Origin of the sequence: Enterobacter sp. CPE_E863, from assembly GCF_046521465.1 — a bacterium.
GTDB classification, from domain to species: domain Bacteria; phylum Pseudomonadota; class Gammaproteobacteria; order Enterobacterales; family Enterobacteriaceae; genus Enterobacter; species Enterobacter adelaidei.
In genome coordinates this window covers 3,388,991-3,617,843 of record NZ_JBKFZX010000001.1, presented here as the reverse complement: position 1 = coordinate 3,617,843, position 228,853 = coordinate 3,388,991, and the positions used below count along the sequence as shown (strand labels likewise).

The 228,853-nt window shown below is 52.3% G+C and carries 213 protein-coding genes, 6 tRNA genes, 3 rRNA genes, 1 other RNA gene, 3 pseudogenes and 1 other annotated feature (2 of these 227 cut by a window edge); of the genes and pseudogenes, 102 read left to right on the top strand and 124 right to left on the bottom strand.

All coding sequences use genetic code 11. The annotated features are described in order from the left end of the window. Positions 1–226 carry the final stretch of a phosphopyruvate hydratase gene (gene eno / locus ACLHV8_RS17805; protein WP_028016878.1) on the top strand. It extends 1,070 nt beyond the left edge of the window, so only the last 226 of its 1,296 coding nucleotides appear in the window; the start codon falls outside the window, past its left edge; its stop codon occupies positions 224–226. A 55-nt stretch (positions 227–281) separates the two neighbouring features. Here eno and ACLHV8_RS17800 read toward each other — a convergent pair whose 3' ends face one another. Both ACLHV8_RS17800 and ACLHV8_RS17795 read right to left on the bottom strand, forming a co-directional pair. After that, complete coding sequence (locus tag ACLHV8_RS17800) at positions 282–1,391, bottom strand: SDR family oxidoreductase (protein WP_028016877.1); 1,110 nt, start codon at positions 1,389–1,391, stop codon at positions 282–284. Between the two features lie 346 nt (positions 1,392–1,737). After that, a complete protein-coding gene (locus ACLHV8_RS17795; RefSeq protein WP_208594079.1) occupies positions 1,738–2,562 on the bottom strand; it encodes a MurR/RpiR family transcriptional regulator in 825 nt (274 codons plus the stop codon). Positions 2,563–2,727: 165 nt separating this feature from the next. Here ACLHV8_RS17795 and ACLHV8_RS17790 point away from each other — a divergent pair, with 165 nt between their 5' ends. The 3 genes from ACLHV8_RS17790 to queE are packed head-to-tail and all read left to right on the top strand — an operon-like array spanning position 2,728 to position 5,720. Next, complete coding sequence (locus ACLHV8_RS17790; protein ID WP_410377003.1) at positions 2,728–4,287, top strand: maltose/glucose-specific PTS transporter subunit IIC; 1,560 nt, start codon at positions 2,728–2,730, stop codon at positions 4,285–4,287. Further along, a complete protein-coding gene (locus ACLHV8_RS17785; RefSeq protein WP_208594081.1) occupies positions 4,287–4,994 on the top strand; it encodes an N-acetylmannosamine-6-phosphate 2-epimerase in 708 nt (235 codons plus the stop codon). Before ACLHV8_RS17790 ends, ACLHV8_RS17785 begins: the two co-directional genes overlap by 1 nt. A gap of 54 nt (positions 4,995–5,048) precedes the next feature. Continuing rightward, positions 5,049–5,720, top strand: coding sequence for a 7-carboxy-7-deazaguanine synthase QueE (gene queE, locus ACLHV8_RS17780; protein ID WP_028016873.1), 672 nt, complete (start codon positions 5,049–5,051; stop codon positions 5,718–5,720). Between the two features lie 28 nt (positions 5,721–5,748). On the opposite strand, the gene queD is transcribed toward queE, so the two are convergent. Next, entirely contained in the window at positions 5,749–6,111 is a 363-nt protein-coding gene (gene queD / locus ACLHV8_RS17775) for a 6-carboxytetrahydropterin synthase QueD (RefSeq protein ID WP_010434567.1), read from the bottom strand. A gap of 306 nt (positions 6,112–6,417) precedes the next feature. Between queD and cysJ the strand changes: the two genes are divergently transcribed. The 3 genes from cysJ to cysH are packed head-to-tail and all read left to right on the top strand — an operon-like array spanning position 6,418 to position 10,685. Beyond that, positions 6,418–8,223, top strand: a complete 1,806-nt coding sequence (gene cysJ, locus ACLHV8_RS17770; RefSeq protein ID WP_208594082.1) for an NADPH-dependent assimilatory sulfite reductase flavoprotein subunit — start codon at positions 6,418–6,420, stop codon at positions 8,221–8,223. Continuing rightward, positions 8,223–9,935: an assimilatory sulfite reductase (NADPH) hemoprotein subunit gene (gene cysI / locus ACLHV8_RS17765; protein ID WP_049007375.1), complete on the top strand. Its 1,713-nt coding sequence runs from the start codon at positions 8,223–8,225 to the stop codon at positions 9,933–9,935. Before cysJ ends, cysI begins: the two co-directional genes overlap by 1 nt. 15 nt (positions 9,936–9,950) lie before the next feature. Further along, the gene (gene cysH / locus ACLHV8_RS17760; protein ID WP_049007376.1) at positions 9,951–10,685 is read left to right on the top strand and encodes a phosphoadenosine phosphosulfate reductase; all 735 of its coding nucleotides are present in this window, start codon (positions 9,951–9,953) and stop codon (positions 10,683–10,685) included. A 56-nt stretch (positions 10,686–10,741) separates the two neighbouring features. Here cysH and ACLHV8_RS17755 read toward each other — a convergent pair whose 3' ends face one another. Beyond that, positions 10,742–11,785 (bottom strand): aminopeptidase, encoded by a 1,044-nt coding sequence (locus tag ACLHV8_RS17755; RefSeq protein ID WP_049007377.1) that lies wholly within the window; start codon positions 11,783–11,785, stop codon positions 10,742–10,744. Between the two features lie 246 nt (positions 11,786–12,031). Between ACLHV8_RS17755 and cysG the strand changes: the two genes are divergently transcribed. The 13 genes from cysG to rpoS all read left to right on the top strand — a co-directional run bounded on the left by cysG (position 12,032) and on the right by rpoS (position 23,110). Continuing rightward, positions 12,032–13,381, top strand: a complete 1,350-nt coding sequence (gene cysG / locus ACLHV8_RS17750) for a siroheme synthase CysG (protein ID WP_208594135.1) — start codon at positions 12,032–12,034, stop codon at positions 13,379–13,381. A gap of 9 nt (positions 13,382–13,390) precedes the next feature. Next, positions 13,391–14,299, top strand: coding sequence for a sulfate adenylyltransferase subunit CysD (gene cysD, locus ACLHV8_RS17745; RefSeq protein WP_006811770.1), 909 nt, complete (start codon positions 13,391–13,393; stop codon positions 14,297–14,299). Between the two features lie 9 nt (positions 14,300–14,308). After that, positions 14,309–15,733: a sulfate adenylyltransferase subunit CysN gene (gene cysN, locus ACLHV8_RS17740; RefSeq protein ID WP_208594083.1), complete on the top strand. Its 1,425-nt coding sequence runs from the start codon at positions 14,309–14,311 to the stop codon at positions 15,731–15,733. Then, entirely contained in the window at positions 15,733–16,338 is a 606-nt protein-coding gene (cysC, locus tag ACLHV8_RS17735; protein ID WP_028016865.1) for an adenylyl-sulfate kinase, read from the top strand. Before cysN ends, cysC begins: the two co-directional genes overlap by 1 nt. 58 nt (positions 16,339–16,396) lie before the next feature. Further along, positions 16,397–16,723: a DUF3561 family protein gene (locus tag ACLHV8_RS17730; RefSeq protein WP_028016864.1), complete on the top strand. Its 327-nt coding sequence runs from the start codon at positions 16,397–16,399 to the stop codon at positions 16,721–16,723. A gap of 165 nt (positions 16,724–16,888) precedes the next feature. After that, on the top strand, positions 16,889–17,200 hold the full coding sequence (gene ftsB / locus ACLHV8_RS17725; protein WP_008499609.1) for a cell division protein FtsB: 312 nt from the start codon (positions 16,889–16,891) through the stop codon (positions 17,198–17,200). Between the two features lie 19 nt (positions 17,201–17,219). Then, the gene (gene ispD, locus ACLHV8_RS17720) at positions 17,220–17,930 is read left to right on the top strand and encodes a 2-C-methyl-D-erythritol 4-phosphate cytidylyltransferase (protein WP_208594084.1); all 711 of its coding nucleotides are present in this window, start codon (positions 17,220–17,222) and stop codon (positions 17,928–17,930) included. Continuing rightward, on the top strand, positions 17,930–18,409 hold the full coding sequence (gene ispF / locus ACLHV8_RS17715) for a 2-C-methyl-D-erythritol 2,4-cyclodiphosphate synthase (protein WP_028016862.1): 480 nt from the start codon (positions 17,930–17,932) through the stop codon (positions 18,407–18,409). The genes ispD and ispF overlap by 1 nt, the downstream gene beginning before the upstream one ends. Next, entirely contained in the window at positions 18,406–19,455 is a 1,050-nt protein-coding gene (gene truD, locus ACLHV8_RS17710) for a tRNA pseudouridine(13) synthase TruD (RefSeq protein ID WP_028016861.1), read from the top strand. The genes ispF and truD overlap by 4 nt, the downstream gene beginning before the upstream one ends. Further along, entirely contained in the window at positions 19,436–20,197 is a 762-nt protein-coding gene (surE, locus tag ACLHV8_RS17705) for a 5'/3'-nucleotidase SurE (protein ID WP_208594086.1), read from the top strand. Before truD ends, surE begins: the two co-directional genes overlap by 20 nt. After that, complete coding sequence (locus ACLHV8_RS17700) at positions 20,191–20,817, top strand: protein-L-isoaspartate(D-aspartate) O-methyltransferase (protein ID WP_023333224.1); 627 nt, start codon at positions 20,191–20,193, stop codon at positions 20,815–20,817. Before surE ends, ACLHV8_RS17700 begins: the two co-directional genes overlap by 7 nt. A gap of 116 nt (positions 20,818–20,933) precedes the next feature. Then, on the top strand, positions 20,934–22,058 hold the full coding sequence (gene nlpD, locus ACLHV8_RS17695; protein WP_028016859.1) for a murein hydrolase activator NlpD: 1,125 nt from the start codon (positions 20,934–20,936) through the stop codon (positions 22,056–22,058). A 59-nt stretch (positions 22,059–22,117) separates the two neighbouring features. Continuing rightward, positions 22,118–23,110 (top strand): RNA polymerase sigma factor RpoS, encoded by a 993-nt coding sequence (rpoS, locus tag ACLHV8_RS17690; RefSeq protein WP_008499600.1) that lies wholly within the window; start codon positions 22,118–22,120, stop codon positions 23,108–23,110. Between the two features lie 53 nt (positions 23,111–23,163). Here rpoS and ACLHV8_RS17685 read toward each other — a convergent pair whose 3' ends face one another. After that, positions 23,164–23,541 (bottom strand): DUF4440 domain-containing protein, encoded by a 378-nt coding sequence (locus tag ACLHV8_RS17685; protein WP_128347327.1) that lies wholly within the window; start codon positions 23,539–23,541, stop codon positions 23,164–23,166. Further along, positions 23,538–24,746, bottom strand: a complete 1,209-nt coding sequence (locus tag ACLHV8_RS17680; protein ID WP_208594087.1) for an MFS transporter — start codon at positions 24,744–24,746, stop codon at positions 23,538–23,540. Before ACLHV8_RS17680 ends, ACLHV8_RS17685 begins: the two co-directional genes overlap by 4 nt. Positions 24,747–24,854: 108 nt before the next feature. Between ACLHV8_RS17680 and ACLHV8_RS17675 the strand changes: the two genes are divergently transcribed. After that, entirely contained in the window at positions 24,855–25,742 is an 888-nt protein-coding gene (locus ACLHV8_RS17675) for a LysR family transcriptional regulator (protein ID WP_134707871.1), read from the top strand. Here ACLHV8_RS17675 and ACLHV8_RS17670 read toward each other — a convergent pair. Next, the gene (locus ACLHV8_RS17670; protein WP_028016855.1) at positions 25,739–26,146 is read right to left on the bottom strand and encodes a MarR family winged helix-turn-helix transcriptional regulator; all 408 of its coding nucleotides are present in this window, start codon (positions 26,144–26,146) and stop codon (positions 25,739–25,741) included. The two genes, ACLHV8_RS17675 and ACLHV8_RS17670, sit on opposite strands and share 4 nt — an antisense overlap. 172 nt (positions 26,147–26,318) lie before the next feature. On the opposite strand from ACLHV8_RS17670, the gene ACLHV8_RS17665 reads away from it, so the two are divergent. Genes ACLHV8_RS17665 through ACLHV8_RS17655 form a run of 3 tightly spaced genes read left to right on the top strand, consistent with a single transcriptional unit; the run spans position 26,319 to position 28,570 of the window. Beyond that, positions 26,319–26,921 (top strand): non-oxidative hydroxyarylic acid decarboxylases subunit B, encoded by a 603-nt coding sequence (locus ACLHV8_RS17665; RefSeq protein WP_028016854.1) that lies wholly within the window; start codon positions 26,319–26,321, stop codon positions 26,919–26,921. Beyond that, positions 26,911–28,338 (top strand): non-oxidative hydroxyarylic acid decarboxylases subunit C, encoded by a 1,428-nt coding sequence (locus tag ACLHV8_RS17660; protein WP_208594088.1) that lies wholly within the window; start codon positions 26,911–26,913, stop codon positions 28,336–28,338. Before ACLHV8_RS17665 ends, ACLHV8_RS17660 begins: the two co-directional genes overlap by 11 nt. A gap of 10 nt (positions 28,339–28,348) precedes the next feature. Beyond that, positions 28,349–28,570 (top strand): non-oxidative hydroxyarylic acid decarboxylases subunit D, encoded by a 222-nt coding sequence (locus tag ACLHV8_RS17655; protein ID WP_028016852.1) that lies wholly within the window; start codon positions 28,349–28,351, stop codon positions 28,568–28,570. An 81-nt stretch (positions 28,571–28,651) separates the two neighbouring features. Here the strand turns inward: ACLHV8_RS17655 and mutS are convergent, their stop codons facing one another. After that, positions 28,652–31,219, bottom strand: a complete 2,568-nt coding sequence (mutS, locus tag ACLHV8_RS17650) for a DNA mismatch repair protein MutS (RefSeq protein WP_410377049.1) — start codon at positions 31,217–31,219, stop codon at positions 28,652–28,654. 159 nt (positions 31,220–31,378) lie between these two features. Here mutS and ACLHV8_RS17645 point away from each other — a divergent pair, with 159 nt between their 5' ends. Both ACLHV8_RS17645 and ACLHV8_RS17640 read left to right on the top strand, forming a co-directional pair. Continuing rightward, positions 31,379–32,833, top strand: a complete 1,455-nt coding sequence (locus ACLHV8_RS17645; protein ID WP_001530776.1) for a tyrosine-type recombinase/integrase — start codon at positions 31,379–31,381, stop codon at positions 32,831–32,833. An 11-nt stretch (positions 32,834–32,844) separates the two neighbouring features. Beyond that, positions 32,845–33,420: a hypothetical protein gene (locus ACLHV8_RS17640; RefSeq protein WP_004114867.1), complete on the top strand. Its 576-nt coding sequence runs from the start codon at positions 32,845–32,847 to the stop codon at positions 33,418–33,420. Between the two features lie 89 nt (positions 33,421–33,509). On the opposite strand, the gene ACLHV8_RS17635 is transcribed toward ACLHV8_RS17640, so the two are convergent. The 10 genes and pseudogenes from ACLHV8_RS17635 to ACLHV8_RS17590 form a co-directional block, all read right to left on the bottom strand. Beyond that, a complete protein-coding gene (locus ACLHV8_RS17635) occupies positions 33,510–34,076 on the bottom strand; it encodes a helix-turn-helix domain-containing protein (protein WP_126287192.1) in 567 nt (188 codons plus the stop codon). 998 nt (positions 34,077–35,074) lie between these two features. Beyond that, entirely contained in the window at positions 35,075–35,308 is a 234-nt protein-coding gene (locus ACLHV8_RS17630) for a hypothetical protein (protein ID WP_410377002.1), read from the bottom strand. Then, on the bottom strand, positions 35,290–35,562 hold the full coding sequence (locus ACLHV8_RS17625) for an IS5/IS1182 family transposase (RefSeq protein WP_004152052.1): 273 nt from the start codon (positions 35,560–35,562) through the stop codon (positions 35,290–35,292). Before ACLHV8_RS17625 ends, ACLHV8_RS17630 begins: the two co-directional genes overlap by 19 nt. Then, positions 35,555–36,160, bottom strand: a pseudogene (locus ACLHV8_RS17620) (IS5-like element ISKpn26 family transposase); the annotation flags it as partial. The gene ACLHV8_RS17625 and the pseudogene ACLHV8_RS17620, both read right to left, overlap by 8 nt. A 153-nt stretch (positions 36,161–36,313) precedes the next feature. Then, positions 36,314–36,994 carry an ankyrin repeat domain-containing protein gene (locus ACLHV8_RS17615; RefSeq protein ID WP_410377001.1) on the bottom strand — a complete coding sequence of 227 codons (681 nt, stop codon included), beginning with the start codon at positions 36,992–36,994 and terminating at the stop codon, positions 36,314–36,316. A gap of 15 nt (positions 36,995–37,009) precedes the next feature. Continuing rightward, entirely contained in the window at positions 37,010–37,450 is a 441-nt protein-coding gene (locus ACLHV8_RS17610; protein WP_410377000.1) for a hypothetical protein, read from the bottom strand. 356 nt (positions 37,451–37,806) lie between these two features. Then, a complete protein-coding gene (locus ACLHV8_RS17605; RefSeq protein ID WP_126287189.1) occupies positions 37,807–38,793 on the bottom strand; it encodes an ankyrin repeat domain-containing protein in 987 nt (328 codons plus the stop codon). Between the two features lie 493 nt (positions 38,794–39,286). Then, positions 39,287–42,526 (bottom strand): type I restriction endonuclease subunit R, encoded by a 3,240-nt coding sequence (locus ACLHV8_RS17600; RefSeq protein WP_126287188.1) that lies wholly within the window; start codon positions 42,524–42,526, stop codon positions 39,287–39,289. 58 nt (positions 42,527–42,584) lie between these two features. Further along, positions 42,585–43,721: a restriction endonuclease subunit S gene (locus ACLHV8_RS17595; RefSeq protein WP_410376999.1), complete on the bottom strand. Its 1,137-nt coding sequence runs from the start codon at positions 43,719–43,721 to the stop codon at positions 42,585–42,587. Further along, on the bottom strand, positions 43,718–45,265 hold the full coding sequence (locus tag ACLHV8_RS17590) for an N-6 DNA methylase (RefSeq protein ID WP_410376998.1): 1,548 nt from the start codon (positions 45,263–45,265) through the stop codon (positions 43,718–43,720). Before ACLHV8_RS17590 ends, ACLHV8_RS17595 begins: the two co-directional genes overlap by 4 nt. 978 nt (positions 45,266–46,243) lie before the next feature. On the opposite strand from ACLHV8_RS17590, the gene ACLHV8_RS17585 reads away from it, so the two are divergent. Further along, positions 46,244–46,420 carry a hypothetical protein gene (locus ACLHV8_RS17585; RefSeq protein WP_410376997.1) on the top strand — a complete coding sequence of 59 codons (177 nt, stop codon included), beginning with the start codon at positions 46,244–46,246 and terminating at the stop codon, positions 46,418–46,420. Between the two features lie 213 nt (positions 46,421–46,633). On the opposite strand, the gene ACLHV8_RS17580 is transcribed toward ACLHV8_RS17585, so the two are convergent. The 6 genes from ACLHV8_RS17580 to ACLHV8_RS17555 all read right to left on the bottom strand — a co-directional run bounded on the left by ACLHV8_RS17580 (position 46,634) and on the right by ACLHV8_RS17555 (position 52,422). After that, positions 46,634–47,068, bottom strand: coding sequence for a hypothetical protein (locus ACLHV8_RS17580; RefSeq protein ID WP_004114820.1), 435 nt, complete (start codon positions 47,066–47,068; stop codon positions 46,634–46,636). 898 nt (positions 47,069–47,966) lie between these two features. Continuing rightward, positions 47,967–48,449, bottom strand: a complete 483-nt coding sequence (locus tag ACLHV8_RS17575) for a Mov34/MPN/PAD-1 family protein (RefSeq protein WP_031275127.1) — start codon at positions 48,447–48,449, stop codon at positions 47,967–47,969. Then, positions 48,442–50,316, bottom strand: a complete 1,875-nt coding sequence (locus tag ACLHV8_RS17570; RefSeq protein ID WP_004114814.1) for a ThiF family adenylyltransferase — start codon at positions 50,314–50,316, stop codon at positions 48,442–48,444. Before ACLHV8_RS17570 ends, ACLHV8_RS17575 begins: the two co-directional genes overlap by 8 nt. Then, on the bottom strand, positions 50,309–51,463 hold the full coding sequence (locus ACLHV8_RS17565; protein WP_004114812.1) for a hypothetical protein: 1,155 nt from the start codon (positions 51,461–51,463) through the stop codon (positions 50,309–50,311). The genes ACLHV8_RS17570 and ACLHV8_RS17565 overlap by 8 nt, the downstream gene beginning before the upstream one ends. A gap of 16 nt (positions 51,464–51,479) precedes the next feature. Then, positions 51,480–51,854, bottom strand: coding sequence for a hypothetical protein (locus ACLHV8_RS17560; protein WP_123912595.1), 375 nt, complete (start codon positions 51,852–51,854; stop codon positions 51,480–51,482). Between the two features lie 337 nt (positions 51,855–52,191). Further along, positions 52,192–52,422 carry a SymE family type I addiction module toxin gene (locus ACLHV8_RS17555; protein WP_028016850.1) on the bottom strand — a complete coding sequence of 77 codons (231 nt, stop codon included), beginning with the start codon at positions 52,420–52,422 and terminating at the stop codon, positions 52,192–52,194. 175 nt (positions 52,423–52,597) lie between these two features. On the opposite strand from ACLHV8_RS17555, the pseudogene ACLHV8_RS17550 reads away from it, so the two are divergent. Further along, positions 52,598–52,941, top strand: a pseudogene (locus ACLHV8_RS17550) (nitrous oxide-stimulated promoter family protein). Positions 52,942–52,946: 5 nt separating this feature from the next. Here ACLHV8_RS17550 and ACLHV8_RS17545 read toward each other — a convergent pair. The 10 genes from ACLHV8_RS17545 to hypA form a co-directional block, all read right to left on the bottom strand. Continuing rightward, positions 52,947–54,167, bottom strand: coding sequence for an MDR family MFS transporter (locus ACLHV8_RS17545; RefSeq protein WP_208594090.1), 1,221 nt, complete (start codon positions 54,165–54,167; stop codon positions 52,947–52,949). 16 nt (positions 54,168–54,183) lie between these two features. Next, the gene (locus ACLHV8_RS17540) at positions 54,184–54,945 is read right to left on the bottom strand and encodes an ABC transporter ATP-binding protein (RefSeq protein WP_028016847.1); all 762 of its coding nucleotides are present in this window, start codon (positions 54,943–54,945) and stop codon (positions 54,184–54,186) included. Continuing rightward, positions 54,945–55,982 carry a FecCD family ABC transporter permease gene (locus ACLHV8_RS17535; RefSeq protein WP_028016846.1) on the bottom strand — a complete coding sequence of 346 codons (1,038 nt, stop codon included), beginning with the start codon at positions 55,980–55,982 and terminating at the stop codon, positions 54,945–54,947. Before ACLHV8_RS17535 ends, ACLHV8_RS17540 begins: the two co-directional genes overlap by 1 nt. After that, positions 55,982–56,980, bottom strand: a complete 999-nt coding sequence (locus ACLHV8_RS17530) for an ABC transporter substrate-binding protein (protein ID WP_208594091.1) — start codon at positions 56,978–56,980, stop codon at positions 55,982–55,984. The genes ACLHV8_RS17535 and ACLHV8_RS17530 overlap by 1 nt, the downstream gene beginning before the upstream one ends. 153 nt (positions 56,981–57,133) lie before the next feature. Next, positions 57,134–59,206: a formate hydrogenlyase transcriptional activator FlhA gene (flhA, locus tag ACLHV8_RS17525; RefSeq protein ID WP_028016844.1), complete on the bottom strand. Its 2,073-nt coding sequence runs from the start codon at positions 59,204–59,206 to the stop codon at positions 57,134–57,136. A gap of 55 nt (positions 59,207–59,261) precedes the next feature. After that, the gene (gene hypE / locus ACLHV8_RS17520; protein WP_208594092.1) at positions 59,262–60,272 is read right to left on the bottom strand and encodes a hydrogenase expression/formation protein HypE; all 1,011 of its coding nucleotides are present in this window, start codon (positions 60,270–60,272) and stop codon (positions 59,262–59,264) included. Next, positions 60,269–61,390, bottom strand: coding sequence for a hydrogenase formation protein HypD (gene hypD / locus ACLHV8_RS17515; RefSeq protein WP_208594093.1), 1,122 nt, complete (start codon positions 61,388–61,390; stop codon positions 60,269–60,271). The genes hypE and hypD overlap by 4 nt, the downstream gene beginning before the upstream one ends. A gap of 3 nt (positions 61,391–61,393) precedes the next feature. Continuing rightward, a complete protein-coding gene (locus tag ACLHV8_RS17510) occupies positions 61,394–61,666 on the bottom strand; it encodes a HypC/HybG/HupF family hydrogenase formation chaperone (protein WP_028016841.1) in 273 nt (90 codons plus the stop codon). Then, a complete protein-coding gene (hypB, locus tag ACLHV8_RS17505) occupies positions 61,657–62,520 on the bottom strand; it encodes a hydrogenase nickel incorporation protein HypB (RefSeq protein WP_208594094.1) in 864 nt (287 codons plus the stop codon). Before hypB ends, ACLHV8_RS17510 begins: the two co-directional genes overlap by 10 nt. A gap of 3 nt (positions 62,521–62,523) precedes the next feature. Then, positions 62,524–62,874 carry a hydrogenase maturation nickel metallochaperone HypA gene (hypA, locus tag ACLHV8_RS17500; protein ID WP_049006121.1) on the bottom strand — a complete coding sequence of 117 codons (351 nt, stop codon included), beginning with the start codon at positions 62,872–62,874 and terminating at the stop codon, positions 62,524–62,526. 210 nt (positions 62,875–63,084) lie between these two features. Between hypA and hycA the strand changes: the two genes are divergently transcribed. From hycA to hycI, 9 genes are all read left to right on the top strand, one after another. Beyond that, positions 63,085–63,549, top strand: a complete 465-nt coding sequence (gene hycA / locus ACLHV8_RS17495) for a formate hydrogenlyase regulator HycA (RefSeq protein WP_028016838.1) — start codon at positions 63,085–63,087, stop codon at positions 63,547–63,549. Between the two features lie 70 nt (positions 63,550–63,619). After that, a complete protein-coding gene (locus ACLHV8_RS17490) occupies positions 63,620–64,228 on the top strand; it encodes a 4Fe-4S dicluster domain-containing protein (RefSeq protein WP_028016837.1) in 609 nt (202 codons plus the stop codon). Then, positions 64,225–66,039, top strand: a complete 1,815-nt coding sequence (hycC, locus tag ACLHV8_RS17485; RefSeq protein WP_208594095.1) for a formate hydrogenlyase subunit 3 — start codon at positions 64,225–64,227, stop codon at positions 66,037–66,039. The genes ACLHV8_RS17490 and hycC overlap by 4 nt, the downstream gene beginning before the upstream one ends. A 1-nt stretch (position 66,040) precedes the next feature. Beyond that, complete coding sequence (locus ACLHV8_RS17480) at positions 66,041–66,964, top strand: respiratory chain complex I subunit 1 family protein (protein WP_208594096.1); 924 nt, start codon at positions 66,041–66,043, stop codon at positions 66,962–66,964. A 15-nt stretch (positions 66,965–66,979) separates the two neighbouring features. Continuing rightward, positions 66,980–68,689 (top strand): formate hydrogenlyase subunit HycE, encoded by a 1,710-nt coding sequence (gene hycE / locus ACLHV8_RS17475; RefSeq protein WP_028016834.1) that lies wholly within the window; start codon positions 66,980–66,982, stop codon positions 68,687–68,689. 9 nt (positions 68,690–68,698) lie between these two features. Then, positions 68,699–69,241, top strand: a complete 543-nt coding sequence (locus ACLHV8_RS17470; protein ID WP_049006115.1) for a formate hydrogenlyase complex iron-sulfur subunit — start codon at positions 68,699–68,701, stop codon at positions 69,239–69,241. After that, on the top strand, positions 69,241–70,008 hold the full coding sequence (locus tag ACLHV8_RS17465) for an NADH-quinone oxidoreductase subunit B family protein (RefSeq protein WP_028016832.1): 768 nt from the start codon (positions 69,241–69,243) through the stop codon (positions 70,006–70,008). The genes ACLHV8_RS17470 and ACLHV8_RS17465 overlap by 1 nt, the downstream gene beginning before the upstream one ends. Next, positions 70,005–70,415 (top strand): formate hydrogenlyase maturation HycH family protein, encoded by a 411-nt coding sequence (locus tag ACLHV8_RS17460; RefSeq protein ID WP_049006110.1) that lies wholly within the window; start codon positions 70,005–70,007, stop codon positions 70,413–70,415. Before ACLHV8_RS17465 ends, ACLHV8_RS17460 begins: the two co-directional genes overlap by 4 nt. Continuing rightward, positions 70,408–70,863 carry a hydrogenase maturation peptidase HycI gene (hycI, locus tag ACLHV8_RS17455; RefSeq protein ID WP_028016830.1) on the top strand — a complete coding sequence of 152 codons (456 nt, stop codon included), beginning with the start codon at positions 70,408–70,410 and terminating at the stop codon, positions 70,861–70,863. The genes ACLHV8_RS17460 and hycI overlap by 8 nt, the downstream gene beginning before the upstream one ends. A gap of 58 nt (positions 70,864–70,921) precedes the next feature. Here the strand turns inward: hycI and ACLHV8_RS17450 are convergent, their stop codons facing one another. Both ACLHV8_RS17450 and ascF read right to left on the bottom strand, forming a co-directional pair. After that, positions 70,922–72,346, bottom strand: coding sequence for a 6-phospho-beta-glucosidase (locus ACLHV8_RS17450; protein ID WP_410376996.1), 1,425 nt, complete (start codon positions 72,344–72,346; stop codon positions 70,922–70,924). A gap of 18 nt (positions 72,347–72,364) precedes the next feature. After that, positions 72,365–73,816, bottom strand: a complete 1,452-nt coding sequence (ascF, locus tag ACLHV8_RS17445; RefSeq protein WP_049006104.1) for a PTS cellobiose/arbutin/salicin transporter subunit IIBC — start codon at positions 73,814–73,816, stop codon at positions 72,365–72,367. Positions 73,817–74,030: 214 nt separating this feature from the next. Here ascF and ACLHV8_RS17440 point away from each other — a divergent pair, with 214 nt between their 5' ends. The 4 genes from ACLHV8_RS17440 (at position 74,031) to ACLHV8_RS17425 (ending at position 78,971) form a co-directional block, all read left to right on the top strand. Further along, the gene (locus tag ACLHV8_RS17440; RefSeq protein ID WP_208594098.1) at positions 74,031–75,044 is read left to right on the top strand and encodes a LacI family DNA-binding transcriptional regulator; all 1,014 of its coding nucleotides are present in this window, start codon (positions 74,031–74,033) and stop codon (positions 75,042–75,044) included. A 134-nt stretch (positions 75,045–75,178) separates the two neighbouring features. Continuing rightward, positions 75,179–75,724 (top strand): electron transport protein HydN, encoded by a 546-nt coding sequence (gene hydN / locus ACLHV8_RS17435; RefSeq protein ID WP_049006101.1) that lies wholly within the window; start codon positions 75,179–75,181, stop codon positions 75,722–75,724. A 6-nt stretch (positions 75,725–75,730) separates the two neighbouring features. Beyond that, positions 75,731–77,947, top strand: a complete 2,217-nt coding sequence (gene hypF, locus ACLHV8_RS17430) for a carbamoyltransferase HypF (protein WP_410376995.1) — start codon at positions 75,731–75,733, stop codon at positions 77,945–77,947. A gap of 1 nt (position 77,948) precedes the next feature. Continuing rightward, a complete protein-coding gene (locus ACLHV8_RS17425) occupies positions 77,949–78,971 on the top strand; it encodes a HoxN/HupN/NixA family nickel/cobalt transporter (RefSeq protein ID WP_108091020.1) in 1,023 nt (340 codons plus the stop codon). On the opposite strand, the gene ACLHV8_RS17420 is transcribed toward ACLHV8_RS17425, so the two are convergent. The 10 genes from ACLHV8_RS17420 to srlA all read right to left on the bottom strand — a co-directional run bounded on the left by ACLHV8_RS17420 (position 78,944) and on the right by srlA (position 87,759). Continuing rightward, a complete protein-coding gene (locus ACLHV8_RS17420; RefSeq protein WP_208594100.1) occupies positions 78,944–80,608 on the bottom strand; it encodes an SgrR family transcriptional regulator in 1,665 nt (554 codons plus the stop codon). The two genes, ACLHV8_RS17425 and ACLHV8_RS17420, sit on opposite strands and share 28 nt — an antisense overlap. Positions 80,609–80,739: 131 nt before the next feature. After that, positions 80,740–82,230, bottom strand: coding sequence for an N-acetylglucosamine-specific PTS transporter subunit IIBC (nagE, locus tag ACLHV8_RS17415; protein WP_208594101.1), 1,491 nt, complete (start codon positions 82,228–82,230; stop codon positions 80,740–80,742). Between the two features lie 221 nt (positions 82,231–82,451). Next, complete coding sequence (locus ACLHV8_RS17410; RefSeq protein WP_164881322.1) at positions 82,452–82,610, bottom strand: hypothetical protein; 159 nt, start codon at positions 82,608–82,610, stop codon at positions 82,452–82,454. A gap of 238 nt (positions 82,611–82,848) precedes the next feature. Continuing rightward, on the bottom strand, positions 82,849–83,814 hold the full coding sequence (gutQ, locus tag ACLHV8_RS17405; protein ID WP_049006094.1) for an arabinose-5-phosphate isomerase GutQ: 966 nt from the start codon (positions 83,812–83,814) through the stop codon (positions 82,849–82,851). Further along, positions 83,807–84,580: a DNA-binding transcriptional repressor gene (locus ACLHV8_RS17400; RefSeq protein ID WP_028016820.1), complete on the bottom strand. Its 774-nt coding sequence runs from the start codon at positions 84,578–84,580 to the stop codon at positions 83,807–83,809. The genes gutQ and ACLHV8_RS17400 overlap by 8 nt, the downstream gene beginning before the upstream one ends. 63 nt (positions 84,581–84,643) lie before the next feature. Further along, the gene (gutM, locus tag ACLHV8_RS17395) at positions 84,644–85,003 is read right to left on the bottom strand and encodes a transcriptional regulator GutM (protein WP_049006093.1); all 360 of its coding nucleotides are present in this window, start codon (positions 85,001–85,003) and stop codon (positions 84,644–84,646) included. A 67-nt stretch (positions 85,004–85,070) separates the two neighbouring features. Next, entirely contained in the window at positions 85,071–85,850 is a 780-nt protein-coding gene (gene srlD / locus ACLHV8_RS17390) for a sorbitol-6-phosphate dehydrogenase (protein ID WP_023294411.1), read from the bottom strand. A 14-nt stretch (positions 85,851–85,864) separates the two neighbouring features. After that, complete coding sequence (srlB, locus tag ACLHV8_RS17385; RefSeq protein WP_049006091.1) at positions 85,865–86,227, bottom strand: PTS glucitol/sorbitol transporter subunit IIA; 363 nt, start codon at positions 86,225–86,227, stop codon at positions 85,865–85,867. A gap of 12 nt (positions 86,228–86,239) precedes the next feature. Then, on the bottom strand, positions 86,240–87,199 hold the full coding sequence (locus ACLHV8_RS17380; protein WP_028016817.1) for a PTS glucitol/sorbitol transporter subunit IIB: 960 nt from the start codon (positions 87,197–87,199) through the stop codon (positions 86,240–86,242). After that, on the bottom strand, positions 87,196–87,759 hold the full coding sequence (gene srlA, locus ACLHV8_RS17375) for a PTS glucitol/sorbitol transporter subunit IIC (protein WP_028016816.1): 564 nt from the start codon (positions 87,757–87,759) through the stop codon (positions 87,196–87,198). The genes ACLHV8_RS17380 and srlA overlap by 4 nt, the downstream gene beginning before the upstream one ends. Before the next feature lie 252 nt (positions 87,760–88,011). Here srlA and mltB point away from each other — a divergent pair, with 252 nt between their 5' ends. From mltB to ACLHV8_RS17280, 19 genes are all read left to right on the top strand, one after another. Continuing rightward, on the top strand, positions 88,012–89,112 hold the full coding sequence (gene mltB / locus ACLHV8_RS17370; RefSeq protein WP_176691090.1) for a lytic murein transglycosylase B: 1,101 nt from the start codon (positions 88,012–88,014) through the stop codon (positions 89,110–89,112). A gap of 259 nt (positions 89,113–89,371) precedes the next feature. Beyond that, entirely contained in the window at positions 89,372–90,025 is a 654-nt protein-coding gene (locus ACLHV8_RS17365; RefSeq protein WP_208594102.1) for a metal ABC transporter ATP-binding protein, read from the top strand. Further along, positions 90,022–90,882, top strand: coding sequence for a metal ABC transporter permease (locus ACLHV8_RS17360; RefSeq protein WP_208594103.1), 861 nt, complete (start codon positions 90,022–90,024; stop codon positions 90,880–90,882). The genes ACLHV8_RS17365 and ACLHV8_RS17360 overlap by 4 nt, the downstream gene beginning before the upstream one ends. Before the next feature lie 14 nt (positions 90,883–90,896). After that, positions 90,897–91,775 carry a metal ABC transporter substrate-binding protein gene (locus ACLHV8_RS17355; protein ID WP_208594104.1) on the top strand — a complete coding sequence of 293 codons (879 nt, stop codon included), beginning with the start codon at positions 90,897–90,899 and terminating at the stop codon, positions 91,773–91,775. Positions 91,776–91,906: 131 nt separating this feature from the next. Continuing rightward, positions 91,907–92,404 (top strand): nicotinamide-nucleotide amidase, encoded by a 498-nt coding sequence (gene pncC / locus ACLHV8_RS17350; RefSeq protein ID WP_049006085.1) that lies wholly within the window; start codon positions 91,907–91,909, stop codon positions 92,402–92,404. 89 nt (positions 92,405–92,493) lie between these two features. After that, complete coding sequence (gene recA, locus ACLHV8_RS17345; protein ID WP_028016810.1) at positions 92,494–93,552, top strand: recombinase RecA; 1,059 nt, start codon at positions 92,494–92,496, stop codon at positions 93,550–93,552. Between the two features lie 66 nt (positions 93,553–93,618). After that, positions 93,619–94,119 (top strand): recombination regulator RecX, encoded by a 501-nt coding sequence (gene recX / locus ACLHV8_RS17340; protein WP_028016809.1) that lies wholly within the window; start codon positions 93,619–93,621, stop codon positions 94,117–94,119. Positions 94,120–94,250: 131 nt separating this feature from the next. Continuing rightward, the gene (gene alaS / locus ACLHV8_RS17335; RefSeq protein WP_208594105.1) at positions 94,251–96,878 is read left to right on the top strand and encodes an alanine--tRNA ligase; all 2,628 of its coding nucleotides are present in this window, start codon (positions 94,251–94,253) and stop codon (positions 96,876–96,878) included. Positions 96,879–97,119: 241 nt separating this feature from the next. After that, positions 97,120–97,305: a carbon storage regulator CsrA gene (csrA, locus tag ACLHV8_RS17330; RefSeq protein WP_000906486.1), complete on the top strand. Its 186-nt coding sequence runs from the start codon at positions 97,120–97,122 to the stop codon at positions 97,303–97,305. 342 nt (positions 97,306–97,647) lie between these two features. Beyond that, positions 97,648–97,740: transfer RNA gene (locus ACLHV8_RS17325), tRNA-Ser, on the top strand. 4 nt (positions 97,741–97,744) lie between these two features. Beyond that, positions 97,745–97,821, top strand: a tRNA-Arg gene (locus ACLHV8_RS17320). A gap of 64 nt (positions 97,822–97,885) precedes the next feature. After that, positions 97,886–97,962 (top strand) — tRNA-Arg (locus ACLHV8_RS17315). Between the two features lie 29 nt (positions 97,963–97,991). After that, positions 97,992–98,068, top strand: a tRNA-Arg gene (locus tag ACLHV8_RS17310). A gap of 29 nt (positions 98,069–98,097) precedes the next feature. Continuing rightward, positions 98,098–98,174, top strand: a tRNA-Arg gene (locus ACLHV8_RS17305). Positions 98,175–98,423: 249 nt separating this feature from the next. Beyond that, positions 98,424–98,990 carry a fructose-1-phosphate/6-phosphogluconate phosphatase gene (yqaB, locus tag ACLHV8_RS17300; protein ID WP_208594106.1) on the top strand — a complete coding sequence of 189 codons (567 nt, stop codon included), beginning with the start codon at positions 98,424–98,426 and terminating at the stop codon, positions 98,988–98,990. Next, complete coding sequence (locus ACLHV8_RS17295; protein ID WP_008499541.1) at positions 98,987–99,415, top strand: YqaA family protein; 429 nt, start codon at positions 98,987–98,989, stop codon at positions 99,413–99,415. Before yqaB ends, ACLHV8_RS17295 begins: the two co-directional genes overlap by 4 nt. An 83-nt stretch (positions 99,416–99,498) precedes the next feature. Then, complete coding sequence (gene gshA / locus ACLHV8_RS17290; RefSeq protein ID WP_028016806.1) at positions 99,499–101,043, top strand: glutamate--cysteine ligase; 1,545 nt, start codon at positions 99,499–99,501, stop codon at positions 101,041–101,043. Between the two features lie 153 nt (positions 101,044–101,196). Next, on the top strand, positions 101,197–101,712 hold the full coding sequence (gene luxS, locus ACLHV8_RS17285) for an S-ribosylhomocysteine lyase (RefSeq protein ID WP_410376994.1): 516 nt from the start codon (positions 101,197–101,199) through the stop codon (positions 101,710–101,712). A gap of 55 nt (positions 101,713–101,767) precedes the next feature. Beyond that, on the top strand, positions 101,768–102,532 hold the full coding sequence (locus ACLHV8_RS17280) for an AraC family transcriptional regulator (RefSeq protein WP_028016805.1): 765 nt from the start codon (positions 101,768–101,770) through the stop codon (positions 102,530–102,532). On the opposite strand, the gene leuA is transcribed toward ACLHV8_RS17280, so the two are convergent. The 13 genes from leuA to ACLHV8_RS17215 form a co-directional block, all read right to left on the bottom strand. Further along, on the bottom strand, positions 102,519–104,174 hold the full coding sequence (gene leuA / locus ACLHV8_RS17275) for a 2-isopropylmalate synthase (protein ID WP_208594108.1): 1,656 nt from the start codon (positions 104,172–104,174) through the stop codon (positions 102,519–102,521). The genes ACLHV8_RS17280 and leuA overlap by 14 nt on opposite strands. A 96-nt stretch (positions 104,175–104,270) precedes the next feature. Further along, a complete protein-coding gene (gene emrB, locus ACLHV8_RS17270) occupies positions 104,271–105,818 on the bottom strand; it encodes a multidrug efflux MFS transporter permease subunit EmrB (protein WP_049006031.1) in 1,548 nt (515 codons plus the stop codon). A 16-nt stretch (positions 105,819–105,834) separates the two neighbouring features. Then, on the bottom strand, positions 105,835–107,007 hold the full coding sequence (gene emrA, locus ACLHV8_RS17265) for a multidrug efflux MFS transporter periplasmic adaptor subunit EmrA (RefSeq protein WP_028016802.1): 1,173 nt from the start codon (positions 107,005–107,007) through the stop codon (positions 105,835–105,837). A 128-nt stretch (positions 107,008–107,135) separates the two neighbouring features. After that, a complete protein-coding gene (mprA, locus tag ACLHV8_RS17260; RefSeq protein ID WP_028016801.1) occupies positions 107,136–107,666 on the bottom strand; it encodes a transcriptional repressor MprA in 531 nt (176 codons plus the stop codon). A gap of 314 nt (positions 107,667–107,980) precedes the next feature. Next, the gene (locus ACLHV8_RS17255; RefSeq protein ID WP_028016800.1) at positions 107,981–109,165 is read right to left on the bottom strand and encodes an MFS transporter; all 1,185 of its coding nucleotides are present in this window, start codon (positions 109,163–109,165) and stop codon (positions 107,981–107,983) included. Between the two features lie 137 nt (positions 109,166–109,302). Further along, positions 109,303–110,298 (bottom strand): glycine betaine/L-proline ABC transporter substrate-binding protein ProX, encoded by a 996-nt coding sequence (proX, locus tag ACLHV8_RS17250; protein ID WP_028016799.1) that lies wholly within the window; start codon positions 110,296–110,298, stop codon positions 109,303–109,305. Between the two features lie 9 nt (positions 110,299–110,307). Further along, on the bottom strand, positions 110,308–111,372 hold the full coding sequence (gene proW / locus ACLHV8_RS17245; RefSeq protein WP_028016798.1) for a glycine betaine/L-proline ABC transporter permease ProW: 1,065 nt from the start codon (positions 111,370–111,372) through the stop codon (positions 110,308–110,310). Next, complete coding sequence (proV, locus tag ACLHV8_RS17240; RefSeq protein ID WP_208594109.1) at positions 111,365–112,567, bottom strand: glycine betaine/L-proline ABC transporter ATP-binding protein ProV; 1,203 nt, start codon at positions 112,565–112,567, stop codon at positions 111,365–111,367. The genes proW and proV overlap by 8 nt, the downstream gene beginning before the upstream one ends. Positions 112,568–112,897: 330 nt before the next feature. Continuing rightward, positions 112,898–113,857, bottom strand: a complete 960-nt coding sequence (gene nrdF / locus ACLHV8_RS17235) for a class 1b ribonucleoside-diphosphate reductase subunit beta (protein WP_028016796.1) — start codon at positions 113,855–113,857, stop codon at positions 112,898–112,900. A gap of 9 nt (positions 113,858–113,866) precedes the next feature. Next, on the bottom strand, positions 113,867–116,011 hold the full coding sequence (gene nrdE, locus ACLHV8_RS17230; protein WP_410376993.1) for a class 1b ribonucleoside-diphosphate reductase subunit alpha: 2,145 nt from the start codon (positions 116,009–116,011) through the stop codon (positions 113,867–113,869). Next, positions 115,984–116,394: a class Ib ribonucleoside-diphosphate reductase assembly flavoprotein NrdI gene (gene nrdI, locus ACLHV8_RS17225; RefSeq protein ID WP_028016794.1), complete on the bottom strand. Its 411-nt coding sequence runs from the start codon at positions 116,392–116,394 to the stop codon at positions 115,984–115,986. Before nrdI ends, nrdE begins: the two co-directional genes overlap by 28 nt. Continuing rightward, on the bottom strand, positions 116,391–116,630 hold the full coding sequence (nrdH, locus tag ACLHV8_RS17220) for a glutaredoxin-like protein NrdH (protein WP_208594111.1): 240 nt from the start codon (positions 116,628–116,630) through the stop codon (positions 116,391–116,393). The genes nrdI and nrdH overlap by 4 nt, the downstream gene beginning before the upstream one ends. A 190-nt stretch (positions 116,631–116,820) precedes the next feature. Continuing rightward, the gene (locus ACLHV8_RS17215; protein ID WP_208594112.1) at positions 116,821–117,147 is read right to left on the bottom strand and encodes a DUF883 domain-containing protein; all 327 of its coding nucleotides are present in this window, start codon (positions 117,145–117,147) and stop codon (positions 116,821–116,823) included. A gap of 160 nt (positions 117,148–117,307) precedes the next feature. Here ACLHV8_RS17215 and ACLHV8_RS17210 point away from each other — a divergent pair, with 160 nt between their 5' ends. After that, positions 117,308–117,652 carry a DUF2002 family protein gene (locus tag ACLHV8_RS17210; RefSeq protein WP_006811693.1) on the top strand — a complete coding sequence of 115 codons (345 nt, stop codon included), beginning with the start codon at positions 117,308–117,310 and terminating at the stop codon, positions 117,650–117,652. 32 nt (positions 117,653–117,684) lie between these two features. Here ACLHV8_RS17210 and alaE read toward each other — a convergent pair whose 3' ends face one another. Then, the gene (gene alaE, locus ACLHV8_RS17205; protein WP_028016791.1) at positions 117,685–118,134 is read right to left on the bottom strand and encodes an L-alanine exporter AlaE; all 450 of its coding nucleotides are present in this window, start codon (positions 118,132–118,134) and stop codon (positions 117,685–117,687) included. A gap of 471 nt (positions 118,135–118,605) precedes the next feature. On the opposite strand from alaE, the gene stpA reads away from it, so the two are divergent. After that, positions 118,606–119,010: a DNA-binding protein StpA gene (stpA, locus tag ACLHV8_RS17200; RefSeq protein ID WP_028016790.1), complete on the top strand. Its 405-nt coding sequence runs from the start codon at positions 118,606–118,608 to the stop codon at positions 119,008–119,010. A gap of 38 nt (positions 119,011–119,048) precedes the next feature. Here stpA and ACLHV8_RS17195 read toward each other — a convergent pair whose 3' ends face one another. From ACLHV8_RS17195 to ACLHV8_RS17180, 4 genes are all read right to left on the bottom strand, one after another. After that, the gene (locus ACLHV8_RS17195) at positions 119,049–119,228 is read right to left on the bottom strand and encodes a hypothetical protein (protein WP_028016789.1); all 180 of its coding nucleotides are present in this window, start codon (positions 119,226–119,228) and stop codon (positions 119,049–119,051) included. 79 nt (positions 119,229–119,307) lie between these two features. After that, on the bottom strand, positions 119,308–119,829 hold the full coding sequence (locus ACLHV8_RS17190) for a rhodanese family protein (protein WP_028016788.1): 522 nt from the start codon (positions 119,827–119,829) through the stop codon (positions 119,308–119,310). Positions 119,830–119,838: 9 nt separating this feature from the next. Further along, positions 119,839–120,138, bottom strand: a complete 300-nt coding sequence (locus ACLHV8_RS17185; protein ID WP_208594113.1) for an ArsR/SmtB family transcription factor — start codon at positions 120,136–120,138, stop codon at positions 119,839–119,841. A gap of 37 nt (positions 120,139–120,175) precedes the next feature. Next, the gene (locus ACLHV8_RS17180) at positions 120,176–121,114 is read right to left on the bottom strand and encodes a LysR substrate-binding domain-containing protein (protein WP_208594114.1); all 939 of its coding nucleotides are present in this window, start codon (positions 121,112–121,114) and stop codon (positions 120,176–120,178) included. Between the two features lie 321 nt (positions 121,115–121,435). Between ACLHV8_RS17180 and ACLHV8_RS17175 the strand changes: the two genes are divergently transcribed. From ACLHV8_RS17175 to ACLHV8_RS17145, 7 genes are all read left to right on the top strand, one after another. Further along, positions 121,436–122,041, top strand: a complete 606-nt coding sequence (locus ACLHV8_RS17175) for an ankyrin repeat domain-containing protein (RefSeq protein ID WP_028016785.1) — start codon at positions 121,436–121,438, stop codon at positions 122,039–122,041. 106 nt (positions 122,042–122,147) lie between these two features. Next, positions 122,148–123,689, top strand: a complete 1,542-nt coding sequence (gene fdrA, locus ACLHV8_RS17170) for an acyl-CoA synthetase FdrA (RefSeq protein ID WP_049008736.1) — start codon at positions 122,148–122,150, stop codon at positions 123,687–123,689. Beyond that, positions 123,689–125,104 carry a DUF1116 domain-containing protein gene (locus tag ACLHV8_RS17165; protein ID WP_316942856.1) on the top strand — a complete coding sequence of 472 codons (1,416 nt, stop codon included), beginning with the start codon at positions 123,689–123,691 and terminating at the stop codon, positions 125,102–125,104. Before fdrA ends, ACLHV8_RS17165 begins: the two co-directional genes overlap by 1 nt. An 11-nt stretch (positions 125,105–125,115) precedes the next feature. Beyond that, positions 125,116–126,666 carry a hypothetical protein gene (locus tag ACLHV8_RS17160; RefSeq protein ID WP_028016782.1) on the top strand — a complete coding sequence of 517 codons (1,551 nt, stop codon included), beginning with the start codon at positions 125,116–125,118 and terminating at the stop codon, positions 126,664–126,666. Beyond that, complete coding sequence (locus ACLHV8_RS17155) at positions 126,663–127,619, top strand: carbamate kinase family protein (protein WP_208594116.1); 957 nt, start codon at positions 126,663–126,665, stop codon at positions 127,617–127,619. The genes ACLHV8_RS17160 and ACLHV8_RS17155 overlap by 4 nt, the downstream gene beginning before the upstream one ends. 1 nt (position 127,620) lies before the next feature. Further along, on the top strand, positions 127,621–129,000 hold the full coding sequence (locus ACLHV8_RS17150; RefSeq protein WP_208594117.1) for an amidohydrolase family protein: 1,380 nt from the start codon (positions 127,621–127,623) through the stop codon (positions 128,998–129,000). Positions 129,001–129,102: 102 nt separating this feature from the next. Then, on the top strand, positions 129,103–129,837 hold the full coding sequence (locus tag ACLHV8_RS17145; protein ID WP_208594118.1) for a class I SAM-dependent methyltransferase: 735 nt from the start codon (positions 129,103–129,105) through the stop codon (positions 129,835–129,837). Here the strand turns inward: ACLHV8_RS17145 and ACLHV8_RS17140 are convergent. After that, positions 129,831–130,433, bottom strand: a complete 603-nt coding sequence (locus ACLHV8_RS17140) for a short chain dehydrogenase (protein WP_049008726.1) — start codon at positions 130,431–130,433, stop codon at positions 129,831–129,833. The genes ACLHV8_RS17145 and ACLHV8_RS17140 overlap by 7 nt on opposite strands. A gap of 98 nt (positions 130,434–130,531) precedes the next feature. Between ACLHV8_RS17140 and ACLHV8_RS17135 the strand changes: the two genes are divergently transcribed. The 3 genes from ACLHV8_RS17135 (at position 130,532) to ACLHV8_RS17125 (ending at position 133,216) form a co-directional block, all read left to right on the top strand. After that, positions 130,532–131,419: a LysR family transcriptional regulator gene (locus ACLHV8_RS17135; RefSeq protein ID WP_208594119.1), complete on the top strand. Its 888-nt coding sequence runs from the start codon at positions 130,532–130,534 to the stop codon at positions 131,417–131,419. A 20-nt stretch (positions 131,420–131,439) separates the two neighbouring features. Then, complete coding sequence (locus tag ACLHV8_RS17130) at positions 131,440–132,621, top strand: PLP-dependent aminotransferase family protein (protein WP_208594120.1); 1,182 nt, start codon at positions 131,440–131,442, stop codon at positions 132,619–132,621. An 85-nt stretch (positions 132,622–132,706) separates the two neighbouring features. Then, on the top strand, positions 132,707–133,216 hold the full coding sequence (locus tag ACLHV8_RS17125; protein ID WP_049008719.1) for a DUF6622 family protein: 510 nt from the start codon (positions 132,707–132,709) through the stop codon (positions 133,214–133,216). Positions 133,217–133,218: 2 nt separating this feature from the next. Here the strand turns inward: ACLHV8_RS17125 and nudI are convergent, their stop codons facing one another. The 7 genes from nudI to ACLHV8_RS17090 all read right to left on the bottom strand — a co-directional run bounded on the left by nudI (position 133,219) and on the right by ACLHV8_RS17090 (position 149,516). Continuing rightward, positions 133,219–133,644: a nucleoside triphosphatase NudI gene (nudI, locus tag ACLHV8_RS17120; protein WP_128347361.1), complete on the bottom strand. Its 426-nt coding sequence runs from the start codon at positions 133,642–133,644 to the stop codon at positions 133,219–133,221. Positions 133,645–133,689: 45 nt separating this feature from the next. Next, positions 133,690–134,037, bottom strand: a complete 348-nt coding sequence (locus ACLHV8_RS17115; protein ID WP_128347362.1) for a HigA family addiction module antitoxin — start codon at positions 134,035–134,037, stop codon at positions 133,690–133,692. 10 nt (positions 134,038–134,047) lie between these two features. Continuing rightward, positions 134,048–134,347, bottom strand: coding sequence for a type II toxin-antitoxin system RelE/ParE family toxin (locus ACLHV8_RS17110; protein ID WP_028016772.1), 300 nt, complete (start codon positions 134,345–134,347; stop codon positions 134,048–134,050). A 194-nt stretch (positions 134,348–134,541) separates the two neighbouring features. Beyond that, positions 134,542–135,711, bottom strand: a complete 1,170-nt coding sequence (locus ACLHV8_RS17105) for an HlyD family efflux transporter periplasmic adaptor subunit (RefSeq protein ID WP_208594136.1) — start codon at positions 135,709–135,711, stop codon at positions 134,542–134,544. A gap of 10 nt (positions 135,712–135,721) precedes the next feature. After that, a complete protein-coding gene (locus ACLHV8_RS17100) occupies positions 135,722–137,914 on the bottom strand; it encodes a type I secretion system permease/ATPase (RefSeq protein ID WP_208594121.1) in 2,193 nt (730 codons plus the stop codon). After that, the gene (locus tag ACLHV8_RS17095; protein WP_049006077.1) at positions 137,911–139,314 is read right to left on the bottom strand and encodes a TolC family outer membrane protein; all 1,404 of its coding nucleotides are present in this window, start codon (positions 139,312–139,314) and stop codon (positions 137,911–137,913) included. The genes ACLHV8_RS17100 and ACLHV8_RS17095 overlap by 4 nt, the downstream gene beginning before the upstream one ends. Positions 139,315–139,394: 80 nt before the next feature. Continuing rightward, a complete protein-coding gene (locus ACLHV8_RS17090) occupies positions 139,395–149,516 on the bottom strand; it encodes a BapA/Bap/LapF family large adhesin (RefSeq protein ID WP_208594122.1) in 10,122 nt (3,373 codons plus the stop codon). Between the two features lie 758 nt (positions 149,517–150,274). On the opposite strand from ACLHV8_RS17090, the gene ACLHV8_RS17085 reads away from it, so the two are divergent. Genes ACLHV8_RS17085 through ACLHV8_RS17075 form a run of 3 tightly spaced genes read left to right on the top strand, consistent with a single transcriptional unit; the run spans position 150,275 to position 152,128 of the window. Beyond that, positions 150,275–150,802: a tetratricopeptide repeat protein gene (locus tag ACLHV8_RS17085; protein WP_108090990.1), complete on the top strand. Its 528-nt coding sequence runs from the start codon at positions 150,275–150,277 to the stop codon at positions 150,800–150,802. Between the two features lie 7 nt (positions 150,803–150,809). Continuing rightward, entirely contained in the window at positions 150,810–151,340 is a 531-nt protein-coding gene (locus tag ACLHV8_RS17080; protein WP_208594123.1) for a sigma-70 family RNA polymerase sigma factor, read from the top strand. Continuing rightward, entirely contained in the window at positions 151,337–152,128 is a 792-nt protein-coding gene (locus tag ACLHV8_RS17075) for an anti-sigma factor family protein (RefSeq protein WP_208594124.1), read from the top strand. The genes ACLHV8_RS17080 and ACLHV8_RS17075 overlap by 4 nt, the downstream gene beginning before the upstream one ends. On the opposite strand, the gene ACLHV8_RS17070 is transcribed toward ACLHV8_RS17075, so the two are convergent. The 24 genes and pseudogenes from ACLHV8_RS17070 to ACLHV8_RS16955 form a co-directional block, all read right to left on the bottom strand. Continuing rightward, on the bottom strand, positions 152,120–152,677 hold the full coding sequence (locus ACLHV8_RS17070; protein WP_208594125.1) for a YceI family protein: 558 nt from the start codon (positions 152,675–152,677) through the stop codon (positions 152,120–152,122). The two genes, ACLHV8_RS17075 and ACLHV8_RS17070, sit on opposite strands and share 9 nt — an antisense overlap. Before the next feature lie 60 nt (positions 152,678–152,737). Next, positions 152,738–153,109, bottom strand: coding sequence for a cupin domain-containing protein (locus ACLHV8_RS17065; protein WP_238934190.1), 372 nt, complete (start codon positions 153,107–153,109; stop codon positions 152,738–152,740). Between the two features lie 66 nt (positions 153,110–153,175). Next, positions 153,176–153,532, bottom strand: coding sequence for a hypothetical protein (locus tag ACLHV8_RS17060; RefSeq protein ID WP_008502540.1), 357 nt, complete (start codon positions 153,530–153,532; stop codon positions 153,176–153,178). A gap of 315 nt (positions 153,533–153,847) precedes the next feature. After that, positions 153,848–154,306 (bottom strand): hypothetical protein, encoded by a 459-nt coding sequence (locus ACLHV8_RS17055; RefSeq protein WP_208594126.1) that lies wholly within the window; start codon positions 154,304–154,306, stop codon positions 153,848–153,850. A gap of 345 nt (positions 154,307–154,651) precedes the next feature. Further along, positions 154,652–154,915 (bottom strand): hypothetical protein, encoded by a 264-nt coding sequence (locus tag ACLHV8_RS17050; RefSeq protein WP_208594127.1) that lies wholly within the window; start codon positions 154,913–154,915, stop codon positions 154,652–154,654. A 440-nt stretch (positions 154,916–155,355) separates the two neighbouring features. Next, a complete protein-coding gene (locus ACLHV8_RS17045; RefSeq protein ID WP_410376992.1) occupies positions 155,356–157,509 on the bottom strand; it encodes an AAA family ATPase in 2,154 nt (717 codons plus the stop codon). Positions 157,510–157,968: 459 nt separating this feature from the next. Continuing rightward, positions 157,969–159,193: pseudogene (locus ACLHV8_RS17040) on the bottom strand (phage integrase central domain-containing protein). Between the two features lie 468 nt (positions 159,194–159,661). Then, entirely contained in the window at positions 159,662–159,985 is a 324-nt protein-coding gene (locus ACLHV8_RS17035; protein WP_032949840.1) for a TA system toxin CbtA family protein, read from the bottom strand. Positions 159,986–160,016: 31 nt separating this feature from the next. After that, positions 160,017–160,340, bottom strand: a complete 324-nt coding sequence (locus ACLHV8_RS17030) for a type IV toxin-antitoxin system YeeU family antitoxin (RefSeq protein ID WP_032642918.1) — start codon at positions 160,338–160,340, stop codon at positions 160,017–160,019. A gap of 21 nt (positions 160,341–160,361) precedes the next feature. Next, positions 160,362–160,583: a DUF987 domain-containing protein gene (locus ACLHV8_RS17025; protein WP_032642916.1), complete on the bottom strand. Its 222-nt coding sequence runs from the start codon at positions 160,581–160,583 to the stop codon at positions 160,362–160,364. Positions 160,584–160,591: 8 nt separating this feature from the next. Then, positions 160,592–161,062 carry a RadC family protein gene (radC, locus tag ACLHV8_RS17020; RefSeq protein ID WP_032642914.1) on the bottom strand — a complete coding sequence of 157 codons (471 nt, stop codon included), beginning with the start codon at positions 161,060–161,062 and terminating at the stop codon, positions 160,592–160,594. Positions 161,063–161,094: 32 nt separating this feature from the next. After that, positions 161,095–161,916, bottom strand: coding sequence for a DUF932 domain-containing protein (locus tag ACLHV8_RS17015; RefSeq protein ID WP_032642912.1), 822 nt, complete (start codon positions 161,914–161,916; stop codon positions 161,095–161,097). A 220-nt stretch (positions 161,917–162,136) separates the two neighbouring features. Then, entirely contained in the window at positions 162,137–162,577 is a 441-nt protein-coding gene (locus ACLHV8_RS17010; RefSeq protein WP_135695985.1) for a YgiW/YdeI family stress tolerance OB fold protein, read from the bottom strand. 160 nt (positions 162,578–162,737) lie between these two features. Next, a complete protein-coding gene (locus tag ACLHV8_RS17005) occupies positions 162,738–163,880 on the bottom strand; it encodes a nickel/cobalt efflux protein RcnA (RefSeq protein WP_029602872.1) in 1,143 nt (380 codons plus the stop codon). 12 nt (positions 163,881–163,892) lie between these two features. Then, positions 163,893–164,162 carry a metal-sensing transcriptional repressor gene (locus ACLHV8_RS17000; RefSeq protein WP_009653703.1) on the bottom strand — a complete coding sequence of 90 codons (270 nt, stop codon included), beginning with the start codon at positions 164,160–164,162 and terminating at the stop codon, positions 163,893–163,895. Positions 164,163–164,265: 103 nt separating this feature from the next. After that, a complete protein-coding gene (nirA, locus tag ACLHV8_RS16995) occupies positions 164,266–165,564 on the bottom strand; it encodes an MFS transporter (RefSeq protein WP_029602873.1) in 1,299 nt (432 codons plus the stop codon). 235 nt (positions 165,565–165,799) lie between these two features. Beyond that, positions 165,800–166,558 carry a hypothetical protein gene (locus ACLHV8_RS16990; RefSeq protein ID WP_029602874.1) on the bottom strand — a complete coding sequence of 253 codons (759 nt, stop codon included), beginning with the start codon at positions 166,556–166,558 and terminating at the stop codon, positions 165,800–165,802. A gap of 151 nt (positions 166,559–166,709) precedes the next feature. Next, entirely contained in the window at positions 166,710–167,531 is an 822-nt protein-coding gene (locus ACLHV8_RS16985; protein ID WP_309354926.1) for a hypothetical protein, read from the bottom strand. A gap of 63 nt (positions 167,532–167,594) precedes the next feature. Then, complete coding sequence (locus ACLHV8_RS16980) at positions 167,595–167,957, bottom strand: hypothetical protein (protein WP_232079141.1); 363 nt, start codon at positions 167,955–167,957, stop codon at positions 167,595–167,597. Between the two features lie 149 nt (positions 167,958–168,106). Further along, positions 168,107–168,796, bottom strand: coding sequence for a hypothetical protein (locus ACLHV8_RS16975; RefSeq protein ID WP_029602877.1), 690 nt, complete (start codon positions 168,794–168,796; stop codon positions 168,107–168,109). Between the two features lie 13 nt (positions 168,797–168,809). Then, positions 168,810–169,547, bottom strand: coding sequence for a HupE/UreJ family protein (locus ACLHV8_RS16970; RefSeq protein WP_009654087.1), 738 nt, complete (start codon positions 169,545–169,547; stop codon positions 168,810–168,812). Positions 169,548–169,591: 44 nt separating this feature from the next. After that, positions 169,592–169,969, bottom strand: coding sequence for a hypothetical protein (locus ACLHV8_RS16965; RefSeq protein ID WP_196239799.1), 378 nt, complete (start codon positions 169,967–169,969; stop codon positions 169,592–169,594). Between the two features lie 330 nt (positions 169,970–170,299). Next, on the bottom strand, positions 170,300–170,662 hold the full coding sequence (locus ACLHV8_RS16960; protein WP_032642906.1) for a hypothetical protein: 363 nt from the start codon (positions 170,660–170,662) through the stop codon (positions 170,300–170,302). Positions 170,663–170,697: 35 nt separating this feature from the next. Further along, a complete protein-coding gene (locus tag ACLHV8_RS16955) occupies positions 170,698–171,138 on the bottom strand; it encodes a hypothetical protein (RefSeq protein WP_032642904.1) in 441 nt (146 codons plus the stop codon). A gap of 203 nt (positions 171,139–171,341) precedes the next feature. Between ACLHV8_RS16955 and ACLHV8_RS16950 the strand changes: the two genes are divergently transcribed. Next, a protein-coding gene (locus tag ACLHV8_RS16950; protein WP_410392133.1) for an IS1-like element IS1X4 family transposase occupies positions 171,342–172,035 on the top strand; the annotation gives its coding sequence in 2 pieces (ribosomal slippage) (positions 171,342–171,592 and positions 171,591–172,035; 696 coding nt in all). Positions 172,036–172,045: 10 nt separating this feature from the next. Here the strand turns inward: ACLHV8_RS16950 and ACLHV8_RS16945 are convergent. From ACLHV8_RS16945 to ACLHV8_RS16935, 3 genes are all read right to left on the bottom strand, one after another. Continuing rightward, a complete protein-coding gene (locus ACLHV8_RS16945) occupies positions 172,046–172,606 on the bottom strand; it encodes a DeoR family transcriptional regulator (protein ID WP_410376991.1) in 561 nt (186 codons plus the stop codon). A 19-nt stretch (positions 172,607–172,625) separates the two neighbouring features. Beyond that, positions 172,626–173,363, bottom strand: coding sequence for a DUF3944 domain-containing protein (locus tag ACLHV8_RS16940; protein WP_048215744.1), 738 nt, complete (start codon positions 173,361–173,363; stop codon positions 172,626–172,628). Between the two features lie 141 nt (positions 173,364–173,504). Then, complete coding sequence (locus ACLHV8_RS16935; protein WP_032642897.1) at positions 173,505–174,083, bottom strand: hypothetical protein; 579 nt, start codon at positions 174,081–174,083, stop codon at positions 173,505–173,507. A gap of 483 nt (positions 174,084–174,566) precedes the next feature. Between ACLHV8_RS16935 and ACLHV8_RS16930 the strand changes: the two genes are divergently transcribed. Beyond that, positions 174,567–175,199 carry an inovirus Gp2 family protein gene (locus ACLHV8_RS16930; RefSeq protein WP_048215745.1) on the top strand — a complete coding sequence of 211 codons (633 nt, stop codon included), beginning with the start codon at positions 174,567–174,569 and terminating at the stop codon, positions 175,197–175,199. 135 nt (positions 175,200–175,334) lie between these two features. On the opposite strand, the gene ACLHV8_RS16925 is transcribed toward ACLHV8_RS16930, so the two are convergent. Together ACLHV8_RS16925 and ACLHV8_RS16920 are read right to left on the bottom strand one after the other, a co-directional pair. Continuing rightward, a complete protein-coding gene (locus ACLHV8_RS16925) occupies positions 175,335–176,774 on the bottom strand; it encodes a YfjI family protein (RefSeq protein WP_045370402.1) in 1,440 nt (479 codons plus the stop codon). 92 nt (positions 176,775–176,866) lie between these two features. Then, entirely contained in the window at positions 176,867–177,082 is a 216-nt protein-coding gene (locus ACLHV8_RS16920; RefSeq protein ID WP_032642895.1) for an AlpA family phage regulatory protein, read from the bottom strand. Between the two features lie 312 nt (positions 177,083–177,394). Between ACLHV8_RS16920 and ACLHV8_RS16915 the strand changes: the two genes are divergently transcribed. Then, positions 177,395–178,492 carry a hypothetical protein gene (locus ACLHV8_RS16915; RefSeq protein ID WP_225367888.1) on the top strand — a complete coding sequence of 366 codons (1,098 nt, stop codon included), beginning with the start codon at positions 177,395–177,397 and terminating at the stop codon, positions 178,490–178,492. A 309-nt stretch (positions 178,493–178,801) separates the two neighbouring features. On the opposite strand, the gene ACLHV8_RS16910 is transcribed toward ACLHV8_RS16915, so the two are convergent. Continuing rightward, positions 178,802–179,557: a hypothetical protein gene (locus ACLHV8_RS16910; protein ID WP_127348427.1), complete on the bottom strand. Its 756-nt coding sequence runs from the start codon at positions 179,555–179,557 to the stop codon at positions 178,802–178,804. Between the two features lie 391 nt (positions 179,558–179,948). Then, the gene (locus tag ACLHV8_RS16905) at positions 179,949–182,573 is read right to left on the bottom strand and encodes an AAA family ATPase (protein ID WP_032642889.1); all 2,625 of its coding nucleotides are present in this window, start codon (positions 182,571–182,573) and stop codon (positions 179,949–179,951) included. A 474-nt stretch (positions 182,574–183,047) separates the two neighbouring features. On the opposite strand from ACLHV8_RS16905, the gene ACLHV8_RS16900 reads away from it, so the two are divergent. Further along, positions 183,048–184,133 (top strand): SIR2 family protein, encoded by a 1,086-nt coding sequence (locus tag ACLHV8_RS16900; protein WP_032949838.1) that lies wholly within the window; start codon positions 183,048–183,050, stop codon positions 184,131–184,133. A 1-nt stretch (position 184,134) separates the two neighbouring features. Beyond that, entirely contained in the window at positions 184,135–185,880 is a 1,746-nt protein-coding gene (locus tag ACLHV8_RS16895; protein ID WP_032642885.1) for an ATP-binding protein, read from the top strand. A 326-nt stretch (positions 185,881–186,206) separates the two neighbouring features. On the opposite strand, the gene ACLHV8_RS16890 is transcribed toward ACLHV8_RS16895, so the two are convergent. Next, on the bottom strand, positions 186,207–187,244 hold the full coding sequence (locus ACLHV8_RS16890) for a restriction endonuclease (protein ID WP_032642883.1): 1,038 nt from the start codon (positions 187,242–187,244) through the stop codon (positions 186,207–186,209). Between the two features lie 477 nt (positions 187,245–187,721). Between ACLHV8_RS16890 and ACLHV8_RS16885 the strand changes: the two genes are divergently transcribed. After that, positions 187,722–188,830 (top strand): IS3 family transposase gene (locus ACLHV8_RS16885; RefSeq protein ID WP_101677551.1). Its coding sequence is split into 2 segments (ribosomal slippage): positions 187,722–187,983 and positions 187,983–188,830, totalling 1,110 coding nucleotides; the frame shifts between segments, so codons are not numbered across the junction. Between the two features lie 107 nt (positions 188,831–188,937). On the opposite strand, the gene ACLHV8_RS16880 is transcribed toward ACLHV8_RS16885, so the two are convergent. The 3 genes from ACLHV8_RS16880 to smpB all read right to left on the bottom strand — a co-directional run bounded on the left by ACLHV8_RS16880 (position 188,938) and on the right by smpB (position 191,318). Continuing rightward, complete coding sequence (locus tag ACLHV8_RS16880) at positions 188,938–190,179, bottom strand: integrase (protein WP_032642877.1); 1,242 nt, start codon at positions 190,177–190,179, stop codon at positions 188,938–188,940. A 204-nt stretch (positions 190,180–190,383) separates the two neighbouring features. Continuing rightward, positions 190,384–190,746: a transfer-messenger RNA gene (gene ssrA, locus ACLHV8_RS16875) on the bottom strand. An 89-nt stretch (positions 190,747–190,835) separates the two neighbouring features. Further along, positions 190,836–191,318, bottom strand: coding sequence for an SsrA-binding protein SmpB (gene smpB, locus ACLHV8_RS16870; protein WP_008502505.1), 483 nt, complete (start codon positions 191,316–191,318; stop codon positions 190,836–190,838). 156 nt (positions 191,319–191,474) lie between these two features. Here smpB and ACLHV8_RS16865 point away from each other — a divergent pair, with 156 nt between their 5' ends. Together ACLHV8_RS16865 and ACLHV8_RS16860 are read left to right on the top strand one after the other, a co-directional pair. Beyond that, positions 191,475–191,912, top strand: coding sequence for a type II toxin-antitoxin system RatA family toxin (locus ACLHV8_RS16865; RefSeq protein WP_195757727.1), 438 nt, complete (start codon positions 191,475–191,477; stop codon positions 191,910–191,912). Next, complete coding sequence (locus ACLHV8_RS16860) at positions 191,902–192,189, top strand: RnfH family protein (protein WP_108090949.1); 288 nt, start codon at positions 191,902–191,904, stop codon at positions 192,187–192,189. Before ACLHV8_RS16865 ends, ACLHV8_RS16860 begins: the two co-directional genes overlap by 11 nt. 111 nt (positions 192,190–192,300) lie before the next feature. Here ACLHV8_RS16860 and bamE read toward each other — a convergent pair whose 3' ends face one another. The 3 genes from bamE to nadK all read right to left on the bottom strand — a co-directional run bounded on the left by bamE (position 192,301) and on the right by nadK (position 195,403). Next, positions 192,301–192,639, bottom strand: a complete 339-nt coding sequence (gene bamE / locus ACLHV8_RS16855; RefSeq protein WP_014884883.1) for an outer membrane protein assembly factor BamE — start codon at positions 192,637–192,639, stop codon at positions 192,301–192,303. Positions 192,640–192,777: 138 nt separating this feature from the next. Then, complete coding sequence (gene recN, locus ACLHV8_RS16850; protein WP_208595212.1) at positions 192,778–194,439, bottom strand: DNA repair protein RecN; 1,662 nt, start codon at positions 194,437–194,439, stop codon at positions 192,778–192,780. Between the two features lie 85 nt (positions 194,440–194,524). Then, positions 194,525–195,403, bottom strand: a complete 879-nt coding sequence (nadK, locus tag ACLHV8_RS16845) for an NAD(+) kinase (protein ID WP_008502500.1) — start codon at positions 195,401–195,403, stop codon at positions 194,525–194,527. A 122-nt stretch (positions 195,404–195,525) separates the two neighbouring features. Here nadK and grpE point away from each other — a divergent pair, with 122 nt between their 5' ends. After that, positions 195,526–196,119, top strand: a complete 594-nt coding sequence (gene grpE, locus ACLHV8_RS16840) for a nucleotide exchange factor GrpE (protein ID WP_032666780.1) — start codon at positions 195,526–195,528, stop codon at positions 196,117–196,119. Positions 196,120–196,172: 53 nt separating this feature from the next. On the opposite strand, the gene ACLHV8_RS16835 is transcribed toward grpE, so the two are convergent. Together ACLHV8_RS16835 and ACLHV8_RS16830 are read right to left on the bottom strand one after the other, a co-directional pair. After that, positions 196,173–197,459, bottom strand: coding sequence for an HlyC/CorC family transporter (locus ACLHV8_RS16835; protein WP_028016737.1), 1,287 nt, complete (start codon positions 197,457–197,459; stop codon positions 196,173–196,175). Between the two features lie 18 nt (positions 197,460–197,477). Then, positions 197,478–198,269, bottom strand: a complete 792-nt coding sequence (locus ACLHV8_RS16830) for an inner membrane protein YpjD (RefSeq protein ID WP_208595211.1) — start codon at positions 198,267–198,269, stop codon at positions 197,478–197,480. Between the two features lie 166 nt (positions 198,270–198,435). On the opposite strand from ACLHV8_RS16830, the gene ffh reads away from it, so the two are divergent. The 7 genes from ffh (at position 198,436) to ACLHV8_RS16795 (ending at position 203,853) form a co-directional block, all read left to right on the top strand. Continuing rightward, the gene (gene ffh, locus ACLHV8_RS16825) at positions 198,436–199,797 is read left to right on the top strand and encodes a signal recognition particle protein (protein WP_008502496.1); all 1,362 of its coding nucleotides are present in this window, start codon (positions 198,436–198,438) and stop codon (positions 199,795–199,797) included. 116 nt (positions 199,798–199,913) lie between these two features. Further along, positions 199,914–200,162 carry a 30S ribosomal protein S16 gene (gene rpsP / locus ACLHV8_RS16820; RefSeq protein ID WP_003863133.1) on the top strand — a complete coding sequence of 83 codons (249 nt, stop codon included), beginning with the start codon at positions 199,914–199,916 and terminating at the stop codon, positions 200,160–200,162. Positions 200,163–200,177: 15 nt separating this feature from the next. Next, entirely contained in the window at positions 200,178–200,717 is a 540-nt protein-coding gene (gene rimM / locus ACLHV8_RS16815) for a ribosome maturation factor RimM (RefSeq protein WP_049007936.1), read from the top strand. Positions 200,718–200,748: 31 nt separating this feature from the next. Next, positions 200,749–201,516 carry a tRNA (guanosine(37)-N1)-methyltransferase TrmD gene (gene trmD / locus ACLHV8_RS16810; RefSeq protein WP_028016734.1) on the top strand — a complete coding sequence of 256 codons (768 nt, stop codon included), beginning with the start codon at positions 200,749–200,751 and terminating at the stop codon, positions 201,514–201,516. A gap of 43 nt (positions 201,517–201,559) precedes the next feature. Beyond that, positions 201,560–201,907 (top strand): 50S ribosomal protein L19, encoded by a 348-nt coding sequence (gene rplS, locus ACLHV8_RS16805; RefSeq protein WP_002914145.1) that lies wholly within the window; start codon positions 201,560–201,562, stop codon positions 201,905–201,907. 132 nt (positions 201,908–202,039) lie between these two features. Continuing rightward, positions 202,040–202,444, top strand: a complete 405-nt coding sequence (locus ACLHV8_RS16800; RefSeq protein ID WP_049007935.1) for a DUF2946 domain-containing protein — start codon at positions 202,040–202,042, stop codon at positions 202,442–202,444. Between the two features lie 38 nt (positions 202,445–202,482). Beyond that, entirely contained in the window at positions 202,483–203,853 is a 1,371-nt protein-coding gene (locus tag ACLHV8_RS16795) for a PepSY-associated TM helix domain-containing protein (RefSeq protein ID WP_049007933.1), read from the top strand. A 2-nt stretch (positions 203,854–203,855) separates the two neighbouring features. Here ACLHV8_RS16795 and ACLHV8_RS16790 read toward each other — a convergent pair whose 3' ends face one another. From ACLHV8_RS16790 to ACLHV8_RS16770, 5 genes are all read right to left on the bottom strand, one after another. Then, positions 203,856–204,341, bottom strand: coding sequence for an OmpA family protein (locus ACLHV8_RS16790; RefSeq protein WP_208595210.1), 486 nt, complete (start codon positions 204,339–204,341; stop codon positions 203,856–203,858). A gap of 12 nt (positions 204,342–204,353) precedes the next feature. Then, positions 204,354–205,574 carry a diguanylate cyclase DgcN gene (gene dgcN, locus ACLHV8_RS16785; RefSeq protein ID WP_134707830.1) on the bottom strand — a complete coding sequence of 407 codons (1,221 nt, stop codon included), beginning with the start codon at positions 205,572–205,574 and terminating at the stop codon, positions 204,354–204,356. Beyond that, positions 205,567–206,058: a YfiR family protein gene (locus ACLHV8_RS16780; RefSeq protein WP_049007942.1), complete on the bottom strand. Its 492-nt coding sequence runs from the start codon at positions 206,056–206,058 to the stop codon at positions 205,567–205,569. The genes dgcN and ACLHV8_RS16780 overlap by 8 nt, the downstream gene beginning before the upstream one ends. A gap of 48 nt (positions 206,059–206,106) precedes the next feature. Then, positions 206,107–206,803, bottom strand: a protein-coding gene (locus ACLHV8_RS16775; protein WP_174491968.1) for an IS1 family transposase whose coding sequence is annotated in 2 segments (ribosomal slippage) — positions 206,107–206,551 and positions 206,550–206,803 — 699 coding nt in all. Because the reading frame shifts where the segments join, the coding sequence is not laid out codon by codon here. Positions 206,804–207,033: 230 nt separating this feature from the next. Then, positions 207,034–207,408, bottom strand: a complete 375-nt coding sequence (locus ACLHV8_RS16770) for a DUF2799 domain-containing protein (RefSeq protein WP_028016728.1) — start codon at positions 207,406–207,408, stop codon at positions 207,034–207,036. A gap of 214 nt (positions 207,409–207,622) precedes the next feature. Between ACLHV8_RS16770 and aroF the strand changes: the two genes are divergently transcribed. The 3 genes from aroF to ACLHV8_RS16755 are packed head-to-tail and all read left to right on the top strand — an operon-like array spanning position 207,623 to position 210,758. After that, positions 207,623–208,693, top strand: a complete 1,071-nt coding sequence (gene aroF / locus ACLHV8_RS16765; protein ID WP_028016727.1) for a 3-deoxy-7-phosphoheptulonate synthase AroF — start codon at positions 207,623–207,625, stop codon at positions 208,691–208,693. A 10-nt stretch (positions 208,694–208,703) separates the two neighbouring features. After that, a complete protein-coding gene (tyrA, locus tag ACLHV8_RS16760; protein WP_028016726.1) occupies positions 208,704–209,825 on the top strand; it encodes a bifunctional chorismate mutase/prephenate dehydrogenase in 1,122 nt (373 codons plus the stop codon). A gap of 60 nt (positions 209,826–209,885) precedes the next feature. After that, a complete protein-coding gene (locus tag ACLHV8_RS16755) occupies positions 209,886–210,758 on the top strand; it encodes an SMP-30/gluconolactonase/LRE family protein (protein ID WP_208595315.1) in 873 nt (290 codons plus the stop codon). On the opposite strand, the gene pheA is transcribed toward ACLHV8_RS16755, so the two are convergent. From pheA to bamD, 4 genes are all read right to left on the bottom strand, one after another. Continuing rightward, positions 210,755–211,915, bottom strand: a complete 1,161-nt coding sequence (gene pheA / locus ACLHV8_RS16750) for a bifunctional chorismate mutase/prephenate dehydratase (protein WP_049007925.1) — start codon at positions 211,913–211,915, stop codon at positions 210,755–210,757. The two genes, ACLHV8_RS16755 and pheA, sit on opposite strands and share 4 nt — an antisense overlap. Before the next feature lie 30 nt (positions 211,916–211,945). Continuing rightward, positions 211,946–212,071, bottom strand: a sequence feature (Phe leader region). Next, entirely contained in the window at positions 212,023–212,070 is a 48-nt protein-coding gene (pheL, locus tag ACLHV8_RS16745) for a pheA operon leader peptide PheL (protein ID WP_100249759.1), read from the bottom strand. Its footprint overlaps the feature before it by 48 nt. Positions 212,072–212,174: 103 nt before the next feature. Then, positions 212,175–212,516, bottom strand: a complete 342-nt coding sequence (gene raiA, locus ACLHV8_RS16740) for a ribosome-associated translation inhibitor RaiA (protein WP_008502470.1) — start codon at positions 212,514–212,516, stop codon at positions 212,175–212,177. Positions 212,517–212,784: 268 nt separating this feature from the next. After that, entirely contained in the window at positions 212,785–213,522 is a 738-nt protein-coding gene (bamD, locus tag ACLHV8_RS16735) for an outer membrane protein assembly factor BamD (RefSeq protein WP_023308867.1), read from the bottom strand. Between the two features lie 131 nt (positions 213,523–213,653). Between bamD and rluD the strand changes: the two genes are divergently transcribed. From rluD to ACLHV8_RS16695, 8 genes are all read left to right on the top strand, one after another. Beyond that, the gene (gene rluD, locus ACLHV8_RS16730; RefSeq protein WP_028016723.1) at positions 213,654–214,634 is read left to right on the top strand and encodes a 23S rRNA pseudouridine(1911/1915/1917) synthase RluD; all 981 of its coding nucleotides are present in this window, start codon (positions 213,654–213,656) and stop codon (positions 214,632–214,634) included. Further along, the gene (yfiH, locus tag ACLHV8_RS16725) at positions 214,631–215,362 is read left to right on the top strand and encodes a purine nucleoside phosphorylase YfiH (RefSeq protein WP_049007923.1); all 732 of its coding nucleotides are present in this window, start codon (positions 214,631–214,633) and stop codon (positions 215,360–215,362) included. The genes rluD and yfiH overlap by 4 nt, the downstream gene beginning before the upstream one ends. A gap of 129 nt (positions 215,363–215,491) precedes the next feature. Further along, the gene (gene clpB / locus ACLHV8_RS16720) at positions 215,492–218,065 is read left to right on the top strand and encodes an ATP-dependent chaperone ClpB (protein ID WP_208595316.1); all 2,574 of its coding nucleotides are present in this window, start codon (positions 215,492–215,494) and stop codon (positions 218,063–218,065) included. A gap of 429 nt (positions 218,066–218,494) precedes the next feature. Then, positions 218,495–220,025 (top strand): 16S ribosomal RNA (locus ACLHV8_RS16715). Positions 220,026–220,110: 85 nt separating this feature from the next. Continuing rightward, positions 220,111–220,186 (top strand) — tRNA-Glu (locus ACLHV8_RS16710). Positions 220,187–220,376: 190 nt separating this feature from the next. Then, positions 220,377–223,280: ribosomal RNA gene (locus tag ACLHV8_RS16705) — 23S ribosomal RNA — on the top strand. A 72-nt stretch (positions 223,281–223,352) separates the two neighbouring features. After that, a 5S ribosomal RNA gene (rrf, locus tag ACLHV8_RS16700) occupies positions 223,353–223,468 on the top strand. The 16S, 23S and 5S rRNA genes sit together here with 1 tRNA gene alongside, the layout of an rRNA operon. Before the next feature lie 210 nt (positions 223,469–223,678). Continuing rightward, positions 223,679–224,974, top strand: coding sequence for an MFS transporter (locus ACLHV8_RS16695; RefSeq protein ID WP_028016045.1), 1,296 nt, complete (start codon positions 223,679–223,681; stop codon positions 224,972–224,974). Here ACLHV8_RS16695 and ACLHV8_RS16690 read toward each other — a convergent pair. The 3 genes from ACLHV8_RS16690 to ACLHV8_RS16680 form a co-directional block, all read right to left on the bottom strand. Further along, positions 224,971–225,294 (bottom strand): YfiM family lipoprotein, encoded by a 324-nt coding sequence (locus ACLHV8_RS16690; RefSeq protein ID WP_049005940.1) that lies wholly within the window; start codon positions 225,292–225,294, stop codon positions 224,971–224,973. The genes ACLHV8_RS16695 and ACLHV8_RS16690 overlap by 4 nt on opposite strands. A 44-nt stretch (positions 225,295–225,338) precedes the next feature. Beyond that, a complete protein-coding gene (gene pssA, locus ACLHV8_RS16685; RefSeq protein ID WP_108090937.1) occupies positions 225,339–226,694 on the bottom strand; it encodes a CDP-diacylglycerol--serine O-phosphatidyltransferase in 1,356 nt (451 codons plus the stop codon). Between the two features lie 110 nt (positions 226,695–226,804). Beyond that, positions 226,805–228,853 carry the 3' portion of a bifunctional acetate--CoA ligase family protein/GNAT family N-acetyltransferase gene (locus tag ACLHV8_RS16680; RefSeq protein WP_208594768.1) on the bottom strand. It continues 615 nt past the right edge of the window, so only the last 2,049 of its 2,664 coding nucleotides appear in the window; its start codon lies off the right edge, out of view; the stop codon is at positions 226,805–226,807.

The following is a 228,853-nucleotide window of genomic DNA, read 5'->3' as shown; positions in this document are numbered from 1 at the left end:
AATGGCGAAAGACGCAGGCTACACCGCTGTTATCTCTCACCGTTCTGGCGAAACTGAAGACGCTACCATCGCTGACCTGGCTGTTGGTACCGCTGCAGGCCAGATCAAAACCGGCTCTATGAGCCGTTCTGACCGTGTTGCTAAATACAACCAGCTGATTCGTATCGAAGAAGCTCTTGGCGAAAAAGCACCATACAACGGTCGTAAAGAGATCAAAGGCCAGTAATAGCCTTTAAGCCTTAGAATGAAAATGCCAGTCGAATGACTGGCATTTTTTTTGGCTATTTAAAATCGACTGCCATCTGTTCGGGGATTGTTAGCCCCTGAGTCGTCTGCACGCAGCGGGCGATATAATCCGTAAAGCGGGGTGGCTTCGGCATCCCCATGCTCAACAGCTTATCGTTGCTGAAGCGCACGTTAAGCGTGGCAAACGCACCGTATAAACGCATTGCTTTTAGCATCAGACGTTCGTTGCATGGACCAAAAATATTTTTCAATTCGCGGCGCATTCTAACCAGCGTTTCGTAGCTGACCTGAGCATACCGATCGCCAACAGGGGCTTTCTCCAGCGCCTGCGCCATGGCCTGATCGATATCCGCAAAGCGAACGCTGTTCTCTTCCCCAGCAGAAATATGTACCACTTCCCCAGGACGAGCGTTGCTGGTGAGCAGCATTAACAACGCATCGGCGCAATAATCCACCGGAACAACGTCGATTCTGTCTTCCATTGAGCACATAAACTTCTGCAGCATCAGGCCCATGCTAAAGACCCAGAAAATGCTGCTCGACGGCGTGCAACCGTGACGAGTATGGCCGACGACGATGGACGGGCGAGCGATGAGCAACGGCAGGTTCGGGCACTCCTGGCGCATCAGCTGTTCGATAGTTGACTTCGAAAACGTGTATTCCACCAGGTGTTCTGCATTTTCTCTGAATTCAGCGCTTTCAGCGACCAGGGAATCCTGTTCCGGCGTGCATGACATTGCCGTGCCTACGTGCAGGAAACGCTGTAAGGCCGTCACCCGTTCCATGCGACGCGCCAGCGCCAGCGTGCCCTCGACATTGACCTTCCAGATCAGCGGATTATTACCAAAAGACGCAACAGCTGCACAGTTAACGACGTGCGTGACCTGGTCCAGGCGAGGATCGTCCAGAAATGCTTCCGGCTGGCTGAGGTCACCAATGAGGATATTATCTACGCTCAGAGAAGCCAGTTTATTCTCAGGCACATTGAATTTGCGCATGTTCTCTTGCACACGCTCCAGCCCACCTTGCGGATCGCTGGCACGCGCGAGCAAAAGGAGTTTTACGGGTTTATCATTGGTCAGTATTTTTTCGAGTACTGCACCGCCCAGAAATCCTGTTACGCCTGTAATCAATAACATCTTCATTAATACCGTCTCATTATGGTTGATGAGGCGGATTGTAGGCGCACAAAAGTAAACGGCATTTAAATAATAAAACGCCGAAAATGAAGGCTTCTTAAGCTTATTTTAAGAAAAGAAAATCAGGTGGATATATTGGACATTGTGGAAAGGAAAAAATTCAATTTATAAAAAAGAATATTTTAAATTAATGATTTTAAAGCTCTTTTATAAGCTCAATCTTACTATTAATAGTTATTCAAAATGTAATAAGCAAAATACTTTGTTACACCATTCATTTGTTCGGTAAATGATTTAAGTGAAACTGAATACCAAAAACCGCAGGCCGTTTTATTTAGCCTGCGAACTATTTTTAGAGTAACAGAGGGAGCGTAGCGCTGGCCGTTTGTTGGCTAACGTCGCCGTAATGCCCGTCCAGCGCAATCATAGAGGTGGTCAGCAGTTCGACCAGCAGCATAACCCCAACCTTAGCATTGAGTGCACCTGCGCTGAGGGGGCCCTCTGGTTTGGCGGCAACCAGTTGAATATCGCTAAGGGAAGCCAGCGGGCTACGGGGGGTATTGCTAAGAGCCAATACCTTAACGCCGCGCTTGTGGGCTAGTTTCACCACGTGCAGTAGATCCCGCGTTGAACCCGAACTGGAGATGGCCACAACCAAAGTCTCTTTCGAAAGGGTCGCCGCATTCATGGCTGCGCGGTGCATATCGCTAAACAGCTGTGCGGGTTTGCCCAGCCGCAACAGTTTGTAATGCAAATACTCCCCGAGGATCGCGCTGGCCGCAACGCCATAAATCTGTACGGATTGCGCCTGGTGCAGCGCCAGCGCCGCCTCTTCAAGCAATGCCCGGTCGAGGAGTCTGGCGGTATCCTGCAAAGCCTGTACCGACTCTTCGACAACGTTATCTATTTCATCTCCGGCCTGTCGCGCGGGCTGGCCCTGCTGAATATCCAGCGCAAGCGCCATTTTAAATTCGTTATATCCCTTGCAGCCCAGCGTGCGGCAAAGACGCGTGACGCTGGCCTCGCTGGTGCGACTTTCGCGCGCCAGTTCAGTGATCGTCAGGTAGAGCACCCGGGCAGGATCGTTGAGGACAAACTCGCCAAGTTTTTGTTGCGTTGGGCTGTACCCGGAAGCCTCCTGGCGTAGCTTCAGCAGCAGGTTTTCATGGTCTGACATGCTAGATCCTTAATGCGTTTCTCTGCGACTAGTGTGGCGGAAAGCAGGGGAAAGATGCCAGTCATTTTGAAAAAGTATGATCATCCTCCTGGTTTTTGATGGTAATTTTCATGTATTGATGTTTTTATGGTAAAAATTTTCATCATTAAATGAGAGGATGAAAAAATGATGCAAATGTTCAGCGGGGCTTCTTCTGGGGGATGGTTTGAAAAAGCGCAGCGCTTTGGCAAATCCTTTATGTTACCTATCGCCGTATTGCCAGCAGCAGGTCTGCTGCTGGGGATAGGTGGCGCGTTATCGAATCCAAATACCCTCGCGGCATATCCGTTTTTGGATGTGAGCTGGCTTCAGGCCATCTTCACTATCATGAGCAGTGCGGGTTCAATTGTGTTTGCGAACCTCTCGGTGCTGTTTGCTGTTGGGGTTGCTGTCGGGCTGGCAAAAAGCGATAAGGGCACGGCAGGGCTGGCGGCGTTGCTCGCTTTTCTGGTGATGAATGCCACCATTAACGCGCTGCTGATCCTCACCGGAAAACTGGCGCATGATAATCCTGGCGCTGTGGGGCAGGGCATGACGCTGGGGATCCAGACCCTGGAAACCGGTGTGTTTGGTGGCGTGGTGATCGGTCTCGTGACCTGCGCTCTCCATCACCGGTTTAATAAAATTGCGCTTCCGCAATTTCTGGGCTTCTTTGGCGGTTCACGTTTTGTTCCCATTATCAGCTCGCTGGCAGCAATACTCGTCGGGGCCGTCATGACCGTCGTCTGGCCGCATTTCCAGAAACTGATCTTTGGTCTGGGTGGGCTGGTGGATGCGACGGGTTACCTGGGCACAATGCTCTATGGCTTCATTTTGCGTATGCTCGGCCCATTCGGTTTACATCACATCTTCTATCTTCCTTTCTGGACTACCGCGCTCGGCGGGAGTGAGATCGTCAACGGTCATCTGGTCGAAGGCACACAGCGGATCTTCTTCGCGCAACTGGCCGATCCTACGACGCGTCAGTTTTACGAAGGGACGTCGCGCTTTATGTCCGGGCGCTTCATTACGATGATGTTTGGCCTGCTCGGTGCATGTCTCGCGATGTACCACACGGCAAAACCCGAGAACAAAAAACGCGTCGCCGGGCTGCTGCTCTCTGCGGCATTAACCTCGTTCCTGACCGGGATTACCGAGCCTATCGAGTTCTCCTTCCTGTTTATTGCGCCGGTGCTTTACGTCATTCATGCGCTGTTTGACGGGCTGGCGTTCATGCTCGCACACATGCTGCATATCACCATCGGGCAAACCTTCTCCGGCGGTTTTATCGACTTCGTGCTGTTTGGCATTCTTCAGGGTGAGGCTAAAACCCACTGGATGTTCGTTCCGATGGTCGGCGTGCCGTGGTTCTTCCTCTACTACTTCACCTTCCGCTACCTGATTAACCGCTTTGATTTTGCCACGCCGGGGCGTGAAAAAGAGGCGGTGGCGGATGAGGTCAGTCTGCCGCAAAGCGAGCGCGCTGCAGCGGTAATCGCCGGGCTGGGTGGAAAAGACAATCTGGACGAGGTGGACTGCTGCGCCACGCGCCTTCGCGTCACGGTGAAAGACGGCAGCAAAGTGAATGAAGCAGCATTGAAAGCCACCGGTGCACGCGGCGTCATTGTGCGCGGTAACGGTGTTCAGGTCATTTATGGCCCGCACGTCACGATTATCAAAAACGAAGTTGAAGAGATCTTATCGTAATGAAAACTGTACTGGATAACCTGAAAGGAAAACTGGTCGTCTCTTGTCAGGCGCTGGAAAATGAACCTCTGCATAGCCCGTTTATTATGTCACGGATGGCGCGGGCAGCGTTTCAGGGCGGGGCTGCTGCCATCCGCGCCAACAGCGTGGTGGATATTGCGGCCATTAAACAGGAGGTTTCTTTACCCGTTATCGGCATCATCAAACGGGATTATCCTGGTAGCGCGGTGTTTATCACTGCGACAATGAAAGAAGTGGATGAGCTGATGAGCGTCTCTCCGGAAATCATTGCACTTGATGCGACTGCGCGCGAGCGTCCTGGCGGTGAATCACTGTCAACGCTGGTCAGCCACATCCGTAAACGTTACCCCGGGATAGTGCTGATGGCGGATATATCCAGCGTAGAAGAAGCCGAAACCGCGCAGGAACTGGGCTTTGATTGTGTTGGAACCACGCTTTACGGCTATACGGCGGAAAGTGCGGGTCATGCTTTACCTGTTAATGACTGCGCATTCCTGAAGGATGTGCTGGCTGCCGTCACGGTTCCGGTGGTTGCCGAAGGCAACGTCGATACCCCTGAGCGCGCGGCCAGATGCCTGGCACTGGGAGCGCATATGGTGGTCGTGGGTGGGGCAATCACCCGTCCACAGCAGATCACTGAACGGTTTATGGCAGCGATTGGCGCGCAAAGCACCGATCGAGCATGACCATCTGGCGGGGATCTGCGATAATTATCGTTTATCCCCTTTACTGAGATGACTATGCAGTACCCGATTAACGAGATGTTCCAGACCCTGCAAGGCGAGGGTTACTTTACCGGCGTTCCCGCTATTTTCATTCGTTTACAGGGATGCCCGGTTGGCTGTGCCTGGTGTGATACCAAACATACGTGGGATAAGCTCGCAGATCGGGAAGTGTCGCTGTTTAGCATTCTGGCGAAAACCAAAGAGAGCGATAAGTGGGGGGCGGGCAGTTCAGAGGATCTGCTGGCCATTATTGGTCGTCAGGGCTGGACGGCGCGCCATGTGGTGATCACCGGGGGTGAACCCTGCATCCACGATCTGACGCCGCTAACCGAGCTGCTCGAAAAGAACGGTTACAGCTGCCAGATTGAAACCAGCGGTACACATGAAGTGCGTTGTTCCCACACCACGTGGGTGACGGTATCACCCAAAGTGAATATGCGCGGCGGATACGATGTCCTGTCTCAGGCGCTGGAACGTGCAGATGAGATAAAACACCCGGTAGGTCGCGTGCGTGATATTGAAGCACTGGATGAACTGCTGGCAACCCTCTCGGATGAAAAGCAGCGGGTCATTGCCCTGCAGCCTATCAGCCAGAAAGAGGATGCGACGCGCCTGTGCATTGAAACCTGTATCGCGCGTAACTGGCGTCTGTCGATGCAGACGCACAAGTACCTGAATATAGCCTGAAAAAAAGCCCGGTTTAACCGGGCTTTTTTTACTCGCCGCGATAGACGCAGCCGGCGGTGCAGGTCTCTTTAATCATCACTGCGCTCAGCAGCGGTACCAGCGGTTTCATCTGATCCCAGATCCATTTTGCCAGCACTTCGCTGGTCGGGTTTTCAAGGCCCGGAATATCATTCAGGTAATAGTGATCCAGACGATCGTAAGTTGGCTTAAATGCCGCTTTCAGCTCGGCAAAATCCATGATCCAACCGGTATGCGGATCGACTTCACCGGTGATCTCAAGACGCACCATAAACGAGTGCCCGTGCAGACGGCCACATTTATGTCCTTCAGGAACATGAGGAAGGTGGTGGGCGGCTTCGAAGGTGAAATCTTTAAACAGTGTGGTGGACATGATCGCTCTCAGTAATGCGGAAAAAACCGCCGCATAGTACCGGAAAGCACAATTTTTAGCATTAACTAAAACGGCTCTGAAGCCTGGACTGCAGGAAGTGGCCATTTTTTGTTATCTTTGTTGTGATATTTCAATCAGTTAATTAATCTGTTTTATCGTTAAGCATGATAACTAAAACAGGTTAGTCCATTTGGTTATTTATTATTTCCATCCCTTCTTTAATTGTTAGTATCCTCACCGTTAACCTTATCTTCAGTTTGGATTTATTCGCTTAAAGTCCGCTTGGCTACTGGAACATAACGACGCATGACGACACAGGCCCCACCTTCAAATTTGCTTCCCCTGAACCCGGAGCAGCTGGCGCGCCTTCAGGCTGCCACCTCTGATTTTTCGTCCACTCAGCTTGCCTGGGTCTCCGGTTATTTCTGGGGAATGCTCAATCAGCAACCGGGCGCTGTGGCTGCCGCTCCGGCAACGGCCGTAGAAATTCCGGCCATTACGTTGATTTCCGCCTCGCAGACGGGCAATGCCCGCCGTGTGGCTGAAGCGCTGCGTGACGACCTGCTGGCTGCCAGACTGAACGTGAACCTGGTCAACGCCGGGGATTATAAATTTAAACAGATCGCGTCAGAAAAACTGCTGGTGGTTGTCGCCTCAACGCAGGGGGAAGGTGAGCCTGCTGAAGAAGCGGTGGCGCTGCATAAGTTCCTGTTCTCGAAAAAAGCGCCAAAACTGGACGGCACGGCTTTTGCGGTGTTTGGCCTGGGCGATACCTCTTATGAATTCTTCTGCCAGTCCGGTAAAGATTTCGACAGCAAACTGGCTGAACTGGGCGCAGAGCGTTTGCTGGATCGCGTTGACGCCGACGTGGAATACCAGGCCGCCGCTGCTGAATGGCGTGCCCGCATCGTTGAGGTGCTGAAAGCGCGCGTCCCGAAAGAGACGCAGGCACAGGCCGCGTTTACCGCGACGGGTGCCGTCAACGACATCCATACCAGCCCTTACACTAAAGAGGCTCCGCTGGCCGCGAGCCTGTCGGTTAACCAGAAAATTACCGGCCGTGATTCTGAAAAAGACGTGCGCCATATCGAAATCGATCTCGGTGGCTCTGGCCTGCGTTACCAGCCGGGCGATGCGCTGGGGATCTGGTATCAGAACGATCCTGCTCTGGTAAAAGAGCTGGTCGAACTGCTTTGGCTGAAAGGGGATGAGCCTGTCACTGTGGAAGGCAAAACGCAGCCGCTCTCTGAAGCGCTGCAGTGGCATTTCGAACTGACGGTGAATACCCCGAATATTGTAGAAAATTACGCTACCTTAACCCGCAGCGAATCGCTGCTGCCATTCGTGGGTGATAAGGCGAAGCTGCAGCATTACGCGGCGTCAACGCCAATTGTCGATATGGTGCGTTTCTCTCCGGCTCAGCTGGATGCCGATGCGCTGATCGGCCTGCTGCGTCCGCTGACCCCGCGTCTGTACTCCATCGCCTCTTCGCAGGCCGAAGTGGAGAGTGAAGTGCATGTTACCGTCGGCGTGGTGCGCTACGACATCGAAGGCCGCGCCCGCGCGGGTGGGGCATCAAGTTTCCTGGCGGATCGCGTGGAAGAAGAGGGCGAAGTGCGCGTCTTTATCGAGCACAACGACAACTTCCGCCTGCCTGCGAACCCGGAAACCCCGGTCATCATGATTGGCCCAGGCACCGGCATTGCGCCGTTCCGCGCCTTCATGCAGCAGCGCGCGGCAGATGAAGCGCCGGGTAAAAACTGGCTCTTCTTCGGCAACCCGCACTTTACGGAAGATTTCCTCTACCAGGTTGAGTGGCAGCGCTATGTTAAAGAGGGTGTACTGACCCGCATCGATCTGGCCTGGTCCCGCGACCAGAAAGAAAAAGTATACGTACAAGACAAACTGCGCGAACAGGGCGCAGAGCTGTGGCGCTGGATCAATGACGGTGCCCACATTTATGTCTGCGGCGACGCCAATCGCATGGCGAAAGACGTTGAGCAGGCTTTGCTGGAAGTGATTGCCGAATTCGGTGGTATGGATGCCGAAACGGCAGATGAATATTTAAGTGAGCTGCGCGTTGAGCGCCGTTATCAGCGAGATGTCTACTAATGAGCGAAAAACATCCAGGGCCACTGGTGGTCGAAGGTAAACTGACAGACGCCGAGCGCATGAAGCTGGAAAGCAACTACCTGCGCGGCACCATTGCTGAAGATCTGAATGACGGTCTCACCGGCGGTTTCAAAGGCGACAACTTCCTGCTGATCCGTTTCCACGGTATGTACCAGCAGGACGATCGCGATATCCGCGCCGAGCGTGCTGAACAGAAGCTGGAGCCGCGTCACGCGATGCTGCTGCGCTGCCGCCTGCCGGGTGGGGTGATCACCACCAAACAGTGGCAGGCGATCGACAAGTTTGCCGGTGAAAACACGATTTATGGCAGCATCCGTCTGACTAACCGTCAGACCTTCCAGTTCCACGGCATTCTGAAGAAGAACGTGAAGCCGGTACACCAGATGCTGCACTCGGTTGGGCTGGACGCGCTGGCGACCGCCAACGACATGAACCGTAACGTGCTCTGCACCTCGAACCCGTATGAGTCCGAGCTGCACGCCGAAGCCTATGAGTGGGCGAAGAAGATTTCTGAGCATCTGCTGCCGCGCACGCGCGCTTATGCGGAGATTTGGCTCGATCAGGAAAAAGTCGCCACCACCGACGAAGAACCGATCCTTGGCCAGACCTATCTGCCGCGAAAGTTCAAAACCACGGTAGTGATCCCGCCGCAGAACGATATCGATCTGCACGCCAACGACATGAACTTCGTAGCGATTGCTGAAAACGGCAAGCTGGTGGGCTTTAACCTGCTGGTGGGCGGCGGCCTGTCCATCGAACACGGCAACAAGAAAACCTACGCCCGTACCGCCAGCGAGTTCGGCTTCCTGCCGCTTGAGCATACGCTGGCCGTGGCGGAAGCGGTGGTAACCACTCAGCGCGACTGGGGTAACCGTACCGACCGTAAAAACGCGAAAACCAAATACACCCTGGAGCGCGTGGGCGTTGAGACGTTTAAAGAAGAAGTAGAACGTCGCGCCGGCATTAAATTTGAGCCGATCCGCCCTTACGAATTCACCGGTCGCGGCGATCGCATTGGCTGGGTAAAAGGCATCGACAATAAATGGCACCTGACGCTGTTTATCGAAAACGGCCGTATTCTGGATTATCCGGGGCGTCCGCTGAAAACCGGTTTGCTGGAAATTGCGAAGGTCCACAAGGGTGAGTTCCGCATAACCGCCAACCAGAACCTGATCATTGCTGGTGTGCCTGAAAACCAGAAGGCGAAGATCGAGAAACTGGCGCGCGATCATGGGTTGATGAATGCGGTGAAACCGCAGCGCGAAAACTCGATGGCCTGCGTGTCATTCCCGACCTGTCCGCTGGCAATGGCCGAAGCGGAGCGTTTCCTGCCGTCATTCACTGACAAAGTAGAAGCGATTCTGGAAAAACACGGTATTCCGGACGAGCATATTGTTATGCGTATTACCGGCTGCCCGAACGGCTGCGGCCGCGCAATGCTGGCAGAGATGGGACTGGTCGGTAAAGCGCCAGGCCGTTACAACCTGCATCTCGGCGGCAACCGCATCGGTACGCGTATTCCACGGATGTACCGTGAAAACATTACTGAATCGGAGATCCTCGATTCGGTCGACGAACTGGTTGGGCGCTGGGCGAAAGAGCGTGAAGCGGGTGAAGGCTTCGGCGACTTTACGGTGCGTGCGGGCATCATTCGCCCGGTGCTCGACCCGGCCCGGGATTTCTGGGAGTAACAACGCGAGGTGATTATGTCCGTACTCGATCTAAACGCCCTGAACGATCTGCCAAAAGTCGAACGCATTCTGGCGCTCGCAGAAACCAACGCCCACCTGGAAAAGCTGGACGCCGAAGGGCGTGTGGTATGGGCGCTGGAAAACCTGCCGGGCGACTATGTGCTTTCGTCGAGCTTTGGTATTCAGGCGGCGGTCAGTTTGCATCTGGTGAATCAAATTCGTCCGGACATTCCGGTGATCCTCACCGATACCGGCTACCTGTTCCCGGAAACCTACCAGTTTATTGACGAGCTTACGGACAAGCTCAAGCTGAACCTGAAAGTTTACCGCGCGACGGAAAGCGCGGCCTGGCAGGAGGCGCGCTACGGTAAACTCTGGGAGCAGGGCGTTGAGGGCATTGAGAAATACAATGAGATCAACAAAGTTGAGCCGATGAACCGGGCGCTGAAAGAGCTTAATGCACAGACCTGGTTTGCAGGACTACGCCGCGAGCAGTCCGGCAGTCGCGCCACGCTACCCGTGCTGGCGGTTCAGCGTGGGGTGTTCAAAGTGCTGCCGATCATCGACTGGGATAACCGGACGGTGTATCAGTACCTGCAAAAGCACGGGTTGAAATACCATCCGCTGTGGGATCAGGGTTACCTGTCGGTGGGGGATACCCACACCACGCGTAAATGGGAACCGGGAATGGCAGAAGAAGAGACGCGATTCTTTGGCCTCAAGCGCGAGTGCGGACTGCACGAAGGGTGATCCCATTTCCTCCCTCTCCCTGTGGGAGAGGGTCGGGGTGAGGGCATCAGGCCGCACTAAGCCTTATTAGCTTTCGCCAGCTCCTTCACCAGCGGCAGCATCACCTTCACTACATCACGACTGCGGTGTTCAATCCGCTGCGGCAGTGCGCTATCAATGTGTTGCTGATTATCCAGCATCACGTTATGCCAGCTAATCCCGTCCGGGAAGGCTTTCGATTTAGCCCGCTGCTGATAGCCATCTTTCTTCCCCAGTGCCCAGTTAGTTGCTTCCACATACAGCACCGGAATACCCGCTTTATCGAACACCTCACCATCGTTACAGCAGCCTGTTCCTCGCGGATAATCAGGATTGCCGCCTGGGTTACTGGTGGCATAGACCCCATGGCTGCGGGCAATCGCCAATGCCCGGTCGCGCGTCAATTTTCGCACGGTACCCGGCGTACTTTGTCCGCTGTTGAAATAGAGCTTATCGCCGACGATCAGGTTATCGAGGTTGATCACCAGCAGGGTATTTTTCTTCTCTTTGGCGCTCATGCGCTTCAGGAGATTCTCAGCGCCGAGTTTGCCTTCTTCTTCACCACTGGTGGCAACGAAACGAATCCCGTATTTAGTCGGTATATCCTTCATTCGTTCTGCCAGTTCGAGCATCACGCCCAGACCTGCGGCGTTATCATCCATACCCTGCAGCGTCAGACCACCGAGATTGTTATCGGTATCGGTGTCGCTCATTGGGGCGTAGGTATCGAGGTGCGCCATAATAATGATCTGCTCATCCGCGCTACCTTCGTGAGCCGCAATAACCGTACTACCGGTCACGTTATGCCAGTTTTTGGTTTTATTGCGTGAGGTATAGATATAGCGGCTGTGAAACGTGCGGATATCGCTCTGGTAACCCATGTCGGCAAACTGCTGACGAATATAGTCTGCGGAGAGCATTTCCGCGGGGGAACCGGTCATGCGGCCAGGAAATACGGTGGCAATATGTCGCGCCTGCGTATTCGCGATTTCACCGTACGGTTGATTTTTTGCCTGAGCCGGAAGGATGAAGCAAACGCCGAGCGCCAGGGCAGCAATACGGTGGCGCGTTGCGGAAAACATAGTGAGTCCTTAAAAAACAGAGCAAAATTTTAACCCGCCTAGTATGAAACTGTGATCGTCCATACACAATTTGAATTGCTCTTAAATGCCCGAAATTTCGCGTGTTAAGCACTTTTTGATATTTGCTTTTTCATGGCGTTATTCCATTGAGTAACTACTCATTCCAATTCGTAATTTCATTCGGTCTAAGCCGCCCCCTATAGTCCCTTTATTCCTCGTTGTTAGTGAGTTGCTGCTGTGGACTATCTGCCCTTATTTGCTGCGATTAAAGATAAGCCGGTGCTGGTTGTTGGCACAGGTGAGATTGCCGATCGCAAAATCGTATTTCTGCAGCGCGCAGGGGCGCAAGTGCGGGTCGTTGCAGGGGCGGATTTCGACGAATCACAAATCGACAGCGTGGTGCTGGTGATTGCGGCAACGGAAGACCGCGAGCTGAACCGACGGATCTCAGATGCTGCTCAGGCGCGTTACCGTCTGGTGAACGTGGTGGACGATCAGCCTTTATGCTCCTTTATCTTCCCGTCGATTGTTGATCGCTCCCCGCTGCTGGTCGCTATCTCCTCCGGTGGTACCGCACCGGTGCTGGCGCGCGTATTGCGGGAAAAAATCGAAGCGCTGTTGCCAACCAGTCTCGGACGTATGGCAGAGAAAGCGAGCTACTGGCGCAATCATCTGAAAACCCGACTCACCAGCGTGACGGAACGTCGTCGCTTCTGGGAACGCGTGTTCCGCGGCCGCTTTGCCAGCCTGATGCAGGCCGGAAATGAGACCGCGGCGCAGAAAATTCTTGAAGACGAACTGGATAACCCCGGCAGCACCGGCGGGGAGATCATTCTGGTAGGCGCAGGGCCGGGCGATGCAGGGCTCCTGACGCTGCGCGGCCTGCAGGTGCTGCAGGACGCGGACGTGGTGTTCTACGATCATCTGGTTACTGACGGCATACGCGAACTGATTCGCCGCGATGCGGAGCAAATCTGCGTCGGCAAGCGGGCTGGCGAACACTCGGTACCGCAGCACGACACCAACCAGATGCTGGTTGACGCCGCCAAAGCGGGTAAAACCGTGGTGCGCCTGAAAGGGGGCGATCCGTTCATTTTCGGTCGCGGCGGCGAAGAGCTGCAGGCGGCAGCCGAAGCGGGGGTGCCGTTCCAGGTGGTTCCCGGTATTACGGCGGCTTCAGCCGTGACGGCTTATGCCGGTATCCCGCTGACCCACCGCGATTACGCCCAGAGCGTCACCTTTGTGACCGGCCACTACAAGGCCGACAGCACGCCGTTTGACTGGTCCCACCTCGCTCAGAGCCGACAGACGCTGGCTATCTATATGGGCACGATGAAGGCGGCGGACATCAGCGAACAACTTATTCAGCACGGTCGCGAGGCGAAGACACCTGTTGCCGTTATTTCTCGCGGTACGCGCGTCGATCAGCACGTTGCTATCGGCACCCTTGACGATCTTGCAACCCTGGCGAAAGACGCCCCTATGCCCGCCCTGATCGTGGTGGGGGAAGTGGTGCAGCTGCACAGCACGCTCGCCTGGTTTCAGCACACAACCGACACAGAAGGCTTTGGTTCTTCTGTTATAAATTTGGCTTAAGGAACGGTTATGGACCAAAAACGTCTTACTCACCTGCGGCAGCTCGAAGCGGAAAGTATCCATATTATCCGCGAAGTGGCCGCCGAGTTTTCTAACCCGGTGATGATGTATTCCATCGGCAAAGATTCCAGCGTCATGCTGCATCTGGCGCGTAAAGCGTTTTACCCGGGTACGCTGCCGTTCCCGTTGCTGCATGTGGATACCGGCTGGAAATTCCGCGAAATGTACGAATTCCGCGACCGTACTGCCAAAGCCTATGGCTGCGAACTGCTGGTGCATAAAAACCCGGAAGGTGTGGCGATGGGCATCAACCCGTTCGTGCACGGCAGCGCCAAGCACACTGACATCATGAAAACCGAAGGGCTGAAGCAGGCGCTGAACAAATACGGTTTTGATGCGGCCTTCGGTGGCGCGCGTCGTGATGAGGAAAAATCCCGTGCGAAAGAGCGTATCTACTCTTTCCGTGACCGCTTCCACCGCTGGGACCCCAAAAACCAGCGCCCGGAGCTGTGGCACAACTACAACGGCCAGATCAACAAAGGCGAAAGCATTCGCGTCTTCCCGCTCTCCAACTGGACCGAGCTGGATATCTGGCAGTACATCTATCTGGAAAATATTGAGATCGTTCCGCTGTATCTGGCCGCTGAGCGTCCGGTACTGGAGCGCGACGGGATGCTGATGATGATCGACGACGATCGCATCGACCTGCAGCCAGGTGAAGTGATCAAAAAACAGATGGTGCGTTTCCGTACCCTCGGTTGCTGGCCATTGACCGGTGCGGTGGAATCCAGCGCACAGACGCTGCCGGAGATCATCGAAGAGATGCTGGTGTCGACCACCAGTGAGCGACAGGGGCGCGTGATTGACCGCGACCAGGCAGGCTCCATGGAGCTGAAGAAACGTCAGGGTTATTTCTAAGGAGCCGCCATGAACACGACCATTGCTCAACAAATTGCCAAAGAAGGCGGCGTAGAAGCGTATCTGCACGCGCAACAACATAAGAGCCTGCTGCGCTTCCTGACCTGCGGCAGCGTGGATGACGGGAAAAGTACCCTGATTGGCCGTCTGCTGCACGACACGCGTCAGATTTACGAAGATCAGCTCTCTTCCCTGCATAACGACAGCAAACGTCACGGCACCCAGGGTGAAAAGCTCGACCTGGCTCTGCTGGTGGATGGCCTGCAGGCAGAGCGCGAGCAGGGCATCACCATTGATGTGGCGTATCGTTACTTCTCCACCGAGAAGCGCAAATTTATTATCGCCGATACCCCGGGGCACGAGCAGTACACCCGTAACATGGCGACCGGCGCCTCGACCTGCGATCTGGCGATCCTGCTGATCGACGCACGTAAAGGCGTGCTCGATCAAACCCGTCGTCACAGCTTTATTTCCACGCTGCTGGGGATCAAGCACCTGGTGGTGGCGATCAATAAAATGGATCTGGTGAATTTCAGCGAAGAAAAATTCGACGAGATCCGCCAGAGCTACCTGACCTTTGCCGAACAGCTGCCAGGTAACCTGGACATTCGTTTTGTGCCGCTCTCGGCGCTGGAAGGCGACAACGTCGCGTCCCAGAGCACGAACATGCCGTGGTACAGCGGCCCTACGCTGCTGGAAGTGCTGGAAACCGTTCAAATTCAGCGCGTGGTTGATACCCAACCGATGCGCTTCCCGGTGCAGTACGTTAACCGTCCGAACCTCGATTTCCGCGGTTTCTCCGGCACTATCGCATCTGGTTTCGTGAAAGTGGGTCAGCGCGTCAAAGTGCTGCCATCTGGCGTGGAATCAGCTATTGCCCGTATCGTCACTTTCGATGGTGATCTGCCCGAGGCGGGAGCCGGTGAAGCGGTGACGCTGGTGCTAAAAGATGAGATCGATATCAGCCGGGGCGATCTGCTGGTGGATGCGCACGAAACGCTGGCGGCGGTACAGGGCGCGTCTGTGGATGTGGTGTGGATGGCCGAACAGCCGCTGACCGCTGGGCAAAGCTACGACATTAAAATTGCGGGCAAGAAAACCCGCGCCCGCGTGGACGGTATTCAGTTCCAGGTAGATATCAACAATCTAACCCAGCGTGACGTCACCGAGCTGCCGCTGAACGGCATCGGCCTGGTCGATCTGACCTTCGACGAGCCACTGGTGCTGGATCCTTATCAGCAAAACCCGGTCACGGGCGGGCTGATCTTTATCGACCGTCTGACTAACGTCACCGTCGGTGCAGGGATGGTGCGCGAGCCTAACGAACAGGCCGCCGTGGCGTCTGAGTTCAGCGCCTTCGAGCTGGAACTGAATGCGCTGGTGCGTAAACACTTCCCGCACTGGGGTGCGCGCGATCTGCTGGGAGGGAAGTAATGGCTGCTCATGATGAGAACGTCGTCTGGCATCCTCATCCGGTCACTGTCGCTCAGCGTGAGCAACTCCACGGTCACCGTGGGGTTGTGCTGTGGTTTACCGGGCTGTCGGGTTCCGGTAAATCCACGGTAGCGGGGGCGCTGGAAGAGGCGCTGTATCAGCAAGGCGTGAGCACATACCTGCTGGATGGTGACAACGTGCGCCATGGTCTGTGCAACGATTTGGGCTTTAGCGACGAAGACCGTAAAGAGAATATCCGTCGGGTAGGGGAAGTGGCGAGCCTGATGGCGGATGCCGGGCTGGTGGTCCTTACTGCGTTCATCTCTCCGCACCGGGCAGAGCGCCAGATGGTGCGTGAGCGCGTTGGGCAGGATCGCTTTATCGAAGTGTTTGTCGATACGCCGCTGGAGATTTGTGAAGCGCGCGATCCGAAAGGGCTGTACAAGAAAGCGCGTGCGGGTGAACTGCGAAATTTCACGGGAATAGACGCAGTATACGAAGCGCCTGAATCGCCTGAAATTCACCTGGAAGGTCAACAATTGGTAACAAATTTAGTAAGCCAATTATTAGACCTCCTCAGACAGGACGATATTATCAGATCCTGAGACGGTATCGTTTGGGCGCTATTTACCCGAGCGATGAGTCATGGTCACAGGATTAGCTATGCGCAACAGTGAAAACTACATCATTACCACCGGGTCGGAGCCGATAGCGACCGACGACGAGACGACCTGGTCATTTCCTGGGGCCATCGTCGGCTTCGTCTCGTGGTTACTGGCGCTGGGTATCCCGTTTCTCATTTACGGCGGTAATACGCTGTTCTTCTTTCTCTACACCTGGCCATTCTTCCTGGCGCTGATGCCCGTCGCGGTTGTCGTCGGCATTGCGTTGCATTCGCTACTCAATGGCAAACTCCTTTACAGTGCCGTGGTCACGATTGTGACGGTGGTCCTGATGTTTGGACTGTTATTTTTGTGGCTCATGGGCTAACTTCAGCCATAATTCAAACAGTAACCAACTGTGTGACGATATTGTGCAGGGCGATTCTGCGGAAAAAATGTGGTACATTTGCCCGCGATGTTGCGGCATCTCTGTACCCCCGGCGTAGTGCCCTGGGGCGTTTTGGGATGATGATGCCGTTTTTCAGGGGGCAGGATGGGTAAACTAACGCTGCTGTTGCTGGCTTTGCTGATCTGGCTGCAATATTCGCTGTGGTTCGGTAAAAACGGGCTGCACGACTATAGCCGGGTGAGCGATGACGTTGCGGCTCAGCAGGCAACAAACGCCAAACTTAAGGCGCGAAACGATCAACTCTTTGCTGAAATTGATGACCTCAATGGCGGGCAAGAGGCGATTGAGGAACGCGCACGCAATGAACTCAGTATGACTAAGCCGGGCGAAACTTTTTATCGTCTGGTTCCGGATGCGTCTAAACGCAATCAGGGCTCAGCACAAAACAATCGATAATCAGGCCCAGGATTACGACATGGCAGTAACTTTTTCGGACGTATGCGCCGTGGTGCCGGCCGCAGGTTTTGGCCGGCGCATGCAGACAGAATGTCCCAAGCAATACCTCTCAATTGGCGATAAAACGATCCTCGAACATGCTGTGGCGGCGCTGCTGGCGCATCCACGTGTGAAGCGTGTGATCATCGCTATCAGCCCGGGCGATGCGCGCTTCGCGCAGTTACCGCTGGCAAATCATCCGCAGATTACCGTTGTCGATGGCGGTGCCGAGCGCGCCGATTCCGTGCTGGCGGGCATTCGGGCCGCCGGGGATGCACGATGGGTGCTGGTGCATGATGCCGCGCGTCCATGCCTGCATCAGGACGATCTCGCGCGCCTGCTGGCCCTGAGCGAAACAAGCAAGGTTGGCGGGATTCTCGCCGCGCCGGTGCGTGACACCATGAAACGCGCTGAGCCGGGTAAACGGACTATCGCTCACACCGTTGATCGCGTCGATTTATGGCACGCGTTGACGCCACAATTTTTCCCCCGCGAATTACTCCATGACTGCTTAACGCGTGCGCTTAAAGAAGGTGCGACCATTACGGACGAAGCCTCAGCGCTGGAGTATTGCGGTTTTCACCCTGAGCTTGTTGAAGGACGCGCTGATAATATAAAAGTGACGCGCCCTGAAGATTTACAGCTCGCGGAATTTTATCTTACCCGTTCGACCCATCAGGAGAAGGCATAATGCGAATTGGACACGGTTTTGATGTACACGCCTTTGGCGGAGAAGGCCCAATTATCATTGGCGGCGTACGCATTCCTTATGAAAAAGGGTTGCTGGCGCATTCTGATGGCGACGTGGCATTACATGCTTTAACCGATGCATTACTCGGTGCTGCTGCGCTGGGTGATATTGGCAAGCTTTTTCCTGACACGGATCCGGCCTTCAAAGGTGCGGATAGCCGTGCGTTGCTGCGTGAAGCCTGGCGTCGTATTCAGGCCAAAGGTTACACCCTGGGCAACGTCGATGTGACGATCATCGCTCAGGCACCAAAAATGTTGCCGCACATTCCTCAGATGCGCGTGTTTATTGCTGAAGATCTGGGTTGCCATATGGATGACGTCAATGTCAAAGCAACCACCACTGAGAAACTGGGCTTTACCGGCCGCGGCGAAGGGATTGCCTGTGAAGCCGTGGCGTTGCTGATGAAGGCGAACGCATGACAGACTTCGACAATCTGACATACCTCCACGGTAAACCGCAGGGGAACGGGGTGCTGAAAGCCAGCCCCGAAGACTTCCTCGTGGTCGAGGATCTGGGGTTCGCGCCCGATGGCGAAGGCGAACATATCCTGGTGCGCATTCTGAAAAATGGCTGCAATACCCGCTTTGTGGCCGATGCGCTGGCAAAATTCCTCAAAATTCATGCTCGTGAAGTGAGTTTTGCCGGCCAGAAAGATAAACACGCCGTCACTGAACAGTGGCTATGCGCACGCGTTCCCGGCAATACGATGCCTGATTTAAGCAAATTTGAGCTTGAAGGCTGTAAGGTACTGGAGTACGCCCGCCATAAACGCAAATTGCGTCTGGGCGCCTTGAAAGGTAACGATTTTACGCTGGTGCTACGCGAAATCACAAACCGCGATGACGTCGAGAAGCGTTTGGCTGCTATCAACGCCGATGGCGTGCCTAACTACTTTGGCGCTCAGCGCTTTGGTATTGGCGGCAGCAACCTGCAGGGTGCGCTGCGCTGGGCACAAAGTGATGCGCCCGTCCGTGACAGGAATAAACGCAGTTTTTGGTTGTCTGCGGCGCGTAGTGCGTTGTTTAATCAGATTGTGAGCGAAAGGCTGAAAAAACCGGACGCGAATCAAGTTGTTGTTGGCGATGCGCTACAATTAGCGGGACGCGGAAGCTGGTTTGTGGCAACGGCCGAAGAAATGGCCGATGTTCAGTCGCGCGTGGATGCCAAAACGCTGATGATTACCGCCGCGTTGCCCGGTACGGGCGAGTGGGGGACGCAGGGCGATGCGCTGGCTGCGGAGCAGTCTGCCGTTGCGAATGCACAAGAATTACAATCATTGCTGGTGCGAGAAAAAGTCGAAGCAGCACGCCGCGCGATGCTGCTCTATCCGCAGCAGTTAAGCTGGAACTGGTGGGATGACGTAACCGTCGAGTTACGCTTCTGGCTGCCGGCAGGTAGCTTTGCCACCAGTGTTGTCAGGGAACTTATCAACACATCGGGTGATTATGCGAATATTGCTGAGTAACGATGACGGGATCCACGCGCCGGGCATTCAGACCCTGGCGAAACACCTTCGCGAATTTGCGGATGTGCAGGTCGTGGCCCCCGATCGTAACCGCAGTGGAGCGTCTAACTCACTGACGCTGGAGTCGTCGCTTCGCACTTTTACCTTTGAAAATGGCGATATTGCCGTGCAGATGGGCACGCCGACAGACTGCGTATTTCTGGGCGTGAACGCGTTAATGCGACCGCGCCCGGATATCGTCGTCTCGGGTATTAACGCCGGGCCAAATCTCGGCGATGACGTGATTTACTCCGGTACCGTGGCAGCCGCAATGGAAGGACGACATCTGGGGTTCCCTGCCCTGGCGGTCTCGTTAAACGGTCACACGCATTACGACACCGCAGCCGTGGTGACCTGCTCGATCCTGCGCGCGCTCAGCCGTGAGCCGCTGCGTACCGGGCGCATCCTCAATATCAACGTGCCGGATCTCCCGCTGAATGAAATTAAAGGCATTCGCGTTACGCGATGCGGAAGCCGACATCCGGCCGAACAGGTGATCCCGCAGCAGGATCCACGTGGGAATACGCTTTACTGGATCGGTCCTCCCGGCGATAAGTGCGATGCGGGTCCTGATACCGACTTTGCCGCCGTGGATGAAGGCTATGTTTCGGTTACACCGCTGCACGTAGATTTAACCGCGTATAGCGCGCATGATGTGGTGTCGGGCTGGCTGGATCGCGCAGGAGTGAACGCGCAATGGTAAACAAACGTGTACAAACTCTTCTGGAACAACTACGCGCGCAGGGGATCCGCGACGAGCACGTGCTTGAAGCGCTCGCTCAGGTTCCGCGTGAGAAATTTGTAGACGAGGCGTTTGAACACAAAGCGTGGGAAAACGTGGCGCTGCCTATTGGGCAGGGCCAGACGATTTCGCAGCCCTACATGGTGGCGCGCATGACGGAGCTTTTGGAGCTGACTCCCGACTCCCGTGTACTGGAAATTGGCACCGGATCGGGGTATCAGACCGCCATCCTGGCGCATCTGGTTCATCATGTGTGCTCCGTTGAGCGTATTAAAGGTTTGCAGTGGCAGGCGCGTCGTCGCCTGAAACAACTTGATTTACATAATGTTTCGACACGACACGGTGATGGATGGCAGGGTTGGAAGGCTCGCGCCCCGTTTGACGCTATCATCGTGACGGCGGCCCCGCCTGAAATTCCTGCAGCCCTGTTGTCGCAGCTGGATGAGGGGGGCATTCTTGTTTTGCCTGTCGGGGACGAGCAGCAGCTTTTGAAGCGCGTTCGTCGACGTGGCGGCGAGTTTATTATCGACACCGTGGAAGCCGTGCGCTTTGTGCCTCTGGTAAAGGGGGAGTTGGCCTGAGACTCGGAATTATCCAGGGTTATTAAGGCAAATTCAGCGTATGGTGTGGCGCGAAAGAGTCGTGCCTTCACGGTAAATTTTAAGTCACTGGTAGTTAACACATTCCTGGGGGATAAATGAGCGCGGGAAGCCCTAAATTCACCATCAGCCGTGTTGCGGCATTATCACTGGTTTCGCTTTGGCTGGCAGGCTGTACAAGTTCTAACAACGCGCCTGCGCCCGTCAGTTCCGTCGGCGGAAACAGCGGCTCCGGTAGCACGTCCAGCGGAATGTTGATCACGCCGCCACCTAAAATGGGTACTGCTGCGCCGCAGCAAACACCACAAATTCAGCCTGTGCAACATCCTGTTACACAGCCAATGCAGGTTCAGCCAGTTGAACAACCTGTCCAGACCCAAAATGGCCGCATAGTTTATAACCGTCAGTATGGGAACATTCCTAAAGGCAGCTATACCGGCGGCAGTACCTATACCGTGAAACGCGGGGATACGCTGTTCTACATTGCGTGGATTACCGGGAACGATTTCCGTGACCTCGCCCAGCGTAACAACGTTCAGGCGCCGTATGGACTGGAAGTGGGCCAAACGCTTCAGGTTGGCAACGCCACAGGCAAGCCACTTACGCCAGGTAACACCGTTTCTGCGGCCGATGTGACTGCACAAAATAACAGCGTTAAGCCTGCACAAAAATCCACCACAGTGGTTGCTTCACAACCTGTAATTACGTATTCTGAGGATTCAGGTGATCAGACTGCTAACAAAATGTTGCCGAATAATAAAGGGACTGCGACTGTTGTCACAGCACCCGTGACGGCACCTGTGGTTAGCTCTACTGAACCGACTGCCAGCAGTATGACGTCCAGTTCGCCAATTTCTACATGGCGCTGGCCAACTGACGGCAAGGTTATCGAAAACTTCTCTTCCTCCGAAGGTGGAAATAAAGGGATCGATATCGCAGGGAGTAAGGGACAGGCTATCATCGCGACCGCAGATGGACGTGTTGTATATGCCGGTAACGCTCTGCGCGGTTACGGTAATCTTATTATCATCAAACATAACGATGATTACCTGAGTGCCTACGCCCATAACGACACAATGCTGGTCCGGGAACAACAAGAAGTTAAGGCGGGGCAAAAAATCGCTACTATGGGTAGCACCGGAACCAGTTCTACACGCTTGCATTTTGAAATTCGTTACAAGGGGAAATCCGTAAACCCGCTGCAGTACTTGCCGCAGCGATAATTTGACGGGGCATGCCAGCCAGGGTGTCTCGTTCAGGGATCACGGGTAGGAGCCACCTTATGAGTCAGAATACGCTGAAAGTTCATGATTTAAATGAAGACGCGGAATTTGATGAGAACGGAGTAGAGGCTTTTGACGAAAAAGCCTTAGTAGAAGAGGAACCCAGTGATAACGATTTGGCTGAAGAAGAGCTGTTATCGCAGGGTGCCACACAGCGTGTACTGGACGCGACTCAGCTTTACCTTGGGGAGATTGGTTACTCCCCACTGTTAACGGCCGAAGAAGAAGTCTATTTCGCACGTCGTGCTTTGCGTGGTGATGTTGCCTCGCGCCGTCGCATGATTGAAAGTAACTTGCGCCTGGTCGTGAAAATTGCCCGTCGTTACGGCAATCGTGGTCTGGCTCTGCTGGATCTGATTGAAGAGGGCAACTTAGGCCTCATCCGCGCAGTTGAGAAGTTTGACCCGGAACGCGGGTTCCGTTTCTCAACCTACGCGACCTGGTGGATTCGTCAGACCATCGAACGGGCTATTATGAACCAGACCCGTACGATCCGCCTGCCGATTCACATCGTCAAAGAGTTGAACGTTTATCTGCGCACCGCGCGCGAGTTGTCCCATAAACTGGACCACGAGCCAAGCGCAGAAGAAATTGCCGAACAACTCGACAAACCGGTTGATGACGTAAGCCGTATGCTGCGTCTCAACGAGCGCATTACCTCGGTTGACACCCCGCTGGGTGGCGACTCCGAAAAAGCGCTGCTGGACATCCTGGCCGATGAAAAAGACAACGGTCCGGAAGACACCACGCAGGACGATGACATGAAACAGAGCATCGTCAAATGGCTGTTCGAACTGAACGCCAAACAGCGTGAAGTGCTGGCGCGTCGTTTCGGTTTACTGGGGTATGAAGCTGCAACACTGGAAGACGTCGGCCGCGAAATTGGCCTGACCCGTGAACGTGTTCGTCAGATTCAGGTTGAAGGTCTGCGCCGCCTGCGTGAAATCCTGCAGGGGCAAGGTCTGAATATCGAAGCGCTGTTCCGCGAATAAGCAACCTTTCGTCAAAAAAAGGCCCGTCGTGAGACGGGCCTTTTTCTTTTTTTCTACGGCTGTGCTGTTTCGTGCAGCAAACGCCACGCGATCAAATCACCTTCCAGATTAAGCAGGGCGGTTGACCAGCGCACGTTGACCGGGTGATCGGGACGAGTTTGCGTCTCCCGGTAGTGAAGCACCGCTCCGTGGCTCCATGTCTGTCGAGTTGTTAATTCATCGACGACGATCTTCAGTCCGGGACGGCTTCCGCGCTGTTTTTCCAGAAAGCTGACAAGACCGTCATAGTCGATATGGGTCCCCCCAGGCGGGACCATCAAAAAATCAGGCCGGAAACGGGCGAGCAGTGCGTCAATATCACCTTCGCCATTACCTAACCAGCTTTCGAGCGCAATGTGGAGGTCGATAATCTCTTGTTCGAAAAGCGTCATGAATTCTCCTGTCGCAGTTGTGTTAGCACCTGCTTATTGTTAAGACGAAAAGCATACAGTACAGGCAATAAGGTGATGCCTGCGGCAAAAATAAACATCCCGTGCCACGCGGCGAGAGGTGTCAGATATACCTGGGCCAGGTTCAGCATCTGTGCCAGTAGCAGGGCTCCGGCAAAAAAGCTCAACTGGCGATTAAGATTCCACAGGGCGCTGGCATCCGGCATCTCTTCCCGGCGCGTCGTCAAAAAAGCACTACTCTGAGCCGTGCTGCTGCAAAGACTGCCTCCTGCTCCCATCAATACAAACGCAACGGTCGGTAACAGCGCTGTTGTGGCAGAGTTGACGCTGAGCAACAGCAAAATGCCCAGCGCCTGCAGCAGGCAACCCGTGACAATAAGTGGCCGAGGACCGATGCGGTTAAAGTAGCGGTCCGTCGCTGTGATCGCCATGAATGATGCCAGAGACCATGGCAGCATGAGCATTCCCGTTTCGGCAGGCGTCATGTTCGCTTCGTTCTGAAGATAAAACATACCCGTTACGTTCACCCCAATAAACATGCCGGGTACACATAAATAGACCAGCATGGAAAAACGCAGAAGTGGGTTCATCAGCAAAGGCAGATTTAACAGCCTGGTCGCTTTCATCGGTGGCATTTCGTGTTTCAGCCACAGGGAGGCCAACATAAACGTCACCACCGCAACGGGAAGGGTGGCAAAAAATATCCACCGCCAGCTTAGCATCTGCACCAGAACTCCCCCGATTGCAGGCGAGCAAGCGGGAGCAAGCAACGCCACCAGCATGACCGCTGAAGAAAGTCTGGCACGCTCGTGGGGCTTATACTGTTGCCAGGTCAGTGCTTGTCCGACGGGGATCAATAAGCCTCCTCCCACTCCCTGCAGTACTCGCCAGGCAATCAGGCTTCCCAGTGAGGAAGACAAGCCTGCGGCAACAGAGGTTGCGCTGAACAGTAAAAGCGAGAGCAGGATGACGCGCTTTGGCCCGATGCGGCGTGTCAGCACGGTGCTAAAAGGGATCACCAGCGTCAACCCGGCAATATACCCGTTACTGACCCAGGCTAGCGTTGAAGGCGTAGCGTTAAACGTGTGCGCTATTGCCGGAAAGGCGACACTGGCAATAAACATGTTGATCAAATCAAGAAAAAAGCCCAGTAGATAAACAACGGCGACTTTGCTGCGATACGTCATGGTGGTTCCTCCCGTGAGGTGGCGTATCGTAGCGGCCCGGGAGGTACGGATAAATGCGACAAAGCGAGATATACTGTCAAACACATTTTGACAGTAAAAAGAGTGACGATGATTAATTTACAGCGGACGGCGATGTTTGTAGCGGTAGCTGATACCGGCAGTTTCACTGCGGCAGCCGACGCTATGGGGCTGACAAAAGCCGTGGTTAGCTTCAATATCCGCCAGCTCGAAGCTGAGCTGGGCGTCACCCTGTTGCTGCGTTCCACCCGACGTCTGACCTTAACCGAGGCAGGTGCGCTTTTTCATCAACGCAGCGTCGCGCTTCTGAAGGATGCAGAGCAATTGCAGGACGATGTACGCGCGAATCATGGGGGGCTCACGGGGGAATTGCGGATCACGACCACACCGGAGTATGGCTCAAGGGTCGTGGTTCCTTTGCTGGCCAGGTTTAGCCAGCAGCATCCTGATCTTCGCGTAAGACATGTTTCGTCGTCGCTGCATGCCGACCTAATTTCAGAGCGCTTTGATGTCGCCATCCGGCTGGGGACGCTCGCCGACTCGCGCTATCACGCAGCTGCGATCTCGCACTTCTCCATCCTGCCCGTCGCGACGCCCGAGTGGCTGGCGAAAAATCCAATTGAATCGCTGGAACATCTGGCACAAGCTGACTGGCTCGTTCACGAGCGTCTGGCCTCGCCGTTGCACTGGCAGGTAAAAGATGCCAGCGGTGCATCAGAGACGCTGGAGATTAAAAAAGCACCGCGTTTGTTTGCGGACAGTGCGCAGGCGCTAATGGCCTTTGCTCTTGCAGGAAGTGGTGTGGCGTTACTACCGGAATGGCTGGTGCGTGAGGCACTGGATGCGCGAAATCTGGTGTCGGTTTTACCGGGATACACCTTTGCGAGGCAGGGCATCTACGCGGTTTATCCTGATGCCCGGCATGTACCCGCAAAAGTGCGCAGCTTTATCGATTTTATGCGCACCAGCGTGAATTAATCGTGCATCATCTTTTTGATGAGCGCAGAGAACTGCTCCCGCTCGGCCTTGTTTAGACGTCCTAAAAACGCCTCATCCACCTCATTGCCAACCGGTTTACAGCCTGCAAGCAGGGCTTCTCCTTCTGGCGTCAGGAAGACAAACCGGCGGCGCTTATCCGCAGGATCGAGTTCACGTTTGACCAGCCCGCGCGCCTCCATGCGGCTTAGCATTTCTGCCAGCGTCGCTTTTGTGCTAACCGCGACTTCGGTCAATGCCACCTGTTCAATGCCAGGATGCTCGGCAATTGAGCGCATGACCGCATACTGCGGCTTGGTCAGTTCCGGCAAGGCGTGCTGCCACTGCGCGGTATGCTGTTGAAAAAGCTGACGTAACAGGTGGAACGCCTCTTTTCTTAGTTCCATGAACACTCCGACGGAAAAAATCTCCCACTATGATAGCCGCTATTGCTCCGGATTTTAACGCGGCATTTTTTAGCGATTCGTGTGATCGTGTACGAACGATCTTGTCAGGAAAATGGTTCGGGAGTAGTTTAGTTTTAATGTTCGTGTACGAACAAAACAATTGAGGTGCTGAATGAGATTGATCGTGGGAATGACAGGGGCGACAGGCGCTCCGCTGGGCGTGGCGCTACTCCAGGCCTTGCGGGAGATTCCGGAGGTGGAGACCCACCTGGTTATGTCGAAGTGGGCAAAAACCACCATTGAGCTGGAAACGCCTTACACCGCGCAGGACGTTGCTGCTCTGGCTGACGTTGTCCACAGTCCGGCTGACCAGGCCGCCACCATCTCATCCGGCTCATTTCGCACCGACGGCATGATCGTCATTCCCTGCAGCATGAAAACGCTGGCGGGGATCCGCGCAGGCTACGCCGAAGGGCTGGTGGGACGCGCGGCGGATGTGGTGCTGAAAGAGGGGCGTAAGCTGGTGCTGGTTCCCCGTGAAACGCCGCTCAGCACCGTTCATCTGGAGAATATGCTTGCGCTTTCCCGCATGGGCGTGGCGATGGTGCCGCCCATGCCTGCGTATTACAACCACCCGCAAACCGCCGATGACATTACCCAGCATATTGTGACCCGCGCGCTTGACCAGTTTGGTCTGGAGCATAAAAAGGCACGCCGCTGGAACGGGTTGCAGGAGGCGAAACATTTTTCACAGGAGAATAAAGATGGCATTTGATGATTTGAGAAGCTTCCTGCAGGCGCTCGATGAGCAAGGGCAACTGCTGAAAATTGAGGAAGAGGTAAACGCCGAGCCGGATCTGGCTGCGGCAGCCAACGCAACGGGACGTATTGGCGACGGTGCCCCCGCGCTGTGGTTCGACAAGATTCGCGGGTTTACCGATGCCCGTGTCGTGATGAATACGATTGGCTCCTGGCAGAATCACGCCATTTCGATGGGGCTGCCTGCGAACACCCCGGTCAAAAAACAGATCGACGAGTTTATCCGCCGCTGGGATAAATTCCCCGTCACACCGGAGCGCCGCGCTAACCCGGCCTGGGCGCAGAATACGGTGGACGGTGAAGACATTAACCTGTTCGACATTCTGCCGCTGTTTCGCCTGAACGACGGTGACGGTGGTTTTTATCTTGATAAAGCCTGCGTTGTCTCGCGCGATCCGCTGGACCCCGATCATTTTGGCAAGCAAAACGTCGGTATTTACCGCATGGAAGTGAAGGGCAAGCGCAAGCTGGGCCTGCAGCCGGTACCGATGCACGACATTGCTCTGCATCTGCACAAAGCGGAAGAGCGCGGGGAAGATCTGCCAATTGCGATTACGCTGGGCAACGACCCGATCATCACCCTGATGGGCGCCACGCCGCTGAAATACGATCAGTCCGAGTATGAAATGGCCGGCGCGCTGCGTGAAAGCCCGTATCCCATTGCTACCGCACCGCTGACCGGTTTCGACGTGCCGTGGGGGTCAGAAGTGATCCTCGAAGGGGTGATCGAAGGCCGCAAGCGTGAGATAGAAGGGCCGTTTGGTGAGTTTACCGGACACTATTCCGGTGGCCGTAACATGACAGTGGTGCGTATTGATAAAGTTTCATACCGCACCAAACCGATTTTCGAATCCCTCTACCTCGGCATGCCGTGGACCGAGATTGACTATCTGATGGGGCCAGCCACCTGCGTGCCGCTCTACCAGCAGCTAAAAGCGGAATTCCCGGAAGTGCAGGCGGTGAACGCGATGTACACCCACGGTCTGTTGGCGATTATCTCTACTAAAAAACGCTACGGCGGTTTTGCTCGTGCGGTTGGTTTACGTGCCATGACCACGCCGCACGGTCTGGGCTACGTGAAAATGGTCATTATGGTGGATGAGGATGTCGATCCGTTCAACCTGCCACAGGTGATGTGGGCGCTGTCATCGAAAGTGAACCCGGCCGGTGATCTGGTGCAGTTGCCGAACATGTCAGTGCTTGAACTTGACCCTGGTTCGAGCCCGGCGGGTATTACCGACAAGCTGATTATTGATGCTACGACGCCAGTTGCACCGGACACCCGTGGCCACTACAGCCAGCCGGTACAGGATTTACCTGAAACTAAAGCCTGGGCGGAAAAACTGACCGCGATGCTGGCTGCACGTCAATAAGGAGGAAAAGATGATTTGTCCACGTTGTGCCGATGAACACATTGAAGTAATGGCGACATCTCCCGTGAAAGGGGTCTGGACTGTGTATCAGTGCCAGCATTGCCTGTATACCTGGCGTGATACTGAACCGCTGCGCCGTACCAGTCGGGATCACTATCCAGAAGCATTTCGCATGACGCAGAAGGATATTGACGAGGCACCACAGGTGCCGACCATTCCGCCGTTGCTGTAAAAAAAAGCCCGGTGGCGCTGCGCTTACCGGGCTTACGGGTTGTGTAGGCCGGGTAAGGCGAAGCCGCCACCCGGCAAAAAACTACACTAAACTCTTCAGCCGATAAATCCACTCCAGCGCCTGACGCGGCGTCAGGGAATCCGGGTCGAGGTTTTCCAGGGCTTCTACTGCTGGCGACGTCTCTTCCGCTGGTGCTAACAGCGACATCTGTGTGCCATCAATCTGCGTTGCAGCCGCATTCGGTGAGAGGCTTTCCAGCTCACGCAGTTTCTGACGCGCGCGTTTAATCACCTCTTTAGGAACACCCGCCAGCGCTGCGACGGCCAGGCCATAGCTCTTGCTCGCCGCGCCATCCTGCACCGTGTGCATAAAGGCGATAGTGTCGCCGTGTTCCAGCGCATCAAGGTGGACATTAGCAACCCCTTCCATTTTCTCCGGCAACTGTGTCAGCTCGAAATAGTGGGTTGCGAACAGGGTCATTGCCTTGATCTTATTCGCCAGACTTTCAGCACAGGCCCATGCCAGTGACAGACCATCATAGGTTGATGTTCCGCGTCCGACTTCGTCCATCAGCACCAGGCTGTGTTCCGTCGCGTTATGCAGAATGTTAGCCGTTTCGGTCATTTCAACCATGAAGGTTGAGCGGCCGCTAGCCAGATCGTCCGCTGCGCCCACGCGGGTAAAGATGCGGTCGATGGGGCCAATCTCCACGTTTTGCGCCGGGACGTAGCTGCCGATGTAAGCGAGCAGCGCGATCAGCGCTGTCTGGCGCATGTAGGTACTCTTACCGCCCATGTTCGGGCCGGTAATGATCAGCATCCTTCTCTGCGGTGACAGGTTCAGGGGGTTAGCGATGAACGGTTCGTTCAGCACCTGCTCTACCACCGGGTGACGACCTTCGGTAATGCGAATGCCGGGTTTGTCGGTAAAAGTCGGGCAGGTATAGTTCAGCGTTTCAGCGCGTTCCGCCAGATTCACCAGCACGTCCAGTTCCGCCAGCGCGCTGGCGCTCAGTTGCAGGTCGGCCAGGTGCGGAATCAGCATGTCAAACAGCTCGTCATACAGCTGTTTTTCCAGAGCCAGCGCTTTGCCTTTCGAGGTGAGAACTTTGTCCTCGTACTCTTTCAGCTCAGGAATAATGTAGCGTTCAGCATTTTTCAACGTCTGACGACGCACGTAGTGAATCGGTGCCAGGTGGCTCTGCCCGCGGCTAATCTGAATGTAATAACCATGTACTGCGTTATAGCCCACTTTCAGGGTGTCGAGCCCAAGTCGCTCGCGCTCACGGATTTCCAGCTTATCAAGGTAGTCTGTTGCGCCGTCGGCCAGCGCGCGCCATTCGTCCAGCTCCTCGTTGTAGCCTGGGGCAATCACGCCACCATCACGCACCAGAACCGGAGGCGCATCGATAATAGCGCGCTCCAGCAGTTCGCGAAGCTCGGTAAATTCGCCCATGGTTTCGCGGAGTTTCTGAACGGGGGCGCTGTCTACGTCGCTTAACTGAGTACGCAGTTCCGGCAGCTGCTGAAAAGCATGACGCATCCGCGCAAGATCGCGTGGGCGCGCTGTCCGCAGAGCCAGACGGGCCAGGATACGTTCCAGATCGCCTACTTGGCGCAGGACCGGCTGCAGCTCGGTATAACGATCCTGCAACGCAGCAATCGTCTGCTGACGGCAAACCAGCGTATCGGTATCCCGAATCGGCATATGCAGCCAACGTTTAAGCATACGGCTGCCCATCGGCGTCACCGTACTGTCGAGGACCGAGGCGAGCGTATTCTCGACGCCACCCGCCAGGTTCTGGGTGATCTCCAGGTTACGGCGCGTAGCGGCATCCATGATGATGCTGTCCTGCTGGCGCTCCATCGTGATAGAGCGGATATGCGGCAGGGCGGTGCGCTGGGTGTCTTTCACGTACTGCAGAAGACAACCTGCTGCGCACAGTCCGCGCGGGGCGTTTTCGACGCCAAAGCCAATCAGATCGCGGGTGCCGAACTGGAGATTCAGTTGCTGACGCGCGGTATCAATTTCGAACTCCCAAAGCGGACGGCGGCGCAATCCACGACGGCCTTCGATAAGCGCCATTTCGGCGAAATCCTCGGCATAGAGTAATTCTGCCGGGTTGGTGCGCTGCAATTCGGCAGCCATCGTTTCACGGTCAGCCGGTTCACTCAGACGAAAACGTCCGGAGCTGATGTCGAGCGTCGCGTAGCCAAACCCTTTGCTGTCCTGCCAGAGTGCCGCCAGCAGGTTATCCTGACGCTCCTGCAGCAGGGCTTCATCACTGATGGTACCTGGCGTGACGATGCGTACAACTTTGCGCTCAACCGGACCTTTAGAGGTCGCCGGGTCGCCGATCTGTTCGCAGATAGCGACGGACTCGCCCTGATTCACCAGTTTGGCCAGGTAGTTTTCTACCGCGTGATGCGGGATACCTGCCATTGGGATTGGCTCACCTGCCGAGGCGCCACGTTTGGTCAGAGAGATGTCGAGCAACTGCGATGCACGCTTAGCATCGTCATAAAACAGCTCGTAAAAATCGCCCATGCGGTAAAACAGCAGGATTTCCGGATGCTGTGCCTTCAGCTTCAGATACTGCTGCATCATGGGGGTATGGATAGAGGAGTCCTTATCAATGTCTTCATTCATATTGATTTTACTCATTTTTTAATTCTTTCAAGTGCTCATATGGCCCCAGGTAAAACCCCTTTAAACCCACATAAACCCATAAATTTGTAGCTCACTTGTAGCCCAAAGCGTGATAGATTGGTTGTACTCCTTCTTTGGGTTACAAATGGTGGTGATACTTTGAAAACAACTCTCAATCAGGCTTTTATTATCAACAAGTTAAGTATTAATGTTAAGCCTGAGCTCAGTAGCTCTGGAAAAGTCGTTTTCGAAGCCAACCCTGACCAAAAACCTTACATAGTTTTTGACGATCATCGAGATTCACCCGTTGGCTTCGGTGTGAAGGTCAGTTTGACGAAAAAAACCTATGTAATCCAGCGAAGAGTAGCCTCTTCAGATCGTAATGTCAGTGAGGGTAAGAAGCCAAGCTCTGTCTTGAAAGTAAAGGTTGGGAATGTGTCCGATTTTCCGAGTATCGATCAAGCCCGTGAGGCAGCTCGGCAGTTGGTTCAGACAATGATTGCAACAAAGAGAAATCCCAACAAGATTAAAAGGGAACTCGATCTGGCTGAATTGACCGTGAGTGAAGCTTTTGCCCAATACAGGAGTCACTTACTTGGCAGAACCAAACCTGCTAAACCAAACACTCTTAATGTGTTAGACAAAGCTGAGAATCGGTTGAAAGAATGGCAAAACCTTCGAATCAAGGATCTTACTGGTAATGAAATCCTTCGAAAGTTTGACGAGATTGCTTCAAGAGCCAGAACAGCAGCAGAACAGACTTTTAGGTGGGCCAATGTTGCTGTAAAACACGCAATCGAGATTGAAGCTGGGAATGCTCAGACCCAGCAACGACAACCTTCGTTGTCCTATAATCCTTTTTCAATTTTAAAGGTACAGAAGAAGTTCAGAACACGATCTGAGCTGGAAGATAGCTATCGTGCCAAGGGCGTACGAAATCCATTGTCCCCCAAAGATACTTTGGGACGGTTTCTAGCTGCATTACACAATAAGAGAGGTTTTAATCGTTTGGGTTGTGATTATCTGTTGCTGACCATTTTGACAGGAGCCAGGAAAGAAGAGACAGCAACACTGTGCTGGCGAGAGGCCCTGACAGAAGAGGAAGTCAGAACGACAAGCTATGTCGATCTCGAAAACCGGGTTATTCGCTTTTACGACACGAAAAATCGTAACGACCATGAGCTTCCAATCTGTGATGCTACAAAGCGAATTCTGGAAGACCGACGAGATATCGTCAACGATACCGAAATACGGGCAGATAAACGCAAATGGGTTTTTCCGGCTCGTTCATCACGAAGCAAGGTTGGACATTATTCTGACAGTAAAAGCTTGCGCGAGTATATCTGTCAGGAAGCTGGAATAATGAAGCTGGGAATGCACGATCTGCGAAGAACTTTTGGCCGTGTTGCAGAAGAACTAACTTCGTATGCAGTGGTGAAAAGATTGCTTAACCACCGTAATACCACGGACCCTACTGAAAGATATGCTGAGCCTGATAACGAGCGAGTTTTTGAGGCACTTCAACGGATTGAGCTTCATATGCTGATGACAGTACCTGAGTTGTATAATACACTTTTGGCTTCGGCGAAATATCAACCATTGCCAACAAATTAGGGGGACAGGGAATGAGTGCAATCGATACTTTAAGGGAATATGCTGAAGTATGGCGGCTATTTGGTAGTATGCCAGATGATGCAACCCTGAGTGCTGAAGTTTCGGCCCTTTACCTTGGTGTAAGTGTCAAAACATTGGCTCGTTATCGCCAGACTGGTAATGGCCCTGCTTATATCCAATACCAGGCTGAAGATAGCAAAGCAAGAAATCAACGCGTAAATTATCTGTTGGGTGATTTAAAAACCTGGCGGGATAATCATAAAGTGAACAGCACAATGGAAGCAGCACAGGTCCGTGGGTTGGCTTTTGCTTCTTTGGCTGATTTTACCAAGCCAGAGCCTTTCTGGACTATTGATAATAAAATTTATTCTCATGCCCTTACTGTATCTGACGAAGTATTCAAGGAGCTATTAAATACCTCTCGCGCAGAAGTTATTTGGATCTCTCTTGAGAAAGTGTTGTTTGAGAACTGGCATGCTTCGAGAGAGCGCCAGAAATGGAATGACGTTTTTGTTAGTGTACTAAGTGGGATGGTTAAATCATGTGAAATTGAACAAGAACGTCATATACTTAATGATATTTTATGATTAATTTCATTCCCAATATAAAATTAAATTTATATTGGGAAATAGTCATTTGCGGAAGTATAAATTGTTCAACAGCATTATTTATTATTTTAATCAAATGGAATGCCGTCTGTAGGATATCTTCTTTTGGGATTTCTAACCGGCTTTGTTTTACTCCCTGCACGATAAAAGTTAAACGAATTGGCAAAGTCTTCTGTCTCCAGTCTGGACTTTCTAAATTTATCCATCAGATCTTCATTGAAACGACGAGGGATTCCTTTAACACACAAGTTTGAATTAAGGTATACTTGGTTATCTATGGCGTCACGAATAAGTATTTTTCTCTCAAATAACTCTTTGAATGCGCGTGAGACATTTGATTTATTCAGCCCAAGATCTTTGGCTATACGTGACTGTGAAAAATCAGGGATAATATTTCCATAATCAATTACTGAGAAGAGATAAAGCACAATTCTAAACGCTGTGGGCGTCAAATCCATCCTGGCGAGTGTGGCCATATTGCCTTTGAATATCATTGAGAAATCGTCTCTGAATGACGTTTTTTTATAGCTATTTGCTTTAATCTTTATTTCTTCCAGATCTTCGGGCATAACCTCTAATGCTTCTGCAATAATGGACTTTTGTTCTTTAGTTAATACAACGCTTGTGATTGACATGATGGCTCCTTTTTTATTGTTGTGATTACATATATGGCACATTTAATTTATTTGTCAACTTGGTTGGTAGTATTATTTAATTGTATTTACTTTGAGATTTTACGGTTTTTATTTAGTGGGAGATGGTTGGTTATCAAATTTAAAACAAGGGGTGCTAAATTTCACCATCACCTGTTATGTAATTAATGATTTTTGGTTCTGAAATTAATAACGGCAGGGTTTGTTTAATTATTTGATTTTATTGGTTAATTTTCAATTGTGTTCTGCAAGATAAAAGAGTGATAAAGAAATAAGAAACCACAGTTTTGCATTAGAACGATACTCAAGGCCTTGGTGTACCTGATGAAAACACTTTTATTATTGTTTTTCTTACATAATATCATTTCTTAAGTGAAGCCTGCGCAACTGTGTGTTGCGCCATTGGGCTTCAGAACATTACTACAGTATTTTCTGTAAGTATAAATACGCTTCGCGCACGAGTTCATAGACCTGAGGTTAACTGTCATTACAAATACGCTTCGCGCAAAAAATCAGGAGGCTGAGTTGATCGGGAAAGCGAACACAGATACATGATTTGCCCATTTGCTGAGTACGGCTCACGCCGGGACCCTTCGGAATAACCCTTTCTGCTTCAGCGAGTGAGTGCTGTGGGCACTCAGCGGCGCTGCCAGGGAAACAAAATTATGGTTTTCACCGGTTTGGTAAAAATAATTAACATTTATCGGTAGTCGGGGCGTAAGCCAGTGCGTAGCACGCTCTCAAAAATATTCCTGTGGTTTTTATCTGAAATATGGAAATGACTCAGATAATTGAAATATGAAATAGTAATGCAATCTGGAGGACTCAATATCTCCACAGTGAAAGCTGTTTTAAGTGAGAATAGAATAAATATTGTTTTATAAAAATATTTTTAAATTACTATTGATTTTATTTTTGAAGATGATAGTACTTAATTATAAAAACAAAAAATGGAGAAAATTATGAGTGCTATTGATGTTTTATCTCAGGAGGAAAAGTTTATACATGTTGTTGATAAATTTATAACCCATCATCACAACAGCGTTAAGGAAGGTGCGAATAAGCAGGTCATTTCTTCCCAAGCTGACTCGCTGATTAAAATTTCGCGGATCTGGGCCGATTTTTTTCCCGCAAACACATCGAATCAGCCTATTTAGGCTATTTTTTCCACCATTTCTGGCGTTATTTCCGGTTTTTACTGAGATCTCTCCCACTGACGTATCATTTGGTCCACCCGAAACAGGTTGGCCAGGGTGAATAACATCGCCAGTTGGTTATCGTTTTTCAGCAGCCCCTTGTATCTGGCTTTCACGAAGCCGAACTGCCGCTTGATGATGCGAAACGGGTGCTCCACCCTGGCACGGATGCTGGCTTTCATGTATTCGATGTTGATGGCCGTTTTGTTCTTGCGCGGATGCTGCTTCAAGGTTTTTACCTTGCCGGGACGCTCGGCGATCAGCCAGTCCATCCACCTCGGCCAGCTCCTCGCGCTGTGGCGCTCCCTGGTAGCCGGCATCGGCTGAGACAAATTGCTCCTCTCCATGAAGCAGATTACCCAGCTGATTGAGGTCATGCTCGTTGGCCGCGGTGGTGACCAGGCTGTGGGTCAGGCCACTCTTGGCATCGACACCAATGTGGGCCTTCATGCCAAAGTGCCACTGATTGCCTTTCTTGGTCTGATGCATCTCCGGATCGCGTTGCTGCTCTTTGTTCTTGGTAGAGCTGGGTGCCTCAATGATGGTGGCATCCACCAAAGTGCCTTGGGTCATCATGACGCCTGCTTCGGCCAGCCAGCGATTGATGGTCTTGAACAATTGACGGGCCAGTTGATGCTGCTCGAGCAGGTGGCGGAAATTCATGATGGTGGTGCGATCCGGCAGGGCGCTATCCAGGGATAATCGGGCAAACAGGCGCATGGAGGCGATTTCGTACAGGGCATCTTCCATGGCACCGTCGCTCAGGTTGTACCAATGCTGCATGCAGTGAATACGCAGCATGGTCTCCAGCGGATAGGGCCGTCGGCCATTGCCCGCCTTGGGATAAAACGGCTCGATGACAGCGGTCATATTCTGCCATGGCAGAATCTGCTCCATGCGGGAGAGGAAAATCTCTTTTCGGGTCTGACGGCGCTTAGTGCTGAATTCACTATCGGCGAAGGTGAGTTGATGGCTCATGATGTCCCTCTGGGATGCGCTCCGGATGAATATGATGATCTCATATCAGGAACTTGTTCGCACCTTCCTTAGATAAACCTGGCAGTTATCAGAGATAGTAAAGTTAAGGTTTTTCTTCTGAAGCAAATCCATTATCTGCAGACTTTCGCTGTTGAGGTAGTTGAAAATTACTGGACTGCTATCCTTCATACTAATATGACGAATGAGCATTTTGGCTTTGAAATCGCCTAATGAATAGCAAATTTCAAAAATACCGTGACCCTGGTTATCTCTGTGGTTTATATCGCAACCGGCCTGTACCATCAAATCAAAGATAGAGTGATTTTTTACGTAAAAAAGTATTGTTCTTCCGCATTTATCCACATTGTTGACATTAATTCCAGCATTGATCAGGGTTTTGCAACAGGATATATTATCAGCTAACGAGCATAAACAGGTTTGGCCGAGACCATTTTTGTGGTGTATATCTACGCCGGAATCAATCAATTTTTTCAGTATGTGAGGATTTCGCTGGTTAAACAAAACATTGTGACCATAGTTGTCAGCATGGTTAAAATCTATTCCTGCTTTAACCAGAGTGTCAATCATTCTTGGGTTTTTACAGTAAAACAGTATATTTCTTCCAAACGAATCCAGTGTATTAATATCGGAGCCTGCATTAATGCAAGCCTGAATGTCTTTTGGAGTTTTACAAGAGAGTAATGCATTTATTGCGTTGTTATTCATAATTTTTCTCCTCTGTTAAGCGACTAATCTGATATAGTTGTCATGGTTGGTTTTATATTCCTTTATTTTTTTAATGTCTTCGTAAATTCGAGCGAGTGAAAACCATGAGATCTCTTTCAACATGTTTTTGTTGCTTACATACAAAATGTTACCACCGCGAAATGAAAAAGCATTATGGAATGTACTTTCATTCGTCGTTTTGAGAAATCGTATGAAATTTTTTATTGTCTCTTTTTTGTTCATGTTATAAGAGGTGAATGTATAGATAGAGAATACGGTTAAAATATTTCTCCTCGAGACCATATGTCTTGAGAAATAATCGAAATAAAATCTTTGCTCCTGAGTGTCACTTTTGCAGAAAAAAGAAAATTGTGGATTATATAATCTATAAAGATCTGCGTTCTTTTTTGTTTTGGCGAGATAGTTAGTCAGGCTTGGATAGTTTGTTTTATTCATTTTAGTTCTCCTTTATTTAATTAACAAAGGAAATATATATTATTAAATAAACAAAATGCAAATATATTTTTATATTTATTTAATTAAATAGATATATTTTTATTATATTTCATATAAGGTGTTGTTTTTCATTGTTATATTATTTTTATCAAAAAGTGCTGTGTTTTATTTGATTGATTTGGTTTGAGAGTAGTGATTGATATTGTATGAATTGGCGATGAGGGTGTTTTAAAAAATAAATTTATCAAAGTGCTAAGGTGCAATGTGGGGCTTTGTATTAAATTAATGATGTTAGCGCCCCTTGGCTATCTAACTAAAGGTTAAAGCCAAGGGGAGAGTGTTCAGGCATATTCAATTCATAATCTTTTTTTTGTAATTGCTTTACAGGTAACTGGTTGAAGCGTTGTTCGTAAAACCTTTTGCTCTCTCTGTGATTTTTCCTGGAGGATTTCTTCATAGAAGTAGCGTTCTTTTAGTGATTCTACATCAACTTTTATATCATGACATATTAACCATTTAATTAGCAGTCTTCCTACATATTGAGTCAGTAGATATGTACTGTTTATGTAAAACCAAACATGACTAATGTCTGTCAGTTTCTTTAGTTGTAAAATTAATTTTTTAACGTCGGCATTTGTTGGTGTGATAATGCACTTATCACTTATCTCAAATTCATTTTTTTGCTTTATAAGTAACGACAAGAGCTCAATTGATTTAAATGTAATGTTCGTGAATACAATTTTTGAACTGTCTTTAAGATGAATATTACGGATAAGAAAACGAATGTAGTTATCGTTTTTAGATTCCCAGTGAGTATATTTACCAACTATGCTGTGGTTTTCTGACTGCCAGTAATCGAATGCTGTCTGCCCGCTTAAATTTTTATGATTAATGTCGCAACCAGCCTCAATGAGTGCATCGTATACATATCCTTCAAATGGAATGAAAAGAAAGGAATTGCCATAGCTATCTTTGGTATGGATATCTAGTCCTGCTTTGATAAGATATTTTACTAACCCTGGTGAAACATCAATATGTTGAATCGCAAGGGTGCCTGACTTATTCCGGTGGTTAACATTAATACCATTGCTGACAAGAAGTTCCACTGTTTCAACATTTTGAGCATAGAATAATGCATTATTACCTTCATTATCCAAGTGGTGAATGTCAATGTCAGCGTCAATCATTGCCTGTATAGCTTCAGGTACATTACAGGTAAAAAGAGCAGTTTGACCTTTACTATTGCACATATTTATATCCATGCCAGCCTTAAGGCAACGAAGGACACCATTTTTAGACTTTACACGGAATAGGTTATTTTTATTATTTTCGCTTGATATCATTGTTTATCTCCTTTTTTGTTGTTTTCAAGATATTAATGACACCAGATTGTACGGTATTCAAATTTATTTTTGTTTTATTAGTAAGCGAGCTGGCATCTCGCCTACAAACTAAGGGCATTATATAAGTGGTTAAAAACTCTAAATGTTCATGGTTTTCATTGCTGATATCCGAGACAGTGCATGCAACAGACCAACCCGAACCAAAGCTATTTGCAAGGACTATTAAAATAATTGCACCAATAAAGATGAAAATCAAACTAACTATGAAAACGATATTTCTCACTTTCAATGACGAGATTGAGAGAGTAAAGTTTTTCGTGAAAATATAGTCCCACACATTTTTTATCAAAACCTTATCGTAGGACATAATTAATAATGATAAAAATAAAAGTCACAGTGATAGTATATATAGTACTGTTTTAAGATATGGCCTGCTATCCATTAGCTTCTCCTGTATAACTTAAAATAGTTTGTATGTTAAAATTTAGGGGAATCATTTTCCTAATTCTCCAGCTAAAAGTTCAGCCTGCTTCAAAATGGTCTCTGTGGCGAGCAAGGACATATCGGGTGGATAACCATATTTTTTGAGCAGACGTTTTACCACCACGCGAATTTTTGCTCTTGCTGCTTCTTTCACTGTCCAGTCAAGACTGACATTGTTGCGGATAGCCTCTGTAAGTACGACTGCCAGTTCTCGTAGTTTTTCCTTTTCCATTAACTCGCGAGCACTGTCGTTATCTGCAACAGCAGAATAGAAGGCATATTCATAAGCGCTGAGGTTTAACTGGCTGGCAAGGCTGTCAGATTCCTGGATAGTCTTGGCAAGCTTGATTAGCTCATCAATTACCTCCGCTGCGGTCAGTACCTTGTTCTGGTAGCCATTGATTGCAGAGGTCAGCATATCAATCAGTTTTTTGCCTTGGGTGATACTTTGATTCGAGCGAACCTTAATCTCGTCAGAAAGCAGTTTTTTAAGCGTTTCCAAAGCAATATTTCTGTGTTGGTAATCCTTCATTTCCTGAAGGAATTCTTCAGAAAGAACGGAAATATCTGGTTTTTGTATCCCAGCAGCGTCAAAAATATCAACAACTTTATCGGTAACCAGAGCCTGATCGATAGTCTGTTTTACCCGAACTTCCAGACTGTCATTGTGTTCTTCTTCTGATCCGTCTGAGTTTTCAGTAAATTTATTCAGTCTGGCTTTTACTGCCTGGAAGAATGCTACTTCGGGTGCCGCTTCCATTGCTTTATCGTGCGGTGTCGCCAATGCAAATGCCTGCGACAAGGCTGCAACCGCAGCGAGGAAACGCATTTTACCTTTACCGTTATCCAGCCCTAAAATATGGTTTTCTGATTCAAGAATAATTGTCAGGCGTTGTGAAGTAGTTGCGGCAAAGTAAGCTTTGTAATCGTAGCCATGCATCATGCCTTCCAGGATTTCCAGCTTTTCCTGCATGAGCGTTACAGCTTCTTCCTGAACCTCAGCAGGATCTCCACGTCCACCTGCATCAGAGTAAAAGGAGAGGGCTTCTTTTAAATCAGAGGCAATGCCCAGATAGTCAACAACCAGACCGCCTATCTTATCTTTATACACACGGTTCACACGGGCAATTGCCTGCATGAGGTTGTGGCCTTTCATTGGTTTGTCGATATACAGCGTATGCATGCTGGGAGCGTCGAAGCCGGTTAACCACATATCACGCACTATCACCAGTTTCAGCTTGTCGTCGTCATCCTTCATACGATTAGCCAAAACCTGACGTTCTTTTTTTGTGGTGTGGTGTTTAGCGATTTCTGGTCCGTCAGCAGCAGAAGAGGTCATGACGACTTTAATCACGCCATCATTTAGATTATCGCTGTGCCATTCAGGTTTTAACTCTATGATTTCTTTATAAAGTTCAGCAGCAATACGACGGGACATGGTGACAATCATGCCCTTGCCATGATCGGCATTAGATTTTAAGCGCTGTTCAAAGTGCTGAACCATATCCGCCGCAATAGCTTTAATACGTTTTGAACTGCCAATCAAACCTTCGATTCTGGCCCATTTAGACCGTTCTTTCTGGGTAAGCGTCAGCTCGTCTTCGTTAAACTCATCGTCGAAGTCTTCAATTAGCTGGCGACCTTCGTCACTGATGGCAATTTTGGCAAGACGGCTTTCATAGAAGATACGCACGGTTGCACCGTCTTCTACGGCCTGTGAGATATCGTAGATATCAACGTAGTTACCAAAAACAGCAGGTGTGTTTACGTCCGTTTTTTCTATGGGGGTTCCGGTAAAGCCAAGATAGGTCGCATTAGGTAAGGCATCACGCATATATTTGGCAAAGCCATAAACAGTGCGCTTACCTGTAACGTTGCCTTCACTGTCTTTCACGTCAACTTCTTTGGCGCTGAAACCGTATTGTGAACGGTGGGCTTCATCAGCGATAACGACAATATTGGTTCTGTCTGACAACAACTCATAGATATTGCTGCCATCATCAGGCTGGAATTTTTGAATAGTGGTAAACACCACACCACCAGAGGCTACGCGCAAATATTCTTTGAGTTCTTCCCGGTTGTCGGCCTGTTTTGGTGTCTGACGAAGTAGCTGGGTCGCGGAAGAGAACGTACCGAATAGCTGATCATCCAAATCGTTACGGTCAGTAATCACAACAACTGTCGGATTATCCAGCGCCAGCACAATTTTCCCGGTATAAAACACCATCGAAAGCGATTTACCGGAACCCTGAGTATGCCAGACTACGCCCGCTTTGCGATCTCCGGTTTTTTGCGCATTAACAAGATCTTTACTGTTACGTCCCTGCTGGCGCAGTGCCACTTCGGCAGAGGGGGAGTCCGCATTCACCGCTGAGGCACGAATAGTGGAAAGAACTGCTGCATTGACCGCGTAGTACTGGTGATAAGCCGCCATTTTTTTAACAGTACGGATACTGATAATCCCTTTGCTGTCTTCATGTTTGCTGGCCTCAAACACGATAAAGTGGCGGATCATATCCAGCAGCGTTACAGGATTAAGCAACCCCTGTAATAAAACTTCAAGCTGTGGTTGGGTACTGGTGGCTTGCGTTTTACCGTTAGCAGTTTTCCACGTCATATAACGACTGAAATCGGCAGAAACCGTCCCCGCTTTGGCTTCCAGCCCGTCAGATATCACATTAAAAGCATTGTAGTTAAACAGACCGGGGATTTGGTTCTGATAGGTTTTAATCTGATTATAGGCACCTGTTACCGTAGCATTTTCGTCAGCGGCATTTTTAAGTTCGATAACGACTAATGGCAGGCCGTTGATGAATAAAATAAGATCAGGTCGGCGGGTATGATTGCCTTCTTTGATGGTGAGCTGATTAATGACCAGAAATTCATTATTAGTGGGATCGTTAAAGTCGATCAGGCAGGCCAGCTCTCCTTGTGTATTACCATCCTTACTGACTTCGATATTGATCCCTTCGGTCAACAGGCGATGAAAGGCCAGATTGTTTGCCATTAGATCAGGTGTGCTGATCTGCATCACCTGTTTCAGGGCTTCCTCACACTTCTGTTCACTAAGGTGCGGATTCAGGCGTTGTAGAGCAATACGCACCTTATCTTCAAGGATAACCTGCTGATAGCTACGTAACGGATTGATGCCACTGGATTCAATATCCGGGCCGTAAACATACTCATAGCCCAACCCTTGCAAGTGTTCAATCGCCATTACTTCAATATCGGATTCGGTCATCTTTGCCATGCTTACTGTCCTTATTGCCGCTTAACCAAAGAGCGAGTTGTACACCCGCTTAATTATTTTATGCTACTGACGCGATTGCTTTTTCTGCATATTCAACCCGAACTTCACCACTCATCAGTTTAGGAAGTAAGGTATTACGAAGTTTTTCTAATGTTATGATTTGCTTGTTATTATTATTAATTTTATCAAAATGGATTTCTACAATGTTGTTAAATTTTTTCAAAGTGTTATTATCTGGTTTATTGAAAACTATCGAGCGCAGAGAACCTAAGCTAATATATTCTTGTGTGCTTCCACTTTTCGTCGTATGAATAAAGTCTTTACCCTCGGAAGAAAGAAGCCATAAATAGGTGTAAAATTTCCAATTATGATTTTGAGATGTTTTCAATAACCCGACATTTTTGATTGCATAATTTATTTCATCAGATAATTCAATGTGCGTACTACCTATAGTTCCTATCATAGAAAATAGTATGTCAAACTTTTCAACCTTACTTCTTTTATTTATTGATGAATAATCTTCTTCTGAAATAAGATAAGTGTTATTGAAATCAATAATTCCACTTCCTATATGCTTTGAAGTCACCAGAGGATAGCCAGATACTGATTGTTTTGGGGAGGCATGAGTACCGTCTTTAACCTCAAAGAGATCAGTAATATTACAATCTTCCCAATTTTCCTGCGCTTCTTCAATAAAATACTGTCTAAAAAGGGTTTCAGACATAGATTTCAGAGTTTTGTTCTGGCGATGAAGCAGATCTATTTTGTCATCAAGAGAGGACAGTACAGAGGCGATGGCTTTTTGCTCTGGCAGTGAAGGTAATAGGATCTCTTGACTATAAGCGGTATCCCTGTTTAGTCCAGGAACAGCGCTATCTTCGTTCAGTTCTTCCAGCCCTAATGTTTTCAACAAATAGAATAAAAAAACAAAATCATATTTCGAAGGGTTAGGTAAAATATAATAAGCAGTATCAATACACCAAAATGGTCCATAAGTTAAGTACGCTTTCCCAACAGTTCCTTTACGACCAATAATAATTCCTTGTTCGTTAATTAATGCTTTGTTATGCCAACCAGTTAATCCACCTGAACTATATACAGGTATAGAGCCAGCATTCCTATCCTGTGCCTTTAATGCTTTACCATAATTAAGAATGACAATCTCACCAAGTTTAGTTTTTATCCACTGACTCATAAAACCACCTTCGCCAGACTCTCAGCGATAGACTTATTCAGATGCGCTTCTTCTTCCAATTGTGCTTCAAACTCCGCTTTAAGAGCCGTAAAACGTTCTTTAAAGTCAAAATCGTCTTCTTCGTCAGCAAGGCCAACATAACGGCCAGGCGTCAGCACATAATCAAGTTTAGCGACTTCATTGATATTGACAGATGCACAGAAACCAGCCACATCTTCGTAGTCGCCACCTTTGTTACGCCAGTTATGGTAGGTGTCAGCAATAGTTTTGATATCTTCGTCAGAAAGCACTTTGCTACGGCGGTTGATTAAATGACCAAGATTACGGGCATCAATAAACAGAATTTCTTTACTGCGATCACGATAATGACTGCTGTTTTCACGATCTCGGCGCATAAACCATAAGGCCGCTGGGATCTGGGTATTCAGGAACAGTTTTGCGGGTAAGTTAACGATACAATCAATCACATTGGCATCTTTGACCAGTGCTGCACGAATATCACCTTCACCCGAACTTTTAGAGGTTAAAGCCCCTTTTGCCAGCACAACGCCAGCCTGACCTTTTGGCGACAGGTGATACAGGAAGTGTTGCATCCAGGCAAAGTTAGCATTGCCGGCAGGAGGGATACCATATTGCCAACGGGCATCACCACGAAGCTGCTCACCGGACCAGTCGGAAACGTTAAACGGTGGGTTAGCAATGATATAATCAGATTTTAAATCTTTATGGGCATCATTCAGGAATGAGCCTTCACTGTTCCACCTGACGTGTTCAGAGTTTATGCCACGAATAGCAAGGTTCATCTTTGCCAGGCGCCATGTTGTTTGGTTGGATTCCTGACCATAGATAGAAATATCGTCGATATTACCCTGATGAGCTTGAACAAATTTTTCCGACTGGACGAACATACCCCCAGAGCCACAGCAGGGGTCAAAAACTCGGCCTTTGTAAGGTTCCAGCATGTTAACCAGTAGGCTTACGATGGATTTTGGCGTATAGAACTGACCGCCCTGTTTGCCTTCTGCCAGTGCAAATTCACCAAGGAAGTATTCGAATACGTGGCCTAATACATCAGCAGAACGAGCTTTGGCATCTCCCAGTGCAATGTTGCCAATCAGATCTATCAGTTCACCCAGCACAGTGGCGTCGAGGTTCTGGCGAGCGTAGACTTTCGGCAGCACACCTTTTAGCTGTGGGTTACCCGCTTCGATAAACTCCATAGCATCATCAACCAGCTTACCGATTTCGGGTAGCTTGGCCTTAGATATTAGATAGTTCCAGCGTGCAAGCTCAGGGACAAAGAAAATGTTGTAAGCGGTGTACTCGTCTTTATCTTCCGGGTCAGCGCCTGCGAACTCGCCTTCACCAGCCTTCAGCAACTCATAATGAGATTCAAAAGAATCAGAAATATACTTAAGGAAAATGAGGCCCAGCACGACATGCTTGTACTCGGCTGCATCAATGTTCTTACGTAGCTTGTCAGCCGCTTTCCACAGGATGACCTCTAACGGGTCTGTTTTGATTTCTTTAGGTTTTCTGGCCATTAGCGTAACTTTGTGAAGGGGGAAGATGGCTCTATTTTGCCTTAAAGTTCCGCTTGTTACGAGCTTATACAGCGATTAATTATTATCTGGTTTTAGTGTGTTCGTGTAGCTCAGCAAGTGCAATGACTCATGGGGTAAGTGCTTTGTAACAGGGGTGTTGATGTCAGTCGTTGGCCCTCAATGGAGTCACGGTCATAGGCATAATTGCTGTATAGCTGTTAATGTTTGTCTGGGTGAATTTCTACTACTCGGACTAACACCAAGTGAGTTCCATATTACATAACTGTGAGCATTTTCTGTACCCTTCACTCTATCCTCTTCTTGCATATTTACAGGAAGATAAAGCAAAAGATACAAAACTTTGTAATCAAAAAACTGTCTTAATGTACTTACATCACGTTTAGTTATTAAGTTTTTTGTCATGGTGAAAATTTTTACTTGGTCATTAAAATTCATCGGGTGTTAATATTCTAAACGAATAGGATGTCAAGCTAAAATGATGTGTCAAGTTGTTTGTAAAGTGAGAGGTTTATTTTTGGAAGATATGCTTAAGAGAAGTATATATGATATTTTCCTGAGTATAATTATTGATATGCAAGGTTGGCAGAGGTTTTCTTTCTTTTCTAACCGAAGGGAAGAAAAGCAAGGGGAACTCGAAGAAGCAAGCGCAGCGGCTTCGCAGAGTTAGCCCTTGCTTCATTTCGCTATAATAATAAAAAATCGCAGTGCCTGATATTTTATATAAAGATATACAGCTTAACTTGCATTTATTTTAAAGCTTCTCTTGCAGCACAGAAGATGCTATAAATTTCCGCTTCGGTTGAATAGATGACACTGTATGGTGCTTATAATTAAAAAATTATTCACTCAAGCAATTCTTTTTATAATAAATATTATTTATTTCACAAAAATGCTTGACATTCTTTCTTAAAGTGATTAATTGTAATGTTGTATAAATTTAAAACAAGAGGTTAAATAATGACTGAATATAATAGGGCCTTCAATGAAGTAGACTTGCTTATGAATGAGATGCTTGAAAAATTAAATATATCATTAAATGAAACGAATTTATATCCAACTGATGATATGTTTCGGATAATTGTGCAAGAGATTGATGTTGAAAATTTAAAAATACTATCTTTTATTTATAACTAAGGATCTCAAGAGGTTATAGACAATATGACTCCCGTAATAAAAGAATTCATGTACTGGTGGGGAGATAATTTAGATTATGGTACTATTAATATCCAATCTCTAATTGCAAAAAAAGAAGAAAAAATAATTTCTTCAATCATATTAGAAAATTCAGATAAAGCTAAAAAAATAAAAAGAATTTGATGGTTAATTGCAATCCTGACAATCATGCTCTCATGACCATTTTTTAGAGGGATGAGGGGCTGTTGCATTCACTTCATAGGAATACCTACTCATAGAGGCTGTCTGGCACGAGCGAAGCTCTTTGATCTGTTTCTTGACTGCGAAGATCTCTGTTTTAGCTAACTCACTATTGCTACTTTTTGCATCAAGATGGCTTATAAGGCGGTTCAGCTTTTGGGATATGTTAGACTGTGATTTCCAAGCTTCAACATTGATAGCAGGAACGACAGGAGGAAGCCTATCAAGAGAAGTTAAACGAAGCCATTCGCCTTTGCTTTTGTCACCTCTGTTTTTATTGAGAATAGCCAATTCTTCTTTATTAAATCGAACACTGACACAATGTATTCGCAAAGATTGAGCAGGGGGGATATGATTATTGACTGGTTTAAAATCATTTGTATAGGATAAGGTTATTGTATTACTCATAGAAACTCCTTTTCATATGTGTATTCGCTTTATGGTGAGCAATCCTTGCAGACCCATAATACAGTTATAATAGAAATGCAATTTATGTCAATTAGTTAGATAAGACTTTGACTTTCTTTCTTTTTCAACCGAAGGGCGAAAAACAAGGAGACTAAACGAAGCTCCGCTTCGTTTAGTCATACCTTGCATCTATATAGATGCTATTGACATACTCATATAATGTTGTATCAATGGATTATTGTTAAAATAGATGAGGCCTGATTATGATTAATAATAAAAAAATACTATATCTGTTGGCTTTTATGTTCCTGTTATCATTCATATACACTTTTTTCGTTAATGAACTATTAGCTAACAGCAATAGTCTTGGTGAAACATTTATAATTTTACTACCTATATATTATATTATTGCATTCCCTTTTGTTTTCTTTCCTGTAAAAAAGTGTAGCAACTGAAAATATTAACTACACTTTTAAGAATTGAAATATGATTAGTTTATGAATCTACTGACGAAAGCCGAAATTATTTTTGCGAACGACAATGCTGCAATTATTACGAGAAGTGCATAGCCTAACCCGCTTTGAAGGAATATAGGAAAAAGGTCATTTTGGACACCAGGTAAAGAATCAACGCATAAACTTATCGCAGCCGAAGCTGTCGCAAATGAAAATAGCCACTCAGCTTGTACTTCGTATCTTTTATAAAATACAGAAAAACCTAATGACAAAATTGCAGGGGGAATTAAGAGTATATATTTAGATAAGCTTTCATTAGAGTGATACTTATGATTAATTATTACCCCAAGAACAACGAAGCCAGCAAAAATAAATAACAGTATTAATATGATTAACCACCGTGGATATGATTTACTTGTGCTATTCATATAATTACAACCTTTTTATTTGTTTGGTTTTTGATATGTGAATTTATATAACATCTTCCCATCTGCTGCTGATAAATAACAGTGTGAAATATTTTCTTTGTTTGGGATTATTAGCATGAGAAAAAAAGGTCTTGTATGACCTGATTTGATAAATAAGTCTTGGATACTGCGGATATCTGTTCCTGATGGGCTTGCCATTCCTTCGTTATGTGTATGCCAATCACCTAAGTAGTGGAAACCCTGCTTGAATAACGATATGATATCTTCTTTGGCTTTTTTCTCATCTAACTTGAAATAATTTCTTTTCCTCAAGTCAGTAGAGCCTGGTGTAGTTATTTTATTGATTTCAATCTCAGAATCATTGAGATTATTGGAAAATAGCATACCTCCTGATTCTTTACTAAAACAGTGGGTTTGACGATGAGAAAATAATTCATCTACTATGCTTTGGCTGATGCATATTTTGAAATCTAATTCGGCACAATGAAATTTATGCATCACTTTTTTCCCAATTAGAATTTTCAAAAATCAAAGGTATAATACAATCACCCTTTCCTGGGTTTCCGAATTGTGCAATCCATTTATCATTCCAGTTACCACCAAGTTCTAAAAGCTCTGCTTCTCTTCCTATGTAACTATATGCAAAAGATTTATTTGAAAAACGATCCATGATTAGATCTATTACAGTTCTTGCCGTTAGAGCATGTAAATTAGTCAAAGGGATAGCTCCGTATGGTTGGAACTCTCCGGCACATGCTGCTATTCTTTTACGAGTATTTTCTTTCCAGTAAGTAGCAGGATATTTTAATGCACCTATATTTTTGCCTTCTGTAATATGCCAGCTATTAAAAGCATTAGAATCCACTTGGTTGACTATTACATGCCCCGCCATTGCATGAGCTTCAACAAATGCAAAGACAATAGCACCGAGAATGTCTTCCGACTGTCTTTTAATTAACTGCTGTTCAGTATTCCAATGTGCAGTGCAGCTTACTATAATATCGGCTTCTGCAATTTTTTTGTTATTCTTGGAATCTTCTGTCCAATCTTCATTAAAAGCTTCTATATAGACATTTGGAAACTCTTCCCGTAGCCTTGAGGCAAGAGCTAATGCTTTATTTTTATAAACAGAATCAAATCCTAATAGATGACGAGAGGAGTTTTCACTCTTCATTAAATCATCATCCCAAAGCATCATTTTTCTAATGCCTGATTGAAGTAACAGTCTTGATACCGAAGATCCTACTGAACCACATCCGACGATAGCTACTTTATGTTCAGAGATTTTCTTGTAAGTTTTGTTATGCTCACGACCCGTTAACCAAGAATCGTCAGAACGGTCTACTATAAGATTTTCTGTTTTAGTTTGGCCTATTCTATTTTTTAAAATCTTTCCATCAATGTAATTTCTATAACCATCTAATAAAGCTGTATTTCTGAATCGACCCCGACTAATACCTCTGGTATCAAAGCGGTCAGTGGCAAGATCACTAACTCCCTTAGGAATCTGTATTCCTATAATATTCATCCCAGAAGGCGTTGGGAATGAAACTAGAATTATGGGCTTGACATTGAACATATTAGCACAAGATCTTAAGATCAATTCAATAGTGCTTTCTGGATCTTCCTGTTGCTGATTTATGAGTTCAAAAAAATCCCTTGCAGTTTTGGGATACTGACTCGGATACCAGGCTTCATTGAAGAATATCAATGGAATTGAAACTACTTTAGAGAGTTGCTGTTGCCTTATTCGTTTATCTTTTGAATTACTTCCATCCGATTCTAATGGCAATATTTTTTGGTTTTCCAACCAGTTAATTAATTCCTTTTGTGTGTCAGAATATATTACTCCAAATTTCCGGGTCCGATAACCGAAAACCAACCTTGTGTTTTTATTTGTTAGATCACACTGACTTATAAGTCGATCTATTTTATTACATTGATAAATCCAATAGTTCTGGAACTCATCAATAAAATCCTCATTTAAATCACCATTTATTCCTTTTCTTAGCATTAGTATAGCATCGTTTAGTAAATCGACTGCATAGGTCATATCATTATGATCGATGATATAACTGTCAGGCCAAACACATAACTTGCCATTTTTTTCCAAGTGTGGGAGTTGGCAAACATCAATTTTTGGTGAGGAAATAAACACATCTGGGATGTCAAATTGACTAAGAGTTTTGTATCTTAGTTGCAATACAATAGGTTCATTACTAAATTCTAAATCAGTTACTAATTCCCAAGCACAAACATATTTACCGTTGAATTTTGATAATTCATTCGTAGAAAGCTTCCTTGCACCATAAGGTGCAAGGATAGTGCTCAACTGATCTATCTTTTTATTAAGACAATCAGGCATAACCACCACCACCTTGTCTATTTACAGCGGCACTTGATGATTCGGCCATACCTAATGCAGATGCAGCAATTTTCTTAATACCGTTATCGGAAATTTCAATCTCTAACGGAATATTCTCTCCATTCTTTTTATGGTCTGACACACATAAAAACTGACCTTGCACATCATCTACTATTTTTTCATATTCTTCTTTGGCTCGGTATGCTGGAGGATCTTTTTCGTCATTTTCAATTGTTTTAGAGCTTGAAATTATAAATGCTTTTTCTTTTGCTCTATTAAAAACTTCCATAGCTTTCTCGGAAGTTTTAGCATCATCTCCTTTTTTGCTTAAACTATCATGAGATAGACTATGCCAAGAACAGTGATGTGGTGCTTGTAAAATGTCATAATCTAACCATGACATAGAATATTTATTGGTTAAACGATCTCTAACACCTTCCCAACAAACGACTTCTGCATCACCACCACTTAAAAAGTGTGCAGTTTTATTGTCACCTTTAATTTCAAAATTTATTATTACGCTGGAATGATTTTTACCTAATTTATCTTCCAACTCATCAAGATCTTTCTTGGGTGAAGGACCCAATAAATGAGCTTCAAAATATGAAGAATAACTTTGATTAATCCAGCGGGTTGTTTGGTCTAATTCTAATAGGATACCTGGTATGTCGTCTGTTTTCCCATCTTCGTCTTTTCCTAAGACCAGAACTTGGTTTCCAACTCCATCCAAATAATTTTTTTCTTTATAAAGATTAACTCTTCTCTTAACTTCTTTATTCAAAGCTATTGCATCATCGCATAACGGATGATTTTGTGCATGGTGTCGCCTGAATACAATTGGACTTGACCAAATCTCATTTATAAAAATTTTATCGTTCTTCTCACTCCAATCTTCTGGTTTTCCTAAATGAAAGTGGTCAGCCACCCCATCACAATGATCTGAATCAGGGTGAGTCCAAATAAAAAGATGGACAAACAAACGACCTTCGTTATTTCGAGGAAGCTTTTCTCTGAGTTGGGTGCGAACATCAGGATGTTCTTCACCATCCCTGATGCGACAATCTATTAAAATATTTTTATCATCTTCCGTTTGGATGAGGGTCATATCCCCATTCCCAACGGGAAAGAAGCATATCTTTGCAGACATATCATATCCTTTTTAATTATTTCTGATCGGAATTATCACCCGATCTTGCTGTGCGAGATTTTTCAATCCCAAAAATAGCCATACCAACATCTTCAATTTTGCCAACGAACTTATCGACATTCAACCCTGCAAAGAAGGCAAATGCCATATATCCGTAGTCACCACCACTGCCATTTTGTGATGCATCTAACACTATTAATCCAGCTTTAAGGAATAGATAAGCCACTACACCGCAGATGCCACTAACGATAGGTCTTAATACATACCAAACATGCCAACGGTCATCCCAACAATTCCTAACACATTTGTTTAGATATACTCCACGAATGCAGTAAAGAGTTCCACCAAGAACACCTATCAATCCACAACGAATCATGAGCTTCTTACTCATGATCCATTCAGGGAATACATCGCCCTTTACTAATCCTGCATACACAAGCACAACAAGTAAGAGTAATGTGAAGAGATAACCGATTATCCTTTTCATATGTAGCCTATAAGTAACTTTTGAAGAGGGTTTTTATATTTATTCATTTTAGATCATGACATTAGATTGTCTAGAGAAGTACTGCTGCATCATCGGCGTATGTGCGTCGAAATTGTCGATTGTGCTCATGGAGTTATGATGTCCATTTCTTTGAAAATAAACCGTTTTGATCGGCTGAGTGGCCGTTTGTTCCTTCTATTGTCGCATGAAAAAAAGGTACGGCGCAGAAAAATGTCGCGCTTTACGAGGTGCCTTCCGGCATTAACTCAATGACAATTTTTCCATGCTCTATGCCCACTCTGACCTGGGAATTTGTGGTAAACCCTGCTTGTTCAAGCCAGTCACCTTTTAAGCTCAGCGCCGCATGCACGCTGTAACGCTTTGGTATCTTGGTTTTACGGTCTTCATGACGCTTTCTGAAATATCCCACTTTCAAATGGCGGTAGGGTTTGGTTATCACGATCTCTTGCATAGGGCCTCCTGGCAGCACGGACAATAGTCATTTCTGATGCCTGTATAAAATACCAGTGATTTTCATGAGGTGCAGGCTTAATACTGGAATCAGGCTTCAGAAAAAGGAATGCAACAACTGAAATCTGGATTTTAAAAGTGTATTATTAATGCACTTTATTGCTGGGTAAGTCGTTATGTCTGGTAAACGCATTTCACGAGAAAAAGAGACAATTGCGAAAATGATCGCGTTGTATGAAAAGCAGTGTCCACAGGCTTCTCAGGAAGAGGGTTTTTATCAGCGCTTAAGGCTTATGCCGATAAACGCCTGGATAAGTGTGTATTTGGTGAAGAAAAACCTGCCTGCAAACAGTGTCCGGTGCACTGCTATCAGCCTGCCAGACGTGAAGAGATGAAGCAGGTCATGCGCTGGGCAGGCCCGCGTATGTTGTGGCGTCATCCCATTCTGACTATCCGCCATCTGATTGATGACCGCCGTCCCGTGCCGGAGCTACCGGTGAAGTATCGCCCGAAAAAGTGACTGGTTCAGCTTCTGAGTGGGCGGCAAATCACGTTCAGGGCCAGCGCGCTGCAGAGTGGGAAAAGGGCCAGCAGCAGCCATGGATACATTGCCTGCGTTGAGGGCACCAGCGCGCGATCCAGCATGCTGCCAAACAACAAGTTTCCTGCCAGTACCGCAATGCCTCCGGCGGTGGCGAGTGCGCCGTAGTGCGCGCCAAGCGTTGATTCCACGGCGAACCGCGGAATGAGATCTTTTGCCGATGGCACCAGCAGCATCTGTCCCAGCGTCAACAGCGTCACAAAACAGACTGAGGGCAGTAAGCGAAGCCAGCCTTCCGGCGGCGTCATCGGGGCAAACATCGCCACGCTCGCAAAGGCGGTGGAGAGCAGTAAAAAGCCCAGAGGCAGGATCCTTACCGCGCCCACGCGTCGGGTAAAACGCGCCAGCGGTAACTGTAAGGTAATGATCAGAATGGAGGCCAGCATAAAAAGTGGGCCAAGATCTTTCTCGTTACCGCCAGAACGCTGGATCTCCACTGGCAGCGCCAGATAGAGCTGGTTATAGCTTAACAGCCACGAGCTGTAGGCAATGATAAAGGCGACAAAGCGCGGCTGGCGGAACGTTGTCCACCAGGGCTGTATGTGTAGCGTCTGTGAACGGTGGTGTGAAGCTGGGAGGCAGAAGTAGAGCACCACTAGCGCAATGATAAAGACCCCCGCACCCGCCAGCGCCACCTGGCGGAAACCAAGCCCCGTCAGCAGAGCTCCCGCAACCGGGCCCAGCACTGCACCGAGCTCACCACAGACAGCAAAGAGAGCAAACCATTCCGCCCGGCTACGTTTTCCTTTCGCCTCGCTGTGCGTGCCCGCTTTCGCCAGCAGAGCCTCAATGGAAGGGGAGAATAATGCTCCGCCGATGCCGGTCAGACATGCACCGAGAATAATGGGCCACAGAGATTGCCCGAAGGCCAGCAGCAGATAACCCGCGACGCGGATAACGCACCCGCTCAGGATCACGACTTTCGCGCCAAAGCGATCCGAGAGCGCCCCCCCGACGATAAACATCCCCTGCTGGGAGAACGTGCGTAGCCCCAGGATCAGCCCGATCAGCCCGCCGGAGAGCAGCATATCGTCGCGCAGGAATATCGCCAGGAAGGGGACAACGGCATAAAAACCAATGTTAAAAACAAACTGGCTACCCAGTAAAACGGGCGGCCAGAGTGTGGTGGCAAGGCGAAGGGACATCGTTGTTCACTTGCCCCTAAACGATAAAGTGAATGTGCTTTTTGCCATGGAACGGCGAGATCTCAATTTTGGTTTTTACCCGGAAGACGTCCCAGAGCAGCTCTTCGGATAAGATCTCCTGCGGTGTTCCCGTGGCCACGATTTGCCCTTTTTGCATCACAATCAACGAATCACAGAACATCGAAGCATGATTGAGATCGTGGATAGCGACAATACTGGTCACAGGCAGCTCACTGATCAAATGCATTAACTGCATCTGATGGTGAATGTCCAGGTGGTTGGTCGGTTCATCCAGCAGGATTTCAGTGGGAGTCTGGGCCAGCGCACGGGCAATGTGCACCCGCTGGCGTTCACCGCCAGACAGGCTCAGCCAGCCCTGGTCGCTTTTATCCTGCATGTCCACGCGTTGCAGGGCAGCGGTGACGGTCTCGTCATCGTGCGTGCTCCAGTTTGAAAAAGGGGAGTGGTGCGGAATACGACCGAGCTTTACCACGTCACGTACGCGCATATTCGCATCGGTCATCCCGTGTTGCTCAACGAAGGCGACCCGGCGGGCGAGTTGCTTTTTGGCTATCCGGGAAATATCTTGCCCGTCAAGGGTTACGCTGCCGATGTCCGGGCGACGAAGGCCCGCAAGGATACGCAAAAGCGAGGATTTACCGCAGCCATTTGGTCCTAGCAGCCCGACGGTTTCACCCCGGGAGACCTTCAGAGAGACGTCATTAACGATGACTTTTTTGCCTACCTTCCAGGTAATATTTTCAGCGCAGATGCTCATCACTTATTCCTTGAGCGGTAGATAATCACGGCAAAGAAAGGTACACCCACCAGCGCGGTCACCACGCCTACGGGCAGGCTTTGCGGGGCAATCAGCATGCGTGAGGCGATATCTGCCAGCACCATCAGGATCGCCCCTGCCAGCGCGCTGGCAATCAGCAATGTGCGGTGCAGCGGCCCAAACAGGAAACGCATCACATGCGGCACCACCAGCCCTACAAAGCCGATGGAGCCCGCCATGCTGACGATTGTGGCAGTAATCAGCGCAGTAGTGGTAAAGAGTGCCAGGCGCACCCAGGGGACGGCAATGCCCAGGGACGCGGCGGCATCATCGCCGAAGGTAAAGGCATCCAGCGCCCGGGAATAGTAGAGGCAAACGGCTAACCCAATCAGTACCACCACCAGCACCAGCTGGAATTCAGGCCAGCGAACGCCGCTGAAGCTGCCCAACAGCCAGAACATGACATCACGCGCTTGCTGGGCACTGGCGGAGGTGCTGATGGTGTAGGCGGTAATGGCGTTGAACAACTGAGAGGCGGCTACGCCTGCCAGAATGGTCCGTTCATTACCGCCACGCGCACCGTTCGTCAGGAAGGCGACGAAGGCAAAGGCGGCAAACGCCCCGGCAAACGCGCCCGCAGAGAGCGACACTGCACCGGTGCCTATACCCAATACCACGACGGAAACCGCGCCGGTAGACGCACCTGCAGATACGCCCAGCACGTAAGGTTCCGCCAGCGCGTTCTTCAGCAGGCTCTGTAATACTGCGCCGCAGATGGCCAGCCCCGCGCCACAGCAGGCTGCCACCAGCGCGCGGCTCAGGCGAAAGTCCCAGATAACACTCTCATAGATGCGATTGAGCGGAACCTGGGTAAGCCCCATTTTATTGCTGATAGCATAAAAGACATTTTGCAGTGGGATGGACAGCTCGCCGACGCTGACGCCAAGCGCGATGACCAGAAATAACAGTACAAACGCGAGCAAACATGACGTTGTCAGAACCAGGCCCTGTCGGGCCTGAAGAACAGCGACGGTCATCAGTTCAGCCCCAGCTTTCTGAGCTGTTCGCCGACCTGCTCAGCCCCGTAAATCGTGCGAATCGTCGGGTTCATCGCCTGGCCGTCCATCACTACGATATGACCTTTTTTCACCGCATCCAGCTGGCTGACCGCCGGATCGTTCTTCAGGAATTTGATTTTTTCTTCCGCGTTATCCAGCGCCCAGCGGTTGCGGTCCAGGCTGGACACCACGATGACATCCGGATTTGCGGCAATAATGCTTTCCCAACCTACGGTTGGCCATTCGGTCTCGGACGTAATAGCGTTATGACCACCCATCAGGCTGGCGATAAACCCGGAGGGGCTATTTTTACCACCGACGTAAGCATCTGCAGAAGGGGATGAGCTGGAGAACCAGAAGACAAACGAAAGGTCTTTTTTATTCTTGCCGAATTCCTTACGCAGCTCGGCCTCGCGTTTTTTGAAATCGGCAATCACCGCCTGGCCGCGATCTTCAACGTTAAAGATTTTGGCGAAATCCTCAATCTCTTGATAGAGATACGTCATATCCCACAGCTTCTGGCGGCTGCCATACATATCGCCGGTGGTTTTTTGGGTCGCGCACATGCCCGGTGATACGTAGCTGTTCACGCCGAGGGTCATCAGGTCTTCGCGTTTTGCGACCTTACTTTCCGGCCCCAGCAGCAGCGGCGTCTGGGCGGGGACAAAGTCAGGATTTTGCGCAAGCACGGATTCAAGGGTAGGGATTTCAACTGTCAGGGTTTTGATTTTCGCGTTCTGTTCCGCCAGCTGCGGTAGCACTTTGGTCGGCCAGAAGGCGCTGGCCTTCACCTTATCCTCCAGACCCAGCAGGAGCAAAATTTCGACGGTGTTCTGACCCAGGGCCACGACGCGTTCCGGTGCTTTGGTGAACGTCTCTTTATAGCCACAGTTTTCAATTGTCAGAGGATACGTGGTTGCCAGAGCAGAACTGACCGACGCAACCGCCAGGCCTAACGCGCAGAAGATCTTTTTCATGAAATGCTACCCATCATTAACATTATTTTTTGATGCAAATGAAACTCATTATTAAGGCGGAATTTTATACAGAGGAAAATATTGCGTGTCAATGAGGGACATTACGAGGGGGTACAAAAGGCGGTGCCAGAAAAACACCGCCCGAATGACAGCTTAAACCAGGCTCTCTTTATCAATTCCCAAACGCTTCATACGCGACAACAGGGTGGTCCGTTTTAACCCTAAACGCTGGGCCGCCCCTTTTGGCCCGGCTACCACGCCGTTGGTCTCTTTTAGTACGCGCATAATGAGCTGATATTCATCTTCTCCCTCTTTCGCTATCTCGGCGGTGGGCACGGTCATGTCAGAAAGGGTCACCTCAGGCAGGGACAGTTGCAGCACGCTACCTCGCGTTAGTAACACCGCACGTTCAATAACGTTTTCCAGCTCACGCACATTGCCGGGCCACTCCATAGACGAGAGTGTGCGTAACGTTTCGGCAGGAATACTGTCGATGTTTCGCCCCATCCGGCGCGCGATCTTGGCAGTAAAGGCTTTGACCAGCAGAGGGATATCTTCCGGGCGCTCGCGCAGGGGCGGCAGGAAGATCGGGAAGACGTTCAGACGATAGTAAAGATCGCTGCGAAACTCGCGGTCAGCGACCATTTTTTTCAGGTCGCGGTTGGTGGCGGCAATCAGCCGCACGTCGGTCTGGATCAGCTTGTTGCTGCCAAGACGTTCAAACTCTTGCTCCTGTAATACCCGCAGTAGTTTAGGCTGCAGTTCCAGCGGCATATCGCCGACTTCGTCGAGGAACAGCGAGCTTTTGTCCGCCAGCTCAAAACGACCCAGGCGCTGGCTACTGGCACCGGTAAACGCCCCGCGTTCGTGGCCGAAAAGATCGCTTTCCAGCAGACCCGCAGGCATAGCCGCGCAGTTCATTTTCACCATCCGGCGACCATTGCGGTTGCTCAGGTTATGGATGGCACGGGCAATCAACTCTTTACCCGTGCCAGTTTCGCCCAGGATCAGAACCGTACTGTCGCTTTGAGCCACCATCTCCACCTGCTTGAGCACGCTGTACATCGCGTCGCTGCGCCCGATGATTTCACCAAACTCGCTGTCCACGTTGTTGAGCTGTTCGGTCAGGGCCAGGTTTTCATCCACCAGCCGCTCTTTCAGACGGTGGATCTCCTGATAGGCGAGGGCGTTATCCAGCGCGATGGAGATTCGCTCGGCGATCTGGCGCAGCAGCTTCAGGTTGGCAGTGGTAAACACCCCTTCTTCACATTGCGCCAGCTTCAGAACGCCGAGCATGGTATTGCCAGACATCAGCGGCAGCAGGCACAGGGTCTGAATTTTGTTGCCCCAGGTGTTAAACAGCATCCGCTCATAGGGTGCTACCGGATCCTGCTCGTCAAGGTTAAGCAGCAGGATCTCTTTGCTTTTGAAGACCCGCTCAGAAAGAGTGCCCGCTTCATCCACTTCGCTTTGCTCGTGTGCCGGGTTGGCTTCATCGAGGTAGTGTGTGGAGTAGATATTTAGCTTACCCTTACGATGCCCCCGCAGCGCAATGCTGATGGCATCGATTTTGAAATAGTGGTGGATCTCTTTCGAGACTTCGCTGACCAGTTCATCCATATCAAGCCGGGAAAGCACGGCGTTGGTAATAGCGACCAGAATGCGGAAGTTGTCGCGCTCGCGGCTCAGCAGGTCGTAATCGACGTTATTGGTGACACGGCTTTGGATCTGCTCCGCGACGACGGCCACAATCTGGGTAAAGGTGTGCAGACGCTCGTATTCCGCCTCGCTCCAGGGCTGGTCGGTTGTGCGGATAAACTCGCAGCCGCCAAAAATATGACCTTCCGCGGCCAGCGGCAACATGCAGTAATGACCGAAAGAGTGATAGAGAGGACTTTCCGCCAGCTTCGGCCAGGCCTGCCGGAACTCCTCAAAATTACAGTGCAGGATTTCAGGCCGGGAGAGAATACGGCGCACCGGGCCATGAGCGAGATAGGTTTCATCTTCGTATTCAAACGTTTTGTCATTATCACGCGTGGAGTAATAGCTCGCACGATGCGTTCCGCTATGCCAGAGCACAATCGCGGCGCTATCTGCCAGCGCCGATTGTCTGACCAGACGTGCCAGGGCATCGCTCAGCGCACCGAGATCGGGCTGCTGTAAAAGTGTGCGCGTGATATCAAACAGGCCCTGCTGTCCAAGATCGCTCATTGGTGTATATGGCATAGTGCTTTCCAGTAGAAACGAGCAAAAATTCCACGCTGGCCGCTTATGGCGCGGCCTAGCAAATACGGGGTAAAGGTTCAGCGTGCGGCAGATCCAGCGTACGTTTCACGCCGAAAATCCCGGTCAGGCGCACCCCTTTGCGCTCAACCACTTCACCAATAATGGCGGCTTCTTTCCCTAAAGGATGCGCATGCAGCATGTTCAGTACCACGTCAGCGACGTGGCGTTCAACGCCGATCACCAGCTTGCCTTCGTTGGCAAAATTGAGTGGATCAAGGCCCAATAATTCACACAGGCCGCGAACGGCAGGTTTAACAGGCAGACTTCGCTCGCTAAGTTCAATACCCCACCCGCAGCTTGCCGCGAACTCATGTACCACGGCATTCACGCCGCCACGGGTGGCGTCGCGAAGGGCTTTTACGCCCGGAATGGTACGCAGTGTCTGAATAAGCGGGGTGAGCACCGCGCAGTCGCTGCGCAGTTCGCCATCCAGCCCTAAACCTTCGCGCAGGTTAAGGATAGTCGCTCCATGACAGCCCAGCGTTCCTGTTACGAGAAGCACGTCGCCGACGTTAAGCTGTTGTGCCCCCCAGTGAATATTGGCAGGGATCGCCCCCATGCCGGCGGTGTTGATGAACAGCTTGTCGGCTGCGCCGCGCTGCACCACTTTGGTATCACCTGTGACGATGGCAATCCCCGCCTCGCGAGCGGTCTGCGCCATACTGTTGACCACTGCTGTGAGCGTCTCCATCGGCAATCCCTCTTCGAGGATAAACCCGCAGGAGAGGTAGCGCGGAACGGCACCGCTGACGGCGACGTCGTTTGCCGTGCCGCAGACGGCGAGCTTGCCGATATCGCCGCCCGGGAAGAACAGCGGGTCAATCACATAGCTGTCGGTGGAGAACGCCAGCCTGTCGCCTTGCGCGGTGAGGGTTGCCAGATCAATACGCGCCTGGTCTTCCTGCTCAGCGAGCCAGGGGTTGTTAAAAGCCTCCATAAACAGCCTGCTAATCAGCTGCTGCATTGCCTGTCCACCGCTGCCATGCGCCATTTCCACCGTGCTCATGCTTCACACTCCTGATTGCGATACTGATACCACGCGGCACACGCTCCTTCTGAGGAGACCATCAGCGCGCCAAACGCCGTTTGCGGGTTACAGGTGTTGCCAAATAACGGGCATTGATGAGGTTTGCACTTGCCCGTGAGGACCTCGCCGCAGCGAGACCGGGGATCGTCGCAAACCTGTTGTGGTTGCGGATGGAAATGCGCTTCAGCATCGAATGATTGATACGCAGGCGTCAGACGCACGCCGGATTCGGCAATCAGTCCCAGGCCGCGCCATTCACTGTCGCCTTCGACGCTAAACACCTCCGCAATGGCTTGCTGAGCGCGTGTATTGCCTGCGTCGGGCACGACGCGGCGGTACTGATTTTCCACCGTACTCAGGGCTGCTATTTTCTGCTCAACCAGCATGGTCACGCCTTGCAGTAGATCAAGAGGTTCGAAACCAGCCACCACTAATGGACGGTTGTACTGTTCAGCAATAAAACCGTAGGCGTCTGTACCGATGACCATGCTGACATGGCCCGGTGCCAGAAAAGCGTCAATGCCGTTACCCGGTTCTTCCAGCAGGCTACGCAGCGTGGGGATGAGCGTAATGTGCTGGCAGAAAAAGAAAAAGTTCTTGATGTTGCGGGATCTGGCCTGCTGTAGCGTGATTGCCGTGGCCGGCATGGTGGTTTCAAAACCGAGACCGAAAAACACGATTTTACGGGTGGGATTATCCGCTGCCAGCGTCAGGGCATCCATCGGAGAGTAGACGATCCGGATGTCCGCTCCGCGCGCTTTAGCCTGCAATAGTGAACCATTTTTCCCTGGCACACGCATCGCGTCGCCAAAGGTGCAAAAAATGACGTCGGGCTGGCTGGCGATTTCGATACAGCTGTCGATTCGTCCCATTGGCAGAACACACACCGGACAGCCAGGGCCGTGAATAAACTCGATGTTCTCTGGCAGAAGCTGGTCGAGACCAAATTTGAAGATGGCATGGGTATGCCCACCGCACACTTCCATAATGCGCAGCGGTTTTGCTGCGCTGTAGTCCAGCAGGGCTGCTCGCGTTTTCAGGTGTTCGATAAGCTGCATCACTTGTTCTGGCGCGCGGTATTCATCAACGTAACGCATCTGCTATCGCTCCTCGCCGTACAGCAGAGCGCCCACGTCAGGCTCTACGTCGAACATATTTTGCAGCGCATCGAGCGTGTCGCGCGCTTCCGCTTCGTTAATCACGCTCATGGCAAACCCCACGTGCACCAGCACCCACTGGCCGAGGCGTGAAGCGCCAGTTTCATCAACACTGCCGACCAGCGTCAGGTCTACATCGCGTAATAATCCACACACATCCACTCTGGCCTGATTCCCGTCAATGGCGTGAATTTGTCCCGGTACGCCTATGCACATCGTTCGCTCTCCAGCCAGTTCAACCAGCTTTCCATACCGTCGCCGCGCGTGGCGGACACCAGCAGGATGTTAATGTCCGGGTTGACTTCACGGGCATACGCCAGGCACTTATCCACGTCAAAATTCAGGTATGGCAGCAGGTCAACCTTGTTCAGCAGCATGATGGACGCGGCGGCAAACATATGCGGGTATTTCAGCGGCTTGTCTTCGCCTTCGGTCACCGAAAGCACGGCCACTTTATGCCGTTCACCGAGGTCAAAGCTCGCCGGGCAAACCAGGTTGCCGACGTTTTCAATAAACAGGATGCCGTTATCTGCCAGTGGCAGACGCGGGGTAGCGTCGGCAATCATCTGCGCATCCAGGTGGCAGCCTTTGCCTGTATTGACCTGAATGGCAGGCGTGCCGGTTTCGCGAATACGGGCGGCGTCGTTAACCGTCTGCTGATCGCCTTCGATTACCGCACAGGAGACACGCTCGTTCAGGCGTTTGAGGGTCTCAGTCAACAGCGTGGTTTTGCCGGACCCGGGGCTGGAGACCAGATTCAGCACCAGCTGTTTGCGGGTAGCAAAGCGTGCGCGGTTGCGGGCGGCGATCTGGTTATTTTTGTCCAGCACGTTAATTTCGACTTCCAGCATCTGGCGCTGGCTGATGCCCGGCGCATGCGTCCCCGCTTCGCCGTGGCCGTAATGCAGATCACCCGCGTCAGATTGTTGAGGAGTGAAAATGATACCGGTTAATGCCGATGCAGGGCGTGGGGCGGGTGAAAAGGGCGCGGAGCGAAACGCGGAGTGAGGACGATGTTCATCCCCTTCAATATACAGGTTGCCTTCGCCGCAACCGCAGGTGCTACACATAATTTACTCCTTCTCGATTTCGAGTCGTTGGATCTGCATGCCGTCATCCGCCACGATGCGCAGCCCGGCACTCTGGCATTGCGGACAGCGCTGAACCTTCGATGAAAGCAGGGTGACGTACTGCTGACACTGTTCACACCAGCACTCTGCCTGCTGCTCTTCAATATGGAGTTCGCAGCCTTCCGCCAGCGTGCCGCGGCATACCAGCTCAAAACAGAAGGTCAGGGCGCTGGTCTCGACACAGGAAAATGCCCCGACTTTCAGCCAGACACCGGTGACGCGTTTCGCGTGGTTTTGCACTGCCTGCTGTTCGATAAGTTCCAGAGCCCGCTGGCAGAGGGTGATTTCGTGCATGACGCCTCCTCAATGAATTGCCCCGGTAATGCAATAACAATGCCAGCTTGATTTTTGTTAAGGGGTGACGATGTCAACGCTGTCGAAATGACACGTCGACACCGCGGAGTTGACAGGTGTCTCTTGTTGAAAATCATTTAAAATCAACACAATAAAAACTGGCATGGAATCTGCTTAACAGCCGCTATCTCCATTAACCGGATACCTTTTATGACTATTTGGGAAATCAGCGAAAAAGCGGATTACATCGCGCAGCGCCATCAGCAATTACAGGACCAGTGGCACCTGTACTGCAACTCTCTGGTTCAGGGCATCACCCTGTCGAAAGCACGTCTTCACCACGCAATGAGCTGCGCGGCACAAGGTGATATGCGCTTTGTCCTCTTCGGCCATTTCACCATCAACGTTACCCTGGCGGATAACTTCAACAGCCACACCATCGAGTACTACCTCGAGACAAAAGATGGTGAAAAACAGTGTATTGCGAAGGCACAGCTGATGGCAGACGGCATGGTGGATGGTCACGTCAGTAACCGCGATCGCCAGCAGGTGCTGGAGCACTATCTGGAAAAAATTGCGCCAGTTTATGACGGTTTATACGCCGCCGTTGAACACGATCTCCCGGTCAATCTGGCGCAGTTGATGGATGGGCATGCCTCAGCGAATGTGGCCTGACTCTTACGTGTCGAGAAATGTCGACAAGACAGTTTTTCGTCAAAAATGACTATCACCAGAGGATAACCCGGTGAACCGTTTTGTAATTGCTGACTCGACGGTCTGTATTGGCTGTCGAACCTGTGAGGCGGCGTGTTCGGAAACGCATCGCCTGCATGGGTTGCAGTCCATGCCGCGTCTGCACATCATGCGTAATGAAAAAGAGTCTGCCCCGCAGCTCTGTCATCACTGTGAAGATGCCCCTTGCGCGGGTGTTTGCCCTGTGAATGCCATCACTCGCGTTGATGGCGCTGTCCAGCTGAACGAAAGCCTGTGCGTGAGCTGCAAGCTGTGCGGCATTGCCTGCCCGTTCGGCGCGATTGAATTTTCCGGCAGCCGCCCGCTGCATATTCCGGCTAATGCCAACACGCCGAAAGCCCCTCCTGCGCCCCCGGCCCCCGCGAAGGTAAGTACGCTGCTTGACTGGGTCCCCGGCATTCGTGCCGTCGCGGTGAAATGCGACCTGTGCAGCTTTGATGAGCAAGGTCCAGCGTGCGTACGCACCTGCCCGACCAAAGCGCTGATTCTGGTTAACATCCGCGATATCGCCCGCACCAGCAAGCGTAAACGTGAGCTGACCATCAATAGCGATTTTGGCGATCTTTCGCTTCTGCAGGCGCTTAATGAGGAGGCGAAATGAACGCCATAACCATGATCAACAGCGCCGTGGCGTACTTTACCGCCGCCGCAGTACTGGCGCTGATCTTCTCTTTGCATAAAACCCTGAGCGGCTGGATCGCCGGAATCGGCGGGGCGGTCGGTAGCCTGATGACGCTGGCGGCGGGCGGTGTCGTCCTGCTCGGTGGTCAATCCGTAGAGGCCGTGATGCCGCTGATTCGCCACACCGTGGAGATTACGCCGCTAAATGCCATCTGGCTGGTGACGTTTGGCCTGTGCGGTCTGTTTATCAGTCTGTTCAATATTGACTGGCACCGCCATCAGAATATTAAAGCCAACGGCCTGCTGATTAACCTGCTGCTGGCAACGGCGGTCTGTACCGTTATTGCCAGTAACCTCGGGGCGCTGGTGGTGATGGCGGAAATCATGGCGTTGTGTGGTGTCTTCCTGACGGGCTGCAGCGCCTCCGGCAAACTGTGGTTTGCGCTGGGCCGTCTCGGGACGCTGCTGCTGGCGCTGGCCTGCTGGCTGGTGTGGCAGCGCTTCGGCACGCTGGACTTCTCGGCACTCAACGGCCATCCGCTGGGGAATGACGTCTGGCTGCTGGGCGTGATTGGCTTTGGCCTGCTCGCCGGGATCATCCCGCTGCACGGCTGGGTGCCGCAGGCGCATGCGAATGCCTCCGCACCTGCTGCCGCGCTGTTTTCTGTGGTGGTGATGAAGGTCGGTCTGTTCGGCATTTTGGCAATTACGCTGACCGGCGGCCAGCCGCCGCTGTGGTGGGGCGTCGTGCTGCTGATCGCCGGGATGATCACGGCGTTCGTCGGCGGTCTGTACGCCCTGATGGAGCATAATATCCAGCGTCTTCTGGCGTACCACACGCTGGAAAATATCGGCATCATCCTGCTCGGTATTGGCGCGGGCGTGACCGGGTTAGCGCTCAATCAACCGGCGCTGATTGCCGCCGGTTTTATCGGCGGTCTCTATCACCTGATTAACCATAGCCTGTTTAAAAGCACGCTGTTCCTGGGGGCGGGGAGCGTCTGGTTCCGCACTAGCCATCGCGATATCGAAAAGCTTGGCGGCATTGGCAAAAAGATGCCCGTGATTTCACTGGCGATGCTGGTCGGTCTGATGGCGATGGCGGCGCTGCCGCCGCTCAACGGCTTTGCCGGGGAGTGGGTGATCTATCAGTCCTTCTTCGCGCTCGGCCAGAGCGAAGCGTTTATCGCCCGTCTGCTGGGGCCGCTTCTGGCGGTCGGGCTGGCGATTACCGGGGCGCTGGCGGTGATGTGTATGGCGAAAGTCTACGGCGTCACCTTCCTCGGCGCGCCGCGCACCCGCGAAGCTGAAAACGCCTGCTGTGCACCGGTGTTGATGGGGGGGAGCGTGGTTGCGCTGGCGCTGTGCTGCATCGCGGGCGGCGTGGCCGCACCGTGGCTGCTGCCGCTGCTGGGAAGCGCTATTCCGCTGCCGCTGACCGTCGCGAATACCACCGTCTCTCAGCCGATGATTGCGCTGCTGCTGATTGCCGCGCCGCTGCTGCCATTCATTCTGATGCTGTTCTTCAAACGCGACCGACTTGCCTCCCGCTCGCGCGGTGCGGCGTGGGCCTGCGGTTATGAACATGAACAATCAATGGTGATCACCGCCCACGGCTTTGCCATGCCGGTGAAAGAGAACTTTGCTGCCGTGCTGAAGCTGCGCCACTGGTTGAACCCGGTGGCCTGGATCCCTGGCTGGCAGAGCGCTGCTGTGCCTGCGCTGTTCCGCCGTCTGGCCGTTATCGAGCTGGCGGTGCTGGTAGTGATTGTGATTTCACGAGGAGCCTGACATGAGTTTGTTACTGGCACTACTTCAGGCGCTGGTGTTATTCGCCATTGCGCCGCTGCTTTCCGGGGTGAGCCGCGTGGCGCGCGCCCGGATGCATAACCGTCGCGGGCCTGGCGTGCTGCAGGAGTACCGCGATCTCTTCAAATTGCTCACTCGCCAGAGCGTGGCCCCGGATGCTGCAGGCTGGGTTTTCCGCCTGACACCGTTTGTGATGGTGGGCGTGATGCTCACCATCGCCACCGCGCTGCCGGTGGTGACGGTGGGTTCACCGTTGCCGGTACTGGGTGATTTGATCACGCTTATCTATCTCTTCGCCATCGCCCGTTTCTTCTTTGCGATTGCGGGCCTGGACACGGGGAGTCCGTTTACCGGTCTTGGCGCCAGCCGTGAGGCGATGCTCGGCGTGCTCGTCGAGCCGATCCTGCTGCTGGGGCTCTGGGTGGCGGCGCAGGTTGCAGACTCTACCCACATCAGTTTTATCACTAACACCGTTTATCACTGGCCGTTGGCCCGTTCCATTCCGCTGGTTCTGGCGCTGTGTGCCTGCGCGTTTGCCACCTTTATTGAGATGGGCAAACTGCCATTTGACCTCGCGGAAGCGGAGCAGGAGCTGCAGGAAGGGCCGCTGACGGAGTACAGCGGCTATGGCTTTGCGGTACTGAAGTGGGGCATCAGCCTCAAACAGCTGGTGGTGCTGCAGATGTTTGTCGGTGTCTTCTTCCCGTGGGGGCAGATGACGCATTTCTCGGTGAGTGGTCTGGTGCTGGCCGTGGTCGTTGCGGCGCTCAAACTTCTGGTCGGCGTGTTGGTGATTGCCCTGTTTGAAAACAGCATGGCGCGTCTGCGCTTTGTCGCGACATCGCGCATCACCTGGGCCGGTTTTGGTTTCGCATTTTTAGCGTTCGTCTCCTTGCTGGTGGCGTGATTAAAGAGAGTTTTTATGTCTGAAGAAAAGAAAGGTCAGCAGTATCTCGCCGCGTTACATCAGGCTTTCCCTGGCGTCGTGCTGGAGGAGTCCTGGCAAACCAAAGACCAGATCACCGTCACCGTTAAGGTGAACTATTTGCCGGAAGTGGTGGAGTTTCTCTATTACCAGCAGGGCGGTTGGCTCTCTGTGCTGTTCGGCAACGACGAGCGCCAGCTGTGTGGCAACTATGCGGTGTACTACGTGATGTCGATGGAGCAGTTCGAGAAGTGCTGGCTCACCGTACGCGTTGAAGTGGACCCAAACAAACCGGAGTATCCGTCCGTCACGCCGCGCGTGCCCGCCGCCGTATGGGGCGAACGTGAAGTGCGCGACATGTACGGGCTGGTGCCTGTAGGCCTGCCGGATGAACGTCGCCTGGTGCTGCCGGACGACTGGCCGGACGAACTCTATCCGCTGCGCAAGGACAGCATGGACTACCGCCAGCGTCCGGCCCCGACCACCGACAGCGAAACCTACGAGTTCATCAACGAGCTGGGCAGTAAAAAGAACAACGTGGTGCCGATTGGTCCGCTGCACGTGACTTCCGATGAACCAGGCCACTTCCGCCTGTTTGTCGACGGCGAGAACATTATCGACGCCGACTACCGCCTGTTCTACGTCCACCGCGGCATGGAGAAGCTGGCGGAGACCCGCATGGGCTACAACGAAGTCACGTTCCTCTCTGACCGCGTGTGCGGCATCTGCGGCTTTGCCCACAGCACCGCCTACACCACCTCGGTGGAGAATGGCATGGGAATTGTGGTGCCAGAGCGCGCGCAGATGATCCGCGCCATCCTGCTGGAGGTGGAGCGCCTGCACTCGCATCTGCTGAACCTCGGCCTGGCCTGCCACTTCGTCGGTTTTGACTCCGGGTTTATGCAGTTCTTCCGCGTGCGTGAAGCGTCGATGAAGATGGCGGAGATCCTCACTGGCGCACGTAAAACCTACGGTCTGAACCTGATCGGCGGGATCCGCCGTGACCTGCTGAAAGACGACATGATCCAGACCCGCCAGCTGGCGCAGCAGATGCGTCGCGACGTGCAGGAGCTGGTGGATATGCTGCTCAGCACGCCAAACATCGAGCAGCGTACCGTCGGGATTGGTCGTCTTGACCCTGAAATCGCCCGTGATTTCAGCAACGTGGGTCCGATGGTGCGCGCCAGCGGCCACGCCCGCGACACCCGTGCCGATCACCCGTTCGTCGGTTATGGCCTGCTGCCGATGACCGTGCACAGCGAGCAGGGCTGCGACGTTATCTCTCGCCTCAAAGTGCGCATCAATGAGGTGTTCACCGCCCTGAACATGATCGACTTCGGTCTGGATAACCTGCCGGGCGGCCCGCTGATGGTTGAAGGTTTCACCTACATTCCAAACCGCTTCGCGCTGGGATTCGCCGAAGCGCCACGTGGAGATGACATCCACTGGAGCATGACCGGCGACAACCAGAAGCTCTACCGCTGGCGCTGCCGTGCGGCAACCTACGCCAACTGGCCAACCCTGCGCTATATGCTGCGTGGAAACACGGTTTCCGACGCGCCGCTGATCATCGGCAGCCTTGATCCGTGCTACTCCTGTACCGACCGCATGACGGTGGTGGATGTGCGCAAGAAGAAAAGCCAGGTGGTGCCATATAAAGAGCTTGAGCGCTACAGCATTGAGCGTAAGAACTCGCCGCTGAAATAAGGACTCGTCATGTTTACCTTTATTAAAAAAGTCATCAAAACCGGCGCGGTAACCAGCAGTTATCCGCTGGAGCCGATGCCGGTGAATAAAAACTTTCGCGGTAAGCCGGAACACAATCCGCAGCAGTGCATCGGCTGCGCGGCCTGTGTAAACGCCTGTCCGTCGAATGCCCTGACGGTGGAAACGGACCTCAAAACCGGTGAACTGGCCTGGCAGTTTAACCTCGGGCGCTGCATCTTCTGTGGCCGCTGCGAAGAGGTCTGCCCGACGGTCGCAATCCGCTTGTCACAGGAATACGAGCTGGCGGTATGGAAGAAAGAAGACTTCCTGCAGCAGTCGCGCTTTGAACTGTGTAACTGTCGCGTCTGCAAGCGTCCATTCGCCGTGCAAAAAGAGATCGACTATGCCATCGCGCTGTTGCAGCACAATGGAGACGCTCGTGCAGAGCATCATCGTGAAAGCTTTGAAACCTGCCCGGAGTGTAAGCGTCAGAAGTGCCTGCTGCCGTCCGACCGCATTGATATTACCCGCCATATGAGAGAGGCCAGCTGATGGAAAACCTACTGGGCCCGCGCGACGATAACGGCATTCCGGTGCCGATGACGGTGGATGAGTCCATCGCCAGCATGAAGGCGTCGCTGCTGAAAAAAATCAAACGCTCGGCCTATGTCTACCGCGTGGACTGCGGCGGCTGCAACGGCTGCGAGATTGAGATCTTCGCCACCCTGTCGCCGTTGTTTGACGCCGAGCGTTTCGGCATCAAAGTTGTACCGTCTCCGCGCCATGCCGACATTTTGCTGTTTACCGGCGCCGTCACCCGCGCCATGCGCTCGCCTGCGCTGCGCGCCTGGCAATCTGCGCCTGACCCGAAAATCTGTATCTCGTACGGAGCCTGTGGCAACAGCGGCGGCATTTTCCACGATCTGTATTGCGTCTGGGGTGGCACTGACAAAATCGTGCCGGTGGATGTTTACATTCCGGGCTGCCCACCGACACCTGCCGCAACGCTGTACGGTTTTGCCATGGCGCTTGGCCTGCTGGAGCAGAAAATTCATGCTCGTGAACCTGGGGAGCTTGATAACCAGCCTGCGACCATCCTGCACCCGGACATGGTGCAGCCGCTGCGGGTGAAGGTCGATCGCACGGCGCGCAAACTGGCGGGCTATCGCTATGGTCGCCAGATTGCCGACGATTACCTGCGTCTGCTGAGTCAGGGTGAGCATCAGGTGGCTCGCTGGCTGGAGGCGGAGAACGATCCGCGTTTGAATGAGATTGTGGCAAACCTGAACAACATCGTGGAAGAGGCGCGTATCCGATGAGTGAAACGGTGGTGTTCAGTCAGCTGAGCCGTAAGTTTATTGATGAGAACGATGCCACGCCGGATGCGGCGCAGCAGGTGGTCTATTACAGCCTGGCGATTGGGCATCACCTCGGGGTGATTGACTGCCTGGAAACGGCGTTAAGCTGCCCGTGGCCCGAGTATCTGGCGTGGATCGCCACGCTGGAGGAGGGCAGTACGGCGCGGCGCAAGATGGAAGGCGTGCCGAAGTACGGCGAGATCGTCATCGACGCCAACCACATTGCGATGTTGGCGAACGCGTTTGACGCGGCGCTGAACAGGCAAACCCCTGAGCAGCAGGCGTGGAGCAAAACGCTGCTTAGCATGCTGCACGATATTCATCAGGAGAGCGCCATCTACCTGATGGTGAGGAGATTACGTGACTGACGTTTTACTGTGTGTTGGCAACAGCATGATGGGCGATGACGGCGCAGGCCCATTGTTGGCAGAAATGTGCGCGGCAAATTCTCAGGGTAACTGGGTGGTCATCGACGGTGGCAGCGCGCCGGAAAACGACGTGGTTGCGATTCGTGAGCTGCACCCGGACAGGCTGCTGATCGTTGATGCCACGGATATGGGGCTCAACCCCGGCGAGATCCGCCTGATTGACCCGGATGACATCGCCGAGATGTTTATGATGACCACCCACAATATGCCGCTGAACTACCTGGTCGATCAGATTAAAGACGACGTGGGCGAGGTGCTGTTTTTGGGGATTCAGCCGGACATTGTTGGGTTTTATTACCCGATGACGCCGCCGGTGAAAGCGGCGGTCGAAGTGGTTTATTCCCGGCTTGCGGGATGGTGTGGGGACGGGGGATTTTCCCGGCTCTGAGCTGTGCCAAACCGATCTCCCTCTCCCTGTGGGAGAGGGTCGGGGTGAGGGCAACAGTCTACTCCAGATCCGCCCCGTTACTCGCAATCACCTTCTTATACCACCAGAACGATTTCTTGCGTTTCCTGTCCAGCGTGCCGTTTCCGGCGTCGTCGCGGTCAACGTACACAAACCCGTAGCGCTTGCTCATCTCACCCGTTGAGGCGGCCACCAGGTCGATGCAGCCCCAGGTGGTGTAGCCCATCAGCGGCACGCCGTCCTCAATCGCGTCACCCATCGCGCGAATATGCTCGCGCAGATAGCTGATGCGGTAGTCGTCGTTAATCTCGCCGTTTTCATCAATAACGTCTTTCGCCCCGAGACCGTTTTCCACCAGGAACAGCGGCTTCTGGTAGCGGTCGTACATCATGTTCATGGTGATGCGCAGGCCGAGCGGGTCGATGCCCCAGCCCCATTCGCTCACCTGAATATGCGGGTTGCGCAGGGATTTCACGATGTTCGCGGCGCTGGTGTTGCCCGCGTTCATATCTGCCGACGCGCAGCGCGAAGCGTAATAGCTGAACGAGACAAAATCGACGGTGTTTTTCAGCAGTTCGTCGTCGCCAGGATCTTTCACAATCACCACGCCTTTCTCGCGGAATACGCGGGCGGAGTAGGCTGGATAGCTGCCGCGCGCCTGCACGTCGATAAAGAACAGGTTCTCGCGATCTTTCTCCAGCGCCATCCACACGTCTTCTGGCTTGCAGGAGTACGGGTAGAAATTCCCGCCCGCCAGCATGCAGCCGACCTGATTTCCCGTGTTTACCTCGTGGGCGATTTTGGTCGCCAGCGCGCTCGCCACCAGCTCGTGGTGTGCGGCCTGATATTTCACCTGATCTTCGTTCTCGCCTTCTTCAAATACCAGGCCCGCGCCAGAGAACGGGCTGTGCAACATAATGTTGATTTCATTGAAGGTCAGCCAGTATTTCACCAGACCATTAAATTCCTCGAAGCAGGTGCGGGCGTAACGGGCGAAGAAATCGACCATCTTGCGGTTGCGCCAGGAACCGTACTCCGTCACCAGGTGCATCGGTACGTCGAAGTGGCAGAGGGTCACCAGCGGCTCGATGTTGTACTTTTTGCACTCTTCAAACACCGCGCGGTAGAAGGCAATACCTTCTTTATTGGGCAGCGGCTCATCGCCATTTGGATAGAGGCGGCTCCAGGCAATTGAGGTGCGGAACACCGTAAACCCCATCTCCGCCATCAGGGCGATGTCTTCTTTGTAGCGATGATAAAAATCAATCGCTTCGTGGCTCGGGTAGAACTCGTCGTCACGCAGCGAAAACCGCTTTTCCTTACCGACCTTTACCGCCAGACGATTCGCGCCGTGGGGGATCATATCGACCGTTGTGAGCCCTTTGCCGCCTTCGCGATAAGCGCCTTCACTCTGGTTGGCGGCAAGCGCGCCGCCCCATAAAAATCCTTTTGGAAAAACAGACATTCTTACCTCACTCTCAATTTATGCTTTTGCTGCTTTGCTCTGTACCGGGGCACTCTGTAGGGCGCGCGCTTTTTCAGCATCGTCTTCGACCGGGATATCTTCAAAACCTAATATCAGGGTCAGAACGAACGACAGCACCACCGCCAGCGCCATGACACCGAACACCCAGACGATGGTCATCGGGTTCGCCGGGTCGAAGAACTGCACGCTGGTAAACAACCCAGGTGCGGCCATCGAATGGCTGGCAAGTCCGGCAATGCCGGCCACCGCACCGCAGATAAAACCGCTGATCAGGCTCGCAATCAGTGGACGTTTCAGCCGTACCGCTACACCGTACAGCGCGGGTTCAGAGATCCCCGCCATGATGGCAGAGGCTGCCGCCGCTAACGCCGTCTGGCGCAGCTCCGGGTTTTTGGTTTTCCAGGCTACCGCCAGAGACGAACCGCCAAGGGAGAGGTTGGCGCCGATTTCCGACGGCATGACCATCCCTTCTTTGCCCGTTTCGGCAATGGTCTGGATGATGGTTGGCGTAAAGACGCGGTGCATCCCGGTCATCACCAGCAGCGGCCAGAGTGCTCCCATGATCGCCACGGAGAGCCAGCCCAGATAGCCGTGAATGGTGTAAACCAGCGCGGAGATGGCGCTACCGATCCAGATCCCCAGCGGCCCAATCAGCACAATGGCGAGCGGGGCGGCAATCAGCACGATCAGCATCGGTTTGAGGAAGTTTTTGGTCACTGCCGGGGTAATGCGATCGACCCAGCGTTCGATGTACGACAGGCACCAGGTCATCACCAGCGCCGGGATCACGGTGTAGGTGTATTTCACTGCCGTTACTGGAATGAAGGCGAACTCAACATGCTCGCCCTGCGCGGCTTTCGCCATCAACTCGATAAAGCTCGGATGAACCAAAACCCCTGCAATGGCGATCGCCAGCGACATGTTGGTTTTGAATTTCACCGCTGCCGAGGCCGCCACCATCAGCGGCAGGAAGAAGAAGGCACCGTCGCCAATCACGGTGAGAATGGTGAGCGTCGGCGCGCCTTTAGGCAGCACGCCGGTCATCTCAAGGATCATCGCCAGCAGTTTAACCATCGAGCCACCGATGATCGCCGGGATCAGCGGCGACATGGTGCCGATGAGCGCATCCAGGATCCCGGCGCCAATGCGGCGCAATGTCAACTTCTGTGGACCTTCCGGTGATGCAGGCTGCAGGTCGGCTGGCAGCAGGCTGACTACCTCGCGGTAGGCCTGAGAAACGGTGTTGCCAATGATCACCTGGCACTGGTTGTCGTTGCGCACTACGCCGAGCACGCCGCTAATGCTTTTCAGACGCGCAGCGTCGGTGAGGCTTTCGTCTTTCAGGACGAAGCGCAGACGCGTCATGCAGTGGGTGACGGCGACGATGTTCTCTTTGCCGCCCAGCGCGCTGACGACATCATTCGCCAGCGCAGCGTAATTTTTGGCCATCGGATGAGATCCTGTTATCGTTGTGAGAAATGTAGGAAACCGGTTCCACATAATCATCATGAGTTTATTTGAATGAAACAAGATCACATTTCGACCATTTTTTCATTTCGTGATGATGATCACCAGGCGGTGCAAAAAGCGTGATTTCATCGCTGCGACAATTTTTCTGCAGTGCAGTACACTGCGCTCCATCAGTTTCAGACGGAATAACAAGATGACCACGATGCTTGAAGTGGCGAAGCGGGCAGGCGTTTCGAAAGCAACGGTATCCCGGGTGCTGTCGGGAAATGGCTATGTCAGCCAGGAGACCAAAGACCGGGTGTTTCAGGCCATTGAAGAGAGCGGCTATCGCCCGAATTTACTGGCGCGCAACCTGGCGACCAAACGCACCCAGACGCTGGGGCTGGTAGTGACAAACACCCTGTACCACGGCGTCTACTTTAGCGAACTGCTGTTTAACGCCGCGCGGATGACAGAAGAAAAAGGGCGACAGCTGATCCTTGCTGACGGCAAGCACAGCGCTGATGAAGAGCGTGAGGCGATCCAGTATTTACTCGATATGCGTTGCGATGCGGTGATTATCTACCCGCGTTTCCTGAGTGTGGATGAGATGGATGAGATCGTCGAGAAGTGTGAGCAACCGATTATGGTGCTTAACCGCCGCTTGCGGAAAAACAGCAGCCACAGCGTCTGGTCCGATCATAAAGCTTCCTGTCAGGAGGCGGTGTCGCAGCTGATTGAGAAAGGGCACAGAGAGATCGCATTTATCACGGGTTCGCTGGATTCACCCACCGGGGTTGAACGTCTCTCCGGCTACAAGGACGCACTGGCACAGCACCAGATCCCGCTACGCCCTGAGCTGATTTCGCAGGGAAAGTGGAACCCGGCCAGTGGTGCCGCGGCGGTTTCCGAGCTGTTGGCTCGGGGGGCAACCTTTACGGCGCTGGTGGCGAGTAACGACGATATGGCAATCGGTGCTATGAAGCAGCTGCACGACAGCGGTGTGGCCACCCCGGACGCGGTATCGGTGATCGGTTTTGACGACGTGGCCATCGCACCTTATATCGTGCCGTCGCTTTCCAGCGTTCGCATTCCGGTGACGGAGATGATCAAAGAAACCATCAGCCGACTGATCTTTATGCTCGACGGCGGGGAGTTTAAATATCAGCAAACGTTCTCCGGCGAGCTTGTCCTGCGCGACTCCGTCATTGACGGCCCTCATCGTTGATGTCGACAGCTGTCATCGTCAGAAGTGACGATGACAGTGCCAGCGTCATTTTTAAATTTATTTAAAATCAATGTCTTAATAATTGGCACGGTTTATGAATATCTCCGCGCATAACAGTAATGCTGGAGAAGCAGATGAACCGTTTTATTATGGCCGATGCCAGTAAGTGCATTGGTTGCCGTACCTGTGAAGTAGCGTGCGTGGTTTCCCATCAGGCGGAGCAGGATTGCGCGTCGCTTACCCCTGATACTTTTCTGCCGCGCATCCATGTCATTAAAGGCGTGAATATTTCCACCGCCGCCATCTGTCGTCAGTGCGAAGACGCACCGTGCGCGAATGTCTGCCCGAACGGGGCGATTAAACGCGAAAAAGGGTTTGTGCACGTGATGCAGGAGCGCTGCATCGGCTGTAAAACCTGCGTGGTTGCCTGCCCGTATGGCGCGATGGAAGTGGTTGTCCGTCCGGTTGTGCGTAACAGCGGCATGGGCCTGAATGTGCGCACGGACAAAGCCGAAGCCAACAAGTGTGACCTCTGCTACCACCGTGAAGCGGGCCCGGCCTGCATGGAAGCCTGCCCGACGCACGCCCTGGTGTGTGTTGATCGCGATAAGCTCGAACAGATGAGTGCGGAAAAACGCCGTCGTGCGGTGTTCGATACCTCTTCATCTCTGCTGTTCTGATCCGCCATGTGCAGTAACGGCGTACAGCTGCGCGTGCGCGGCAAAGTGCAGGGCGTCGGATTTCGTCCCTTCGTCTGGCAACTGGCGCAGTCGCTTCAGTTAAACGGCGACGTCTGCAATGACGGAGAGGGCGTGCTGGTGCGGCTCGCGGGTAATGGGGGGGCCTTTACCGCGAGGCTGCGCCAGGACTGCCCACCGCTGGCGCGTATTGACGCGATCGACTTGCAGCCTTTCACCTGGAGGCGTGTGCCGGAGGACTTTACCATCCGTCACAGCGCGGGCGGGGCGATGGACACCCAGATCGTACCGGATTCCGCTACCTGTCCGGCATGCCTGGCTGAGATGCGCGATCCCCGTGAACGCCGTTATCGCTATCCGTTTATCAACTGCACCCACTGTGGTCCGCGTTTTACCATTATCCGCGCCATGCCTTATGACCGCCCGGCCACGTCGATGGCGACATTCCCGCTGTGCGAACCGTGTGAAACGGAGTATCGCAACCCCGCAGACCGCCGTTTTCATGCGCAGCCCGTCGCCTGCCCGGACTGCGGGCCGGAGCTGGAATGGCGTGCGGGGGACATCATTACTACCCGCGAGTCTGCGTTAAGCGCTGCGGTAGAGATGCTGAAAAACGGTGGCATTGTTGCCATCAAAGGGTTAGGGGGTTTTCACCTCGCCTGTGATGCGCTCAATCCGCAGGCGGTCGCGTTACTTCGATCACGCAAACAGCGTCCTGCGAAGCCGCTGGCCGTGATGATCCCGCAGGCGGAAGCGCTGCCGACGGCGATTCAGACGCTGTTATGCTCACCCGCAGCCCCCATTGTGCTTACGCCAAAGGTGTGGTTGCCCGCGTTGCCCGACGAGATAGCTCCGGGCCTGGACTTGGTAGGCATCATGCTGCCCGCAAACCCGCTGCAACATTTGCTCATGCTCGACTGCCAGCTTCCGCTGGTGATGACCTCCGGCAATCTCAGCGGCAAACCGCCCGCCATCAGTAATCAGCAGGCGCTGGACGAGCTTGGGGAGATTGCAGACGGTTTTCTGCTTCACAACCGCGACATTGTGCAGAGGATGGATGATTCGGTCCTGCTTCAGGACGGGACAATGCTGCGCCGTGCGCGCGGATTTGTGCCGGATGCCATCACGTTGCCTGCAGGTTTTAGCAATATACCCGCTATGTTGTGTACAGGTAGCGAGATGAAAAATACGTTCTGCCTGGTGCGCGGGAACCAGGCCGTGCTGAGCCAGCATTTTGGCGATCTCAGTGACGAGGGTGTCGAAGCCCAGTGGCGTTCGGCACTGGCGCTGATGCAGCAGATCTACACCTTTCAACCGGAGCGTGTGGTGTGCGATGCCCATCCGGGTTACCACTCCCGACAATGGGCACACGAGCAGGCGTTGCCGGTCGACACCGTGTTGCACCATCACGCACACGCGGCGGCGTGCCTGGCTGAAAACGGCTGGCCGCTCGACGGTGGCGATGTTATCGCGTTGACGATGGACGGGATCGGCATGGGCGAGAACGGTGCGCTGTGGGGTGGGGAATGTCTGCGGGTAAACTACTGCGACTGTGAGCATCTCGGTGGATTACCTGCCGTGGCGTTGCCTGGCGGGGATCTGGCGGCCGTTCAGCCGTGGCGCAATTTACTCGCACATTGCCTGGCGTTTGTGCCTGACTGGCAGCACTACCCGGAAACGCGTGCGGTACAGCGCCAAAACTGGCCGCTGCTGGCGACAGCAATCGGGCGCGGCGTCAATACGCCGCTGGCCTCGTCATGCGGAAGGCTTTTCGATGCAATCGCCTGCGCGCTGGGCATAGAAACGCAACGCTACGAAAGTGAAGCGGCTTGCCGGCTGGAAGCACTGGCTTCACAGTGCGCCGGTGTCGCGCACCCGGTCACGCTTTCGGTGGATAATCTCTCCCTCTTCTGGCAGCAATGGCTGAACTGGCAGGCGGAGCCCTGCGAACGCGCATGGGCGTTTCACGATGCGCTGGCAAAAGGGTTGGCGCAATTAGTCAAATTGCATGCCATGCGTTTATCACTTTCCACGGTGTGCTTCAGCGGTGGGGTGTTACACAACCGCCTGCTGCGTGCGCGTCTGCGTCATTATCTTTCTGACTTTACGCTTCTTTTTCCTTCGCGCCTGCCCGCAGGTGACGGAGCGATCTCCTTCGGGCAGGCGGTGGTCGCCGCCGCCCGGTCATGTTCACAAAGGACTTAAAATGTTACGACTCTTACGCAATGAACCTCGTGCCGCGCTTCTGCTGCTGGCTCTGGTAATGGCAAACCTGCTGGCCTGGGGATGGGCATGGCAAACCTTCAGCGGCAGCACGGCGTTGATGGCGGCAAGCCTGCTTGCCTGGTGTTATGGACTTCGCCATGCGGTGGATGCAGACCACATTGCGGCCATTGATACCGTCACGCGTAAGATGATGCAGCAGGGCAAACGCCCATCCGGCGTAGGGGCCTGGTTCTCGCTGGGTCATTCCACCATCGTGGTGCTGGCCTCCATTGCCATTGCTGCCACCGCTACGGCGTTTCAGAAAAATATGGCATGGTTTCACGAGACAGGGAGTCTGATTGGAACAGCCGTTTCCGCGACTTTCCTGCTGGCGATGGCGCTGGTCAATATGGTGATTTTACGCGGCGTCTGGCGCAGTTTTCAGGCGCTGAAAAAGGGGCGCGCGACAAGCAGTGAAGTAGAGTTACCTGCACAGGGCGGCGTCATGAACTGGTTATTTGGCGCAACCTTCCGGCTGGTCAACAAAAGCTGGCAGATGTACCTGGTCGGATTCCTGTTTGGTCTGGGGTTTGACACTGCCACCGAAATTGGCGTGTTGGGCATTTCTGCCGCCAGCGCCTCTCACGGGATGTCGGTGTGGTCAATCATGATCTTCCCGGCGCTCTTCGCCAGCGGTATGGCGCTGGTCGATACCCTCGACAATTTGTTGATGGTCGGTGCTTACGGATGGGCGTTTAACAAACCGCAACGTAAGCTCTACTACAACATGACCATTACCGGGACATCTGTGGTGGTGGCGCTGTTTATTGGCGGGCTGGAAGCGCTGGGTCTGCTGATGGATAAATTCGCCCTCAGCGGTGGCGTCTGGGATGTGATTGGCGCGGTAAACGACAACCTGGGCAACGCCGGATTTGTGGTGGTCGGGCTGTTTGTCGCCTGCTGGCTGATCTCCATGGTCAACTACCGCTGGCGCGGCTACGATGCGCTGGTCGTGCGCTCCTGAGCCGGCGGTAGCCAGGCGCGGGTGAAATCAAGCCAGCCGCTGGCAGTCAGCACAATGTTCTGCACATTTTCCATCGTGTTGATGCGATAGCGGTAGTGGAAAAGCGGCGTACAGGCGCCGCTTTCAAGCAGGCGATGAAAGAAGGCGGGCAAGTGTGCTCTTAGCGTTTCCTCACTTTCGCAATACGCCATCAGCGTCTGCTTTGCGTTTTGCCACGCGCTCTCACCCAGCGCGGCGATCCACGCGGGTTCTTCAGTAAACCACTCTGCCAGCGCAAAGACCGGTACTTCACCGGCAAGATAATCCCCCAGTAAGATATCCGCTTGCGCCAGCGCGTCAGGCGCATGCCACTCTTCGCGATCTTTCCAGTGAATCGTGACGTCGCAGCCACGCTTTTTCAGGCGAGTTTGCAGCATGCCGGCGAGGTCGCACAGCACCGGCGTGTGATAGCAGACCAGTGAAAGGGCAGGTGGAAGCGTCACGTCAGGCGCTTCAGGATACGCGGGTGTCGTGATCCCGGGCAGTATTTCCGTACGGGTTTCAACATCATCCCGGCGGATGAACTGCTGGTTAAGATGCTGGATTTCCTGGCGCAACCAGGCGGCCAGCGGTTGTGGTAACCGGGCATTCACCATCAGCCAGGAAAACCCACCGCTGGTGGTGGTGATGGACTCCTGGGCATTTTCTCCTTTACCAACGGTTATCCATGCCGGTTTTTCTGTTCCGGCGCGGGTTCGCCAGAACTCAATTGCATGCAGCAGGGGATGTGTCGCAAAGTACCACGGCTGACGCTCAAGGCGCAGATAGTGCGAGTGATGATAAGCAATTGCAAAGGGGCCAGCACCCACATTCGGTTGTTGCGGATGTGGCAAACGGCAAACATGATGCGCGAGACGATGCGCCAGCATGGCGTCTGGCGCGTTAAGCGTGATTTCCAGACACCACGGTGCGATAAGCATCACTTTACTCACGTGAGTTAGCCCTGTATTACGTGCGGGATCGGCCAACAACTGGTGCAGCGCGCCGAGAATATCTTCATCGCTGATCGCTTGTCCGTTATGCCAGTGCGCACCGCTACGCAGGTAAAAGCTCCAGCGAAGTTTGTCGTCACTACTCTCCCAGTGATGGGCTAAATCGGCCACCGGTTGCGGGTGGCCGGGGACGTAACGCGTCAACCCAGCGTGAACCGCGCAGATAATATGCTGCTCGGCACGGCGACGTTGCAGGGCGGGATGCAGCGACGTGAGTGGGCGATACCACGGAATGCGCAGCGTCGGCTGGTGCTTAAGCCATTTTCCGCCTAAAAACGGCGTGATGATGTGATGCAGGCTAGCCGGGTCGCCATCGGCCAACTGCAGCGCGCTCTGGTAGTCCCCTTTTTCCAGGCAGGCATGCATCAGCGGTGCGCTCAGTTCGCTGGTGGTCGTCAGGCAATGCAGGATGGCACGATGTCCGCGTCCTGGTTGCGCCTGCCAGCTTAACCATCCGTTTTGCGTAAGCTGGCGCAGCAATGTGCGTGCATGGCGCTCACTGCATAACGCGACACCGGCCACTTCCGCGATGGTCGTGGGCTTTGGCTCTGTGCCGTAGTGCTGATAAAGCCGTTGATACTGTCGGATTTTCTGAAGCTGGCGCATGACGGCGTACCGGTAACAAAAGGAGAATGGTGAGAGTGTAGGGGGTTTTGCGGAATAAATAAGGGTGGGATATATAAAGTGTTCCGGTTTTATTCCCTCTCCGGTGAGAGAGGGAACAGGATTGTGCAACGTCAGGCTTCGATCTGCGCCCGGATCTTCAGCGCGATGCTTTCGGCCTGTGGGCCCAGAATCACCTGTGCGTTCTGCGTACCCATTTTCAGAATGCCTTTCGCCCCCAGTGATTTCAGCGCCTGTTCATCCAGCACGCTGTTATCTGTAAGCGTTAAGCGCAGGCGAGTTATACAGGCATCGACAATCTTCAGGTTATCTTTGCCACCCAATGCTGAGATGTATTGGGCAATGGCCTCGTTTTGATCGTCAGAATCACCCGTTACCGTGTCGTCGTCTTCGCGACCCGGCGTTTTCAGCTTGAAAAAGCGAATCGCGAACGTGAATACCACAAAGTAGATCGCAAAGAACAGAGCAATCAGAGGGATCAGGAGCCACGGCTTCGTGGCAAGACCCCAGTTCAGGACGAAGTCGATAAGCCCGGCGGAAAAACCAAAGCCATGCAGCACGCCGAGGCTGTTGGCGATTACCATACTCACACCAGCAAGTACCGCATGCAGGGCATACAGGGCTGGAGCGAGGAACAGGAAGGAGAACTCAATTGGCTCGGTAATGCCCGTCAGGAAGGCGGTCAGGGCGACAGAGAGCAGCATCCCGCCGACGGCTGAGCGACGTGCTTTTGGCGCGGCGAAATACATCGCCAGTGCTGCACCCGGAAGACCGCCCATAAAGATCGGATATGCCCAGGCCATGTAGACCCCCGCATGCGGGTCACCGGCGAAGAAGCGGTTAAGATCGCCCCGGGTTAAGTCGGTGGCAATCTGCGTGATGCTGGATCCGTCAATACCTGGCACGGCGCTGCCAACGACCAGACCTTTCACCACGTCCGGCGCGAGACAGATGTTATGTACCGCGCTGGCAGCATCGTAAGTCACTTTCAGACAGTCACCGAGGCTGAACCAGAAGACGGAATGCAGTATGTAGTGCAGGCCGAAAGGAATTAACGCGCGGTTAAGGACACCGTAAATAAACCAGCCGGGCTCACCGCTACGGGACACCAGCAAACTGAAGGTATCAATGCCGTGCTGCACGGAAGGCCAGACGTAGCCGCAAATCCATGCGATGAATAGACAAATTAACCCGGTCATGATGGGCACCAGACGTTTACCAGCAAAGAACGCAAGGAAATCCGGCAGTTTAGTATTGGAGAAGCGGTTATAGCAGTGACCGGCCACCACACCCGCAATAATCCCGGCAAAGAAGGACATGTTAATGGAGGCGTTAATCACCGCTGTGGCTTTGGTGAGGACCAGAAAGCCGACAGCACCCGCGAGAGCTGCAGCACCAGCATTGTCTTTTGCCAGACCAATGGCGATACCCAGAGCAAACAACAGCGGCAGGCTGTCGAAGATCCCGCCACCGGCACTGGCAATAAACGGAATATTAAATACGTCAGGCTGGCCGAGGCGTAATAATATGGCTGCAACTGGTAAGGTGGCGATAGGCAACATCAGGGCTTTACCCAGACGTTGAAGATAACTAAATGCATTCATGAGAGAGGATTCCAAAAAGACTTAATTCACATCGGAAAATAACAGCTTTTATTTTAATGTGGAAGCAGGGGAGATAAAAATGTGATGCGATATAAATTAATTTTTATTATATTCCTCAGGTAAGTCATTCCTGAAATAAACAATGATGCATTCTATTATTTGTTCCGGTTTTTGCTGGTGGCGCTTCACACATTTACTGAAGGAGAAGCGCCGCCAGACCTTCAGTTATCACGTTTGCTTACCGGAATCATCAGCTCCCGCAGGCGCTCGATACGAGCTTCAGGACTCAACCATAGCCAGCGAAATAAAATGTGCTCTGCTTTTCTGACCTGCTTAAAATAGTGAGCGAGATAGTTAAGCTCTTCGGTGAAATGTGCCATGAAATACCCCTTTCGCGTTAATGTGTGATCAGGGTAGATTGTTATTAGGGAATAAAACAGGGCAATGTTTTTCAGGTGTTCCGGTTTTAAGTATTGATGGGAATAATAAATAAAGGATTGATAGCGATGATTTATCTTATTTGTATTTATTTTATGAATAAATTGCGTAAAAAAAAGCGTTTAGACTTTTGAACTTCACCAACCTGCACCGGCTGGCGAAGTGTCCTGGGCTCAAAGATTAGATAATTCCAGCCTGATAGAAATCCTGCAGGTTGATGGCGCCGCACAGCTTGCCGCCGTCATCCACCACCGGCGCGGCGGTGATTTTACGTTTCATCAGAACCTCTTTGGCCTCAATGGCGCGGCTGTCGGCGTTCAACGTCAGCCCGCCCTGGGTCATCGCTTCAGAAACCGGCGATTCCAGCTTGCCGCCGCCGACCAGCCAGCGACGCAGATCGCCGTCGGTAAATACACCTTTAACAAAGCTGTCGCTGTCACACACGGCGACCAATCCCAGCCCGGTACGGCTCAGTTCCAGCATCGCGTCCATCACGCTGGTATCGAGTTTGACCTGCGGAATGGCATCGTCAGTTCGCATCAGGTTGTGAACCTTATTGAGCAGGCGTGCCCCAAGCGCTCCGGCCGGATGCGAACGGGCGAAATCTTCTTCGTTAAAGCCGCGCGCCTGCATCACCGCCATCGCCAGCGCGTCGCCCATCATCAGCGTATTAACGGTGCTGGATGTGGGGGCGAGGTGCATCGGACAGGCTTCACGCTCAACGGAAATATCCAGCGTGGCCTTGGCTGCCAGCGCCAGCGGCGAGCGGGATTTGCCGGTCATTGCCAGCAGAGCGACCGTTTTTTCCTGCAGGCGCGGAATGATGAGATCCAGCTCTTTGGCCGAACCGGAATAGGAGATAAACAGCATCACATCGCGGCTTTCGATCATCCCCAGATCGCCGTGCAGTGCTTCTGCCGGATGAACGAAGAAGGCCGGAGTACCGGTGCTGGCAAGCGTCGCCGCAATTTTCTTACCGATGTGACCTGACTTACCTATTCCGGAGACAATCACCTTACCTTCGCACTGAATAATGGTGTTGGCCGCGCGAACAAAATCCTCGCCCAAGCGTTCGGGCAGGCGGCTGGCTTCCTGTAGCTCCAGCATCAGGGTCTGGCGGCCAGCGTTTAACAGAAAATCACTCATCTTTCTCTCCGGTTACGATCACGTCGATGCCTTTCTCTTCCAGCGCTTTTTTGAACGCCGGGTCGATACCTGCGTCGGTAATCAGTTTGTCGACGCTTTCCAGGCTGCAAACGATATTGGGGCTTTTACGGCCAAACTTCGATGAATCTGCCATCAGAATCACTTCCCGCGCGGCATTGCACATGGCTTTGCTGACGCTGAACACCTCGTTGAAGGTGGTCACGCCCGCGTTCAGGTCGATGCCGTCGGTGCCCATAAAGAGTTTATCAAAGCTGAAGTGGTCGAAGGCGTTCTCTGCCAGCTGGCCGTGGAATGACGCCGATTTCTTACGGAAGGTGCCACCCGGCATCAGAATGGTTTGCTCGCTATCGAATTCAGAGAGGGCGTTGACGATATGCAGGCTGTTGGTCATCACCGTGATGTTGTTAAAGCGACTGAGCAGCGGGATCATTTGCAACACGGTACTGCCTGCGTCAAGAATGATGGAATCGCCATCGTGAATAAATTTCACCGCCGCTTCGGCAATCAGCGCCTTCTGGTGGGTGTTGATCAGCGTTTTGTGATCGATAGGCGGGTCGGCTTCATCCTTATTGAGCACCACACCGCCGTAAGTCCGAATGACGGCGCCAGAGTTTTCGAGCAATACCAGGTCTTTGCGTATTGTCGTGCCGGTGGTGTCAAAGTAGTGGGCCAGATCGTCTACCGAGCATTTCCCCTGCTTCTGCAGATGCTCGAGAATGGCCGCCTGCCGCTGACGAGGTTTCATAGGCGCTTCGTTCCTTAGGTTGCGAAATGATAATTTCGCAAGTCTATAGCTTTCACAACGAAATTATCCATGTTTCAGATTAAGCGCTAATGATAGTGCATTCTGACAGAGTGGATCATGGGGAAAGATCACATCAGGCTGCAATTCCTGCAACGACAGTCCGTTAATCGCCTGGATTTTCGCCGGGCGGGCGAAAACGGTCATGCCGCGCATGATGAGGGAATCGCAGACCTTGTCATCTTCGTCCAGCGCAACGGCAACCACCACGCGTGGTTTGAAACGTCCACCAGAACGCCCGACGCCCACGCGGCCTTTCTGACACAGCGCATCAAAGGCGCGGTTAAACTGATGGATCTGCCAGCCGCCGAAAGCCATCTGGCAGAACCAGGCGAGGGCGGCGACGGTGATGAGTGCTGTGACCATATCGGCTCCTTGTTGTGTTCCCTCTCCCACAGGGAGAGGGTTAGGGTGAGGGCATCAGCCTGCCCGATCAGAACATCACCTGCCCACCGGTGACGTTAATTGACTGCCCGGTGCAGTACGAGGCTTTCGGACTGGCGTAAAACAGCAGCATATTCAGCACGTCCTGATAGTCGCATCCGCGCTTGAGCGGCACTTTATCAATGTAATATTGTTCCACTTCTTCAGCTTTGATGCCGAGCTTGGTGGCATACTGCGGCAGCAGGGACTGGAACATCGGCGATTTCAGCAGGTTGCCCAGCATCAGCGAGTGAACGGTAATGCCATATTCAGCCAGATCCAGCGCCAGAGACTGCGTTAGCCCGACGCCGCCAAATTTCGCCGCGCTATAACCGGAGTTGTGCTTGCTGCCCACTTTGCCGGATTTCGAGTTAATCTGAATAATGCGCCCCTGAATGCCGTCGCGGATCATCAGGCGGGAAAACTCGCGGGCGCAGAGGAAATAACCCACGAGGTTCACCTGCAGCGAGCGGTCAAAATCCCCCAGTTCGAAATCGCTGATAAAGGCCGCTTTTGCAATCCCGGCGCTGTAAACCAGCAGGTCGGTACGGCCAAAAATCTCGTCCACACCGCGGGCAAGCGCCATTACGCTCTGCTCGCTGGTGGCATCGGCGCCAAACCCGTATGCCATTCCTTCGCCAAACTCGGTGTTGATGGTATCCGCCACGCGGGCGGCTTTTTCACTCTGAATATCCACTACCGCCACGCGGTAACCCTCTGCGGCAAGCCCACGGCAGAGGAACTCACCTAACGTTTGTCCCCCACCAATGACAACGGCAACCTGACTCATGTGATTCTCCTTAATTACGCAACAAATTTTAATGTACAGCCTGGGGTGACAGCCTGTGGAACCGGGCCATCGACGTGAACCGTGCCGGGGTATTCCGCCTGCGGCTGGCCGTCAAAACGCAGGGTGATATGGCCCAGCTCGCGCAGGTTTTGTTCGGCTACCTCACCGACGGCGGTCACGGCATAACGCGTTTCACCCAGCTCCAGCTGGCTGCCGGGCTTGAGTTCACCGTTCAGCACGCCATGGCAGTGGATAAAGCAAAACTCTTCGATATCCGCCGGGGCACCTTCGCGGAAGGTGATCAGCATCTGGTCGCTCAGTGCCTCCGCCGCGCTCTGGCCGATGCGGGTAATGGTGGTTTGGTAAATCACGGTCATAACAAGAACCTCTTATTGATAAATAAAGCCAGAGACAAACCAGGCAATCAGCACCGTCGGCGCGCCCGTCAGGAAGCGGCTTACCAGCACTGACGGCACGCCCACGCGCACGGTGTCCTGGCGCGCTTCGGCTAGCGACAACCCAACGGGAATGAAGTCGCATGCCGCCTGGGCGTTAATGGCAAACAGGGCGGGCAGAGCAAGGTGCGGGGGAATATTACCCAGACCAATTTGCACACCAATCAGCACGCCGATGACCTGAGCAATCACCGCCCCAGGGCCGAGAAACGGCGACAGCAGCGGGAAGGAGCAGATCAGCGCCAGTGTGACCAGCCCAAGCGGATGGCTGGCGAGCGGGGCGAGTCCGTGGGCAATCCAGTCACCCAGACCGGAGGCCATGATGATGCCGATCAGCGCCGAGACGAATGCCATAAATGGCAGAATGGTTTTCAGCACGGTATCAATAGTGTCGCGCCCGGACTGGAACAGCACCGCCACGGCGGACCCCATGCCCATGCCGACTTTTGCCAACAGACCATCGCTCTGTTCGGTGATTTTTTTGCTGGTGTCGTAATCACGCGGTGTGGCTTTTTGTGGGGCAGGGGAGCCATTCACCAGAGTGATGTTGTCCTCTTTCACGCCCGACACATAAATGTCTTCCAGGATGTATTGCGCCAGCGGGCCTGACTTGCCGGTGGAGTGAATATTCACCGTCGGAATGCGACGCTTAGGATAGATGCCGCAGCGCAGCGTGCCGCCGCAGTCGATCACCGCCACGCCGATTTCCGCTTCCGGTGGCTCGCCCTCTTTAAAGCCGTCAACCGCTTCCCAGCCGGTCAGCTCGCGTAGTTTGTCAACGATCGCCGGGCGTGTGCCTGCGGTGATGTAGACGATCTTTTTGCCTTCTGTTGCGTCGAACTCCAGCGGGCCGCCCCAGCCGCCCGTGCCTTTCTCAATGCGGATCCGGTTCATGCTGTGGCTCCTGAAAGATGGACTTTCTGTTCAAGCTGGATGCCCATTTTTTTCTCGAAAATGGCGGTGGTGAGGTCCGTCACCCAGCCGCGGAAGAAGTTGGTGACGAGGCCAACCAGCAGATAGCTCACCGCCAGTGGTCCGAGTGGCAGACCAAGGGTGGTAAGGCCGCTGGCTATCCCGAGATAGACAAACAGCTCGCCGGGGTTGATGTGCGGGAACAGACCGTTCATCGAATGGCAGCTGTAGGAGGCCGCTGCGTAGTAACTTGGTTTGTACTTTTCTGGCATAAAACGCCCGAGGCTTAAGGTCATCGGGTTGCAGAAAACGAAGGTACCGATACAGGGTAATACCAGGTAGCGGGACAGTGGGTTACCCGCGCAACGCTGAGCGAAGCGTTCAATGCGCTGCTGGCCGATAAAGTTGATCAGCGCGTTCATGATCACCAGCAGGCTGATCAGCAGGGGCAGGATCCCGGTCACCATGCCGGTGAACACTTCTCCGCCTTTCTGAAACAGCCCGATGAACCACTCGGCGCCGTGGGTGATGGTTTCTATCATTCTTCTCTCCTGTGGGGCTTTTTTGTTTTTGTCTGACCGGGCTAATAATAATCACTTTGAAAGGTTTTAAAGTGTTAGTTAGATCTCACAATGAAAGAAAAATGTATTATTTTGAAAGTTTATTGATGAGGTCAATGATTTTCGGTGGAAAAAAGCGAGGATTTGCGTGGGGGAGGTGCGTACTGCTTCCTTGAGGTGTTGCGGATGCTTTACCATACTGAGCTCTTATCGAACCCGTTAAATGGATGTCTCATGTTCAAGCGTCGTTATGCAGCGTTGTTACCTGCGCTTATTCTGCTGTCTGCCTGTAGTAGCAAACCTAAGACCGAAACCGTTCAGCAAACGGCAGGCGCGCCTTCCGGAGGATTCCTGCTGGAGCCGCAGCACAATATGATGCAGATGGGCGGCGACTTCGCGAATAACCCGGCGGCCGAGCAGTTCATTGATAAAATGGTGAGCAAACACGGCTTTGACAGGCAACAACTGCACGAAATTTTATCTCAGGCGAAGCGTCTTGATTACGTGTTGCGCCTGATGGACAGACAGGCACCGACGGCCCAGGCGCCGAGCGGGCCAAATGGCGCATGGTTGCGCTATCGCAAACAGTTTATTACCCCGGACAACGTGCAGAATGGCGTCGTGTTCTGGAATCAGTATGAGGATGCGCTGAACCGTGCGTGGCAGGTCTACGGCGTGCCGCCGGAAATTATCGTCGGGATTATCGGCGTGGAAACCCGCTGGGGCCGCGTGATGGGCAAAACCCGCATCCTGGATGCACTGGCGACACTGTCCTTTAACTACCCGCGCCGTGCCGAATATTTCTCTTCCGAGCTGGAAACCTTCCTGCTGATGGCGCGTAATGAGCAAGATGATCCGCTCGATCTGAAAGGTTCGTTTGCCGGTGCGATGGGTTATGGCCAGTTTATGCCGTCCTCCTATAAACAATACGCCGTCGACTTTAACGGCGATGGTCACATCAACCTGTGGGATCCGGTGGATGCTATTGGCAGCGTGGCGAACTACTTCAAAGCGCACGGCTGGGTGCCGGGCGGCCAGGTGGCGGTGCAGGCTAACGGCCAGGCGCCGGGGCTGGAAAACGGCTTCAAAACCAACTACAGCATTTCGCAGCTGGCAGCAGCAGGCTTAACGCCAACGCAGCCGCTGGGCAATGCGCAACAGGCAAGCCTGCTGCGTCTGGATATCGGTACCGGTTACCAGTACTGGTACGGTCTGCCAAACTTCTACACCATCACCCGCTATAACCACAGCACCCACTATGCGATGGCCGTGTGGCAGCTGGGGCTGGCGGTATCGCAGGCGCGTGTGCCTGCAGCGTCGCCGTTTAGTCAGTAACTCGCTTGATTCAGCCCTCTCCCTGGTGGAGAGGGCTGAAGATGGTCCCCTATTTTTCGCTGAAACATTTCGCCACACTCCCTTTTCAAACACACCATTTACAACGTCAATACCTTTCATTATTGTTATGTTATAACATTATTGCGGGTGTCGAGATGTCAATTTCCCTTTTTTCGCTCTCTGCGCCAGTTCGCCTTCTGCTGGCGCTGGCCATTATTGTGTTTCTCAGCCTGGCGGTGAGTTGGGCGGTAGCGCTGCCATGATCGTAATGAATGAACTGACCGCAGGTTATGAACGTCAGCCCGTCACGCGGCCGTTATCCGGCGTCATTGAACGCGGGAGTATGACCGCAATCGTGGGCGCCAACGGCTGCGGGAAATCGACGCTCCTGAAAACGCTCGCAGGGTTTATCGCTCCCGTGGGCGGGAGTATGCGCTGGCAGGAAAAGCGCCCGGTGATTGGCTGGCTGGCACAACGCCACGGGCTGGAGGCGCAATTTCCGTTGACCGTGCAGGATGTCGTCAGTATGGGGTGCTGGCCGGGCATTTCGCTTTTATCCGGCTTTCGTCGTGAAACACGCTTGCGGATTGCCGGTGCGATTGAACGTGTAGGGCTGGAATCTATGGCGCTATCTACCATTGATGAGCTCTCCGGCGGCCAGTTTCAGCGCATGCTTTTTGCCCGTGTCCTGGTACAGCAGGCGCCGCTGGTGATGCTTGACGAGCCCTTTACCGGCGTCGATGAAGCCACCTGCAACGTGCTGATGGATTTGATGCTGGAGATGTATATGCAGGGACAAACCTTGTTAGCGGTACTCCACGACAGTGAACGCGTCTCGCGCCATTTCCCGCAGACATTACGGCTGGATGCTGACGTTCCCCAATGGAAAACCGAGCGGGTGAGGGTGGCATGATTTGGCAACTCTTTTTCCAGCCGTTTATCGAGTACGGCTTTATGCGGCGCGCACTGTTGGTTTGCCTGGCGCTGTCGGTCAGCACCACGGCGCTCGGGGTTTTTCTTCAGCTACGCAGGATGAGCCTGATGGGGGATGCCCTTTCTCATGCCATTTTGCCGGGTGTCGCAGTGGGATATTTGCTCAGCGGCATGTCATTGCTGGCGATGAGTATCGGCGGTTTTATCGCCGGGATTGCCGTTGCGCTGGTGGCCGGGTTGGTCAGCCGACGCACGCCGCTTAAAGAAGATGCCAGCTTTGCCGGGTTCTATCTGGGATCGCTGGCATTAGGCGTCACGCTGGTGTCGCTGCGTGGGTCGAATGTCGATCTGCTGCATTTGCTGTTTGGTTCTATTCTCGCCGTGGACAACGATGCCGCACTGTTTGTGGCTGGGGTTTGTATTTTCACGTTAATCGTACTGGCTGTCTTTTATCGCGGGCTGGTGACAGAGGCGTTTGATACGGCGTGGCTGCAGGTGAATGCCCGTTGGTTACCCGGTCTGTTGCATGGCCTGTTTCTGGCGCTGCTGGTGCTTAACCTGGTGGCGGGCTTTCAGGTGCTTGGCACGCTGATGGCCGTCGGGTTGATGATGTTACCCGCCGTGGCCGCGCGATGCTGGGTACGCACCCTACCTGGATTACTTCTGATGGCAGGGATGAGCGGTATTTTCTGTGCATGGTTCGGGTTAAGCCTTTCCTGGGCTGTGAGCCTGCCTGCGGGGCCGTCTATTGTGCTCACCGCCAGCGCACTTTTCTTTATTTCTATTTTATTTGGCACGCGAAGCCAGCTCGCTGGCAGCCTGCGTGCGTTTTTTTAACGCAAGGGGAAACGATGAAACGTACAGGATTAGCAGTGGCGCTCGCGCTGGGGATGTTGTCGCACGGCGTGATGGCGAAAACACTTAATGTGGTCACCAGCTTTTCAATATTGGGGGATATCACCCAGGAGGTCGGCGGCGATCATGTGAAGGTGACGACGCTGGTGGGGCCGGACGGCGATCCGCATACCTTCGAGCCGTCGCCGAAAGACAGCGCGGCGCTGAGCAAGGCCGATGTGGTGGTGGTGAACGGCCTGGGGCTGGAGGGCTGGCTTGACCGTCTGGTGAAAGCCTCCGGATTTAAAGGCCAGCTGGTCGTCGCTTCAACCGGGGTGAAAACCCACACGCTTGAGGAAGATGGAAAGACCGTGACCGATCCTCACGCGTGGAACAGTGCGGCGAACGGGGCGCTTTATGCACAAAATATTCTGAACGGGCTGGTGAAAGCCGATCCGCAAGATAAAGCCGCGCTGGATGCCTCCGGGAAAAAATATATCGCGCAGCTTGAGCAGTTGGATAGCTGGGCTAAAACCCGCTTTAGTCAGATCCCACAGGCGAAGCGTAACGTACTGACCAGTCATGACGCTTTCGGTTATTTCAGCAGGGCCTATGGCGTCACGTTTATGGCGCCACAGGGACTGTCGTCAGAGAGCGAAGCCAGTGCGGCGCAGGTTGCTGAGATTATTAATCAGATTAAAGCGGACGGCGTGAAAACCTGGTTTATGGAAAACCAGCTCGACCCGCGTCTGGTTAAACAGATTGCGTCAGCCACGGGCGCTCAGCCGGGTGGTGAACTTTATCCGGAAGCCCTGTCGGCAAAAGGCGGAGTGGCAGACACCTACGTGAAGGCGTTTCGTCACAATGTGAATACCCTCGCCGACAGCATGAAATAACATTCTCTAATGGCCGGTGCGCCCGCATCGGCTTTTTTCTGAAGCCCCCTCGTAAAACCTGAAGCGCATCCCCATATCTGACGAGAAAGTGCTATCTTGTGCTGCACGTTTTTCTGATGCCTGGAGCGAGAATGACTGACCATGAATTGATGCAGCTTAGTGAGATAGTCGGGCTGGCGCTTAAGCAACGTGGTGCGACAATCACCACTGCAGAGTCCTGTACTGGTGGCTGGGTGGCGAAAGTGATTACTGATATCGCCGGCAGTTCCGCCTGGTTTGAACGTGGCTTTGTGACCTACAGTAACGAAGCTAAAGCCCAGATGATTGGCGTGCGTGAATCCACGCTGGAACAGCATGGCGCGGTCAGCGAACCGGTGGTGATTGAGATGGCAATTGGTGCGCTCAAAGAGGCGCGTGCGGATTACGCCATTTCAATCAGCGGCATTGCAGGCCCGGATGGCGGCAGCGACGTGAAGCCTGTTGGCACAGTCTGGTTTGGTTTTGCCACGTCCAAAGGTGAAGGGATCACCCGCCGGGAGTGTTTTAGCGGCGATCGCGAAAGCGTGCGCCGTCAGGCAACGGAATACGCGTTAAAAACGCTCTGGCAACAATTTCTACAAAACACTTGATACTGTATGACTATACAGTATAATTGCACCAACAGAACAGAAATCCACGGTGAAGCACAGTCGCTTCTCCCGGCATGACAGGAGTAATAATGGCTATCGACGAAAACAAACAGAAAGCGTTGGCGGCAGCACTGGGCCAGATCGAAAAGCAATTCGGTAAAGGCTCCATCATGCGCCTGGGTGAAGACCGTTCCATGGACGTGGAAACCATCTCCACCGGTTCGCTTTCTCTGGATATCGCACTGGGCGCTGGCGGTCTGCCGATGGGCCGTATCGTAGAAATTTACGGACCAGAGTCCTCAGGTAAAACGACGCTGACGCTGCAGGTTATCGCTGCGGCACAGCGTGAAGGTAAAACCTGTGCATTTATCGATGCCGAGCACGCGCTGGACCCTGTTTATGCTCGCAAACTGGGCGTTGATATCGACAACCTGCTCTGTTCTCAGCCGGACACCGGTGAACAGGCGCTGGAAATTTGTGACGCACTGGCTCGTTCGGGTGCTGTTGACGTTATCGTGGTCGACTCCGTTGCCGCACTGACGCCAAAAGCCGAAATCGAAGGCGAAATCGGTGACTCTCACATGGGCCTCGCGGCACGTATGATGAGCCAGGCAATGCGTAAGCTGGCCGGTAACCTGAAACAGTCCAATACGCTGCTGATCTTCATTAACCAGATCCGTATGAAAATTGGTGTAATGTTCGGTAACCCGGAAACCACCACCGGTGGTAACGCGCTGAAATTCTACGCGTCTGTCCGTCTTGATATCCGCCGTATCGGTGCGGTAAAAGAGGGTGAGAACGTCGTTGGAAGCGAAACCCGCGTGAAGGTTGTGAAGAACAAAATTGCCGCGCCGTTTAAACAGGCTGAATTCCAGATCCTCTACGGCGAAGGGATTAACTTCTTCGGTGAGCTGGTTGACCTGGGCGTGAAAGAGAAGCTGATTGAAAAAGCGGGCGCCTGGTATAGCTATAACGGTGACAAAATTGGTCAGGGCAAAGCAAATGCGATCTCCTGGCTGAAAGAGAACCCGGCTGCGGCGAAAGAAATTGAGAAGAAAGTGCGTGAGCTTCTGCTGAACAACCAGGACTCCACACCCGACTTCGCAGTTGATAGCGTGGATGCTGAAGAAACCAACGAAGATTTTTAATGCTTGTATAAAGACGAAGGGCTGCTGATGCGGCCCTTTTTGCATTTCTGAACCAGCAGGTTTTTTATGAGTGAACCTACCCCACGCCGACCCGCGTACGCGCGCTTACTGGACCGGGCAGTACGTATCCTTGCTGTTCGTGATCACAGTGAGCAAGAGTTGCGGCGAAAACTGTCGGCTCCCGTAATGAGCAAAAATGGCCCGGAAGAGATTGATGCCACGGCGGAAGATTACGAACGCGTGATTGCCTGGTGCTACGAGCATCACTATCTGGATGATGAGCGCTTCGCTTCCCGGTTTCTCGCCAGCCGTGGTCGGAAAGGATACGGCCCCGCGCGCATACGTCAGGAGCTGAACCAGAAAGGAGTAGCCCGCGAGTCCATTGAAAAAGCCATGCGAGAATGCGATACCGACTGGTGCGAGCTGGCAAAAGAACAGGCGATTCGGAAATACGGTGAACCCCTGCCGCGTGATTTTTCAGAAAAAGTGAAAATCCAACGCTTTTTGCTCTACCGTGGCTTCCTGATGGAAGATATTCAGGATATCTGGCGTAATTTTGCCGATTGAACGCATGCGGGATTTTACTTCCCACTAAAGAAAACTTATCTTATTCCCACTTTTTCCAGTAGCTGGTCTGTCCAACTGTTTACAGATACAGGCTTGCTACGACATTTCGTTAGCTTGATTTCAGGATAATTATGAGCAAGAGCACCGCTGAGATCCGTCAGGCGTTTCTCGATTTTTTCCATAGTAAGGGACACCAGGTTGTTGCCAGCAGCTCCCTGGTACCAAATAACGACCCGACTTTACTGTTTACCAACGCCGGGATGAACCAGTTCAAGGATGTGTTCCTTGGTCTCGACAAGCGTAATTATTCCCGTGCTACAACGTCACAGCGTTGCGTACGTGCGGGCGGTAAACACAACGACCTGGAAAACGTCGGTTACACCGCGCGTCACCACACCTTCTTCGAAATGCTGGGCAACTTCAGCTTCGGCGACTATTTCAAACACGATGCCATTCAATATGCGTGGGAACTGCTGACCGGTGAAAACTGGTTCAACCTGCCGAAAGAGCGTCTGTGGGTTACCGTCTATGAAACCGATGACGAAGCCTACGAAATCTGGGAAAAAGAAGTCGGTATCCCGCGCGAACGTATTATTCGCATCGGTGATAACAAAGGCGCACCTTACGCGTCTGACAACTTCTGGCAGATGGGTGACACCGGTCCTTGCGGTCCGTGCACCGAGATCTTCTACGATCATGGCGACCACATCTGGGGTGGCCCTCCAGGCAGTCCGGAAGAAGATGGCGATCGCTACATTGAGATCTGGAACATCGTCTTTATGCAGTTCAACCGTCAGGCTGACGGTACAATGGAGCCGCTGCCGAAGCCTTCCGTTGATACCGGTATGGGTCTGGAGCGTATTGCTGCGGTTCTGCAGCACGTTAACTCCAACTACGAGATTGACCTGTTCAGCACCCTGATCAAAGCCGTTGCGGAAGTGACCGGCGCGACCGACCTGAACAACAAATCCCTGCGCGTTATCGCGGACCATATTCGTTCCTGTGCGTTCCTGATTGCCGACGGCGTTATCCCATCGAATGAAAACCGTGGCTACGTGCTGCGTCGTATCATTCGTCGTGCTATCCGTCACGGCAACATGCTGGGCGCGAAGGACACCTTCTTCTATAAGCTCGTTGGGCCACTGATTGGCGTGATGGGTGCTGCCGGTGATGAGCTGAAACGCCAGCAGGCGCAGGTAGAGCAGGTTCTGAAAACCGAAGAAGAGCAGTTTGCCCGTACGCTGGAGCGCGGTCTGGCGCTGCTGGACGAAGAACTGGCAAACCTTAAGGGTGACACGCTGGACGGCGAAACCGCTTTCCGCCTGTACGACACCTACGGTTTCCCGGTTGACCTGACGGCGGACGTTTGTCGCGAGCGCAACATCAAAGTTGACGAAGCGGGCTTCGAAGCCGCGATGGAAGAGCAGCGTCGTCGTGCGCGTGAGTCCAGCGGTTTCGGTGCAGACTACAACGCGATGATCCGCGTTGACAGCGCGTCTGAATTCAAAGGTTATGAAGCGCTGGAACTGACCGGCAAAGTGACCGCCCTGTTTGTTGACGGTAAAGCCGTAGACAACATCAGCGCAGGTCAGGATGCGGTTGTCATTCTGGACAAAACACCGTTCTATGCGGAATCCGGTGGTCAGGTTGGCGATAAAGGCGAACTGAAAGGCAATGGTTTCAGCTTCAGCGTAAGCGACACCCAGAAATACGGCCAGGCGATTGGTCATCAGGGCAAACTGGTTTCCGGTTCTCTGAAAGTGGGTGAGGGCGTACAGGCTAACGTGGATGAAGCTCGCCGCGCGCGCATTCGTCTGAACCACTCTGCAACTCACCTGATGCATGCTGCCCTGCGCGACGTACTCGGTACCCACGTTGCACAGAAAGGTTCTCTGGTTAACGACAAAGTGCTGCGTTTCGACTTCTCGCATTTTGAAGCGATGAAACCGTCTGAAATCCGCGCGGTGGAAGATCTGGTGAACGCGCAGATCCGTCGTAACCTGCCAATCGAGACCCACATCATGGATCTCGAGGACGCGAAGAAAAAAGGTGCGATGGCGCTGTTTGGTGAGAAATATGACGAGCGTGTTCGTGTGCTGAGCATGGGCGACTTCTCGACTGAACTGTGCGGTGGTACTCACGCATCGCGCACTGGTGACATCGGCCTGTTCCGCATTGTTTCCGAGTCGGGTACGGCGGCAGGCGTGCGTCGTATCGAAGCGGTGACCGGTGAAGGTGCGATTGCCAGCCTGCATGCGCAGAGCGATCAGCTGCACGACATCGCACAGCTGCTTAAAGGCGATAGCCAGAACCTGGGCGAGAAAGTGCGCGTTGCGCTGGATCGCACGCGTCAGCTGGAAAAAGAGCTGCAGCAGCTAAAAGAGCAGGCTGCGGCGCAGGAGAGTGCAAACCTCTCCAGCAAAGCTGTAGACATTAAGGGCGTCAAACTGCTGGTCAGCGATCTGGCGGGCGTTGAGCCTAAGATGCTGCGTACTATGGTCGACGATCTCAAGAACCAGCTTGGTTCTACCGTTATCGTGCTGGCGACAGTGGCAGAAGGTAAGGTTTCTCTGATTGCGGGGGTCTCTAAGGATGTGACTGACCGCGTAAAAGCAGGGGAACTGATTGGTATGGTTGCCCAGCAGGTGGGCGGCAAGGGTGGTGGTCGTCCAGACATGGCGCAAGCCGGTGGTACGGATGCGGCGGCACTTCCGCAAGCTTTGGCCAGCGTTGAAAGCTGGGTAAGCGCGAAACTGTAATAATTACAAAGCACAAGCAGACGCCATAGCGGTAACGTTATGGCGTCTTGTTCACTGTGCTATCGATAACGATAAAGTCAGGTTGAGTTTGTGTATATCGGCTAAACTTACGTTTAACAGAATGTGATGCCGTGACTGCTTACACTTTACGTGTTTGTCATCGCTTACTTTTTGGCGTTATATGATGGATAATGCCGGGATACAAGAGACCCGACTCTTTTAATCTTTCAAGGAGCAAAGAATGCTGATTCTGACTCGTCGAGTTGGTGAGACCCTCATGATTGGGGATGAGGTCACCGTGACAGTTTTAGGGGTAAAGGGTAACCAGGTACGTATTGGTGTTAACGCTCCTAAAGAAGTATCTGTCCACCGTGAAGAGATCTACCAGCGTATCCAGGCTGAAAAATCCCAGCAGTCCAGTTACTGATATTGTCGCGTCTCGCTGTCGGGCGAGACGCAACCCTCCTGTCATTTTTCCTGCCCAAAGTTACCGTTTAATTTCAATTGCTCTCTTTTTAACCACTCCGTTACTCTTAACTCGTCCTGACGCCACCATTTCTGCATTGGTTTTCTGTGAAGATGCCTGCAAAATCCGCTTATAAAACACCCTCTTTGCGGCTTTTACATGCGAATTGCGTGTGATTTGTGCAAACGATAAAAGCTTTTGGAAAATTGTTTGACTTATAAGTCCCAGAAAGTAATATATGCGCCACGCAGCGACGAGAAGCTCTTAACGAGTTACTCGAAGCACTCGAAAGAGGCGTTGTGTGGTGAGGTGGCCGAGAGGCTGAAGGCGCTCCCCTGCTAAGGGAGTATGCGGTCAAAAGCTGCATCCGGGGTTCGAATCCCCGCCTCACCGCCATTTTGCATCCGTAGCTCAGCTGGATAGAGTACTCGGCTACGAACCGAGCGGTCGGAGGTTCGAATCCTCCCGGATGCACCATCTATTACTTCATATTGCTTTCGAAGTGATATGAATATCGAGTAGTACAATAGTAAATCCCGATGCATCCGTAGCTCAGCTGGATAGAGTACTCGGCTACGAACCGAGCGGTCGGAGGTTCGAATCCTCCCGGATGCACCATTTACTATTTCTGAAAGCAGTACCCTGATGCATCCGTAGCTCAGCTGGATAGAGTACTCGGCTACGAACCGAGCGGTCGGAGGTTCGAATCCTCCCGGATGCACCATTTTACTGTTTCTGAAAGCATTTCCCGATGCATCCGTAGCTCAGCTGGATAGAGTACTCGGCTACGAACCGAGCGGTCGGAGGTTCGAATCCTCCCGGATGCACCATATTCTCCGAGATAATAGCTAAGCTGTTGTTTCAAGGTTTGCGAGTTAATCGCGAGCACCAGGGAGGATAACGTTGCTTCAGCAACGGCCCGCAGGGCGAGGCGCAGCCGAGTAATCCTCCCGGATGCACCATCTTCTCCTTGTTTGTTTATTCCTTCGACGTTCTGTCAGCAATCACACTCTCAGTCAGCGACAAAAATCACCTTTTACGATAAAGTAATGCTTTGTTAATCGTTTAGCGAGAGCACGATGTACGCACAGTATGACGGTCTGATCTTCGATATGGACGGCACCCTCCTTGATACCGAACCTACGCATCGTCAAGCGTGGACTGACGTCCTGGGCCGCTACGGTATGCGTTTCGACCTTCAGGCGATGATTGCTCTTAACGGATCCCCAACCTGGCGTATTGCACAAGCCGTGATTGAAATGAATCAGGCCGATCTCGACCCGCACCTGCTCGCCCGTGAAAAAACCGATGCAGTAAAAGCCATGCTTTTAGATACCGTACGTCCGCTGCCGCTGATTGATGTCGTGAAAGCGTGGCACGGACGTCGCCCGATGTCGGTGGGGACGGGCAGCGAAAGCGCTATTGCAGAGGCTTTGCTCAATCATCTTGGCCTGCGCCACTATTTTTCTGCCGTGGTTGCCGCCGATCATGTTAAAAATCACAAGCCCGCACCAGATACCTTCCTGCTCTGCGCAGAATTAATGGGTGTACCGGCGGCAAAATGCGTCGTGTTTGAAGATGCTGATTTCGGTATTCAGGCCGCACGTGATGCTGGCATGGCCGTGGTGGATGTGCGCTTACTGTGAGTGACGCGCTGTCGCTTGCTTCATTATTCGCCAGCAGTTTTTTAAGCGCCACGCTCTTACCGGGCAATTCGGAAGTGGTGCTGGTGGCGATGCTGTTGTCCGGCGTGAGTCAGCCCTGGTTGCTTGTGTTAATAGCAACAATGGGTAATAGCCTTGGAGGGCTGACTAACGTTATTCTTGGGCGTTTCTTTCCGCTGCGCGAAAAATCGCGCTGGCAGGAAAAGGCAGTCGGCTGGCTAAAACGCTATGGCGCTGCCACGCTGTTATTAAGCTGGATGCCTGTAATAGGTGATTTACTGTGTCTGCTGGCGGGATGGATGCGCATCTCCTGGGGACCGGTGCTCTTTTTTTTGTGCCTTGGCAAGGCGTTGCGATATGTTCTCGTGGCATGGGCAACTCTGCAGGGTATGACGTGGTGGCACTAATTGGTGGAATGAATACGCGACCTTCAATCGTCAACCATTACAATTATGCTGAGTAACATTACTTTGACAGGCGGGAGGTCAATTTGATCCCGGACGTATCTCAGGCGCTGGCCTGGCTGGAAAACCACCCTCAGGCATTGAAGGGTATTCAGCGTGGTCTTGAGCGTGAAACGCTACGCGTAAACGCGGACGGCAGTTTAGCGACGACGGGTCACCCGAAGGCGTTAGGCTCGGCGCTGACACATAAATGGATCACAACCGATTTCGCTGAAGCGCTGCTGGAGTTCATCACTCCGGTAGAGGGTGATATTGATCATATGCTGACGATCTTGCGCGACATTCATCGCTATACCGCGCGCAATCTGGGCGATGAGCGTATGTGGCCCCTCAGCATGCCGTGTTATATCGAGCAAGGTCAGGAGATCGAGCTGGCTCAATATGGCACATCAAATATTGGCCGGCTCAAAACGCTCTATCGTGAGGGACTGAAAAACCGCTATGGCGCGTTAATGCAGACCATCTCTGGTGTGCATTACAACTTCTCTTTGCCCATGGCGTTCTGGCAGGCGAAATGTGATGAAACGGATAAGGACGCGATCTCTGCGGGCTACTTCCGCCTGATCCGCAACTATTATCGTTTCGGCTGGGTGATTCCGTACCTGTTTGGTGCGTCGCCTGCCATTTGCTCATCGTTCCTGCAGGGGAAACCGACTACGCTGCCGTTCGAGAAAACCGAGTGCGGGATGTACTATCTGCCGTACGCGACTTCCTTGCGCCTGAGCGATCTTGGTTATACCAATAAATCGCAAAGCAATCTCGGTATTACGTTTAACGAATTGCACGAATATGTGGCAGGATTGAAGCGGGCGATCAAAACCCCGTCGGAAGAGTACGAGAAAATCGGCCTCGAGAAAGACGGCAAGCGTCTGCAAATCAACAGCAATGTGCTGCAGATTGAGAATGAACTGTACGCGCCAATTCGTCCTAAGCGCGTGACGCGCAGCGGTGAAACACCGTCGGACGCGCTGCAGCGCGGCGGGATCGAATACATTGAAGTGCGCTCGCTGGATATCAACCCGTTCTCACCGATTGGTGTTGATGAGCAGCAGATTCGCTTCCTGGATCTGTTTATGGTCTGGTGCGTTCTGGCGGATGCGCCTGAAATGAGTTCAGACGAGCTGCTTTGTACCCGTACAAACTGGAACCGCGTAATTCTGGAAGGCCGTAAACCGGGTCTGACGCTGGGCATTGGCTGCGAAACAGCACAGTTCCCGCTGACGAAAGTCGGTAAAGATCTGTTCCGTGATCTTAAACGTGTTGCCCGGACGATGGACAGCATCGACGGTGGCGACGCATATCAACAGATCTGCGACCAGCTGGTGGAATGTTTTGATAATCCGGAACTGACGTTCTCAGCACGCATTCTGCGTTCAATGATTGATCAAGGTATTGGTGGCACGGGGCGTTCACTCGGAGCAGAATACCGTGAGATGCTGATGCAGGAGCCGTTAGAAGTGCTGAGCGAAGCGGATTTTGTAGCAGAACGCGATGCATCTATTGTGCGTCAGAAAGAGGTTGAAGCGGCGGATACCGAGTCGTTTGAGGCGTTTCTGGCGAAGCAGGCTTAAGCAGAAAAGAAAAAGGCCACATCGCTGTGGCCAAAATATACATCTCTGAATTCAGGGATGATGATAACAAATGCGCGTCTTTCATATACTCAGACGCGCATTCTGTAGAAGAGTTCAGTTTATTTTAAAAAAAATCACTATCGGAGGTGACGTATGCCGTTATTAGATAGCTTTACTGTCGACCATACCCGTATGGAAGCACCTGCAGTTCGCGTGGCGAAGACCATGCACACCCCGCACGGCGACACGATCACCGTCTTCGATCTGCGTTTCTGCGTGCCAAATAAAGAAGTGATGCCAGAGAAAGGTATTCACACTCTGGAGCATCTGTTCGCTGGTTTTATGCGTGACCACCTGAACGGCAACGGCGTTGAGATCATTGATATCTCTCCGATGGGCTGCCGTACTGGTTTTTACATGAGCCTGATTGGTCAGCCGGAAGAGAAACGCGTCGCAGATGCCTGGAAAGCAGCCATGGAAGACGTGCTGAAGGTGAAAGAGCAGAACCAAATCCCTGAGCTGAACGTTTACCAGTGTGGTACTTACCAGATGCACTCCCTGGAAGAAGCACAGGAAATTGCGCGTCACATCATTGAGCGTGATGTTCGCGTGAACTGCAATGAAGAGCTGGCTCTGCCGAAAGAAAAACTGCAGGAACTGCACATCTAGTGCACCTTTTCCCTCTCCCGGTCGGGAGAGGGTGGGGTGAGGGTGGTTTAACCCCATGACCACAACCTCAACGTTCACCTTTACCCATCGTCCCCTCGTTCCTTTTGCCCATGATTATGTTCATGGCGACAGCGAACCCTGGCATGAGCATGACTGCGCGCAACTGCTGCATGCTCTGAGTGGGGTGGTGCGGGTTGATACCGCATCCGGTTGTTGGGTGGTTCCTCCTGGCCGCGGCGTCTGGCTGCCAGCGGGGACGCGCCATTCGCTTCGTATCACCGGCAACGTTGCGGCGCGCACGCTGTTTATCGATCCGCTGGCGCGTGCCGATCTCCCCGCAGCGTGCCAGATCGTGCAGATCTCCCCACTGTTGCGCGAACTGATCCTCGCTTCTCTCTCACTGCCTGAATCTTACTCGCCGGGGAGTCGAGATGAGCGCGTGTATGAACTCATTCTGGATGAAATTCGCATCATGCCTGTGCTGCCATTTCATCTGCCTGAGCCGGAGAGTGCCCCGTTACGCCACCTGTGCCAGCAGATCCGTCAGTCACCAGGAGATCGCTGGAACAGCCTTCAGGCCGCGAGTTCGCTTGGAATGAGCGAGCGCACGATGAACCGGCATTTTCAGCAGCAGACAGGATTACGTTACGTTGAGTGGCTGAGAAGGGCTCGCTTGCTGGAGGCGTTAGTGCGGCTGGCACAGGGCCAGCCGGTGCTACGCGTGGCACTGGAACTGGGTTACGGCAGTCACAGTGCCTTTACGGCGATGTTTCGTCGGGTGATGGGTGTCTCTCCCAGCGATTACTTTAAAAACGACTGACGGCGTTAAAGAGCGCCTGAAGAGAGGCGCGCGCGACGTCACTGTCGATACCCACGCCCCAGCGGCTGCAACCGTCCTGGAACAAACAGCGAATATAGGCCACTGAGCGGCTGTCACTGCGTTCACCCAGGGTATGTTCGTGGTAATCCTTAATCACAAACGGCGTGTTGACCCAGCGACTCAGGCCGCTGGCAGCGGCGGACAGCAAACCAATACCCTGACCTTCCAGCTGTCGCGTTCCTCCTTGCGTGGCGACGCTTGCCGTCAAACACAACTGACCGTCCTGCTGGCTGTCGCTGCGGTACGATTGCAGGGCAAATGGTGGCGTTGCCACCAGGCCGTAACGGGTACGGAACAGTTGCCACAGTGCATTTTGCGTCATCTCTTTTCCGTGGCGATCCGTTTCCTGCTGTACGTGCTGGCTGAAATCCTGCTGCAGCGCACGGGGTAATTTCAGACCATGGTTCTGTTCAATAAGCCACGCGCTGCCGCTTTTCCCGGACTGGCTGTTCACGCGGATCACCGCTTCGTAGGTGCAGCCAATATCCTGCGGGTCCACAGGCAGGTAAGGTATCTCCCAGCGTTCGCCAGGCTTGCGGGCATCAAAGCCTTTTTTGATCGCGTCCTGATGTGAGCCAGAGAAGGCGGTATAGGCCAGCCGTCCTGCCCATGGATGGCGCGGATGCACGGGAAGCTGGTTGCAGGTTTCGACCACTTCCACCACCCGATTCATCTCGCTAAAGTCGAGATTCGGGCTAACGCCCTGACTGTAGAGATTCATCGCCAGCGTCACCAGACAGACGTTCCCCGTACGTTCCCCGTTGCCAAACAGACACCCTTCTACCCGGTCGGCGCCGGCCATCACGGCCAGCTCGGCGCTGGCGACGCCCGTACCGCGGTCGTTATGCGGATGGATGCTGATGCAGACATCGTTGCGGCGGCTGAAGTGGCGACAGAAATACTCAATCTGATCGGCATAGACGTTCGGCGTATTGACTTCGACAGTCGCGGGTAAGTTGATCACCATTGGTCGCTCATTGCAGGGCTGCCAGATCTCTGCCACGGCTTCACAAATCTCCAGCGCAAACTCCGGCTCGGTAAAGCAGAAGGTTTCCGGAGAGTATTCGTACTGCCAGCGGGTTTCCGGGTTCTCTTCGCAGAGCTTGCGGATAAGCCGCGTGGAGCGTGTTGCCAGCTCCACGATTTGCGCTTTCTCCATGCCAAACACCAGGCGGCGGAACAGCGGGGCGGTGGCGTTATACAGATGGACGGTGGCCCGTTTCGCGCCGCGTAACGATTCAAAGGTGCGGATGATCAGGTCTTCCCGTGCCTGGGTTAACACCTGAATGGTGACGTCATCCGGGATGCGGTTCTCTTCAATCAACTGGCGAACAAAGTTGAAATCCGTCTGCGAGGCGGAAGGAAAGGCGACTTCAATCTCTTTAAACCCGCAGTTCAGCAGCAATTCCCAGAACTGCAGCTTGCGCGTGCTGTCCATGGGCTCGGCCAGGGCCTGGTTGCCGTCACGTAAATCGGTGGAGAGCCAGCGCGGCGCGTGGGTGATGCGTTGCTCCGGCCAGCGACGATCGGGCAGTGAAAGGGGAGGATAAGGCTGGTATTTGTCGGCGGGTGTGTTCAGCATGATGCGCTCCTGTTGTCTTTTCACTATCGTGAATGGATTTCAGGAGCGCTGCTTTATCGAAACTGACAATGACTGTCGCGTTTTGGACAACGCGCTTTAGTGCGCGCCACCGCCTCCACCACCGGCACCAAACGGTGGACGGGCAAACCACACCAGACCCAGCAGAACGAGGAAGATCCCGGCCGACACCCAGAAAATCTCGTTTGCGGAGATAATCAGCCCCTGGTTGGTGATCTGCTGGGCGATCCAGCCGGAAGCCTGCTGTTCCGTCATTCCCATTCCCTGAAGCTGGGCATACATCTGCTGAGAATTAGGGTTGAACGGATTTACCGCTTCAGTGAGCTGAGCGTGGTGCATCGACTCACGGTTGGTCCACAGCGTCGTGGTGATCGACGTCCCGATGGAGCCTGCCAGCGTACGCGTAAAGTTCGACAGGCTCGATGCCGCCGCCATGCGCTCAGGCGGTAAGCCAGAAAGCGTGATGGTGGTCAGTGGCATAAAGAAGCACGCCACCGCAAAGCCCTGAATAAACTGCGGCCACGCAGAGGCGCCAAAGTCCATTCCCGGTTCGAACGTATACGCGCGCCAGTAGAAGCACACGGCGTACATGATAAAGCTGAATGTCACCAGCCTGCGCATGTCGAGCTTGTGGGCGAAACGGCCGATGATCGGCGACAACAGGACCGGAATCAATCCCACTGGCGCAGAGGCAAGACCCGCCCAGGTTGCGGTATAGCCATATACCTCCTGCAATAGCTGCGGCAGCAGAACAATAGCGCCGAAGTAGAGCATGTAGGCGAGGCTAATACACAGACAGCCTATGGTGAAGTTTCGCGACTTAAACAGCGACAAGTCGACTATCGGGTTATCGTCGGTTAACTCCCAGACAATCAGGAAGCTCAGCGACACCACCGCGACAATCGTCAGGATGATGATCTCCCGGGAGTTGAACCAGTCCAGCTCTTTGCCCTGGTCGAGCATGACCTGCAGGCTACCGATGCCGACAACCAGCAATGCCAGACCAATGGCGTCGATACGGCGCTGTTCCGTCCGGGTTTCTCTGCCGCGTAGCGACTGCAACGTCATCATGACTACCACGGCGCCAATCGGTACGTTGATAAAGAAGATCCAGCCCCAGTGATAGTTATCGCTGATATAGCCGCCTAAGATAGGCCCACAAATCGGCGCGACGATCACCGTCATCGACCACAGCGCCAGCGCGATAGAGCGTTTGGCGGGTGGGTAGTTGTTCAGCAGTAAACTCTGTGACAGGGGAATCAACGGCCCGGCCACAATCCCCTGAATGACGCGGAAGAAAATCAGCATCGTCAGGCTGGTGGACATGCCGCACGCCCAGGAGGCGAGAACAAAGGCAATTGTCGACCACAGGAACAGCTTCACTTCACCGACGCGCTTCGCCAGCCAGCCGGTAATGGGGATTGAGATGGCGTTTGCCACCCCAAACGAGGTAATTACCCAGGTCCCCTGGCTCAGTGACGAGCCAAGGTTACCGGCGATGGTCGGGATCGCCACGTTTGCGATGGTGGAGTCCAGCACCTGCATGAATGTCGCCAGCGACAGCGCGATGGTCATAATGACCAGCTGCGCGCCTTCCAACGGTTTTTGCGGCTTTTGCTGTTGCATAACGCTCACCTTCGGATTAACCAGCGTTTGCCTTCACGATGTCATCGATCAGCTTGTTGACCGGATCGAGGCTAATTTCACGGGCGTTACTTTCATAAGCCGGGCTGCTACGCACCTGGCTTGCCAGGATTTGACCTTCGCGGTTGGCGGTATCCACAGTAACCAGCGTTGAGAGGCCGATACGCAGCGGGTGATCTGCGAGCTGTTTTGGATCCAGCTCAATACGTACAGGCAAGCGCTGAACCACTTTGATCCAGTTACCGGTGGCATTCTGTGCTGGCAGCAGGGAGAAGGCACTGCCGGTCCCCATATCCAGACCCACCACTTTCCCGGTGTACTTGACGTCATCGCCGTAAATATCGCTGATAACTGTCGCCGCCTGGCCGATACGCATATGGGCAAGCTGCGTCTCTTTAAAGTTAGCATCGACCCACAGATTGTCTGCCGGAACGACGGCCATCAGCGGTGTGGTCGGGCTAATCTGCGCTCCAGGCTGTACGGAACGGCGGGAGACATAGCCGGTCATCGGGCTGACGATTTTAGTACGCTGCAGGGCAAGCCATGCGTTACGGACTTCTGTCGCCGCCTGTTGCACGGCAGGCTGGTTTTCCAGGCTGGTACCCAGCACCATCGCCTGGTTGGCGTTGTACTGTTGAATAGCCACATCCAGCTGGGCCTGAGCACTGGCAACGGCATCGCGCGCATGTTGCAGCTCTTCACGGCCAATCAAGTTGGCGGTACCGAGCGGAACACGGCGGTTCAGGTCGCTCTGCGCCTGGGCGAGTGCGGTTTTCTGCACGTCAATGTTGGCCTGCAGCTGTTTGCTGTTGATCATCAGCTGGCGAGTCTGACGGACGCTGGAGGCCAGCGCGGTCTGTGCTTTCTCAAAGGCCTGCTGGGCGTCGGTCGGATCGAGGGTCACCAACACATCGCCTTTTTGCACAAAGTCGGTGTTATCAGCCCAGACTTTCGTCACGCTGCCCGACACCTGCGCCATAATCTGTACCTGGTTCCCTGCCACGTAGGCGTCGTCTGTCTCTTCAGCATGACGCAATACTAAAAACCAATAGATCCCATATGCCACGGCAATAATGATAAAGAGCAAGGTCAACAGAAGAAGGGCACTCTTACGTTTGCCTTTCTTGTTGGCCGGTTGCTGCGGGGTAGTGCTCTCCGCATTTGCGCTCATTGTTGTTCTCCACGATCTTCTTATTTTCACATCGGCTGAGCCGACCTGTTGTCAGAAAGGCCAGCAGTGTGACGTGCTGGCCTGTCAGTTTTCTTTTTTAAATCTGGATGTTCGAGCGTGTCGTCGCGTTAGCGCAGCGCCTCAAGAATAGCGCCGTCTTCATCCATCTGGTCCAGACGGGTAAGCAGCTTGCGAGTGATGTGCTCAAGCTGGTCACGCTCGGTGGTGCTGAGGGCAGACCAGAGTTTATGCAGGCAATTGTGCTGAGGTGGCAGCACCTCTTGCAGGAACTGGTGACCTTTATCGGTCAGTTGCAGATGCAGGCAGCGGCGATCGTTGTCGCTTTCACGGCGCTCAATCCAGCCGCGTTTTTCCAGCTCATCAGCAATACGGGTCGCATTGGTACGGGAGGAGCCCAGTGCGCAGCTCAGTTCGGAAGGCTGAATACTGTGGTTTTCCTGAGACTCCAGCGTAATCAACGCCATAAACAACGTCTCGTTAATCCCTTGAGCTTTCAGCATTTTATTACGGTTTTCCAGTAGCTTACCCTGCATGTGCATGCACAGGCGAGTCAGCAGGATTTCCTGATACGGGAAGTCCTCATGGCGACTGGCGCGGAATTTAAGCATTTGTTCAATGGGCGTAAACGAACTATCCATTTGGGCATAACCTCATTAATTACAGCCGATATAGTAACGATAGTGACAAATAATGTAAATGAATTATTTGTGCGGTTATATCCGCCAAACTTATGTCACCATCAGAAAGCGCCGGGTAAGTCCGTGACCCGGTGAGCACAGAAAGCGTAGGGTGTGAACCCGCTGAAGAGAGGATGTGAGGACGGGGGTCTGAACTATTCATGCCGATTGTAAATATGTCACCCACATTAAAATTTCTGGGATAAATGATTACGTTTACATTAACAGACTGAAGGGTCTCTTTATACCCTAAGAGGCCCAACGCAATGTAAAACTTAGTTAATCGCATCCTGACGATGGTAACCGCGCCACCATACAAGCAGGTTCAGCGCGGCGACGATAGCCCCAATTCCACATACGCCTGACCAACCCGCATGCTGCCACGCAGAGGCGGAAATTAATGAACCCGCTGCGCCGCCAATAAAGTAGCTGGTCATGTATCCGGCCGTCAGGCGGTTACGTGCCTCTGGCTTCACGCGATAGATCACGGTCTGATTGGTGATGTGAACGCCCTGCACGGTGAGGTCGAGCACCAGAATACCGACGATTAGCGCCAGTACCGAGACGTGCCCATACCAAATCGCCGCCCAGGAGAGCAGAAGTAAAATCAGCCCTGCGGAGGTGGTCAGATGGGATTTGCCCTTATCGGCAAGCCCGCCAGCGGGACGCGCACCCAGAGCACCAGCGGCGCCAGCCAGACCGAACAGACCAATCGTCGCTTCAGAATAGTTAAACGGTGGCGCGGCCAGCAGAAAGGCCATCGACGTCCACAAAATACTGAAATTGGCGAAGGTGAAACACCCTAGCAGGGCACGAGTGCGCAGGAGTTTATCCTGCGTAAACAGACTGAAAACGGAGGCCAGAAGCTGCGGATAGTTCAGGTGATTCTCCTGCTTCACCTTCGGCAGGCCGCGCCACAGGGCCAGCGCCATCACGACCATCAATACGCTCGCCACCCAGTAAACGGTGCGCCAGCCACCGAGGCTTGCCAGCAACCCTGCAACGGTACGAGCCAGTAAAATCCCCAGCAGCAAGCCACTCATGATGGTGCCCACCACTTTGCCGCGCTTTTCGGGGGAGGCGAGAGTGGCGGCGAGCGGGACCAGAATTTGCGCCACAACAGAGAACAACCCTGTGAGCGCGGTGCCGATAATCATCATTGTTAATGACTGGCTGCTGGCGGTGATCAGCATCCCGCCGGCGGCCAGCAGGGTCATGGAGACAATTAACATTCGGCGCTCAAACATATCCCCCAGCGGCACCAGGAACAGCAGCCCGGCGGCATATCCGAGCTGTGCAGCGGTGACGATAAAGCCTGCGGAACTGGCGGAGAGATTGAACGCGCGGGCGATGGTATCAAGCAGAGGTTGTGCGTAATAGTTGCTGGCAACCGCCAGACCCGTTGCCACGGACATTAAAAGGATGAGTGCGGGGCTAAGCCCTTGCGTTGTTTTGGTCATTGGTTTCAGGAATCATTAGTTGAGTGATTATTTTTCCGGAAACCATCATACCCAATGATTGTGAAAGTTGGGGGAGTGTTGGGTGTTGTATTGTGCGGTTTAGGTTCCCTCTCCGGGTGGAGAGGGAATTCGGAGTATTACTTCTGCGCCTCAAGCGCCTCTTTCACCCAGCCGTCGAACTGCTGCTGGTGGGCTTTTATCCAGCCATCCACATGACCTTTTATATCAGCCTCGGACGATTTACCTGCATGCATCATGGCATTCTGGGCGTTGATGTCGGCCAGCGGCAGTTTCATCACTGAGAACAGCTTCGCTGCCGCCGGGTTTTTCTCCGCCCAGGCTTTGTTGGCGACGATATGCATGGTGTTTACCGGGAAGCCGTAGTTCATACCGTTCGGCAGTTTAGTGTCGATATCTTTCTGCTCGCCCGGCAGGGAGGAGAACGGTACCTGCAGCCACACCACGTCTCTACCCGGTTTCAGCACGTCGCTGACCCAGTACGGGGTCCAGGTGTAGTAGATAACCGGCTTGCCCTCTTTGAAACGGGCAATGGTGTCGGCCATCATCGCTGAGTAGTTACCGTGGCTCACATCGACCGTTTTTGCCAGATCATAGGCTTTGTTCTGGTGGTTAATGACCGCTTCACAACCCCAGCCCGGTGAGCAGCCCATCATGTCGGCTTTGCCGTCACCGTTGGTGTCGAACAGTTTGGCGATCTTCGGATCTTTCAGCTGTTCAATATTGGTGATGTGGTACTTATCGGCGGTTTTCTTGTCGATCAGATAACCCTGTGCCGCACCGGTCACGAAGGTGCCCTCGCGGTAAAATTTCTTGTCCCCCCCGGCGGCGGCATACATATCGTCATGCAGTGGCTGCCAGTTGACGGCGGTAAAGGTGGCATCGCCGGATGCAATCGAGGTGTAGCCAACGTTGTAATCCACTTCGCTGGCGGTATTCACCGTATAGCCCAGTTTCTCCAGCGCACGGCTGACTATCTGGGTCTGGAAGGACTCTTCCGAAATGGTGCTCTGAACCGGTTGCACGGTAATGCCTTTGCCCGGCAGGTCGGCCGCATAGGTGCCGGTGGAGACAAGGGTGGCAAACGCTGTGGCAAAAAGTACGCTATGTCGCATCGTTGTTCCTTATTTTATGAATGGGCGGGTGAGTAACCCGACAGGGCCGGTGGTATACCAGCGACGGTTGCCGCGACTGCGTGAATCACGACCGACAGCCTGAGTCAGGCGGTCAAGAATAATGGCGAGGATCACAATCCCGACACCGCCGACGGTCGCCAGCCCCATATCGAGACGGCCGATGCCGCGCAGAACCATCTGCCCCAGACCGCCAACGGCGATCATCGAAGCGATCACCACCATTGACAGGGCCAGCATCAGCGTCTGGTTGACGCCTGCCATGATGGTCGGCATCGCCAGCGGAAGCTGCACTTTAAACAGCATCTGGCGCGGGCTGGCGCCGAAAGAGCGTGACGCTTCGATAAGGTCGGCAGGGACCTGGTTAATCCCCAGAATGGTTAGACGAATAATCGGCGGCAGGGCGAAGATAATCGTCACCACCACGCCCGGCACGTTACCGATGCCGAACAGCATCACGATAGGCACCAGGTAGACGAATGCAGGTGTCGTCTGCATCGCATCCAGCAATGGACGAATGATCTTCGCCGCCCGTGGGCTGCGTGCCAGCCAGATCCCCATCGGCAAACCGATGACAATGCAGAAGAGCAGGGCGGTCAGCACCAGTGCCAGGGTGATCATCGCCTGCGACCACGCGCCAATGGCTCCAATCGCAATCAACGAGATCAGCGTGGCGATCCCCATACCAGCACTACCAAACTGCCAGGCGATCAGGGAAAACAGCACAATCGCCACCGGCGCGGGCATGCCCAGCATCAGCTGCTGGAAGCCGTTGAGAATGTAATCTACCGGGACGCGGATCCCCTGGAATACCGGACGGAAATGGGTGACTACCCAGTCGATCCCTTCCGTCACCCAGCTGTCCAGCGGGATTAGCGTCTTGTGGAACGGGTCCATGATGTTGAAGTGCTCTGGCGCCGGTGCCGGTGCGCTATTGAGCCAGTCTGCCGCGCCGCCGCCATCGGCAGGTGCTGGCGTGGAACCCCACGCATCGGCAGATTGTGCCGCGCTGTCTGCGGCCTCAGTGGTGCCCCACGGGTTTGATTGATCAGCCATTGTTTGCCCCCTCGCGATCTAAAGCCTGCAGCAACATGCGTTTTGAGATGATACCGACGTACTGGTGTTCTTCACTGACGACGGGTACGGCGCACGGCGCCTGACCCACGTGAGAGAGCAACTCACTGAGCGGCGTTTCGGCATCGACGGCAAGCGGAGTGTCGATTACCGCCGCATCAATTCCCTGGTTTTCGCTCAGGGCGGTTTTCAGGGAGTCGATGGAAACCACGCCGACAAATTTATTGCCGCGTTCAACCAGATAACCGTATTCCCGGTCTTCATCCTGCAACAGCTTCAGTGCGGAGCGTGGGCCAAATCCAGGCGTTTTACGGATAATGCCGTTCGGTGTACGGCGGGCAATATCTTTGGCGCTAAAGACCTGGCTAATATCCACGCCGCGGAAGAAGGTTCGCACATAATCATTCGCCGGATTATTAAGAATTTCATCCGGCGTGCCGACCTGTACGACTTCGCCATTTTGCATAATGGCAATACGATCGCCAATACGCATCGCTTCATCGAGATCGTGGGAAATAAAGACAATCGTACGCTGATGTTTGGCCTGTAATTTTACCAGCTCATCCTGCATCTCGGTGCGAATTAAAGGATCTAGCGCTGAGAAGGCTTCATCCATTAATAATATGTCTGGATTAATGGCTAATGCACGGGCTAATCCCACACGCTGACGCATACCGCCGGAGAGTTCATCCGGGTAGGCATGAGCATAATTTTCCAGCCCTACCTGACGCAGTGCATCAAGGGCTTTTTCCTGGCGTTCCTGAGCCGGCGTGCCGGCTAATTCCATGCCGAAAGCGGTATTATCCAGCACCGTCATGTGCGGCATCAGCGCGAATGACTGGAACACCATTGCAATCTTCTTTCTGCGCACCTCGCGAAGCTCGGCGTCTGATATTCTGGCGATATCCACGCCGTCAATCAGTACCTGTCCGCGGGTGGGTTCAATCAGGCGATTGAGAAGGCGAACCATAGTGGATTTACCCGAACCGGATAATCCCATGATGACAAAAATCTCGCCTTCTTCAATGGCCAGACTGGCGTCTTTAACGCCAAGCGATAGCCCTGTTTTTTCCAGAATTTGCTCTTTCGAAAGTCCTTTTTCGATATATTTGAAAGCACGCTGCGGATGCTCGCCAAATACTTTATAAAGATTTTTCACTTCTAATTTAATTGCCATGCAATAGAGAGTGTCCTGTTATTTGTTTATGCCGATATGATTACCATGGTAAATTGTTAACGGGCATAACCCTAACATACTGAGAATCTGAGACAACCCTGGGTTTGCTTATGGCATGAATTTTGCCGTAAACGAAATGGCTGAATTTCCCATGAGCAAAGGGCTGAGCGTGATTTGAGTTTTTCTTAAATTTTTGTTGCAGCATCGGGAAATTTCGCCTGAACTGGATCTATTCAGGCGAATATGACGTGGACATTACAGTGTAGTTGCTATGCAAATACAGGGGGAAAAAATGTCTGTTTATATTAAATTAACGAACGTTAGTGGTGATTAAAAATCCCAGTCCTCATCTTCTGTCTCTACTGCTTTACCCATTACATACGAGGAGCCCGATCCGGAAAAGAAATCGTGGTTCTCGTCAGCGTTGGGTGACAGCGCCGCCAGGATCGCCGGGTTCACTTCCGCCATCTCTGGTGGGAATAACGCGTCGTAACCGAGATTCATCAGCGCTTTGTTGGCGTTGTAGCAGAGGAACGCCTTCACGTCTTCCTCCCAGCCGGTTCCGGCATACAGTTCCTCGGTATAGCTCAGCTCGTTATCGTACAAATCCATCAGTAAATCGAGCGCGAAGCCTTTGAGTTCCTCGCGCTTTTGCTCGCTGACTTTCTCCAGTCCTTTCTGATACTTATAGCCAATGTAATACCCATGCACCGCCTCATCGCGAATGATCAGGCGAATCAAATCAGCAGTGTTGGTCAATTTGCCACGGCTGGACCAGTACATCGGCAGCCAGAAGCCGGAATAGAAAAGAAAAGATTCCAGAAACACACTGGCGATTTTCTTCTTCAGCGGCTCATCAGCCTGATAATGCGCCAGCACCAGATTCGCCTTGCGCTGTAATGACTCGCTCTCTTCGCTCCAGGTATACGCCGCATCCACGTCTTTGGTCTGGCACAGTGTGGAGAAAATCGAACTGTAGGAGCGAGCATGCACCGCCTCCATAAAGCTGATGTTCGACATCACCGCCTCTTCATGTGGCGTCAGCGCGTCGGTCATCAGGGCAGGCGCACCCACGGTGTTCTGGATGGTGTCCAGCAACGTGAGTCCGGTAAAGACGCGGATTGTCAGCTGTTGTTCGGCGTGGTTCAGCGTTTGCCAGGCCGGGATATCGTTGGAGAGCGGCACCTTTTCCGGCAGCCAGAAGTTGCTGGTGAGCCGGTTCCACACCTCCAGATCTTTATCGTCCTGAATTTTATTCCAGTTAACGGCACTCACGCGTGATAGTTTCATCCTTTCTCCTTACAGCGCGCAGGATACGCAGCCTTCGATTTCGGTGCCTTCCAGCGCAAGCTGACGCAGGCGAATGTAGTACAGCGTCTTGATGCCTTTCTTCCAGGCATAAATCTGCGCCCTGTTGATATCGCGGGTGGTGGCGGTATCCGGGAAGAAGAGCGTCAGCGACAGTCCCTGGTCCACGTGTTTTGTTGCCTCGGCGTAGGTGTCGATAATCTTTTCCGACCCGATTTCATAGGCGTCCTGATACAGCGCCAGATTGTCGTTGGTCATAAACGGAGCAGGGTAATAAACGCGCCCGGTTTTGCCTTCCTTGCGGATCTCTATTTTCGACACAATCGGATGAATACTCGACGTGGCATGGTTGATGTAAGAGATCGAGCCGGTCGGTGGCACCGCCTGCAGGTTCTGGTTGTAGATGCCGTGCCGCATTACGTCATCACGCAGCTGTTGCCACATCGCGCGCGTGGGCAGGGTGATACCTGAACGGGCAAATAGCTGGCGTACTTTCCCGGTTTTTGGCTGCCAGTCGCCTTCCAGATACTGGCTAAAATATTCGCCACTGGCGTAGCGCGACTGTTCAAAACCGACGAAGCGCTGGTTGCGCTCGCGCGCCAGCATCATTGAGGTATGCAGCGCATGCCAGGTGATGGTGTAAAAATAGAGGTTGGTGAAATCCAGCCCTTCCGGGCTGCCGTAGGCGATGCCTTCCCGTGCCAGATAACCGTGCAGGTTCATCTGGCCGAGACCGATGGCGTGCGACGCGGTATTTCCCGCTTCAACAGAAGGCACGCTGCGGATGTGGCTCATGTCTGACACCGCCGTCAGCCCGCGAATGGCGGTTTCAACCGTGCGGCCAAAATCCGGGGAATCCATGGTGTGGGCAATATTCAGCGACCCGAGGTTGCAGGAGATATCTTTGCCGATGTCAGCGTAGTCCAGGTTTTCATCATAGGTCGACGCGCTGTTGACCTGCAAAATCTCCGAGCACAGGTTGCTCATGTTAATGCGGCCGGCAATCGGGTTGGCGCGATTCACCGTATCTTCATACATGATGTATGGATAGCCGGACTCAAACTGAATTTCGGCAAGCGTCTGGAAGAAATCGCGGGCGTTGATGTAGGTTTTACGAATGCGCTCGTCGGCTACCAGGTCGTCGTACAGCGCACTGATAGCGACATCCCCGAACGCTTTCCCGTAGATACGCTCGATATCGTAAGGCGAGAACAGCGCCATGTCGGCATTCTCTTTGGCGAGGGCAAAGGTGATATCCGGGATCACCACGCCGAGCGACAGCGTTTTGATGCGGATTTTTTCATCGGCGTTTTCGCGTTTGGTGTCGAGAAAACGCAGAATATCCGGATGGTGCGCGTGCAGATACACCGCGCCTGCGCCCTGGCGTGCGCCAAGCTGATTGGCATAGGAGAAGGCATCTTCCAGCATTTTCATCACCGGGATCACGCCGGAAGACTGGTTTTCGATGCGCTTAATTGGCGCTCCGGCTTCACGCAGGTTAGAGAGCAAAAACGCCACGCCGCCACCGCGTTTGGAAAGTTGCAGCGCTGAATTCACCGCTCGACCAATCGACTCCATATTGTCTTCGATACGCAGCAGGAAGCAGGAAACCAGCTCGCCGCGCTGGGCTTTGCCACAATTAAGGAAGGTCGGTGTGGCGGGCTGGAAGCGGCCGGAGAGGATCTCCGCCATCAGCCGTTCAGCCAGTGCTTCATCACCCTGGGCCAGCGTCAGCGCCACCATCACCACGCGGTCTTCAAAACTTTCGAGGTAGCGTTTACCGTCGAACGTTTTCAGCGTGTAGCTGGTGTAATACTTCCACGCGCCGAGGAAGGTCTGGAAACGAAAACCGCTGGCGTGCGCGCGTTCGAACAACCTCACCACGAAGGCGCGATCATAACGGGTGAGGATGCGTTCTTCGTAATAGCCTTCATTGACCAGATAGTCGAGCCGCGCATTCTGGCTTTCAAACGTTACGCTATTGGGGCGGACATGGGCGGTGAAAAAGGCGTCCACTGCCTCGTGGTCTTTGCCAAACTGGATGTGCCCCTCGCGGTCATAGAGGTTAAGCATCGCGTTTAATGCGTGGTAATCCGGTGTTGCCTGAATTACCCGTTCTGCGGTTGTCGTTGCCAAAATTCCTTCACTCCTTTACGCACGTTCTCTACGTCCTGCTGTGTCCCCATCAGTTCGAAACGATAGAGATACGGCACGCCGCATTTTTGAGAGATAACATCCCCGGCGCGACCAAAGGCGTCACCGAAATTGCGATTACCCGCCGCGATCACGCCGCGAATACGCTGTCGGTTATGGGGATCGTTAAGAAAGCGGATCACCTGGCGGGGAACTGCCCCCGCCGTACCGCCGCCGCCATAGCTGGGCACCACCAGTATGTAAGGTTCCTCTACCTGGATCCGCTCTCGCTCGTTCAGCGGAATGCGGGTCGCAGGCAGCCCGAGGCGCTCGATAAAGCGGAGCGTGTTTTCCGAGCTGCTGGAGAAGAAAACCAGTCCGCTCATGCCCTGGCGGCCTGAGCGGCGAGGCGGTTGATCATATCCGGACGGAAACCTGACCAGCTGGTTTCCCCGGCAACCACTACCGGAAGCTGGCGAAAACCCTGCGCGCGCAGGATATCGGCTGCTTCTGGCTGCTGGTCGATATTCACCATCTCAAATGCCACCCCGCGGCTTTCCATCGCACGTTTAGTCGCATGGCACTGAACGCAATCGTTACGTATGTAAATAATAATGCTCATGATTCGTATTTCCATTTAAAATGAGAGCACGGCGCGTATGTACGCGTCAGATTTGTGTGTCTTGCTAAAGGAGATACTAGATGTAGTTATCCTAAGTTTCAACCATACAAGATATGGGAAATTTAGATTGATTTTGCCCCGATGATGAGCACAGCGGGGCAGGGTGGGCTGTGCGGGTTTTTCAGGCGGGTTACTTACGCAAGTTAAGCAGGGCACCCACAAAGATACCGACGGCGGCTACTGTGCCCAGCGTACAGAGCGGTCTTTCACGAACAAAGGTGCTTGCACAGCTGACGGCATCACAGGCTGCCTGAGTCGTACGTGAACGGCCGTTCATCCGCGCACGGGTTTCACGGAGCAGAGACTGAGCCTTATGTTTTGCGGCATCCGCTTCGTCCTTCGCGTCAGTTCCCCAGGATTTCAATACCTCTTCCAGTGAGTCAGCTAATTGGCTGACATCATTACGAATATCCTGAGCGTCGTCGTTAATATCGTTTCGGTTCGTTCTGTTAAACATACGATCCTCCGTAATTTTGTGTTCCCGCTTAGTTTAGTTCAGAAATGTAATATCTGAAGTGCATCACGCGTTATCCGGCAGTTTATGGAATATTCTGAAAGCCCTGCTAATGCTGAATACTGTAAGGTTGCCGGGCAGGAAAAGATAACGAGGAAAAGATATGTATTTACGACCTGATGAGGTGGCGCGCGTTCTTGAAAAAGAGGGATTCACCATGGATGAGGTGACATCAAAAGCGTATGGATATCGCCGTGGTGAGAATTATGTTTACGTTAATCGTGAAGCCAGAATGGGACGTACCGCGCTCATTATTCACCCGACACTGAAAGACAGAAGTTTGTCATTTGCTGAGCCAGCCTCGGATATTAAAACCTGCGATCATTATCAGCAATTTCCGCTCTATTTAGGCGGCGAGACGCATGAACATTATGGTATTCCGCATGGCTTCAGTTCACGTATGGCACTGGAGCGGTTTTTGAAAGGACTGTTTGGCGACGTACAGTAAATCAGCGACTGGCGTGCGCCAGTCGCCTCACATTACGCTTTGGCCTGATTGTACTGGCTGACCTTGAACAGGCGGCGACAGTAGTCGAGAAAATAGCCGTACACCGCACCCATCAGCATTGAAATCACAATATTCGAACTGACCGCCGCGACGATCTGGTGCCAGTCTGCGCCGACTGTCAGCAGAATAGCCACGTAAACCGGGGACTGGAACGTCACATACGCCAGAACGTCGGCCAGGTTTTTGACCCAGCCTGCGGGGCTGATACGGCGTGCGAGGCGCATGACCGCATCACGGTATAATCCATAAGGCCAGGCAATAATAATGTTGACCGGGATTGCCACCAGACGAGAAGAAAGTGACTGCTCGAAGGTCATTCCGGAGAGGAATATTTCAATCAGCATGTTCACGACAGAACAGTAGACAACCATCGCGAAAGTATCCGCTACCGCATGGCGAAGGCGTGATTGCGGTGAGAACATGTCTGAACTCCTTGAGAAGAACACAATAAAAACGATTTTCCCGCAGCGATTAGTGCTTTAGGTTGGTTTGTTTGATGTGTATAGCGTATATCTCTGAGTTTAAACTAACAACTAGTGAATAATTTTTATTTAGTCGCGTTTTGTCCACAAAATTCTCTAAAATTGATTGTTTTTTGTTTGGTTCGTTATATTGTGTCTTTGCGGGGTATTTTTTTATAAAAATCAGATGGTTGATTCTGTTGGTCTGAAGGGTGGTGCCAGGAGGGGCTTTTTTGGAACAGTATGCTGTAATTTGGCTTAACGTTGACCGTTTCTGTCGGTGCTGATGTTGTGCGCGAATATTATTATTGTCGATATTTAAAGATATTTACACTATTGTCAGGAAAGTCCTGTGGGTAGATATTTAGACAGAAATGAATTATTCTGACTGTGATTTATCTATTTACCCCAAAGAAAAGGTTTCCAAATAATATGTCTTTGACGTTACAGAATCTTAATAATATCCGAACTCTGCGCGCCATGGCGCGTGAATTATCCCTGGACGTTCTTGAGGAAATGCTGGAAAAGGTCAGGGTCGTTGCTGAAGAGAAACGTAGTGAACTGGCGGAATTAGAGCAGCAGCGTACTGAGCAGCAGGAAAAAATTAACGCTCTGCTGGAACGGATGAAAGCCGATGGTATTTCACCGACTGACCTGTTGGGTTCAGATCTGGCGCAGGCAGGAAAGACGGCGAAAAAACGTAAAGCGCGTGAAGCAAAATATCGTTTTATTGACCAGAACGGTGAAGAAAAAACGTGGACTGGCCAGGGACGTACGCCGAAGCCAATTGCCAGTGCGCTGGCAAACGGTAAATCACTGGATGATTTTCTGATCTAATCCGTGAGCCGGACGGATCACTCCGTCCGGTTGTCTGTTCAGCAGACGCCGAAATCACCGTCTTCGGTATACAGAGCCAGATCGCTGGCTTTCAGGGTATATTTCTCGCCTTGTTCATTGCTGGCCTGTACCGCCACAACGCTGTCACCCTCAACTTCAATGACTTTCAGTTTCGGACCGCCTTTACGCGGTTGCACATAATCACCGACAGAAAACATATTACCTCCTCATCGTTTTAGTGAACTTCACCTTAGCCCACGCGCGCTGCCGGGTACAGTGTAATTCACGGATTACTGCTTATGAGGTACGCCGGTTCCATGGCATCACTTTCAGCAGTCGTGCCATACCGCAAAAACCTGTCAGACCTGCGAAGAGCAGCCCGGCCCCCACAAAACCGCTGAGCAGGAAAAAGCTGCTTGAGACGCTATAGCCCAGCACCACACCACAGAGAATCAACAGCCCGGCGGCAATTTGCACCTGACGCATCAGCGGGAGCGGCTGCGATTTGTCCTCGACAGTCAGAAGTCCAGCCTGCTTCCAGCCCTGAATGCCACCTTCGACGACAAATGCCTGAGCGGGGGCAGCAGCCTGTGCAAGGCGGTCAGCATTTCCGGACGTCCGGGCGCCGGACTGACAGTGAAAAATCACGGTTTCACCCGCCCGTGTAGTAAGCCCGCCGGGTAAGGTGTCCAGCGGTATGGACTGTGCAGCCGGAATATGCTCGCGGGCATACTCATCGGCATCACGAATATCAATCAGTTTTGCACCTTCGGCAACGCGCGCTTTGGCCTGCTGCGGTGATAGAAGAGGAAGTGACATGGCGGCTCCTTACGGGCAATAAAGGGTTTTCAGGGTGCTGATAAGCTGATACACGGCATCGTTTTTAATGAAATAGAGAATGCGCTGCGCTTCGCGGCTGCTGTCGATAAGCCCTTCTTCACGCATACGCGCCAGATGCTGCGACGTGGCGGAGGGGCTAAGTCCCGTTGCGCGAGCCAGCTCCCCCGCGCTGGTGCCGGGTGCACCGCACAGCGTGCAGAGGATCAGCAGCCGACGCGGGTTGCTCATCGCTTTTAAGAGTCCTGTGGCCTGCTCAGCGCTGGCCTGAAGTTGTTCGAGTTCAGTCATAATAGTTTAGGGTTTACTTAATTAAGAAAATGCTAAACTAATTTATTGCTTCGCGCCACAAGAGATCGCTATAGATGTGGGTCAGCACCCCCGCAGGGCCAAATTGTTGTTTGATCCAGCGCGTGACCTGGCCGGTCGCCGCATGCTGCGTGGCGAGCAGCATGCGTGAGTCCTTACGTGGATTATTAATGCGCCGGGTGACTAACAAGCCTTCTTCCACCGCCTCGCGGGCCATATACTCGGGCAAGAAACCGATCCCTTCCCCCAGGATCTGACACTGACATTTGGTGTTGAAATCCGGCACCAGAATCGCCTCCTGCCCGTGCAGCAACCAGCCGACCTTTTTGTTAATGGTATGGGCGGTATCTTCCACCATGATGTTGGGATACAGGCGTAGCTGGCTCTCTGCTATTGGTTCCGGGACGAAGGCCAGCGGATGTTCCGGAGCGATGGCGAATACCCAGCGGATAGCGCCAATCTCGGTGTAATCAATGCCACCGCCGTCGAGCAGCGTGTCCGGCGCGCCAATGGCAATATTGGCCTGGTTGTTGATGATGGAGTCCCAGACGCCGTTATACACCTCGGTCGTCACGGTTATCTGGCAGGTGGGAAACTGCTTTTTCAGCACCTGCAGCAGCCGCGCGGTATGGCGTGGGGTGTATAAAAGCTGATTAATACAGATGCGTACTCGCGCTTCAATACCCTGAGAAATGGTGTCTATCCCGCGTTTGATGGCATAAAAATCATTCAACAGATCGGTGGCTTTGCGATAAAAGTAAAAGCCGGACTCGGTCAGCTCAATGCTGCGTGTGTTGCGCACAAACAGCACAACGTCTAAGCCGGTCTCCATCCGCTTGATGGTGTAACTGATGGCCGAGGTGGTGACACCCAGCTCGGTAGCGGCCTTGCTGAAACTGCCGAAGCGTGCGGCGGTGGTAAAGGCCAGCAGGTTCTCTTCGGTAAAGATAGAATTCATATCACTGCTCCTGTGAGCCATCAGTTTTGAACATATTTTAACAGCGTTGTTACAACGCATTTGAAGCCGATCACAGTTCTGACTTTTTGCTGTAAGTCGCGCATAGCAAGGCTTTGTCAGGCATAAGCAGAATGCAGCCTTACGCGTTAAAAAGCGCGAAAACATAAGGAAAAGATTGCACGGCCGCACGTTTTGGCTGAATTGTTGAATTTAACTCAATAATGAATTGACTGTCGATGAATCATTTTTAAGCGGATTCTTTTATGACCAGGCTGTTGCTATTCTCAGGTCAACAGAAATAAAAACATCGGGAGTCTGAATATGTCTGGAACTGAACTCGTTACTGAATTTCTGCTGGCGGCAGAAGAGGGCAATAGCGATGCGCTAAAAGCCTGCCTGGAGAAAGGCGTGGATATTAACGCCACCAACCGTCAGAAAAGAACCGCGGTTATTATTGCCAGCCTGAAAAAGCATTATTCTTGTGTGGAGTTATTAATTGCCGCCGGCGCGGATATTGATAAACAAGACCAGACCTGTTTTAACCCCTTCCTGATTAGCTGCCTGACGAACGATTTAACCCTGCTGCGCATCGTCCTTCCGGCAAATCCGGATCTCGACCGTCTGACGCGTTTCGGTGGCGTGGGTATTACACCCGCCAGTGAAAAAGGGCACGTGGAAATAGTGCGCGAATTACTGGAGAAAACCGATATTAACGTTAACCACACCAACTTTGTTGGCTGGACACCGCTGCTGGAAGCCATCGTTTTAAATGACGGCGGCGCGAAGCAGCAGGAAATTGTAAAGCTGCTGCTGAATCACGGCGCGAACCCGCACATGACCGATAAATACGGAAAAACGCCGCTCGAACTGGCGCGAGAAAAAGGCTTCACCGCAATCGCTGACCTGCTGCTGGCGGCGGGCGCGTAACCTATCCGGCCAGCCTTAGCCGGCTGGCAACCCTGACATTAAGCATTTTACCGGCGTGCATTTTGCACGACGGCGGCCCGCTTTTATCCTCTTTCAGGAGAAAATAATGCCAACGAAAATCGTCATAAAAAAGAATACCTACTTCGATTCGGTTTCATTAATGTCCGTTTCGACCAAAGCCAATAAATTGCCGGGCGTTGAGCAGGCCTTTGTGGCCATGGCGACGGAGATGAACAAAGGCGTCTTAAAAAATCTCGGATTATTAACGCCGGAATTAAATGAGGCCAAAAACGGCGACCTGATGATCGTGATTAAAGGCGATGCGGCAAATGAAGAAACGCTGGCGGCCATTGAAGCGCTGTTCACGCGTAAAGAGAGCGCGGGATCCCATGAAGCGCGCTATGCGACGATTGCCAGCGCCAAAACCCATCGCCCGGACAGCAACCTTGCTGTGATTTCCGTCAATGGCACCTTCGCCGCTCGTGAAGCGCGCCAGGCGCTGGAGAACGATCTCAACGTGATGTTGTTTTCCGATAACGTGTCACTCGACGACGAGCTGGCGCTGAAGCAACTGGCGCACCAGAAAGGGCTGCTGATGATGGGACCGGACTGCGGCACCGCCATTATCAACGGCGCGGGGTTGTGCTTCGCCAACGCGGTGCGCCGCGGACCGATTGGTATTGTCGGCGCCTCCGGTACCGGCAGCCAGGAGCTGAGCGTGCGCATTCACGAATTCGGCGGCGGCGTGTCACAGTTGATTGGCACCGGAGGGCGCGATCTCAGCGAGAAAATCGGCGGCCTGATGATGCTCGACGCCATCGAGATGCTGGAGGCGGACGACGCCACGCAGGTGATTGCACTTATCTCCAAACCGCCTGCACCAGCGGTCGCTGAAAAGGTGTTGGCCCGCGCCCGTGCCTGCCGTAAGCCTGTGGTTGTCTGTTTCCTGGGCCGCAATGAACCACCTGCCGATGAAGACGGGCTGCAGTTTGCCCGTGGCACTAAAGAAGCCGCCCTGAAAGCTGTCCTGCTCACCGGCATCAAAAAAGAGTCACTTGATCTGCACCCGCTCAACTGGCCGCTGATCGAAGAGGTGCGTGCCCGTCTGACTCCACAGCAGAAGTACATTCGCGGGCTGTTCTGCGGCGGCACGCTGTGCGATGAAGCCATGTTTGCCGCGCTGGAGAAATTCGACAACGTCTACAGCAATATTCAGCCGGATCCAACAAAACGCCTGAGCGACATCAACGTCAGTAAAGCCCATACCTTCCTTGACTTTGGTGACGACGACTTCACCAACGGCAAACCGCACCCGATGATCGACCCGACTAACCGCATCAGCCGCCTGTTGCAGGAAGCGCGCGATCCGGAGGTGGGGGTGATCGTTATGGACTTCGTGCTGGGCTTTGGCGCACACGACGATCCGGTAGGGGTGATGCTCGACGCCATTAACGAGGCGCAGGCAATTGCGAAAGCTGACAACCGACCGCTGGAAATTCTGGGCTACGTGCTGGGCACTGACCAGGATCCACAGTCGCTGGTGCAGCAGTGCCAGCTTCTGACCGATGCAGGTGTGATTTGGGCCAGCAGCAGCACCAATACCGGATTACTGGCGCGTGAATTTGTCTGCAAAGGGGAGAAAGCATAATGACGACTTTATTTAACCAGCCGCTGAACGTGATTAACGTTGGTATTGCGATGTTCAGTGACGACCTCAAAAAACAGCACGTGCCCGTCACCCAACTCGACTGGACACCGCCGGGGCAGGGCAATATGCAGGTGGTGGAAGCGCTGGACCAGCTGGCGAGTAAACCACTGGCGGAAAAAATTGCCGCGGCCAACACCCTCGCCCTCGAGCGCATTATTCAGTCTCATCCGGTGCTGGTGGGTTACGGCCAGGCGATCAACGTCGTGCCAGGCATGACCCGCACCACTATTTTGCATGCTGGTCCACCGGTGACGTGGGAAAACATGTGTGGCGCGATGAAAGGCGCTGTTACCGGCGCGCTGGTGTTTGAAGGGTTGGCAAAAGATATCCGCGACGCCGAACGCGTGGCGGCTTCCGGAGAAATCACCTTCTCGCCGTGCCACGAACACGACTGTGTAGGCTCCATGGCGGGCGTCACTTCTGCCTCAATGTTCATGCACATCGTCGAAAACAAAACCTACGGCAACCGCGCGTTCACCAACTTAAGCGAGCAGATGGCGAAAATTCTGCGTATGGGCGCGAATGATCAGAGCGTGATTGACCGCCTGAACTGGATGCGCGACGTGCTCGGCCCGATGCTGCGCGACGCCATGAACATCATCGGTGAAATCGATCTGCGCTTAATGCTGGCGCAGGCACTGCACATGGGCGACGAGTGCCACAACCGCAACAACGCGGGCACCACGCTGCTGATCCAGGCGCTGACGCCGGGGTTGATTCAGGCGGGCTACCCGGTAGAGCAGCAGCGCGAGGTCTTTGAGTTTGTTGCCAGCAGCGACTACTTCTCCGGCCCGACGTGGATGGCGATGTGTAAAGCCGCGCTGGACGCCGCTCACGGCATTGAATACAGCACCGTAGTGACCACCATGGCGCGTAACGGCTATGAATTCGGCCTGCGTATTTCCGGCCTGCCCGGACAATGGTTTACCGGCCCGGCGCAGCAGGTCATTGGCCCGATGTTTGCGGGCTACAAACCGGAAGACTCCGGGCTGGATATCGGCGACAGCGCCATCACCGAAACCTACGGCATTGGCGGCTTTGCGATGGCAACCGCCCCGGCGATTGTGGCGCTGGTGGGCGGTACGGTCGAGGAAGCCATCGACTTCTCTCGCCAGATGCGCGAAATCACCCTTGGTGAAAACCCGAATGTCACCATTCCGCTGCTGTCGTTTATGGGCATTCCTACTGCCATCGACATCACCAGAGTGGCGGGCAGCGGCATTCTGCCGGTGATCAACACCGCGATTGCCCACAAGGACGCCGGAATCGGCATGATTGGGGCGGGCATCGTTCACCCGCCGTTTAGCTGTTTTGAAAAGGCGCTGTTGACCTTCCGCGATCGCTACTTTTTATAAGGCATGCATCCATGAAAAACATGAAACTGGAGTGGAAAAGAGGTGACTGGGCGGCCTATTTCGGGCTCATGACCAACAACCTGACCAATTTGCTGACCATGATGGGGTTGCTCATTTTTGTCGTCGGCATCCCGAAGGAGATTGTTTATGGACGCATCGCGCCAGCCTTCGGGCTGGCGGTACTGGTAGCGAGCGTCTGCTATGCGTGGTTTGGCCTGCAGATGGCACGCCAGACCGGGCGTACTGACGTCACTGCGCTGCCGTCCGGCCCGAGCGCGCCGTCGATTTTTACCGTGACCTTCCTGGTATTAATGCCGGTTTATCAGCAGACCGGTGATGCGGAATTTGCCATCCAGATCGGTCTGGTGTGGTGCTTCGTGGAAGCGATGATCCTGGCGGGTGGTTCATTTTTAGGAGAAACCATCCGCAAGATGATCCCGCGTACCGTGCTGCTGTCGTGCCTGTCTGGTTTAGGGTTGCTGCTGCTGGCGATGAACCCGATGTTGCAGGCGTTTGAGGCGCCAACGGTGTCATTCATCGTGCTGCTGCTGATCTTCATCAACTGGTTTGGCAAAAAGCCGATCTTCGCCCGCATCCCGACAGGGCTATTGCTGTTGGTTGCCGGTACGGCCCTGGCGTGGATCTCTGGCCTGCAAAGCCCGGAAGCGATCAAGGCGTCGATGTCATCGTTCGGCTTTAACCCGCCGTCCGTGCATATCGAAGGCTTTATGCAGGGCCTGCCGCACGCGCTGCCTTACCTTGCCTCGGCGGTTCCTCTGGGGCTGGCAAACTACATCTTTGACCTGGAAAACATTGAGAGTGCTCACGCAGCAGGGGATGAATACCCAACCCGCAAAGTGATGCTGGCAAATGGTCTGGCATCAATGCTTGGCTGCCTGATGGGTAACCCGTTCCCCGTGACAGTCTATGTTGGCCATGCGGGCTGGAAAGCGATGGGAGCCAGCATTGGCTATACGCTGGCGTCGGGTGTGACAATGTTCATCGTGCCGCTGTTCGGGCTGGGGGCGTTTATGCTCGCCATCATTCCGATGACCGCCATCGTGCCGATTCTGGTGTTTATCGGCGTGGTGACCGCCAACCAGGTGGTGAGAGAAACCCCCAAAGTGGAAGTGCCCGTGATCTTCATCTGTCTGTTCCCGTGGATCGCCAACTGGGCGCTGACCATGATGAACAGCGTGATGGGGGCGGCGGGCACCAGTGCGGCGAAAATCGGTACCGATGTGCTGCACAGCAAAGGCATCTACTACGAAGGGCTGGTGCATCTGGGGAATGGCGCACCGCTTGCCAGCATGCTGTGGGGTTGTATCGCCATCTTCGCCATCATCAATAAACCGCTGCGCGGTGCCGTTGCGGCGGCTGTTGGTGCGTTGCTGGCGCTGTTTGGGGTGATCCACGCCCCGGTGGTGGGCTTTGCCGAAGGCAGTTCGCTGATGTTTGTCACGGCGTATCTGATGATGGGCGGCATGTTTGTGGTGAAACATTTCCTTGATAGCCGGGAAGCGGCGAGCGCTGAAATTACTGTTGCGAAGGAACACGTATGAAAGAGCTTATGGTCGTCGCCATCGGCGGCAACAGCATTATCAAAGATAACGCCAGCCAGTCGATTGAACACCAGGCGCTGGCGGTCAAAGCGGTGGCAGAGTCGGTGCTGGAGATGCTGGCATCCGACTACGACATTGTGCTCACGCACGGAAACGGCCCCCAGGTGGGGCTGGATCTGCGCCGCGCCGAAATCGCCCACGAGCGGGAAGGGCTGCCGCTGACTCCGCTGGCGAACTGTGTGGCAGATACGCAGGGCGGTATTGGCTACCTGATCCAGCAGGCGTTAAATAACCGCCTTGCCGCACGCGGGGAGCAAAAAGCGGTCACGGTCGTTACTCAGGTGGAGGTGGATAAAAATGATCCGGGCTTCACCCATCCCACTAAACCCATCGGCGCGTTCTTTAGTGAAGTGCAGCGCGATGAGCTGCAACTCGCCCACCCGGACTGGCATTTTGTTGAGGACTCTGGCCGGGGTTATCGCCGCGTAGTGGCGTCTCCACAGCCGTTGCGGATTGTCGAAGCCGATGCCATCAAGACGCTGACGCAGAAAGGTTTTGTGGTGATTGGCGCGGGCGGCGGCGGTATTCCGGTGGTTCGCACACCTGAAGGTGATTACCAGAGCGTCGATGCGGTGATTGATAAGGATCTCTCCACCGCATTGCTGGCACGTGAGATCCGCGCTGATGTGCTGGCGATCACCACCGGCGTGGAAAAAGTGTGTATCAACTTCGGCAAGCCAAATCAGCAGGCGCTGGACACCGTCAACGTGGCGCAAATGTCGCGGTATATGGATGAAGGCCATTTCCCGGCGGGCAGCATGCTGCCCAAAATCATCGCCTCGCTGGAATTTTTACACCACGGCGGCAAGCGGGTGATCATCACCTCGCCGGACAGCCTGCCTGCGGCGCTGCGCGGTGAAACCGGCACCCATATTGTTAATGAGGGAAGATAAGATGAGTGAAAACAAAAGCCGACGCGAGTTTATCAGCCAGAGCGGCAAAATGGTCACCGCCTGCGCACTGTTTGGTGCGACCGGATCTGTCGCGTATGCTGCGGATACTGCGAAGCCAACCTGCGAGACGGGCAAACCGATGAGCATCACCGCAAAACACTATTATCTGGATAACGTCCTGCTGGAAGCCGGGTTCAATTTCGACGGCGGCGTGGCGACCAGCACCCGCACCGAGCTGAAAACGCTGGAGATTAAAGACGGGAAGATCGTCACCCTGCGGGATAACAAAAGCCACGCTGATGCCACGCTGCCGCACTACGATGCGGGCAGTAAACTGATGCTGCCGGCGATGCGCGACATGCACATCCATCTCGATAAAACCTTCTATGGCGGCCCGTGGCGCTCCCTGAACCGCCCGGCGGGCACCACGATTCAGGACATGATCCGCCTTGAGCAGAAGCTGCTGCCGGAATTACAGCCCTACACCCAGGAGCGCGCGGAAAAGCTGATCGACCTGATCCAGTCCAAAGGGTCCACCATCGCCCGCAGCCACTGCAATATTGAGCCGGTTTCCGGCCTGAAAAACCTGGAAAATTTACAGGCGGTACTGGCGCGTCGTAAGCCCGGTTTCGACTGCGAAATCGTCGCCTTCCCGCAGCACGGCCTGCTGCTATCGAACTCTGAAAAACTGATGCGTGAGGCGATGCAGGCCGGCGCGCACTACGTGGGTGGACTCGATCCCACCAACGTGGATGGCGCGATGGAGAAATCCCTCGACACCATGTTCCAGATTGCGCTGGACTACGACAAAGGAGTGGACATTCACCTGCACGAAACCAGCCCGGCGGGTGTGGCAGCGGTGAATTACATGGTGGAAACCGTGGAGAAAACGCCAGAGCTGAAGGGCAAACTGACCATCAGCCATGCTTTCGCGCTGGCCACGCTCAACGAACAGCAGGTGGATGAGATCGCCACCCGCATGGCAGCACAGCAGGTAACCATCGCCTCTACCGTGCCGATTGGCACTCTACATATGCCGCTAAAGCAGTTGCGGGATAAAGGCGTGTTTGTGATGACGGGTACCGACAGCGTAATCGACCACTGGTCTCCGTATGGCCTGGGGGACATGCTGGAAAAAGCCAACCTGTACGCTCAGCTTTATATTCGACCAAACGAGCAGACGCTCTCCCGCGCGCTCGGTATCGCCACCGGCGACGTGCTGCCGCTGAACGACAAAGGCGAGCGCGTGTGGCCGAAAGCGCAGGACGACGCCAGTTTTGTGCTGGTAGACGCTTCCTGCTCCGCCGAAGCCGTGGCGCGTATTTCCCCGCGCACCGCGACGTTCCATAATGGCAACCTCGTTTGGGGCGTTGTGGGTTGACGTGCATTTCGCCCTCTCCCGGTGGGAGAGGGTTGGGGTGAGGGCATCAGGCCGCAGGGAATGCTTTATACTGGGAGGCACATTCTAAAAGAGGGATCTGCCATGGCACAAAACATCTACGACAACCCGGCGTTTTTCGAGGGCTACGCCCAGCTTCCGCGCTCGGTGCAGGGTCTGGACGGCGCGCCGGAGTGGCCCGCGCTGAAAAACATGCTGCCCGACCTAACCGGTAAATCGATTGTCGATCTCGGCTGTGGCTACGGCTGGTTCTGCCGCGCCGCGCGTGAACTGGGCGCGTCTGAAGTGACCGGCGTGGATATCTCGGAAAAGATGCTCGCCCGTGCGGCGGAGTTGACCCACGATGACGGGATTCGCTATCAACGCAGCGATCTGGAATCTCTTAAGCTCAACGAGAACAGCCTCGATCTGATCTACAGCTCGCTGGCGCTACACTACCTGCCGGAGTTGGACACGCTATTCGCCAACGTTCAGCGCGCGCTCAAACCCGGCGGCAGCCTGGTCTTTTCGATGGAACACCCGATTTACACCTGCGCTACGCGTCAGGGCTGGCTGACCGACGATAACGGAGAGCGGTTCTGGGGTGTGAACCATTATCAGGACGAAGGCCAGCGCGTCAGCAACTGGCTGGCAGACGGGGTGATCAAATACCACCGCACGCTGGGCACCACGCTTAACGCGTTGATCAAGGCCGGATTAACTCTGAGCGAAATCAACGAATGGGGGCCAACGCAGGCTCAAATTGACGCCTGGCCTGCACTGGCCGAAGAGGCGGAACGTCCGATGCTGGTACTCATTTCCGCCCGAAAGGGTCAATAACCCACCTTATACACCCGCCCGCTCTGCACGCCTTCTACGCTGCGACGATAGACCTGGGCGACGGTCGCGGCGGGCACGCTTTCAAAGCCCGGGAAGAAACCATCGTAGGCTTCAGCAGATTCGGTGAGTACCGTTGGGCTAATCAGGTTGATGCGGATCCCGCGCGGCAGTTCGCAGGCTGCGGCGCGAACAAACCCTTCCAGCGCGGCATTTACCGTGGTGGCATTCACCCCCTGCGCAATCGGCTCGTGCGCCACAATTCCGCTGATTAGCGTAATTGATCCACCTTCGTTCAGGTAATGCTGGCCGGTCAGCGCCAGGCGCACCTGTCCGAGCAGTTTATCCTGCAGGCCCTGGTTGAAATCACTGTCTTTCATCGTGGCGAGCGGACCGAAGTACAAACCACCGCTGGCAGAGACAATGGCATCCACCGGGCCGATTTTCTCAAACAGCGCCTGCACGCTCGCCTGGGAAGTGATATCCACCTGATAGTCGCCCTGGGTGCGACCTACGCGGATAACCTCGTGACGACGACTCAACTCTTCCGTCACTGCCCGACCGACTGTACCGCTGGCACCAATAATGACAATTTTCATCGCTGACTCCTTAATGTTGTGAGCCTTCATTCTTTAATAAATAAAAATGCAGATAAACTGGGCTAAAGTTAGAAGATTACTAACCAGAGGTTTGGAATATGGATAAGCTTCGCAGCATGGAGACCTTTATTGCCGTGGTAGAAAGCGGCAGTTTCACCGGTGCGGCGGCACGGCTGGAGATGTCGGCGGTGATGGTGGGGAAGTATATTGCGTTGCTGGAGTCTCAACTTGGTACGCGTCTTCTGGAGCGTAATACGCGACGCCAGAGCCTGACCGACGCCGGACGAGTCTATTTCGACGAGGCGAAGCGGGTACTGGAGCAGGTTGCCATCGCCGAAAGCGCGGTCGAGCGACTGCGCGCAACACCTGCTGGCACGCTGCGGGTAACGGCCCCCACGTCCTTTGGCGGCTGCATGATTGCACCGCTCACCGCCACCTTTTTGCAACGCTACCCGGAAGTGCGCGTGGAGCTGGATCTGACCAATCGGATGGTGGATCTGGTGCAGGAGGGCGTCGATCTGGCCATCCGCATTGGCGACATTCGCAACGACGACCTGGTCGCGAAATACCTCTGTCCTTATCGAATGGTGATCTGCGCCGCGCCTGATTATCTGGCGCACTACGGCACGCCACAAACGCCTGCCGATCTGGTGGATCATCTTTGCCTGTCCCACAGCGTGTGGACTGCACGCAATGAATGGCGGCTGCCGGGTGTCGAAGGGGAGGTGCGCTGGAAGCGTGATGCCATCCTAAGATGCAACGACGGCTACGGGCTGCGGATGGCCGCAAGAGCCGGGGCGGGGCTGTTATTACAACCGGAAGTGCTGGTCGCGGAAGAGCTGGAAAGTGGTCGGCTGGTGCGGGTGCTGGAGGATTACATTCCAGAGCCAAGACCGGTGCATTTGTTGTGGCGTCAGGATTTACGACCGCTCCCTAAGCTAACAGAATTTATCGCCCATATTCTGCTAAGATTGGGCACAATATAATAAAAGAAGGTAAGTAAAGAATGTCTGTGAATAAACTCGCCAGCAGCGCGCAGGGCCTGCAATCATCTGCCATCCGTGAATTATTAAAACATAGCAAAATGGCAGGGGTCATTTCGCTGGGCGGCGGTATTCCTAACCCTACATTGTTCGATCATGAAGGCCTAAAAATGGCCGCTGATGCCGTATTATCCCAGCATTTTGGCGAAGCTTTCCAGTACGGTCTGACCGAAGGTGTTCCTGGGCTACGGGAAGAAATTCAGCGCATCTGTGAAGGGCGTGGGATCCGCTGTAAGGCGGATGATGTGGTCGTGACCTCTGGTTCACAGCAATCACTTGACGTGCTGGCGCGTGCATTAATTAACCCTGGCGATACCGTCGTCGTCGAGCGTCCAACCTATCTTGCCGCGCTGCAGGTATTTGGCCTGGCGCAGGCGAATTTTGAATCCGTGGGTACCGATGCTGACGGAATGAAAGTGGATGAGCTCGAAACGCTGGTGGCCAATAAACCCATTAAAGCGGTTTATATTGTGCCGACATTTGGTAACCCGGGTGGGGTAACCCTTTCTGAACCGCGTCGTAAACAGCTGGTGGAATTATCGAAGCGTTATGACTTCGTGATTATTGAAGACGATCCGTACAGCGAAATTAATTACACCGATGAAGTTTTCCGCCCGTTAATTGCCCACGCCAAAGATATCGGTAACGAAGAGAACGTGGTGTATACCTCAACCTTCTCTAAAATTCTTGCGCCAGGCACCCGCGTGGGCTGGGTGCTGGTACCGGAGTGGCTGAAGCGCGCGGTGGTGAATCTCAAGCAAACCACCGATCTGCACACCAGCACGCTGTCGCAGCTGATGACGTACGAATACCTGAAAACCGGTCGTCTGGCCGATCAGATTAAAATGATCCGCGAAGCCTATCGCCAGAAATACCAGACGTTCGCAACAGAACTGGAAGCCGAGCTGGGTGATGTGATGTCATTCCACAAGCCGAAGGGCGGCATGTTCCTGTGGGCGACTATGAAAAATGGGAGTAATACCACTCGCTGGCTGGAAAAAACGTTAAGTAACGGCGTAGTATTTGTTCCGGGCGAATTTTTCTACTGCAATGAGCCAGACCATTCGACGCTGCGTATGTCGTTTGTCACGCCAACGGATGAAGAGCTGAAAGAGGCGGTTCAACGCCTGAAAAAATCGCTGTAAAAGACCTGCGCATAATGGCGTCTCCGCCGTTATGCGTAATATTCTTGCAGCGCGGCCAAAGCCGCTATCTTCCATGGTGATCTCCATGTTTGAATTTCTGATCGGTGTCGTTACGCACACGCCCGTCTGGGTGTGGGTGCTGTTTATCTTCCTTATCTCCCGCGGCATTAAAGCCCGCCAGCCGACTACCGTCACGCTGGAGAGGCTTGCTGTCATTCCGGCGATCTTTCTTATCTGGGATATCTACGATCTGGTGGTCTATCGCACGCTCACTCCCGAGACTGTCATATTGTGGACGGCGGGGATCTTTGCCGGTGCTGCGCTGGGGTATTTCCTGATTAAGCAGGCGGTTATCACCCGCGCAGATGCGCCGCGCAGCCTTTTCCGCCAGGCAGATTACACCGCGCTGCCGTTTATGATGCTGGCGTTTGGGGTGAAGTATGTGCTGGGCGTAATGAGCGCGGTCTCTCCGCAGACAATGCAGCAGCCCGCCATGAGCGCGCTGGCGATCGTCTCTGGCGGTGTGTTCGCTGGTGTGTTTCTCGGGAAATTTGCGCGCTATGTTGGCGTGTATGTCGCCCGTGTTCCGGTCTGAATTTACAGCAGGCCTTTCTGCGCGAAAGTAATGCGCGTGGCTTCATTGAGATCAAGCTCTTTTAACGATTCCGGACTAACCCAGGCGATCTCCTGAAACTCGTCATTAAAAGTGACTGCCCGGTTGGCGCTGAGGCAGTCAAAGATCAGATAGATCATATAAATCTCCTCAGTGGTGCCATCGGGGTAGGTTTTCACCCTGATGTCATCGCGAAAAGCCCATGGCGTGACCGAGACGATGTCCAGTGCGTCGCCCAGCTCTTCACGGATCTCACGACGCAACGCCTGCTCCATGGTTTCGCCTGGCTCCATTCCGCCACCGGAGAGAGCCCACTGACCGGGGAACACGCCGCGATCGTCGGCCATTTTGCACAGCAGATAGGCCCCGTCGTTCTGGATGATGGGGCAGACAATGGTTCGTTGGCGCATAATTTCTTCCTGAAAAAGTATTGAGTAGGTAAATTTTGTGCTGAATCAGGCAACATCCGGCTGGCCAGATTTTCGCTTAGCCATGACTTCCGCAACGGTCTTTATACGGCTTAACTCCTCCTGCGTCCGGGAGTTAGATTGCGCTTCCCAGATATCGACGTTCAGCTGTAGGTTCAGCCAAAATTCAATAGTGGTATCAAAGGTTTTTGCCAGTTTTATCGCCATATCGGCAGTAAGTTTGCGATTGTTATTGACCAGCGCGCTGATGGTATTGCGGTGTACATTAAGCATCTCCGCCAGATCGCTGATTTTCAGATTGAGCGGTTCAAGATACTCGTACTGCAACACGTCGCCCGGCGTGGTAGGTTTGCGGTGTGCCTGTTGAAGTGTCATAGGTGATGCCTCACTTGTGTTGCGTGTACCTGTGTGGAGAGAGGTAGAGATCGTCTGCTTTACCCTTTGTCCAGAGAAATACAAGCCTGTATTGCCTGTTTACCCGGATTGAGGAATATCCCTTCAGAGGAGGATTCAATGCTTCATACATATTGCCCGGTGGCGATCGCAAATCCCGGTGAGAAGTAGCTGCGTTGATGATGTCGAGCTTTCTCGCAAGCGCTGTCTCCAGATTTGAAGGAATAACATTGCTCGATCTACCGTAAAGAAAAAAATCCTCAAGCCATTGATCCCGAAAATGATTAATCATAATGCTGGTGAGCTCCAGTCCATGAAGCTGAGTGAATAGTATTGCACTCTAGCACTGTGCGCAAGTGCATTTTGTCTGCGGGTAATATTACCCTTGTGATGGCTGAAGGGAAGTGGGATGCATGACTAAAGGTAAATTCTTCGAGGTGGATTCCGCTTCTGGCGTGCGGTTTAATGCCCGGCGGCACTCCAGGCTTAACGCTCCCTCAGCGCCTCCTTCGCCCTGTTAAACGGCTTAATCAGATAATCCAGCACCGTTTTCTCTCCGGTCTTAATGTCCACCGTCGCAATCATCCCCGGCACAATCGAAAAGTGCCTGCCCGCTTTATTCACCAGGTAGTCCTGGCTGGTGCGGATAAAGACCCGGTAATAGAACACCTCCGGCTTGGCCTCGTCCTGAATAGTGTCCGGGGAAATCGTCTCCACGACCCCGTGCAGCCCGCCGTAAATGGCGTAATCGTAGGCGGTGATCTTCACCAGTGCCTCCTGGTTCGGGTGGATAAAGGCGATATCGCGCGGCGAGAGGCGGGTTTCAATCAGCAGATGATCGTCCACCGGCACAATCTCCATCAGCTCGCCGTTGGGCGGGATCACGCCGCCGATGGTGGTGACCTTGATGTTTTTGACGATCCCGCGCACCGGGGATTTTACGGTCAGACGGGTGACGGAGTCCTGGCGGCCTTTAAGAATGGCGGAGACCATATCCACCTCGGCGTTGGCCTTGGATAACGCCTCGCGGGCCTGAACGTAATACTGGGAGCGCACATCGGTGAGCTTCAGCTCCAGGTCACTTTTTTGCCGCTGCAACCGTAGCACCTCTACGTGGCTGGCAGCGCCGGTTTTCACCAGACGTTGGGTGATCGCCAGCTCTTTATTCGCCAGGTCTAACGCGGCGCGCAGCTCTCGCTGGGTGTCATCCAGTTGTGCGCGGCGGGAGTTGTAAAGTCGTGTTTCATCGGCAATAAGATCCGGCCATTTTGCCAGCGAAGGGGGAAACTTCAGCGGGAGATCGTTCACTTCGGCGTACAGGCGCGCGCTGGAGGCCAGTGAAGCGCGGTAGCGCGCCGCGCTTTCGCCGACGTTCGATTCGGAACGCGTCGGATCAAGCCGCGCCAGCACCTGCCCGGCCTGCACCTGATCCCCTTCGTGGACGTTCAGTTCGGTGAGGATCCCGCCGTCAAGCGACTGCAATACCTGCTCGCGCGAGCTGGGGATCACTTTACCCGAGCCGGTTGACACCTCATCCAGCACGCCAAACCACGCCCAGACGCCCAGCACCACAAACATCAGCAGCGAGAAGATCACGATCCGTCGCGCACCGGTGTAGCCGCTTTCGGAGTCGAGGGCGTTATCCAGATCGTTCATTGCGGCGACGTCACGCTGACTGATTTTCATTTTTCCACTCCCGTCCGGTTGCTGCCTGCTGCTGCTGCATGCGGCTGTTGCTCAGCGCCTGCGCTTTTGGCGCGTCCATCACCAGCATTCCCTCTTTGAGCACCACCACCCGCTCTACCAGTTCCAGCACCGGTACGCGGTGTGTGGCGACAATCAGGGTGCGGTGCCCGAGCCAGTCCCCCAGACGCTGGATAAATTCCCGCTCGGTGTGCTCGTCCAGCGACGCGGTGGGTTCATCCATCAGCACAATATTCGGATCGCGCAGGAGCATCCGCGCCAGCAGAATCGACTGGCGTTGTCCGCCGGATAATCCCACGCCGTTTTCCATGATCGGGTAGTCCAGCCCCTTGGGCAGCTTCTGCACGAATCCGGCCGCGCCGGTCAGCTCCAGCGCCTCGAAAATCTCTTCGTCGGTGGCGCGCGGCATGCCAAGGGTGATGTTTTCGCGCAGGGTGCCGTAAAACAACCGCGCGTTCTGGGTCATAAAGCCGACGTTGCGCCGGACGTCAGCGACGTCGAGATGCGGCAGGCTGAAGTTATCAAGCCGCAGCTCGCCGGCCGCCAGATCCATCCCTCCCGCCATGGCCTGCAGCAGGGTCGATTTGCCCGCGCCGTTGCGCCCGAGGATCGCCACTTTCTCACCCGGGCGGATCTCCAGCCGGTTAATGCGCAGCGCCATGCGCGGATCGTCCGGCTGATAGCGGAACTGCGCCTGCTCGAAGAGATAGTGACCGCGCAACACGTCCTGGCGGATCGGCGTCTCTTCGCGCTGATTTTCGGTGGGAAGCTGCATGATGCTGTCCAGCCCCTCTTTTGCCGCTTTAACCTGCTGCCAGCGGGCCAGCACGCCGCACAGCGTCGCCATGGGGGCAATCATGCGGGAGGCCAGCATAGACGCCGCAACCACGGAACCGGTGGTCAGGGTGCCGTCGATCACCATCGGCGCGCCGACCACAATCACGCCAGCGTAGACCAGGCTCTGAATCGTCATCCCCCAGCTGATCAGGTTCTGCGTCAGTTCGCGGGTTCGCAGGCCGGATTCCGCGGTGATCTGGATATAGCTGTTCCACTGCTGCAAAAAGCGGTTTTCCGCCTGCATCAGCTTGATGTCCTCCAGCCCCTGCACGCTCTCTACCAGCACGGCATTGCGCAGGGTCGATTCATGGGCCGACTGTTTCGCCAGCTCCGCCAGCTTCTTCTGCAGCAGCAGGCCGGGCAGGACCATGATCACCGCCGCCACCGGCGCGATCCACGCCAGCTGCGGGGCGATGATCGCCAGCACCACTACAAACAATAGGAAAAATGGCAGGTCGACAATCGTGGAAATGGTGGAGGAGGTCACCATCTCGCGGATCTGCTCCAGCTCGCGCAGTTGAGAGATAAAACTGCCGGTGGAGCGGGGGATCGCGCTGTTGCGCAGGCGCAGGGCGTGGCCGAATACGCGATCCGAGACGCGCATATCCGAGCGCTTACCCAGCAGATCCATAATGTGTCCGCGCGCCACGCGCAGCACAAAGCCAAACAGCGTGGCGATCAACACCCCAATCGTCAGGACGTAAAGCGTCGGGTAGGACTGGGCGGGGATCACCCGGTCGTAGACCTGCATGGAAAAGACGATCCCGGAAAGCGACAGCACGTTGATAAAGAGGGCTGCCAGCATCACCCAGCTGTAGGGGCGCAAGTCGCGCATCACCAGCCGGTAGAGCCAGTCCGGACGGTATTTTGAGATATAGGCATCCACGCGGCTGTCCTTCAGCGCCGCAAGGGGACGCAGGGCAATGACGTGGCGGATAGCGGGCAGCATTGCGGTCATCGACAGCCGGTTGGTGTGGGTCTCATCGTCGAAAAAGCTGACCTCCAGGGTATCTTCGCCGTCGTAATGCTCGATCACCCCGATCCTGCCGTCATTCATTGCCACCACCACCGGCAGACGCCAGCTGTTGATCGCCTGCCGATCGTCGGTAAGGAGCTGAAACGACAGCCCTGCCTCACGGGCCAACTGGGTGAGGGCGGGTACCATCGGTTTGCCTTTCAGCCACGGTGCGCCTGCGATCAGCGCGCCGGGAGAGCAGGCGACACGGTAGCGCGTGGCGACAAAACCAAAGGCCTGCGCCCAATGCGCCAGCGCCTCATCCGTCATCGTTTCACCCTGCGGGATTTCGCGTTGCTTCATGGCTGGATCTCCACGGTCTGGATGGTGCGGTTATCAAGATCGAACGCGTGACGCAATTGCCCGGTGTTATACAGGCAGTTGAGCTGCAGCTGGTGCAGCTGACCAAGGGTTTGCTGCTGGGTGAAGCGGGCCTGATAGACCTCCTGCTCGGCGTTGAGTACGTCGAGCAGCGGGCGCGAGCCGAGATCGAGATATTGCTGCTGGTACAGCTCGCGGGTGCGGGCGCTGAGCGCCTCCTGGCGGCCCTGAATTTGCAGCGTGCTTTGCAGGCTCATCACCTGGCTGCGGGCTTCCAGCAGTTTCTGGCGGACGTCAAGACGCGTGCGCTGAATGGTGGATTGCGCCGCTTCAACGGCGTGTCCGGCAGCGTTACGCCGGGCGGTGAGGCCGCCGCCCTGATAGAGCGGCATCTGCACCTTCACCCACGCGGAATACTGGGTACGATCCCGCGTTTCGCTCCCCGCATAGCGATCGTTCATATAATGGCGCACTTCTGGCTCCAGCGAGACAGTCGGCGTCATTTGCGCGTCGGCGTAGTCAAGGTTTGCCTGGGCGACGTTAGCCTGTGCCCATGCGGCAAGTACCGCGGGAACCAGACGGTCGTCCGGCTCGGCGATATCGCAGCTCCGCCCCAGCTTTTGCGGAAAATCATTGCTGATATCGTTCAGGCTGTTCCAGCCGAGAAAACTCATCAGCGTGGCGCGGGCGCTGTCGAGACTGGCCTGATACTGCATCAACTGGGCGCGAGCGCCTTCAATACGCGCATCGGTCTGTACGACGTCAGAGAGCGACGTGGCCCCTTCGTCGTTACGCTGGCGGGTCAGTGTGCCAATGGAGGAGAGAGCCTCAAGCTGCTCTTTCGCGGTCTCAACCATCTGCTGCCAGGTTTGTACCTGCACCATGGCGACAGCGGTATCGTGGGCGATGGTGTCGATGCTGACCAACACGTTGGCCTGCTGCTGGGCCACGCCAGCGCTTTCGGCGCGCACCTGACTTGCTACCTTGCCAAAATCGTAAAGCATTTGTGAGAGGGAGAGCACCATCGACGGCGTAAAGCCGTTCTGGTCGCCGTCATGGGAATAACCGTTGTCCACGCCGGCATTTATCTGCGGATAGTATTTTGATTTAGCAACGTCCACCTCTTCGCTCTGCTGGTAGAGTTTCCCCACGGCCTCGCTGATGGCCGGGTGCCAGGTGACGGCACGGTTGACGGCTTCGCCAAGCTGCAATGAACCGGGCGCGGCTTTACCGGCCACAGGGGCCACGCGACCATTGAGTGAGGGGAGTTCCTGCGTTTCGCGGAGTTGTCCGGTATTGATGGTCGCCGCCGGGTTCGCGCTGAGAGCGGGCACAGATATCAGGCAGCACGAGAGCCACCAGTAAGGCATCTTCATTCCCATGTCATGTCCCTAATAAATATGTACAGCTTTATTATTTATGCCCGGGCGCTGTGCGCCCGGGTCATCTCTTGCAGGTGCTATCAGGTAATGATGTGTTGCTGGTTCACAAGCTCGTCGTAGGTGGTCTGAACGCCATCAAGCGTAATGAGCGTGGTATTAGTGTAGGTGCTCCCTGTACCATCACGGTCGATGGAGATCACGGTATTGCCATTACTATTAGTGACATGGAGATAATTTCCGAGCGTTGAGGCGCTACCGTTCCAGCCCACCAGCAGATCGCCGATGTCGATTTTGTCCCCCTGCGCCAGCGAGAAGCCGGTCCAGTGGTCGCCCACGGTGCTGCTGACGTTCCCACCTGTGGCATTCCCCACCGTATTGTTCAGCACCTGGTAAATCAGCGTGTCGCCGTAGGCGGTACCGGTGATGACGTCGTTATGTTCAGAGCTGATGAACTGCGGTGCCATGTTGATGGTCAGCGTGGCACTGTCCGTTTTCCCGGTCGCATCGGTCAGGGTGTAGTTGAAGGTCTCCTTCGAGGTAATGGATGAGAGCGACACCCCGCTGTTGAGGGTATAGGTGTAATGGCCGTCAGCGCCAATCGCCAGGATGCCGTAATGCCCGGTGATATTTACCGTGGCGCTGCCGGTATACGGATCCAGCGTGGTGGTCACGCCGTTATAACCGGTCACGCTGAGACGGGTATCCACCGAGTGCAGCTGGTCCATCACGCCGCCGGAATCGGTGCCGTCAAAGATATTGCCGTTGACGGTGTGGGTGCCTGTCGCGTCGAACTGTGACAGAGAGTAGCTGGTGCCGGTGACGCTTGGGGTGATAGTGATGGTTCCTATTCCTAGTGCACCCACGCTACCGGTATAACTCAGGGTGTAAGTGCCTGCGTTCAGGTCAAGACCTGTTAAAGGGACATCCGCATTACCGCCCAGCAATATTCCGCCGTTAAATGAACCGGTACGGATCGTTGTTCCGTCCAGAGACAACGTCCAGTTAACCGTCAATCCTCCCAGCGACAGGAGCGAGGCCACGTTGAAATGCAGAACGGCATTGTGCAGGGCGGTGTTCGGATCCACCACAAAGGTGCCGCTGCCACTTCCCGATGAGGGCAGCGCAAGCGTGGTCCAGCTTGCGCTTCCTACGGTCGTATCTGAATAGGCGGTTGTGTGGTGCACTGACGTCACATCCATCGTAGCGCTGACATCGTTGACCGCATCCATCGCCTGAGCGGTTGGGGTGATGTTAAGCGATGCCGTATCCTTCGAGCCGTCAGGCGCGGTCACGGTGTAGACGAAGGTATCAGGCGTGCTGATATGGTCTGCCCCCACGCCGGCTCTCAGGGTATAGGTGTACTGGCCGGACGAATTAATAGTCAGCGTGCCGTATTCACCCTGAATGGTGGTCAGGCCGCTGCTGTTGACCGCCACGCCGTTCACTTCCGTGACCACCGTGCCTGCCGGCACAGGGTCATTCGCCAGCACGTCGCCCGTGGTCGTTTCACTGATACTTGCCACGCTGTAAACGTGATCCTGCAGGACGCTCAGCGTGTAGCCTGTCAGGACGGCGATCCCGGATGCGGTATTCAGTAGGAACAGATACTCCCCGGCGGGCAGGTTCAGCGTCAATTGCTGCGAGGTACCGCCCAACAGCGGGGCGCGCAGCCAGCCTGGCTCAACGCGGACCTGCTCGAAGGTCTGGGTCGCGTTGTTGAACTTATAGACATACAGATCGAACACCGATGCCAGGGCTACGCCACCCACGGAGGCCTGAATGGTCATGGTGCGGGTGGTGCCTTCCTCCACGTTATAGATGATGGGGTTGGTCATATCGTCCAGCAGGTTAAGCCCCAGCGTACTGCCGAGATTCACCCCCACCACCGTAAAACCACCCTGCGACGAAGCACCGTTATTGATTTCACTTACGGTAGTGTCAAAGGTCAGCGAGGCAGTGTCGTCCACCGCCACAATACCGTTGACGACGGTACCGGCACCCAGGGACAGCACCAGGTTCGCCGACGCGCTGGCACCGTTATGGGTGATGGTGTAGGTGAAACTCTCCGTCCGGCCAATGACCGCCGCGCTGGTATCGGTCAGATTGTAGGTGTAACTGCCGTCGCGGTTAACGGTCAGCGTACCGTATTTGCCCTGGATCACGGTGCCGTCGGCGTTAATGCTGGTGGTGACGCCCAGCGCGTTGGTGACTGCGGAGACCGTGGTCCCGGCCGGGGCGTTGTCGCTGCCAGCGGTTGGGTCTGTATCGAGGATCACGTTCCCGTTCAGGCTGGTCTCACCCGTGACCGTACCCGGGCCGGTCTCTTTCACCGCGACATCCAGACTGGTGTAAGAGCCGGTTGCCAGCAGGTTGGTGTTATAGCTGAGGACACGATAGTTGCCGTCAGCCAGCCCGCTCAGGTTCAGTGATACGCCGGTGGCCCCGAGGGTCAACAGATCGGCAAACTGCGGTTGTCCGGTGTCGACGACGGTTGTCCAGGTGCTGCCGTTCCAGTGTTGCACCACCAGCTCAAGAGTGTTGAGCAGAGAGAGTACCGCGCCCGTAGCGTTGGCATTCACCACGATATCTGCGCTGCCGCCGCTGACTACGGTGAAGTTCACCTGGGCGGTGTCATTCCCCAGCAGCGTCAGGACGTTGCCCACGGCGCCAACCAGCAGGAAGCCGTAATCGCTGTACTGAGTATTGGTGACGGTTGCCGTGGTACTGAGGTTCAGCTCTTCGACGTTATTGCTGGCGGAGAGCGGCAGCACCGGCGCAAGAGCCGAACCAGACAGCGAGGTGTTGCCTGCCGCGTCGGCGGCGGTGATCTGCAGCGTCTGGCCTTCGATCTGTTTGTTAATGAAGGTATAGCTGTACGTGCCGTTGCTGCCCGCAATGGTGGTCACCGTCGAACCATCCGCAAGGCGGATACTGACGGTGCTGCCGGCTTCGGCATTCCCGGCCAGGACGCTACCGTCGGCGTTGAAGGTCCCGGTCGGCGCCGTGGGGGCGGTCGTATCGACGATTATCGTCGTCACGGCTGACGCCACGCTGGTGTTGCCCGCCGCATCGGTAGCCGTGGCGGTGAAGTTATGCGTACCCTCCGTCAGCGTGGTGGTGGTTTGCGGCAGGGTCCAGTTGCCGCTGCCATCGGCGGTCACCGTGCCCACCAGCGTGATGCCATCGTAGATCCGGACCGTGGCATTCGCTTCGGCAGTCCCGGTCAGCGTTGGACGCGTGTCGTTGGTCGGATTCGTACCGGTCACCGGACCGGTAACGCTGCCGACATCATCAATCACTGAACTGATGACCGGCGCACCTGGCGCAGCGGTATCGACGTTAATCACATACCCGGCGGTTGGCGCGCTGGCGTTGCCCACCGCATCCGTGGCGGTAAAGGTCAGCGTGTGTGCACCGTTGCTCAGCGCCGGAGATGGCGTATAGCTCCACGCCCCGCCGGTCGCCGTCACGCTGCCGATCTGTACGCCGTTATCAAAGATTTTCACCGTCGATCCGGCTTCCGCCGTGCCGGTGATAGTTGGCTGGGCATCGTTGGTGAACCCGCCGTTGGCAACCGGCGTCGCCGCATTGCCCACGTCATCCAGGATACTGGTCAGCACTGGCAGAGCAGGCGGCGTGGTGTCAATTGTCAGGCTGAAGCTTGTTGAGGACACGCTGGTGTTGCCAGCCGCATCCGTGGCCTGGGCGGTGAAGCTGTGCGGACCGGTTGTCAACGTGGTGGTGAGCAGGATGCTCCAGCTGCCGCTGGCATCCGCGGTGCCTGTTCCGACCAGCGTCGTGCCTTCGTAGATTTTCACGGTGGCAAACGGTTCGCTGGTTCCGACAAGCCGCGGTACGGTATCGTCGGTGGTTTGTCCGGACGTGAGCGGGCCGGTGACAGTGCCCACGTCGTCTATCGCCTGGCTGATAATCGGCGCGTTTGGCGCGAGGGTATCAACAATCAACGTAAAGCCAGGTGAAGGCAGGCTGATGTTGCCCGCCGCATCGGTGACGGTGGCGGTCCAGGTATGGCTTCCGTTGACCAGTGGCGTTGACGGCGTAAAGCTCCACGCGCCGCTTCCGTCCGCCTGCGCGGTGCCAACCGGCTGCCCGTTTTCATAAACGGTCACCGTGGCGTTGGCGGTCGCAGTGCCGTTCAGCGTCGGCGTGGTGTCGTCGGTGCTCTGCCCGGAAGAGAGCGGAGTTTGTATGCTGCCCACGTTGTCTGCCGCGGTCGAAATGACCGGCGCAGACGGCGCGACCGTATCCACGGTCAGGTTAAACGGTGCCGTCGTGCTGCCAGTGTTGCCTGCCGTGTCGGTCGCGTTGAAGGTGATAGCATGTGGCCCATCGCTCAAATCGGTACCCGGGGTAAAGGTCCAGTTGCCCTGAGCATTCACCACTGCGGTGCCAACTTCGTTGCCGTCGACAATGATATGAACCGTGGCACCCACTTCGCCCGTGCCGTTGATGGTCGGGCGTGCGTCGTTGGTGCTGCTGCCCGTCGAGAGCGTACCGGTGACCGGACCGACATCGTCGATGACGCTGGTAAGCACTGGCGCAGCGGGTCCTGTGGTATCCACAGTAAAGGTGAAGACCGAGGAGTTAGCCGAGGCGTTGCCTGCCACATCCGTTGCATAAGCGCGAAGGGCGTAGCTGCCATCGACTAGCGGCGTACTCGGGGTAAAGGACCAGTTCCCGTTTCCATCAACGGTAGCCAGGCCAATCGGCGTACCGTTATTCATGATGTGGATGGTGCTGCCCGTCTGTCCGGTACCGCTAATCGTCGGCGTGTTGTCGTTGGTGATCTGCCCACTGGTAAGGTCGCCCGTGACGCCGCCCGGGACGTTGTCATTCACCGTATCCAGCGTGGGAACCGTCGGTGCTGTCAGGTCAACCACCACGCTCCAGGTGTTTGATACCTGGCTGACGTTGCCCAGCGGATCGGTCGCCCGAACGGTAAAGCTGTGCGAGCCTTCGCCGAGCGCGGTGTCAGGAGTGAAGGTCCAGGCGCCAGCGCTATCAGCCGTAACCACGGCAATCTGCGTGCCACCGTCGAAAATCGTCACCACGCTGTTTGCTTCTGCGGTTCCTGAAAGGGTTGGCGTGGCGTCGTTAGTGGGGTCGCCGCTGATCACGGTAGTGGTATTGCCAACGTTGTCCGTAACATTAGTGATGACCGGCGTGGTGGAAACCGTATCCACCACAACGGTGAAGCCCGCCGAAGGCGCGCTCTGATTCCCGGCCGGATCGGTCTCGCGGATGGTCAGGACGTTATTCCCCTCCGCCAGGGGCGACGTTGTATAGCTCCAGGTTCCTGTATTGCCAACCACTACGCTGCCCAGCAGCGTTCCGTTGCTGTAGATGGAGATGGTGTCGCCCACAGCACCCGTACCGGTCAGCGTCGGCTGATTGTCGTTGGTGGTCTGACCGTTGGTCAGCGGTCCGGTACCAGGGCCCACGTCGTCAATCACCGCGCCGATGGTTGGCGTGCCCGGTGCTGTCAGGTCGACGGTGACGCCAGCGGCCGGAGAACGACCGCTTGTCAGGCCATTGAGGGTCGCGGTTACCTCAAAGGTGTGCAGACCCTCGCCAAGCGCGGCTGGCGTATAGCTCCAGTTTCCGCTGCCGTCGGCGGTTACCGTCGACACGGGCGTTACGCCGCCGTCCAGGTAGATGGTGATCAGGCTTCCCGCCTCGGCCGTGCCGGTAAGCGTTGGCGTGGTGTCGTTGGTAGTTTTGCCTTTCACATCGCCGGTGACCGGATCCGCGTCATCGACAATCGCCGTGATGACGGGCACGTCAGGAAGATTCGGAAGCGTACCGCTGACGTTGTAAGTCGCATCAGGGCTGGTACGTCCGGACGCATCGGTTGCGGTCACGGTCAGGGTCGCGCCATCCTGCGGGGCCGGGCTGACCGCGATGGAGAAGTTGCCCCCGGTCGCAATCCCGGTACCAATGACGTTTCCGCCGCTATCCTTAACGGTAATGAGTGCTCCAGCCTCGGCGGTTCCGGTCAGCGGTGTACCTTCTGGAGCAAGGCTAAGACCGCCCGGGGCGGTTGGATCCTGGGTATCCACCGTCACGCTGAGCGGGGCTGAAGTTCCAGAAGCGTTACCCGCAGCATCGGTAGCGGAGACAGTGAAGGTATGCGGGCCGTCGGGCAGCGTGCTCCCGGCGGTCCAGCTCCAGCTGCCATCCGGTTGTATGATTACTGGCACCCCTGACGGAGTACCGTCGACGGAGACAATAACGGTGGTTCCCGGTTCGCTGGTCCCGGTGAGGGTAGGTATTCCGTCTCGGGTGTAGAGCACATTATTGGTGAGCTGGCTGTCTGAGACGGCAGTAATCTGCGGGATCCCAGGCGCAACGGTATCCACGGTGACGTTAAAGACCGGGCTCACAACGCTAACGTTACCTGCCGCGTCAACGCCTGCAACGGTGATATGCAACGGGCCGTCGGTTTGTGCTGGCAGGGTAAAGGACCATTCGCCGGTACCACTCGCCGTCACGCGTCCAAGCTCGACGCCGTTGTTGTAGACGATCACCGTCCCGCCGATTTCGCCAGTACCGCCGACCGTCGGCGTCGAATCTCCGGTATAGCCACCATCCGGCGCGCCGCCCACGGCACCAATCACCGGCGTAGCCGGCGCCACGGTATCCACCGTGATCGTTATCCCCGGCGAGGAGCCAGAGACGTTGCCCGCTTCGTCGGTGGCGGTTGCGGTGTATTCGTGGTTCCCCTCAGCGATATTACTGCCGGGGCGCCAGCTCCAGTTGCCGTTGCTGTCTATCGTGGCGGTGCCGACGACCGACGCCGCGGCGCCATTTACGCTGTCATAAATGGTGATAACGTCGTTCGCCGTTCCGGTACCGCTCAGAACCGGACGGGGATCGTTGGTCGTTCCGCCATCGGCAACAGGTCCGGTTATCTGGGTGACGCTGTCGGTGACGATCGGTGGCGCAGGCGTAGCCGGCGGGTCGGTATCAATGGTGATGGTGACCGGCTGGGACGGCGCGCTTTCATTACCTGTACCGTCCATGTTGGTGACGGTCAGCGTAATGTCATAGGTTCCATTGGGCAGCGGGGTTGGCGGCGTCCAGCTCCAGTTACCGTTGCCGTCTACCACGGTATCACCAATTTTGTCGCCGCCATTGTAGATGGTCACGGTATCGCCCGCCGTGCCGGTACCGCTCAGGGTTGGCGTGGTATCGCGAGTGATTTCGCCCGGGTTCAGCGGCGTTTGTACTGCGCCGCCGTCAGGGTTGACGGTGATGGCCGGGGTATCCGGCGTGGCAGGTGCCACGGTATCTACCGTCAGTACAAACGGGCTGGAGACGGTGGTATTACCTGCGGCATCCGTGGCGTGAACGGTCAGCGAATGTGGACCATCGGTGAGTGGGGTAATAGGTGTAAAACTCCAGCCGCCATTGCCGTCGAGGATGGCGGTGCCGAGCAGGGTTGTGCCGTCATAGACGGCGATCGTTGCTCCAGAAGGGGCGCTACCCTGCAGCAGCGGCTGGGTGTCATCCGTGGTATCCCCGTTGCTGAGTGGGCCTTTAATACTGCCGACGTCATCGGTCACGCTGGCGATGGTCGCTGCCAGAGGAGGAGTGGTGTCGACAGTAAAGGTGAAGCCGTCTGAGGCGAGACTGGTGTTACCCGCCGCGTCGGTTGCGACGACGGTAAAGGTATGCGCGCCGTTACCGAGCGGTGTGGTTGGGGTAAAGGTCCACGCACCGTTGCTGTCCGCCACTACCGTGTCAACATCTGCACCATCCAGACGGATGGTGACCGTCGAGCCCGGTTCTGCGGTGCCGTTGAGCGTCGGCGTGGTGTCGTTGGTGCTGTCGTTGGGGTTGAGCGCACCGAGATGCTCGGGCACATCATCTATCACCTGGGTAATCACCGGAGCCGCAGGCGCGACGCTGTCAATCGTCAGAGTCCAGGTGCTGGAGACGCCGCTTGAGTTACCTGCCGCGTCGGTCGCGACGGCGGTCAGGGCGTGCTGACCCTCGCTAATAGGGCTTGAAGGGGTAAAGATCCACGCACCGCCACCATCGGCGACGGTCGTACCCACATCGACCCCGTCCACCCTGATAGTTACCGTCGCATTGGGTTCAGCGGTGCCGCTGAGCGTTGGGGTTGCGTCATTGGTGGTGGCATTTTGGCCGAGCGAGCCAACAATTCCCCCGGGCACATCGTCCACGATCTGGGAAATCACCGGGGCTGCAGGTGCCGTCCCATCGACGTTAATTGTCCAGGAGGCAGATATTCCGCTCTGGTTACCGGCGGAATCCGTCGCCTTTGCCGTGAGCACGTAAGTGCCATCGGCCAGCGGTGAGGGCGGCGTAAAGCTCCACAGGCCGGATTGTGGAACAATCACCGTGCCGAGGACATCGCTGCCGTTAGAAATCGTAATGGTCGAGCCCGACTCGCCCGTACCGTTAATGGTTGGGGCCCGGTCGTTGGTCAGTCCATTCGGGCCCACGGGGCCGGTGGTGGCCTGTACGTCATCAATCACCGATACGATGATCGGGATCTGCGGCGGGGTAATGTCCGGTGCCGCCGCGGAAGTGGTTGGACTGGTGTTGCCTGCCGTGTCGGTGGCGTCAGCGGTCAGGATTTCGCCGTTGAGCTTCGGTGGGTTCAGCGTCACGCTAAAGTTACCCTGACTATCGGCAACAACGGGTGTGCCAACGAGTGCGCCGCCTTCACGGATGGTCACCGTGCTGCCCGGCTCTGCGGTACCGCTGATGGTGCCGCCATCATTTGATACCACGAGATTTCCAGGAGCAGACGGCGGGGTGGTATCTACGGTGAAGGTAACAGGCGCGGATGCCGTGCTCTGGTTTCCGGCGGCATCGGTTTCAGTGACGGTGATGGAGTGCGTTCCTTCCGGGAGTGGTCCATTGGGTGTGATGCTCCAGGTACCGTTGGGGAGCACCGTCGTGGTGCCAATGACCACGCCGTTATCGTAAATGGTGATGGTTCCACCGGGCTCCCCTGTTCCTGCCAGGAGCGGCTGCGTCGCATCGGTCAGCGTGCCCGAAGTGATAGCTCCTCTGACAGACCCCGTGTCGTCGGTCAGCAGAATCGCGGTCGGTGTAGTCGGAGGCGTCAGATCGACTGTGAGGGTGAAAACCGGTGAGGCGGGTCCGGTATTGCCCGCGACGTCGGTTGCACGGACGGTAATCTGGTGGGTGCTTTCGCTCAGGTCGACTGACGGGGTGAATGTCCATGTACCGTTGCTGGCGACGACCGCCGTGCCAATGGCGATACCGCCGTCATAAATCGTCACGGTGGAGCCGGGTTCGGCGGTGCCGGTGAGCTGCGGCCGCTGATCGTTAGTGCTGCCGCCGTTGGTTACCGCCCCCGTCTGAGGAGCGATATCGTCGATCACGCTGCCGATCGTTGGCGCATCAGGTGCGGTGAGATCCGGTGCGGTCACATTTGTGCCCTGACTGGTATTCCCGGCGCTGTCCGTTGCGGTGGCTGTTACCTGTTCCCCGTTGGTCAGCGGTGTTCCGAGGGTGACGGTAAACGAGCCGTCACTGCCGGTTTTACCTGTGCCAACCACATTGCCATTAGTATCTTTCAGGGTGATTGTACTGCCGGGTTCTGCGGTACCGGTGACGGTTTTACCGTCTGATGAGAACTGGAGACTGGAAGGCGCATTCGGCGGCGTCGTATCCGGGTCGGCTGGATCGGTCGGGTCCGTCGGGTCAGTGGGCGTGGTGGGGTCAGTACTGCTGTTATGATCACTGCCGCCACCTCCACCACCGCTGCCGCTTGCCGCCGCTGCGATGCCGCCTGCTGCGACAATGCCGCCCAGTGCCCATGGCCAGATGGCGGCACCACCGGCATCACTCCCTGATGCGGCAAGCAACACGTCCGTGGAGGCTATGGATTCATACGAGGCGGCCCCGGTAGGGTCTTCAATCCACCATAGTGCGCCATTGCTGTCCTGCAGAACCAGCTGGCTTGCTCCCTGCGCGTCAGTGACGTAGAAATTTTTAAGGGTGATCACCTCGCCGGAATGCAGCGTCACCAGCAGATCGTTTCCACTGCGCGCGAAGTGGGAGACATCGGCCCGCTCTACATGAAGTTCAACAATAGAGGAATGGCTCAGCGTAACCTGTGTGCCTTCCGTGGTCGTCTCCACGCCAGTAAGTTTCGATATAACAGAGATTTGGCTCATTTAGTTATTACTCCAGCAGGTGTGTCATGAACGGCGAGTAAGACGAGCCATCTCTGCAGAAGGTAAAGGGCGCCCCCGGCGCAGTCGCTGTTATACGCAGCACTGACCGTTGTTTTTAGCGCGCACGATGCCCGCCAGTATTCAGAGTGGCAACATCAGAGCGAATCTAATGACTTATAAAACAGAACCGTTTTTATGGGTGTTTAGTGTCTTGTATAACCCTGTAATTAATAGAGGAATTATTTTTGAGATATAAAAATGATATAGACAGAAAACATGGGTTGTGCAACTTTGGCTTTTGTAAATAAAGGTCGAAACAATAACGTGGCATTTATGTATTGGGGTTGCCAATGATTTAATTTATGTAAATATTTGTTTTTGATGGTTATTTTTTTTTGCTGTGCAATGTTATTTTTAATGAGGTTTATACAGTGCGATAATTGGTAGGGAATGTTTTTAATATAATGAAAAACGTGGTTGTTTAAGTGTGCTTAATATTCATTTAAGTTAGGGTAACATTTTTGATGTAAGATATATTATGTCGCTTGAAGGATAAAATATATTTTTGTGCGGAGTTAAAATTCTGCTATCACCCGCAAACAATAACATTAAGTTAAGGGTGAAATAAGCTTATTCATTGTCATGAGTCCGACGACATCAGCATGATTTTGGACAGCAAAAAACTCGCGGGGAGAATGAATAAAAATCGTGAGTCGGGCGTTTACTGACGTCACCCCCTTCTTACCCTGGAGCTTTATATGAACACGACCTCTCTTCGTTTGATCCCGGTACTGATTTTTACCCTGCTGTCCCCACTGGCGCTGGCAATGGGCAATAATAGTACCGAGAGCAAAACGCCTGACTGCCCATCAGGGCAGGTGTATGACAGTGCAACCCAGAAATGTGTACCCGACAAGAGCAGCAGCCTGAGCGATCAGGACAAAACCAACTATGCGTACCATCTTGCTAAGAAAGGGGAGTATCAGGCGGCGCTGAATCTCCTTGATTCGCTGAAAAATGGCAATACGGCTGAAGCGTGGAACTATCGCGGTTATGCCACACGCAAACTGGGACGTACAGATGAGGGTATTGGTTATTACCAGCGTGCGCTGGCGATCGCCCCGGATTATGCCAAAGCCCGTGAATACCTGGGTGAGGCATGGATGGTCAAGGGACGGCCTGACCTCGCGAAAGAACAGTTGAAGGTAATAGCAGGCATATGTGGCCAGTCCTGCGAGGAGTACCGCGATCTGCAGTCAGCCATCAACGGACAGCCGGAATCCTGAGTTTCTCGTGGAGGGAAAACCCATCGCTACCAGTGAGGTTCGTCAACAGTTAGCGGCACACCTGGCGCGTCTCTGGCGCTATGGGCTGGTGTTGTCGCGCAACAGGGATATCGCCGAAGAGCTGGTTCAGTCCACCTGCGTGCGTGCGCTCGAAAAGAGTAGCCAGTATACGCCTGGCACGCGCATCGACAGGTGGCTGTTTGCGATATTGCACTCCATCTGGATCTCCGAGCTTCGGGCACGACACGTCCGCCAGGGGCAGGGATTTGTCGCCAGCGATGAACTTCTGGCACAGGACACCCGTGAGCAGGATGAAACGCGCCTGCATTATCTGAAGGTGATGCAGCGCGTCAATGCGTTACCTGAAGCCCAGCGCAACACGGTTTTTTTGGTTTATGTCGAAGGTTTTACCTATCAGGAGGCAGCGGATACCCTGGCGGTGCCGATTGGTACTGTAATGAGCCGACTGGCAACGGCGCGGGCAACGCTTGCGAAGTCTGCCGAGGCAATGCCTCCGGTAAAGGAGAAGCGCTCTTGAATTCGCACCGTTTTACACCGCCTTATAACGACGATGCTATCGTGGCATGGATAGATGGCGAGATGTGCCGTGCAGACGCACAACACTTTGAAGAACAGCTGAGAAGTGATGAACACCTCTCCGGGCGAACCGCTGAGCTAATGAAAAGCAATCAGGACTACTCCGGGGCTTTTGCTTCCCTGCTGGATGACGCACCCCTTGAGAAGATGCAGGCGCGTCTGGCGGCACTTCCCGAACCACATTCTTCCACGCCGGTGGGCGTAAGCAGACGCGCACTGATTGCTGCGTCGGTCAGTTTTTTGATGGTCGGTTCCGGGCTGGGGTATTTGTTGCGGCCAGCCTCCGCCCCTGATGATGAAAACGCCCATATTCGTGACCTCGAAGCGCAATACATGTCTTTGTATAGCGTTGAAACACTGCTGGATATGGACAGCGCACCGCCTGTTCTGCAACGCGGCCTGGAACGGGCCGCACAGGATATCGGCATGAAATTGCAGATGTCGCAGCTTATTCTGCAGGGTGCAGAACTCAAAATGGTGCGCATGCTGCGCTATGAAACCACCTCTATCGCGCAGATTGCCTGGATCAACGCCGACTACGGCCCAATGGCGCTCTGTATCTCTCCTGTTGATGAGAAGACGACGGCTTCTCTTCAACAGGAGCAGCGGCACAGTATGAACCTGGTGTGGTGGCAGGATGCGGGCTATCAGTTTGTCCTGATAGGCCGAAACCCGTCGTCTCAGTTGCAGAGCAACGCAGAACAGCTGCAACGCCTGATCTCAGGATGAGGGGATAGTGTTTGTCTGAATCGCAATAGCGATGGCAATACGATCGTCAACGACCAGAGCAAATTTATCCATCCCGTAGGACGCGCGCGAAATCGCTGTGGTGGCATTCAGCGTGAGGGCTTGCGCATGCGGGTCTTCCACAACGGCTTCCAGAATCACCGGGCGGGCAATATTTCGCACGGTCAGGGTGCCGAACACTCTGAATCGTCCGGCACCCTGGGCGACCACGCGAGAGCTGACAAACTCAATCGTCGGATAGCGCTCAGATTCAAAAAACATATCGCTTTTTAGCTGCCAGGTGAGCAGGCTGTTTGAGGCCACCAGGGTTGCCACGGGAATAGTGACGTGAATATAGTCATCGACATCGTTATTCGGGTTAAGCGTCACGGCACCCGTCACGCCACTGAATGTCGCCCAGGAGAGGATACCGCCGAAAGCATGCCAGGATAGCCGAATGGCGGTGTTATTGGTGTCGATGATATAGCTCTGCGGGACGGCTAACGCCCACGGGCAGACTAAAACAAGCAATATAAGCAGGCGTCGTAGCATCTCAGGATCTCTTTTGGGGAACTGGGAGTAAACGCGACACTCCAGGGATCTATTCGGTTTTTATGCGTCGGGATTTTTAATGATATCAACCGAGATTTCGACGGCGGTAACCTGGCCACGGTTTTCCAGCCAGTGAACCGTATTGTGATCCTCCGGCCAGCCGACACCGGGACCGTAATCGGTGGCGATCCCATTACGATGGTCGGTGATCGTCCCCTCCAGGATAAACACGGTACCGGGGCGATCGATATGATCATGCACCGGACCAAAGACCGCGCCGGGAGCGAGTGTCACCCTGCGCATGCGAAGTTGTCGCCCGTCCATGCCAGCGATCTCCGGGCCCAGATCGACGATGGAGAGTAGTTCAACGGTGACGCCCTGGGTTTCTGGTGCGATTTCTTTGTGGCTCATGATGATGCCCCCCTGTGACAAGTTTAGTCTTCAGGAAGCAAAGTAGGTGGGAATAAAAAAGGCCGCGTTTGCGGCCTTTCGAAGGGGTTATTCAGTGACTTTCTTTTCCAGCTCGCTGGCACCTTCTTTGGTTTTGTTCCAGCCCTTCTCAGCACCTTCTTTGGTGGCATCCCACCCTTTCTCGGTGCCTTCTTTAGTTTTATGCCAGGCTTTCTGGGAATCTTCGCTGACCTTGCTGCCAAAGCTCTCGCTTTTACCTTCCGCAGCATGCTTTTGTTTCAGCTTCAGCTCTTCACCTTTGTTCTGCTCTTCGTGCAGTTTTTGCTTCGCCTCGTTGGCGTTTGCGTTCGCCGCAGCGACGGTATCGTCAGTTGCATGTGTGGTCGCAGCAAATACTGGGGACGCCAGCAGAACGGCAGATAATGCGATAATTGTTTTTTTCATAATATCCTCATTTAACGTTATCGGTTATGAGCGTGATTCAGCATGGCACAGACGAAGCGGGGTGGCTTTAGGAAAAAACTGTAATGAGATCAACGTGCCCTGACGTGGGGTATTTCGCCTGAGGATTATCCAAAGGATAAAACGCCTATTTCCGCGAGGGCGGCGAGGGTCAGGAGAATGAATATTATGACGGTTATGGGTCTGTACATATCGGGGTTCCTTCCGGGTTGGAGTGGCTAATCCGTAGCGCTGGGTTTGCTTTTTAATTTTTCATAGGGGAAGGGCGGTGTCGTTGATGTTTGTCAATATGAGGGGCTAATTGGCCGGCGAGGTGGATAGCGTCATGTATTTTTTCAGCCCGATGTCTCGTTTCACGTATTTCGGCACTGAATCAAAAGGCGATCTCAAACGAGGCTCGTCAGAGGTTTTTATCATCCACAGACGACCACTGCTGAACCTGAAATGGATGCTATCCGCTGTAAGTAATAAATCTTCAAAAATGCCCCTCGAATACGCATTACCTAAACGAATAATCTCCTTAACGCCATCGCGAATATCGATAAGGGCGATGGTCAGAGATTCCTCGAAAATGACATCATCTGTCAGAAAAAGGATATAGCGCTGGTTATTCACCTGAACTGCTGCTTCCAGTACGTGCCCGGGAACGAGAATACCTGTGCTTTTGCCATTGAGCACAACATCACACTGAGCCTGGGTTAACTCGGCGGCTTCGCGGGTTAATATCAGAGAGATTGAATAAACCTGTTGCTTCATTAATTCCGAGTATGTTTCGTTACCTGGACTGGAAGTGTTTTGTGGTCTGTTTGTTTGGCAAGGAGAAAATATTAGCTTTTGATGGTTATCTGGCAAACAAATTTGCCTGGATGTAGAGTTTCCTGAATTAATCAACGGGGAGCAGGTCATGTTGATATGTAAGGTTTTTTTTGTTATTGATTTTTAAGTTGATTGTTGGGGGCGGGAGTTTACGTGTTGGTCGAGGCTCTGGTGGGAGCTATAGGTTTTTCACTTATAACAGGTCTAACTGCTCTTTCAAACAGGCCGCTCTGTGCTAAAGGTGGACGTTATGAAAAGAGTAATGAGTAATTTTGAGAAAGGGTATTAGTACTCAAATGAAGCTCCAGTCATAGCTTTTAAGAACTTACAAAGGTCATCTCCTGCATCCTCAATCGTATAAAAACTAGCAGAGTCTACACATCCGGATTCACGTTCATTAAGACGCGCAATAAATAGCGGTGTTGGATCTTGTCCTGTTAGGCTTCTGAACCTGACAGCATCAACACGCCACCGATACATTTCTCCATATCGCTGTACTCCCCTGATGCCTGTACTGGTGTTTTTCGTGGCTTTAATAGAAATTGGCATAACGGATTCCCTATGACCTGTCATGGTTGCATGGTTGTCGTAGAATTTTACAGCAAACTACTAAAGCAGGGATACTTACACTATTGGTAGGATACTTGATCACGCAGAAACAGCCAACGCAGCCACGAATAACTTTAGACTCAAAGGCCGTAGCAGTTTCAGTAGCAGAGCAGCTAAGATCGAAGAAGTAAGGGAGAGATTAGGTATCATAAAACCCCTTATTCAGCACAAAAATAAAGAGAAGGTGATTAAAGAAGCTTTAAAGAAAAAAACTGATTGCTTAGTTGAATATGAGAATAAGTTTAAAATGAGATTAAAAGAAATTTTAAAGAAAGCAATAAAAAATAAGTGTTATTTAAAAAGAAAAATATGCATTCAAAAAACATTAATTTAACTATATATGAAGCTGTAGGCACTATTGGAGTGCCTACAGTTAAAAATTATATTTCTTTTAATCTTTTTAGTATCTGTTCCCGTTCTTTGATTAAGGCTTTATCTGTTATATCTATAGCAGGTTGAAAAATATTCATATCCATTTCAAAATGATTAAACTCATTCAAAAGAGTTTTTTTAGACATGAAAAATACGCGATGTTGAATTTTTTCAGGCTCACTACCGTTAAATGAATTAAATATTATACTGGATAACATGTCATGTTTACTTGTATTGATGTTATATTTATCAACTAAATGATGTTCAACGCTGAGTCGTAAATAAAGATATGTTAGAGTATGCCTTAATGTTTTAGATAATAATGGGTAGACTCCATTTTTTAGTGGATTAAAGTTTTTATAATCCCACGAAATCACGTCTTTTGCTGATAATTCATGATCTCTGGTTAATACGTTTTTAGAAAATAATTTTTCATAAATATCTTTTACATTCACTTTTTCGTCGCAATACCCATGCATTAACTGCGTTAATTTGTTCTTTTCTTCGGGTAATCCTATTATTTGGCAAAGTCCACGCATGAATGGGACTAGAGAGATTAGAAATTGTTTTTCATCTTCAATTTCAGTTTTTATATCTTCTCGTAAAACCCTCAAAAACTCATGGATATAAAGTAGAATAGACATTTCATTTTGATTGATAGGTATAAATCCGTTTCGTTCACCAGCAACATTATTAAAGTAATAAAGGTTTAAACATTGTTTTTCTTGGTGTTCGAGCAGTTTAATTAAATCTGTATTGTGTGTAAGAATCAATGTTTTCTTAGATGATAAGAAACTTAATATTGCATATGCTAATTTATTTTTGTAAATTGAATCGAAGTTAGAAATAGGGTCGTCAAGAACTATTAATTTACACGTAGAATTTTTTGCTTTTAACAGTTCAAAGGCTAGTGAAAGAAAATTTTGTTCTCCATTACTTAATTCTAGGTCTTTACGGTTTTTGTTTAAAAAATCTCTTCCCCCCAAAGTGAGTCTAATATTATTGTCTGCATCTCGAACTAATGAAATTTCTCGTTCAAGAGATTCATTTAAAAACTGCTCAATAAACAAAATGTCTTCACTGCCAAATGTTGGTTTGTTTTTTAGTAACTCTTTGTAGGCTGAGAAATCCTCCTTTAGTCCTTTGTTGGTTGAAATATTGAGAAAATCATATTTAAGTAGTTGCCAGTATATTTCTCTATATTTATTGAAATCTGTTATTAATTCCAATATGAACGTCTTGTCGGATTTTTTTATCGCATTTCTTACTTTATCTTTGATAATGAATGGATCGGTTTGTGATAGGCTTTTTACAATCTTTTCTGCAATTTCTTTTTCATGGTCATCCATTCCGTTTGATGTCTTTTCATATTGCTCATTTTTTTCAGCCAATTTATCATTGACATTAATTGGATGATCGCAAACTAAACATTCATCTATGTAATTAAACTTTTTCAATATCGATAATGCTTCACCTTGTTCTTCAAGTTTAACTATGCAATTTTCTTTTCCATTAAATTTAAAGTTATAACTTGATAATGCTCTTATAATAGAATCATCTCTGGCAAAATCGTCAATGAAAAACTTTAACTTACCTTTATCATACTCTGGTTTGTCATTTAAATCGAATTCGTGGATTGTTTTGATAAAATCCTCACGATCAATTTTTTTGCCCCTTGAGCGACTGTTCGCAATATCTGATATATATCCAAGTATCTTTTTGTCTTGAATAAGGCTATCAAAATTAGTCTTAATCTTTGATATTTGATAATCTTTTTTTAATATTTCAACAAGATCTTTCTCGAATATGCTAATGAAGCTATTATTGATTTTTTCTTTAAGCTCATATTCTTTTTTTATGTCCTCGCCAAGAATAAAGTCCTGCGTCTCACCTTGAATAATATTTCTGTCATTTTGATCAGAAATGATATGAGTTATAGCATCATTTTTCTCTGTGAATTGCACACCATCTATATTCACTGAGTATTCGGCATCTTGCTCTCTATTCAATACCTTTGATAAACTTGTCTTACCAGTTCCATTGGGTCCATAAAGTACGCAGGTTTTCCTTTTCCCAAAATCCAATTCATTATTTTGAGTCAGATTTAAGTATTCGTCAGTAAATATTTTCCCTTTCTTAACTTTTGATATGGTAATCTTCATAATAATTTCCTAATCAACTATTATTCTTCAAGTTTATTGAAGTGCCTACAAACACAAATACATTGAAATTTCTAACAGAGATTGAATGTAAAATGATAGAGCTAAGTCATACTTTTTGCTATCTACCAGATTTTGTATAGTTTGAGCGCCGAAGAAAACAGCTTTTATAAGAAATTGGGTTGCCATTGAGGGCACATGACCAAGAAGCTTTACCCTGACAAATACAATTAATGCAGTATAAGGAGAGTTGGCGAAGGCAATGAGGTCATTGAACTGACAATATATCCTTCACAATTAGATTAATAATATAATATATCACAAATCGTTACTGTTATAGTATTTTATATCAGGCTGTAATTTTATATGGTATTATGAAGTGAACTTAGTATTCATACTATAAATTAGATGCGTAATGCATACTAATCCATAATTTGAATCAGAGTTTTTTAGTTAATCCTTCTACGCAGTAATGGCCCTAAGTTTTTGCACCTGAACGTAATCTCCCCACCACTGCATCAGCTCTGTTCTTTCAGCAAGATACTCAGCACGATTGTAAGCGGCTATGATTTCATTGTTCTTAGTGTGAGCTAAGGCCGATTCAAGCACCTGGGTTTTGAATTTACCACTTTCTTCAGTAGCCGGTCTTGCTATAGAACGCATTCCGGGCGACTAATTCGCCACCGAAACCAATGCGGATAATCGCTGCGTTAGCTATTTGCTCATGCATGTGGTTAAGGGGAGCTTTGATACTTGGGAAAACCCACTCTCTATGACCACTGATAGGTCTGACTAACTCAAGGATATGCATAGCCTCTTTGCTCAGTGGAATCTTGTGAGGGTGCTTCATTTTCATAAACTCTCCGGGGATATTCCAGAACCGATTTTCTTCGCCTATATCACTCCAACGAGCACGGACAGCTTCTCGAACCCACGTAATGAGCCGCCATTCAATTAGAAGACGTTTTTCGAGCCGTATGGAAGCGTTAGATATGGCTAGCATGAACCGGGGAAGTTCATTCGGTGGGAAAGCAGGCATGTTTTGCATCTTGGGCTTACTGAATCGCTGACCGAGGTTATCAGCAGGATTAAACTCAATAAGTTCTTCTGTCGCAGCCCAACGGAAAATTTCATTTAGACGTGAAATGATGCGGCGCAGGGTTTCCAATACGCCTCGTTGTTCTATGGGGTCAAGGTGTTGTTTTAAGAGCTTGGGACGGATCTCTTTGATAGGAATGTTGCCTATACCGGGGAAGACATTTCGTTCAAGGCTCCGCCAGATGTCTTCTGCGTGGTCTGGAGAGATACCAGAGGTCTTAACCTTCTCATCTAACCATTTTTCCTAGCAACCGCCTGCAGCGTGTGCTCAGCAGCATCCTTAAGGGCGTTGGCTTTATCGTTGTTGTGAATCTGCGGATCGATATTATTTGCAAGCAAACGACAAGTATTCATCACGTAAAGCCCGAGCATTGGCAAGTGCGAGATGAGGGTAGGTTCCTAAGCTCATCTTTGTTCGCTTCTTACTTACTGGCACTGCATACCTGAAATACCAATTTTTCTTACCGCCCTTTGATAGGGGAGCGATTCGTAGCATCAGGCCATCACCGTCAAAAAGGTTGATTTCCTTTTCTGCTGGCTTGGCATTTTTGATTTCAGTGTCAGTAAGTTTCTTAGCGATCTTTGCCATTTTAGGACCCTCGATTTTGGCACCCTTTTAATTGGGTCCCAAAAAGGGCGCCATAACGAGTAGCTTCTAGCAAATCTCAGTAGACTTCTGTAGACGTAAAAAAGCCCGCAAGGCTGGTTCCAAGCGGGCTTTGTAGACTTCGGTATACGTCATAATACTAAAAAGTGGTGGGCTGGCGGAGTCTGAATTGAGTTTGTAATTAAATGAATTTATTGAATTAATGTCTAATTCAACTTTTCGTTGGTGCCTAAGAAGGTGCCTAAAATTTTTACCATCTTCTTTTGGTGAGAAATGAGAGATTGGTTTGCAGCACTTAGGGACTCATAAGGCTTCGATCTTTGCTCATGGTAAAATGAGAAATATTATCAATATTTATTTGATTTTTTTAAATGTCAGATGCGATGCCGTTGCTATTTCCGCTACTGTAGCGGAAATAGCAACACATGAGCAGCATGTACTTAGAAAAATTTAAGATCTGGGCAACAGCCCGATGTTCTTTTTGGCACGCAGAATATCCGTTGCAGTAATGAAGGGGGGTTGCTCTCGCCATGTAAATCCCTTGCGGTCGATACGAGCCAGTTCGTACTTTTCGACCAGGAAATTAACAGCATCGGCAAGCGTTATCCCCGCATCGATATGCTCCTCAATGGCCGTGTCGTCATGAAATGGTGTGTCGTTGAGTGTGAGGCCGTAGTGGTGCTCCAGCAGATACGTTAACAACTGCTGCCACACCATTACGGGCGACAGGCGTGACGAAACCGGCACCGTGGCCGGTACAGATGAAATTTGCATGAGTTGGATCCTGATAAAAGAAGAGAAGGTGTTACCTGGTTGCAAATGCCTGAGGATAAATAACGATGTAAACATAGCCATGAGAGCCGAGAGTGTCAGCTTCACAAGTTAGTCCGTTATGATACAACGTGACGCAATGCTGATGGCGCGGATTTAGTTCACCGGTTGTCAGCATCAATTCAAGCTGTTTCATCACTAGCGGAAATGCCTGATCCAGACGCAGTGCCTCCTCCTCGTTAAACGTACCACTAATACCTGCACGGTCCGCCAGAAAATGCAGGCGACAGCCTTCCTGCACAAGCCTTGCACCGAAGCACGGCGAGATGTCGCGCTTCAGTCCCCATGAATTTTGCATTTTTCTACTCCTTATTTAGTGTCAGTTGGTGGTGATGCACATCAGGCGTGTATACGGACCGTGGTTGTCACGACGGCGTTCTGCGTAAACCGCCAGCACACCGGAAATCTCCGCGACATCCTGACCGGTATAATGACTGGCGCTGCCGTGCCACTGGTATTTGCCCGTGCAGTAGCGAAAGATCCGGGAATCCGGATGCTGTCGCTGAATCGCCATCGCGGCCTTTTTATCGATGATTTTCATGGTTAGCCTCATAGCCAGCCACGTTCAGCAAAAGAAAGCACATCGATGCCAACAATAAGATGGTCCAGCACCCGCACCTCTACCATAGCCAGCGCGTTCACCAGATGTTGAGTGATGTTTCGATCCTGTTTACTCGGTTCTGTCTCTCCGGATGGATGGTTATGGGCCAGAATCACAGCGGCAGCGTTATGGCGTAGTGCCAGTTTCACCACTTCGCGTGGATGGACTTCGGTATGGTTAATCGTGCCCGTAAAGAGCGTCTCGCATTCCAGAAGACGGTTCTGATTATCGAGATATAAAACAAGAAAAACTTCGCGCTCCTGCAGAGCAAGACGCAGTTGTAGCCAGGTTTTGGTGAAGGTAGTGGAATTAAATTGTTCGCCAGGCTGGCGCTGATATTTTTCCAGTAAGCGGAGAGCGCGACGAATGGTGCGTGCTTCAGTTACCGGAAGATCAGGAGGTAGATTTATCTCTGACATGACAGGGCCTTGGAGGTAATAGTTAAAGTCGTTTATGAAGCAAGTTGAAGCATATTTTCAGCCATCACCCACAGAGCGCGATTGAGCTTTACGTCTCCGTCGATACCTTTGACAGCACGGGTTTGAGCACGCTGACCTTTCGTCGTTCGTCCTGACAGTCCGCCTTTTATCAAGTTCTCCTGAATGCGTTGGTAAGTGGTCCATAGGTCGTTGCTATCATCCTGCCAGCGGCGCGGGGAAAGGATTTGCGATTCCGTCACCGGCTGATGCTCTTCACCAAAGCGATAGGTTAATGCCGCTTTTGCCATCGCCTGCTGTGCTGGTGGAGGTAACAAAAGCGACTGCATGGCATCCCGCTTCTCCTCCACCCGGTCAAATATCCCCAGCACTTCGTAAGCCCCTTCAATGACTTTCTCCACCACATTGCCTTTATGTGGCACACGTACCTCACCAAAACTCTCACCGCAAATCAGCCCGTTCTGGCAGACTGCACGAAATAGCCCCGGCAACATCTGATATGAGCTGGAGCCGTCATGGCTGTTGAGCAGAATGATTTCCGGTACCTGCTTACCGGTTATTTGCCCTACCCGGCGCAGGCGCAGCATGTGTTTCGTGTGCTCTCGCTTGCTCTGGTCACGCACTCGGGTCTGGCAGGCAAAGAACGGCTGAAAGCCTTCACGCTGGAGGCTATCAAGCAGGGTAATGGTCGGGATGTAGGTGTAGCGATCCGAGCGGGATTCGTGCTTGTCAGTACTAAATACACTGGGTACATGGACCATCAACTCGTCATTTGTCAGTGGGCGGTCGCGGCGAATCTGGTTAATCCGTCCGAAGCGGCTGGCTAATTTCATGATAAAACTCCTTTGTGGTTAATGGCATAAATGCAGAAAGGCCGCGCTTCCGGTAAAGAAGCGCGGCCTTTCTGCATTGATTTGGTGTTGCAGGGGAAAACTCTTTGTTGTTGGGGGATGCAACAGCTAGCTAATGTCTGCTATGAGCGATCAACGGACATTCAAATGACGAACTACATATGAACTGGACAATGTAGTTCGTCATACTCATGATCCTTCAAATTTAAGGCTTTTTGATCACCTCAACGTTCAGGCTCGTAGTGCCATTCTCACGGCTTATCTGCCCGCTCACACGCACCAAATCCTGCGCATCGAAGTGCTGCCCGTTCCAGACTTTCTGTGGAATACGAACTTTGATGGTTCCGGTTGGATCGCGGAACGTATACCACTCTTCCTGCTGCTGGCTGATGACATTGCCTTCCAGTGTGATCCACGCCCCTTCGTGCATCGACGGCACGGCCTGAATGCGGCTTTGACTGTTTTCCTGCTGAACCTTATGACCGGCATACATGCGTTCAGTGGCGACTGGCTCTTTCTCTGCGGAGAAACCGCCTTGCGCTGCCAGGGCTGGAATGACGATGAATGAAGCGAGCAACACGCCGGTGACGTTGACGAGCTGGCGACGAATCTGACTGAAGTATTGTTTTTGCATAGCAGGTTCCATTTATGATTTCACATCCTCCCAGGGGGGATGCCTTTATAATAAATGAGCGGCTATAAAAGCTCAATTGCAATCCCCTGTGGGGGATGAAAATGTGACAGGCTTCAGAGATAAAAAACCCACCAATTGGTGGGTTCAGGCATGTGGCTTTTACAAGAGAAAATCAGCGGGTAACGCCGATCCAGCCATGGTAGCCCATGTAAATGCCGACCAGGGCTATCAGTACGCTTGAGAAGTATGGGGCACGGCGTGCCAGAGTATCCAGGCCACTCCAGCGTTTGGTTGCCTGGCGAACGCTAAACGCCGCAGCTGCACCCACAGAAACCAGCGTAATTGCTAAGCCGATGCTGAAACACAGTACCAGCGCGGCACCGAGCGTAAATTCCTTCACCTGGATGCAGAGCAGCAGAACGGTGATGGCCGCCGGGCAAGGAATAAGTCCGCCGGTCAGCCCAAACAGGATAATCTGCCCGGTGGTTACGCTGCGATTGGCAAAACGTTTCTTGATGTCGTTCGCATGGGCTTTTTCGTGAGCGTCCTGGTATTCGCGGGAATTAACATCCAGCCCCTCCAGTGCGGAGTGATCGTGGTCATGGTCGTGACCGTGCTCATGCTCGCGAAACTCCACATCATAATCGTGTACATGCCCACGATGGCCTAAAGACAGGCGCACATCAAAACTGTGTGGCTCAGGGATCGCCAGGGCTGATTCCATAAACCCGTCTTTTTCAACGAAGTCGAAAACCTGAGAATAGGTTCCATTGCCCCGCCTTGTGGCTACAGAAATGTTGCTGGCTTCCCACTTTCTGCCGCTGAGCGTACGTAAACGCCAGTGAGGTGGCTGTCCTTCCTCGAAAATAGAGAGTTCAACGCTGCCGTGGCCGGTATCTATAATCCGGGTTTCATCATGTTCGTGATGACCGTGGGAATGCTCCTCTTCCTGCTCCATTTTCCATAGCTTCTCACCGCGCCAGGTACGCCAGAACATCCATGCTGCCGTGGCAAGAATGATGATGGCCGAAATTAACTGGAACCAGGGCTCCGCAGATTCAGCGGTGAATTTCTGACTGACATACATCCCACCCATGGCAATGAGCCAGACCACAGAGGTGTGCGAAATGGTCGCCGCCAGTCCCAGCAGAACCGCTTGTTTCACCGTTCCACGAATAGCCACAATAAACGCCGCCATCATCGTTTTGGAGTGTCCTGGCTCCAGTCCGTGCAGCGCACCCAGCAGGATAGCGCTGGGAATAAACAGCCAGGCATTGGCTACGCCTTGCTGCAGAAGAGCAGAAAAATCAGTCATGTTTCGCTTGCCTTAAAGATATTTGGTGATCTCTTTAAATTCGCTTAGCGTTGTTTCAGTTCCGGCATGATCGGCATGAAGCGCATCCTCCAGGCAGTGATCAAGATGGTCATGAATTAAGGTACGCTTTGCATTCGTTATCGCTTTTTCAACCGCATGCAGCTGTTGGGCGATATCCAGACACGCTTTTTCATCTTCGAGCATCTGGATGGTACTTTTCAGGTGCCCGGCGGCACGCTTAAGTCTTTTAATAATGTCAGGGTGTGATGCGTGAACAGTCATATCTTATCCTCTCCAGGTGGAGGGGATAAGATAATGTGTATCATCGCTATGGTCACATTTTTTATCGGCTTATCCTCTCCTGCCTGGTTGTCTTTCAGGGAAATTACTTCTCTTTCTTCGGCCATGACGGATGTTCATCGTCGATGACGAAATCATGTTCATGAGTGGATGCATTATTCGTTTCGGCGTCGGTATGGCTGTGCAGCTGAACATATTCTTCATGCTCAGGACGCCAGATAAGCACGGCGGTGAGCAACGACAGCGCCGCTACGATGGTCAACGCGATGAACGAAGCCTGTGTGCCCCATGTCGCGCCGACCCATCCGGCCAGCGGATAAGTCACCAGCCAGCATGAATGCGACAATGCAAATTGAGCGGCAAATAGCGCGGGTCTGTCTTCCGCCGTTGATGAGCGGCGCAGCAGGCGGCCACTGGGGGTTTGAGAAAGTGAATATCCGACGCCCAGCAATGCCCAAAGCACAACCAGAGTGAAGTAATCCATCAGGAAAATACCCAGCCCCAGGCCAATCACCAAAAGCGCGGCCCCCACAAGCATCGGCATGCGGTCGCGCATTTTGTCGAGGAGTCTCGGGAGAACCAGTGCAGACACCATCGACCCGACACCGAAGAAGGCCAGCGCAATGGCAGTCGAGCGCTGTGATAAACCAAAGTCAGCCTGTACCAGAACAACGGTATTGACGATAACCATCGCGCTTGCCGCTGCCACGGCCATATTGAGTGCCAGCAGACCACGCAGCCTTGGTGTTTTCAGGAAGATGCGCATGCCTCGCGTCGTTTTGTCATAGACGCTGCGTTTGACGGTTAACGCTTTCATTTTTGGCAACGACACGGAAACAACCAGAGCCGCAGAGGCGAGGAATCCGACTGCCGTACCGGCAAACAAATTATGGAAACTCATGACTGTCAGCAGCGCCGCCGCCAGCATCGGGCTGATAACGCTTTCAAGATCGTAGGCCAGGCGTGACAGAGACAGCGCCCGGGTATATTCACGTTCGTCAGGGAGAATGTCCGGGATCGTCGCCTGGAAAGTCGGTGTAAACGCTGCCGAAGCAGACTGCAGGAAGAAGATCAAGATGTAGATTTCCCAGATCTGAGTGACAAAAGGCAGCGCGATCGCCACCAGAGCGCGGACTAAGTCCAGCGTCACCAGCATGGTGCGACGCGGGAATTTATCGGCAAAGGCCGCCGCTACCGGCGCAACCAGAATGTAGGCGCTCATCTTGATAGCCAGCGCGGTACCCAGCACAGCACCAGCCCTGTCTCCGGCCAGATCATAAGCTAGCAACCCCAGCGCGACGGTCGCCAGACCGGTGCCGATAAGGGCGATAACCTGTGCCATAAACAGGTGGCGATAGGTACGATTAGAAAGAATATTGAGCATCAGGAATTCTCTTGGCTTAAATTTACATCCCCCCCGGGGGGATGATGAAAGCATAGAGGGACCTGGAAAAAATGACAAGCATTATCCTGGTGGGGAGGATGAGTGATTTACCAACCAACTGATATGTTGAATAAAAAAAGCTTCAGGTATCCCAGCGTTATACCTGAAGCAGCATAAAAAGTGTCGAAGGTGTTATCACCGCTTCCTTGCGAAGCCCCTTCTGACGAGAAAGGTGTTAACTCAGAAGTCCCAGGCAGGTTTTCAGACTCAGCCGTGTGGCTTCAACATCGCTATGGACGATGGTGCACCAGTCATCACGGTTAGCCCGAACGTCGTCCAGCCAGCTATTCAGCGCCTGATTGAAGGCCATGGTTTTCTCGCGCTGAGGCCAGCTCATCTGGTTAGCGCTGTAAATATCCTGCCCGGGCTGTGGCATCTGTACGGTTTGCTGCGTCGACATCCGGGAAGTCACCGACCAGGTATCAGAGTTGCCATCCCAGGAAGGCATCACCGGGAAGCCCGCGCCGCGCAGGGCTATATCCCAGGTGGCATCAAACAGGCATGTTTTCCCGTTTAACTCAAAAGTCACGGTGTCATGAAATCCCTGGGTTTGCGGCAAAATAGCCAGTATTTCCGGAGGAACGGGCAAGTCAGCCCAGTCAAACTGCACCAGTTTTCGCCTTGCTGTAATCCCACCGGCAACCAGCAATCGTTCGGCCGCGGCGGCTTTATGACGACAGTCGCCAAAACCCTGCTCAAACAGGCTCATGCTTTGGTTATTCCATGACCCAAGCTGATAGGGCATTCGCCTGACCAGTTCAAAAATGGCTCTCCGCAGTTCCGTTGAGCCCGGTTGAAGCCCGAGCGACTGTAAAATCCAGCCCGGCGTTATCGTCTCCTTAGCAGTGCGGCGAGCGATAATTCTTTGCCATGTATCACTGACTTTTTCGGCCAGAGAGGCTGCCAGGGTTTCCCCCGGCAGTAATGTTGTCATCAGCAACGCTCCTGTGGTGGTGAGAAAATGTCTGCGCGTCAACATATCGGGCGTTACACCTCCACGCTGCGACGAAGTGCCGACATAACCAGTGATTCACAGACCACTTCATCGTCCTGTTCACGGTTTACCCCAGGGAAAACCATTTGACTCACCGGGGTGAACGAAGCCGGTGATAACGGGCAATCGCGCCATTCATTCCGCCCATTTGCTTACGTCGAACCAGCCGGAGTCCTTGCTCCCACGCGACTTCATCCATCGCGCTCGCCAGAACAGGATCATGATTGAAGATTAAGACGCCATCCCCTTTCAGCAGACGGGCTGCGCTGCGAAGGAATGCCGTGTAATCCTGTTCGAAATAGGCTGCGGCCTGAGAGTAGATAATATCGACCTCACCGGCCCGAACTCCCTGCTTCTCCAGTACGCACAGCCCGGCAGCCGTCACGTAGGGATGCTCAGTCACCCCCTTTGGCAGCGATTCGTGCCATGGCGTGAGATTGGTGAAATGCAGGAATGCGCTCTCCCCGAGCTGCTCCCTGAAGCTCTGGGCAAGTCCGGAAATTGCCGCCTGATGGCTGGTCGCTTCTTCAGCACGAAAACCTGCCCAGGCAGCACCAATTTCAAGGAAGGTGACGGTACCGTTTTTGTGATGAATGTTTTTTGCATGGTGGGCAATATCGAACCCAATTTCTCGCGCCAGACGAAACGAACCACCGCTGGAGGTCCAGGGGCCATCGAAACCAAAGGCAAGAATGGCTTTCAACATCGAGCCCGTTTCTTTGTGCATCATTTTCAGGAACGGAATGACCTTACGTCGTGAAGGAACAGGGACGTTCGGACGCAGTTTTTTGGCCTGGAGATCGCGATTAACGCCCATGCACAGTGTCTGCCAGTGCAGAGGGGTAATTCGATAATTAAGTTCAGTAAAATTACGCGCAATCTCGCGACGCGCCTGTATGGAGTCTGTGTACATAGCCTCTCCGCTAAATCTGAAGTTGGTAAACGCCAGGCAGCAAACTGCTACCGGCAACAGCCATCAGATCTGGCGGGTGCTTGGAGGGCGGTAAATGATGTCCGTGGCCTTAACCGGGCTGTGAAGATCGGCAAGCGGCAACCATCTGTCTGCTACAGGAGAGAGGGAGATCTCCACAGAGGGCGGCTGCTGAGGGGTTTCATGGAAATGGTCTGTCTGATGATGGCCTGCGTGACCAGACTGAGGGATATCCGAGTCGTGGGAGTGATCCTGCACTGTCATGGTGACTTCTGCATCATGCAGATTCATCTCGTAACCAGTCAGGCCGTTGGTACCGTGTGACGCAAACGTGCCCATCGACGACATCATCATGCCAACGGCCATGATGACAATCATCAGAATATAACGGGGTGAACGTTTAAACATCAGATACATCGCTGGCGTTTCTCTCAGGCAGTCTTCATAACATAGAGAAAAGATTAGCATCCCCCCGGGGAGGATGTAAGAGGCGAAAGTGTAAAGTCTTGTATTGCCGGAATGAATAAGATGGGCCCGCATTATACGGGCCCGATTAATCAGATTACGCGCTTAATGCTCTGGTATTCGCCATTGGTATCAAGCTGGATAGTAATCGTCTTTGAACCACGATTTCGCCAGAACCAGCCATGCTTACCGTCAAAGGCCGCCTGCAACACACCATCCTTTGAGGTTATCTGGCGGCCCTTACCATAGCCGTGGTAAAACCCTTTCGGTGCGTTAACCGGATCGCCGTGTGCATCCACGTTGACAGGTCCAGAGCTTGTCCACTGGTAAGTCACCCGGGCATCCTTACGCATTTCCATCTTAACTTCAGCCGCTTCATTCGGTTTCAGAGTAATTAACAGCTGATTGCGCTGAGAACCGGCAGTTGGGGCTTCTGGCGCACGAGTTGTCGCCGGAACGCTCAGCTCCGGGTAGTTGTTTTGCGTGATTGTCGGCGGGTTATCCGCCACCGGGCGCTCATTCGTCGGAGTGGTTGACTGCCCCCACTGGCTCGTACTCGCCTGTTTGTCCGTGGCGGCTTCCTCCGCCAGCTGCGTTTTGATTTCGCCCATCTGTTTAAGGCCCAGCAGGCGGCCAACGCCCGTTGGATCGATACCATATTCTGAAGGCATCACGATGGTTATCAGCAGCGTTAAAGCAACAATAGCCGCCAGGATAGTGGACTGCATCAGCTTCATCGCAGATGGCAGCTCTGCGCGGGTCGGTAAATCGGTGTTATACATTCTCTTTTCTCCCTCAGGCTAAAACGTAGCCACAAATCTGGTAACTCATTAACAGGAAACCGGCGCTCATCATCACCACATTGGCGGTGTAGGCATGGCGGAAAAAGCTCGCCGTCTGCCGCCAGTAACTCATGATGATAAGGATGGCGCTCAGCGCCAGAAGCTGACCTATCTCGACCCCGACATTGAAGGCAATCAGGTTGACGAACAGGCCATCGGGGGAAATTTCGAACTCCTTGATTTTGGTCGCCAGGCCAAAGCCGTGGAAGAAACCAAAGATAAGCGTCGCCATCTTCGTATTAGGCTGAAAGCCAAACCAGCGCTGGAACGCGCCAAGGTTATCAAGGGCTTTGTAGACCACAGACAGTCCGATAATGGCATCAATGAGATAAGCGCTTACGCTGATGTCAAAGAACGTCCCAATGAGCAGCGTTGTGGAGTGTCCGATAGCAAACAGGCTGACGTACAGCCCGATATCGCGCATTTTGTAGAGAAAGAAAATCACGCCGAACAGAAACAGCAGGTGATCGTAGCCGGTCACCATATGCTTCGCGCCAAGGTAGATAAACGGGATGATGTTAATCCCGGTGATTTCCTGGATGTACCCTTTGTCGCCTTCGGCTACGCCATGTGCGGCCGCACCCTGGCTGTAGAAAAGCAATAACAATATGAAAAACAGACAAGCCGAACGCGCCTGAGTCGAAAACAGGCCACCGCTCAACCGGCCTTGTAAATTAAGGCAGGTGTTCATACAAAATCCTTACAGTTTGAATAATAACGAATTAACAGCAGTTATTACGCAAACAGGGATCTCGGAGGGCGTTCGGGGGTGGCCTGTGGCATTCGCAGAATTTGTTCTGAACTCAGCGCAAAGGTCGCCCGTATGCCCGCGTTCCAGGCCTGCAAAGCAGTCAGGGTGAAGAGTTTGTTCAGATCGTGGGAATGATCGGCATTGAGGTGGTGCACATTACCGTGCGAGTGGAACAGCAGCGGATCGTGCTCATTCAGCGGTTCATCGCTATCGTGCTGATGGTCACTGATGGTCGTTGTATCCTGGACGTTGTAGACAGCCTGTGGTTTTGCCATAAGCGAACTGCTCAGCACGGCAACAGCCATGATGATAAGCACGATTCTGGAAATGACTTCACGGCTAAAAAACACAGTCAACGGCATCCTGATGATACAAGGTAACAACGTGCGTAATGTATCTGTTTTGCTGACCCCATTTCAACAGGTCTTTTGGGGTTGGGGGTTTAATCACTGCGGAATCGTAGCGTCCGCTTTTGGCACAAAGCGGTCAGACAAGCAGTGGCAGGACGCTAACATAATGAAGTAATGAGATATATAGTATGGCGAATCCTTCATAAGGGGAGGGACCTTACGGGGAGGGGTTTATAATGGCTATTAATACGCAGTATTAATACCTGATTTTTTTGATATTACGACTGATAGCACAACAGGGTCTGACAACTGATTGTCAGACCAGATATTGTTCAGACGAAACTAGTACTTCATCAGCCAGTCCCCCTGACTGGTGATGACGTTAATCTCCGCCACACTGCATGGGCCTTTAATGTAGACGGCAATCTCTTTCCCGTAAGGCAACGTTGACGGTACCAGCGGGACAGGCTTACTACCTGCGTAGACCGTGGGCATCTTCTGAATCGGGCAGTTCCCCCGGTTAACGACAACATCCTTAATGGTGACGCTGTCCGTGAGCGACTGAACGTGAACACGCTGCTGATGCAGATTCGGGTAATACGGATTTTTAACCTGCTCCAGACCAATCCTGACCGGGGCCTCTGCTGCGTGCAGCAGAGGTGAAATTATCAGTGCCACGGCGAGGGCACTCATTGCTGTTTTCATTATTTTTTCCTTATATTTGCTGGAGTCGTAAAGGTTCACATACGGGTCAGACAGCCTGATTTATCAAACTCAGGCAGGGTCCGGGCGGCATTGCTGAAGGTGAACGTTGTGGAGGTCAGGCCGGTCGCAGTGATATGAATCCGCTGTGATTTTCTGACTGCATTCCAGAAGGCCTCGAAGTTACTCCCCCCTGCATCAGACAGTGTGTCGTTTATAAGAAACGTGTCGCTGTTGTCTGTCTGCGCCTCAAGACTGCGACCATCATCATTGCCGCTGGTGAGCGTTTTGCCATCAGGCGCGGTGTACCGGACGAACACATTGTCGTGCGGTGAACAGGTCAGAAGCAGTTCAGCACTCTGTTTATTCTGTATCCGGTATTCCGTGCCCCCCTGAACCCAGGTACGGGTCCACTGGTTTACGGCTGCGCTGGCCTGCGCTGAAGAAAGCAGCGCCAGTAAAAATGCGATTTTTTTCATGATTATCCTTAATTTTCCGTTTCTGCCAGTACAGTGCGGATGTACTGGAAGTGCGGCAGTGAGTGAATGAAATGTGGGTCGGCGGTCAGGGCATCGATGTGTTTTCTGCGCAGAAACTGCCTGGGTGTCAGGCAGACATCGGTAATGCGGTAATGGTGCCAACTTACTGATTTAGTGTATGATGGTGTTTTTGAGGTGCTCCAGTGGCTTCTGTTATCAGCTGTCCCTCCTGTTCAGCTACTGAAGGCGTGGTGCGTAACGGTAAAAGTACTGCCGGACATCAGCGCTATCTCTGCTCTCACTGCCGTAAAACATGGCAGCTACAGTTCACTTACACCGCTTCTCAACCCGGTACGCATCAGAAAATCATTGATATGGCCATGAATGGCGTCGGATGTCGCGCCAGTGCACGCATTATGGGCGTTGGCCTCAACACGATTTTACGACACTTAAAAACTCAGGCCGCAGTCGGTAAACTCACGCATACAACCGGGCAGTGACGTCATTGTTTGCGCGGAAATGGACGAACAGTGGGGTTACGTCGGCGCTAAATCACGCCAGCGCTGGTTGTTTTACGCGTATGACGGGATACGGAGGACGGTTGTGGCGCACGTATTCGGTGAACGCACGTTGGCCACGCTGGAGCGTCTTCTGGGCCTGCTGTCGGCCTTTGAGGTCGTGGTATGGATGACGGATGGCTGGCCGCTGTATGAATCACGCCTGAAGGGAGAACTGCACGTTATCAGCAAGCGATATACGCAGCGCATTGAGCGGCATAACCTGAATCTGAGGCAGCATCTGGCAAGGCTGGGCAGGAAGTCACTGTCGTTCTCAAAATCGGTGGAGCTGCATGACAAAGTCATCGGGCATTATCTGAACATAAAACACTATCAGTAAGTTGGAGTCATTACCCGGTAATGCTTTCCAGCAGAAAGACCTGCAGTTGCCGGGCGTACTCTCCGACCAGATACCAGCCGTTCTCGAAATAAATCAGGCGATAAGGTGCGAACCAGCGGTACTGCTGCCCCTCTGCGGTCAGATCCAGCAGAGTTCGCTCCAGAATGGCCTGTGTGATACGCCAGAAACTGCCGAAGGGACCGGGCTTGCGCTCCGGTGGAGACTGCCAGACGATAAAAGGTGGCTCTACGGAGCTGTCAGTCAGCACAGATATCAGACGATTATCCATCGCCGGGAACAGCTGCTCCGTGCGGGTTACTCGTGCAAAGTGCAGAATATGCCGGTTGGTGCGCAGGCCTTCGTGCTGGTGGGCCAGTGACCAGCACCCCTGCTGGTATGTCAGTTCCAGGCAGCTCAGGCGTTCACGAAAATCCCGGCGCAGAGTGCGCTCCGAGATACGAAACTCCTGAGACAACCCACTAACTGACAACCGTTCCCCCATCAGCAGGCGACTGATGATGATCGCCAGCCGTGATGCCATGCGATCGTGCTGTTTTTCTTCCGCAGACATATTGAAGGGTTTCCGTTGATTACATTGATTTGTACAGATACTGCTGACGCAGACAAGCAATCAGCAGGCAGGCCGGAACCGTAACCCGCCGTGCCGGGCCTGCCATATCGGCAATCAGCCAGCCGGTGCTCAGGGCGATACCAACCGGCCCGGCCAGTACACTGATAGAGCGGGTCAGGGTCAGATAAGTCACGATGGGGAGCGTGCGCCCCAGTACAACCTTCGCAAGCGTACTGAGCATCACGACCGACAGACGGTAGGCTGCAAAACCGGAAGACCGGACGGCAGTCTGTATGGCCATTAAAATCAGCGGTGCTGTCGGTGCGGTCAGTTCCGTACCCATGCTGTCAGCAAACTCCTGCAGCTCAGTCGGGGACATTTCGCTGAGGCTTTTTTCGAGCATCTTCATCAGCAGGGAGAGCTCAACGGTTTCGGTTGCCTCCTCCTTCCTGTATTTCACGCCCGTATGGTCACAGACATCGCATAACACTTCCCGATACAGCACGCCTTTCCCACCCCTGAATACACTGGCGATACTGCTGGCACCAAAGGTCTGGATTTCAGCGGCAATCTCCTGCCAGTAATTACGGTGCGCTGGATAAAAACGTTTGTAGTTGTCGCTGCCGGACAGCGTTTCCGTCCAGCGTAGGGTTTTGTCCCGTGGGTCATGGGTAATGAGGCTGACCAGTAAATCCAGGTCCTCATTCTCACAACGCCCCAGAAACCGCAGGTCAGCATCTTCGCGATAAACGGCCATTAGCCCTCCATTCAGGTCTGTATCGTCAGGACAAAAACGATAACAAACCCGCCTGTAAGGACATGGCCGATGCGTCAGGAAAATCAGCGTGTTATACGAGTAATGACGGACAGGTGATGTCCGAAAATGAAATACAGAGGATTATGCTGCACAGGGCGGAGTTACCGGTGGAATAAACAGACGAATGGCGAGTTGCCCCGTCAGGCGGGTGACGAGCCAGGCGGCACCACCGTTGATTACCCCGCCCAGTAACGGGAGCAGCAGGCTTTCCCTGAGTAACACTTGACTGCTTTTCAGCAGTAATGCGTCGCGAACCACTGTCAGCAGAGCGGTCTCGGCCTGAGACTGGCTCAGTGCGCGGGTCAGTAACCGGGTGATGATGCCACTGATGGCATCCGAGCAGGCATCCCCGGCCAGCGCGCCCCAGCAAAGCAGGCGTACCCGTGGGTCTGCAGTGTCATGGCCTCCGATGATGGCAACGGCCGCACACAGCCGCATCTGGATGAACAGCGAAGAGCAGACGTCGGCGGTGACGGTCAACGGCAGCAGCGCGCCACCGGTAAGACCACAAGAAAAGCCGGAGCCGCAGGCTTTCAGGGACTCGTACAGCACCAGCGATTCAGCCGCATCATTACGACTCATGTCGTTCTGAAGGTAACTGTCGGCCAGCACTGCGGCAGAGTCCGTGACGGCGGTACCTTCCACCGCCAGGGCATACATCCCGTCAAAGAGATGCTGTAATACAGTAATATCCAGACTATCCTCCTTATCGACAACTCCAGATGGTTGTCGTTAAGGTGATATATATCTGTATTTTTTTATTTTCAGTTTTTGCCGCAATCTCATAGTAACCGACTGTGTATTCTTTATGTAATTTTTTACGTGTCTTGCATATGAGATGAGTTAGTATCAAAAAAATGCCTATGAGTAAATGGTTAGCTTTCTCTTGTGATTTATTTTATTTAAGAAATAACTCCAGAAAATAAAATGATGTGTTCTACGATGGTTTTGCTTGCTTCTATTGCCTCCGGTGGCGGTGTTGGGTAATAAGTCGCTCCGTATTGGTATTATTAAATAAAAAGAAGGTGAGTGTGTAATGCAGAAAATATATTGAATTCCGTTGGGGGTTGTTATTATAAAATGAATGATATTTGTCTCTAACTTATTCGGGATACAGATGTAAATTATACTAAGGCTAAAGTTATGAATTCGAAATATACATACGATCCGCGATACACTGATGGCGTAGAACGAACACTGGCAGCAGCGACTGATCAATACCCCAGGCTTTCTACATTTCGTTTTGATTTGCGGTTTCCGACTGACGGTACTGGTCGTCGTGATGAGCGCGTTATCTCGCGCTTCTTTGATTCGCTGAAATACCATGCAAATGCTCAGATGACTGCCCGAAGGCATGCAGGACTTACCTGTAAGAATCTGACGTCCATACGTTATATTTGGTGCAGAGAATATGGCCTGGTGGATGGCAACCGGCATTACCATGTGATGCTATTGGTAAACAAGGACACCTTCCATACGCTGGGAGATTATCAGCCTCAATGCAACGATGGTATAGATTCACTGGCGAATGTTATCCAGAAAGCCTGGTGCAGTGCGCTGAAATTACCCTGGGAGGCCTATGCTGGCCTGGTTCATTTTCCGGAACACCCATGTGGCTGGATAGAAGGTAAACGTCCTGAGCATGAAGAGCAGTATGTTACAGCACGTCAGAGAGCAATGTACCTGGCAAAAGAGTACACAAAGCACTATGGAGATGGACGTTCTTTTGGATGCAGCCAACGGAATCCGTCAGTGATTGGAACCGGCCAAATGTAACGCAGGCAGAGGGCTCGTCCCTCTGCCTTTCATATAGTTTAACCTTAGGTCTTAGTTAATGCAGGTCCTGGCCGGTAAGGCCATATAACACGCAAGAAAAATATATAATACCTGCCTTTCCTTAACCAAAAAGAGTCAGAAGCGGCTGAAGGTTTGACCTGTATAGTTGGGGGTGGATGCCCAACTCGGGTAAACCAAAGTTTTATTATCTTGCTTAAAGATAATTATTTTACGCTGACTTTGAAGCCAGTCCAGTAACATGTAAATTTTCCCTCCAGTCCTAAGTCTGTTAGGGCCATAGCGACGAATAAAGTTTTTATCAAGAGCAACTGAAAGGCGCTCGCGATACTTAACCTCAATCCAGGTCAGAAGTTCCATTGCATCCTGTTCTGGTGTTTCAGCAGTATCTACTTTGGTAAAGAGGCGCTGATGCTCAAAGCCATACCAGCTAAAAATTTCTATGGCTGATTGAGTTGCACATTCAGAAATATCTCCCGTATTGCCCTCAAAGTAATGTATTAATGCAGCAATACGCGCAATATTTTCAGCTGACTTTGACGCAAAATCCTTGAAGTCACTCAGCCCATTTTTGCCCTGAATACCGATACTGGTTTCAATTTGATTATAATAATTGATCCAACTTTTTTCAGCTTCAGGTGAAAATTTAAGAGAAAGGCGCTCGCTAATGTTAGTGGCCAGGCTTTCGTTAATAATTTCCATGAGACGGTCGTGAAATTTAGGAATGTGTTCCTGCGATGTCACTGGTACGGTGATCAGGCGTGAACCCTGTGTGGATGTCGGAAAACTAATCAGACACCGGGCAAAAAAGCCGACACCTTTAGCCATGCTGCCTTTACGCTCAAGGTAATCACGGAAGGCTTCAGGCTGAACCATCAATGATAACGTCATACGGGCGTCGCTAATAACCGCGTCGGGTTCGTTTTTACGTTCGACGCTAAATCTCTCGCCATCCCACATTGTGTTGATAAACGGCAATTCGCTAAGTGCATGACCACCAAAAATTGTTCCTGCCTCATCGGACATCACACCCACAGCATTCCAGCCACCGCAAAGGAATGCTTTAATGGCAGCCGGTGTGGCATCGTTGAACGTCAGTTTGCGTCTGACAGGGGGGGCCGGAGACTGAAGGGCCATTATTGCTGATTTTATTTCAGTAATATCTTTATCCCGATTAATATGTGCTTTAAGCTTGTTTTCCAGCGCTTTTCTTACTGAGACAGCTATCTGGTTTTGTTTGTAATAAATCTGATATTCCCGATTATGAATATTTTCTAGCTGTTCTTCTTTCGCGCGCAATGGTTTTAGCAACAGTTTGTCAACGGTGCTTTTGCGCTCACCTGATTCAGCGATAGTCAGGACAAAAAGTGATACGGGGCCACGATGGTTCCCTGGGCGTATAACATCAATACGATTCTGGCAGGCCAGAGAAATTGCCCCCAGAGCGGACGCCGCAATCAGAGCGATTGGGGCTTTTGTTACCTCGTGTGCTTCACAGATTGCGTTTTTGATGAGTGGCGGAAACGCATCAACAGGAAAATCATCATGTTTTGGCATTGGGGGGCTCCAGAATGCACAAAAAAGTTAAATTTTCCGCATCAGTCGTGACTCTCTGTCATAGCTGATGCAGAGTCAGAATAAAGGCGCTATTAAACCTGAGGGCAATTCTCCTCTATCCATTTATCAAGTTCAGATTCCACCCAGCCGACAGATTGCATACCCAGGCGGCGTTGTTTAGGAAACGTGGCGTCATAGCGTGGTGACTTTGGGTTAAGCCAGTCGTAGATGGTGGCACGGGCGATACCGAGTTTGCGCACCACAGCAGGCATACGCAGGATTTTCACTGTCTGAATAGTTGTATTCATTTTTCCTCTCTTAACTATATGAAATTACTTTTTGATTAAGTTATCGATTACTACTGCTCGGTGATTGCCTGCAGTCTGGTAAGAGGAATTGATTGTAAGTGAGTATTTTGGTGTAATCTAAGGTCATTAATATATTACTTTTTTTGACATTGACATATGCCTGCGATAACTCCGATACAAAAAGCCGCGTTTGATGCCATTGATAATCTTCACTTTAGTCAGATTGTGATGAATGAGGTTTGCAAAGATCCCATCGCAGAGTGGTATTCCCGCATTATTCTCAAAATCAATAAGATCTTACGGGAAGCCAACATGTCGGAAAAAAAGACTGCGATAGCAAAGCACTACCTGCTGGGAGCGCTGGAAATTATTCTGTCTGTTGATGGCAAACTTTCTTTAGCGATGACTGAGTATGCTGAACAGTCCGGAGTAAGTACGTTTTTTGATGAGGGGACTGACTATGGCGAGAGTACTCAAACAGCGAGCAATTTTGGTCTCACATTGCTTTACACTGCTGCGGAGAACAATGGTGTGGAGGGGGAATTCATTGATCAAACCATTAAAGATCTCATGAATGATGAAGATCTGGCATTATCAGCAACACCGTATCTTATCCGGTATCGTCTGACCGAATGCTGCTATGCACTGGAGTATGCAGATGCTCCTCTTGAGTTTTATCGGGAGCTGGTAGGTTATGGGGTCATTTCATGTGGGAAATACTCTCGAAATATTGATAAGCATGCGAAGGAATCTGGACCTGGAGAATTGTTACAGCTTATACGCACTGGTTTGCTTTTCGAATTTAAGATGCTGCAACGAGTAGTGGCGGTAATGCTGTCACTAAAAAACAATAATACGATTACTTTACCCACGCCTGACCTAAAAATGTCCGCCGTAGAACAAAAAAATATTTCTGATTACTATAAAAGATTAGTCGATAACTGGTTTATGGGAGCGGAACGGAAAGTTTTTGTAAGCTTTCAATGCAAAAACGGTGTTTCTCGGGAGAATGTTATAGCCCTTCTTGAAAATATAAATAAATACTATCTTCATAAACGCATGTTTAGTGGTACCCAGGGCAGTTGGCTGGGAACCCTGGGGGCCTTTGATATTGCATGCGAACATGATGAAGACCCTGTAATTGCAATTTATAATGAGGAGAGTAATAGTCATACCATTTCAGAAAAAATAAGGTTGAAGTATTTGGGGCTTGGTTTTAGTGTATCAGCTAGGAGCCTTTATCTCCGCTATAAATCTGTAAAAAAAGAACGTTACTCTCAAGTGAGGTATTATTGCTTTCTTTTATTGAATCAGGGGTTTATCATCCCTTGGCATCTTGATAATAATTATTATTACGATATGGCTTTGAGATTCTGTAGTACAGGAACTAACGAATGTAATTATCCATAAAGCAGAGGTGGCAGGTATAGTGTTCATTTGGCGATGTGAAAGATAATTACCTTTAGAGGTGGTTTTTATATTTCAAAAATAAGAGGTGTGTCGCTTCATTAAAAATAGTAATCGGCACGAAGAAGAACTCCGGAATATTAGTTCTTTGCCCACCTGACCAGACTGTTCTTATCTCTTTTGTATAGTTCTGGAAAAAACAAATTTTTAACAAGCTCATCTTGAGAAAATTCCATTTAAAAATCGATCTTATGCCTAATTAGTCCTAAAAATCCTTACTCGAATAACAGTAACTTCAATAGTTTAGAAAAATTATACCCCCAGTGATTTTGCTGCCTTTTTTATCAAATTTTCACGGCACTTATAGCAAACTAAAAATAAAAGAAAGGATAATATCGTGCTGACTATTTTACGTAATAATTCATTAGCTTCTAGTTGCTCTTGATAAGAATCTGCAAGTTCACTATATGTTCTCGATAACAGTTGTATCGAAGAAAAATATGACACCATTGCACTATCGCAAATCTCTGATGGAGAATGCTGATCTTGAGAAATATTGCGCATTATTACTCGGGTTTGCGCAACCAAGGCAGCAGATACTTTATCGCGAGATGATGGTGCCGCCAGTCCCGAAACTAATGCCATATAATCCTTAGCCGCATTTTGATTACACTTCGCAAGTTTGGGATAAACCTCGTGTAGATTATCTGCTATGTTGTTAACCAGTTTTCGAGTTTCTTGAGGAAGGTGTACATACCAGCTTCTATATTTTGGCTCTTCAAAAGGCTTCAACATACCAATAATAATCGGTCTCTCTGCTACCCAAAAATCCAGATATCGGGATTCAAATATGTTTAATTTTAATGCAATCCTAGCTACTTCTATAGATGCATGCTCTTTGGACAGCATTTCACTCTTCATTTCATGTTGCTGATTATGATACTCGTTGCGCAGGTTCGTGAATAATTGCAGGTGTTCGATGACAATATTTTCATAATATCCTGGAGGAGTTTCAGGGATTTTCTTTAAACTCAGCCACCCCAAATTAAGCAGTCCAATGCTTATCATGAGTAGTACTGCAGCTATTTCATATCTGTTTCTTTTTATTTGGTAAAAAAATATCATTGATATAATACCATTGGTGATGTTATTTATAAGTAAGTTGCTCGCTTATTTTTTTAATGAAACTTTTAATTTGCGACTGGAGTTTGCAGGTTTTTTGATGCCATTTTGTGATGAAAATATCATTTCCCATTTGTTGTCCCTGTACTCCATTAGCAATTCGGTCATTGCTGTTTTTTCCGAATCCAAATAATCAGGTGCTCGCTAGCTTCCAGTTGAACCGTGGGGCTAACCCGATTCAACTCATCGAGAAAGCCAGCAAGCATCTGAACGGCTAAAGCTACGTTTAGGGAGGCTGATTGCGACACCACCCGGCACCAGTTTCACTGTGTATCACTTACTGATTTCTCATGACGCTAAGGGCTGCATCAAGCGACACAATCGACTCCACTATTGTTCTTACTGTGGAGCGGTCGAATTCGTGGTCTCGCTGTGAATCGTGCACGCCGCTGTTCAGATATCCCCATTCAATGCTGGAGCCGTTGACTCCGAGTAATCTTTCTAATGCAGCAACTGCAGCCGGGGCCCCGGGATGCTGCCCTGAAATGCGATTAACGGCCGATTTCAATTTAGAGCATTTATTATTCAATTCCCAAGGCGAACGTGGTCCACTGAGTTTAATATCAATGCGTCCGTCACCGCGTCTGCCCATCCACGACCAAAGGCTATCGGTAAGGCTTTCCAGGGCGGGACGTGACTGACGAAGAGCTTCACGCTTTTCATCCCCATCTAGAGCCTGCTGCGCAAGCAGAACGTAATTCTTACTCGGTGGATTGCTGTCTACCCGCAGTTCGTGTTCACCATCGTGTGGTAGGAATTTGTAGCGCTTAATGGCTCCTGCCCTTGCTGCACCTAACTCCTGTTGAATTCGGATGAGGAATTCTTCGGCATGGGAAGTCAAGATTACCTGTTTGTCGTCCAGTAGCCCATCTTCAAAGAAGGTACGCCATATACCGTCTCGATGCTCATCATCAATCGCATTAACCACATCATCAAAAATAACCACCGGGCATCCTTGGACAATATTTTTGGCCAACAGAATTGCGAGGCCAAGACATTTGATATGTCCCTCACTGAAAATGATTAGCGCATCGTAACGAATGCCCGGTTCACCGGCGAATTCGACTTCAATTTTGCCATTTTCAGCAACTGGCATATGAAGTGCATGCAGCAGATCGCTAGGTGCATCGCTTCGGTTAAAAGCGTTATACAGATCCCGAGCCTGTTCACCCAATCCCTGAAGCAATATGCCAGGTAGTGCGGCCATGTATCTTTGGATTTCCGGTAGGAATCCGTCGTAAGCTACCTTAATTCGTTGATTTAACTTTATGACAGTTTCTTCTTCAGCAATGGCTTGGAGCAGATCTCGATTATTGTCATTGAACTGGGTCAGATTAGATTGAGCTGCAGCTAGTTCAACGTTGGCGGCTGTGCGCTGCGTACGTAGTCTTTCAATTTCGAACCGATACTGAATCAGACGGTCCCGCTCCTCGGTCAACGCACCACGTTGATTATGTACTGCGAGGGACTGTTTATCGATATGCTCAATCTCTTTGGCAATGCACAGGAGTGTGTTCCAGGGCTGTTTCTCTCCTTCAACCCAGCACTCAAGCCACGCTCCAACTGATGTCTGGGGTAATTCCGGCAGTACTGCAGCATGAAGGGTTTCCGGGCATGCGGCGATTGCTGCCGTTACGGTGCGACGTATTTCCTCCAACAGTAGCTGGAGAGACTCGTTCAGCTCTGTTCGTAATGTTTGCTCCCGCAACTGAATCTGTGCCAACTGCGCCAGGGCTTCAAGTCCCGTACGCGCTCGTATAAAAGGATCCTCTGCTACGGTATCAAGATTTGTACCACAAGCAGGGCAGGTAGTTGCTCCGACAGCCAAGGCCTGCACTGCTTCATACAGTTTTGCATACGATACCTCGGTCGCACGTGATGCAAGTTCCCTTGAGGTCTCTTGCCAACTCCCATGTAGACGGTATGCTTCAGCGAGAAGCGCTTCCAGTCGGGATTGCGTAATCCTATAAACCAGTGGTGGGATAGCATCAAGTTGAGATTGAATATATGGCAGACGTCCCTGCTGAAGTTGTGTACCTTCCAGCCATTCAACGCATGCCTGATAGGTCGCTTCGGGGGATATGCGCTGCGCAAGCGCATTTTCCTGCAATTCAATCAAAGCTATTTTCTGCGGATGTGCTGCAATTACCTGCTCTGAAGCTGCTACCTGCTTTCTCCGTTCGACCAACTGAGCTGCCATTGGTCCGGAAAGCATCAGATCTTGATCGAGTGATGGGTTAAACCCACGGACAAATTCACTGAACTGATCTACACCAAACAACGTTGCGATTAGCTGTCGCTGATCGCTAGGGGTTCTTGCAGCAATACGGGCAAAGTCATCAAGCCGGTTCTTCTCAATGAAACAAAAACGATACTCTGATTCATCAGGCTGGACGGGCCGTAAGTTCTGAGCCTCACCGGCAAGAAGCACTGGCGCATCGTGGTGCTTGAGACGAGCGTTATTGCAATAAAGCCTTTGCTCCACCCGCTTTAACTGCGCTTCACTGATAGTGCCCAGCATTGACACTTCGAGAGCCTCAAAGAAGCTGCTTTTACCTGTACCGTTTGCACCGTAAATGAGAGTGATATCGTGGGAGAGGTCAAATATCTCCTGCCGCATGAATCCACGGAATGGACCAACCTCAAGCTGATGCAATCGGCCCAGAGCAGAACCTGCTTCAGGGGCGTCAGAATTGCCTTCGTAAGCGATGGGCTGATCAATTAGATGTCTTAGGGCTAGGGGGGCAAGACGAACTGAACGCGCCCGGCGAGTCGAGCCGACTTCAGCGAGAGGTTGGATATGATCGAAGATCAGATACGCAAGTCGCCGGACATCATCAGGAACGTCCTGCTGCGTTAAACAATCGAGAAAGCGTTGGTACTCCGAAACAATGCTTGCCATGTATTCTCCTTTACACAGTCGGACGCTGTAGCGCATCCCTGCCTTGGTCATTGTCGTTTGTCGTTAATTTGCTTGGCACAACGGGTCTCAAAGGTTTTCGACATTCAACGCAGTTTGTCCCTGTGAGAGTGACGCGGAAACATCAGATTCATCTTATCTAAACATTATCGGCATTGTTCATCAGAACCTTATGATCCCCTAAGGGGCCCCAGAAAACTGGGACGTCAACCCAATTGTGCTTGCTAACCGGCAAAATTAGCAAGCTACGTTGAATTGTGAGAGGAAGCGTTTCGGGGCTGATGGCTTGGGTCTGAAACCTCCAATTGGCAGAAACTTGATATAGCTCTACAAATGAGAGTTCTGGATAATTGCTCTGCAATAAAAACTTGAAGCCTTAAAGTAAGAGAATAAAGTACTAATGATGCGGATGTTAGGCGGTAAGCGCGGAAATTAGATGTCTTAAGTGGGGGATGCATGGAGTTGACAAAGGAATCTGCATATCAAGCGATTGCAGAGTTTTTTACTGAGAAGCCGTTTGTATTATTTGGTACAGGAACTTCATGTGCACTTGATCTAAATTTTGGGATGCCAGCTCTAGAGCGTCACCTTCGAGCCGAGTTGACTAGTAGTATGACAGATGCTCAGGCGCAACAATGGCAGCAAGTGGTGTCCGCTCTCGATGGTTGTAGCCATGACTTTGAATCTGCTATGGACTTCATCAAGGATGAGACTCTGACTACTCGTATAGTCGAACTAACTGCAAGCTTTGTTGCGTATCACGATAACGTTCACGCCCACCAAATCATTTCAGGATTACGCGATTGGCCAGCTGGAACACTACTGAAAAAGCTTGTTGAAACTCTGCCACAGGCCGATAAACAACTTCACGTTGCAACACCGAATTACGATTTATTAGCTGAATACGCCTTTGTTCGGCACAAGATTCCATATATTACGGGATTCTACGGAGGCTTTCTTCAACGTTATGATTGGAGTGAAGCAAAAAAAATAGTTCAATCTATTCATAAAGGCTTTGGCAAGCCGAGACAACCACCAAGAATCATAGAATGCAAACATATTCGACTGCACAAACCACATGGCTCTTTAAATACCTTTGAATGGGAAGCTCATCTTATCGAATGTAATAGCTGGATTCTCAACAAACCTGAAGGCGTTGTGCGGGCGATGATCACTCCAGGTACGGCTAAATATCAGAGATTACATAAAGACAGGGCCCAGTTGGCTGAATATGATAATGCGGTTGGAAACCATACAAGTTTTCTATTTTTAGGTTTTGGCTTTAACGATTCCCAGCTTGTTAATAACGTATTTAGGCAAAAACTTGAACAAGATCAGTGCCGAGCATTAGTAATTACTCGGGATTCAAACCAAAGAATCGAGGAGTGGTTATCTAAATGCCCAAATATGTGGCTTATCTGCAAACAGACAAATTCAGATAAAAGCAGGATTTACAATTCAAAGTTTGAAAACTGGCTGCATGTAGATGACAAGGAATTATGGCGTTTTGAGGTTTTCACTAATGAGTTCTTAGGAGGGTAATATGGCTCTTTTTACTTTTAATGATGACAGCTACATACTTGGAAATATTCGTGAAGTAGACACCAGAAAAGTAACTATTCTGGTAAACACTGATAAAGATCTGCGGAAGGCTAGAGTTGGACAGCTTGTAGCAGTCCAACTAAGCGGAGCAACTGAATGTTGGCTCATTGGCATGATTGATAAAGTAATAAAAGCAGTAGTCGCTCCGCTCCCTGCCCTAGAAGTGCAAGAAGATGAAGCAGACGAGATAGACGCTTTTGAAGATATTGTAATTAACACAGTCAAGATTACTTTAATGGGCGGGGCCCGATGGGATGCAATTGAGCAAAAATATAAGTTTTCAAGGTCACTAGACCACGTCCCGGAAATAGACTCAACCTGTTATGTACTTAAAGATGCCCATCTCGAAGAGTTCATGCGTGTGATTTCTGAATGTGGTGATGGAGAGCACTCACTGGAGCTAGGCTCTTATAAACTTAATGAGAATGCACGCGCTTATGTTGATGGCAATAAATTGTTCCAGCGACATGCTGCTCTACTTGGTAGCACGGGATCTGGTAAATCATGGACGGTTGCCTCGATTCTGGAAAGGAGTTCGAAACTGCCATCTTCAAACCTAGTTGTATTCGACTTGCACGGTGAGTACAAAGAACTTTCTTATGCCAAACAATTGAGAATACCAGGGCCGGATGAGGTTGATACTGATGATGACTCACTCCTCTTCCTGCCTTATTGGTTACTTAATTCGGAAGAAATTCAGTCATTGTTCGTTGACCGAAGTGAATTCAGTGCACACAACCAAGTAGTTATCGTGCAAGATGCGATTACGGAGCAAAAGAAAGCTTTCCTACAAACGAATGGTCGTAGCGATCTGTTACAAGCTTTTACACTTGACAGTCCAATTCCGTATTCTTTGGATAATGTCATTGGAAAGTTGAGATTTTTAAATGAAGAAAGAATCCCAGGGGCACAAGCTGGAAAGGAAAAAAATGGCCCTTTTAACGGTGAGTTTTCTAGATTGCTGGTCCGAATGGCTAGTCGCTTACAAGATCGACGTTATGGGTTTCTTTTCAATAGTCCGGATAAATACAATCAATACGGTTCGTTAAGTATGATTGCCGAAACACTGATGGGTTTTGGTAACCAAAAAAAGAATATTAAAGTAATTGACTTCTCAGAAGTTCCGGCTGATATATTGCCAGTAATCATTGGGTTGGTTGCCCGCATCATATATCAAGTTCAATTTTGGACGAATCCTGAAAGTCGTAGGCCAGTTGCTTTTGTATGCGATGAGGCTCATCTTTACCTGCCAAGAAAAGAAGGTAACCCAGTTGAACGCAGAGCGGTTGAAGCATTTGAAAAAATCGCTAAAGAAGGCCGCAAATATGGGGTTGCGTTAATGATTGTAAGCCAAAGACCTTCAGATGTAAGTACCACTATACTCAGTCAATGTAACAACATCATTTCATTGCGTTTAACTAATGCGGATGACCAGGCAACAGTACGAAAATTACTACCCGAAAGCCTGGAGAGTCTCTTAGAGGCACTTCCCATCATGGATGTTGGGGAAGCTATGGTTGTGGGTGATTCGGTGCTCCTGCCAAGCAGAATAAAAATTGACCCTCCAACTGAGACACCGTTAAGTGCAACAATAGATTTTTGGTCTCGTTGGCAGGAAAACGTTACCAATACAGACTTTGCATTGGCAGTAGAAAACATGCGTCGACAAAATAGAACAAAGTTATAATCCGAAGCAGCCCCTCGGACGACGGACTTTAGTAGGCTAGGCATGCTCAAGCCCGTCTTCGGATTGTGTCGCATCTCTCAGATCATTTTGAAGAATAACAAATTCTGATAACTCTCTCGTTGATTAATGCATTGTGCTGCCAGCAGATTTTATTTCTGGTATAAGTGGTCTATTGCAACATCATCAGGCTGCGATCAATAAGAAGCGGATGTGCATAACATCCGCTTGGAGTCCATTGATTAAATTTACATAGTGTTACGAGCTTTAAATGAAATCTATGATGATTCAATTTTTACATTTTTACTATTTGGTGTGTTTATCATGAGTTAACGAGGGAGTGTCAGTAAAAAGTTATCGGCAATTTCGAAAAGGCAATCAGTTGGATCTTCCCCTCGTTCCTTCATATGAAGCATTTCACATACTTTTTCATCGTTTACAATGAGTATAAGTTTACCTTGTTCTCTCATAGCTCCTTGCGTCATAGCTAATGCATGTGCCTCTGCTCCCGTCCTTGTCATAATAATTGCCATACGCCTGAGTCCTTTTTCCAAAAGATACTTCTCCGTGGTAAGTATCTGGCCTTGCTTGATTTTCCCTAAATAGTTTTTAAACTCAAAAAGAACATAACGGCTATTTAGGTGTTCAATAACAAATTTCCAAAATTCAGTAGTGGGTCTAATTCGACATACAAAATCATAACGGTTTAAACCATCATCAGTTCTTTTTTGTGAATGCCAGCCGTGTAGATCATTAGGAAACAGATATTTAAGGATTTCCTCGCATTTTTTTTCATATTGACGCCAAGATGCTTTCCCTTTTTTAATACTCTTTAGTTCAAGGCAAAGTTTTGTTCCTTTATTTTTTTGTCGCTCAATCCGGTTACTCTTATTAAGAGCCATATCTCTAATGATAGAGTTACTCTCTTTACGAGAAAGGTGCGTCGTAAGAGCTTCATCTAGATTTACTTCTAATAGTGCATCCAATGATTCCGCTAGTTCAGGATGTGAACTACACCAAATTCTTAAGTCAGCCTGATCCACAAAAGTAATACTGAATTTATTTTCCAGAGCCTCTCGCAACTCAGGTGTGAGAAAGCATGAAACAACTAACATTCCTTTGTTAACACCTGCGGCTACGCCATTGCTGGTAATGCGAGTCGCAGCTGCATCAATAAGTGAGGGCTGAGCTCGAGCTGTGCGGTAGAATTTAACTTCAATAGCCCATCTTTCTCCTCCAAAATCACCGAGAAAATCAAATCCTTCGTCTCCTCTGCAACTATTTCTATTTATTTGAAAATTGTTTGCCTTCAGAATGTGACAAACGAGTTCCTCGAATAACTGCCATGTTGGTTTTAATTTATTCATGTTTTTAACAACCTCATCCAGATATAATAAATCAATATAAAAAAGGAATATATTTTAAACTTTACTTAATGATTGTTTTGTAAAGTTCAATTGTAAACATTAAAATATCTTCACTGTAGGTTTTCATGACTTACAATGTAATATTATAATTATTAATATCAAATAACTTTCTTAGTCAAAAAATTAAGTAAGTTATTAACTATTTCCTGCCCATTCCCTCTGGTTTGATATTGAAAATATACCCACTTTATAGATAGCCATCTTTCCGTTTGTGTTGCCTTATCATATTGATTTTATTGGTTTTTTGCAATGGCCAAATCTAATTTGGTGGCACTGATATCACATTATTATGTACTCATAATTGATAAATAGTCCGCTCCTAGCACTTGTCGGTCTGATGACCCTGACCCGAAATCCTGCGCCATTCAGAAACAGAATTCCGGCATGATCTACACTCCCTGAACGGAGGTGGTGCCGATGAAAAAATCACGATTCACCGAAGAGCAGATTGTTTTTGCCCTCAAACAGGCTGAACTGGGGATGTCCGTGCCGGACGTCTGTCGCAAACTGGGTATTTCCGATGCCACGTTTTATACGTGGCGCAAGAAATACGGTGATATTTCGCCCTCTGAGCTGAAGCACATGCGCCAGCTTGAGGAAGAGAACCTCAGGCTGAAGAAGCTGGTTGCCGATCTGAGCCTCGACAAGGCCATGCTGCAGGATGTGCTGGCAAAAAAGAACTGACGCTGGCACGCCTGCGTGAATGGGTCCGGGACCTGCAGGCACGCTACGGGGCCAGCGAGCGGCAGGTCTGCTTTGCGCTACGGATCAGCCGCAGCTCTTTCCGCTACCGTTCTGTGGCGGCAGACGACAGCGCGCTCCGCCTTCGTATCAGGGAGATCACCGAAACCCGGGTCCACTATGGCTACCGCAGGGTTCACGTTATGCTCAGGCGGGAGGGCTGGCGCGATAATCATAAACGCATTTACCGGCTCTATCGCGAGCAGGGGCTGTCCCTGCGTCTCAAGCGTCCGCGTCGGAATAAATCGGCCCAGCGGCGACAGCCCCAGCCTCAGGGGCTTTATCCGAATCATGTCTGGGGCATGGATTTTGTTTCTGACGCCCTGTTTGACGGGCGTCGGTTACGCCTGCTGACGGTCATTGACCTCTACACGCGCGAATGTCTGGGGATCTGCGTGGGCCAGAATCTGCGCTCAACGGAGGTTGCCGAAATGCTGAACAGTATTGCGCTCAGACGCCCCTTGCCGCAGTTACTGAAAACCGATAACGGCTCTGAATTTGCAGGGATAATGCTGGACAAATGGGTGTATGAACGAGGGATCCGAATAGACTTCTCACGGCCGGGAACACCGACGGACAATGCCACGGTGGAGTCGTTCAACGGCAGGCTGCGACAGGAATGTCTGAACGAGAACTGGTTCATGTCCCTGGAGGACGCACGGTGCAAAATCGAGGCCTGGCGCATACACTATAATCAGAGGCGTCCCCATTCTGCGCTGGGATGGATGACCCCGTCCGAATTTGCAGAAAAATCTGTCGATTGCCAGAATATGCAGCCAACATGAAGCCGGTTATTCCTGATTATGACTGGAGCATATTCGGGGTCAGGGTCACTGACATTTAAAGCCTCATTCATCGCGGCACTAAAGTCGGGGTCGTCATTAGTTATCCGTCACCCTACTAACCTCATTCCTTTCATACCGCCCTCAACCATACTTCCACGATCAGCAGCCATCACAAAATCAGCCCACCACTGCATCATGGGCCGCCGCTGCTCAAGATAATCACTGCGGTTATAGGCACGACGGACCTCATTCTTATCTACATGCGCAAGGGCCGCCTCAATAACATCAGGTGGGAAGCCTTGTTCATTTAGGGCTGTACTGGCGATAGATCTCAGACCGTGTGAAACGAGCACCCCACCAAAACCTGCGCGTTTCAGCGATGCGTTAACGGTCTGACTGTTCATCGGCTGGTTTGGCTTGATGCGGCTGGGAAAGATAAATTCTCGATTTCCACTTAACGGCTTCATCATCTCCAATATCGCAATCGCTTCATCTGACAATGGAACAGTATGGTCACGGTTCATTTTCATGCGTGCTGCAGGAATCTTCCACTCTCGCGCTTCTATGTCTACCTCTTCCCAGCGAGCTTCAGCCGCTTCGGCAGGGCGGGTAATAGTAAGAAGTTGCCACATGAACAGGCAGCGTGTGGAAAGGCTAATGCTGGCTGTTCGCATTGTCTGCATCAGTTGAGGTAGCTGGTCCGGTCGAATGCTGGGCATGTTCTTTTTCTGAGGCTTCTCGAAGGCTTTACCGATATTAACGCTGGGAACAGCATCAATCAGCCCTGTGTTTTGGGCATAGATCATGACCTCATTAATGCGTTGGCACAGTCGACGAACGGTTTCCAGTGCTCCTCTGGCCTGAACAGGTTGAACGGCCTGAACCAGTGTGTGAGCTTTAATATCTGTAACGCTAACGTCCCCAATTGCAGGAAAGACATCTCTCTCAAGAGAGCGCCAGATATCTTCTGCATAGTCCACTGTCACGCTTGCTTTCTTCACATTCCACCAACGTTCAGCTACGAGCTGGAAAGTATTGGTTTTGGCTTCAATTGAACTGCGCAGTTGTTCCTGCTGATGTTCCTGGGGATCAATTTGTTTCGCCAGAAGAGAGCGGGACTCTGCCCGATAGTTTCGGGCATCGGCAAGGGTAACTGACGGGTAGGGGCCTATGCTCTTCTTCGCACGTTTCTTAGTGACAGGGCGAATGTAGCGAAACTGCCAGATTTTACTTCCGCTGGATTTGATGAGTAGCTCAAGGCCATCACCATCATAGAGAACGTAGTCCGCTTCTTTGGGTTTGGCGGATTCGATTTCTTTAACGGATAGAGGTTTGGTTTGTCTTGCCATTGCTGGGTTTCCATAGTTTTAGGCACCTCAAAAACAATAAAGCTTTATGAGGTGCCTAACAAGGTGCCTAAAAGGTTCGGATTTAATTAGTTCTCTTCGGACTTCGCGGGACAAATTGAGGGCGCAAAAAAGCCCGCAGGGCTTGCGCCGTGCGGGCTCTTAGGACTTCATCGGATGACTCTGGTAATCACCGATGGAGAATTTTGGTGGAGCTGGCGGGAGTTGAACCCGCGTCCGAAATTTCTACATCCTCGGTACTACATGCTTAGTTTGTCTTTACATTCGCACGCCAGCTGCGGACAGACACGCCACTAACGAACTAGCCTGATTAGTTTTAACGCTTCAACCCCAGGCAGGGCTTCCACGCGATCTCTTTTGGGTTTGACCTCTCTTTGATCCCCGTCTTAAGAGCGGAAGCTAGGGAGAGAGGGCTCAGAGCAGGTTATTAAGCTGCTAAAGCGTAGTTTTCGTCGTTTGCGACTATTTTTTGCGGCTTTTAACGAGGCAAACCGCCCCTCGGCATGCACCTTGGGTTTCGCAAATCCCGTCGAATCCAGAATCAGCCCCAATAGTGTTGAACTCAGTATACCAGATTTCACTTGCAGGATACCAGCCCGGAACGCTAACTTATTGAATAGTACAATAAGTGTGCAGAATCAACGCCCTGCATTTTTCATGATGCGCGCTTTGTCGAGCTGCCACTCCCGCTCTTTCAGGTCAGTCCGTTTATCGTGTTGTTTTTTACCCTTCGCAACGCCAACTTTCACTTTGCACCAGGCATTTTTCCAGTACAGCGACAGAGCAACGACGGTGAAGCCTTCACGGTTGATGCGACCGTAGAGGGATTCCAGCTCGCGCTTGTTCAGCAGCAGTTTACGTGTGCGTGTTGGGTCACAAACGTAGTGTGAAGAGGCGACGGTCAGCGGCGTAAAGTTCGCCCCGAACAGGAAGGCTTCACCATCTTTCAGGATCACGTAGCTATCGCCGATGTTGGCTTTCCCGGCGCGCAGCGATTTTACTTCCCAGCCCTGCAACGCAAGGCCAGCTTCGAATTCTTCTTCAATGAAATACTCATGGCGAGCACGCTTGTTGAGCGCAATGGTCGCCGAGCCTGGTTTATGTGCTTTTTTCTTCGTCATAAGTGTCGTAAAGCCGTCGGTAATCTGATTTCAAAAAGTCACCTCATTGCGTCCTGTGAGGTCTAACGCGCTATCTTAGCACGAGATGAGGCTTAGCGTTTTTTTAACAGGTGATAAATGTTATTATTTGTCCGTTGTGTGACCATGGGAAATGCTATGCCTCAGATTAGCCGTACTGCGCTTGTGCCTTACAGCGCGGAACAAATGTATCAGTTAGTGAACGATGTTCAGTCTTATCCAGCGTTTATTCCTGGATGTACCGGGAGCCGTGTTCTGGAGTCTGGTCCAACGCAGATGACCGCAGCGGTGGATGTCTCCAAAGCGGGGATCAGCAAGACGTTCACCACGCGTAATACGCTGACGAGTAATCAGAGTATTTTGATGCATCTGGTGGATGGTCCGTTTAAAACGCTGATGGGAGGCTGGAAGTTTACGCCCCTGAGCGCTGACGCCTGTCGCATCGAGTTCCATCTGGACTTTGAGTTTACGAATAAACTTATTGAGCTGGCGTTTGGTCGCATCTTTAAAGAGCTGGCTTCAAATATGGTTCAGGCGTTCACCACCCGCGCCAAAGAGGTTTACAGTGTCGCATAAGATTGCTGTGGAAGTGGTGTACGCGCTGCCGGAGAAGCAATATCTGCAACGTGTAACGCTGGAAGAGGGCGCGACTGTTGAGATGGCTATCCGCGCTTCCGGCATTCTTGAGCTTCGCAGTGATATTGACCTGGCGAAGAATAAAGTCGGGATTTACAGCCGCCCGGTTAAGCTGGGTGATGTGCTGAAAGAAGGTGACCGGGTGGAGATTTATCGTCCGTTGATTGCTGACCCGAAAGAGCTGCGTCGTCAGCGTGCGGAGAAAGCGGCTAAGTAGCGCTTTCTTCCCCGGTGGCGCTGACGCGTACCGGAGCGCTACGTCTCTGTGCAAGAATTCAGAAACAAAAAAGGTGCTCATTGAGCACCTTTTTGCATTTCTGACGCCTGATTATTTGGTCAGGGCAGGCTTGTTGTCGATGTTGGTCAACACACCGGCGCTGCTGAAGGTCAGCGTCAGGGTTTGCTGGGTCACATCTTCGTGGCCCGGTTGCTGACGGAATACATAGAACCAGGTGTTTGTGCCGAACGGATCGGACATCATCGGGGTTCCCAGTGCATAAGCGACCTGCTGTTGTGTCATCCCCACACGGATTTTGGACACATCGTTAGGGGTAAGGTAGTTCCCCTGGTTGATGTCAGGACGGTAAACCACTTTCTCCAGAGTGGAACAGCCTGCGGTCAACATCAGAAGAACCGCTGCGGCAGCGGTCAGCATTTTACAACGCATAGTGATTTGATTCCTTTTCGGGCCCGAGCAGAACGCGGCTCATATGTAATATGCCGATGATAATAGACCTTGCCCCACTTTGAAACCGGTATGGCGGCGTTTTTGTTGTTCTCTATGACCCTGAGATCCCGAAAAAGTTTATGCCGCTAGCAGTTCTTTCGCGTTTGCGAGCGTATTACGCGTGACTTCACTGCCGCCAAGCAGACGAGCCAGCTCCTGCAGACGCGCACGTTTATCGAGCGGTTTCATGTGCGTTTCTGTCATTTCACCGTCGGTTTCTTTGCTGACGATAAAGTGATGGTGACCACAGCCAGCCACCTGCGGAAGGTGGGTAACACACATGACTTGTGTTGATTCACCTAACTGACGCAGCAGCTTACCGACTACCGCCGCCGTTGGACCGCTGATCCCAACATCCACTTCATCGAAAATCAGCGCCGGGGTTTCCATTTTACGCGCTGTAATCACCTGAATCGCCAGTGCGATACGCGACAACTCACCGCCGGACGCCACTTTGGAGATGGCCTGCAGCGGCTGACCGGGGTTAGTGGTGACGCGGAACTCAATACGATCCGCACCTTCTGCCGTCAGCACATTCTCTTCAAAGCGGACATCGATCGTAAATACGCCGTGCGGCATCGCCAGCGTGTGCATACTGTCGGTGATGTGCTGACTTAACTCCTGGGCATAATGCACTCGAATCTCATGCAGTTTTTTCGCCGTTGCCATCGCCTGTTCATGATGCAGGCTCACCGCCAGAGAGAGGGTTTCCTGCGAGTCAGCCTGATCGTCAAGCTGCTGCTGTTCTTCCAGCAGAGACTGATAGTAATTTGGCAGTTCTTCCGGCGTAACGTGATGCTTACGGGCCAGTGAGATCTGACGGGAGATGCGTTGTTCCAGCTCAAACAGACGGTTCGGGTCGAGATCCAGACGTTCACAGTAGTGGCGCAATTCATCACCGGCTTCTGAGATCTGAATCGCGGCCTCTTCCAGCATATCCAGTACGCCAGAAAGTTTGCTGTCCATGCCTGCCAGTTCGGTGACCAGTTGACGAACGTTATACAGCTGGCTTTGCAGGTTCACGTCTTCGCCATCCGCAAGCATGTTGAGGGCGTTCTGACTGGTTGAAAGCAGGTGACCGCTGTTGGCCAGACGCTTGTACTCTTCGTCGATTTGCTCAAACTCACCCGCCTGCGGGTTGAATTCGTTCAACTCTTTTAACTGGTACTCCAAAAGCTCGGCGCGTGCGGTGCGCTCCTGGCTTTGCTGCTGGTGCTGGGCAAGCTCACGGCAGCTTTGATGCCACTGGCGATAGTGTTCTGCCATAAGCTGAGTAAGCGCGTACTCACCCGCATAGCCATCAAGCAGGGCTTTCTGCTGTTCTGGTTTGACGAGTTGCTGATGTGCGTGCTGGCCGTGGATCTGGATAAGCAACTGGCCGAGCTCGCGGAGCTGGGAGAGCGGAACCGCCGTACCGTTGATAAAGCCACGTGAACGACCGTCGCTGCTGATCACGCGGCGAAGTAAACACTCACGTCCATCTTCAAGCTGGTTCTGTTCCAGCCAGCGCTGGGCGGCAGGGGTGTCTTTCAGGGAGAAGCGGGCACAGAGATCGGCACGGTTTGCGCCCATGCGCACCATGTCTCCCTCGGCACGGCCGCCAAGGCACAAGCCGAGGGCATCAATGGCAATGGATTTACCCGCACCGGTTTCCCCGGTGATCGCCGTCATGCCGCTGTGGAAGTCGATCTCAAGCTCACGAACAATGGCAAAGTTGCTGATGGTCAGTTGTGCCAGCATAATTGTTTTCCTGTATGAAAAACCATAACTGTGTTTTCATACAGTATAAACTGGTTTTATATACAGTAAAGCGCTGGATGCAAAATCAGAACAATTTTTTTGACCAGCCAAGCTTCGAGCTTAATGTGTTGAAATAGCTGTAGTCTTTCGGGTGAATGAGATTCAGGTGGTAATCACACCGACGAATCAGCACGTCTTCCCCTTCCTGAATCGGCAGCGCTATCTGGCTGTCACAGCTGATCTCCAGGTCATTTCGACGGTGGGAGAAGCGCAGACGAATGGTGCTGTCACCGTTGATGACCAGCGGACGGGCGGAAAGCGTGTGCGGAAACATTGGCACCAGCGTAATGGCGTCCAGGGAAGGGGTCAGGATCGGGCCACCGGCAGAAAGCGAGTAGGCGGTTGAGCCGGTCGGGGTGGAGATAATCAAGCCGTCAGAACGTTGGGAGAAGGCAAAGATTTCGTCGATATAGACTTCGAACTCAATCATGTGTGCCACTTTACCGGGATGCAGAACCACTTCGTTTATTGCGGTGCTGATCCGCTTCTGGCAGTCCTGCTGGCATACCTGCGCTTCCAGTAAAAAGCGTTTTTCGCTGATATAGTGGCCTTCCAGAACGTCAGCCAGCTGTTGCTGGGCATTATCCGGGTCGAGGTCAGTTAAAAAACCGAGATTGCCACGGTTGATGCCGATGACCTTGATGTCATAACGCGCCAGCGTGCGGGCCGCGCCGAGCATGTTGCCGTCACCGCCGACCACCACGGCGAGATCCGCCTGTTGGCCTATTTCCGCCAGCGTGCCGGTCTTGACGCTCTTCAGCTGCAGCTCCTGTGCAATCTGCTGCTCAACCATCACTTCATAGCCTTTGCTACACAGCCAGCGATACAACATTTCATGTGTCGTCAATGCGGTAGGGTGACGCGGATGCCCGACGATCCCAATACACCTGAAATGATTATTCATTTTCTGGAGGTCCTTGTGCCTGATGAATGATGACAATCTGTCTTGTTCCCTTGAATCCCGGAAACTGATCCCCATAATAAGCGAAGTTAGCGAGATGAATGCAGAAAAACGCGGAGAAATTCATGAGTAGTAAAGAACAGAAAACGCCTGAGGGGCAAGCCCCTGAAGAAATTATCACGGAACAGCACGATGAAGTTGAGGCTGTAGAGCCAGACGCATCTGCTGAGCAGGTGGACCCGCGCGATGAAAAAATTGCGAATCTGGAAGCCCAGCTGGTAGAAGCACAGAATCGCGAACGCGATGGTGTTCTGCGCATCAAGGCTGAAATGGAAAACCTGCGTCGTCGTACCGAACTGGACGTTGAAAAAGCGCATAAATTTGCGCTGGAGAAATTCGTCAACGAACTGCTGCCGGTGATTGATAGCCTCGATCGCGCGCTGGAAGTAGCGGATAAAGCGAATCCGGACAACGCGGCGATGATCGAAGGTATCGAACTGACGCTGAAATCCATGCTCGACGTGGTGCGTAAGTTTGGCGTGGAAGTGATCGCCGATACCAACGTTCCGCTGGATCCAAACGTTCACCAGGCGATTGCGATGGTGGAGTCCGAAGAGGTGGAAGCCGGTAAAGTGCTGGGCGTGATGCAGAAAGGTTACACCCTGAACGGCCGTACCATTCGCGCAGCGATGGTGACCGTGGCGAAAGCGAAAGCGTAATTTGCCGCCCTGTAGTGCCGGGCGGTGGTTTCGCCTTGCCCGGCACTACAACATTATTCCGCGATACTTTCGCGCAGGGGTTTAACGGGAAGGACTTTCACCTGCTTAATCATGTTGTCCTGCACGTCCAGGATATCAATATCGTACTGTTCAATTCGCACCCGCGTGCCCGCAGCCGGGATTTCTTCCAGTGCTTCCAGAATCATGCCATTCATGGTTCGCGCTTCATCTTCCGGTAAATGCCAGTTAAAGGCTTTGTTGAGTTCGCGAATGTTGGCGCTACCGTCAATCAGCACCGAGCCGTCGTTTTGTGGGGTCACTTCTTCCGCAAGAGAAGGAGACATTGAGGTGGTAAAGTCCCCGACAATCTCTTCCAGAATATCTTCGACCGTCACCAGCCCCTGAATATCGCCGTACTCATCGACCACCAGGCCGACTTTCTTCTTGTTACGCTGGAATTTCACCAGCTGCGTACTGAGCGGTGTTCCTTCCGGTACGTAGTAAATTTCGTCGGCGGCACGCAGCATCACCTCTTTTGTGAACTCTTTTTTCTCGGTCATCAGGCGGTAAGCTTCGCGCACGCGCAGCATGCTGATGGCGTCATCGAGAGAGTCGCGATACAGCACAATACGCCCGTGCGGGGAGTGCGTCAGCTGGCGGACGATGGCTTTCCAGTCGTCATTGATGTCGATACCCACGATTTCGTTACGCGGCACCATGATGTCGTTCACGCTCACCTTCTCCAGATCCAGCACCGACAGGAGCATGTCCTGATTACGTCGGGAAATCTGTGAGCGGGATTCATTCACGATGGTGCGCAGTTCGTCTTTGCTGAGCGCGCTGCTGATGGTGACGTCTGCTTTGATACCCACCATCCGCATCAAGAGGCGCGTCACCATGTTCAGCAGCCAGACCAGCGGCATCATCAGGATCAGCAGCGGTGCCAGCAAGAAGCTGCTCGGGTAGGCGACTTTCTCAGGGTAAAGCGCAGCGATGGTTTTCGGTAGCACTTCGGCAAACACCAGCACCACGAACGTCAACACGCCGGTGGCAATCGCCACCCCGGCATTGCCATACAGTCGCATCCCGACGATGGTGCCCAGCGCAGAGGCAAGAATGTTGACGAGGTTATTGCCGATGAGCACCAGGCTTATCAGGCGATCCGGCTTGCGAAGCAGTTTTTCAACGCGACGGGCAGCCCGGTTACCTTGCTTAGCACGATGACGTAACCGGTAGCGGTTTAAGGTCATCATGCCGGTTTCCGAGCCAGAGAAATAGGCGGAGATGACCACCATGACGATCAGCGTAACGATCAGCGTGGTGGTAGAGATGTGTTCCAGGGGGAACTCCTTTGTTTCTTAGCCAGCAAATTGCTGTATGAAGCGGCTGCCAAAATAGGCAAGGGTGAGAATGCCCGCACCCGCGACGTTGAACCAGACCACGCGACGACCGCGCCAGCCTTCATGGTAATGGCCCCATAGCAGGACAATATAGACAAACCACGCAACGATAGAGAGTACCGCTTTATCGATATTCTCCACGCTGAACAGGTTTTTCATGTAGAACAGGCCAGTGCAGAGCGTGAGCGTCAGCAGAACCACGCCCACCTGGGTGATGTGGAACATTTTACGTTCAATGACCATCAGCGGTGGCATCTCGTGGTTAAACGCCAGCTTTTTGTTTTTGAGCTGGTAGTCAATCCAGGCGAGCTGCATAGCGTAGAGCGCGGCGATAATCAGCGTCGCGTAGGCAAAAAGCGACAGGCCAATATGCACCAGCATACCCGGTGTCGCCTCCAGATGCGTAATGAACTCATTGGGCATAAAGGTGGCTAAAGCCAGATTGATCAGCGCAAAGGTATAGACAATCGGCAGCAGTAACCAGCCGCGATTCTTAGAGGCCACAATGGTCATCACCGTGCAGATCATCAGGCTGACCAGCGAGCCGACGTTGAGGACGCTCAGGTTTTGCACGCTGCCGTCGCCGGGAATGATGCGTGATTCCAGCGCAAAGGCGTGGCTTATCAGTGCGATCACCGCGGAAAGAATAGCCATGCGCCGCCAGCCGCTGTTTTTTTGCAGCAGTCCGGGAACGATCAGCGCGAGACTGACAGAGTAGGCAACAAGGGCGATCAGTGCGAAAACAGGCATATAGGCATCGACAGTTGTCTTAATAAGAAAGAGAAGCAGTATAACGTTACGTGACGCCTGCTCCAACCGTTGCATAACAACAAAGGCGCCTTCATGTTATACTCCGGCAAAATTCTGTGTATGTGTCGCTCATGGCGGCCCAACGTTTCTACTCAGGCGAGAGACAATGTTTGATAATTTAACCGATCGTTTGTCGCGCACGCTGCGCAACATCAGCGGCCGAGGACGCCTTACCGAAGACAACATCAAGGAAACGCTGCGCGAAGTGCGCATGGCGCTGCTGGAAGCAGACGTGGCGTTGCCGGTTGTGCGTGATTTTATCAACCGCGTTAAAGAGAAAGCGGTTGGTCATGAAGTTAACAAGAGCCTGACCCCGGGTCAGGAGTTCGTCAAAATCGTTCGTAACGAACTGGTTTCGGCGATGGGTGAAGAGAACCAGGTGCTTAACCTGGCGGCTCAGCCACCGGCCGTGGTGCTGATGGCGGGTCTGCAGGGTGCGGGTAAAACGACCAGCGTCGGTAAGCTGGGTAAATTTCTGCGCGAGAAGCACAAGAAGAAAGTGCTGGTGGTGTCTGCGGACGTTTATCGCCCGGCGGCGATCAAACAGCTGGAAACGCTGGCAGAGCAGGTTGGCGTGGATTTCTTCCCGTCAGACGTGGCTCAGAAACCTGTCGATATCGTTAATGCCGCTCTGAAAGAAGCGAAGCTGAAATTCTACGACGTGCTGCTGGTGGATACCGCCGGTCGTCTGCACGTTGACGAAGCGATGATGGACGAAATCAAGCAGGTGCATGCCTCTATCAATCCGGTAGAAACCCTGTTTGTTGTCGACGCGATGACCGGTCAGGATGCGGCAAATACCGCGAAAGCGTTTAATGAAGCGCTGCCGTTAACCGGTGTAGTCCTGACCAAAGTGGACGGTGACGCCCGTGGCGGTGCAGCCCTCTCGATTCGTCATATCACCGGTAAGCCGATTAAATTCCTCGGCGTGGGCGAAAAAACTGAAGCGCTGGAGCCGTTCCATCCGGATCGTATTGCCTCCCGTATTCTCGGCATGGGTGACGTGCTGTCGCTGATCGAAGATATCGAGAGCAAGGTTGACCGCGCGCAGGCTGAAAAGCTGGCGAGCAAGCTGAAAAAAGGCGACGGTTTCGATCTGACCGACTTCCTTGAGCAACTGCGTCAGATGAAAAACATGGGCGGCATGGCCAGCCTGATGGGCAAACTGCCGGGCATGGGCCAGATCCCTGACAATGTGAAAGCGCAGATGGATGACAAGGTGCTGGTGCGTATGGAGGCGATCATCAACTCGATGACCCTTAAAGAACGTGCTAACCCGGATATCATCAAAGGTTCCCGTAAACGCCGTATTGCCGCCGGTTGTGGCATGCAGGTACAGGACGTTAACCGCCTTCTGAAACAGTTCGACGACATGCAGCGCATGATGAAGAAAATGAAGAAAGGCGGCATGGCGAAGATGATGCGCGGGATGAAAGGGATGATGCCTCCCGGTTTTCCTGGGCGTTAATCGCTTTTGAGATTGCTTTTTGCCCGAAAATGAGTAAAATTTTCGGGCTTTTAATATGACACCCGGGCTCCGTTCCTCGATGGGGCCCGGTTGTTTTATTCACACAAGAGGATGTTATGGTAACTATTCGTTTAGCACGTCACGGCGCTAAAAAGCGTCCGTTCTACCAGGTTGTTGTGACTGACAGCCGTAATGCACGCAACGGTCGCTTCATCGAGCGCGTTGGTTTCTTCAACCCACTGGCCGCTGGCGCAGAAGAAGAAACTCGTCTGGATCTGGATCGTATCGCTCACTGGGTTGGCCAGGGCGCTACTGTTTCCGATCGCGTTGCTACGCTGATCAAAGCAGCAAACAAAGCAGCTTAATCTGTCACGGTGGTCATGATGAGCAATAAAGCACCTGTTGAACCGATCGTATTGGGAAAAATGGGTTCTTGCTACGGTATCCGTGGTTGGCTCAGAGTGTTTTCCTCCACTGAAGACGCTGATAGCATTTTTAATTACCAGCCCTGGTTTATCCAGAAAGGCGGTAAGTGGGAAGAGGTCGAGCTGGAAAGCTGGCGTCACCACAATCAGGACATCATCATCAAGCTGAAAGGCGTTGACGATCGTGATGCCGCGAATGCGCTGACTAATTGTGAAATTGTCGTGGATTCGTCGCAGTTGCCGGCGCTGGAAGAGGGTGACTACTACTGGAAAGACCTTATGGGTTGCCAGGTAGTCACTACCGAAGGCTACAGCCTGGGGAAAGTCATCGATATGATGGAAACCGGGTCAAATGACGTTCTCGTCATTAAGGCAAACCTGAAAGATGCATTTGGCATCAAGGAGCGGTTGGTCCCGTTCCTCGATGGACAGGTTATCAAGAAAGTCGATCTCACTACTCAAACCATTGAAGTAGATTGGGATCCTGGTTTTTAAATTCTCCGGATAAACGGTAAAAGACGGCGCTATGTGGATTGGCATAATTAGCCTGTTTCCTGAAATGTTCCGCGCGATTACCGATTACGGGGTAACTGGCCGGGCAGTAAAGAATGGCCTGCTGAGCATCCAGAGCTGGAGTCCTCGTGACTTTACTCATGACCGGCACCGTACCGTGGACGATCGTCCTTACGGTGGCGGACCGGGGATGTTAATGATGGTGCAACCCTTACGGGACGCCATTCACACAGCAAAAGCCGCGGCAGGTGAAGGCGCAAAGGTGATTTATCTGTCACCTCAGGGACGCAAGCTTGATCAAGCGGGCGTGAGCGAACTGGCGACGAATCAAAAGCTGATTCTGGTCTGTGGTCGCTACGAAGGGATAGATGAGCGCGTAATTCAAACCGAGATTGACGAAGAATGGTCTATCGGCGATTACGTTCTCAGCGGTGGTGAGTTACCCGCAATGACGCTGATTGACTCCGTCGCCCGGTTCATTCCGGGGGTTCTGGGTCACGAAGCTTCGGCAACGGAAGATTCCTTTGCTGATGGATTGCTGGACTGCCCACACTATACTCGTCCTGAAGTGTTAGAAGGGATGGAAGTACCGGCAGTGTTACTGTCTGGAAACCATGCCGGGATACGTCGCTGGCGTTTGAAGCAGTCGCTGGGCCGAACCTGGCTTAGAAGACCTGAACTTCTGGAAAACCTGGCTCTGACTGAAGAGCAAGCAAAGTTGCTGGCCGAGTTCAAAACTGAACACGCGCAACAGCAGCATGAACATGATGGGAATGCGTAATACGCTCCCGAATATCAGTTTACCCAGGATAAGAGATTAAATTATGAGCAACATTATTAAGCAACTTGAACAAGAGCAGATGAAGCAGGACGTACCTTCCTTCCGTCCAGGTGACACCGTGGAAGTGAAAGTATGGGTTGTTGAAGGTTCCAAAAAACGTCTGCAGGCATTCGAGGGCGTGGTTATCGCTATTCGTAACCGCGGTCTGCACTCTGCATTCACTGTTCGTAAAATTTCCAACGGCGAAGGCGTTGAGCGTGTCTTCCAGACTCACTCTCCGGTAGTTGACAGCATTGCTGTTAAACGTCGTGGTGCTGTACGTAAAGCTAAACTGTACTACCTGCGTGAGCGTACTGGTAAGTCTGCTCGTATTAAAGAGCGTCTGAACTAAGATTCGCTTAAGCGACATCCTGTTAAAAAGGGCTGGCCGAAAGGCTGGCCCTTTTTTTATCTCATCGCATCTCTCGCGTTAACTCTTTTGTCATAAATCATTTACAATGCTTGCCTCTTCCGTGGAGGGTAAGTGGATAACGTACTGCATCAGCATAACCGGAAACGCGCAGCGGCATTGACCGCGTTGTTTGCGATCCTGCTGATCGTGGTGGCGCCGCTTATCTCCGTCTCGCTGCAAAAAGATCCCATGAGTGCCATGCCGGGCATGCATCATGACATGAGCATGATGTCGATGGATGAACATCATGGTGATATGCAGCACACCATGCCAGTCGACCATGCGGAAGCGTGCGGCTACTGCGTACTATTAGCCCATGTTCCGGGCGTGATGCTGGCTCTGATCGTCCTGCTCAGTGTGGTGCTGCAGAGGCTTCGTGTTAAACCACCGCGACAGGCGGTCAGTCACTGGCACTTTTTCCCCTGGCTTTATCCTGATACCCGCGCGCCGCCGCATCAGTCTGCTTTTTCCCTTTAAAAAAATATCGATAACTTTTTACCTTAAAAAGGAAAAGTATGACTACCTGCACCTCGCACGCGGCATGGGGAAACCTGCTGCGTCGCCTTCATTTCTATATCGGTCTGTTTGTCGGCCCGTTTATCTTCTTCGCTGCTCTGACAGGTATGCTGTATGTGGCAACGCCGCAGCTGGAGAATGCGCTCTACCGGCATGCGCTCCACACGAATTCCGTGGGCGAGCCGCAGCCGCTGGCGGAACAAATTGCCGTTGCTGAAAAAACCGTTGGCACCGATCTGCGTCTACACGCCGTTCGTCCTGGCCTGGTGGCGGGTGAAACCACCCGTGTGATGTTTGCTGACCCTGCGCTTGGCCCATCGGAGACCCGCGCTATTTTTATCGATCCAGTCAGCCTTGCGGTGCGTGGCGATATGACGGTGTATGGCACCAGCGGAATTTTACCGCTCCGCCAGACCATTGATTATCTGCATACCTCGCTGATGCTGGGTGATGTCGGGCGGCTCTATAGCGAGCTGGCGGCCTCGTGGATGTGGGTTGCCGCGCTGGGAGGGATTGCCCTGTGGTTTTATACCCGACCAAAACGCCGAATTAACAATCGTTTCCAGAATCGGCGTCGCGTGCATGTGACGTTAGGCTGGACGTTGCTGGGGGGAATGCTGCTGTTCTCAGTGACTGGCCTTACCTGGTCTCAGTGGGCAGGGGGAAACGTTGATAAGCTGCGTGCTGAGATGAACTGGCTAACTCCGCAGGTGAACACGACACTTTCCGGTCAGCAGGAGATCGTGGATGAGCATGCTGAACATCATGGTCATCACGGCGGAATGATGATGCCTGAAATGGCGATGGATTTGACTCTGTTTGACGGTGTGTTAAGCGCTGCACGTAACGCAGGGATTGAGGCCAATAAGCTGGAGATCCGCCCGGCGAAAGCAGAGAGTCAAGCCTGGACTGTGACGGAAATCGATCGCAGCTGGCCGACTCAGGTCGACGCCGTGGCGGTTGATCCCAATACGATGCAGATTCTGGACAGAACCCGCTTCGAGGATTTCCCGTTGATGGCGAAGCTCACCCGCTGGGGGGTGGATTTCCATATGGGGATCTTATTCGGGCTGGTTAATCAGCTGCTTCTTGTGGCGTTTGGCCTGGCGTTGTGTGTGCTAATTCTCTGGGGATACCGGATGTGGTGGATGCGTCGTCCAGCGCAATCGACGGCAAATCCGGTCCAGACGCTTTGTCAGAGTTGGCTTGCGCTTTCGGGATGGGGAAAGGTCGTCACGGCGATAATCAGTATACTGCTGGGGCTGGCGTTGCCAGTAATGGGCGTGAGTCTGGCTCTGTTTGTTCTGGTTGACTGGCTGCGCTGGCGAGCGGCAACTGGCGTGTCGCTCGCCGAATCATCCGCTAAATAACCTTATGGTGTGCTGATAACGACTGCCACCCGGCGGTTTTCAGCACGCCCTTGCGGGGTACTGTTGCTCGCAACCGGATATTTTTTACCTAATCCCTGCGTGGTGAGATTACTGCGCGGGATATTTGCCCCTTTTGCCCACGCGTCTGCCACGACGTTCGCGCGTTTTAATGAAAGCGCCTCGTTATAGCCATCCTCGCCATAGTTATCTGTGTGACCATCCATGCGGGCATGGTTTAAGCCGGTCGCTGCCAGTCGTGAGGCCATCGTCTGGATCTGGGTTTCACTTTCCGGGCGCAGTGTGGCGTCATTTTTATCAAACAGGATTTTGTCCGACAGCCCCAGAGACCAGTCGCCATTTAATTCGTTAAAGCCGTATGACTTCATTGCCGCGATTTGCTCTGGAGTGAATTTCCCTTTTGTCGGAGTCTGACAGCCAGCCAGGACAAGTGATGCCAGTAACAACGGCGCGAAGTATCGCTTTAACATATCGTATTCCTTTCAGGATATTGTTTTCGAACGCTGGTTTTTCACCAGATACATATTGCGGTCGGCATGCTCCAGTAATGCCTCTACTGAGGTATTTTCCCACGCCAGAGCATAACCAATGCTGAGTGACATTGATGCAGTGTGCCCATTATGCAGATCAAACGGACGGATAAACTGCTGCGATAGTGCAGCAGAAATGTGTTGGACCTCGAGTTCAGAATGCACGCCGTATAGCACCATGGCGAATTCGTCACCGCCGAGGCGGTATGATTGATAACGTTTATCGCCAAATTCAACCATCCTGCTGGCGACTTCAATTAGAACGCAATCGCCTGCCGCATGCCCCCAGGTGTCATTAATAAACTTAAAATTATCGCCGTCGAGGAACAGCAGAGCAGAGTTTGTTTTCGCGGAGATGTCGTTCATTAATGCCGCGATGCTGTTACGAAAAGCCGCCCGATTGGCAAGACCGGTCAATGGATCGTGCATGGCGGTACGTAGCAACTGGGCGTTTTTCGCCTGTAGCTTCAGCTGCCACTCCTCCATCTCATCCAGAAGACTGTTGAAGTCTTCACCAAACTGGTGAAATTCTTCGATACGGCCGTCTTTCACCCGGCGGGAGAAGTTGCGGTTAGTGCGTACGTCATGAACAACGTCGGTAATGTTTTGCAAGGCCGTTACCATGCCATGATGTAACGATCGCGTAATGGTGAGCGCGACGACGGTAGCAAAAAGAATGCAGCCGGTGAGAACGGCAAATGACATCCAGATAAAATGGCTGATGAGGCTGTCACGCGCGGTAAGGCGAATTTCGCCGATCATCGAACCATTATGCATGATGGGCTGCGAAACGGGTTCGGGGAAAAGCCAGCGGCTGACCAGCGCGCCCAGCGTGTCGGTATTATCTTCCGGATTCCATGACCAGTAAGCAAACCGCTTTTTATGCACGTTCACGACTTCTGCCACGGCAAACTGACCCTGTTTACCGAGGGTGGCAAGTGTTTCATTGGCCGCCAGTGAATCATTGAAAACCAGGGAGGCTTCAAGGCTGTGGCTCATTGTTGCGCCGGTTAATTCGAGATTTTTTTGTGCGTATTGCTTTAATGTCACGACGGATGCAAAGCAGAGCAATAACCATATTAATGTCATCGTTATGATGACGCTTATCATGCTGATTCGCCTCAATGTTCTTTTAAACGTCGGGCGTGGTGTTGACGTGAAATCTTTATCCATGCTGCTTATTCCGTGCAAGCATTAATACATCCGGACTGACTCTCACGCCACTGCGAGTCAACGCATCAAGATTGACAGAAAACCGTACCTGACCGCGATCGATTATCAGGCAAAAGGCACTGCCAATAGCACATTCCGGATTTTGCTCTGAGATTAATAGCAATGCTCTGCCCTGATATTGACTTATTAATTCAAGTTGTTTTGCAGGCGATTCAGACCCGAAATAAATAGCATCGCACGTTTCGGCCAGGGCTTCCCGATCGTTACGTACAATGACAGGAGTATAAGGTAACCCGCTGTTCTGCCCTTCTTCGTCGCTGAGTGCATGTGTGTAGTGAGAAGAGGCATAAACGCAGAGTTTAGGCTGCCCGGATAGCGACGGCCATCGCGTATAGCTCACAATACCTGAGACAATAGAGCGTACCGATTTATCCGTTTCCGTAAGCGCGCCTGCCGTCGCTGGGCCCACCATAAGGAACAGCATTAGTGCCAGAGTGAGTCGGAAAAAGAGATCAAGGGTAATGACTCCAACTTACTGATAGTGTTTTATGTTCAGATAATGCCCGATGACTTTGTCATGCAGCTCCACCGATTTTGAGAACGACAGTGACTTCCTGCCCAGCCTTGCCAGATGCTGCCTCAGATTCAGGTTATGCCGCTCAATGCGCTGCGTATATCGCTTGCTGATAACGTGCAGTTCTCCCTTCAGGCGTGATTCATACAGCGGCCAGCCATCCGTCATCCATACCACGACCTCAAAGGCCGACAGCAGGCCCAGAAGACGCTCCAGCGTGGCCAACGTGCGTTCACCGAATACGTGCGCCACAACCGTCCTCCGTATCCTGTCATACGCGTAAAACAACCAGCGCTGGCGTGATTTAGCGCCGACGTAACCCCACTGTTCGTCCATTTCCGCGCAAACAATGACGTCACTGCCCGGTTGTATGCGTGAGTTTACCGACTGCGGCCTGAGTTTTTAAGTGTCGTAAAATCGTGTTGAGGCCAACGCCCATAATGCGTGCACTGGCGCGACATCCGACGCCATTCATGGCCATATCAATGATTTTCTGATGCGTACCGGGTTGAGAAGCGGTGTAAGTGAACTGTAGCTGCCATGTTTTACGGCAGTGAGAGCAGAGATAGCGCTGATGTCCGGCAGTACTTTTACCGTTACGCACCACGCCTTCAGTAGCTGAACAGGAGGGACAGCTGATAGAAACAGAAGCCACTGGAGCACCTCAAAAACACCATCATACACTAAATCAGTAAGTTGGCACCATTACCAGATCAAGAATGAATTTCTCACCAGAATCCGCCACATCGCTCCGGAAATAGATGTCCTTGAGAGTTGCGGGCAGAATACCATTGTTTATCAAAGCCGTCATTATGTCAGAAATAACCCGAGGCCGACCTAAGCTAAATCCTACTGTTGTTTATTTTCCGATGGATAAAAACAGACTTAATTTAGTCTGCTGGAACGCATACTTTCATCCATCCCTTTTTGCCATGACTCATGCAGTTTTGCTGCGTTTTCGGCAGTATCGCAACTGGCTGGAAAAGATTTGCCTGCTAATCCCCAGGCGTGAATAAAACCTTCTTCACAGACTTTCTTCTGACCATCGGCATAGCCACGGAGATATTCACTACGATCAACGTGTGGGTCGTTAAAACTATCGGCCAGGGTCTGGTTATCTTTAACCGGCAGGCCGTTCATGGCGTCTTCTTTACCTGCATCAAACCAGGATGGACTGGTCCAGTCGGGCTGGAAGGTGTAAGGATTGATCTGGCAGCCCGATAAAAACAGCGACAACAGCGCGAGAGCAATTGAACGCATAGCCATTCTCCTTTTTTCTTCAGCATAGCCTGGCTAAAGAAAGTTGCAGTGTAATTTAAAGTTTACGTTTTTGCACCATGATAATGGCAATAAATTGGCTTGTGTAAATTAAAGTGTACGAATTTTGGATTGAAATGTTTACTTTTTATGGTATGGTGGTCTCACCTCTTAGAGGAAAACAACTATCGCAAACGAGTTTTACAGGATCGCCATCATGCAAAAAGACGCGCTGAACAACGTACATATCACTGACGAACAGGTTTTAATTACGCCGGATCAACTGAAAGCGGAGTTCCCGCTGAGCGTTGCGCAGGAGGCTCAGATTGAGCATTCTCGCCAGACCATTTCTGACATCATCGCTGGCCGCGATCCGCGCCTGCTGGTGGTCTGTGGTCCTTGCTCCATTCACGATCCTGAAACCGCCATTGAGTACGCTCATCGATTTAAAGCATTAGCGGAGGAGGTCAGCGATAGCCTCTATCTGGTGATGCGCGTCTATTTTGAAAAGCCACGTACCACCGTTGGCTGGAAAGGGTTGATTAACGATCCGCACATGGATGGCTCGTTTGATGTGGAAGCGGGGCTGAAGATTGCGCGTCGCCTGCTGGTGGAACTGGTCAGCATGGGGCTGCCGCTGGCGACGGAAGCGCTGGATCCGAATAGCCCGCAATACCTGGGCGATCTGTTCAGCTGGTCCGCAATTGGTGCGCGCACCACGGAATCACAAACTCACCGCGAGATGGCGTCAGGACTGTCGATGCCGGTTGGTTTTAAAAATGGTACTGATGGCAGCCTGGCTACCGCGATCAACGCGATGCGCGCCGCCGCAATGCCGCACCGTTTTGTCGGTATTAACCAGGCAGGACAGGTTTGTCTTCTGCAAACGCAGGGCAACCCGGATGGTCATGTGATCCTGCGCGGGGGTAAAGCACCAAATTACAGCCCGGCGGATGTGGCGCAGTGCGAAAAAGAGATGGAGCAGGCGGGACTGCGTCCTGCACTGATGGTAGATTGCAGTCATGGTAATTCGAACAAAGATTACCGTCGTCAGCCTGCGGTTGCGGAATCGGTGGTCGCGCAGATCAAAGATGGCAATCGTTCTATTATCGGTCTGATGATTGAGAGCAATATTCATGAAGGCAATCAATCATCTGAACAGCCGCGCAGCGCAATGAAGCATGGTGTATCCGTGACGGATGCCTGCATCAGTTGGGAAACCACCGATGCGCTGCTGCGTGAGATCCATAAAGATTTAAACGGCCAGCTGGCGACGCGTCTGGCTTAAGAGGTTAGGTATGGTTGCTGAATTGACCGCATTACGCGATCAAATAGATGAAGTGGATAAGGCGCTGCTGGACTTGCTGGCGCGCCGCATGGCGTTGGTTGCTGAAGTCGGTGAGGTTAAAAGCAAATACGGCCTGCCGATTTATGTGCCGGAGCGTGAAGCCTCAATGTTGGCCTCTCGTCGCAAAGAGGCTCAGGCGCTGGGTGTCTCTCCGGATTTGATTGAAGATGTCTTGCGTCGTGTGATGCGGGAATCTTATTCGAGTGAAAATGACAAGGGCTTCAAAACCCTTTGTCCGTCCCTGCGTCCGGTGGTCATTGTGGGTGGTGCCGGCCAGATGGGACGTCTGTTTGAAAAAATGCTGGCGCTTTCTGGTTACCAGGTGCGCATTCTGGAAAAAGAGGATTGGGCAAAAGCTCCGGAACTCATGAAAGATGCCGGAATGGTGATCGTCAGCGTACCGATCCATGTGACGGAACAGATTATCGGGAAGCTTCCTCCATTACCGAAAGATTGCATCCTGGTCGATCTGGCATCTGTTAAAAATGGTCCGCTTCAGGCGATGCTGGCGGCGCATACCGGCCCGGTGCTGGGTCTGCACCCTATGTTTGGCCCGGACAGCGGTAGTCTGGCGAAGCAGGTAGTTGTTTACTGTGATGGTCGTCAGCCGGAAGCCTATCAATGGTTCCTGGAACAGATTCAGGTGTGGGGTGCACGGTTGCACCGTATCAGCGCGGTTGAGCACGATCAGAACATGGCGTTTATTCAGGCGCTCCGCCACTTTGCGACCTTTGCTTATGGGCTGCATCTGGCGGAAGAGAATGTGCAGCTTGAACAGCTGCTGGCACTCTCTTCACCCATCTATCGTCTGGAACTGGCGATGGTCGGGCGTCTGTTTGCGCAGGATCCCCAGCTTTACGCCGACATTATTATGTCGTCTGAGAACAACCTGGCACTGATTAAGCGCTATTATCAGCGTTTCGGCGAAGCCATTACGCTGCTGGAGCACGGAGATAAGCAGGCGTTTATCGACAGCTTCCGCAAAGTCGAGCATTGGTTTGGCGATTACGCACAGCGTTTCCAGAGTGAGAGCCGTACGTTGTTGCGTCAGGCAAATGACAGTCGCCAGTAATGCGATGATGTATATACTAAAAGCCAGCAATGCTGGCTTTTTTCATTTTGGGGAACTGTCATGGCTGAACCGCAGCTACTGTTGAATTACACCGGACATCTGCCTGAGTGCCCAACGTGGAGTGCAGAAGAGAGTGCGCTCTACTGGGCTGATATTCTGGAAGGGAAGATCCACCGATATCATCTGCTGACGGCTGAACACACCGTGCTTTCATTCCATGAAGAGGTGGGCTGTTTTGCTTTGCGCGAGCAGGGTGGTTTTATCGTTGCGATGCGAACGGGTATCTGGCTGACCGATAAACACGGCCTGCTGCGCCGCAAGGTGTGTGATAACCCCTCTAACCCGCAGCTCGCACGTTTTAACGACGGCGGCACCGATTATCTGGGGCGGTTCTACGCGGGAACGTTTTGGGGGCCAGGAGATTACAACGGTGCCCTGCTGATGCGCATCGACAACGACCTGACACCGAAAGTGATCCAGTGCGATATTCACGGGCACAACGGTTTAGCGTTTAGTCCGGATAAACAATGGATGTTTACCTCTGATACGCCAAACGGCGTTATCTATCGTACGCCGCTGGATGAACAGGGAGAGCCTGGCAAGCGAGACGTTTTCCGACGGTTTCAGGAAGGTGAGGGGATACCTGACGGTGCAGCGATGGACGAGGAAGGCTGTTACTGGACCGCGCTGTTTGATGGCTGGCGTATCGCCAGATTTTCACCTGAGGGCGAACAGCTCGAGGAATACAGACTACCGGTTCGTTGCCCGACGATGGTCTGCTTTGGCGGTGACGATATGAAGACGTTATTTATAACGACCACCCGGGAAAATATGGACGAAGCGGAGATAGCGCAATATCCGCTTTCCGGGGCCATCTTCACCCTGCCAGTCAGCGTGGCAGGGATGAAGAAAAGCCGCTTTATCGAACGTTAGGCCGGGTCGACCGGGACAACGTTTTCGCTTGGATAGCAGCCGAGGACTTTCATTGAGCGGGTGATTTCCCCCAGCTCACGCAGGGCTTTCTGCATTGATGCAGATTCCAGATTGGCCTGAATATCAAGATAGAACATCTCTTCCCACGGGTTGCCGTGAATCGGGCGCGATTCCAGTTTGGTCATGATCAGGTTGTGGTTACGCAGTACCAGCAGAGCTTCAACCAGCGCACCAGCCTGTTGGCCGGTGGCCATCAGCAGCGTGGTTTTCGCGGGTACCTGATCGGACACATTGATTGCCTTGCGGGCCAGCACCACGAAGCGGGTAATGTTTTGCGTCTGGTTTGCCAGGTTTCGTTCCAGTACCTGAAGGCCATACAGCGCGCCACCGGCCTCGCTACCCAGTGCAGCAACGGTTGGGGAATTTGCCTGCGCCACTTTTTCCATCGCCGCAGAGGTGCTTTCGGTGTACTCAATTTTCCAGTTCGGATAGCGGTTCAGGAACTGACTACATTGCTGGAACGGCTGCGGATGGCTGTACACCGTTTCGATTTTGCTCAGGTCAGTGGAGCCAGAGACCAGGACACAATGGTCAATTGGAATGGTCAGCTCACCAACCAGCGACAGACTGGTGTGTTGCAGCAGGTCGTAGACATCATTGATGGCACCGGAGCTGGTATTTTCAATCGGGACCACGGCGTAATCAGCCTGGCCGGTTTCAACCTGATTGAAAATATCGGCAAACTTCGCGCATCCACTTTCAATAAACTCTTCGAAATGGCGGGCTGCATACTGACGTGCCGCCAGGTGTGAATACGAACCTTTCGGACCCAGAAACGCGATACGGGCAGAGTGCGGATTGGTTTTGTTCAGATGCTGCTGCAACAGCGCTTGCTGGGTCAGAACGGAATCTTCGATGATGAGCTGGAACAGGCGGGTGATGTAATGCGCATCCAGGTGATGCGCTTTGCCGAGCTGAATCAGGCGCTCCAGCAGGTCACGCTCGCGGTCGATATCACGTACCGGGCGGTGGGAATCCAGTTTAGCTTTACCCACTTCGACGGCGAGCAATCGGCGTTCTGCCAGCAGCGCCAGTAATTTCTCATCCAGCGCGCTGATTTTAACGCGTAGATCCAGTAACGGGTTTTCCGGTGTCATAGTGTTGCCTGTCTCGTTTTATCGTTATCAATAAAAAAGGCCTCCCGGGGTGGGAGGCCTTGTTGTTCGTCTTCGCATTCTTTATCACACGACGAAACGCCTCCCATTCAGGGGAAGGTAAAAAAGAATGCGAAGAAAAACGGCGTTAGTTTCATGAAATCATCCTGTGCTTGATACCGTTAAAGTACCCGTACTGTTTTCACCCTGTCAATAAAAAACGCGCCCGAAGGCGCGTTGGCGGTACACTCAATTTAAAGGATTACTCTTCTTCAACTTCTTCCGCGAAGCTGGCGTCTTTCACCGATGTTGTGGCGCGACGGGCTTCACCTTTGTGTTGCACTTTATTGAGCTGCCGTTCCAGCTTGTTGATCAAATCGTTAATTGCGGTGTACATATCTTCATGTTTTGCGCTGGCGACCAGATGGCCGTTTGGAGTATTGATAGTTGCGTCAGCGATGAAACCCTGCGGCTCCTTGGACAGGATGATATGTGGGTTAATCAAATGAGTTTGCCATTTATCCAGTTTGGCGAGACGGTCTGCGACGTGCTGGCGAATTGCCGGAGTAATTTCCATTTGTTTACTGGTAATGTTCATTGTCATAAATTTTACCTCTTGTCTTTCCGTCTTGGTGATTCCAGCATACCCGACCTAATGTCAAAATGTGTGATTTAGATCACGTTATTTTGTCGGTTTTTGTCAGGGAATCTTTTTTGTGAGGCAGGGCAGGAAGAGGTGAGATTTACCTTGTGGAAGGTAAAAATTGCGGTCATAGTTGATAGGATGTGTTGAGGCTAAACCGCTTCAGCTTATATCCAGAATGAATAAAAAAACGGCAGCCTTCGGGCTGCCGTTTTACATTGAGGCAATATCAGGTGTTGCTGCTGTTTGCGGCGATGATTTTCGCTACTTTTTCAGCCTGAGCGGTCATCTGCATCTGACGGTAAGCATTTTCCATCAGCTTCAGACCATCACGCGTTGCCTGAGTATCCGGATAATCACGCAACATACCTTCTACGCGGTTAACCACGGCAACCCATGCGCCACGGCGGGTATAGTATTCCGCCACGGAGTATTCATATTTCGCCAGACGATCTTTCAGGAACACCAGACGTTTGGTCGCGTCAGTCACGTACTGACTGTTCGGATAGCCGCGCACCAGTTTGGAGAAGTCATTGAAGGCATCACGTGCGTGCTGTGGGTCGCGGTCGGAACGATCCACGCCGAAGAAGCCCTGCAGCGCACTGTCGTCCAGCGCCATGTTGGTGAGGCCGCGCATGTACATCACATAGTCGATGTTAGGATGAGTCGGGTTCAGACGCATGAAACGATCGATGGTTGCCTGAGCCAGCGGCAGATCGGCATTTTTGTAGTATGCGTAGATGAGATCTAACTGTACCTGCTGCGAATACGGACCAAATGGATAGCGATTATCCAACGCTTCCAGTTGCGTTATCGCCTGTTTCCAGTTACCGTCCTGCAACTTTTGTTGTGCAGTCGCATAGATTTCATTCGGCGGATTGTCAGGGACCTGTTCATTTGAACCGGAGCAGCCCACCAAAGCCAGGCTCAACGTGGCCGCTGCCACCAGATATTTCATGCGCGTCATGACGTTTTGACTTTCCTCAAATGTTTGTCCGGGAGAAACTCTGTTCCTGCTCCCGATTAAGACCAGCTACAATAGCACACTATATTAAACGGCAAAGCCGTAAAACCCAACGTTAAACGAAGAAGCAGTTTATGGCACAACGAGTAGAACTCACCGCAACAGTCTCCGAAAATCAGCTCGGTCAACGCTTAGATCAGGCTTTGGCCGAATTGTTCCCTGATTATTCGCGTTCACGCATAAAAGAATGGATCCTTGACCAGCGCGTGCTGGTAAACGGCAAGATCTGGGACAAACCAAAAGAGAAAGTGTTAGGTGGGGAAGCTGTCGCCATCAATGCTGAAATCGAAGAGGAAATCCGCTTCGAGCCGCAGGATATCCCACTGGACATCGTCTATGAAGATGATGACATTCTGGTGATCAACAAGCCGCGCGACCTGGTTGTTCATCCGGGGGCGGGGAATCCTGACGGTACAGTTCTTAACGCACTTCTCCATTATTATCCGCCGATCGCAGATGTCCCGCGCGCGGGAATCGTTCACCGTCTGGATAAAGACACCACCGGTTTGATGGTGGTGGCGAAGACCGTTCCAGCTCAGACCCGTCTGGTGGAATCGCTGCAGCTGCGCGAAATCACTCGAGAGTATGAAGCGGTAGCCATTGGGCATATGACCTCTGGTGGAACAGTGGAAGAGCCAATCAGCCGTCACCCAACCAAACGTACTCATATGTCGGTGCATCCGATGGGTAAACCCGCGGTGACGCACTATCGCATCATGGAGCACTTCCGTATCCATACGCGTCTGCGTCTGCGTCTGGAAACCGGGCGTACTCACCAGATCCGTGTGCATATGGCCCACATTACCCATCCGCTGGTGGGGGATCAGGTATACGGTGGCCGTCCACGTCCGCCAAAAGGCGCATCGGATGAGTTCATCAGCGTACTACGTAAATTCGATCGTCAGGCGCTACACGCGACCATGCTGCGTCTTTACCATCCTATCACTGGTATTCAGATGGAGTGGCATGCACCTATCCCGCAGGATATGGTGGAACTTATTGACGCCATGCGTGCCGATTTCGAAGAACATAAGGATCAAGTGGACTGGTTATGACCAAACTGATTGTCCCGGAATGGCCATTGCCTGCAGGTGTGGCCGCCTGCAGTTCAACCCGTATTGGCGGTGTGAGCCAGGGGGCGTGGGAGTCACTGAACCTCGGTGCACACTGTGGCGACAACCTGGAGCACGTTGAAGAAAACCGCAAGCGTCTGTTTGCTGCGGGGAACTTGCCGTCAAAACCGGTTTGGCTGGAACAGGTTCATGGAAAAACGGTGCTGAAGCTGACGGGAGAACCCTACGCTTCAAAACGCGCTGATGCCTCTTATAGTAATATTCCGGGAACGGTTTGTGCCGTAATGACTGCTGATTGTCTGCCTGTGCTGTTCTGTAATCGTGCAGGCACCGAGGTCGCAGCAGCGCATGCGGGATGGCGTGGCCTGTGTGAAGGGGTGCTGGAGGAGACCGTCTCCTGCTTTAAAGATGAACCTGCCAATATCATGGCCTGGCTTGGCCCGGCCATTGGTCCTCGCGCTTTTGAGGTGGGGCCTGAGGTCCGTGAAGCATTTATGGATAAAGATCCGCAAGCAGTGGACGCCTTCCTGCCTTCGGGGGATAAATATCTGGCTGATATTTACCAGCTTGCTCGCCAGCGTCTGAATAATGTCGGTGTGACGCAGATCTTCGGTGGCAATCGCTGTACCTTCACCGAAAAGGGTGATTTTTTCTCTTATCGCCGCGACAAGACGACGGGTCGTATGGCAAGTTTTATTTGGCTGATATAACCTAAAGAATCAAGACGATCCGGCACGTGCCGTTTTCTTTTCACATAATTCAGGTCATTAACCTTGAATAATTGAGGGATGACCTCATTTAATCTCCAGTAGCAAATTTGACCTGTTATGGGAGGAGTTATGCGTCTGGATCGTCTTACTAATAAATTCCAGCTTGCTCTCGCCGATGCCCAGTCCCTTGCACTGGGGCACGACAACCAATTTATCGAACCTCTTCATTTAATGAGCGCCTTGCTGAATCAGGAAGGGGGATCGGTACGTCCTTTATTAACGTCCGCTGGCATTAATGCTGGCCAGTTACGCACAGCCATCGATCAGGCGCTGAGCCGCTTACCGCAGGTAGAAGGTACCGGCGGCGACGTTCAACCGTCGCAGGATCTGGTGCGTGTGCTGAACCTTTGCGACAAGCTGGCGCAAAAACGTGGGGACAACTTTATTTCGTCAGAGTTGTTTGTTCTGGCGGCGCTTGAATCACGCGGTACCTTGACCGACCTGCTGAAATCTGCCGGTGCGACCACCGCCAATGTGACTCAGGCGATTGAGAAAATGCGCGGAGGTGAAAGCGTGAACGATCAGGGAGCCGAAGACCAACGTCAGGCTTTGAAGAAATTTACGGTCGATCTGACCGAACGTGCTGAACAGGGCAAACTTGACCCGGTTATCGGCCGTGACGAAGAGATCCGCCGTACTATCCAGGTATTGCAGCGTCGTACCAAGAACAACCCGGTACTGATTGGCGAACCGGGTGTCGGTAAAACCGCCATTGTTGAAGGGCTGGCGCAGCGTATCGTCAACGGTGAAGTGCCGGAGGGGTTAAAAGGCCGTCGTGTACTGGCGCTGGATATGGGCGCGCTGGTGGCCGGGGCGAAATACCGCGGCGAGTTTGAAGAGCGCCTCAAAGGCGTGCTTAACGATCTGGCGAAGCAGGAAGGCAACGTTATCCTGTTTATCGACGAACTGCACACTATGGTCGGTGCGGGTAAAGCGGACGGCGCGATGGATGCCGGGAACATGCTGAAACCTGCGCTGGCGCGTGGTGAACTTCACTGCGTCGGTGCCACTACGCTTGATGAGTATCGTCAGTACATTGAAAAAGATGCTGCACTTGAACGTCGTTTCCAGAAAGTGTTTGTGGCTGAGCCAAGCGTTGAAGATACCATCGCGATTTTGCGTGGTCTGAAAGAGCGTTATGAGCTGCACCACCACGTGCAGATCACTGACCCGGCCATCGTTGCGGCGGCGACGCTTTCGCATCGTTATATTGCCGATCGTCAGTTGCCGGATAAAGCAATCGACCTGATCGATGAAGCGGCTTCGAGCATTCGTATGCAGATTGACTCGAAACCGGAAGAGCTCGACAGGCTCGACCGTCGTATCATCCAGCTCAAGCTGGAACAGCAGGCGCTGAAGAAAGAGTCTGATGAAGCCAGTAAGAAACGCCTGGATATGCTCAATGAAGAACTGGACGATAAAGAACGCCAGTATTCTGAGCTGGAAGAAGAGTGGAAAGCCGAGAAAGCATCCCTTTCCGGCACTCAGACCATAAAGGCGGAACTCGAACAGGCAAAAATTGCCATTGAGCAGGCACGCCGTGTGGGCGATCTGGCGCGAATGTCAGAGCTCCAGTACGGCAAAATACCTGAGCTGGAAAAACAGCTTGAGATTGCTACGCAGTCCGAAGGCAAAACGATGCGTCTGTTGCGTAATAAAGTGACGGATGCGGAAATTGCCGAAGTGCTGGCGCGCTGGACCGGTATCCCAGTGGCGCGCATGCTGGAAGGTGAGCGTGAAAAACTGCTGCGTATGGAGCAGGATTTACATAACCGGGTAATTGGTCAGAACGAGGCGGTTGAAGCGGTTTCCAACGCTATTCGTCGTAGCCGTGCAGGGCTGTCCGATCCGAATCGCCCAATTGGCTCGTTCCTGTTCCTGGGGCCAACCGGTATCGGTAAAACCGAGCTGTGTAAAGCGCTGGCTAACTTTATGTTCGACAGCGATGATGCGATGGTGCGTATCGACATGTCCGAGTTTATGGAGAAGCACTCTGTTTCGCGTCTGGTCGGGGCACCTCCGGGATACGTGGGTTATGAAGAAGGTGGTTATCTGACAGAAGCGGTGCGTCGTCGTCCTTATTCCGTCATTCTGCTGGACGAGGTAGAGAAAGCGCATCCAGATGTCTTCAACATTCTGCTTCAGGTGCTGGATGATGGTCGTCTGACCGATGGGCAGGGGAGAACAGTCGACTTCCGTAATACGGTTGTCATCATGACCTCGAACCTGGGTTCCGATTTGATTCAGGAACGTTTCGGTGAGCTGGACTATAGCCATATGAAGGATCTGGTGCTCGGTGTCGTGAGCCATAACTTCCGTCCTGAGTTCATCAACCGTATTGATGAAGTGGTGGTATTCCATCCTCTGGGTGAGAAACACATTGCGTCGATTGCGCAGATCCAGTTGCAGCGTCTGTACAAACGTCTGGAAGAGCGTGGATATGAAATTCACATCTCCGACGAGGCACTGAAGCTGCTGAGCGAAAATGGTTACGATCCGGTGTACGGTGCGCGTCCATTAAAACGTGCTATCCAACAGCAGATCGAAAATCCGCTGGCGCAGCAGATCCTCTCCGGAGAGTTAATTCCAGGCAAAGTTATCCGTCTGGAAGCCAACGACGATCGCATTGTGGCAGTGCAGTAAGTCACAAAACCAAAAAACGAGCCGCTTGCGGCTCGTTTTTGTTTAAAAACCAGGCGAAAATTGAGGTCTGGAATGTGATTCGCCTGGAAAGTGAGCGGTTGGAAAATAATTTTCACTTTATCCTTGCGGCTTCGGAATAACTCCCTATAATGCGCCTCCACTGACACGGAACAACGGCACACACGCCGCCGGGTCAGCAGAGAAAAGCAAAATAAACGCTTGACTCTGTAGCGGGAAGGCGTAATATGCACACCCCGCGCCGCAGCGAAAGCGAAGCGGCACTGCTCTTTAACAATTTATCAGACAATCTGTGTGGGCACTCAAAGTGACATGGATTCTTAATGTCTTCGGACACTAAATGAATACCAAGTCTCAACGAGTGAACACGTAATTCATTACGAAGTTTAATTCATTGAGCATCAAACTTTTAAATTGAAGAGTTTGATCATGGCTCAGATTGAACGCTGGCGGCAGGCCTAACACATGCAAGTCGAGCGGTAGCACAGAGAGCTTGCTCTCGGGTGACGAGCGGCGGACGGGTGAGTAATGTCTGGGAAACTGCCTGATGGAGGGGGATAACTACTGGAAACGGTAGCTAATACCGCATAACGTCGCAAGACCAAAGAGGGGGACCTTCGGGCCTCTTGCCATTAGATGTGCCCAGATGGGATTAGCTAGTAGGTGGGGTAACGGCTCACCTAGGCGACGATCCCTAGCTGGTCTGAGAGGATGACCAGCCACACTGGAACTGAGACACGGTCCAGACTCCTACGGGAGGCAGCAGTGGGGAATATTGCACAATGGGCGCAAGCCTGATGCAGCCATGCCGCGTGTATGAAGAAGGCCTTCGGGTTGTAAAGTACTTTCAGCGGGGAGGAAGGTGCTGAGGTTAATAACCTCAGCAATTGACGTTACCCGCAGAAGAAGCACCGGCTAACTCCGTGCCAGCAGCCGCGGTAATACGGAGGGTGCAAGCGTTAATCGGAATTACTGGGCGTAAGCGCACGCAGGCGGTCTGTCAAGTCGGATGTGAAATCCCCGGGCTCAACCTGGGAACTGCATTCGAAACTGGCAGGCTAGAGTCTTGTAGGGGGTAGAATTCAGGTGTAGCGGTGAAATGCGTAGAGATCTGGAGGAATACCGGTGGCGAAGGCGGCCCCTGGACAAAGACTGACGCTCAGGTGCGAAAGCGTGGGGAGCAAACAGGATTAGATACCCTGGTAGTCCACGCCGTAAACGATGTCGACTTGGAGGTTGTGCCCTTGAGGCGTGGCTTCCGGAGCTAACGCGTTAAGTCGACCGCCTGGGGAGTACGGCCGCAAGGTTAAAACTCAAATGAATTGACGGGGGCCCGCACAAGCGGTGGAGCATGTGGTTTAATTCGATGCAACGCGAAGAACCTTACCTACTCTTGACATCCAGAGAACTTAGCAGAGATGCTTTGGTGCCTTCGGGAACTCTGAGACAGGTGCTGCATGGCTGTCGTCAGCTCGTGTTGTGAAATGTTGGGTTAAGTCCCGCAACGAGCGCAACCCTTATCCTTTGTTGCCAGCGGTCCGGCCGGGAACTCAAAGGAGACTGCCAGTGATAAACTGGAGGAAGGTGGGGATGACGTCAAGTCATCATGGCCCTTACGAGTAGGGCTACACACGTGCTACAATGGCGCATACAAAGAGAAGCGACCTCGCGAGAGCAAGCGGACCTCATAAAGTGCGTCGTAGTCCGGATTGAGTCTGCAACTCGACTCCATGAAGTCGGAATCGCTAGTAATCGTAGATCAGAATGCTACGGTGAATACGTTCCCGGGCCTTGTACACACCGCCCGTCACACCATGGGAGTGGGTTGCAAAAGAAGTAGGTAGCTTAACCTTCGGGGGCGCTTACCACTTTGTGATTCATGACTGGGGTGAAGTCGTAACAAGGTAACCGTAGGGGAACCTGCGGTTGGATCACCTCCTTACCTTAAAGAACCTGCCTTTGCAGTGCTCACACAGATTGTCTGATGAAAAGTAAATAGCAAGGCGTCTTGCGATTGAGACTTATACGTCCCCTTCGTCTAGAGGCCCAGGACACCGCCCTTTCACGGCGGTAACAGGGGTTCGAATCCCCTAGGGGACGCCACTTGCTGGTTCGTGAGTGAAAGTCACCTGCCGTCATATCTCAAAACTGACTTGCGAGTCATGTTTGAGATATTTGCTCTTTAAAAATCTGGATCAAGCTGAAAATTGAAACGACACACAGTTAATGTGTGTTCGAGTCTCAAATTTTCGCAAGTCGATGATGAATCGAAAGAAACATCTTCGGGTTGTGAGGTTAAGCGACTAAGCGTACACGGTGGATGCCCTGGCAGTCAGAGGCGATGAAGGACGTGCTAATCTGCGAAAAGCGCCGGCGAGGTGATATGAACCTTTGACCCGGCGATGTCCGAATGGGGAAACCCAGTGTGATTCGTCACACTATCGTTAACTGAATACATAGGTTAACGAGGCGAACCGGGGGAACTGAAACATCTAAGTACCCCGAGGAAAAGAAATCAACCGAGATTCCCCCAGTAGCGGCGAGCGAACGGGGAGCAGCCCAGAGTCTGAATCAGCTTGTGTGTTAGTGGAACGGTCTGGAAAGTCCGACGGTACAGGGTGATAGTCCCGTACACGAAAATGCACAGGCTGTGAACTCGAAGAGTAGGGCGGGACACGTGGTATCCTGTCTGAATATGGGGGGACCATCCTCCAAGGCTAAATACTCCTGACTGACCGATAGTGAACCAGTACCGTGAGGGAAAGGCGAAAAGAACCCCGGCGAGGGGAGTGAAAAAGAACCTGAAACCGTGTACGTACAAGCAGTGGGAGCACCTTCGTGGTGTGACTGCGTACCTTTTGTATAATGGGTCAGCGACTTATATTCTGTAGCAAGGTTAACCGTATAGGGGAGCCGAAGGGAAACCGAGTCTTAACTGGGCGTTAAGTTGCAGGGTATAGACCCGAAACCCGGTGATCTAGCCATGGGCAGGTTGAAGGTTGGGTAACACTAACTGGAGGACCGAACCGACTAATGTTGAAAAATTAGCGGATGACTTGTGGCTGGGGGTGAAAGGCCAATCAAACCGGGAGATAGCTGGTTCTCCCCGAAAGCTATTTAGGTAGCGCCTCGTGAACTCATCTTCGGGGGTAGAGCACTGTTTCGGCTAGGGGGCCATCCCGGCTTACCAACCCGATGCAAACTACGAATACCGAAGAATGTTATCACGGGAGACACACGGCGGGTGCTAACGTCCGTCGTGAAGAGGGAAACAACCCAGACCGCCAGCTAAGGTCCCAAAGTCATGGTTAAGTGGGAAACGATGTGGGAAGGCACAGACAGCCAGGATGTTGGCTTAGAAGCAGCCATCATTTAAAGAAAGCGTAATAGCTCACTGGTCGAGTCGGCCTGCGCGGAAGATGTAACGGGGCTAAACCATGCACCGAAGCTGCGGCAGCGACACTATGTGTTGTTGGGTAGGGGAGCGTTCTGTAAGCCGTTGAAGGTGTCCTGTGAGGGATGCTGGAGGTATCAGAAGTGCGAATGCTGACATAAGTAACGATAATGCGGGTGAAAAGCCCGCACGCCGGAAGACCAAGGGTTCCTGTCCAACGTTAATCGGGGCAGGGTGAGTCGACCCCTAAGGCGAGGCCGAAAGGCGTAGTCGATGGGAAACAGGTTAATATTCCTGTACTTGGTGTTACTGCGAAGGGGGACGGAGAAGGCTATGTTAGCCGGGCGACGGTTGTCCCGGTTTAAGCATGTAGGCGGAGGTTCCAGGTAAATCCGGTACCTTATTAACGCTGAGGTGTGATGACGAGGCACTACGGTGCTGAAGTAACAAATGCCCTGCTTCCAGGAAAAGCCTCTAAGCATCAGGTAACATCAAATCGTACCCCAAACCGACACAGGTGGTCAGGTAGAGAATACCAAGGCGCTTGAGAGAACTCGGGTGAAGGAACTAGGCAAAAATGGTGCCGTAACTTCGGGAGAAGGCACGCTGATATGTAGGTGAAGCCCCTGCGGGTGGAGCTGAAATCAGTCGAAGATACCAGCTGGCTGCAACTGTTTATTAAAAACACAGCACTGTGCAAACACGAAAGTGGACGTATACGGTGTGACGCCTGCCCGGTGCCGGAAGGTTAATTGATGGGGTTAGCGGTAACGCGAAGCTCTTGATCGAAGCCCCGGTAAACGGCGGCCGTAACTATAACGGTCCTAAGGTAGCGAAATTCCTTGTCGGGTAAGTTCCGACCTGCACGAATGGCGTAATGATGGCCAGGCTGTCTCCACCCGAGACTCAGTGAAATTGAACTCGCTGTGAAGATGCAGTGTACCCGCGGCAAGACGGAAAGACCCCGTGAACCTTTACTATAGCTTGACACTGAACACTGGTCCTTGATGTGTAGGATAGGTGGGAGGCTTTGAAGCGTGGACGCCAGTCTGCGTGGAGCCGCCCTTGAAATACCACCCTTTAATGGCTGGTGTTCTAACGTAGACCCGTAATCCGGGTTGCGGACAGTGTCTGGTGGGTAGTTTGACTGGGGCGGTCTCCTCCCAAAGAGTAACGGAGGAGCACGAAGGTTAGCTAATCCTGGTCGGACATCAGGAGGTTAGTGCAATGGCATAAGCTAGCTTGACTGCGAGAGTGACGGCTCGAGCAGGTGCGAAAGCAGGTCATAGTGATCCGGTGGTTCTGAATGGAAGGGCCATCGCTCAACGGATAAAAGGTACTCCGGGGATAACAGGCTGATACCGCCCAAGAGTTCATATCGACGGCGGTGTTTGGCACCTCGATGTCGGCTCATCACATCCTGGGGCTGAAGTAGGTCCCAAGGGTATGGCTGTTCGCCATTTAAAGTGGTACGCGAGCTGGGTTTAGAACGTCGTGAGACAGTTCGGTCCCTATCTGCCGTGGGCGCTGGAGAATTGAGGGGGGCTGCTCCTAGTACGAGAGACCGGAGTGGACGCATCACTGGTGTTCGGGTTGTCATGCCAATGGCATTGCCCGGTAGCTAAATGCGGAAGAGATAAGTGCTGAAAGCATCTAAGCACGAAACTTGCCCCGAGATGAGTTCTCCCTGACTCCTTGAGAGTCCTGAAGGAACGTTGAAGACTACGACGTTGATAGGTCGGGTGTGTAAGCGCAGCGATGCGTTGAGCTAACCGATACTAATGAACCGTGAGGCTTAACCTTACAACGCCGAAGGTGTTTCGGCGAAGAGACAGACAATCAAATTTCAGCCTGATACAGATTTAACAGAATTTGCCTGGCGGCTTTAGCGCGGTGGTCCCACCTGACCCCATGCCGAACTCAGAAGTGAAACGCCGTAGCGCCGATGGTAGTGTGGGGTCTCCCCATGTGAGAGTAGGGAACTGCCAGGCATCAATCAGGAAGAACCCCGTACCGTAAGGTGCGGGGTTTTTTTCTTTGTCTTTTCCCAGCTTGGCCTTTCTCTTAATCCCTTACCCTGCTAATGGAATGTGTGATCGTTGTCTCAATGTTAATTATAACAAAATTATAACATTTCATTTACGAGGTAATTGAGTGTACTGACTCAATACGCCGCAGTTTATGGCAGGAGCATAATCACAATGACAGAAAGCATTACATCAAACGGGACGCTGGCTAACAGTGATACCCGAAGAAGGGTATGGGCAATCGTCAGCGCCTCTTCAGGGAATCTGGTTGAATGGTTCGACTTTTACGTCTACTCATTCTGTTCACTCTACTTCGCACATATTTTCTTTCCCTCCGGCAACACCACAACGCAACTTCTACAAACAGCAGGGGTATTTGCTGCAGGATTCCTGATGCGACCGATCGGGGGCTGGTTGTTCGGCCGTATTGCGGATCGTCGCGGGCGTAAGGCTTCTATGCTGATCTCGGTTTGTATGATGTGCTTTGGCTCTCTGGTGATCGCCTGCCTGCCAGGATATGAATCCATTGGAACCTGGGCTCCCGCGCTACTTTTGCTGGCCCGTTTATTCCAGGGGTTATCGGTGGGGGGCGAATACGGCACGAGTGCGACCTACATGAGTGAGATTGCTCTGGAAGGTCGTAAAGGTTTTTACGCCTCCTTCCAGTATGTCACGCTTATTGGCGGTCAGTTGCTGGCCATTCTTGTGGTGGTTATCCTGCAGCAGATTCTGACGGACGAACAACTCCACGCCTGGGGATGGCGAATTCCTTTCGCAATGGGCGCAGTACTGGCGATCGTCGCACTTTGGCTACGCCGTCAGTTGGATGAAACCTCTCAGAAAGAGGTCAGAACGCTGAAGGAGGCGGGAACCTTCAAAGGGTTATGGCGTAACCGCAAAGCTTTCCTGATGGTGCTGGGCTTCACTGCCGGTGGCTCTCTCAGTTTCTATACTTTCACCACCTATATGCAAAAGTACCTGGTGAACACTACCGGAATGCACGCAAATGTCGCCAGTGTCGTCATGACCGTGGCGCTGTTTGTCTTTATGCTCATACAACCCATTATCGGTGCGCTCTCGGATAAAATTGGCCGACGGACGTCGATGCTGATTTTTGGCGGGCTGTCGGCGTTATGTACCGTACCTATTCTGACTGCTCTTCAGCATGTGACTTCGCCGTATGCAGCATTTGCGCTGGTTATGCTGGCGATGGTGATTGTCAGTTTCTATACCTCGATCAGTGGGATACTGAAAGCCGAAATGTTCCCGGCGCAGGTACGTGCTTTAGGAGTCGGGCTCTCTTATGCGGTAGCCAATGCGTTGTTTGGCGGGTCGGCGGAGTATGTTGCGTTGTCTCTTAAATCATGGGGAAGTGAAACGACATTCTTCTGGTACGTCACTGCAATGGGGGCGCTGGCATTTATCGTATCCCTGATGCTTCATCGCAAAGGGAAAGGCATCCGGCTTTAATAGTGCGCCATTTGCCACACAGCATAGCCAGTCGTTGCGCCGGCGACATCCCAGGCAAAATCTTTCCAGCTCCAGCCGCTCCCTGCGGGGCGGCTATCCCACAATTCTTTAGATGCCCCAAGACCGACAGAGAACATCAACCCTATCGCCGCGCTACGATCCCGGCTGTATCCCTGATGCTGAGCATATTCATTACCGGCTGCGGACAACATCGCGGAAGCGAGAAAATGTTGGGCTTTATCCTGACCGGACCAGCTATCGTTTGCCATATGGCTACAGCCGGTGAGGGCGAGAGTAGTTAGCAGGAGAGGGATGCGCATCAAGAACTCCATAAAAAAGCCCCGTCGAAGACAGGGCTGTGGCATTACAGAATACGGCTGATAAGTCGGTCGATACGGATACGACGTAAACGGCGGATAAGCTTGCGGACCTTCACCGGATAATCGGCAATGCTCTGCAATTCGCGATAATGATTAACCACAGTGGTATGTGTGCGAATCAGCTCCAGCTCACGCTCACGTTTTGCGGCTAACTCATGTTGTGGGTCATGGATCAGGATAGCGTTTTCCAGATCCAGTCGCCACGCGCGCGGGTTCAGGTTGTTACCGGTCAGTAGCATCCACTCATCGTCGACCCACATACCTTTGAGATGGTAAGTGTTGTCATCATCTTTCCACAGACGTACAACCAGCTGGTCAGTGTTTACGTAATACTGTAAACGACTCAGGAAACGGCGCAGGTTAATCTCATAGAGGTAAGGTAGCGCACCGATAATTTTGAACGGCTGATCTTCAGGAATAAAGAAGTCGTTAGCCGTTTTATCCCCAACGATGATTTCCACTTTTTTACCATCGCGCAGCAGCTGAATGATATTACGCACCAGCACGGCAGGAAGGTTGAAGTACGGTGTACAGATGGTGAGTTTCTGCTCTGCACAAGGCATCAGATGGAAGATCGTTTTATTTAGCAGGCTTGATTTGCCGAGCCCTACCAGCGGGGTAACGGATAACTCTTCGTTGTTTGCATCGCCCTGGAAATGATAGACCGCATCGCGCAGTTCCTGGCGGAATGCACGAACATCATTTTTGATTTCCGGGCTTTTAGGGCGCTCTGGATCGTCAAGGCGATTTACACCACGGCCATGAACCAGATTTTTATCAACCCAATTAAACATGATATCGGCCATCTGAGGATTACGAATCAGATGGTAGCGGTCGTAGCGATACTTATCGAGCTGATGGAGGTAAACATCATTCAGGCTAGCACCACTGTAAAGTACGCTGTCATCAATGATGAAACCCTTGAAATGAAGGACGCCGAGCGCTTCACGAGTATTAACAGGTACGCCATAAACAGGAACATCGACGCCAGGATTCTCCTGCGCCATGCGGCAATACCAGTCAGCATTGGTGTTTGAAGCGGCAGCGCCAATACGACCGCGCTGAGCGCGATGCCAGTCAACCAGCACGCGAACATCGAGTTCAGGACGTTGACGTTTGGCTTCATAGAGCGCGTTCAGGATCCCGCGCCCGCCTTCGTCTTGTTCCAGATACAGTGCCACAATGCAAATGCGTCGCGTGGCGCTGGCAATCTTTTCAAGAAGCGTCTCCCGAAAATGAGCGGGAGCGTAAAAGAACTCTACATCATCAACTGACTGAGAAATCTTCGGTAGTTGAGCAAGGTGTTGTTGATGTTTATTACGCTTAAATTTTGACAACATCACAGTGCGTTTCTTCTCTGTTCATTGAAGGGTTGTCTGTACCATGCAAACAACATAAGCGGACAATGATACCACCAGTCCCGTCCAAAGTGGGTAACATTTCCAGTAGCTTACTCGTGTTTATCTGCTGATGTCAGGTTGAGGGACAAGGCAACAATACCTTCGTCCAGTTGAATATCAACATCAAATCCAAGTTTTCGCGCCAGGGTCACCATACCGCGATTGTTAGGCATAGTAATGCCATTCAGGCGTAACAATCCGTGATCTCGCGTATAACTGATGAGTTTTTCCAGCAGTCGTCTCCCCAGACCCAGGCCTTTTAGATCGGAGCGCACCAGCACGGCAAACTCCGCATCAACATTATCCGGGTCAGAAATAGCACGCGTCACGCCAAGGATCTCATCGCCTTTATCGGAACGACGGACGGCGACAAAAGCCATTTCTCGATCGTAGTCGATCTGGGTCATATTGGCTAAATCATCGTGGGTAAATTCGTTGATTTCACTAAAATAGCGATAGTAAAGATCCTCTTTCGTGACCTGAGAGATAAAGGCCCGCAGCTGAGGTTCATCTTCCGGCAGAATAGGGCGGAATAAGGCGCGTTCCCCATTCTTCATCTCTACCCACTCTTCCAGTTGCAGCGGGTAAGGACGGATCGCCAGACGGCTCTCTCTGTCGCCTTCAAAGGGCGCGATATCCAGCGTCACGTCCAGCGCCGTAAATTCATTACCGGAGGCGAGAAGGGGGTGGATATCCAGCCGCTGGATCTCGGCACAATCCACAATCAGGTTAGATACCTGCACCAGGAACTGACTTAGCCCGGCAATATCAAGTGGACGCAGCGCGCTCCGGCCGCGGATCTTTTTGCTTTTAATCGCCTGGATGATCAAATAACGCGCCAGATTCATGTTCAGCGGCGGTAACGCTACAACGGCTTGTTCTTCAGGCCGCCACTCAACGCCGCCTTCTCCCAGCATAATGAGCGGGCCAAACACGGGATCATGTTCAACCACCACCCGCAGCTCCTGAGCACCTGCGCGGTTAGCCATGCTTTGCACCAGCAACCCGTGGATCCTTGCCTGCGGCCAGGCCATTTTGACCCGATCAAAAATGGCATCTGCTGCTTGCTGAACCTCCGTTGCCGTACGCAGGTATAACATCACCCCCTGAATATCAGACTTATGTGGGATATCCGGTGAACGCAACTTAAGGGCAACCGGGTAGCCAATTTGTTCGGCAATATGCACAGCCTCAGCGCTGTCGCTGGCAATCCAGGTGGGTAGGGTTTGCATTCCGTAACTGCCGAGAATGGGCTGAACTTCATGCGTATCAAGTGACATCGCACCCTCTTCGATAGCCTGTTGTAAAAGACGGTGAACGTCGACGGTGTTCGCCGTCAAATTACCGGGCAACGCCGGGGTTTCGCGTAACTGCTTCTGGTTACGGCGATACTCGACCATATGCATAAATGCAGTGATAGTGCCTTCCGGAGTACGGTAGGTTGGCAGCCCGGCTTCACTGAACAAGCGTCGCGCCTCCTGCGAAGAAAACTCACCGCACCAGTTGGTCAGCAAAGTGACATATTTTCCACGTGGATGATTGCGCACGGTATCAATGAGTGCCCGCGCACTTCCACTACCTGGAGCGGCCGCGCTGGGGGAGTGGATAATCATCAGTGCGTCGAAATCCTGGCTATCCAGCAAAATCGAGATGGCCTTGATATAGCGATCGCTGCTGGCGTCATCGCGTAAGTCAAGCGGGTTGTCTGGCGTCACACTTGTCGGGAGAGCTTCTCTCAGACGTTGCAGTGTCTCTTCACCCAGCGTTGCCAGCTTACCGAAGCGCCGCCACAGTTCATCCAGCGCGAGTGCGGCAGGGGCGGCACCGTTACTGACAATCATTAACTTCTCACCGCGCAATGGGCGCATATGGCTTAGCGTCTCGACGGCGGAAAAAAGCTCGTGTGTATCCTGTACCCGCAGCAAACCCGCACGCTGAATGGCGGCGTCCCATGCAGGATCCATACCGGAATGCGACTGCAGAAGTCGCTGGGCTGCAGGGCTACGCCCACTTTTGATCACCAGGATCGGTTTATTGCGCGAGGCGCTTCGTGAAGCCGATACAAAACGACGGGCATCGCTGAGGTGCTCGAGGTAAAG

Excerpts from the sequence above, each read along its gene's own strand:
- ACLHV8_RS16990 (WP_029602874.1), bottom strand. The coding sequence starts at position 166,558 with ATGACAACATTACTGCCGGGGGAAACCCTGGCAGCCTCTCTGGCCGAA.
- cysN (WP_208594083.1), top strand. The coding sequence starts at position 14,309 with ATGAACACGACCATTGCTCAACAAATTGCCAAAGAAGGCGGCGTAGAA.
- ACLHV8_RS16970 (WP_009654087.1), bottom strand. The coding sequence starts at position 169,547 with ATGAACACCTGCCTTAATTTACAAGGCCGGTTGAGCGGTGGCCTGTTT.
- ACLHV8_RS17410 (WP_164881322.1), bottom strand. The coding sequence starts at position 82,610 with ATGGCACATTTCACCGAAGAGCTTAACTATCTCGCTCACTATTTTAAG.
- queD (WP_010434567.1), bottom strand. The coding sequence starts at position 6,111 with ATGTCCACCACACTGTTTAAAGATTTCACCTTCGAAGCCGCCCACCAC.
- ACLHV8_RS17380 (WP_028016817.1), bottom strand. The coding sequence starts at position 87,199 with ATGAACCGGATCCGCATTGAGAAAGGCACGGGCGGCTGGGGCGGCCCG.
- srlA (WP_028016816.1), bottom strand. The coding sequence starts at position 87,759 with ATGATAGAAACCATCACCCACGGCGCCGAGTGGTTCATCGGGCTGTTT.
- cysJ (WP_208594082.1), top strand. The coding sequence starts at position 6,418 with ATGACGACACAGGCCCCACCTTCAAATTTGCTTCCCCTGAACCCGGAG.
- hycE (WP_028016834.1), top strand. The coding sequence starts at position 66,980 with ATGTCTGAAGAAAAGAAAGGTCAGCAGTATCTCGCCGCGTTACATCAG.
- leuA (WP_208594108.1), bottom strand. The coding sequence starts at position 104,174 with ATGCTGAACACACCCGCCGACAAATACCAGCCTTATCCTCCCCTTTCA.
- ACLHV8_RS17440 (WP_208594098.1), top strand. The coding sequence starts at position 74,031 with ATGACCACGATGCTTGAAGTGGCGAAGCGGGCAGGCGTTTCGAAAGCA.
- ACLHV8_RS17355 (WP_208594104.1), top strand. The coding sequence starts at position 90,897 with ATGAAACGTACAGGATTAGCAGTGGCGCTCGCGCTGGGGATGTTGTCG.
- ACLHV8_RS17560 (WP_123912595.1), bottom strand. The coding sequence starts at position 51,854 with ATGAGTAAGAAGCTCATGATTCGTTGTGGATTGATAGGTGTTCTTGGT.
- ACLHV8_RS17010 (WP_135695985.1), bottom strand. The coding sequence starts at position 162,577 with ATGGAACCTGCTATGCAAAAACAATACTTCAGTCAGATTCGTCGCCAG.
- cysH (WP_049007376.1), top strand. The coding sequence starts at position 9,951 with ATGTCCGTACTCGATCTAAACGCCCTGAACGATCTGCCAAAAGTCGAA.
- ACLHV8_RS16880 (WP_032642877.1), bottom strand. The coding sequence starts at position 190,179 with ATGGCAAGACAAACCAAACCTCTATCCGTTAAAGAAATCGAATCCGCC.
- ACLHV8_RS17095 (WP_049006077.1), bottom strand. The coding sequence starts at position 139,314 with ATGGGAATGAAGATGCCTTACTGGTGGCTCTCGTGCTGCCTGATATCT.
- ACLHV8_RS17660 (WP_208594088.1), top strand. The coding sequence starts at position 26,911 with ATGGCATTTGATGATTTGAGAAGCTTCCTGCAGGCGCTCGATGAGCAA.
- ACLHV8_RS17795 (WP_208594079.1), bottom strand. The coding sequence starts at position 2,562 with ATGTCAGACCATGAAAACCTGCTGCTGAAGCTACGCCAGGAGGCTTCC.
- ACLHV8_RS17615 (WP_410377001.1), bottom strand. The coding sequence starts at position 36,994 with ATGAATAACAACGCAATAAATGCATTACTCTCTTGTAAAACTCCAAAA.
- dgcN (WP_134707830.1), bottom strand. The coding sequence starts at position 205,574 with ATGGATAAAGATTTCACGTCAACACCACGCCCGACGTTTAAAAGAACA.
- ACLHV8_RS17150 (WP_208594117.1), top strand. The coding sequence starts at position 127,621 with ATGAGTGAAAACAAAAGCCGACGCGAGTTTATCAGCCAGAGCGGCAAA.
- ACLHV8_RS17605 (WP_126287189.1), bottom strand. The coding sequence starts at position 38,793 with ATGATATCAAGCGAAAATAATAAAAATAACCTATTCCGTGTAAAGTCT.
- ACLHV8_RS16900 (WP_032949838.1), top strand. The coding sequence starts at position 183,048 with ATGGAGTTGACAAAGGAATCTGCATATCAAGCGATTGCAGAGTTTTTT.
- ACLHV8_RS17055 (WP_208594126.1), bottom strand. The coding sequence starts at position 154,306 with ATGAAGCAACAGGTTTATTCAATCTCTCTGATATTAACCCGCGAAGCC.
- ACLHV8_RS17640 (WP_004114867.1), top strand. The coding sequence starts at position 32,845 with ATGAGTGCAATCGATACTTTAAGGGAATATGCTGAAGTATGGCGGCTA.
- radC (WP_032642914.1), bottom strand. The coding sequence starts at position 161,062 with ATGTCAGAGATAAATCTACCTCCTGATCTTCCGGTAACTGAAGCACGC.
- nudI (WP_128347361.1), bottom strand. The coding sequence starts at position 133,644 with ATGCGCCAACGAACCATTGTCTGCCCCATCATCCAGAACGACGGGGCC.
- proX (WP_028016799.1), bottom strand. The coding sequence starts at position 110,298 with ATGCGACATAGCGTACTTTTTGCCACAGCGTTTGCCACCCTTGTCTCC.
- ACLHV8_RS17580 (WP_004114820.1), bottom strand. The coding sequence starts at position 47,068 with ATGAGTAATACAATAACCTTATCCTATACAAATGATTTTAAACCAGTC.
- ACLHV8_RS17595 (WP_410376999.1), bottom strand. The coding sequence starts at position 43,721 with ATGAGTCAGTGGATAAAAACTAAACTTGGTGAGATTGTCATTCTTAAT.
- nirA (WP_029602873.1), bottom strand. The coding sequence starts at position 165,564 with ATGCTCAATATTCTTTCTAATCGTACCTATCGCCACCTGTTTATGGCA.
- stpA (WP_028016790.1), top strand. The coding sequence starts at position 118,606 with ATGTCTTTGACGTTACAGAATCTTAATAATATCCGAACTCTGCGCGCC.
- ACLHV8_RS17025 (WP_032642916.1), bottom strand. The coding sequence starts at position 160,583 with ATGAAAATCATCGATAAAAAGGCCGCGATGGCGATTCAGCGACAGCAT.
- ftsB (WP_008499609.1), top strand. The coding sequence starts at position 16,889 with ATGGGTAAACTAACGCTGCTGTTGCTGGCTTTGCTGATCTGGCTGCAA.
- yqaB (WP_208594106.1), top strand. The coding sequence starts at position 98,424 with ATGTACGCACAGTATGACGGTCTGATCTTCGATATGGACGGCACCCTC.
- ACLHV8_RS16865 (WP_195757727.1), top strand. The coding sequence starts at position 191,475 with ATGCCTCAGATTAGCCGTACTGCGCTTGTGCCTTACAGCGCGGAACAA.
- ACLHV8_RS17425 (WP_108091020.1), top strand. The coding sequence starts at position 77,949 with ATGTTACGACTCTTACGCAATGAACCTCGTGCCGCGCTTCTGCTGCTG.
- ACLHV8_RS16935 (WP_032642897.1), bottom strand. The coding sequence starts at position 174,083 with ATGTATGCCCTGGCGGTGGAAGGTACCGCCGTCACGGACTCTGCCGCA.
- ACLHV8_RS16780 (WP_049007942.1), bottom strand. The coding sequence starts at position 206,058 with ATGCTGTTCCTTATGGTGGGCCCAGCGACGGCAGGCGCGCTTACGGAA.
- ACLHV8_RS17070 (WP_208594125.1), bottom strand. The coding sequence starts at position 152,677 with ATGCTACGACGCCTGCTTATATTGCTTGTTTTAGTCTGCCCGTGGGCG.
- aroF (WP_028016727.1), top strand. The coding sequence starts at position 207,623 with ATGCAAAAAGACGCGCTGAACAACGTACATATCACTGACGAACAGGTT.
- ACLHV8_RS17570 (WP_004114814.1), bottom strand. The coding sequence starts at position 50,316 with ATGCCTGATTGTCTTAATAAAAAGATAGATCAGTTGAGCACTATCCTT.
- ACLHV8_RS17510 (WP_028016841.1), bottom strand. The coding sequence starts at position 61,666 with ATGTGCATAGGCGTACCGGGACAAATTCACGCCATTGACGGGAATCAG.
- ACLHV8_RS17530 (WP_208594091.1), bottom strand. The coding sequence starts at position 56,980 with ATGAAAAAGATCTTCTGCGCGTTAGGCCTGGCGGTTGCGTCGGTCAGT.
- ACLHV8_RS17755 (WP_049007377.1), bottom strand. The coding sequence starts at position 11,785 with ATGTTTTCCGCAACGCGCCACCGTATTGCTGCCCTGGCGCTCGGCGTT.
- ACLHV8_RS17665 (WP_028016854.1), top strand. The coding sequence starts at position 26,319 with ATGAGATTGATCGTGGGAATGACAGGGGCGACAGGCGCTCCGCTGGGC.
- ACLHV8_RS16940 (WP_048215744.1), bottom strand. The coding sequence starts at position 173,363 with ATGGCCGTTTATCGCGAAGATGCTGACCTGCGGTTTCTGGGGCGTTGT.
- pssA (WP_108090937.1), bottom strand. The coding sequence starts at position 226,694 with ATGTTGTCAAAATTTAAGCGTAATAAACATCAACAACACCTTGCTCAA.
- ACLHV8_RS16695 (WP_028016045.1), top strand. The coding sequence starts at position 223,679 with ATGACAGAAAGCATTACATCAAACGGGACGCTGGCTAACAGTGATACC.
- ACLHV8_RS17610 (WP_410377000.1), bottom strand. The coding sequence starts at position 37,450 with ATGAATAAAACAAACTATCCAAGCCTGACTAACTATCTCGCCAAAACA.
- emrA (WP_028016802.1), bottom strand. The coding sequence starts at position 107,007 with ATGAGCGCAAATGCGGAGAGCACTACCCCGCAGCAACCGGCCAACAAG.
- trmD (WP_028016734.1), top strand. The coding sequence starts at position 200,749 with ATGTGGATTGGCATAATTAGCCTGTTTCCTGAAATGTTCCGCGCGATT.
- ACLHV8_RS17635 (WP_126287192.1), bottom strand. The coding sequence starts at position 34,076 with ATGTCAATCACAAGCGTTGTATTAACTAAAGAACAAAAGTCCATTATT.
- mltB (WP_176691090.1), top strand. The coding sequence starts at position 88,012 with ATGTTCAAGCGTCGTTATGCAGCGTTGTTACCTGCGCTTATTCTGCTG.
- ACLHV8_RS17420 (WP_208594100.1), bottom strand. The coding sequence starts at position 80,608 with ATGCGCCAGCTTCAGAAAATCCGACAGTATCAACGGCTTTATCAGCAC.
- ACLHV8_RS17035 (WP_032949840.1), bottom strand. The coding sequence starts at position 159,985 with ATGCAAATTTCATCTGTACCGGCCACGGTGCCGGTTTCGTCACGCCTG.
- ACLHV8_RS16985 (WP_309354926.1), bottom strand. The coding sequence starts at position 167,531 with ATGTACACAGACTCCATACAGGCGCGTCGCGAGATTGCGCGTAATTTT.
- ACLHV8_RS16945 (WP_410376991.1), bottom strand. The coding sequence starts at position 172,606 with ATGTCTGCGGAAGAAAAACAGCACGATCGCATGGCATCACGGCTGGCG.
- cysI (WP_049007375.1), top strand. The coding sequence starts at position 8,223 with ATGAGCGAAAAACATCCAGGGCCACTGGTGGTCGAAGGTAAACTGACA.
- ACLHV8_RS16960 (WP_032642906.1), bottom strand. The coding sequence starts at position 170,662 with ATGAAAACAGCAATGAGTGCCCTCGCCGTGGCACTGATAATTTCACCT.
- ACLHV8_RS17165 (WP_316942856.1), top strand. The coding sequence starts at position 123,689 with ATGACGACTTTATTTAACCAGCCGCTGAACGTGATTAACGTTGGTATT.
- ACLHV8_RS17800 (WP_028016877.1), bottom strand. The coding sequence starts at position 1,391 with ATGAAGATGTTATTGATTACAGGCGTAACAGGATTTCTGGGCGGTGCA.
- ACLHV8_RS17105 (WP_208594136.1), bottom strand. The coding sequence starts at position 135,711 with ATGAACGATCTGGATAACGCCCTCGACTCCGAAAGCGGCTACACCGGT.
- ACLHV8_RS17465 (WP_028016832.1), top strand. The coding sequence starts at position 69,241 with ATGGAAAACCTACTGGGCCCGCGCGACGATAACGGCATTCCGGTGCCG.
- ACLHV8_RS17045 (WP_410376992.1), bottom strand. The coding sequence starts at position 157,509 with ATGAAGATTACCATATCAAAAGTTAAGAAAGGGAAAATATTTACTGAC.
- raiA (WP_008502470.1), bottom strand. The coding sequence starts at position 212,516 with ATGACAATGAACATTACCAGTAAACAAATGGAAATTACTCCGGCAATT.
- hypA (WP_049006121.1), bottom strand. The coding sequence starts at position 62,874 with ATGCACGAAATCACCCTCTGCCAGCGGGCTCTGGAACTTATCGAACAG.
- rpoS (WP_008499600.1), top strand. The coding sequence starts at position 22,118 with ATGAGTCAGAATACGCTGAAAGTTCATGATTTAAATGAAGACGCGGAA.
- ACLHV8_RS17050 (WP_208594127.1), bottom strand. The coding sequence starts at position 154,915 with ATGCCAATTTCTATTAAAGCCACGAAAAACACCAGTACAGGCATCAGG.
- alaE (WP_028016791.1), bottom strand. The coding sequence starts at position 118,134 with ATGTTCTCACCGCAATCACGCCTTCGCCATGCGGTAGCGGATACTTTC.
- alaS (WP_208594105.1), top strand. The coding sequence starts at position 94,251 with ATGAGCAAGAGCACCGCTGAGATCCGTCAGGCGTTTCTCGATTTTTTC.
- ACLHV8_RS16930 (WP_048215745.1), top strand. The coding sequence starts at position 174,567 with ATGAATTCGAAATATACATACGATCCGCGATACACTGATGGCGTAGAA.
- ACLHV8_RS17400 (WP_028016820.1), bottom strand. The coding sequence starts at position 84,580 with ATGAAACCTCGTCAGCGGCAGGCGGCCATTCTCGAGCATCTGCAGAAG.
- ACLHV8_RS16755 (WP_208595315.1), top strand. The coding sequence starts at position 209,886 with ATGGCTGAACCGCAGCTACTGTTGAATTACACCGGACATCTGCCTGAG.
- hydN (WP_049006101.1), top strand. The coding sequence starts at position 75,179 with ATGAACCGTTTTATTATGGCCGATGCCAGTAAGTGCATTGGTTGCCGT.
- ispF (WP_028016862.1), top strand. The coding sequence starts at position 17,930 with ATGCGAATTGGACACGGTTTTGATGTACACGCCTTTGGCGGAGAAGGC.
- ACLHV8_RS17005 (WP_029602872.1), bottom strand. The coding sequence starts at position 163,880 with ATGACTGATTTTTCTGCTCTTCTGCAGCAAGGCGTAGCCAATGCCTGG.
- ACLHV8_RS17360 (WP_208594103.1), top strand. The coding sequence starts at position 90,022 with ATGATTTGGCAACTCTTTTTCCAGCCGTTTATCGAGTACGGCTTTATG.
- emrB (WP_049006031.1), bottom strand. The coding sequence starts at position 105,818 with ATGCAACAGCAAAAGCCGCAAAAACCGTTGGAAGGCGCGCAGCTGGTC.
- ACLHV8_RS16920 (WP_032642895.1), bottom strand. The coding sequence starts at position 177,082 with ATGAATACAACTATTCAGACAGTGAAAATCCTGCGTATGCCTGCTGTG.
- ACLHV8_RS16790 (WP_208595210.1), bottom strand. The coding sequence starts at position 204,341 with ATGTTAAAGCGATACTTCGCGCCGTTGTTACTGGCATCACTTGTCCTG.
- ACLHV8_RS17090 (WP_208594122.1), bottom strand. The coding sequence starts at position 149,516 with ATGAGCCAAATCTCTGTTATATCGAAACTTACTGGCGTGGAGACGACC.
- ACLHV8_RS17600 (WP_126287188.1), bottom strand. The coding sequence starts at position 42,526 with ATGGCAAAGATGACCGAATCCGATATTGAAGTAATGGCGATTGAACAC.
- ACLHV8_RS17535 (WP_028016846.1), bottom strand. The coding sequence starts at position 55,982 with ATGACCGTCGCTGTTCTTCAGGCCCGACAGGGCCTGGTTCTGACAACG.
- ACLHV8_RS17140 (WP_049008726.1), bottom strand. The coding sequence starts at position 130,433 with ATGAAAATTGTCATTATTGGTGCCAGCGGTACAGTCGGTCGGGCAGTG.
- ACLHV8_RS17160 (WP_028016782.1), top strand. The coding sequence starts at position 125,116 with ATGAAAAACATGAAACTGGAGTGGAAAAGAGGTGACTGGGCGGCCTAT.
- proW (WP_028016798.1), bottom strand. The coding sequence starts at position 111,372 with ATGGCTGATCAATCAAACCCGTGGGGCACCACTGAGGCCGCAGACAGC.
- recN (WP_208595212.1), bottom strand. The coding sequence starts at position 194,439 with ATGCTGGCACAACTGACCATCAGCAACTTTGCCATTGTTCGTGAGCTT.
- ACLHV8_RS17540 (WP_028016847.1), bottom strand. The coding sequence starts at position 54,945 with ATGAGCATCTGCGCTGAAAATATTACCTGGAAGGTAGGCAAAAAAGTC.
- ACLHV8_RS17155 (WP_208594116.1), top strand. The coding sequence starts at position 126,663 with ATGAAAGAGCTTATGGTCGTCGCCATCGGCGGCAACAGCATTATCAAA.
- ACLHV8_RS17130 (WP_208594120.1), top strand. The coding sequence starts at position 131,440 with ATGTCTGTGAATAAACTCGCCAGCAGCGCGCAGGGCCTGCAATCATCT.
- rluD (WP_028016723.1), top strand. The coding sequence starts at position 213,654 with ATGGCACAACGAGTAGAACTCACCGCAACAGTCTCCGAAAATCAGCTC.
- ACLHV8_RS17450 (WP_410376996.1), bottom strand. The coding sequence starts at position 72,346 with ATGTCTGTTTTTCCAAAAGGATTTTTATGGGGCGGCGCGCTTGCCGCC.
- queE (WP_028016873.1), top strand. The coding sequence starts at position 5,049 with ATGCAGTACCCGATTAACGAGATGTTCCAGACCCTGCAAGGCGAGGGT.
- ACLHV8_RS17545 (WP_208594090.1), bottom strand. The coding sequence starts at position 54,167 with ATGTCCCTTCGCCTTGCCACCACACTCTGGCCGCCCGTTTTACTGGGT.
- hypF (WP_410376995.1), top strand. The coding sequence starts at position 75,731 with ATGTGCAGTAACGGCGTACAGCTGCGCGTGCGCGGCAAAGTGCAGGGC.
- ACLHV8_RS17730 (WP_028016864.1), top strand. The coding sequence starts at position 16,397 with ATGCGCAACAGTGAAAACTACATCATTACCACCGGGTCGGAGCCGATA.
- nlpD (WP_028016859.1), top strand. The coding sequence starts at position 20,934 with ATGAGCGCGGGAAGCCCTAAATTCACCATCAGCCGTGTTGCGGCATTA.
- ACLHV8_RS17365 (WP_208594102.1), top strand. The coding sequence starts at position 89,372 with ATGATCGTAATGAATGAACTGACCGCAGGTTATGAACGTCAGCCCGTC.
- ACLHV8_RS17555 (WP_028016850.1), bottom strand. The coding sequence starts at position 52,422 with ATGCAAGAGATCGTGATAACCAAACCCTACCGCCATTTGAAAGTGGGA.
- ACLHV8_RS17215 (WP_208594112.1), bottom strand. The coding sequence starts at position 117,147 with ATGTTTAACAGAACGAACCGAAACGATATTAACGACGACGCTCAGGAT.
- tyrA (WP_028016726.1), top strand. The coding sequence starts at position 208,704 with ATGGTTGCTGAATTGACCGCATTACGCGATCAAATAGATGAAGTGGAT.
- ACLHV8_RS17060 (WP_008502540.1), bottom strand. The coding sequence starts at position 153,532 with ATGAAAAAAACAATTATCGCATTATCTGCCGTTCTGCTGGCGTCCCCA.
- recA (WP_028016810.1), top strand. The coding sequence starts at position 92,494 with ATGGCTATCGACGAAAACAAACAGAAAGCGTTGGCGGCAGCACTGGGC.
- ACLHV8_RS17030 (WP_032642918.1), bottom strand. The coding sequence starts at position 160,340 with ATGCAAAATTCATGGGGACTGAAGCGCGACATCTCGCCGTGCTTCGGT.
- clpB (WP_208595316.1), top strand. The coding sequence starts at position 215,492 with ATGCGTCTGGATCGTCTTACTAATAAATTCCAGCTTGCTCTCGCCGAT.
- ACLHV8_RS16925 (WP_045370402.1), bottom strand. The coding sequence starts at position 176,774 with ATGCCAAAACATGATGATTTTCCTGTTGATGCGTTTCCGCCACTCATC.
- ACLHV8_RS16890 (WP_032642883.1), bottom strand. The coding sequence starts at position 187,244 with ATGAATAAATTAAAACCAACATGGCAGTTATTCGAGGAACTCGTTTGT.
- gutM (WP_049006093.1), bottom strand. The coding sequence starts at position 85,003 with ATGGTCACAGCACTCATCACCGTCGCCGCCCTCGCCTGGTTCTGCCAG.
- ACLHV8_RS16795 (WP_049007933.1), top strand. The coding sequence starts at position 202,483 with ATGACTACCTGCACCTCGCACGCGGCATGGGGAAACCTGCTGCGTCGC.
- ACLHV8_RS17785 (WP_208594081.1), top strand. The coding sequence starts at position 4,287 with ATGAAAACTGTACTGGATAACCTGAAAGGAAAACTGGTCGTCTCTTGT.
- mprA (WP_028016801.1), bottom strand. The coding sequence starts at position 107,666 with ATGGATAGTTCGTTTACGCCCATTGAACAAATGCTTAAATTCCGCGCC.
- ACLHV8_RS17470 (WP_049006115.1), top strand. The coding sequence starts at position 68,699 with ATGTTTACCTTTATTAAAAAAGTCATCAAAACCGGCGCGGTAACCAGC.
- hypB (WP_208594094.1), bottom strand. The coding sequence starts at position 62,520 with ATGTGTAGCACCTGCGGTTGCGGCGAAGGCAACCTGTATATTGAAGGG.
- nrdI (WP_028016794.1), bottom strand. The coding sequence starts at position 116,394 with ATGAGCGGACTGGTTTTCTTCTCCAGCAGCTCGGAAAACACGCTCCGC.
- ACLHV8_RS17195 (WP_028016789.1), bottom strand. The coding sequence starts at position 119,228 with ATGTTTTCTGTCGGTGATTATGTGCAACCGCGTAAAGGCGGTCCGAAA.
- recX (WP_028016809.1), top strand. The coding sequence starts at position 93,619 with ATGAGTGAACCTACCCCACGCCGACCCGCGTACGCGCGCTTACTGGAC.
- mutS (WP_410377049.1), bottom strand. The coding sequence starts at position 31,219 with ATGAATGAAGACATTGATAAGGACTCCTCTATCCATACCCCCATGATG.
- ACLHV8_RS17280 (WP_028016805.1), top strand. The coding sequence starts at position 101,768 with ATGACCACAACCTCAACGTTCACCTTTACCCATCGTCCCCTCGTTCCT.
- ACLHV8_RS17125 (WP_049008719.1), top strand. The coding sequence starts at position 132,707 with ATGTTTGAATTTCTGATCGGTGTCGTTACGCACACGCCCGTCTGGGTG.
- bamE (WP_014884883.1), bottom strand. The coding sequence starts at position 192,639 with ATGCGTTGTAAAATGCTGACCGCTGCCGCAGCGGTTCTTCTGATGTTG.
- cysC (WP_028016865.1), top strand. The coding sequence starts at position 15,733 with ATGGCTGCTCATGATGAGAACGTCGTCTGGCATCCTCATCCGGTCACT.
- cysD (WP_006811770.1), top strand. The coding sequence starts at position 13,391 with ATGGACCAAAAACGTCTTACTCACCTGCGGCAGCTCGAAGCGGAAAGT.
- ispD (WP_208594084.1), top strand. The coding sequence starts at position 17,220 with ATGGCAGTAACTTTTTCGGACGTATGCGCCGTGGTGCCGGCCGCAGGT.
- srlD (WP_023294411.1), bottom strand. The coding sequence starts at position 85,850 with ATGAGTCAGGTTGCCGTTGTCATTGGTGGGGGACAAACGTTAGGTGAG.
- ACLHV8_RS17000 (WP_009653703.1), bottom strand. The coding sequence starts at position 164,162 with ATGACTGTTCACGCATCACACCCTGACATTATTAAAAGACTTAAGCGT.
- ACLHV8_RS16975 (WP_029602877.1), bottom strand. The coding sequence starts at position 168,796 with ATGTATAACACCGATTTACCGACCCGCGCAGAGCTGCCATCTGCGATG.
- nadK (WP_008502500.1), bottom strand. The coding sequence starts at position 195,403 with ATGAATAATCATTTCAGGTGTATTGGGATCGTCGGGCATCCGCGTCAC.
- smpB (WP_008502505.1), bottom strand. The coding sequence starts at position 191,318 with ATGACGAAGAAAAAAGCACATAAACCAGGCTCGGCGACCATTGCGCTC.
- ACLHV8_RS17110 (WP_028016772.1), bottom strand. The coding sequence starts at position 134,347 with ATGATTAATCATTTTCGGGATCAATGGCTTGAGGATTTTTTTCTTTAC.
- ACLHV8_RS16965 (WP_196239799.1), bottom strand. The coding sequence starts at position 169,969 with ATGCCGTTGACTGTGTTTTTTAGCCGTGAAGTCATTTCCAGAATCGTG.
- ACLHV8_RS16830 (WP_208595211.1), bottom strand. The coding sequence starts at position 198,269 with ATGCCTGTTTTCGCACTGATCGCCCTTGTTGCCTACTCTGTCAGTCTC.
- ACLHV8_RS17675 (WP_134707871.1), top strand. The coding sequence starts at position 24,855 with ATGATTAATTTACAGCGGACGGCGATGTTTGTAGCGGTAGCTGATACC.
- ACLHV8_RS17185 (WP_208594113.1), bottom strand. The coding sequence starts at position 120,138 with ATGACTGAACTCGAACAACTTCAGGCCAGCGCTGAGCAGGCCACAGGA.
- ACLHV8_RS17135 (WP_208594119.1), top strand. The coding sequence starts at position 130,532 with ATGGATAAGCTTCGCAGCATGGAGACCTTTATTGCCGTGGTAGAAAGC.
- nrdH (WP_208594111.1), bottom strand. The coding sequence starts at position 116,630 with ATGAGCATTATTATTTACATACGTAACGATTGCGTTCAGTGCCATGCG.
- truD (WP_028016861.1), top strand. The coding sequence starts at position 18,406 with ATGACAGACTTCGACAATCTGACATACCTCCACGGTAAACCGCAGGGG.
- surE (WP_208594086.1), top strand. The coding sequence starts at position 19,436 with ATGCGAATATTGCTGAGTAACGATGACGGGATCCACGCGCCGGGCATT.
- ACLHV8_RS17575 (WP_031275127.1), bottom strand. The coding sequence starts at position 48,449 with ATGCATAAATTTCATTGTGCCGAATTAGATTTCAAAATATGCATCAGC.
- ascF (WP_049006104.1), bottom strand. The coding sequence starts at position 73,816 with ATGGCCAAAAATTACGCTGCGCTGGCGAATGATGTCGTCAGCGCGCTG.
- ACLHV8_RS17565 (WP_004114812.1), bottom strand. The coding sequence starts at position 51,463 with ATGTCTGCAAAGATATGCTTCTTTCCCGTTGGGAATGGGGATATGACC.
- hypE (WP_208594092.1), bottom strand. The coding sequence starts at position 60,272 with ATGAGCACGGTGGAAATGGCGCATGGCAGCGGTGGACAGGCAATGCAG.
- ACLHV8_RS17655 (WP_028016852.1), top strand. The coding sequence starts at position 28,349 with ATGATTTGTCCACGTTGTGCCGATGAACACATTGAAGTAATGGCGACA.
- ACLHV8_RS17145 (WP_208594118.1), top strand. The coding sequence starts at position 129,103 with ATGGCACAAAACATCTACGACAACCCGGCGTTTTTCGAGGGCTACGCC.
- ACLHV8_RS16905 (WP_032642889.1), bottom strand. The coding sequence starts at position 182,573 with ATGGCAAGCATTGTTTCGGAGTACCAACGCTTTCTCGATTGTTTAACG.
- ACLHV8_RS17480 (WP_208594096.1), top strand. The coding sequence starts at position 66,041 with ATGAGTTTGTTACTGGCACTACTTCAGGCGCTGGTGTTATTCGCCATT.
- fdrA (WP_049008736.1), top strand. The coding sequence starts at position 122,148 with ATGCCAACGAAAATCGTCATAAAAAAGAATACCTACTTCGATTCGGTT.
- ACLHV8_RS16910 (WP_127348427.1), bottom strand. The coding sequence starts at position 179,557 with ATGATAAGCATTGGACTGCTTAATTTGGGGTGGCTGAGTTTAAAGAAA.
- ACLHV8_RS16895 (WP_032642885.1), top strand. The coding sequence starts at position 184,135 with ATGGCTCTTTTTACTTTTAATGATGACAGCTACATACTTGGAAATATT.
- ACLHV8_RS17790 (WP_410377003.1), top strand. The coding sequence starts at position 2,728 with ATGATGCAAATGTTCAGCGGGGCTTCTTCTGGGGGATGGTTTGAAAAA.
- csrA (WP_000906486.1), top strand. The coding sequence starts at position 97,120 with ATGCTGATTCTGACTCGTCGAGTTGGTGAGACCCTCATGATTGGGGAT.
- ACLHV8_RS17625 (WP_004152052.1), bottom strand. The coding sequence starts at position 35,562 with ATGGACTGGCTGATCGCCGAGCGTCCCGGCAAGGTAAAAACCTTGAAG.
- ACLHV8_RS17585 (WP_410376997.1), top strand. The coding sequence starts at position 46,244 with ATGACTGAATATAATAGGGCCTTCAATGAAGTAGACTTGCTTATGAAT.
- luxS (WP_410376994.1), top strand. The coding sequence starts at position 101,197 with ATGCCGTTATTAGATAGCTTTACTGTCGACCATACCCGTATGGAAGCA.
- ACLHV8_RS17460 (WP_049006110.1), top strand. The coding sequence starts at position 70,005 with ATGAGTGAAACGGTGGTGTTCAGTCAGCTGAGCCGTAAGTTTATTGAT.
- ACLHV8_RS17085 (WP_108090990.1), top strand. The coding sequence starts at position 150,275 with ATGAACACGACCTCTCTTCGTTTGATCCCGGTACTGATTTTTACCCTG.
- proV (WP_208594109.1), bottom strand. The coding sequence starts at position 112,567 with ATGGCAATTAAATTAGAAGTGAAAAATCTTTATAAAGTATTTGGCGAG.
- hycA (WP_028016838.1), top strand. The coding sequence starts at position 63,085 with ATGACTATTTGGGAAATCAGCGAAAAAGCGGATTACATCGCGCAGCGC.
- nrdF (WP_028016796.1), bottom strand. The coding sequence starts at position 113,857 with ATGAAACTATCACGCGTGAGTGCCGTTAACTGGAATAAAATTCAGGAC.
- pncC (WP_049006085.1), top strand. The coding sequence starts at position 91,907 with ATGACTGACCATGAATTGATGCAGCTTAGTGAGATAGTCGGGCTGGCG.
- hycC (WP_208594095.1), top strand. The coding sequence starts at position 64,225 with ATGAACGCCATAACCATGATCAACAGCGCCGTGGCGTACTTTACCGCC.
- rimM (WP_049007936.1), top strand. The coding sequence starts at position 200,178 with ATGATGAGCAATAAAGCACCTGTTGAACCGATCGTATTGGGAAAAATG.
- ACLHV8_RS16690 (WP_049005940.1), bottom strand. The coding sequence starts at position 225,294 with ATGCGCATCCCTCTCCTGCTAACTACTCTCGCCCTCACCGGCTGTAGC.
- ACLHV8_RS16980 (WP_232079141.1), bottom strand. The coding sequence starts at position 167,957 with ATGTTTAAACGTTCACCCCGTTATATTCTGATGATTGTCATCATGGCC.
- ACLHV8_RS17115 (WP_128347362.1), bottom strand. The coding sequence starts at position 134,037 with ATGACACTTCAACAGGCACACCGCAAACCTACCACGCCGGGCGACGTG.
- grpE (WP_032666780.1), top strand. The coding sequence starts at position 195,526 with ATGAGTAGTAAAGAACAGAAAACGCCTGAGGGGCAAGCCCCTGAAGAA.
- nagE (WP_208594101.1), bottom strand. The coding sequence starts at position 82,230 with ATGAATGCATTTAGTTATCTTCAACGTCTGGGTAAAGCCCTGATGTTG.
- rplS (WP_002914145.1), top strand. The coding sequence starts at position 201,560 with ATGAGCAACATTATTAAGCAACTTGAACAAGAGCAGATGAAGCAGGAC.
- ACLHV8_RS17700 (WP_023333224.1), top strand. The coding sequence starts at position 20,191 with ATGGTAAACAAACGTGTACAAACTCTTCTGGAACAACTACGCGCGCAG.
- yfiH (WP_049007923.1), top strand. The coding sequence starts at position 214,631 with ATGACCAAACTGATTGTCCCGGAATGGCCATTGCCTGCAGGTGTGGCC.
- ACLHV8_RS17670 (WP_028016855.1), bottom strand. The coding sequence starts at position 26,146 with ATGGAACTAAGAAAAGAGGCGTTCCACCTGTTACGTCAGCTTTTTCAA.
- ACLHV8_RS16955 (WP_032642904.1), bottom strand. The coding sequence starts at position 171,138 with ATGAAAAAAATCGCATTTTTACTGGCGCTGCTTTCTTCAGCGCAGGCC.
- ACLHV8_RS17255 (WP_028016800.1), bottom strand. The coding sequence starts at position 109,165 with ATGACCAAAACAACGCAAGGGCTTAGCCCCGCACTCATCCTTTTAATG.
- srlB (WP_049006091.1), bottom strand. The coding sequence starts at position 86,227 with ATGACCGTGATTTACCAAACCACCATTACCCGCATCGGCCAGAGCGCG.
- ACLHV8_RS17210 (WP_006811693.1), top strand. The coding sequence starts at position 117,308 with ATGTATTTACGACCTGATGAGGTGGCGCGCGTTCTTGAAAAAGAGGGA.
- ACLHV8_RS17685 (WP_128347327.1), bottom strand. The coding sequence starts at position 23,541 with ATGACGCTTTTCGAACAAGAGATTATCGACCTCCACATTGCGCTCGAA.
- ACLHV8_RS16770 (WP_028016728.1), bottom strand. The coding sequence starts at position 207,408 with ATGCGTTCAATTGCTCTCGCGCTGTTGTCGCTGTTTTTATCGGGCTGC.
- flhA (WP_028016844.1), bottom strand. The coding sequence starts at position 59,206 with ATGCCATATACACCAATGAGCGATCTTGGACAGCAGGGCCTGTTTGAT.
- ACLHV8_RS17190 (WP_028016788.1), bottom strand. The coding sequence starts at position 119,829 with ATGTCACTTCCTCTTCTATCACCGCAGCAGGCCAAAGCGCGCGTTGCC.
- pheA (WP_049007925.1), bottom strand. The coding sequence starts at position 211,915 with ATGACACCGGAAAACCCGTTACTGGATCTACGCGTTAAAATCAGCGCG.
- ACLHV8_RS17590 (WP_410376998.1), bottom strand. The coding sequence starts at position 45,265 with ATGGCCAGAAAACCTAAAGAAATCAAAACAGACCCGTTAGAGGTCATC.
- ACLHV8_RS17100 (WP_208594121.1), bottom strand. The coding sequence starts at position 137,914 with ATGAAGCAACGCGAAATCCCGCAGGGTGAAACGATGACGGATGAGGCG.
- hypD (WP_208594093.1), bottom strand. The coding sequence starts at position 61,390 with ATGCGTTACGTTGATGAATACCGCGCGCCAGAACAAGTGATGCAGCTT.
- rpsP (WP_003863133.1), top strand. The coding sequence starts at position 199,914 with ATGGTAACTATTCGTTTAGCACGTCACGGCGCTAAAAAGCGTCCGTTC.
- gutQ (WP_049006094.1), bottom strand. The coding sequence starts at position 83,814 with ATGAGTGATTTTCTGTTAAACGCTGGCCGCCAGACCCTGATGCTGGAG.
- ACLHV8_RS17680 (WP_208594087.1), bottom strand. The coding sequence starts at position 24,746 with ATGACGTATCGCAGCAAAGTCGCCGTTGTTTATCTACTGGGCTTTTTT.
- ACLHV8_RS17180 (WP_208594114.1), bottom strand. The coding sequence starts at position 121,114 with ATGAATTCTATCTTTACCGAAGAGAACCTGCTGGCCTTTACCACCGCC.
- ACLHV8_RS16915 (WP_225367888.1), top strand. The coding sequence starts at position 177,395 with ATGTCGGAAAAAAAGACTGCGATAGCAAAGCACTACCTGCTGGGAGCG.
- bamD (WP_023308867.1), bottom strand. The coding sequence starts at position 213,522 with ATGACGCGCATGAAATATCTGGTGGCAGCGGCCACGTTGAGCCTGGCT.
- ffh (WP_008502496.1), top strand. The coding sequence starts at position 198,436 with ATGTTTGATAATTTAACCGATCGTTTGTCGCGCACGCTGCGCAACATC.
- ACLHV8_RS17175 (WP_028016785.1), top strand. The coding sequence starts at position 121,436 with ATGTCTGGAACTGAACTCGTTACTGAATTTCTGCTGGCGGCAGAAGAG.